At 57.4% G+C, this 198,678-nt stretch carries 125 protein-coding genes and 1 pseudogene; 60 read left to right on the forward strand and 66 right to left on the reverse strand.

Features of this window, described 5'->3' with window-relative positions; all coding sequences use genetic code 11:
* Positions 1–13,571 (reverse strand): GEVED domain-containing protein (locus tag NB063_RS13565; RefSeq protein WP_250929273.1); only part of this gene is annotated, 13,571 nt, incomplete at its 3' end.
* A gap of 570 nt (positions 13,572–14,141) precedes the next feature.
* Here NB063_RS13565 and NB063_RS13570 point away from each other — a divergent pair.
* From NB063_RS13570 to NB063_RS13595, 6 genes are all read left to right on the forward strand, one after another.
* Positions 14,142–14,609, forward strand: coding sequence for a type II secretion system protein GspG (locus tag NB063_RS13570; RefSeq protein WP_250929274.1), 468 nt, complete (start codon positions 14,142–14,144; stop codon positions 14,607–14,609).
* A gap of 24 nt (positions 14,610–14,633) precedes the next feature.
* Positions 14,634–15,332: a pilus assembly FimT family protein gene (locus NB063_RS13575; RefSeq protein WP_250929275.1), complete on the forward strand. Its 699-nt coding sequence runs from the start codon at positions 14,634–14,636 to the stop codon at positions 15,330–15,332.
* The gene (locus NB063_RS13580; protein ID WP_250929276.1) at positions 15,329–15,853 is read left to right on the forward strand and encodes a prepilin-type N-terminal cleavage/methylation domain-containing protein; all 525 of its coding nucleotides are present in this window, start codon (positions 15,329–15,331) and stop codon (positions 15,851–15,853) included. Before NB063_RS13575 ends, NB063_RS13580 begins: the two co-directional genes overlap by 4 nt.
* Before the next feature lie 135 nt (positions 15,854–15,988).
* A complete protein-coding gene (locus NB063_RS13585; RefSeq protein WP_250929277.1) occupies positions 15,989–17,005 on the forward strand; it encodes a type II secretion system protein GspJ in 1,017 nt (338 codons plus the stop codon).
* Positions 17,006–17,162: 157 nt separating this feature from the next.
* Complete coding sequence (ribA, locus tag NB063_RS13590; protein ID WP_250929278.1) at positions 17,163–18,380, forward strand: GTP cyclohydrolase II; 1,218 nt, start codon at positions 17,163–17,165, stop codon at positions 18,378–18,380.
* Positions 18,377–18,835: a hypothetical protein gene (locus NB063_RS13595; protein ID WP_250929279.1), complete on the forward strand. Its 459-nt coding sequence runs from the start codon at positions 18,377–18,379 to the stop codon at positions 18,833–18,835. The genes ribA and NB063_RS13595 overlap by 4 nt, the downstream gene beginning before the upstream one ends.
* 8 nt (positions 18,836–18,843) lie before the next feature.
* Here the strand turns inward: NB063_RS13595 and NB063_RS13600 are convergent, their stop codons facing one another.
* The 4 genes from NB063_RS13600 to guaB form a co-directional block, all read right to left on the reverse strand.
* Positions 18,844–21,276 (reverse strand): ATP-dependent helicase, encoded by a 2,433-nt coding sequence (locus tag NB063_RS13600; protein WP_250929280.1) that lies wholly within the window; start codon positions 21,274–21,276, stop codon positions 18,844–18,846.
* Between the two features lie 19 nt (positions 21,277–21,295).
* Positions 21,296–21,772, reverse strand: a complete 477-nt coding sequence (locus NB063_RS13605; protein ID WP_250929281.1) for a hypothetical protein — start codon at positions 21,770–21,772, stop codon at positions 21,296–21,298.
* Between the two features lie 96 nt (positions 21,773–21,868).
* Entirely contained in the window at positions 21,869–23,524 is a 1,656-nt protein-coding gene (locus tag NB063_RS13610) for a hypothetical protein (protein ID WP_250929282.1), read from the reverse strand.
* A gap of 94 nt (positions 23,525–23,618) precedes the next feature.
* Positions 23,619–25,103 carry an IMP dehydrogenase gene (guaB, locus tag NB063_RS13615; RefSeq protein WP_250929283.1) on the reverse strand — a complete coding sequence of 495 codons (1,485 nt, stop codon included), beginning with the start codon at positions 25,101–25,103 and terminating at the stop codon, positions 23,619–23,621.
* A gap of 267 nt (positions 25,104–25,370) precedes the next feature.
* Between guaB and NB063_RS13620 the strand changes: the two genes are divergently transcribed.
* Together NB063_RS13620 and NB063_RS13625 are read left to right on the forward strand one after the other, a co-directional pair.
* A complete protein-coding gene (locus tag NB063_RS13620) occupies positions 25,371–28,163 on the forward strand; it encodes an FtsK/SpoIIIE family DNA translocase (RefSeq protein WP_250929284.1) in 2,793 nt (930 codons plus the stop codon).
* Between the two features lie 119 nt (positions 28,164–28,282).
* The gene (locus tag NB063_RS13625) at positions 28,283–28,621 is read left to right on the forward strand and encodes a hypothetical protein (protein WP_250929285.1); all 339 of its coding nucleotides are present in this window, start codon (positions 28,283–28,285) and stop codon (positions 28,619–28,621) included.
* Positions 28,622–28,767: 146 nt separating this feature from the next.
* Here the strand turns inward: NB063_RS13625 and NB063_RS13630 are convergent, their stop codons facing one another.
* The 7 genes from NB063_RS13630 to NB063_RS13660 all read right to left on the reverse strand — a co-directional run bounded on the left by NB063_RS13630 (position 28,768) and on the right by NB063_RS13660 (position 32,848).
* Positions 28,768–29,136 (reverse strand): hypothetical protein, encoded by a 369-nt coding sequence (locus NB063_RS13630; RefSeq protein WP_250929286.1) that lies wholly within the window; start codon positions 29,134–29,136, stop codon positions 28,768–28,770.
* Complete coding sequence (locus NB063_RS13635; protein WP_250929392.1) at positions 29,133–30,593, reverse strand: sigma-54-dependent transcriptional regulator; 1,461 nt, start codon at positions 30,591–30,593, stop codon at positions 29,133–29,135. Before NB063_RS13635 ends, NB063_RS13630 begins: the two co-directional genes overlap by 4 nt.
* Before the next feature lie 428 nt (positions 30,594–31,021).
* Complete coding sequence (locus tag NB063_RS13640; RefSeq protein WP_250929287.1) at positions 31,022–31,264, reverse strand: hypothetical protein; 243 nt, start codon at positions 31,262–31,264, stop codon at positions 31,022–31,024.
* Positions 31,265–31,270: 6 nt separating this feature from the next.
* Positions 31,271–31,795, reverse strand: coding sequence for a phage holin family protein (locus tag NB063_RS13645; RefSeq protein WP_250929288.1), 525 nt, complete (start codon positions 31,793–31,795; stop codon positions 31,271–31,273).
* Between the two features lie 5 nt (positions 31,796–31,800).
* Positions 31,801–32,004, reverse strand: coding sequence for a hypothetical protein (locus NB063_RS13650; protein ID WP_250929289.1), 204 nt, complete (start codon positions 32,002–32,004; stop codon positions 31,801–31,803).
* The gene (locus tag NB063_RS13655) at positions 32,001–32,414 is read right to left on the reverse strand and encodes a hypothetical protein (protein WP_250929290.1); all 414 of its coding nucleotides are present in this window, start codon (positions 32,412–32,414) and stop codon (positions 32,001–32,003) included. Before NB063_RS13655 ends, NB063_RS13650 begins: the two co-directional genes overlap by 4 nt.
* Before the next feature lie 2 nt (positions 32,415–32,416).
* Positions 32,417–32,848, reverse strand: a complete 432-nt coding sequence (locus NB063_RS13660) for a CsbD family protein (protein WP_250929291.1) — start codon at positions 32,846–32,848, stop codon at positions 32,417–32,419.
* A 318-nt stretch (positions 32,849–33,166) separates the two neighbouring features.
* Here NB063_RS13660 and NB063_RS13665 point away from each other — a divergent pair, with 318 nt between their 5' ends.
* Entirely contained in the window at positions 33,167–34,549 is a 1,383-nt protein-coding gene (locus NB063_RS13665) for a beta-ketoacyl-[acyl-carrier-protein] synthase family protein (protein WP_250929292.1), read from the forward strand.
* 126 nt (positions 34,550–34,675) lie between these two features.
* Positions 34,676–36,142 (forward strand): sulfatase family protein, encoded by a 1,467-nt coding sequence (locus NB063_RS13670; protein WP_250929293.1) that lies wholly within the window; start codon positions 34,676–34,678, stop codon positions 36,140–36,142.
* 2 nt (positions 36,143–36,144) lie between these two features.
* Here NB063_RS13670 and NB063_RS13675 read toward each other — a convergent pair whose 3' ends face one another.
* Positions 36,145–37,815, reverse strand: a complete 1,671-nt coding sequence (locus NB063_RS13675) for a Na+/H+ antiporter NhaC family protein (RefSeq protein WP_250929294.1) — start codon at positions 37,813–37,815, stop codon at positions 36,145–36,147.
* A 119-nt stretch (positions 37,816–37,934) separates the two neighbouring features.
* Entirely contained in the window at positions 37,935–40,802 is a 2,868-nt protein-coding gene (leuS, locus tag NB063_RS13680; protein ID WP_250929295.1) for a leucine--tRNA ligase, read from the reverse strand.
* Positions 40,803–41,006: 204 nt separating this feature from the next.
* Between leuS and NB063_RS13685 the strand changes: the two genes are divergently transcribed.
* Complete coding sequence (locus tag NB063_RS13685) at positions 41,007–41,414, forward strand: hypothetical protein (protein ID WP_250929296.1); 408 nt, start codon at positions 41,007–41,009, stop codon at positions 41,412–41,414.
* A 226-nt stretch (positions 41,415–41,640) separates the two neighbouring features.
* On the opposite strand, the gene NB063_RS13690 is transcribed toward NB063_RS13685, so the two are convergent.
* Positions 41,641–42,636 (reverse strand): leucine-rich repeat domain-containing protein, encoded by a 996-nt coding sequence (locus NB063_RS13690; protein WP_250929297.1) that lies wholly within the window; start codon positions 42,634–42,636, stop codon positions 41,641–41,643.
* Positions 42,637–43,245: 609 nt separating this feature from the next.
* Positions 43,246–46,428 carry a tetratricopeptide repeat protein gene (locus NB063_RS13695; RefSeq protein WP_250929298.1) on the reverse strand — a complete coding sequence of 1,061 codons (3,183 nt, stop codon included), beginning with the start codon at positions 46,426–46,428 and terminating at the stop codon, positions 43,246–43,248.
* Positions 46,429–46,550: 122 nt separating this feature from the next.
* Here NB063_RS13695 and NB063_RS13700 point away from each other — a divergent pair, with 122 nt between their 5' ends.
* The gene (locus tag NB063_RS13700; RefSeq protein WP_250929299.1) at positions 46,551–48,131 is read left to right on the forward strand and encodes a sulfatase; all 1,581 of its coding nucleotides are present in this window, start codon (positions 46,551–46,553) and stop codon (positions 48,129–48,131) included.
* Positions 48,132–48,179: 48 nt separating this feature from the next.
* Here NB063_RS13700 and nagB read toward each other — a convergent pair whose 3' ends face one another.
* Positions 48,180–48,917 carry a glucosamine-6-phosphate deaminase gene (gene nagB / locus NB063_RS13705; protein ID WP_250929300.1) on the reverse strand — a complete coding sequence of 246 codons (738 nt, stop codon included), beginning with the start codon at positions 48,915–48,917 and terminating at the stop codon, positions 48,180–48,182.
* A 252-nt stretch (positions 48,918–49,169) separates the two neighbouring features.
* Here nagB and NB063_RS13710 point away from each other — a divergent pair, with 252 nt between their 5' ends.
* The 3 genes from NB063_RS13710 to NB063_RS13720 all read left to right on the forward strand — a co-directional run bounded on the left by NB063_RS13710 (position 49,170) and on the right by NB063_RS13720 (position 54,509).
* Positions 49,170–49,661 (forward strand): hypothetical protein, encoded by a 492-nt coding sequence (locus NB063_RS13710; RefSeq protein ID WP_250929301.1) that lies wholly within the window; start codon positions 49,170–49,172, stop codon positions 49,659–49,661.
* 11 nt (positions 49,662–49,672) lie between these two features.
* Entirely contained in the window at positions 49,673–51,274 is a 1,602-nt protein-coding gene (cimA, locus tag NB063_RS13715) for a citramalate synthase (RefSeq protein WP_456061994.1), read from the forward strand.
* A gap of 145 nt (positions 51,275–51,419) precedes the next feature.
* A complete protein-coding gene (locus NB063_RS13720) occupies positions 51,420–54,509 on the forward strand; it encodes a valine--tRNA ligase (RefSeq protein WP_250929303.1) in 3,090 nt (1,029 codons plus the stop codon).
* 105 nt (positions 54,510–54,614) lie between these two features.
* On the opposite strand, the gene NB063_RS13725 is transcribed toward NB063_RS13720, so the two are convergent.
* The 3 genes from NB063_RS13725 to NB063_RS13735 form a co-directional block, all read right to left on the reverse strand.
* The gene (locus NB063_RS13725; protein ID WP_250929304.1) at positions 54,615–55,412 is read right to left on the reverse strand and encodes a hypothetical protein; all 798 of its coding nucleotides are present in this window, start codon (positions 55,410–55,412) and stop codon (positions 54,615–54,617) included.
* Between the two features lie 451 nt (positions 55,413–55,863).
* Complete coding sequence (locus NB063_RS13730; protein ID WP_250929305.1) at positions 55,864–56,154, reverse strand: hypothetical protein; 291 nt, start codon at positions 56,152–56,154, stop codon at positions 55,864–55,866.
* Positions 56,155–56,213: 59 nt separating this feature from the next.
* Entirely contained in the window at positions 56,214–57,656 is a 1,443-nt protein-coding gene (locus tag NB063_RS13735) for a DUF1598 domain-containing protein (protein WP_250929306.1), read from the reverse strand.
* Positions 57,657–58,141: 485 nt separating this feature from the next.
* On the opposite strand from NB063_RS13735, the gene NB063_RS13740 reads away from it, so the two are divergent.
* Positions 58,142–59,341 carry a hypothetical protein gene (locus NB063_RS13740; protein ID WP_250929307.1) on the forward strand — a complete coding sequence of 400 codons (1,200 nt, stop codon included), beginning with the start codon at positions 58,142–58,144 and terminating at the stop codon, positions 59,339–59,341.
* A gap of 114 nt (positions 59,342–59,455) precedes the next feature.
* Here the strand turns inward: NB063_RS13740 and hisD are convergent, their stop codons facing one another.
* Positions 59,456–60,823 (reverse strand): histidinol dehydrogenase, encoded by a 1,368-nt coding sequence (hisD, locus tag NB063_RS13745; RefSeq protein WP_250929308.1) that lies wholly within the window; start codon positions 60,821–60,823, stop codon positions 59,456–59,458.
* Positions 60,824–61,028: 205 nt separating this feature from the next.
* Here hisD and NB063_RS13750 point away from each other — a divergent pair, with 205 nt between their 5' ends.
* On the forward strand, positions 61,029–62,072 hold the full coding sequence (locus NB063_RS13750; RefSeq protein WP_250929309.1) for a threonine aldolase family protein: 1,044 nt from the start codon (positions 61,029–61,031) through the stop codon (positions 62,070–62,072).
* An 87-nt stretch (positions 62,073–62,159) separates the two neighbouring features.
* Here NB063_RS13750 and NB063_RS13755 read toward each other — a convergent pair whose 3' ends face one another.
* Positions 62,160–63,572 (reverse strand): magnesium chelatase, encoded by a 1,413-nt coding sequence (locus NB063_RS13755; RefSeq protein ID WP_250929393.1) that lies wholly within the window; start codon positions 63,570–63,572, stop codon positions 62,160–62,162.
* Positions 63,573–63,846: 274 nt separating this feature from the next.
* On the opposite strand from NB063_RS13755, the gene NB063_RS13760 reads away from it, so the two are divergent.
* The 3 genes from NB063_RS13760 to NB063_RS13770 all read left to right on the forward strand — a co-directional run bounded on the left by NB063_RS13760 (position 63,847) and on the right by NB063_RS13770 (position 68,516).
* On the forward strand, positions 63,847–65,655 hold the full coding sequence (locus tag NB063_RS13760; RefSeq protein ID WP_407652626.1) for an ABC transporter permease: 1,809 nt from the start codon (positions 63,847–63,849) through the stop codon (positions 65,653–65,655).
* A gap of 107 nt (positions 65,656–65,762) precedes the next feature.
* Positions 65,763–67,646, forward strand: coding sequence for an ATP-binding cassette domain-containing protein (locus NB063_RS13765; RefSeq protein ID WP_250929311.1), 1,884 nt, complete (start codon positions 65,763–65,765; stop codon positions 67,644–67,646).
* Between the two features lie 63 nt (positions 67,647–67,709).
* The gene (locus NB063_RS13770) at positions 67,710–68,516 is read left to right on the forward strand and encodes a CPBP family intramembrane glutamic endopeptidase (protein ID WP_250929312.1); all 807 of its coding nucleotides are present in this window, start codon (positions 67,710–67,712) and stop codon (positions 68,514–68,516) included.
* Here NB063_RS13770 and NB063_RS13775 read toward each other — a convergent pair.
* The 3 genes from NB063_RS13775 to NB063_RS13785 form a co-directional block, all read right to left on the reverse strand.
* Positions 68,462–69,631, reverse strand: a complete 1,170-nt coding sequence (locus NB063_RS13775; protein WP_250929313.1) for an amidohydrolase family protein — start codon at positions 69,629–69,631, stop codon at positions 68,462–68,464. The two genes, NB063_RS13770 and NB063_RS13775, sit on opposite strands and share 55 nt — an antisense overlap.
* Positions 69,632–70,015: 384 nt before the next feature.
* Complete coding sequence (gene atpB, locus NB063_RS13780) at positions 70,016–71,062, reverse strand: F0F1 ATP synthase subunit A (RefSeq protein WP_250929314.1); 1,047 nt, start codon at positions 71,060–71,062, stop codon at positions 70,016–70,018.
* A gap of 213 nt (positions 71,063–71,275) precedes the next feature.
* Positions 71,276–71,911: a hypothetical protein gene (locus NB063_RS13785; protein ID WP_250929315.1), complete on the reverse strand. Its 636-nt coding sequence runs from the start codon at positions 71,909–71,911 to the stop codon at positions 71,276–71,278.
* A 171-nt stretch (positions 71,912–72,082) separates the two neighbouring features.
* Here NB063_RS13785 and NB063_RS13790 point away from each other — a divergent pair, with 171 nt between their 5' ends.
* On the forward strand, positions 72,083–74,731 hold the full coding sequence (locus tag NB063_RS13790; protein WP_250929316.1) for an FAD-dependent oxidoreductase: 2,649 nt from the start codon (positions 72,083–72,085) through the stop codon (positions 74,729–74,731).
* A gap of 10 nt (positions 74,732–74,741) precedes the next feature.
* On the opposite strand, the gene NB063_RS13795 is transcribed toward NB063_RS13790, so the two are convergent.
* The 10 genes from NB063_RS13795 to NB063_RS13840 all read right to left on the reverse strand — a co-directional run bounded on the left by NB063_RS13795 (position 74,742) and on the right by NB063_RS13840 (position 87,514).
* Complete coding sequence (locus NB063_RS13795; protein ID WP_250929317.1) at positions 74,742–76,013, reverse strand: hypothetical protein; 1,272 nt, start codon at positions 76,011–76,013, stop codon at positions 74,742–74,744.
* Positions 76,013–77,605 (reverse strand): type IV pilus biogenesis protein PilM, encoded by a 1,593-nt coding sequence (locus NB063_RS13800; RefSeq protein ID WP_250929318.1) that lies wholly within the window; start codon positions 77,603–77,605, stop codon positions 76,013–76,015. The genes NB063_RS13795 and NB063_RS13800 overlap by 1 nt, the downstream gene beginning before the upstream one ends.
* Before the next feature lie 177 nt (positions 77,606–77,782).
* Entirely contained in the window at positions 77,783–79,528 is a 1,746-nt protein-coding gene (locus NB063_RS13805; RefSeq protein ID WP_250929319.1) for a type II secretion system protein GspK, read from the reverse strand.
* 47 nt (positions 79,529–79,575) lie between these two features.
* Positions 79,576–81,030: a hypothetical protein gene (locus NB063_RS13810; RefSeq protein ID WP_250929320.1), complete on the reverse strand. Its 1,455-nt coding sequence runs from the start codon at positions 81,028–81,030 to the stop codon at positions 79,576–79,578.
* A gap of 21 nt (positions 81,031–81,051) precedes the next feature.
* Positions 81,052–81,318 carry a hypothetical protein gene (locus tag NB063_RS13815; protein WP_250929321.1) on the reverse strand — a complete coding sequence of 89 codons (267 nt, stop codon included), beginning with the start codon at positions 81,316–81,318 and terminating at the stop codon, positions 81,052–81,054.
* Positions 81,319–81,458: 140 nt separating this feature from the next.
* Positions 81,459–83,756 (reverse strand): bifunctional 23S rRNA (guanine(2069)-N(7))-methyltransferase RlmK/23S rRNA (guanine(2445)-N(2))-methyltransferase RlmL, encoded by a 2,298-nt coding sequence (gene rlmKL, locus NB063_RS13820; RefSeq protein WP_250929322.1) that lies wholly within the window; start codon positions 83,754–83,756, stop codon positions 81,459–81,461.
* Between the two features lie 186 nt (positions 83,757–83,942).
* Positions 83,943–84,920 carry a translation elongation factor Ts gene (tsf, locus tag NB063_RS13825; protein WP_250929323.1) on the reverse strand — a complete coding sequence of 326 codons (978 nt, stop codon included), beginning with the start codon at positions 84,918–84,920 and terminating at the stop codon, positions 83,943–83,945.
* 287 nt (positions 84,921–85,207) lie between these two features.
* Positions 85,208–86,008 carry a 30S ribosomal protein S2 gene (rpsB, locus tag NB063_RS13830; protein WP_250929324.1) on the reverse strand — a complete coding sequence of 267 codons (801 nt, stop codon included), beginning with the start codon at positions 86,006–86,008 and terminating at the stop codon, positions 85,208–85,210.
* A gap of 294 nt (positions 86,009–86,302) precedes the next feature.
* Positions 86,303–86,647 carry a rhodanese-like domain-containing protein gene (locus NB063_RS13835; RefSeq protein WP_250929325.1) on the reverse strand — a complete coding sequence of 115 codons (345 nt, stop codon included), beginning with the start codon at positions 86,645–86,647 and terminating at the stop codon, positions 86,303–86,305.
* A 12-nt stretch (positions 86,648–86,659) separates the two neighbouring features.
* Positions 86,660–87,514 carry a carbon-nitrogen hydrolase family protein gene (locus tag NB063_RS13840; RefSeq protein ID WP_250929326.1) on the reverse strand — a complete coding sequence of 285 codons (855 nt, stop codon included), beginning with the start codon at positions 87,512–87,514 and terminating at the stop codon, positions 86,660–86,662.
* 182 nt (positions 87,515–87,696) lie between these two features.
* Here NB063_RS13840 and sthA point away from each other — a divergent pair, with 182 nt between their 5' ends.
* Positions 87,697–89,097, forward strand: coding sequence for a Si-specific NAD(P)(+) transhydrogenase (gene sthA, locus NB063_RS13845; protein ID WP_250929327.1), 1,401 nt, complete (start codon positions 87,697–87,699; stop codon positions 89,095–89,097).
* Between the two features lie 5 nt (positions 89,098–89,102).
* Positions 89,103–89,399, forward strand: coding sequence for a DUF202 domain-containing protein (locus NB063_RS13850; protein WP_250929328.1), 297 nt, complete (start codon positions 89,103–89,105; stop codon positions 89,397–89,399).
* On the opposite strand, the gene NB063_RS13855 is transcribed toward NB063_RS13850, so the two are convergent.
* Both NB063_RS13855 and NB063_RS13860 read right to left on the reverse strand, forming a co-directional pair.
* The gene (locus tag NB063_RS13855) at positions 89,375–90,319 is read right to left on the reverse strand and encodes a triphosphoribosyl-dephospho-CoA synthase (protein ID WP_250929329.1); all 945 of its coding nucleotides are present in this window, start codon (positions 90,317–90,319) and stop codon (positions 89,375–89,377) included. The two genes, NB063_RS13850 and NB063_RS13855, sit on opposite strands and share 25 nt — an antisense overlap.
* A complete protein-coding gene (locus NB063_RS13860; protein WP_250929394.1) occupies positions 90,316–91,227 on the reverse strand; it encodes an alpha/beta fold hydrolase in 912 nt (303 codons plus the stop codon). Before NB063_RS13860 ends, NB063_RS13855 begins: the two co-directional genes overlap by 4 nt.
* A gap of 201 nt (positions 91,228–91,428) precedes the next feature.
* Here NB063_RS13860 and NB063_RS13865 point away from each other — a divergent pair, with 201 nt between their 5' ends.
* From NB063_RS13865 to NB063_RS13880, 4 genes are all read left to right on the forward strand, one after another.
* The gene (locus NB063_RS13865) at positions 91,429–91,986 is read left to right on the forward strand and encodes a hypothetical protein (RefSeq protein WP_250929330.1); all 558 of its coding nucleotides are present in this window, start codon (positions 91,429–91,431) and stop codon (positions 91,984–91,986) included.
* Positions 91,987–92,096: 110 nt separating this feature from the next.
* Positions 92,097–92,774, forward strand: coding sequence for a DUF3592 domain-containing protein (locus NB063_RS13870; RefSeq protein WP_250929331.1), 678 nt, complete (start codon positions 92,097–92,099; stop codon positions 92,772–92,774).
* 183 nt (positions 92,775–92,957) lie between these two features.
* On the forward strand, positions 92,958–93,773 hold the full coding sequence (locus NB063_RS13875; protein ID WP_407652628.1) for an OmpA/MotB family protein: 816 nt from the start codon (positions 92,958–92,960) through the stop codon (positions 93,771–93,773).
* 407 nt (positions 93,774–94,180) lie between these two features.
* The gene (locus tag NB063_RS13880; protein WP_250929332.1) at positions 94,181–95,143 is read left to right on the forward strand and encodes a DUF1571 domain-containing protein; all 963 of its coding nucleotides are present in this window, start codon (positions 94,181–94,183) and stop codon (positions 95,141–95,143) included.
* Positions 95,144–95,216: 73 nt separating this feature from the next.
* Here the strand turns inward: NB063_RS13880 and dnaE are convergent, their stop codons facing one another.
* Both dnaE and NB063_RS13890 read right to left on the reverse strand, forming a co-directional pair.
* Positions 95,217–98,813 carry a DNA polymerase III subunit alpha gene (gene dnaE, locus NB063_RS13885; protein ID WP_250929333.1) on the reverse strand — a complete coding sequence of 1,199 codons (3,597 nt, stop codon included), beginning with the start codon at positions 98,811–98,813 and terminating at the stop codon, positions 95,217–95,219.
* 188 nt (positions 98,814–99,001) lie between these two features.
* Positions 99,002–99,466, reverse strand: a complete 465-nt coding sequence (locus tag NB063_RS13890) for a hypothetical protein (protein ID WP_250929334.1) — start codon at positions 99,464–99,466, stop codon at positions 99,002–99,004.
* A 428-nt stretch (positions 99,467–99,894) separates the two neighbouring features.
* On the opposite strand from NB063_RS13890, the gene NB063_RS13895 reads away from it, so the two are divergent.
* Positions 99,895–102,792 (forward strand): ADP-ribosylation factor-directed GTPase activating protein isoform b, encoded by a 2,898-nt coding sequence (locus NB063_RS13895; protein ID WP_250929335.1) that lies wholly within the window; start codon positions 99,895–99,897, stop codon positions 102,790–102,792.
* 162 nt (positions 102,793–102,954) lie between these two features.
* Here NB063_RS13895 and NB063_RS13900 read toward each other — a convergent pair whose 3' ends face one another.
* Complete coding sequence (locus tag NB063_RS13900) at positions 102,955–105,072, reverse strand: vWA domain-containing protein (RefSeq protein ID WP_250929336.1); 2,118 nt, start codon at positions 105,070–105,072, stop codon at positions 102,955–102,957.
* A 220-nt stretch (positions 105,073–105,292) separates the two neighbouring features.
* Between NB063_RS13900 and NB063_RS13905 the strand changes: the two genes are divergently transcribed.
* The 5 genes from NB063_RS13905 to NB063_RS13925 all read left to right on the forward strand — a co-directional run bounded on the left by NB063_RS13905 (position 105,293) and on the right by NB063_RS13925 (position 126,122).
* A complete protein-coding gene (locus NB063_RS13905; RefSeq protein ID WP_250929337.1) occupies positions 105,293–105,952 on the forward strand; it encodes a metallophosphoesterase family protein in 660 nt (219 codons plus the stop codon).
* A gap of 93 nt (positions 105,953–106,045) precedes the next feature.
* Positions 106,046–107,278, forward strand: coding sequence for a DUF1573 domain-containing protein (locus NB063_RS13910; protein ID WP_250929338.1), 1,233 nt, complete (start codon positions 106,046–106,048; stop codon positions 107,276–107,278).
* Positions 107,279–107,315: 37 nt separating this feature from the next.
* Complete coding sequence (locus NB063_RS13915) at positions 107,316–109,727, forward strand: multiheme c-type cytochrome (RefSeq protein WP_250929339.1); 2,412 nt, start codon at positions 107,316–107,318, stop codon at positions 109,725–109,727.
* A gap of 987 nt (positions 109,728–110,714) precedes the next feature.
* Positions 110,715–124,688 (forward strand): dockerin type I domain-containing protein, encoded by a 13,974-nt coding sequence (locus NB063_RS13920; protein WP_250929340.1) that lies wholly within the window; start codon positions 110,715–110,717, stop codon positions 124,686–124,688.
* 162 nt (positions 124,689–124,850) lie between these two features.
* On the forward strand, positions 124,851–126,122 hold the full coding sequence (locus tag NB063_RS13925; RefSeq protein WP_250929341.1) for an outer membrane protein assembly factor BamB family protein: 1,272 nt from the start codon (positions 124,851–124,853) through the stop codon (positions 126,120–126,122).
* Positions 126,123–126,288: 166 nt separating this feature from the next.
* Here the strand turns inward: NB063_RS13925 and NB063_RS13930 are convergent, their stop codons facing one another.
* From NB063_RS13930 to dapB, 4 genes are all read right to left on the reverse strand, one after another.
* Positions 126,289–126,681, reverse strand: coding sequence for a hypothetical protein (locus tag NB063_RS13930; RefSeq protein ID WP_250929342.1), 393 nt, complete (start codon positions 126,679–126,681; stop codon positions 126,289–126,291).
* A gap of 164 nt (positions 126,682–126,845) precedes the next feature.
* A complete protein-coding gene (locus NB063_RS13935; protein WP_250929343.1) occupies positions 126,846–130,142 on the reverse strand; it encodes a serine/threonine-protein kinase in 3,297 nt (1,098 codons plus the stop codon).
* A gap of 101 nt (positions 130,143–130,243) precedes the next feature.
* Complete coding sequence (locus tag NB063_RS13940) at positions 130,244–131,119, reverse strand: 1,4-dihydroxy-6-naphthoate synthase (protein ID WP_250929344.1); 876 nt, start codon at positions 131,117–131,119, stop codon at positions 130,244–130,246.
* On the reverse strand, positions 131,116–131,976 hold the full coding sequence (gene dapB, locus NB063_RS13945) for a 4-hydroxy-tetrahydrodipicolinate reductase (RefSeq protein WP_250929345.1): 861 nt from the start codon (positions 131,974–131,976) through the stop codon (positions 131,116–131,118). Before dapB ends, NB063_RS13940 begins: the two co-directional genes overlap by 4 nt.
* A 389-nt stretch (positions 131,977–132,365) precedes the next feature.
* On the opposite strand from dapB, the gene NB063_RS13950 reads away from it, so the two are divergent.
* From NB063_RS13950 to NB063_RS13960, 3 genes are all read left to right on the forward strand, one after another.
* Positions 132,366–133,361 (forward strand): cytochrome C assembly protein, encoded by a 996-nt coding sequence (locus tag NB063_RS13950; RefSeq protein WP_250929346.1) that lies wholly within the window; start codon positions 132,366–132,368, stop codon positions 133,359–133,361.
* Entirely contained in the window at positions 133,358–134,683 is a 1,326-nt protein-coding gene (gene hemA / locus NB063_RS13955) for a glutamyl-tRNA reductase (protein WP_250929347.1), read from the forward strand. Before NB063_RS13950 ends, hemA begins: the two co-directional genes overlap by 4 nt.
* Positions 134,684–134,827: 144 nt before the next feature.
* Positions 134,828–135,562: a 3-keto-disaccharide hydrolase gene (locus tag NB063_RS13960; RefSeq protein ID WP_250929348.1), complete on the forward strand. Its 735-nt coding sequence runs from the start codon at positions 134,828–134,830 to the stop codon at positions 135,560–135,562.
* A gap of 1 nt (position 135,563) precedes the next feature.
* Here NB063_RS13960 and NB063_RS13965 read toward each other — a convergent pair whose 3' ends face one another.
* From NB063_RS13965 to NB063_RS14000, 8 genes are all read right to left on the reverse strand, one after another.
* Positions 135,564–136,238, reverse strand: coding sequence for an ATP-binding protein (locus NB063_RS13965; RefSeq protein ID WP_250929349.1), 675 nt, complete (start codon positions 136,236–136,238; stop codon positions 135,564–135,566).
* On the reverse strand, positions 136,189–138,609 hold the full coding sequence (locus tag NB063_RS13970; protein WP_250929350.1) for a hypothetical protein: 2,421 nt from the start codon (positions 138,607–138,609) through the stop codon (positions 136,189–136,191). The genes NB063_RS13965 and NB063_RS13970 overlap by 50 nt, the downstream gene beginning before the upstream one ends.
* On the reverse strand, positions 138,606–139,541 hold the full coding sequence (locus NB063_RS13975) for a hypothetical protein (RefSeq protein ID WP_250929351.1): 936 nt from the start codon (positions 139,539–139,541) through the stop codon (positions 138,606–138,608). Before NB063_RS13975 ends, NB063_RS13970 begins: the two co-directional genes overlap by 4 nt.
* Entirely contained in the window at positions 139,538–141,442 is a 1,905-nt protein-coding gene (locus NB063_RS13980) for a 4Fe-4S dicluster domain-containing protein (protein WP_322975197.1), read from the reverse strand. The genes NB063_RS13975 and NB063_RS13980 overlap by 4 nt, the downstream gene beginning before the upstream one ends.
* A 194-nt stretch (positions 141,443–141,636) precedes the next feature.
* Positions 141,637–142,095, reverse strand: coding sequence for a hypothetical protein (locus NB063_RS13985; protein ID WP_250929353.1), 459 nt, complete (start codon positions 142,093–142,095; stop codon positions 141,637–141,639).
* A gap of 14 nt (positions 142,096–142,109) precedes the next feature.
* Positions 142,110–144,305, reverse strand: a complete 2,196-nt coding sequence (locus NB063_RS13990; protein WP_250929354.1) for a type II secretion system protein GspD — start codon at positions 144,303–144,305, stop codon at positions 142,110–142,112.
* A gap of 67 nt (positions 144,306–144,372) precedes the next feature.
* On the reverse strand, positions 144,373–145,005 hold the full coding sequence (locus tag NB063_RS13995; RefSeq protein WP_250929355.1) for a hypothetical protein: 633 nt from the start codon (positions 145,003–145,005) through the stop codon (positions 144,373–144,375).
* Entirely contained in the window at positions 144,998–146,617 is a 1,620-nt protein-coding gene (locus NB063_RS14000) for a hypothetical protein (RefSeq protein WP_250929356.1), read from the reverse strand. The genes NB063_RS13995 and NB063_RS14000 overlap by 8 nt, the downstream gene beginning before the upstream one ends.
* 250 nt (positions 146,618–146,867) lie before the next feature.
* Between NB063_RS14000 and NB063_RS14005 the strand changes: the two genes are divergently transcribed.
* The 3 genes from NB063_RS14005 to NB063_RS14015 all read left to right on the forward strand — a co-directional run bounded on the left by NB063_RS14005 (position 146,868) and on the right by NB063_RS14015 (position 152,120).
* A complete protein-coding gene (locus NB063_RS14005; RefSeq protein WP_250929357.1) occupies positions 146,868–148,340 on the forward strand; it encodes a hypothetical protein in 1,473 nt (490 codons plus the stop codon).
* Positions 148,341–148,593: 253 nt separating this feature from the next.
* Positions 148,594–149,649 carry a 23S rRNA (adenine(2503)-C(2))-methyltransferase RlmN gene (gene rlmN, locus NB063_RS14010; protein WP_250929358.1) on the forward strand — a complete coding sequence of 352 codons (1,056 nt, stop codon included), beginning with the start codon at positions 148,594–148,596 and terminating at the stop codon, positions 149,647–149,649.
* Between the two features lie 1,082 nt (positions 149,650–150,731).
* Positions 150,732–152,120 (forward strand): trypsin-like peptidase domain-containing protein, encoded by a 1,389-nt coding sequence (locus tag NB063_RS14015; RefSeq protein WP_322975199.1) that lies wholly within the window; start codon positions 150,732–150,734, stop codon positions 152,118–152,120.
* Between the two features lie 507 nt (positions 152,121–152,627).
* On the opposite strand, the gene NB063_RS32265 is transcribed toward NB063_RS14015, so the two are convergent.
* Positions 152,628–153,026 (reverse strand): RNA recognition motif domain-containing protein, encoded by a 399-nt coding sequence (locus tag NB063_RS32265; RefSeq protein ID WP_322975187.1) that lies wholly within the window; start codon positions 153,024–153,026, stop codon positions 152,628–152,630.
* A 365-nt stretch (positions 153,027–153,391) separates the two neighbouring features.
* Between NB063_RS32265 and NB063_RS14025 the strand changes: the two genes are divergently transcribed.
* The gene (locus NB063_RS14025) at positions 153,392–153,811 is read left to right on the forward strand and encodes a DUF2780 domain-containing protein (RefSeq protein WP_250929360.1); all 420 of its coding nucleotides are present in this window, start codon (positions 153,392–153,394) and stop codon (positions 153,809–153,811) included.
* Positions 153,812–153,900: 89 nt separating this feature from the next.
* On the opposite strand, the gene NB063_RS14030 is transcribed toward NB063_RS14025, so the two are convergent.
* Complete coding sequence (locus NB063_RS14030) at positions 153,901–155,313, reverse strand: MFS transporter (RefSeq protein ID WP_250929361.1); 1,413 nt, start codon at positions 155,311–155,313, stop codon at positions 153,901–153,903.
* Between the two features lie 176 nt (positions 155,314–155,489).
* Here NB063_RS14030 and NB063_RS14035 point away from each other — a divergent pair, with 176 nt between their 5' ends.
* The 3 genes from NB063_RS14035 to NB063_RS14045 all read left to right on the forward strand — a co-directional run bounded on the left by NB063_RS14035 (position 155,490) and on the right by NB063_RS14045 (position 160,246).
* Positions 155,490–156,209 (forward strand): ABC transporter ATP-binding protein, encoded by a 720-nt coding sequence (locus tag NB063_RS14035; protein ID WP_250929362.1) that lies wholly within the window; start codon positions 155,490–155,492, stop codon positions 156,207–156,209.
* Positions 156,206–158,029 carry a hypothetical protein gene (locus NB063_RS14040; protein WP_250929363.1) on the forward strand — a complete coding sequence of 608 codons (1,824 nt, stop codon included), beginning with the start codon at positions 156,206–156,208 and terminating at the stop codon, positions 158,027–158,029. Before NB063_RS14035 ends, NB063_RS14040 begins: the two co-directional genes overlap by 4 nt.
* A gap of 120 nt (positions 158,030–158,149) precedes the next feature.
* Positions 158,150–160,246 (forward strand): hypothetical protein, encoded by a 2,097-nt coding sequence (locus NB063_RS14045; protein WP_250929364.1) that lies wholly within the window; start codon positions 158,150–158,152, stop codon positions 160,244–160,246.
* 32 nt (positions 160,247–160,278) lie between these two features.
* On the opposite strand, the gene NB063_RS14050 is transcribed toward NB063_RS14045, so the two are convergent.
* From NB063_RS14050 to NB063_RS14080, 7 genes are all read right to left on the reverse strand, one after another.
* Positions 160,279–161,409 carry a glycosyltransferase gene (locus NB063_RS14050; RefSeq protein ID WP_250929365.1) on the reverse strand — a complete coding sequence of 377 codons (1,131 nt, stop codon included), beginning with the start codon at positions 161,407–161,409 and terminating at the stop codon, positions 160,279–160,281.
* A complete protein-coding gene (locus NB063_RS14055) occupies positions 161,409–161,930 on the reverse strand; it encodes an NADPH-dependent FMN reductase (RefSeq protein WP_250929366.1) in 522 nt (173 codons plus the stop codon). Before NB063_RS14055 ends, NB063_RS14050 begins: the two co-directional genes overlap by 1 nt.
* A 37-nt stretch (positions 161,931–161,967) precedes the next feature.
* On the reverse strand, positions 161,968–162,930 hold the full coding sequence (locus NB063_RS14060) for a phosphatidate cytidylyltransferase (protein ID WP_250929367.1): 963 nt from the start codon (positions 162,928–162,930) through the stop codon (positions 161,968–161,970).
* Positions 162,931–162,997: 67 nt separating this feature from the next.
* Entirely contained in the window at positions 162,998–164,077 is a 1,080-nt protein-coding gene (leuB, locus tag NB063_RS14065) for a 3-isopropylmalate dehydrogenase (protein WP_250929368.1), read from the reverse strand.
* Between the two features lie 246 nt (positions 164,078–164,323).
* The gene (locus NB063_RS14070) at positions 164,324–164,836 is read right to left on the reverse strand and encodes a DUF3566 domain-containing protein (protein ID WP_250929369.1); all 513 of its coding nucleotides are present in this window, start codon (positions 164,834–164,836) and stop codon (positions 164,324–164,326) included.
* Between the two features lie 52 nt (positions 164,837–164,888).
* Positions 164,889–165,662, reverse strand: coding sequence for a class I SAM-dependent methyltransferase (locus NB063_RS14075; protein ID WP_250929370.1), 774 nt, complete (start codon positions 165,660–165,662; stop codon positions 164,889–164,891).
* Entirely contained in the window at positions 165,650–166,678 is a 1,029-nt protein-coding gene (locus NB063_RS14080) for a hypothetical protein (protein ID WP_250929371.1), read from the reverse strand. Before NB063_RS14080 ends, NB063_RS14075 begins: the two co-directional genes overlap by 13 nt.
* A 70-nt stretch (positions 166,679–166,748) precedes the next feature.
* On the opposite strand from NB063_RS14080, the gene NB063_RS14085 reads away from it, so the two are divergent.
* Positions 166,749–167,411 carry a thymidine kinase gene (locus NB063_RS14085; protein ID WP_250929372.1) on the forward strand — a complete coding sequence of 221 codons (663 nt, stop codon included), beginning with the start codon at positions 166,749–166,751 and terminating at the stop codon, positions 167,409–167,411.
* Between the two features lie 413 nt (positions 167,412–167,824).
* On the opposite strand, the gene NB063_RS14090 is transcribed toward NB063_RS14085, so the two are convergent.
* Positions 167,825–168,349: a DUF4430 domain-containing protein gene (locus NB063_RS14090; protein WP_250929373.1), complete on the reverse strand. Its 525-nt coding sequence runs from the start codon at positions 168,347–168,349 to the stop codon at positions 167,825–167,827.
* A 375-nt stretch (positions 168,350–168,724) separates the two neighbouring features.
* Here NB063_RS14090 and NB063_RS14095 point away from each other — a divergent pair, with 375 nt between their 5' ends.
* Both NB063_RS14095 and NB063_RS14100 read left to right on the forward strand, forming a co-directional pair.
* Positions 168,725–170,827, forward strand: a complete 2,103-nt coding sequence (locus NB063_RS14095; protein WP_250929396.1) for a prolyl oligopeptidase family serine peptidase — start codon at positions 168,725–168,727, stop codon at positions 170,825–170,827.
* A 78-nt stretch (positions 170,828–170,905) separates the two neighbouring features.
* Positions 170,906–171,715 carry a site-2 protease family protein gene (locus tag NB063_RS14100; protein ID WP_250929374.1) on the forward strand — a complete coding sequence of 270 codons (810 nt, stop codon included), beginning with the start codon at positions 170,906–170,908 and terminating at the stop codon, positions 171,713–171,715.
* A 436-nt stretch (positions 171,716–172,151) separates the two neighbouring features.
* Here the strand turns inward: NB063_RS14100 and NB063_RS14105 are convergent, their stop codons facing one another.
* Positions 172,152–172,448, reverse strand: a complete 297-nt coding sequence (locus tag NB063_RS14105; RefSeq protein WP_250929375.1) for a hypothetical protein — start codon at positions 172,446–172,448, stop codon at positions 172,152–172,154.
* Between the two features lie 221 nt (positions 172,449–172,669).
* Here NB063_RS14105 and NB063_RS14110 point away from each other — a divergent pair, with 221 nt between their 5' ends.
* Positions 172,670–174,970 (forward strand): serine/threonine-protein kinase, encoded by a 2,301-nt coding sequence (locus tag NB063_RS14110; RefSeq protein ID WP_250929376.1) that lies wholly within the window; start codon positions 172,670–172,672, stop codon positions 174,968–174,970.
* Between the two features lie 231 nt (positions 174,971–175,201).
* Here the strand turns inward: NB063_RS14110 and NB063_RS14115 are convergent, their stop codons facing one another.
* Complete coding sequence (locus tag NB063_RS14115) at positions 175,202–176,611, reverse strand: glycerate kinase type-2 family protein (RefSeq protein ID WP_250929377.1); 1,410 nt, start codon at positions 176,609–176,611, stop codon at positions 175,202–175,204.
* A 239-nt stretch (positions 176,612–176,850) separates the two neighbouring features.
* On the opposite strand from NB063_RS14115, the gene NB063_RS14120 reads away from it, so the two are divergent.
* The 13 genes and pseudogenes from NB063_RS14120 (at position 176,851) to NB063_RS14175 (ending at position 196,780) form a co-directional block, all read left to right on the forward strand.
* On the forward strand, positions 176,851–178,611 hold the full coding sequence (locus NB063_RS14120) for a GspE/PulE family protein (protein ID WP_250929378.1): 1,761 nt from the start codon (positions 176,851–176,853) through the stop codon (positions 178,609–178,611).
* A 572-nt stretch (positions 178,612–179,183) separates the two neighbouring features.
* Positions 179,184–180,284: a type IV pilus twitching motility protein PilT gene (locus NB063_RS14125; protein ID WP_250929379.1), complete on the forward strand. Its 1,101-nt coding sequence runs from the start codon at positions 179,184–179,186 to the stop codon at positions 180,282–180,284.
* Between the two features lie 377 nt (positions 180,285–180,661).
* Positions 180,662–182,383 (forward strand): GspE/PulE family protein, encoded by a 1,722-nt coding sequence (locus NB063_RS14130; protein WP_250929380.1) that lies wholly within the window; start codon positions 180,662–180,664, stop codon positions 182,381–182,383.
* A gap of 223 nt (positions 182,384–182,606) precedes the next feature.
* Positions 182,607–182,972, forward strand: coding sequence for a four helix bundle protein (locus NB063_RS14135; protein WP_250929381.1), 366 nt, complete (start codon positions 182,607–182,609; stop codon positions 182,970–182,972).
* A 157-nt stretch (positions 182,973–183,129) separates the two neighbouring features.
* Complete coding sequence (locus NB063_RS14140; protein WP_250929382.1) at positions 183,130–184,569, forward strand: type II secretion system F family protein; 1,440 nt, start codon at positions 183,130–183,132, stop codon at positions 184,567–184,569.
* 92 nt (positions 184,570–184,661) lie between these two features.
* Entirely contained in the window at positions 184,662–185,789 is a 1,128-nt protein-coding gene (locus NB063_RS14145) for a type II secretion system protein (protein WP_250929383.1), read from the forward strand.
* Entirely contained in the window at positions 185,786–186,982 is a 1,197-nt protein-coding gene (locus tag NB063_RS14150) for a type II secretion system protein (protein ID WP_250929384.1), read from the forward strand. The genes NB063_RS14145 and NB063_RS14150 overlap by 4 nt, the downstream gene beginning before the upstream one ends.
* Positions 186,982–187,077 (forward strand): annotated as a pseudogene (locus NB063_RS32615) (prepilin-type N-terminal cleavage/methylation domain-containing protein); the annotation flags it as partial. The gene NB063_RS14150 and the pseudogene NB063_RS32615, both read left to right, overlap by 1 nt.
* Before the next feature lie 291 nt (positions 187,078–187,368).
* Positions 187,369–188,139 carry a hypothetical protein gene (locus NB063_RS14155; protein ID WP_250929385.1) on the forward strand — a complete coding sequence of 257 codons (771 nt, stop codon included), beginning with the start codon at positions 187,369–187,371 and terminating at the stop codon, positions 188,137–188,139.
* Entirely contained in the window at positions 188,136–189,353 is a 1,218-nt protein-coding gene (locus tag NB063_RS14160) for a type IV pilus modification PilV family protein (RefSeq protein ID WP_250929386.1), read from the forward strand. The genes NB063_RS14155 and NB063_RS14160 overlap by 4 nt, the downstream gene beginning before the upstream one ends.
* A gap of 82 nt (positions 189,354–189,435) precedes the next feature.
* On the forward strand, positions 189,436–194,472 hold the full coding sequence (locus NB063_RS14165) for a hypothetical protein (RefSeq protein ID WP_250929387.1): 5,037 nt from the start codon (positions 189,436–189,438) through the stop codon (positions 194,470–194,472).
* A complete protein-coding gene (locus NB063_RS14170) occupies positions 194,469–196,352 on the forward strand; it encodes a prepilin-type N-terminal cleavage/methylation domain-containing protein (protein WP_250929388.1) in 1,884 nt (627 codons plus the stop codon). Before NB063_RS14165 ends, NB063_RS14170 begins: the two co-directional genes overlap by 4 nt.
* Before the next feature lie 11 nt (positions 196,353–196,363).
* Positions 196,364–196,780 carry a hypothetical protein gene (locus NB063_RS14175; protein WP_250929389.1) on the forward strand — a complete coding sequence of 139 codons (417 nt, stop codon included), beginning with the start codon at positions 196,364–196,366 and terminating at the stop codon, positions 196,778–196,780.
* Between the two features lie 15 nt (positions 196,781–196,795).
* Here NB063_RS14175 and NB063_RS14180 read toward each other — a convergent pair whose 3' ends face one another.
* A complete protein-coding gene (locus tag NB063_RS14180) occupies positions 196,796–196,999 on the reverse strand; it encodes a hypothetical protein (RefSeq protein ID WP_250929390.1) in 204 nt (67 codons plus the stop codon).
* Between the two features lie 798 nt (positions 197,000–197,797).
* Positions 197,798–198,478, reverse strand: coding sequence for a protocatechuate 3,4-dioxygenase (locus NB063_RS14185; RefSeq protein WP_250929391.1), 681 nt, complete (start codon positions 198,476–198,478; stop codon positions 197,798–197,800).
* Between the last annotated feature and the right edge of the window lie 200 nt (positions 198,479–198,678).

Raw genomic sequence — 198,678 nt, forward strand, 5'->3', positions numbered from 1 at the left:
ACGATGTAGCTGAACACTTCGGTCGGGTCGAATGGTGCTTGCTCGTTGTAGTCGACGCTCGGTCGGTATTCACCGCCGGTGAATGCACCCATGGCGTCAAAGCTGAACTTGATCACACCGGTCGCCAGCATGATCTCCACGTCGTTGTTGTTGTCTTTATCAACCGTAACCGAGGCACCCGAGGCGTCGACCACGGTGAACTCGACGACGCGAAGACTTTGCTCTTCTTCGTCGTACTCGACTCCACCGGTTGAGTTGTCGTAGTCGATGTCGTCGGTGAAATCGCTGGCTTCTGCAAGGTCCGTCGTTTTTGCAGGATCGCCTAAGAAATCGGCTGGGGTCAGAGGAAGCACCGCAACGTTTAGGGTCGGATCACCCGTTCCGGCGGCAAACTCTTCCACTTCGGTGACTTCGAGCGATCGGTCGAAGGTGACCGGTGCATCGTTGACCGGGGTGATGTTCACCGTCAAGGTTCGCGTCACGCTGCGGAAGTCGTCTTGCATCGCCCCCGCGATGTAGCTCTGGCCGTTGTCGGTGGCGGTGATTTCAAACACGGCCCACCCGAACACATCTGGATTCGGCATCAGGGTCAACACGCCGTACTCGTCCAGAACCGGATCGCTGGCGAACATTCCTGCCGGCGCCGAGGTAGCCAGAGCCGAGTAGGTGAACGTCAGGTTCTGGGTCGCCGCGTGACCGGCGCCGTCACCGCGTTCGTCCAGTGCCGTACTACGGCTAACGAAGATGGCTTCGGGCAACCCATGCACACCCGGGTCGTTGCTGGCGATGACGCCGCCACCGTAGATGTCATAGTAGACCGGAGCGTTGTCCGCGTTGACGTCTTCGGCGAACGTCACCGTGTGGAACTGGGGGAACTCGGGCGCGTCGTTGACCGCGCGGATCGTCAGAGAAACCGTTGCCGGTCCGCTTCTCTCGGTTCCGTGACCACTGGTTGTGCCTGGTTCACCTACGGATCCAGCCCCGTGGACGGTGACTTCACCGAAGTCTTCCACGAAGTAAGTGAACTCATCCTGCATATCGAACGGAGTTTGATCGTTGTAATCCTTATTCGGGACGTAAATGATTTCGGTGAATTCGCCCGTTCCCGACGCGTTGGAGAACCTCAGCCTCATCGTACCATTCGCCGTGGACAGTATTCGGAATACGTCGCCGCTGGAATAGTCCAACGTTGCGGCATCAAAGCTCGGAGTTGGGTTGCCGGGCAAACCGATTCCGAAGACTCGCACCGAAGTCTCGTGTTCATTGAACAAACCTTCGCCAGACAGTGTGTCGCCTCGCTGCGAGAAGGATGCTTCCAGGGCCGAGTCGCTTTGTCCATCACGAAGCAACATTGCGGACGTGATCGTAAGAACTCCCTTTCCATCATCAGTAGGGTCTGGGATTGCGTTAGCGGCACCGGTGCTATTAGCGAACTCTTCGTATTCATCCAGTTCAAAATCGCGGTCGATCGCCAGCGGAGCGTCGTTGACGGGTTTGAGCAACACGGTGACGGTTGCTTGATGCGTCAGTGGAGCAGCGGTCGGCGTACCGTCCAACGCTTGGTCGACACCTTGGTCCGTGATCGTATAGACGAACGTATCAATGCCATACTTATGCGGAGAGGTCGTCGGATCGTAAACCACGTTGCCGTCGCCGTTGATCGAAAGAGTCGCGCCTAACGCACTCGTGGCATCGACGGCCGTGACGCTCAGTCCGGCGTCGTTGGTGTTGTCTAACTCGTCATTGGCTCCTGCCCGCGATTCGACATCGTTGAGCAGCAGATAGTCCGATGGGATCGTCAATAACACATCTTCGGTCGGAACCGGAGCGGTTTGAGCAGGTGACAAACCAGCAAAGAAATCGTTCCAATCGGAATTGTTTTCACTAATCACGTCGTCTGCAGCAACAGGGGCATCGTTCGTCGGACGAACATTGATCAACGCCGTGACTTTGCGACTCAGTGGTGTGCCGCTCACTTCGACATCATCACTTCCGTCGGCAATATCCAGCGGATTGATGACCTTCCCGTTGTCTTGAATCGTGAACAGGAACGTGTCTTGGAACGGAGCGGTGCCGCCCAATACGTCGTTATCCACGTTTAGGTCTTGATTGCCCGTGTAGGTGAGGGACGTCAAAAATCCGGCGGTAAAGACAACACTGATTTCACCACGTGGAGTGGAATAGGTTCCCGATGTCGTGATCAGGGTTCCTGGGACGACTTCGATCGACGTGATCTCAATTTCGTCCACATCTTCTTGAGCGGACTCATCCCAAGGTGCCGATGCACCCGCGGCGGGATACATCGGATCGATGTCTCCCTTGACGTCCAAGATGCCATCTTCGCCAACGAGCAATTGATTCTTGGTGAACGTGCGAGAAACTTCTTCGATTGCATTGAGGACTTGTTGGTCGCCCTGGAGCACGGGCTCGTCATTGACTGGTGTCACGTTGATGGTGACGGTCGCAATCCCGGAGACTCCTGTCGGATACGCCGGTGCTGTATCGATCGCGGTCTGCTGAGACGCCAAGCGATAAGTGAACGTGTCGTAGCCGGCAAAGTCGGCCAGCGGGATGTAGATAAAGTGGCCCGTCGCCTGGTCAAACGTGAACGATGCTGCGTTACTAGGCATATCCACAACGAGCGCGGTGGTCGGTGTGAAGTTGTTCGGGTCGATCGTGTCGTTGTCTTTCACGCTGGGCAACGCGGCCACAGCGGTGTCCAAGTTTCCGTCCTCGGCAACCTCGTACAACGGAGTCGTGTCGTTGTCATCGTTAGGAATTGGAAGTGCGACAGGGAGAACGTCGATTTGATAATCCTCGACCTCGCCTCCAACGGCGAGCCCGGTGGGCGAGAGGTTGCCTTCGGGCGAGATGCGGAATCGTGCCCACGTCGTTCCCGCCACCGCGGTTGTGGGAGTGAACACGGTCAGCGTGTTAGGGCCAGCGACGACTGGCTGGTTCGTGAAAATCTGCTCGTTGGCGTCGAAGACTTTGTTGTTGTTGAAGTCGATCCAAGCATCCAGCAATCCATCGGCGCTGGCTGTGACAACGACTTGTGCTCCCGTTGGATCCAACGGATTGAGGAATCCGAGCACGTCCGAGTTGTCGGTTGTCGCCGCTTGACTTCCCGCTTGCATGAACACCTTGCGAGTGGTGCCATCATTGAAGTCGCCGATTCCAACGCCATCTTCGTCGGCAGAGTCGGTCGCCTCGTCGGTCACACCTGCTGCGGGGGCATCAGCTTCGCCATCAACGATCGTGCCCAAGTGGAGCGATCCATCGTTGATCATCGCGTGCCTGGCTCCGTCATTGATCAGCAGCGTGCCGTACGTATCGGCCAAACCGCTGTTAGACGCGTCGCCGAAATCGATTTCGATTTCAGGCAAAATGATCGTGAACATGGTGGTGCCATCGGTGCGGTTGGACCGCAGAGGGTTCCCTGCCAAGTCTTCAATTTGGCTGTTGTCGAGTGAGATTTCGTAAACACTGTTCAGCGTCCAGAGCGTCGACAGCGGCGTCAAACGCAGCTCGCCGGTGGACGGATTGAATGCCAGTAAAAAATCTTTCTCGGCCGTCAGCACACGATTGTTTTGGCGAATCGTCACGGTGTTTTCGTTGACCGTGGCCGGATTCACGCCGGTTCCTTCGAACGGCGAATCTGGGTTCTCCCCATCTGAAAGAAGAATGGAGAAGGCGCCCACAATCGTTTCATCGAGGTGAACGAAGGTCTCCGTGGGGTCTTTGTCTTCATTGTCGATATCGTTATCGACCGGATCCAGCAGCACCGCGTATGGCTGCGTCGAATCGGAGAAGTCGAGCGCACCGATGTCAATGTCGGTGTTCGGTCCGGCCCCGTCCCCACCGACACCGCCGCTGACTCGCAACTGTCCGAGGGCATCGAGAGTGGGGGCGAAGAACGGCGATTCGGGGATACCCAAAATGCTCTTGAAAGCCGCATAAGTACCGCGGTCGTTGAGTACGTTCTGGGAATTGTTGATTGTCCCGGCGCCGACGGCGGGATAGTAGTTTCCGTTGGCGGCATCCTCGAAGAGTGGATTGTTATCCGAACGCGGGTCGGTTCCCCGCGGTCCACCTGCATTTTGGAAGAAGTTGTTGTCGATGATCGTGCCGACACCGCCGTTGACGATCCCCGTCGTCAGATTCGCAAACACATTGTTGAGCAGCGTCGGGCTGGCGTTGTTGTTGATGTTGACGCCAATACCGCTGTTGTCTCCAACAAAGGTGTTGTTGATGATCCGTCCAATCGGCACGGGACGCTGCGGATTGGTGTTGCTTTCTCCGGAATAGTTAATCCCGCTGCTGCCCGCAATGATATTGTTTTGAATCACGATGCCAGGCACTAAACGTGAACTATCAATATCAGCAAAGTTCTGCGTCGGTCCAGGATAGGAAACCCCTTCACCGGCGTCAGCGGCGTCTGGGTTGTCTGTTGGATCCGCATCTCCCGCAACAGTGCCCGGTTGGACATTGATGCCGAGCACACGTGAATCCGAGAGGATGTTGCTTTCGAGAATTAAGATCCCTTGGGCACGATCGCGGTTACGGTCGGCGTCGAGCCCCGAAGCCTCGGCGGTCGACTCCAAAATGTGTCGCAGGTTGGTGTCGTAAACTTGACTGATTTCGATCGTCCCATCGGTGCCTGCTGCGAACTCACCAGTGCGTCGGATTTCGAGCTGGTACTTACCTGAGAGTTGATTGGTCAGCGAGGCGGAGTCACGGTTAACGTTGGCGCGGCCACCGACGATATTTTCCAGATTGACAAACGCATTGGTCGGCGTACCCGGCGCGTTGGTGACCATTTCGCCACGTTCGGCATAGCCGACAATAATATCGTCGATGAAGAGGCCGAGATGATTGTTGTCAAAGCCGCCGACAGAATCATCGACGTCACCGTTGTCACCGAATTCGTCGCCGGGCAAGCCGGTCTCAATCGACGTTCCGGATGTGCTGAATTCAAACCGCAGTTTGATATCCGCCGCGCCGGCGAACGGCGACAAATCGATGCGTGCTTGATGCCACTGGAGTTCAGCGGGATTTTCATCAAACAGTTCTTGCACGATCTGTTTGCTTTCGGGCTGTGGCGCGGTTGAATTTCGACCGGCATCGGCAACATGTGAAAGGAACGACGGCAACTCTGCCTGAGTAGTCGCCGCAGTGGAGTCTGGATCGCTCAGCGCCGAATTGTTGGTCGCGAGCAGTTGCCAGGTAACGCCCCCGTCCGCCGACGCATACACCCGAGCGCTATCGCGGAAATAGTTTTCGGCGGTGACCTGTGCGACGTTTCGACCATCGGCAGCTTCGGTTTCGAGCAGATAATTGAAATACAGTGTTGGCCGGTCGTAATACTGCGAACCGGTCAATGAGAACGAATTGGTGACCAGAGAACCTGCTGCACCTCCGGCAAGATCATAGGTGTTGCGGATCGCAGTGTTACTGCTGAGATCTTGATGCTGCAATCCGTTCAATCCGTACTGGGCGTTGTTGGTCACATCGGCAGGAGTGATGTAGCTACTCGACGTAGCATTCGGGTTTTGCACCCACTGCTCCAGACCGAAGTAAAAACTCGCACCCCCGACGCCCTCGCTGCTCGTTCGCCCGCCAGTGATTCCATCGGTAATGGTGACCGCTACCTGGGTCGGGTCGCGACTGCCGTCGGAGGTCGAATTAATCCCGTGTCCGGCGTTACCGGAACGCAAGGTTGTCGGGTGCCAAAGATTGAAGTCGAGTGGCGAAAACGCCAGTCCGACGGGAGACGAATCGGCTCCCTGCGATGACACGACATCCCCGGTGATTTGGACACTGGAGTCGTCGGCCAGGCCATCGTTCGCTGTCCCAACGCTTGCGGCACCCGCCATCGTGCCGTTGAGCATCAACGAGTTGTCAACTACCAGGTCGTCCGGGTCCGTTCCGGCATAAGCACCTGTGAAGTGGATCGTGACGCCGTTCGTATCGAGTCCACCACTCAGACGAACATCGCCCGTTCCAATACTCGGCAACGCGACCAACGCGTCACGTACACTCAGTACCCCATCGACATCTGTCGTGACCATCGCTGGTGCGTTAAGCGCGCTCGAGTCGACCGTGAGCTGCGCGATATCGAGGCTGCCGACTTCGTTCATGAACTCGACGGTCACCCCGGTATCCAAGCTTCCGTTTGCGGCGACGTTTGTTAAGCCACCGACATAGCTCAAATTTGCCAATTCCGTGCGAATCTGGTTGGCTGTGGCACCGGCCGGCAGTGGGTCGGTCGTTTGGATCACAACAACACTCGCTCCCACGCCTGCGGCGGCAATTGCGGTGCCATTGATCCCGCGATCCACCGTTAAAACGTTCGCCACGACATCGGTGACTCGCATGTCCTCGTCTCCGATGCGGATTTCGAACGGAGTGCCCGTCGGCAATGGCGTCACATCGTCAACATGGATGACGTTCGTTGTGGGGAGGTCATCAAATGGCAGCGCGACCGTGGTCGTGATCACCTCACTCACGGTTGCGGTGTCCGCATGCGCGTCCGCTGATGTGCCGTTGTGCCCGCGAGTCACTGAAAACGTGTTAACAGACCGTCCGGTGACCAGCATCTGTTCGTTGTCGACTTGGATCACAAATGGTGTTGCGGCAGGGAAATCGGAAATGCCATCGAGTGTCGGGACACCTTGAATTACAATGGTGTCGGCGTCTCCGGCAGTCGCCGCGGCGACGTCCGCTTGCAGGCTGCTGACCGCGTGGCGTGCCCTTTCAACGCTCAGGGTGAAAGTTCCTGTCGTTGCGTTGGTCTGGATTGTTTGCTGTTCGTTCAAACTGTCTTCGGTGGGCGCATCCGCCGCGATCGGAACGGTCGTTTGACGGCTATTGGAATTGAGGAGGCCATCGTCGAAAGTCAATGTAAATGCGCCGTCGGTCGGGGTACCCGGCGTGGTAATCGAAACCAACTGAGAAGCGTCCCCGGAGTCGAAGACGTTGACAAAGCTGCCTGTGTTATCGAACGCGTAGATCTGGCTGTCCGCTGTGCTCGCGTAGAGCGTGTTTTTGTATGCGCCACCGTCGACATTCTGGGGTCCCAGCGCGAGTCCGGTGAAACTGACACCCTCGACAACGCGGAGTACGGTCGCCTGTCCAGAAGTACGGCTGATGCTCAAAAACTCTCCGGCGGACGTCACCCCGTAAAGATTCCCCGAGCCATCAAAGTTGGACATCGATAGGCCGGTCACGTATCCCTGAAGCACTTCATCAGCGTCACCATTTCCGCCGGAGAGGGTAGTCGCGACTGGGTGATTGAGGGCCACGGTGTTGCCTGCACCATCGCCACCGCTGCCGTCGTCGTAGATCAACGCGATCATTCTGGGACTGACCGTTCCAGAATTATTGATCGCGTCAACGATGTCTTGTGCCGTCGCGGTAACCGCTAGTGGATTGCCGCCTCGCGCGAGTCGGACCGTTACCTCGCCGGTGCCATTGTTATAAGACGCGATGGTGTTTTGTCCGGCGCTACCTTCGGTGAAATTCACCGTGATGTTCCCAGCCTCACCCGGGATATTCGAACGCAGCAAGATGCGTGTTGTCACCCGTGGGTCGGCATTGTTGGACACGTTGAAAAAATCACTGGCAAACGTCACGCCTGAAGGTTGGAGATCACCGACGATCCCTGTCCTTCCAACGAGGCCTGCCGGCGCACCGGGGGCGGCATCACCGTTGGCATCACCTCGATAGAGACGCGAGGAGTTCGTTCCCTGACGCACCGCGTAGTAGGTCTCGTAGTTCGGAACGGGAGCGGCTCCGCCGGAGTCGCCTACACGTCGGAACGTCACCGCGTCGGGGTTATTGGAATTGACGACTTCATCAGCCCGTTCGGGGCGGTGATCCCCAGTTCCGGTGTGAGTATCAGGGACGTCCGAGATATTGCTGAAACCCTCGGTGCCTGGGATGTTGTCAAACTGAGTACTAATGATGCTCCCGTCGCTTGGGTCGAGTTCCACCAACGCACCGACTTTATCGTTCTCCTCAGGACTCGTTGTGAATCGACGATAGCCGTAGAAGACGCCGTCGCCGCGGATGACAATGTCTTGAATGTCATTACCGTCGCCAACGAGATTGGCGGCGTTGGGAGTAAGGTCTCGCACAACGGGACCTCCGGTCGCCGGATTGACGATGTACAGATTGTCGCCCGCTGCGGGAACGGCAATGTCCGTTGCCCAGAACAGTGCGACGTCTTCCAATTTGAAAGCGGTAACGTGCTCGTCCAAGGCTGCCGAAGTGCCGATGTCCAATAACGGTCCTGCCGTCGTCGGAACAATGGGTGTTGTACCGGAGGTGTAGCCGGTAAACCCGATGTGGTCCTCGACAACACGTTGCACCGAATTGATCGGTTCCAAACGGGTCAAGATGCCCGCGTTGCCGGTTCCATCGAGTCCATCCAACGCAAACTGTGAGGCGACCACGGTTGGCGTGATCTGATTGCTCATCACGGCGACGTAGTAGGATTTCCCCGCGGTCAAGTGAACGGGGCCGATTGACGGATCATCGGTGCCGAGCGAACCGCGATAGAGGTCGTCGAGGCTCTGACCATCTCCACCCACCTCAGGCTGATCGTCCTCGATGTTCGATTCCCGCCCGATGAAAATCAGTGTGTTGTTTTCGTCGAAAACAGCAATGGAGGTGTCGCCACGTTTCTTGTCGGCATAGTCGAGATCAAAGACAACCGCGATGGTCCCGACATCGGTCGTAACGCCAGGAATGACCTGTGTTCCGGGGTGCTTGACGTCAAATCGAAACACATCGACATCGGTGGCCGATGAGAGTGAGCCGGCGATTGACAAAGTGGCGGTATCGCTTTCCAGCAGATTGATGAGTTCCTGGGCGCTGGCCACGGTAACGCTGTTGCCAGCGTCGCCTACTTCGGCGGCGTCTCCGATCAGCGGGCTGTGTCTGGGCAAGCCTCGCACGTCAAACGCTGTCGATGCATAACGGATGTCGGCGTAACGAACCGTTGAACCGGGGAATTCGTCGACCTGCTGCAGTCGAATCTGCAGTTGGTATTCACCTTTAGTTACCTGCGCACCGGCCGACTTGACTCGGACGTAGTATTTCCCGGTCGACGGCAGTGTCCGTGACATGCCCGGGTCATTATTGCTGAGCGAATAAAAATCTCCGCCGAGCAATGGTTCTTGTGTCAGCGTGTGGGTCACTCCGGCAGGGATCGGGTCGTCCAACGTCTGGATGACTTGGCCTGCTGCGGTGCCGTCGTCGAGAACCAGTTCCATGACGAGATCGAGCGACGGATCGGTTCGATCGATATCGATCCAAACCTGAGTTCCTGCCGTCCCCAGGAAACTATACGCATCCACGTCTTTGGAATTGTTGGGGCTGATGTACCCGTGTACTTCAAAGCCGAGTCGGCGGTTCTCGTCACCGCTCTTCATGTCGGGAGCAAGCACCCCGAGTGGCTGAGCTTTGGTGATCGGGGTGGAGTTGGCTTCGACGCTACCGGACAGCGGCGATTCGGCTTCGCGGATGATCGCGACGTTGCGGTCATTGCTCCATTCATCAAACAGGAATCCACGCCACTGGTCGCCACCTTCGACCCCGTCGGGATCGTTGTCAGTGTCAAAGTTGACGCGGCCTTCGGGTGTGAAGCCGGCGCCGACGGTATCGTCAGCAAGGTGAGTGATCACGACCGGGTAACCGGGCAGACCGATCACTTGAACGGTGCCACCGATACGGTCGATGATGTCTAACGGGGTTCCCGTTGCGGTGAAGCCTGAGTTGTTTCCATCGACCTTGACGACAAGGCTTTCAGAAACGCTGCTTTGCAATCGCAAGCCGCTGTAAGTGTGGTGGTTACCGACGATGATTTCACCACTGAGCACGTGAACGATATCGGAATCATCCCAGATGCTTTCCGTCGTGAGTTCTTGTCCACGTACCTTCATTCCGTTGATGGTGTTATTGTCGGTTTCGTTGAGCCGCACCAAAGGCCCGCGGTTATCATCGAACTGCGAGTAACGGTCGGCTGCACCGATGCTACGGCCGGGGTCGACTTGTGATCCAAACTTGAGGGCGTTGGCATTGATGTTGATCGCCGGCCCCACATTGTTGACAATTTGGTTGCCGATCAAGATTGGCTGCGCACCGCGAACATAGATCGCGGCTTCTTCATTGAGACCACGGCCGAAACGGTTGGTCGATGCGTCACCGCTGGCGTTGTCGGTAATGAGGCTATTGGCAAGCCGCACATTGGCTTGATGGATTTCGATCGCGTTGAACGAGTCCGAGCCCCCCCCGGCGGACGCATCGGTCGGGACGACGCCACCGCCATATGCGATCACGGCATAATCAATGCTGCCCGTGGTTGCTTCACTAAAAAAGAGTCCACCCCAATCCCCGGGGGCTGCGGTTCCGACACCGCTGTTGGTGTCGAACACGCCACTGCCGCCATAGCGTGAATCATTCAGCGACGTGAAGATGATCGGGCTGTCTTGGGTTCCTTCAGCAATCAACGTTGCCGCGCCACGTTCGGCTTCAATGCGTGCTTCACTGAGCTTGATGACCGTGCCTGGGTCGATGATCAATCGCCCCGAGGCTCTGGCTTGCAGAATTCCGCCAGTAATGATCGGTCCGCCGGGGTTGCCCACGATGATCAGTGACTCGGTCAGGATGTGGGTGATATCCGTATCATCAAATCGACCCGATACGGTCATGCGTTGCACCGAACTACCTAATGCGGTAGGGATCCCGACAAACAGGCCGTTGTTGGTATTGCCGTCGAGATAGTTGCCAACGATATCGGGACCGATCCGACCGCCAGCGTCGTCGAAGCTATCGGGTGTTGCCGCGACGGCCGCTTTGGCTGCGTCGGTGATTGTGTTGAAACTGATCGTCGGACGCGCGTCAATGATGTCGATCGGCGAGAACACTTGAGTGTCGGTCGGGTTGCCTTTGCCGCCACCGTGGCGGATGTCGGCATGATTGATCGTATTGAGGAAGACTCCTATATCTTCCAAGTCAGAATCTTCTCGCATGACGATCCCACCGAAATCGCCACCCCTGGCTCCAGGACCGATGCCGTCGGAGTTCCCACCGACCGAGTCGTCATGATAGGAACGTAGATAGACCGGTAGCTCGGGTGTCCCCAATACCTGGATCGCTCCACCGCTACGGCCAATACCGATCGACGACGTCCCGACATCGATGTTGGCGGCGCGCATTTTGAGCAAAGCCCCCGCTTCGATTCGGACGGTTGTGTCAGCGGGGACATTCAATGTCGCTCCGTCTGCGAGCGGACTCCCGTTCGGTTTGTAACCGATCAGATACGGTGTGGTTGCCGCGAGTGCCGATGCCGAGTTCGTCTCGAGGCTACCGACAACCCGTACGACCGATCGACCGACCGCTGCCTGAGCGGCTAACAGCGCCGAAGCAATCGTCGTGTGGGAGGCAACGATGGTACCTCCGACGTCAACATTGGCTGCGAGCTTATCGACGTAGAACGTGTTGGCTGCATCCGCGGTATCGAACCAGAACGAGTGCACGCCTCCGGGGATGCCGTCTCCGTCGCCATCAATCGCGGTACCATCAGCGTCGGTGAGTTGCTCTCCGGCAGTCGGTGTGGCGTTGAACGATAGTTGAACCTCGTACTTTCCGTCTGTGGTTCCACCAAATCCCGAATCAGCGATGGCCGGATCGTAGTCTTCATTGCCAGCACTGCTGACGCCAAAGAAGTATTCACCTGCTTCGAGTTCCATCTCGATAAACGAATCACTGCCGTAGTATCGGTCATTCTGCGCGATGACTTGGGAGGTGCCGTCAGCGTTCTTTCGGAACAACCGCAGGACCGTATTGAGTAAACTCGGGTTCTCGCCATGTTCCGCCTGCGTCAGTCGCTCAGCAGTTGTTTCGATCTGCACCGTCCCAGCCGTGTTGAGTTGAAAACGATACAAATCGATATCGTTCGCATAGGCAGGGATCACCCGCTGAAAGTGAACGAGGTCACCGTCTCCAGGCTGAGTCGTCGAATTGCCGGGGTCGGACTGAACACCTTCCCCTTGAACCGTCGCTGTATCGTAAGAGTGAAAGACGTCTAACGCGTGCCCGATTTCATGAAACATGACGTCAGAGAAACCACCGCCGAAGATAGCGGGTGACGCGAACCCTTCGTCTTTGTCAAGAACGACGAGGTTACCACCGCCCAAACCAGCGATCCCGCCTGGCCCCGAGGTCGCACTTGAGGTCGAAGCCTGAAGGTCACCTTTGCCAATGACAAGTCCACCGGACTCCACCTCGATGAATTCGACACCGAGCTGCTGAGCATAAATCTCCAGAATGCCTCGGGTGATTTCCTTTTCCGAGGGGGTGATGAAGTTCGTGTAAACGATCCCCGCGTCATTGGCAGGGAAATTGGCTTGGAATGAGTAGGGTCTTACCGAGACGTTCCCTGGGGTAACGGGATCGACGCCCACGTTTTCGTCAAAGTAGTGACTCTCTAGTTGAATCTGACGGTGTCCCGGTTCGTCCAAACCACCCGGCTGGGCAGGCAAAGCCACGGCGCCGGTTGGGGAAATTTCCGAAGCATGAACGATCGCGGTGTCGGAGCCGATTAGGCCAAAATTGCCCGCCACGCCTCCGCCGGCGTAGTCACCAAACCATGTCCCGATCTCGGCGGCACCAAAACCGGAACCCGTCGCCGCCACAGCACCGGGCAGCGCCTGTGTCGAACCGACATCAAGCCGGTAGGTGGCAGTCGAGAAAGAGGTAGCGAAATTGAGTTGCACCCGGTTCTCGTCGGGGAAGTACTCAACCGTGTCAGGGTTCGTCGCTGCGGTCGGCGACCCCGCCGTGTCGACCAAGCGATAAAACTCTTTGGTCTCAGCGACCGACTCGAGGATCTCTTGATCGTCGAAGTACACATCGATTCGCTTATCCTGAACGACCAGATTCCCGCCGACACGCTCGATCGGTTGTGGGATGACCGCGATGACTTGCAAACCGCGGTCGAGGCGGAACGTGGTGATCGAATCCTGACCGCTGTTGAACGCATCGCCCGCAGTGTCTTGGAGAGGCGCGGCCCCGCTGCCGATGATTTCGATTCGGTAGAAGTCGTCGGGGAAAGCAACCGATGGATCCGTTGCGTTGTGGGCCGCCGTGCTGGCCGGACGCAGCATAATGCGATTGAGGTTCTCAGGATCGGTATCGTCGGGGTCGACAAACCCGACGTAGCCGACCGAGACCTGCACGTCATCGCCGTTGCCAAATACCCCGTCGCCACCGGAACGGACCAGCCGAATGGTATCGGTACTGATCGAATTCTCATCGATGCTCGCGTCGCCGTTAAACAGCAGGCTGAATTCCCGCGGCGGCGAATTCAGAACGGTGTTTTCGCTCAAGAGGGCCCCGGCGTCGGGACGAATGGCGAGCAGGTCGGCAGCGAGGAGTTCCCGCTTTTCTAAAGTTTCATGGTTGAGCCGACGTTTGAATCTGTTCTGGTTTGCAACCGATCGCTTGGTTTTAGAGGCGTCCGTGCGGGAAAAATCGGGGCGAAGAGTGCCTGAACGACGTGACATGATCAACTCAAAACGGGAGGATAAGTGAACGCAATATCACCGTCTTTTGGCTGTCATCGATGAAAAACTCTGCAAAAGACGACGCATTTGTATAGCGTTGGACGTTACTTTCGGGGGGGTGGGTGCCATAAGAAAGCTTATAGAGCGAATATTCCCTCCAAAGCGCATAAGGATAATTGGCGAAAAATCCCTTCGTGCCCGACATCTTGAGAAAATCCACTGAAAACTTTGTTGAGTTGCGTAATCTCCCACCCAAGCTTCACAATGGGGTAAATGCGAAGGAAAGGGGTTGTGCTTAGAGGAGGGGGCGGTTTTAACCCTCGGGAAGGCCTGGGGGACTCGATCGCAGTGGCAAACGAAATAGAATCTTGCCACCCCCGATCGACGGGCCTGTCTGATTTTGCCGCTGACTGTCATCTTGCTCGATGCGGTCGGAACTTACTTGCGATTCCGGTGTTCCATTGCACAATAGGGAGCGTGTTGCGAACGCCACCTTTTTCGTGTTTGCCGCCCCCCTCCGTTTGCTACCTTCCTCAAACTATTCCTCCCCACCCAACTCCTTCACGAACTATGTCTCGCCGCCAAACAATCAATCTTTCTGCTCGTCGTCGCTTGTCTGGTTCCCCCGGGGCCTCGCGGAGGTCGGTCCGTCGCAGTGGTTTTACCCTGCTCGAACTTTTGCTCGTGCTTGCGATTTTGGTCGTGATCGGCGGGATCGTCGGAACTAACATTCTCGGTGCGAAGTCGGATGCGGATATCAACGCGACCCAGGCACAGCTCAATTCGCTCAAGAGCAATGTCGTTTACTACAAATTGAAAACCAACTCGCTGCCTGAAGCCCTCGAGCAACTCCGCGACGGACCGAGCGACGCGGCCAAGAAGGCTCAGTGGGTCGACTCGATCATCGAAAGTGTGCCCGTCGACGCGTGGGGCAACGAATTCGATTTCAGCACGAAGGGCAACCAGTTTGAAATCCGCAGCGCCGGTCTCGACGGCCAGATGAATACCGAAGACGACATCGTCGTTGAAGGACGATAGGCGTCGCGTGACGGGTAAATCCAAATGACATCTGGACATTCGCGAGGTGGGCGGAGACCTGCACCCGGGTTCACTCTGCTCGAATTGCTCCTGGCGATGTCCATCTTTGCGGCGGCCGCGGCGTTGGTGATTCCGATCGCCGCGGGCCTTCTCGGCGATCGTGAGTTGGTGCGTGCGGGCGATCAACTCCGTGGTGAGCTGACCCGATTGCGGGTTCACGCGATACGCGAAGGGCGGGTGATGATGCTGCAATCCAATTCTGATTCGGGCGAGTTACACGTCGTGCCGATGTATTCGGCGGGCGACGCCAACATGAGTACCGACTCGACGGGCACGATGTCGTCTTTGTTGAGTGGTGCCGATCAAGTGATGGGTACGGTCGCGCCGACGGGTGACCTTACCGAAGAGGGCTGGACGATCGAATTACCCGAGGGCGTTGTCGTTCGCGGCGTGGTGACCTCGCCGGTTGGCGGGGCATCGGCGATCGAAGCTGCCGATCTGAATTCGACCGCCATGGCGTCCCCCAGTGCAACGGGTGGTAATACTGTGGGCGGGACAATGTCACCCGTCTATTTCTACCCGACCGGACAGACCAGTAACGCGATCATCACGTTGGGAAACCAGGACGATGGGATCGGTGACGACGCCGGATCGCTGGCCAACGCGGTCCGCGTGCAAATCCGTGGGCTGACCGGTGACGTGACGTTGAGGGCGAACCCATGAAGTGTCCGCTAGCTCCGCTCCGATCTCGCCGCCATGCCGATCGCCATCGTCTGCATTGCAATCCTCGTAGCCCGCGTCGCCGCGGTTTTTCGCTGTTGGAAATGCTCTTGGCCCTCGCTCTGCTCGGCGGTTCGCTCGGAATTTTGGCCCAAGTAGCGATGACCGGGACCGATGCGGCTCGCGAGGCGGAGCATTTGGCGCAGGCAAGATTGATCGCACAGAGTCGACTCGCGGAGTTGTTGGCGAGTAGCCAGACGCAGAGTCCGACAGCAGTCCCGCCGACACCTACCGAACCGATGGATTCGGCGTCGACCACGCCGTTTGAATACCAAGTTGACGTGGCCGCCGCGCCGATGGACGGAATGCTCGCACTGCGAATCACGGTCCGGGCGATAGACGAAAACGGGGGGCCGGCGTTGGCTACTTATTCGCTCACCCGATGGATGATTGACCCGATGCTCGGGCTTGCCGAGTTGGCGGCCGAGGAAGCCGCCGCGGCGGAAGAAGCTGCCGCCGAATAGCGTTTCGTTTGTCCCGCCACACGGCAACGAAACTCGGTCGCTCATGACACTCAGAACGAGACACTCGCACCCACATCAACGGCGAATTGATCTTCGCCAACCGCTAGTATTCCACTGCCGCTAGTATCCCAAACGATGCCACACAACCACTCACGCCCGCGTTCGTCTTTCGGCTTCACTCTTCTTGAGATGTTGTTGACGCTATCGCTGTGCGTGGTGTTGATGATCTTGGTCAGCGAAGCGATGACGTTTTATGTCCGCGAGATGGCGACTGCGGAAACCATGTTTCGGCAATCGCAAGTCGCTTCCGCGGTGTTACAGATGATCGAAGACGATCTCCGCATGACTTTGACGACCAAACCGGTCGACACGACGCCGTTGGCGGATGTGTTGGCCTCGGCCTCGGCGCCTCTGGCCGATTTGGGTCTCACCAGTAGCTTCGGGGGCGAGGAGTCCGGCGATGACGATTTACCGGAAGACCCCGAAGCGTCGGGTAGCACGGACCTCGCCAGCGATACTTCCGAAGAAGAAGCGGTGGGTACGGAGATGCTCGACGTCAGTCTTGGCGGCACGGTGTTGCAGTCGCCCGGGTTGATCGGCAATTCGTTGCAATTGCAAGTCGACGTCAGTCGGTTGCCTCGGTTGGAACAGTCGGTGATCGATCCCACGCTCGCGGTGTCGGGTGGGAATTTGTTGGACCGTCCCAGCGATATCAAGACGATCAGTTATTTCGTGCAGGCGGAGGGCTCGGGGACGAGCCTTGACGCGTTGGAAGAGTTGGCTGCGGCGAGTGGTATTCCGGCCAGTGGCGCGAGTGGCGGCGGCCTCGTTCGCCGGGAGCTCGATCGTGCGATCAACACGTACGCTTCCACGACCGGCGGCGTTTCTCGGTTGAACTCGGTCGGTGAATTGATCAGCCCCGAGGTCACGGCGATCGAGTTTGAGTATTACGACGGCATTAATTGGCTGACGTATTACAGCAGCGATGAGATGGGATACCTGCCCCTGGCGGTTCGCGTGACGTTGCAAATCGGCGGCGACGAGTTGGATCCTGAGGCGATGCGGACGTTCACCCACGTCATCTTTCTGCCGATGAGCCATCCCGAAGATGCGGACACTGAGGAAGACGAGCTGTCGGCGACGACTTTTTAATCGCGGGTGACCAGGGTGCTATGCTGAAAGCAAACGCTGGGACTTCTCATCTCGGCGGTATCAGTCCATCATAGGGAAGCATCCGCGGGAGACGTGTCGTTTTCGACTCTCCGGCGGCACTCCCCAAGCAATCCCCGTGTCACATCCCCATTTTGCCATGTCGTCCATCGAGTTGAACACCATTCCCGAAGCCGTTGAGGCAATCGCTCGTGGCGAGGTTATCATCGTCATTGACGCCGAAGACCGGGAGAACGAGGGCGACTTCATCTGTGCGGCCGAGAAAGCAACCGTCGAGACGATTAATTTCATTCTCGGCGGGCGGGGCCAATTGTGTGCCCCGATCCTGCCCGACTTATGCAAAAAGCTGGAACTCAGTCCGGTTGTGGCGACGAACAACGCACCCTTGCAGACCGCGTTCTTAACTCCGATCGATATCGCGACGGCGCGGACCGGAATCACCGCGGCTGAACGCAGCGAGACGATCCGCAGGTTAACGCACGACGATGTCAAGGTTGAGGATTTTGTCCGGCCGGGACACGTTTATCCATTGCTGGCGAAAGAGGGCGGCGTGCTGCGTCGGGCCGGACACACCGAGGCGGCAGTCGATTTGGCCCGCATGGCGGGACTCAAACCGGCCGGGGTTTTGTGTGAGATTCTGAACGAGTCGGGAGACCGCGCTTCGCGTGACGATTTGTCGCGTTTGGCGAAAGAACACGACCTTAAAATCATCAGCATTGAACACCTGATCGCTCACCGCCGCGTCAGTGAGAAGCTGATCAAGCGAGCGGCAACGTCCACACTGCCGACTCACTACGGCGACTTCGAAATCATCGTCTATTCGGTCGACTACGAAGAACAGGAACCGATCGCGTTGGTGTTTGGTGATTTGACGGCGCCCGGACCGGCGCCGTTGGTGCGGATGCACAGCAGTTGTTTTACCGGCGATCTCGTTGCCTCGCTGCGTTGCGATTGCGGCGATCAATTGCACATGGCCCTTGATATGATCAGTCACGAGGGACGGGGCGTGTTGGTGTATCTGCCTCAAGAAGGTCGGGGCATCGGGCTGGCACAAAAAATCCGAGCGTACGCGCTGCAGGACAACGGGCTCGATACCGTCGAGGCCAACCATGCACTTGGTTTCAAAGCCGATATGCGTGACTACGGTATCGGGCTTCAGATCCTCAAGGATTTGGGTTTGAATGAAGTCCGTTTGTTGACCAACAACCCCAAGAAGACCAAAGCGTTCAATCTGCGTGGGTTTGATTTGAAGGTTGTCGATCAAGTGCCGATCGTGCCGACGGTGAACAAACACAATCAGCGCTATCTCGAAACCAAACGCGAAAAGATGGGCCACCAATTGCCACCGCTTTCGTGAGCAGCAGGTTTACCATTTCGCTGCACCGTGTCGCGACCGTCGGCTATGTCAGGTCCGATGTCGATCGTGACGCAGCGGCGAACTCGCCGGTCGGCGACCATCTGGATTGGTTTTTCGAAGTCACGCCCCATCCAGGGTCGCTTTTGACGACGTTTGCGTCCCCGCCCGCGTGCGATGGTGCACCGGTCATCCACGCAGTGAGATTAGTGGATCACCGTGTCCGTTATCTCGACCATGACGGCGAACTTTCGGGGAATCGTGGCTGCGTGCAGCGGCTGGTTACTGGCCGGTGCCACTTGGTTTCCGACAATGAGTCGCGATTCGTCTTTCGTCCGGTCTCGTTTGAGTTCCTGCACGCAATGAGCGTGGAGTCAGCCGAGGACAATTTGGACCCGATACGAGAGCGGTTGCGGCGAGTCTTGGCGCCACTCGACGAGATCGAGATACGAACCTAAGCGTTCGTTTACGGATTCGACGCGTCGACCAGTTCGAGTTTGGCAAACGCGAGCCGAAAGGTCTGTTCGCTCTCGTTATCGGAGAAGCGGATTTTGGCGGTGCGTTTGGGACCGCGTCCGGTCAGTTCGGTAATCGTCCCTTCGCCGTACTCGGGATGACGCACCGTGCTGCCTTCGCGATACGCACCCAGCGGCACGCGGTCGGACGAGAGCATTTCGCTTGCGGTCGTTAACGCCGACGCCAGCGCGGCCGAGTTTCGCTTCGGCTTTGGCTTCGCTGCCGGTTCATCCAGGTAGACTTCCGGAATCACCGAGGCGGCGTCGGAGGTCGTTTTGGGGAGTCGGTCGACCGTGGACGGCGGTGTCTTTGGGCCGCCGATCGAGGACGTGTTCGTAACGGCGGTTTCGGACGAGTACTCCTGTTCAGCTTCCTCTTCGGGAGCGGGTTCCTGAACCAGATCCCACGATTCAGGGTAGTCGTCGTCAACGGATTCATCAAAGAAATCGCGATCCGCGTGCGACTCGATCACATTCATGTCCGCTCGCGGCAATTCGCTCAAAAACATGCTCGGGATGGCAACTCGAATGTCACCACGCATGCTGCGTCGTTTGGCGTAGCTCAATTGCAGCCACTGTTTTGCTCGCGTGATTCCGACGAACAATAACCGACGTTCTTCTTCGAGTTGTTGGTCGTCTTGCTTGCTGCGGTAATGTGGCAACAGGTCATCTTCGACCGCGATCAAGAACACGCGAGGAAACTCGAGTCCCTTGGCGGCGTGCAGCGTCATCAGTGTCACGCGGTTGTTGCTGTCCTCGAATTTATCGGTGTCGGAGACCAACGCGACCTGTTCCAAAAACGCCTCAAGTGAACCGTCTTCGGGATTCATGCGATCGAATTCGACCGCGGCGGAAAGAAACTCGTCGACGTTTTCGATCGGATTGGAGTCCTCTTTTTCGACCGTGGTGCGTTCGAGAAACGCAATGTATTTGGTTTCTTCGACAAGGTAGCGAACGAGTTCTTCAAGCGACGCGGTCGCTTTCTTTCGCAGTCGATCGTAGAGCGACACGAAACTGCGCACCATCGTTTTGGAACGTTTGGAAAGCGTGTCGATTTCGTCGGCCCGCCGGGCCGCTTCGAGCATCGGGATCCGCTCCGCGTCAGCGAACGATTGCAGTCGACCGAGGGTGGTCGCGCCGATGCTGCGGGTGGGCGTGTTGATGACCCGTTGTAACGCGACGTCGTGCGACGGGTTGTTGATCAGGTGCAGATACGCGAGCAGGTCTTTGACCTCTTTACGTTGATAGAACTCAACGCCGTTGACGATCTGGTAGGGCAATCCGCGATTGCGAAGTGCATGTTCGAGTGAGCGGGTTAACGCGTTCATGCGACAGAAGATCGCGAAGTCGCGAGGTTCGGCGTTGCCCGTGATCATCTGGGCGGCGATCTCGTCGGCGATCGCGTCGGCTTCTTCGTAACCGTCCTGATATTGCCGGAGGATCACGTTTTCGCCATCGGGGTTCTCGGTGTAGAGTTCCTTGGCTTTGCGACGACGGTTGTGCCGGATCAATTGGTCGGCGACAGCGAGGATGTTGGGCGTGCTGCGGTAGTTTTGCTCCAATCGGACCGTTTTGACGTTGGGATAGTCTTTCTCGAAATCAAGAATGTTGTTCAGGTCGGCGCCACGCCAACCGTAAATCGATTGGTCCGGGTCCCCTGTGACGGCGAGGTTGGGGTGATCGACGGACATCGCGCGGACGATCGCGTACTGCGCCAGGTTCGTGTCCTGGTATTCGTCGACCATGATGTATTTCAGCTTCGCATCGAGTTCCCCGCGGACCTCGGGGTTTTCACGTAGCAAACGTGCGAAGTGATACAACAGATCATCGAAATCCACCGCATTGGCGAGGAGCAGTTGTTCTTGATAGACCGGGTAAACGCGAGCGGCGACGGTGTCGCTGGCCCGACCGGACTGTTGTTGCATGCTCTCGGGAGTGATCAGGCGGTTTTTCGCCTTGGAAATCGCCGAGGCGATTTGTTCGGGGGTCGCGTGGCTAGTCGAGACCCCTGCGGCCTGGATCGCCCGCTTCATCGCCGAGCGCGAATCGGACATGTCGTAAATGGAGTAATTCTCGGCCAAGCCCACAAAGGATGCGTATCGGCGAAGCTGTTGGGCACAGAATCGGTGAAACGTGCCCATCCACACGGGCTGGTTGGGCGCGAGCAGGTTCACTCGCATCCGCATCTCATCGGCGGCTTTGTTGGTGAACGTCAAGGCCGCGATCTGCCAGGGACGCACCCCCTGGTTGAGCATGTAGGCGATCCGGTGGGTGACCACGCGGGTCTTACCACTACCTGGGCCGGCGATGATGAGCAGCGGTCCGTCGACGTGCGTGACCGCATCAGCCTGGGCCGGGGTCAGGTTTTGAGTGATTGCATCCATGCGGCCCAGGATACCCGACCTAGCCAGGAATGGGCAACTTGCAAAAACGGCGTGTTTTGATGCGGTTGCCCGGTGGCCGAATTCCAAATGCCTCACCCACAACCGGGGCGATGGCACATTGTTCGGGGCCCGGTTTCGATGCTGTCGGGGAGGGTTCGGAATGAGCGTCGAAGGCGGAGCGGTGGGGTGACACGGTTCGAGCTTCGGGAATGTGATGTTTGAGTGTTTTTGTCAGGTTCAGGCGGGTCCCTGTCAGGAATCCCAGCCCGCCTTGGAGAATTCTGAGCGTCTTTGTCGCACTTAGCCAAACTTCTGTGGCGATTCGCTTGCGTGGGATCGAATAGAACGTACGTTTTAACGTCGCCCCGAGTCGTACGTATCGCGACGCCTTGCGGTGATAAAGAAGGATGTCTGTCCCCTTGAAGGGCGGCGCGGTGTGTCGCGTCGGCCCGAGTTGCCGGCACCGTGGCAACCAACTGAGCGACGATCTGGTCACGTTCTGCGTTGCCCCAGCGGAATGACCAACAAAAACCCCGGTTCTTGAAACAAGAACCGGGGTTTTTTTAATTGATTCGCCAGTGCACCGCGGTGATTAAGGAACCAGCAGCGCCGTGCCAGTGACCGCGGCGGCTTGATACCAAGCACCCTTCACGCTGAGCGGTACCGGTGGGATGATCCACGGGGCACAGTTACCCGGTCGATAGTAACCCAATGCGTACTGGCATTCGTGTGGCGAGTGGACACCCATCTTGTATGGCAACACGGCGATGTTCAAGAAGAAGTGTGCCGAGGAGATGATCGGTTGGGCTAGCGGGCCGGCGGTGTGTCCGTATCGTTCCAAGTTGACTTCTTCGAAATACAGCGGTTTGTGACAGAGGTTTGATGCGGTGTAAGTCATCGTGGTCGGCGTCCACTGACGTGGCGTGTATGCGACCTGTTCGATCAAGCACTCGGTGGGCAATCCCCAGTTCTGCGAGATGTAGGCGAGGTCCGGTTCGCTGAGTCGGTTCAGTGGGATTTCCTCACGGGTGCCACGGTCGGTAACGATGACCGCTTTTTCGTAAGCGAGATCGTCGAGTCGTCCGGTGCCGAGCGAACGCCCTTCGATGCTTCTCCACGTCCGTGATTTTTGCTTGGTGTCAAATTTGCCTTTGAGTTTTTCAAACTCGTCGTAGTCGATCACGTCGGGACGAAACGGTGGGCTTGGGTCGAGCGAGACTTGATCGATCGTTGCCGCACGGATTCGTTTGCGAAAATCTTCGCACGACAGTCCCGTGCCGCTATTGGTCGGGCCATCCTGTTCGGGTGCGAATAATGGCGACGCGAAATCGCGATCGTCACGGCCTCCGTCGTCATAGCGATCCATTTCGCGTTCGTCGTTGCTGCGACCAAACGGGTTGGGCGCGAACGTGTCGCGATCCGATGGCGAGTCTTCGAATTCATCCTGCATGTCGCTCGGATCGATCGGTTGCAGAGATTTCGAAGGTGGTTCGGGGAGTTCTTCGGGTTCGTTTTGCAGCATGTCCCGAATGGAAGGATCGTTCGGCGAAGGTTGTTGCGACGGCGATGGGTCAGCCGATGGGCCGCCTTCAAATAAACGTTCGAGGTCGTTGGAAGGTCCTCCGAAGTTTGGCTCCGGTGTAGCCGGTGGTGCCATCTGTTGCGGCTGGCTCGGTGCCGGTAACTCTTGAAAGTTGTTCGGTTCAGGGACGCGGAACGACGGTCCGGGGTGGATCATTTCCGTGTCCGATGGTGGTGTCGCGGTGCTGTCTCGGAATGCATTACCAGGCAACGAAAATCCGCCGGAGGCTGATTCAGATTGTTGCATCCAAGCGACGCGTTGGAGGTCGGCGGATGGTTGTTGACGCAGCTGATTCGGTTGAACTTCGGCCATGGCCCCGCGAGATTCCACGCGGGCATGATCGGCGGCGGTCGCGACGATGCGAGCCGTGTGCGATTGCGTAGCGGGTTGTTCAAACGCGGCATCGCTGATTTCGCGGGCTTGTTCGGCGGCGATCTGAGGGCTGGTCCGCCACTGCAGGTTCCATCCAGGTCGCTGGGCCGGAGTGCTGGCGGAAGCCGCGTTGTTGATCGTGCTCGGATACATTGCCGAGGATCGCACTTTGGGCACCGGGCGGAGGCCGGGATTGCCGTTCCAGCCTGAGGTGCCGGAATGCGAATATTGAGAAGCCTGGTTTGTGGCGGCGAGATCTCGTTGCGAGTAGCTGCCGGGGTATTGTGCTGACACAGGCGAGAAGGCGCTGCCGCCGAGCCACAGTCCGCAAACGGCGATGGCGATCGCCGCGCGGGATGTTCGCGGGCGGTGCCGCGAAACGAGCGAGCTAGTTTGTGTCGCCCGAATGGACGTCCGGGCTGTAGTTGGGCGCTTCTTGGGTGATCGCAATGTCATGCGGGTGGTTCTCCCTCACCGTGGCTGCCGAAACGCGAATGAATTTCGCGTCGCGACGTAGTTCTTCGATCGTCCGTGTACCGATGTAACCCATGCCGGCCCGTAGTCCACCAACGAGTTGGTAGGCATAGTCCGACAGCGGTCCTTTGAACGGCACGCGCCCTTCGACGCCCTCGGGGACAAGTTTGCCCGCTTCGGTGTTTTTCTGGCGGTACCGGTCACTGCTTCCCTTCACCATCGCACCCATCGATCCCATCCCCCGGTACGCTTTGAACGTTCGACCTTGGTAGAGGATCATCTTGCCGGGGCTCTCGGCGAGACCGGCAAATAGGCTGCCAATCATGACCGTGCTCGCCCCGGCGGCGAGTGCTTTCGTGATGTCACCGCTGAAGCGAATGCCGCCGTCCGCGATGACAGGAATGTTTTGTTTATGAGCGACTTGCACGGCATTTAAAATCGCCGTCACCTGCGGCACTCCGATGCCACTGATCACGCGTGTCGTACAAATCGACCCGGGTCCGATGCCGACCTTCACCGCGTCAGCTCCCGCAGCGATTAAATCCGCTGCCCCCTGAGCCGTCGCGACGTTCCCCGCCACAACATCGATGTCCCATGCTTTGTTCGTTTTGATTTCTCTGACGGTGTCGATCACGTTTTTGCTGTGCCCGTGAGCGGAATCGACCACCAGTAGGTCGACGCCCTGAGCGATCAGTCGTTCGGCGCGTTCGAAATCTCCCACGCCGATCGCGGCTCCGACACGCAGTCGGCCCAGCGGATCTTTGCATGCCCGCGGGAACCGCTTCATCATGTCGATGTCGCGAATCGTGATTAACCCCGTCAGTTTTCTTTCTTCGTCAATCAGGAGAAGTTTCTCTACCCTTTTTTCCGTTAAAATCTTCTCAGCTTGCGCAAGACTCACATTTCCCACAGCCGTAACCAAATTATTTTTAGTCATGACTTCGGAAACGGGCAGGTTTGGGTCCTCGAGGAACCGCAAATCTCGCCGCGTGAGGATGCCGACGAGGGTGCGATCCGCCGTCACAATGGGGATACCGGAGACATTGGCCCGGTCCATCAGCTCGGCCGCTTTGCCGACCTGTTCCTCCGGCGAGAGGGTGACGGGGTCGACGATGATCCCGTTGGCGGACCGTTTGACCTTGAGAACTTCCTCGGTTTGCTGCCGCACCGAGAGGTTTTTGTGGACGATGCCCAAACCGCCTTCTTTGGCCAACGCGATCGCCATTTCCGCTTCGGTCACGGTGTCCATCGGCGAGGAAATCAGCGGGATTTGCAGCCGAATTCGTTGCGTCAGTTGGCTGCTGACATCGACTTCGCTGGGCACGACCTCACTGTAGGCGGGGAGCAGCAGGACGTCGTCAAAGGTGATGCCGAGGTCGCCGATTTTGTCGTGAAACATGGATGGGGTGCCGTTTCCGAGGGAGGGTGTGTCGGGAAGGCGAGAGATTATGACGCGAAATCGAAGTCTGTTGTAGGGCGGGATGCGAAGATGACGAAGAAAGGGGAAGAAGCGCTTGGAAGCGAGCAACTAGCGGTTCGCTACTAGCAATTAGCGGGGTGGAGAAGGCCGGCTTTTCCGCACCCGTTTCGTTTCCGAATTGTCTTCGAATCGAGAGCACGCGCGTCGTGCCACCTGTTTCTACGTACCTACAGCTCAGCCCTCGCCATGTCGACTGCCGCGAAAGCCGATGCGAAATCCAGTGCCGCGGAGCCTGTCCGCACCGTTTCGCTGCGCCGAGATATCCCGGCTCTGGTGATTGTGGCGATGACGTTGTTGACGTTTGTGGCGGTGCTCACCCACGACCCGGCCGACCCGGTGCCGACGTCGGTGTGGCCGGTCTCGCTGATCTATACACCTGACATGGCCGCCTACCCGGTCAATGAAAATGTCAACAACGCCTGCGGTTCGCTCGGGGCGTTGATTTCCGCGGTGGCGTTGGACGCGTTGGGTATCGGCGTGTCGCTGTTGATCGGTGCCGGCGGCGGGATCGCAACGGCATTGCTCGTGCGGGGGTACATGAACGCTCCGGTGCTGCGTTCGTTGGGCGGCTGCGTGATGTTAGTCGGGGCCTGCACGGCGGCGTCCATGACGACGATCGAGCTCGCCGGAATGCCCGTCGTGGGTAACGGTGGATATCTCGGTGCGATGGGATCGACCTTCCTGCTGCAGCATTTTCATCCCGTGGGTTCATGGATTCTGACGCTGACGACGCTCGCGGTGGGGCTGTTGTTGACGACGGACTACATGCTCGTTTACGCCGGTCGAAAAGTCGTCGTCGGTGGTGCGAAGGTGTCTCGTCGCGGGATCGCACGGGCCGCGGGAGCGATGCCGGTGACTCTGAAACGTCGACGGCAACCGTTTAGCGATGTCGGTTCGCCGATCTTGCTCGACGGAGAGACGCCCCCGGTTGCGGAGCAACGGGTTGATCCGCCGGAACCCAATATCCAGATCCGCGGGCCGTTGCGGCCGACCGAACCGGCCGTTGAAGAGGGCGAAGAAGAGGAAGCGACCGCTGCGGAACCCGCAACAACCAAGAAGGGGTTGGCGAAAGCCGCCGCGCTGACCGCTGGACTCGCTGCCGTGGCCGGACTCGGTGCGTCCAAGAACAACGCCGCCGAAGAAGAGGAAGAAGAATACGAAGAGGAAGAATATTACGAGGAAGAGGAAGAACCCGTTACGCGTGAACTCGAATATGAAGACGAGGTTCATGCACTTCGCAACGACGAAGCACACGAGGAGACTCCGCCGCCGAACATTCAAATCCCACGCAAGAAAGACATGCGTGCGCAGCTCGACGATGCCGTTCAAGATACCGGCGAAGACCACTCGGACTATCACCTGCCGAGTCTCGAGTTGCTCGAGAGCAGTGACGGGTTCGACTACGACGAGCAAGAAGCCGAGGCACGTCGCAAGGCGATCTTGCTGCAGGAGACGATTTGCAACTTTGGATGCAACGTTCGCGTGACCGACATCCAACTCGGTCCCGTGATCGCGCAGTACGAGATTGAGCTCGAAGCCGGATTGCGGCTCAACAAAATCAGCGCTCTCGCCGACGACCTCGCCATCGCGCTACGTGTTCCGAGCGTGCGGGTCGTCGCGCCGATTCCGGGCAAGAACACGGTGGGGATTGAAGTTCCCAATGAGATCCGCCAAGTCGTGCGTCTGCGCGACGTGATCGAGCAATCCGATTCACGCGTCCACAAGATGAACATCCCGGTATTCCTCGGCCAAGACGTTTCGGGGGCGCCGATGCCGGTCGATCTCGCCAAGATGCCTCACCTGTTGATCGCGGGACGGACGGGTACGGGTAAATCGGTTTGTCTCAACGCGATCATTGTTAGCATCCTGATGTGCTGCAAACCGGACGAAGTTCGCATGTTGATGATCGACCCGAAGATGGTCGAACTGAGTGGTTATGGTCGTTTGCCTCACCTGATGCACCCCGTGATCACGGACATGAAGAAGGCCGAAGCCATTCTCGGATGGGCGGTCGACAAGATGGAAGAACGCTATTCGTTGCTCGCCAAAGCGGGTGTTCGACACATCAACAGCTACAACGATCTCGGTCGCGAAGAAATCTATCGACGCCTCGAAGTCGACGAGACAGAAGGTGATAGTGACGTTCCCGATAAGCTCCCCTTTATCGTCATCATCGCCGACGAGATGGCTGACCTGATGATGACGGCGGGCAAGGATGTCGAGCAACACATCATTCGATTGGCCCAAAAAAGTCGTGCGGTCGGAATCCACTTGATCCTCGCGACGCAGAAACCGACCGTGGATGTCATCACGGGTCTGATCAAGAGTAACCTGCCTGCACGTTTGAGCTTCCAGGTGGCGAGTAAAACGGACAGCCGCGTCGTGCTCGATGAGAATGGTGCCGACAAATTGCTGGGCAATGGTGACATGTTGTTCCTGTGGCCGGGAACGAGCACGTTGATCCGTGGACAGGGGACATACCTCTCCGATGCGGAGATTGACCGCGTCTGCGACCACTGCAGCAGCGGTGGCGAGCAGCGTTTCATCGGCGAATTGATGAATCTCAAAGTCGACGCCGACGGCGAATCGTCGGGCGGTGATCTGAGCGTTGAAAATCTCCGCAAGAAAGACGAACTCTATGAAAGTGCGATTGAAGTTGTCGTTCGCGAAGGCCGTGGTTCGCTGTCGTTGATTCAACGTTGCCTGGGTATCGGGTACGGCCGGGCGGCGAGACTGGTCGACTACATGGCCGAAGACGGGATCGTCGGGCAATACAATGGGTCGAAGTCGCGCGAGGTGCTGCTGACGATGGCCCAGTGGCAACAAATGCAAGGATTGCCGGTAGAGGACGAAGAAGAGGAAACGCCTACCACCAAACCCGTTGCCGCAGTTAGTCAATCGTCAGTCAGCGTCGAGGAAGAGGACGAGTACGAAGAAGAATATGAAGACGACGAGGACTATGAAGACGTTGAGGAATAGGCGGCGTCTCCGCTGAATTGCCGGGAATCGGGCGGTGGTTGACCGCAAAATCCATTGGCCCACTGTTTGCAACATGATCTCTCTGAAGTAGTCCGTTTACCCTACGTCAGGAAATCATCATGTCGTCGAACCCCGAAATCGAAGCCACCCTGGAACAGCTGACCGAATTGTGCTGTGACGCCATCAAAGAAGGTGGTGAATTTCAGCACGAGCTCGCCGAACAACTTGTCACGAATCTCTCAACGAATGGATGGAAGCGTCATTCCAAAGACGGTCCGCCGCTTTCGAATGTTTTGAAGGATCGAATTCGGGAAGAGTGCCCCGAGCCGGCCATTCATCGTGGCGCGGCGATCGATGGCGTGGTCGGCGAAGTTCAATCACTTTATGACCGGGCATCACGCTATGAAGACAAGACTCCAGGTGAGTCAAACCAAGCGATGCCGCCACGCACGATGTAGACGACACGATGTAGTCGAGTCGAAACAATTCGTCGCCGGGAATATCCGGCGGTTGTCAGTCCGCATGCGAGCACGCGACCGCGAACGGACGCGAACGGGGATATAAGGCTCGCACAATCACGAGCACAATACTTGAGCCTCTCGAACTACGAGAGTTGAGCGACCTGTTCGACGAGGGTCAGCAGTTTTGGTTTCAGGCTCTCGAAAAGAAGAGTCGTCTCTTTCTCGTCTTCTTCGCGTGCTGAATCGATCAACGACTGCAGACCTTCGACCGGTTCGCCGGTTTCAAAGGTGCTCAAAAGTCCTTTCAACGCGTGCGCCGTTTGTGCGGCCGCGTCAAGGAACCCTTTCGAAATTTCACCTTCGAGTTTCGCCATCAACACGGGCGCATCCTCAGAGGCCATCTCGGCCAATACGATCAATATTTCTTCGTCGTCGCCGACTCGTTCGATCGCACCGGCAAACCGCTTACGTTGTTCGCTCGTCAGTTTGGACATGTCTTGTTTCGCTTTCATCCTGCTGCCGCTCCTACTTCAACATCGTTCTTCAAGATGATGTTGAACGCATTGATTCGATCGCGAAGTTTGCCGCGCGTGATCCCCAAGATTTCGGCTGCTTGGCTTTGGTTGCCGTTGGTTTCACGTAGGACTTCGGTGATCACATAGCGTTCCATGTACTGTGTCGCTTCGGCGTACACGTTGGTGGAACCGTTGGACAACAGTTCGCGAACGAGCTTAGGCAGACCTGCACCTGGCGTGGTCGTGTCCACTGATGCTCCTGGTGAACGACTTGCCGCGGAGTAACCGGTCACTTCGCGAGGCAATCCGTCAGGGGTGATCACGGGCATCACGGTGTCGAGAACGCAACGACGAATCACCGCTCTGAGCTGGCGGACGTTTCCGGGCCAGTCATAAGCGGACAATAACTCGACGGCCTCGGGGGAAAGACCTTCGAGGTCGGGTTTGTTGAATTCGCGTTTGGCGCCACTGAGGAAGAAACGGATCAACGCCGGCACATCGCTGAGGCGATCACGCAGCGGTGGCAGTTCGATCGTCACGCCATTGAGGCGGTAGAGTAGGTCTTCGCGATATTCACCATCATCCACCATCTGTTCGAGTGGACGGTTGGTGGCGGCGATGATGCGAACATCCGTCTTGAGTTCTTTGTTGCCGCCGACGCGTTCGAAGCGTTGATCCTGTAGAACGCGTAGCACTTTGGCCTGCACGCTCGATGCCATGTCCCCGATTTCGTCGAGGAACAACGTTCCACCGTTGCATTGTTCGAACTTACCGATGCGTCGTGATTCGGCGCCGGTGAAGGCACCCTTTTCGTGGCCGAACAATTCGCTTTCGAGCAAGTTGTCTGGCAACGCGGCGCAGTTCACGGCCAAGAACGTTTCCTCGCCCCGGCGACTGTACTGATACAGAGCGCGTGCGACGAGTTCTTTCCCGGTGCCGCTTTCACCGCGGATCAGGATCGGCACATCTTGTTTGGCAACTTTTCCGATCGCCTTAAAGACGTCGAGCATTGCCGGCGAACGGCCGATAAACAGTTCTCCACTCGCGTCCGCCGATTCGTCGTCGGCAGAGATGGCGACCGGGACGCTGCTGATTTGCCGCTGCTCGATCGCTTTCTCGACAAGGTCACGCAAGGGATCGACCGCGAGCGGTTTGGCGATGTAGTCAAACGCACCCAACTGCATCGCTTCAATCGCGGTGTTGCTGGCGGCTTCAATGGTCATGAAGATCACGGGAATCCGGCGATCGTGTTCGCGGATTTCGCAGAAGACGGCGAGACCGTTTTGGTCGGGGAGTTGAATGTCGAGCAACACGGCATCGAAGTCACCGTTCTTGAGCTTCTCGATCCCTTCCGCCGCGGATGAGGCGGTTTCCACATCGGCGATCGATGCGAGAGATTTCTGTGTGAGTGTTAGGATCAGTCGGTCATCGTCGATGACTAGCAAACTCGGCATTGTCTTGCACCAAGAGGATTGTGGCTGTGATTGTTCCGCCTTATCAGGCAGGGTTGGCGGTGAGGCAATTCCAGCGGACATGGGAGTAGTACCTGTTGAGTGTACGCGAAGAGTCAAATGAATGTCGATCGGCTCGGAAAGTTTGGTCGATTCGCGAAGAGGAAACGGCCGTACACGACGCCGAACTGCAAGCTTGGTGAGAACCCTCCGGGAGCGTGTTTTCGGCGAACACCGCTCGGTAGCCGCGGTCGGGACCGTGCCTACCGAGACCAACACCCTGTCGGGCAATGCACCCGGTCGAACTAGGGCTTTATCAGCCTTGAAAATGGGGGCGAGACCGCACGGCTTTCGCCGTTCCGCTACGTCTTTTCGCGGTAGGGCACCAACCCTCCGGTTCAGGCAACCTCAAGTTCAAGTGAGACGAAGCACTAGGGTTTCAGTTTCCAGCCGACGACAACGCCGAGGCCGAATGCCCAACAGGCGGCGACGTCGGGATTCTCGCGAGCGTATTGTTTGGCGAGGCTAAACAGGTCCTGCGCCGGTTCGCTGACGAAATGGCGGGCGGCATCTTGGGCGGCTTCGCTGGCGTTCACCGCGACGCGGTTAGCGGTATCGCGGGCTTGGTCCGAAACGTTTCGTTGTTGGGAAGCTGTTTGAGTGGGCTGCGACATGATTAATCACCTTGGGGAAAGGGTGCTGCGGTCAAGAAAATGGTCTGCGTAATGGGACTCCTCCGGCGACTTGCCGGCGGTCGCCGTGGGATCATTAAAGGAATCCCGGCGGAAGCGGTTTCGGGGAGAAGATTGAGGGGCGACGAGCGTGGCTTTGAGCCAACGCAGGTTTTCAGCAAATTCCGACTTGGTTTCGGCCATCGCGTTGGCGGCAGCGTTGATCGCTTTCAACGCAGTCCAGCCGAGGACTGCAACGACAAAGAACACGACAGCGCAGATGACAAGCATCGCTCCACCGGTCGATAAGGAAGTGAATTCACCGAGCACGAGCCCACACGCGATCATCAGCACCGTGAGTGCCGACCCGGCGAGCACGGCGGCGACACTACCGCAAATAATCGATCGGGTCAGCTTTCTTTTGGCCTCTTGCGAGTCGACTGAAATAAGCTGCATCTGCAGTTCGAAAAGGTCGAGGACGTCGCGAGCGACACGTTGAAAGCTCGATGTGGATTGCTTGGTCTGTTCGTGCATCGGATTTACCAGTTTTTGCGTTTAACGAGCCAACCGATCGTCATTCCTGCGGCGAGCGCGAACGTCAACGCTGCGGCCGGCTGTTTTTCGACCAACCGACCAATCTTGCGGACGATACGTTGCTCGTCGTCTTCAATCGCGACTGCGTGTTGTTGGGTTGCTTGTGAACGTTGGATTACATCTGGACGTTGAGTGATGGGCGCGATCATGAATAAAACTCGTTGCGAGAATGGGAAGCGTGAATACCGGGACCGGCCGAGAATTTGCTGCTGATCTGATTCGCCGCGATTGTGGTCGCTTGTTTCAACAGCATCGTCGCGACGGCTCCAGCGATCCCGCCCAGAATGCCTCGTTTCGCCGGTGCAGCGGGTGGTTCATAGCCTGCCTGATGGATCACCGTCGGTGTGGGTGATCGTTTGGCGGGAACGAGTAAGTAACCGATTACCGCCGCCGCACCCATCACCGCCAAAGGGCGGCGAGACATGTGGTATTTCCAATCCGACAACTGCTTCACACGTTCGCGAGCGTCATCAACGTCGTAGGGCAATTCGCTGCGAATTTCGCGCATGCTGGCGCGAATTGCTTCGGATTGCCGACGCGTAGCGGTCGTGACAGCCATGACTATTTTTTCCGGCCGAGGAAGAGGAACGCTCCCGCAGCGACGCCGATGCCGAAGACGATCGCCATCGACTCAATCGGGCGGCTGCGGACCGTTTGCGCGACACGTGCGGAGTAGTCGGACGAGCAGGCGGCCAGCCGATCGGCCTGAGCGCGGGCATACCGCGATGCGTCGTCGGCGAGGTTTTGGGCCGCTTCGGCATACTGCTGTACCGCTGCGGACGCCTGGTCGCCCATCGAACCGTTAAACAGTCCGTCGATAAAGTTCTCGACTTCGCGTCGGGTCGCACCCGTCTTCTCTTGGACCACTCCGACCAATTGCTCGGTGTTGCCCTCGGCTCGGCGGAGGTCGTCGTCGGTGAGTTGTCCCCAATGTTCTTTGAGGCGGCCTTTGACCTCATTCCAGTGGCCTTTGAGTTCTTCACGGTTTGGCATCGTGATCTCCATTTAAATGGTTGTGCGGTGATTGGTTTGTGCGGGGTGGATACCGCGTCGTGACCGTCGACAAAGGATGCATTCGGCGTGCCAAGAGCCAAAAGACGGTTCAGAATCCGTCGATACGCCGGGTGGTGGTCGGTAATCGGACAGGCTGACGGTTCGCCCGCCATTTTAGAGGCCAGATCTGGGCCTTTTTGGTGGCGAGTGTTTCAAAACCGGTGAGGATCAACTTCGGAGCGACGTTCCTTCCGTGGGCGGGATTTGCTATCTTCGCGTCGTTGTGAATTCCGCCTCCTTTGCCAGCGTCATTACTTCATGTCCGCATCCCCACCTGAAAACTCTTCCGCTGTCGACACTTCGGCTGTTTCGAGCGGATCTGCTCGCCGCCCTGTCTCGAGCGTCGTCATTACTGGCCTGGGGGTGATCAGTCCGCTGGGAAACACGCCGGACGAATTGCTCGAGGCTTTGCACGCTGGTCAATCAGGAATCGCCCCGTTCAAACAGGTTCCGACTGAGGCTTTTTCGACCAGCCATGGCGCCGAAGCGACCGCATTTACCGGGCATATCAACGATTACGGGCCGCTCGAAAAGGCTTTGCAGCGGACGATCCGCAAGGGCAGCAAAGTGATGTGCCGCGAAATCGAAATGGGCGTGGCATCGGCACAACTCGCACTCTACGACGCCGGTTTCAACAGCGAGGTTTTTGACCGTGATCGTATCGGCGTGCTGTTCGGGTCGGATTACATCATGTCGCTCCCGGAGGAATACACCGAGGGGATCGCCGCTTGCATCGAAGACGGGAAATTCAATTTCGCCAAATGGGGGCAGTCGGGGCTGCCCAAGGTTAATCCGCTGTGGTTGCTGAAATATCTGCCCAACATGCCCGCCTCCCACATCGCGATCTACAACGATTTGCGAGGCCCGAATAATTCGCTGACGCTCCGCGAAGCATCAAGCTGCGCGGCGATCGCCGAAGCCACTTCGACGATTTTACGGGGCCACGCGGATGCCCTCGTCGTGGGAGCGACGGGATCACGCATCCACCCGCTACGGACCTTGCACGCCTCGCTGCAGGAAACCCTCGCGGCCGATCGAGAACCCTGCAGCGAAATGTCACGGCCGTTCGACGCGACCCGCGACGGCAGCGTTCTCGGAGAAGGCGCGGCCTCGATGTTGTGCGAATCACGCGAACACGCACTCGCACGCGGGGCAACCATTTTGGGCGAAGTGCTCGGTTACGGGACCAGTGCCGTCGGTGAATCCGGTGGACCACGCCCGATCCAGATTGCCATCGCCAACGCGTTGCGAGCGACGTTGCGTTCGGCCCAGAACGCGGGGCTTGGCGATGTGCCGATCGGCCATATCCACGCCCACGGTTTGTCCGATGTCGATGTCGACCGTGACGAAGCGGCGGCGATTTGCGAAGTATTTGGTGACTCGTCGAGCCAGCCCCCCGTCACGACCGCCAAGGGGCATTTCGGTAACCTAGGTGCCGGTAGCGGTATGGTCGAAATCATCGCCAGCCTGAAGAGTCTCGGCGCCAACCTGTTTCCGATTCGAAACCTGCAATCGCTTGCCGACGACTGTCCGATCAACGCCGTTACCGAGTCGGGAGTTTCCGCTGGGGATAGTTTCATCAGCGTCAACGTGACGCCGCAGGGACAGGCGGCCGCTGTCTGGATTCGCCGCGAGGGCTGATCGGGGACGGGCGCAAAAGGCCCAACTGGGGAGCAGGTCGGGTACGGCGGGTGGGGAGCACAGGCTGGAATCTATCGACTATGCTGGGGATCGCTTCGTCCCGCCTCTCAAGCCCAGTTCACCAACATGCCCCACCCCACCCACGGCCGTCTGTTTTCGGTTTTTGGTTTCCTACTCGTTGCCGCGTGTTTGCTATCTCCAGCAGGCGATGGCTACTTTGCGTTTAGTTCTACCGCAAACGCGGACGACGCCCCCGCTGCTGATCCCGCTCGATCCGGTGTTGGGACTCAGTCCGATGAGCCGCTCAATGTGCTTGTGCTGTACGCGGACGATTGGCGGTTCGATACATTGGGCGTCGCCGGCAATCCGGTCGTCAAAACGCCTCATCTCGACGAATTGGCGACCCGGTCGATGCGGTTCACGCATAACTGCGTTACGACGGCGATCTGCGGCGTCAGTCGCGCGTGCCTGTTTACCGGCCAAATGATGTCGCGGCACGGGTGTTTCGGTTTTGCACCCTTTAAAACGCCGTGGTCGGAAACCTATCCCGGTTTGCTCCGTGAACACGGTTACTACGTCGGGCACGTTGGTAAATGGCACAACGGCAAGTTCCCCGCTGAACATTTTGATTTCGGCCGATCGTACTACGGCAGACACTGGCTCGAGCAGCCCGACGGCACAAAAATCCACGTCACCCAGAAGAACGAAAATGACGCTCTCGAGTTCCTCAAGACACGTCCCGAAGACAAGCCGTTTTGTTTGACTGTGGCGTTTTTTGCCACGCACGCTCAGGACGGTCACCCCGACCAGTTTCTGCCTCAACCGGAGAGCATGTCGCTGTATCAAGACGTTGAGATCCCGGTGCCGGTGAACGCCACTCAGGAATCATTTGAACGCTTGCCAGAGTTTGTCGGGAACGAGAAAAACGAGGGCCGCAATCGATGGCATTGGCGGTTTGATACTCCGGAAAAATATCAACGGATGATGAAAAACTACTACCGGCTCGCCAGTGAAGTGGACGCCACCTGTGGTCGTATTTTGAGTGAACTGAAGGCGCAGGGCACGCTCGATCAAACGCTCGTCATCTTTACCACCGACAACGGTTACTATCACGCCGAGCACGGTCTCGCGGACAAGTGGTACCCTCACCAAGAAAGCATTCGTGTCCCTCTGATGGTCAGTGACCCGCGGATGTCGGATGACAATCGAGGTCAAACCAACGACGAGTTTACGCTCAGCATCGATTTGGCTCCCACGATCCTTTCCGCCGTCGGCATCGAGGCTCCCGAGCGGATGCAAGGTCGCGACATGAGCCCGCTCTATCTGAGCGATTCCGGCGAGTCGGTCGATTGGCGAACCGAGTTCTTCTACGAGCACCCGACGATTCGTAGCAAGGACTTTATTCCATATTCAGAAGCGCTCGTACGCAAGGATTGGAAGTACTTCTATTGGCCCGAATTCGATCGCGAGCAGTTGTTCAACATCGTCAACGATCCACACGAAGAAAATGATCTCGCGGCGAATCCTGAATACCAGGAAAAACTATCCGAAATGCGGACGCGATTCGCCGAGTTAAAAGCTCAGGCGAAATGACCTCAGGTTGCCGGCTGTTGACCGAGCAAGCGGACGGTGACGACCAGGGCCAACGTCCCCACGGTCAGACACAGCCACACCGGTACGCCAAAAGCGACCGGGAGGGTGCCCGTGAGAATGCACACGCCGCCCGCTAAGAGTGCGTACGGCATTTGCGTGCGAACATGCAACACATGATCGCACCCGCACGCACGGCTCGAGAGAACGGTTGTGTCCGATATCGGCGAGCAGTGATCGCCAAAGATCGCGCCAGCCAGCACGCCGCTGAACGTCGCCAGTGCGATCGGTGAGTTGATCGCCGTCTCCGTGATTTGCGCCACCGTGTGGGCTTGCATGTCCAACACGAGACTGACGGCGATCGGAGTCACAATCGCCATCGTGCCCCAGCTCGTTCCCGTTGCGAATGCGATCGCGCCCGCAAGAATGAACACGCAGGTCGGCATCAGGCGAATATCGATCCGGTCACTGAGCACGCTCGAAAGATAGCCGCCCGTGTCGAGTGCCTCCTTCCCTGTCATCGCCGACAGCGACCATGCCAACCACAGCACCGCCATCGCGGGCATCATCTGCAACGCGCCATCGCGGACACCATCGAGGAGTTTGGGTGCAGTCAGCTTGGAGACGAAGAACGCGAGGACTACCGCAAACGCGAGACCGCATCCGCCGCCGTACATGAGTGCCGTGTAAGAGTCGCCGGAGCCGATCACGTCACCGGCAAAGCGGATCTTCGACATCACACCTGTGTCGATCGGAGCATCGGTGGGGCTTGCCAGCGGTGCGTCCGCCATCAAGGATTGCTTGCCGGACACCACCAGTACGACGAGTATCGCCACCAAACAGGCGGCGATCGGCAGCAGTGCGGTAAGGATGTCGGCGGCTGGTTTTTGAGTCGCCGGTTGTTCAGCGCTGGGAGTTTCGTCTCCTGTTTCGGATTCGGTCTTCAACGCGTCGAGGGATTGGTTTACAGCGTCATGCTCGGCCACTCGCATCGGTCCGAAGTCACGTCCGGTCCGCGCGATGATGAACACGAGAGCGAGCGCGAACCAGGGATAGAATCGATACGGAATACTCTGGATGAAGAAATCAAAGACTGGCACTGATGATCCGTCTCCGGCGTACGCCGAGGCATCCATGCCCGCTTGCAAGTAACTCAGTTCCGTCGCCACCCAAGTGCTCACCAGTGCCAATCCGGCAACCGGCGCCGCGGTGCTGTCGACGAGGTAGGCGAGCTTGGCTCGTGATATCCCAAACCGATCTGCGGTCGATCGCATTGTACCGCCGACGAGTAGGGTGTTTGCGTAATCGTCGAAGAAAACTGCGAGCCCGGTTGCTGCGATCATGCCTTGGGCTCCTCGACGGTCGCGAACGCGTCGTGCTAATCGCGCGATCGTGCGACGCATTGAACCGGCCGCTTCGATCACACCGACCATCATGCCGAGTACCAGCGTAAACGCGAGAACCCGGAGGTGATCGTAGTCAGTCACCGAATCGATGATACTGGTTGTGAAGATATCCCAGGTCGAGCGGACAAACCCGACATCGTTCTGGCCAAACGCCAGTAACCCCGCACCAATTAAAATCCCCGCGGCCAACGGCAGCAAGACGCGTTGGGTCAACAAAGCCAAAGCGATCGCGATCAGCGGTGGCAGCAGACTGGTGTATCCGTATTCCAACAGGAGTTCGCCGAAGGAGTTGCGGTGGAGTGAGGTGGCGAGTCGTGACCGGGTGATCCGAGCCGCCCTCCCCCGCGTTGTTTCATCGGGAGGGAGGGTGGATTGCGTGAAAGGGTGGTCTACTTAACAACCAAGTTGACCATCCGTCCGGGGACGGCGATTTTCTTGAAGACCTGTTTGTCACCGATCGCGTTTTGAACTTGCTCGTCGCCCATCGCCGCCTCAATCATTTGATCTTGGCTGGCGTCGGGCGCCACGTTGATCTTGGCTTTGAGTTTACCATTGATCTGCACCGGAATTTCGATGCTCGATTCAACCAGCGCGGCTTCGTCCCATTGGGGCCAAGCTTCTTTCGAGATGGATTCTTGATGCCCGAGCAGTCGCCACAATTCTTCGGCGATGTGCGGAGCATAGGGATGCAATAGCACCAGGAATTGTTCCATCGCCTCACGCGGACGCGTTTCGCAGCGGGTGAAGTGATTGGAAAACTCCATCATCTTTGCGATCGCGGTATTAAAACTCATGCCCTCGGTATCTTCGGTGACCTTGCGAATGGTTTGATGCAACACGCGGAGTTGTTCCTCGTCGCAGGGTTCGTCAACGACCGCGTCGGACAGTTGCAGTTCGTCGGCTTTGTCATCGACGATCAATCGCCACACGCGGTCGAGGAAACCACGGACGCCACCGACACCGGTCATTACCCATGGTTTGGTGGCTTCGAGTGGTCCCATGAACATCTCATACAGACGCAGAGAGTCGGCGCCGTAATCGCGGACGACTCCGTCCGGGTTGACGACATTGCCACGGGTCTTGCTCATCTTAAACGCGCGGCTGTCGATCTTGATCGAAGGATCGGATTTCAGAACAAACCCTTCGCCCTTCTTTTCAACATCGTCTTCGGAAATCTTGACCGTGGTGACCGGTTTTCCGTCTTTGGTGACGCGATTGCCATCAGCATCGCGACGCACATTTTTGGTTGAAACCGGTTTTCCCGCTTCGTCGGTGTAGCCGGTGAATTCGACTTCGCCAAGAATCATCCCTTGGTTGACGAGCTTACGAAACGGTTCCGGACAGGTAACGTATCCACGGTCGTAGAGCACTTTGTGCCAGAACCGCGAGTACAAAAGGTGCAACACCGCGTGTTCGGCGCCGCCGACGTATAGGTCAACGGGCATCCAGACTTTTTCGAGTTCGGGATCGATCAGTTGTTGGGCGTTTTTGGGATCGATGTAACGCAGGTAGTACCAGCACGATCCGGCCCATTGGGGCATCGTGTTGGTTTCGCGGCGATAGCGTTTGCCGTCGAGCTCCACGATCAACCAATCGTCATCGGCTTTCGCCAGTGGCGGTTCGGGACGTCCGTGTGGTTTGAAATCTTCGAGATCAGGTAGCGTCACCGGCAATTGGTCGTCTGGCACCGCTCGTTTGATTCCGGTCGGGTTTCCGTCCGCATCGATCTCATGCAGGATCGGGAACGGTTCGCCCCAGAATCGTTGGCGGCTGAACAACCAATCGCGGAGTTTGAAATTAACCGCTTCGCGGGCGAGTCCTTCTTCGGACAATCGGGCGGTCAACGCGGATTTCACTTCGGCGGTTGTTTGGCCGTTAAACTCGCCGCTGTTGATCGCTTCGCCCTCAGCGACGTAGCACGCCTTTCCGGCGAGAATGTCGTCGCGTTGTTCGTGATCGGCGGGCGGGTTCACGACGGGGATCACGGGCAAGTCGAATGCGACCGCGAATTCGAAGTCACGGATGTCATGGGCGGGGACAGCCATGATCGCTCCCGTTCCGTAGCCGGCAAGCACGTAGTCGGCCACCCAAATCGGAATCGAACGTCCGTCGGCAGGATTAATCGCGTGGGAACCGGTGAACACACCTGTCTTGGCCCGATCACCGTCGGTCCGTTCGCGGTCACTCTTGAAGGAGGCCTTTTCGCGATACGCGTTGACTTCGGCTTTCTGTTCGGGCGTGACGAGCCGATCGATCAGCGGGTGTTCAGGAGAAACGACCATGTAGGTCGCGCCAAACAGGGTGTCTGGGCGCGTCGTGTAAACTCGCAGGAAATCTTCCTGTGTTTCTCCGGGGAAACCGGTGGTGGCCCGGTCGCGTTTCCAGGCGACGAATGGACCGGTCGCGTCGTCACCGGCCCGGTTGCCTGATTGCAGATAGAAATCAACTTCTGCACCGGTGCTGCGTCCGATCCAGTCATACTGCAGTTTTTTGATGCCGGTAGGCCAATCGAGTTCCTCGAGCCCTTCGAGCAATCGCTCAGCGTAGTCGGTGATCCGCAACATCCATTGACGCAGCGGGATCCGCTTGACCGGATGCCCACCGACTTCGCTCTTGCCGTCAACGACTTCTTCGTTGGCCAGCACGGTGCCGAGTTTCGCACACCAGTTCACCAACGCGTCGTCCTGGTAGGCCAACCGACGTGAGTCGCGATAAAGCTCGACGGCTCGGTCCCCTTCGGCGGTGACTTCCGCGGGAATCGGTAACTCCGCGATCGGACGCCCCTTCTGCATCTCGGTGTCGAACCAAGTGTCATAGAGGACAAGGAAGATCCACTGGGTCCAGCGGAAGTAGTCTTCGTCAGTGGTCGCTAAAACGCGGTCCCAGTCATAACTGAAACCGAGCATCTTGAGTTGGCGGGTGAAGTTGTCGATGTTTCGTTGCGTTTGCACGCGGGGGTGTTCCCCGGTGCGAATCGCGTGCTCTTCGGCGGGCAGTCCGAATGCGTCAAACCCCATCGGGTGCAGTACGAGTTCGCCTCGGGCTCGCGCGAAACGAGACACGATATCGGTCGCTGTGTAACCTTCCGGGTGCCCAACGTGCAGTCCATCGCCACTGGGATAAGGGAACATGTCGAGCACGTATCGTTTCGCAACATCTTGGGCCGAGTCTGTGAGCGACGGGGTTGCGAAAGAATTGTGTTCGTCCCAATAGGATTGCCAGCGGGGTTCGATCTCGTTGGGGTTGTAGCGGACCATAGGTGGTTCAAAGGACAGTGTCGAGGAAATGGTTAGCGTCGCTCGGGATTAGAATCGTGATGCGTCTCGACGACAACGCCATGCCCTGCTGTCGACAACCTCGATTTTTCCTTCCGATCGTTAGCGGACGGTCCGGTGGAGCTTCGTTCGGCGCATAAAAAAAGCGGACGACATCATGGTGTCGCCCGCTCTTTGCGGTCTAGCATGTTTTCCATGCGTCTTAGTTGCAGCAAACTGGTTCGCAGCAAACTGGAACGCAGCACTTGGCAGCTTTGCGAGCGGCACAAGCTTCACGCAAACGAGCGAAGAGGCCCTTGCGTGGTGGTTTGCAGCAAGGATCGCAAGGATCGCAGCAAACTGGTTCTGGACAGCAAACAGGTGCTGGCGCTGGGCAGCAAACAGGAGCTGGTTCTGGGCAGCAAACTGGTGCTGGCTCTGGGCAGCAAACGGGTGCTGGTTCTGGGCAGCAAACAGGTGCTGGCTCTGGGCAGCAAACAGGAGCTGGTTCTGGGCAGCAAACTGGCTCTGGGCAGCATACTGGCTCGCAGCAGGTGGCTTTTTTCTTGCAACCGAACAAGCCGGCGTCGGCTTGAGGAGCAACAACGGTGCTGACAACAGCCAACAGGGCAACAGCCAAGGTCGTACGAATCATCTTAAGTCTCTCCAATTGGGGGTGTGTCTCTCGTCGGACGACGAGGCAATTTGGGGAGAGTTTACGGTCTGACGTCGTTGCGTCAACTAGGCAAATTGCCCTGACGGCTCAAATCGATCGTCTGACGGGAGCTATTCTTTCAAGTTCAAGCGAGATAAGCACTTACAGTGTGCCATTCAGAGCCAGTCAATGCACATGTGCATGCGGATCGCGATCGTGATGTTTTTGGTTCACGTGCACGTGAAGTTGCGGGTGGTTGCGGAACAACCAGGACCATCCTGACTCAGTAATGGCAGAATCATCGAGATACAGCGATTCGAGTCTCGGCAGAGTGGTCAGCACTTTGATCCCTTCGTCGGTGACCGGAACCCCGATTAGGTGCAAACCACGCAGCGTCGTGAGCTCGGCAATTGCCCGGCAGCATTCGTTATTGAGATTGGGAGAACCGAGTCGTAACTGCTTTAATTTAGGTAGTTTTTTTAGCGATCGGATGCCCGCTGACGAGACACGACAGTGGGGCAAATTGAGTAACCAGAGCTTGTCGCAACCCGCGAGGCTGCGGATTCCCTCGTCGGTAATGGGTGAAAGTCGCAGTCGCAGGTGTTCCAAATCAGGCAGTTGAGCGATAACGGCCAAGCCCTGGTCAGTGACAACGCCCTGGTCAATGAGGACTGTATCGAGCTTGGCGAAGGTTTTGGCCGGGGGCGGTGATGTGCCCTGGCGACCACCCCGTTGCGAGGAATTTGTGACAATTTCGCCCGGGTCGGAATCCGATGTTTGCGGAAGGTTTTCCGCGGTTTTCTGAGTTTGTTCAGCCGCCTCAATGGACTCTTGGATCAGGGTGTCCAGCGGCAATTCTTCGAGCAGTTCGTTGTTGATGGCGCTGTCGAAGAAATAGAGCCGCGTGGATTTGCCCGCGAGGACCCGTTCAACTTGCTCGGTGAACTGTTTTCGCTCAGAAATCTGGATTTCAGGTTCGGCTGTTTCCGCAACCGGGGCTTCCGGCCGAGTCGCATACCACACGAATACCGCGAGCAGGGCGATCGCCGCGATCAACGCCATCGCGATGAGTGGTTTCGAATATTGACGCAGCCTTGTTTTCCAGTCGAGGCTCGCTGCCTCGTCGGTTTCTGTTTCTGGCGAAGGCGGGAGAGTTTCGGAATCGTCAGGAGACGCGGTCATGGCAGCTAACGTGTTGCCGCTCGTCAGCGGACGTCAAACAGATGGAAAGCCTCCGGCGTGGAGGTGTTGCAGTCTTTAAACTGCGTAATCGTGGCGTTTTCCTTCACTCTCCCTCGTCGAGGGGCGAGTGGGGTCAGGCGCGGGCTGCTTTTCGATTCTGCACACTCCCTTCCCCGACCCAAAACGGGCCGACGCTCCCAGGGACGTCGATTGTATTACTGAAGGATTTCAAATATAGCGGAACGGCGCGAGCCGTCCGGTGACTCGGGACCGGACGGCTTGCGCCGTTCCGCTAAAAAAAGCACTCAAACGATCAACGTCCCAAGGAGCGTGATGTCATGCTGCACGACCAATCGTTGATGGAAGATCGTCGCAGTCGGTGATGTATGGTTGCATCGGGGCGTCGACGAATCGAACACCCCGATGCATCGCGGATTTCGTTGGGAAACTGAACTGCCGAGACGATTGACCCAGTAATCTTCGCGACAGGATAAATATTTCCGTCAGCAGAGCTGATTGAGAAGCAATTCCCGCAAATCATCGACTCAACAACGAAAACCTGTGTATTGGTTACTCAGGTTGGTGGGTATCAATTGGGGCGATCGGCTGTCAACGCTGTTTGGCGAATTTCTTCTCGAATCGTTCGATCTGTTCGTGCAGGTGCCACTGCCCGGGATCGTCGATGAGACACCCCTTCTCGATTTGCAGGGCTTCGGCGTGGTTCCCGGTGCGAGCCAGTATTTCCGCGAGCGTGTCTCGATAAATGGCACTTTCGGGTTCAAATCGGACTGCGTGGCGAGCCAATTCCAGGGCTTGCGGCAATTCGATGTCGTTCATCGCCGCTCCCCAAGCGACATTATTTGCAGTCACGGCATCGGCGGGGAAGGTTTTGAGGTGGTCATCGGCGACCCGCAACATCCTCCGGATCGACTCGGCGACCTGCTCCTGCATGCCAATTCGCTGCATTTTGGGCAAAATCGCTTCGGCGGTGGTGATGTCCATCCTGTCGAGTTGGTGCAACCGCTCGAGCAAATCATTGGCTCGTTGCCTCCCTTCGGCGGTTGGTGATTGTGACATGCTCACGATCGACAGTTCGAGCTGTTCCCGGGCGATCAGACGCGGATAAACGAGATAGAGTTGCGGTCGGAATTCGACTCCCGAGAGCGTTCCCGCAAAGGCGATATCGAACCAGGTAACGGCCCGCTGACGAAGTTCGAGGTCGGATGCGTTCAGACGCTCGATCGTGTTAGCGTTCATCGCGGATTCCGTCTGGCTGACCTCGCCAGCGGTCGCTTTGGTGGCAAATCGTTGGTAATTTCGCGCGATGTCGATCAGGGATTGAGTTTCGTCGGAGGTGATTGCGGTCATGACGAGCAGGGATTCGTACACCGAATTGGCGGTATCCCATTGGCCGCATTCAGCCAACACATCCGCAATCTGCTGCCGCATGTCCGTCGACGGCGTGCACGCCATGGCAACGATTTGTTCGAGGATCGAATCGGCCGACTTGGAATCACCGCGGTCGCGGGCGAGTCGGAATTGTTCCGCCACGGCACGCACGCCGGTCATCACGTCGTCTCGGAACCGGAAATTCCCGTCGGTGTGTGCCGACGCGACCGCCTCCCAGATTTCTTCATACGTTTCGACATCTGCGGAAATGGTCCCGCTGAGTCGGTATTCCTTGGCGAGCGTGAGGGTTGCCTCGAGATCGCCGGTGGCTGCCTGTTTTTGCAGGAAAGGTTCGGCTAAGTCAGGGCGTCCGTGTGCCAAGAACAAATCACTCCACACCTCCGGTGAACTTTCGAAGAATTCTTCCAAGTCGGGGTCGGTGTTGACTTTTTGCCGTAACGATCCGTCTCGCAACGTTTGCGCTAGTTCGGCGATCAGTTGCCTATGGTTGCGGCGGTCTTGTTCTTCGGCCCGCGCGATTTCGCAGGCGATCGTGAACGTCTCTTGGGGTGACGCCTGAGGGGTTTGCATCCGGACAAAGTGTGAGAGCAGCGAGAGGAGTTGAAATTCATCGCTGACCGCGATCCGGCCGATCAAACTTTGGCTGACAATCGACGGTTCGGTTTCCCAATCTCGCATCCCGAGTTTGATCATCCAATCCGAATGCGTGGTCCATAAAAGGGCCAACAACACATAGTCGCGAACGAGGTATTCGCTCGAGCGGTTGACGCGTTTCGCGTGTAGATCTTCGAGTGAGAGTCGATCGGCGATCCGCCAGGCCGCGTCGTCACGACTGACTTCGTCGAGCAACCGAATCAGGGTGAAGAGGGTCTCGATCTCCGGTGCCAATCCCGTGTCGCTCACCCGTGCGGCTTCGGCAAGTCGTATCGGATCGTCCGAGGTGGCCGCTTCGTAGAGTTCACGTTGGGCGTCGATCGCGGAGTCGATCCACGTTTCCAATTGCGTGTCGATTTGGTCGGCGGGAAACCCGAGTCGTTCGAGGGCTTCGGCACCCCGAGACGCATCGGCAGCGATCACCGAGGTGCTGGCCGGGTCGGAATCGCCGAGCACATCGAGCGCCGCGTCGACCTCGCCGTGGATCAGCAGTGTCCGCCAAATCAGGGCCCGGACGTCGGCGTCGATCGGTGGCGTCGTGGTCACTGCGTTTGCCAACAAACCCGCAATCGCCGCTTTGCGAACCTCTGCATTTTTACAGCGATCCGCGGCGATTAAGGCATCGGACCAATGCCGAATCGCTTCTTCGCGGTAACGGATAATTTGCAACTTGTTTGTCGATCGCTGCGTGCCCTCGGGGTTGGCATCGGCTGCCGCGAGCTGCTCAGCCGCCTGCTCAAAGGCGCGTGCCGATGACGAGGCGTCGGCTGCGATGTCAATCCACTGTGACGTCACCATCCGGACAACACGAACGAGTGGTTGCTGTTTCCGCGAGAGTAGACCGGCGGCGGGATCACGGCCGCGATTCTCGGACGCTAACTCACGTTGTTGGAGTTCGTGATCGGATCGTTTCGCGATCGTCATCGCCGCATCGATCTCGCCATCGAGAAGGTGCAATAGGCATTCAGTTTGGGACACCAATTCGGGGTCCCAGGCGTCGGCCGCGGGTGGCAATGCGGAGAACATGTCAGGTTTCTTCGCGTCGCGGTCGTGCAGCGTGGGGGGAAATCGTTTCGCCCAATCCCTCCGGCAAACGGCCATCTCTTTGGTACTGCAAGCGACGTCGAGGAAAGCGAGCAAGTGGGCCGTTTGGTCATTCACGACGGCAGCTCTCGCGTAGATCGGAAAACGCTGGTCGAGCGTCATCGAAACACGCGCGGCGACGGATGCAAAGTCGAGCGTCCCAGTGGCTTCTTCCATGGCGATGGTCGCCGCCGCGAAACGCCCTTCTTCGAGGAGCAATTCGATCGCTTCGACCGGTTGCAGCGTCCCAAGTTGTTTGGACAGGTCAGGTGGGGTATCCGCCAAAATGCCTCGTTGCCACCGCCCGAGAACCCAGCGAGCTCGCTCCGCGGTTTCCAATTCTTCGCTGCGGGCGGCCGCCAATACCGCGTCGCGATAGCGATCGCGGTCTCGCCAAAGATCGAGGGTTGAGCGGCGTCGTAGCGAAAAATCGCCACCCCCGAGTGGGACCGAAGCCCCGGCGACGTCGCTGGGCATGCTCGGCGGTGGGGTTGCCGTCGTTACCGGTTCGGTGCCGGTATCGTCGGAGGCTCCGACGGCAGAAGTGACCGAGGTGAGCAGGAGCACGCAGACAAGCCATTTCGCGGCCGAAGCGGCAATTTGGTGAATGCGTGTCAATCGACCTGAAAAAGCGGTGATGTTCATGCCCAAGATGATAATCGAGAATTCTGAGATCCGGTGAACGATCATCTCGAACCATCCGGTAACCTACTCTCTACGATAGCACGTTTGCAATTCTTTTTGACAGCTTCTGGATTGGACTAGCGATGAACCGATTGGGACCGATTTCGTTTCGCACCGCGATAGTATTCTGTTTGGCGTCCATTTTGCCGCCCGTTCTTAGTTCGGCCGATGATCGGCGCGTTGAAGAGGCTCTCCCGGCAGAGTCGAACGGGAATGTTGGTCGCCCGAATGTGTTGTTCTTGATCTCGGATGATTTGAATTGTCGTTTAGGCTGCTACGGCGACCCGCATGTTCAAACGCCGAACTTGGACCGTCTCGCGGCGCGCGGTGTCCGGTTTGAGAACGCGTACTGTCAGTTTCCGCTCTGTGGACCGTCACGTAATTCGATGTTGTGTGGTTTGTATCCCGATTCGACCGGGATCTTGGCCAACGCGCAGATCTTTCGTCAAACGATTCCGCATCACCAATCGTTGCCGCACGCGTTTCGCTTGAACGGTTATTTCGCCGCGCGGATCGGGAAGCTTTATCACTACAACGTGCCTCGCAGCGTCGGCACGAACGGGCACGACGATCCGGCTTCGTGGGAGATGGAGATCAATCCGATGGGATGTGACCGGTCAATTGAAGAACCCGACATTTTCTCGCTGCGAAAAGGCAGCTTCGGAGGAACGTTGTCATGGTATGCGTCACCGCGAAGTGACGAGTTGCACACCGATGCGATGTTGGCCGAGGAAGCCGATTGGGTGCTGGAACGATGTGCTCGACGAAACGATCGGCCGTTCTTCCTCGCGGTAGGGTTCTATCGACCTCACACGCCCTATGTTGCCCCGAAAAAGTATTTCGAATCGTATGACCTCGAAGACATGCCGATTGTCGACGATGTTGAAGAAGATCTCGCCGATGTGCCCGCGGCCGGGTTGCTGAGCCAGAAGGCCGAACAATCGTTGTTGACCGATCGACTCAGCCGGGAGGCGATCCAAGCCTACTACGCGAGTATCACGTTCATGGACGCGCAAGTCGGCAAGGTCCTCGATGCACTCGATCATCACGGCTTGGCCGACAACACGATCATCGTGTTTACCAGCGATCACGGATACCATCTCGGTGCCAAAGGGTTGTGGCAAAAGATGAGTTTGTTTGAAGAGTCCGCACGCGTGCCGTTGATCATTGCGGACCCCAAAACATCCAATGCGGGCGAAACCGCAATCACGCCGGTGGGGCTGATCGATTTGTATCCGACCCTCGCGGACTTGTGCGGCGTGAAGACGCCCGCGGGACTGCAAGGTCAATCACTGCGACCCATCTTGAGCGACGTCGACGAACCGGGGCGTGGGTTCACGATTTCTCAGGTGACTCGCAAAACCAAAGGTCAGAAGAGTCGATTCTTTGGCTATACGATTCGCACGCCGCGATATCGTTTAACGCTTTGGGACGAAGGTCAGGCGGGCGTCGAGTTGTATGACCACGAGGCCGACCCACTCGAAAAGCACAACCTAGCGTTCGATGGCGATCAAGCCGATTCGATGACGCGTGATCGCGAGGTACTGGACGTGATCGCGGAACTTTCCAAAACACTTCGCGACGAAATCTCACGAGGCATTCCCGAAACGGGACGACCCGAAGTGAGTGGCAAAGGTTGGGTAATTGATCTGACCAACCCGTGATCGATCCGGTAACCGGTGATCAGCCGGGTTGGTGCGAGGCGTCGCGGGTTACGCGGTCAGACGCGCCGCGGCGTCGGGATCAAGCAGGAATCGCACGTTCGCGTGGGTTTGTAGAAACGATGCGGGGTTGTCGCTGGTGACCGGACCCTTGATCGCTTCGGCGACCGCATCGGCTTTCGAGGAACCGGTTGCTAATAGCAAGATTTCCCGGGCACGCAGGATGGTCGCGATCCCCATCGTGATCGCTCGCCGGGGAACCTCGGCTTCGGATTCGAAGAAGCGAGAGTTGCTTTGGATCGTTTTGGGGGCCAAGTCGACGACGCGAGTGACCGATTCGGGGCCAGCGCCTGGCTCATTGAAACCGATATGCCCGTTCGCACCGATGCCGAGCAACTGCAAATCGACGCCACCGGCCGCTTTGAGGAGTCGCTCGTACTGTTTCGCAGACTCGTCGAGGTTGTCCGTTTGCACGTTCGGCAAGTGGGTTCGGTCGCGACTGATGTTCACTAGGCTGAACAGGTGTTTGTTCATGTAGTGAACGTAACTCTGCGGGTGGTCAGGTGTCAGACCGATGTACTCGTCCAAGTTGAACGTGGTGACGCGGCCGAAATCGAGGCCTTCTTCGCGGTGTTTCCGAGCGAGTTCTGTATAGACGTCCAGCGGCGTCGAGCCGGTGGCTAATCCGAGCACACAAGCGGGCGTTTCGCTGAGTGTTGCCGCAATGATTTCCGCGGCCACGTGAGAGGCCGCGCGGTGGTTCGGGTAGACGGTCCACTGAATACCCACGCATTTTTCCTAGCTTACGAGACTGACGGACGGCGGCGGGCGGATCGCCGGGTTCGGGCGAGAGTCTAGCATGGCCCTACAGGAAAACTACGCCGCAGGGTACAACAGTGAGTCCCACGCGGATGTTCCGCGGCCAGAATTTTTCGGTGTCACCCCCTCTGAAACCGGTCTAAGCAGCATTTCAACGTCATGGCGAGAATCGGAATCGTTTTCGGATTGCTGCTTTTCGGTCTGACCATCACTGGTCTGAGCATGACCACTCAGAAGAGCTACACCCAATTTATCCCGATGATGTTCGGTATCCCGATGCTGTTTCTAGGCGTCGTCGCGCTGAACCCTCACCGCCGTGGTGAGTCGGTATTTGTGGCACTGTTGCTTTCCGCGGCGGGCATGTTGCTCGGCTGTGGCCGGTTCGTTGTGTTGCTATTCGCTTGGTTTGCCGGCGAGCACGTCAATCTGCTGTCGGTGCAATTGGTTGCCGCGATGGCTCTGATTTGCGGTGTCTTTGTGATCGTGGCCGAGCGTTGGCGTCGGATCCGGCGGCGTAGCGAACTGGCCTGCAAATTGGCTTTGAAAAATTCATCATCGGTCGAATCGGCAACGGCGGCCGCCGCGAACGTGGATCTGTCGGAACCTGTCACGCGTGCACGTGCTGACAATGAGAACCCCTACCAGACGCCGGCGATTATCAGCGAGCCTGCTCCTGCCCCTTCCAGCAAATTGACCGATCACACCACGAAATGACAGCTTCCCCAGTGTCCCCCACATCTATCGCCATCTACGACACCACCTTGCGAGACGGATCGCAGGGAGAAGGTGTGAGCTTTTCGCTGCAAGACAAACTCAACATCGCCCAGCGGCTCGCCGAAATCGGTATCGAATTCATCGAAGGCGGATATCCGTTGTCCAACGAGAAGGACGTCGCGTTTTTTGAAAAGGTGCGCGGCCTGAACCTCGGCAACAGCAAAGTGTGTGCGTTCGGGATGACGCGGCGTCGGAGCATGAAAGCCAAGGACGATCCGGGCATGAAAGCCCTCGTCGCGGCCGGCACCCCGTGCTGCACGATGGTCGGCAAGACCTGGGATTATCACGCCACGGAAGTCCTGCGGGTGACGCTTGAGGAAAACCTCGCGATGATCGGCGAAAGTGCCGAGTTCCTCGCCCGGCACAGCGACGTCCTTTACGACGCCGAACATTTCTTTGACGGTTACAAGGCCAACCCGAAATACGCGATCGAAACGCTCCGTGCGGCCGCCTCCGCGGGGGCAAAATGGTTGGTCTTGTGTGACACCAACGGCGGTTCGTTGCCTGAAGATATTTCCGCAATCACCGCCGCGGCTCGTGAAGGGGTCGCCGATTACGACGTGCAGTTCGGCATCCATTGTCACAACGACAGTGAACTCGCCGTCGCGAACTCGCTCATCGCCCTCGACGCCGGTGCGACGCAGGTCCAAGGCACCATCAACGGGATCGGGGAGCGTTGCGGGAACGTCGACTTGATCGCCGTGATCGCGAACTTGGGACTGAAGAAACCGAACTACCAAGTGCTCGGCGGACGGCCGTTGACGCAGCTCACCGAATTGAGCCGGTTTGTTTACGAAACCGCAAACCTGCAGTGGCGTGGCAATCAACCGTTCGTCGGCCAAAGTGCGTTCGCGCACAAGGGCGGCATGCACGTTCACGCGATCAACAAGGCTGCCAAAACCTACGAACATATCGACCCCGAACTGGTCGGAAACGAACGCCGGATTTTGGTCAGCGAATTGTCCGGACGCAGTAACATTGAAGCCGTCGCGGGCAAACATGACCTGGGTGACGACAAAGAGTTGATGAACCGGATCCTCGCCGAAGTCGTGCGGTTGGAGAATCAGGGCTATCAATTCGAGTCCGCCACCGCGTCTTTTGACCTTTTGATTAAAAGGGTCAGTGGCAAGTTTCAACCGCATTTCGAAACCATCAAGTACCGCATCGTCGCGGGCGACCGAGACGTCGAAAACCATGTCGCGTTCGCCGAGGCGATCATCAAACTCAAAGTCGGAGATACGTTGTGGTTTGATGCTGCCGAAGGGCATGGTCCCGTCAACGCGCTCGACGCGGGGCTGCGAAAAGCACTCACCGGTGCGTACCCGCAACTGAGCGAAGTCAGCCTGATCGACTACAAGGTCCGCGTTGTGGATTCGTCGTCGGGGACGGCAGCCTCGATTCGTGTGAACATCGAGAGCACCGATGGTAAAGAGACCTGGGGGACGATCGGTGTCAGTGACAACATCATCGAAGCCAGTTGGAGGGCCCTCGTCGACAGCGTCGAATACAAGTTGCACAAGGAAGCGGCTGTCTCACCACCGGTGGGCAAGTAACGGGTCGCTTCGGATCGCGGTACCACGCCGCACAACCCTTTTGAAAGCGGATCGCTTTCCATTCACTCGCACATCAATAGCAGGACGCTCGTAGCTCGTAGCTCGTAGCTCAACGCTATTCTTCCTCTGCTACCTACTCCTTCCCATGATTCCGATTCGTTTTGAACACGCCGATGCCGCTGCTGGAATCCTTCAACAGTGGGAAGCGGCGAAGTGTTCGCACGCGGAAGCGTCCAGCGACAAACCGCCGTTTTCGATCGTCATCCCACCGCCAAACGTGACCGGTGCGTTGCACCTCGGCCACGGTCTCAATAACACCTTGCAGGACATCGTCGTTCGCCGCAAACGCATGCAGGGATTCGAAACCCTGTGGATGCCGGGTACCGACCACGCCGGGATCGCCACCCAAGCGGTCGTCGAACGACGCCTCAAAGAGAACGAGAATCAAACGCGACATGACCTCGGTCGCGAAGCACTCGTCGAACGAATTTGGCAGTGGAAAGATCAATACGAACAACGCATCCTTGGCCAGCTCAAACGAATGGGCTGCAGTTGCGATTGGTCACGCCTTCGTTTTACCCTTGACCCGATTTGTGCCGCCGCCGTCCGGGCCACGTTTTTTGATCTGTTCGGAAAACAGTTCATCTACCGAGGCAAACGACTCGTTAATTGGGACACGTTTTTGCAAACGGCCGTTTCTGACGATGAAGTGTTCAACGAAACAAAGAAAGGGCACTTCTATCATCTGAGTTACCCGGTCATCGATCCCAAAGCCGGTGAACCCAAAACCATCGAAATCGCGACCACCCGCCCCGAAACGATGCTGGGCGACACCGCCGTTGCCGTCCACCCTGATCCCGCATCAGCTTTCGATCGCGTTGCCGAAGGCTTGAAGGAAAAACTCGCTGAGGCGAGCGGCAAAGAGAAGCCATTGATCGAAAAACAAATCGCTGCACTGGAGAAACGGCGTGCGGCGATGCTGCCGTCGCTGATCCAACTGCGTGATATGGCTGCGGACGGTCGGCACATCCGTTTGCCGCTGCTCGATCGAGAGATTCCGATCGTCGCCGATGAATGGGCGAAACCGGAAATGGGAACTGGTTGCGTCAAGATCACGCCCGCGCACGATCCGAACGATTACGAAGTCGGTTTGCGATGTGAGTTGCCGATGATCAATGTGCTCAACCCCGATGGCACGATCAACGCCGACGGTGGCAAGTACGAAGGGCTTACGATTCCCGCGGCACGCAAAGCCGTCGTCGCAGACCTCGATGAACTGGGATTGCTCGGTGAAGTCGAGGATCGCGAGATCGAATTGCCGATTAGTGATCGCAGCAAAACGCCGATCGAGCCGTACCTCGCCGATCAGTGGTTCGTTGCGATGGACACGCTCGCCCAGTCCGCGATGGACGCGGTGACCGATGAACGTGTGCAGATCTATCCCGAACGCTATCGCAAAGGTTACCTCGACTGGCTGAGCGAGAAACGCGATTGGCCGGTCAGTCGACAGTTATGGTGGGGACACCGTATTCCGATCTGGTCAACGGGTGGGTTGTCGCAATCTGACGCTAACGAATTGTCGAGCAAGTTGGAAAAACTTGCCGAGCAGCATCCCGATCAAATCAGTCACCGTATCGATCCCGATGGCGAAGAAACCGTTGCGGTCTTTGTGTGTGTGCGTGACGAAGATGCGACGGTGGAAGCCGACGTGGAGGCCCTCGGTCTCGTCCAGGATCCTGATGTGCTCGACACGTGGTTCTCGTCCGCGTTGTGGCCCCACAGCACGCTGGGGTGGCCCGCCGAAACGGCTGAACTCGCCAAGTTCTACCCAACGTCAACGCTGATCACCTCGCGTGACATCATCACGTTGTGGGTGGCACGGATGGTGTTGATGGGACTCAACAATGTCGGCGAAGTGCCTTTCAACGAAGTCTTTATTCACCCGAAGATTCTCGACGGTCTCGGCGAAACCATGTCGAAATCAAAAGGCAACGGCGTCGACCCTAACGACGTGATCGACAAGTTCGGACCGGACGCGTTGCGTTTTGGTCTCGCACGTCTCGCCGGTGACACCCAAGACGTGCGGATGCCGGTGCAGTACGAATGCCCAGCTTGTGAAAAGCTGATCGACCAAACCAAAAAGAACCGATCGCTGCCCAAACTCGATTGCCCCGCCTGCGGTAAACCGTTTTCGACCCAGTGGGCCGAAACAGCCGAAGACCAGGCATTGCCGAAGGGAGCCGTCGTGAGTGAACGATTCGAGACGGCACGGAACTTCGTCAACAAGCTTTGGAACGCGTCGCGGTTCGTGTTGATGAACCTCGAAGGCTTCACGCCCCAACCGATCGATGTGGCGACCCTTCCGATCGAAGACAAATGGCTGCTCAGCCGATTGGCGAGTGTCACGCAGCAAGTCAGTGAGGGGATCGACCGTTATCAATACAGCGAAGTGGCACGGATTCTGTATGATTTCGCCTGGGACGAGTTCTGTAGCTTCTACGTCGAGATCGCCAAACCACGACTCAGCGATCCCGAACAAAAGCAAGTTACTCAAAACGTGATCGCACACGGTCTCGATCAACTGCTGCGTTTGCTGCATCCGATCATGCCGTTTGTTACCGAATCGGTATGGGGGTATCTCGGTGAACTCGCGCCGAGTCGCGGTGTCCCCGAACCCGTCGAGGTCGGTCGCTTTGTGATGACGAGTTCATGGCCGGTCGCGCAGACCGAGCACCACGATGTTCAGATCGAACGCCAGTTCAGCGAGTTTCAAAAGATCGTTGCCGCGATCCGTCAAATCCGCGCATCGCAAAACATCAAACCGAGTGACACCGTGCCGGTCGCAATCCGTTGCGATGAATCGTCACGCGAACTGCTCGAGCCGATGGCGGCTTATTTCAAAGGCCTTGCTTCCGCGGACATCGTGGCAATCGGATCAGACGTCAAGCCGTTTGAAACCGATGCTCACATCGGATTGGCCGATGTGAATGTGGATGTGCACGTCGACCTCGAGAAGTTCATCGACGTGGAAGCGGAACTGGCGAGATTGGAAAAATCGGTTGGACAAATTGCAGGTCAGATCACCGCAAAAGAAAACAAGCTCAATAACGAGAGCTTCGTCAGTCGCGCACCGAAAGAGATCGTCGATAAAGAACGCGAGTCGCTCGTCATGCTCCGCGAGCAGTACACGAGCGTCACCAACGACATCACCCGACTGCAAGCCAAGAAGGGATAGTTGGCGAAGAGGCTCGGACACCACGCTTCACCCTTCCGAGAGACGGTGAAGCGGGTTGGTTAACAGACCGTTTGCCAAGATGTCTTGCAAACCCGCTGCCGCGATTCACGTCGCGGCAGGTGGGGACGCAGCGGATCTCTTTCGGCTTCGCGACAGCTGGGCAAACACGACGATCGTTAAGACGATTGCCGCGATCGCACTCTGGGGCGTCCAGCATAGAAAGATGCCCATGAGCACTTTGTCGAAGTCGATGTTCAACGCTTGCCCGACCGCCATCGCGACCGCGATCAACGCGAACGCGCAGGGTGTGAGGATGGCAACGCGTTGTTGCCATGACAACCTTCGCGGCAACATCGCGATGAGCACGAGACTCAAAGGTCCGAGCGCGTAGATGAAGATCAGCGTTTCTTTGCGTGCGGCAAAACGGCTGGCGATCATCGCAAACACCGCCGCGACCGTGGTCGCGATCATCAGGCTTTGGATGCTAAATTGAATTGGCTGCGATTCTGAGTCGTCTGCGCCTTCACTCATTTCGCTTTGGAAACTGTCGAACATCAGCTTGTTGAGCCAATCGGACTTGATCGTCGTCAGGATTGCGATCGGCAGGCTGACCACGATGGCAACCAGAATGTTGAGCCCGATCATCGGATAGTCCGCGAACATTCCACCATACATGTTGCCGGATTCCCAAATCTCAAACGGAAACCCGATCGATTCACCATGCGGCCGAATCTTGCCCACGAGACTGCCCCAATGTTCCGAACGCACGAAGTACGACAGTGCGTTGAGGCTGGCCATGAACAACATTCCCACTGCCAACCCCCGCATGAACCAGCGAGGTTTGGAGCCGAATTCAGCGTTCAGCCGCTGACGTTCGTCGGAAGTCGCAAAGTCATTTGACATGGGGGCGGTGGTTCATGACCAACGATGCGACTGTTAACGCGATTGGCGAAGTCGAAATACGCAATCTCGGCAATGCGAGGGTGCCCCCAACGTTAAGCCGAATTTTTTGAGATGGACTTCAAAGTCGCGCGGGGATCGTGATGAAACGCGAGCAGCAATTTTGGGCATGCCAGCTTTGCGAGATCGCCTCTGCGTCTCATTGTCGTTTCAACAACGTTTTTCTTGCAAGGCAACGTTCGCACGATGCGAAGACTTCGATTCCATTCCCACCGAGTGTCGAACGACGGAGGGGCGAAGCCGGTGGAATGCCAGCCCCATTTGATAGATGGGGCAAAATAGAAGAAGAGGCGAGTTTCGCTAGGATCGAGTGAGCAACGAAACTGGGGTGGGAATGATTTGCCGACTCGGTGGCGACGTCAGCGAATTCACTCTCAAGCAGCAACCGTGTTGACTATTTAGCGGCAGCTAGCGAACGAAGTTCGTCGAGTTCGACGCTTAAACGGTGACGCAAAGGACTTTCGTCACGCAGTTCCGCTTCCAGAAGATCTTCCGCTTGATCGAATACTTCTTCGGTTGGGTTAGGAACTGAAACGATTTCGCGGAACATGCTTTCAATGGTGGATTCAGTTAACACAGGGCGGTCCTTGGCAAGAATGTAGGAGTGGGGGGGCGGCGAAATCGCGGATGAGTGGTCGCATTCGTTATCGAACGCGACCACCGCTCCATCATAGGGTGAGATCATCCGGCCACAAGTCCTTAACGTTAATGAATCACGCTGTTCTCAGCGGCATTCTCTAACGATCAATCCCACCACCATTGACCTGGCTCAAGGTCGCTAGGGCCAGCAGCGTTTTTGGTTTCAACGTTTTCGCCGCTGGCGTCGACCTTCATGCGATCGCTGTTGAAGGCGACTCGTGGTTGCATGTTGACTCCACCGCCAAGAGGCGTCATCAACGTATTGCCACGCCAAATCGCGTTAACGGCTGTCTCGACCTTTTCAGGCGCGGTGTAGGTTTCCACCCGCAGTTGGCTTTCATCGCCGAGGACGGGCATGTTCCAATCGGCCTGTGCGTAGAAATCTTGCTCTTGGATGTAGGCTGCCGCGATGGCGAGGTCGATCAGTTGTTGGAGTTCCGCGTAAACTCGCACTTTGCTGGCGATCAACGGATACTTGTCGGTGAACTCTTTAGTGAACGCTTGGCTAGCACGGTTGCCGCGGCCGGCCATCACACGTTTACCATCACCCATGACACGTTCGCCTTCGCCGACAAGTTGCACGCCACGTTCGTTGATACGCATGGCCATTCGGTCATCACTGACCGAGACACCGTCGTAGTTTGGTTGGAAATACCAACGTTCGAGGGCGTTTGCCGCAACGGTTTGCGGGTTGGTGCGGGAAACATAGCTGCGGACTGGGACGGGGAGTTGTTCCAGGCCGATGCCGATGAGTTTCATCCGGTAATCGGCTTCGACGAGGACGCGGGCGAAGTGTGTTGCCGCGGGAATCCCTTTGATCGTGACAGTTTGCAGCCCAAGGTTTTGCTTGAGGCCGTGAACAAGTCGCATTGTATCGCCGCGGTTCGCGTTCCCACCGACGGCGCGGAGGAATTGCTGCATCCGGGCCAAACCTTCGGGGGTCGGGTCGATTGAGACCGAGATGACACGGGTGGGTGGCGCCGATGGCGGGTATGCCCGCAATGCGGTCGCGAGGTCTTCGAGCAAGATCGTGGGCCGGCCGGTATTCATTCCGACGAAACGTTCGGTTGGATCAGCGACGAATCCCTCAGCGGGACCGGCGATCACGATGTCTTGCGTGTCGGGATAGAAAAAGACGTATTTGACGGTCGTCAAACCGGCGACGGCAAGGATGTCATCGGAGAGTGGACGGTCGGCAGCGAGGCGTTCGGCGACGACTTTCTCGAGTCGATTGAGCGAGACTTTCCGCAATTCGCTGCGCTGCATCACATCTTCGGTTTGGGCAGCTTGCCGGGCCTGCATCAGTCGCTGGCGGGCGAGCCGGGGGTCGACGGTTCGGACTTTCAATACACCGGTCGCATCCACATCGACCCCGGCGATCGGGTTACCGAAGACGATTGTGTCTCCACCGGTGTTCTGAGCCGTCGCAATCGAGCCGCTCAGGGACAGCGTGAGACCAACGAGTAGGCATCCGACCGTGCGGAACATCGAGTTCGGAAGACCGCAGGAAACCGGAGCGGGAAGGAAGCGGCGGAGGGTTGCGTTCATGAGAGAGCAGATTCGGCGTGGAAGAGACCATCGTCGCGGCGGACGATGGGGGCGGTCGGCGACAGCATGAGTGAATGAGACTCAGGATAGCTCGAAGGGTTGATATCGGCAACAAAAACGCATTCAAACCCGACGAAAACATGTTCCGGCCGCCGAGAACTCAGCCGCCGATCTGATTGCCGGGGCTCGATCGGATCGATCGGGTTCGTTCCCCGTCGTCTTGTCACGCCATGCGTGCCTGAGGTCTCCCTGCTGGTGGGTGGTATGTCGTGCCGGTTGGAGCGATTGTTCATGCTTGACGATCAATGCCGCGTACTCCGGACACTTTTCCCACACCTCAGGGCTTTCCTTGTCCATGCGATTGGATACCGATATGCCTGAGATTCATCGAAATCGGACATCGAATCTTCACGATCCGGGCAGTGGCAGGGTAGCGTATGCGGCTACCTGATGGAGCCCAATCTTTACCCCGTAAGCAGAAGCCGATGACCCAAGACGACTTTGACGCCTCCGCCCCTGATGACACAGCTGACCCTGCACCCGCCGATGCCACCGCGTCGTCGGAGGTTTCGGTCACGCCAGCGACCACGCACCCACGTTTTGATGCATCGGAGGTCTACGAAGACGTGCCTGACGATGACGACGCCGCAGTTGCGGTCGCCGAAGAGGGCAATTCTCTGGACGAACAACCCGCCACGATGGCGAATGATGGAAGTGATGAAGACGACGGCTACGAAGAGTACGTCGATGATGAGGCGGTCGCCGAACACGATGAGGTGTCCGTTGATGTGACCGAGCCCGCTGAGATGACCGACGTTGCTGAGGAGTCGGCCGACCCCTCTTCGGGATTCAAACCCGCCGGCAGCGATGAGGAACTCGTCGAGCTTCAGCAGCCATTCGTCGGACAATGGAACTCCTTGGTCAGCACGACTAACTGGGAGAAAGGTCGCATCATCAGCGAGTGGCGAGAAGCCTTGATTGAAGCCGGTGCCCCGGTTACCGACTATTCCGATGAGGCATGGGCCTCGCGGGTTGGTGGCGTCACGTCGCCCCATGTCGGTCGCCTTCGCCGGGTATACGATCGATTCGGTACGCAAGCAAAGACCTACCCCTCGCTGTATTGGAGTCACTTCCTCGCCGCATTGGATTGGGATGACGCGGCGTTGTGGTTGCAGGGGGCTGTTGAAGAGAAATGGTCGGTTTCGGTGATGCGAGAGCAGCGTTGGCGTGCCAACGGAGCCGTTGAATCGGATCGTCCCGGTGGTAGCCAAATCGTTGAAGTCGACCTCGACGAAGACACTCCTGACCTCGGTACCGCACCGGCTCAAGGTGGCAGTTCCACTCGCGATTACGACGGTGATACCGATGGTGTCGCCGCGGGCCCGGCTTATGAGCCACCCGATTTCGGCGAAGAAACCGAACTCGCCGCGTTGCCCGAAGGCAACAACATGAACGACGCCAACCAAGCCGATGGCGGTGGCGGCGTGGGCGTTGCTGACGGCGAGCAGGCACCTTCGCCGTCGCAACCGTTCGCGGGGCTGCCGGAGCTGCCGGATGATTTGGCCGACGTGATCGAGTCGCTCAAACTGTCGATCCTTCGCCACAAAACGGCCGGGTTCGAAGACGTCGATCCTGATGTGATCCGTCGTTATCTCGATGCCGTCAAGTTACTGATTGAATCGTAACAGTAACGTTTTTCTCGCTCGCAACATCATCGAATACTGCCGATCCGTCTCAGATGGATCGGCAGTTTGCGTTTAAGCATGATCCACTCGTCGGTGGTTTTGCGGACGGGGAGCTTATGGCTCCGTGCGAATCGAAACGCTTCGGGCGTGGGCGGTCAGGCCTTCTTTTTCGGCGATCCGGATCACATCTTCGGAGATCGCCTTCGTAGCGTCGGCGGTGAACATGGTCACGCTGCCCGATCGCAGGAAGCTGTTGACGGACAAGCCGGCTGCCCATTTGCAGGTTCCACCGGTGGGCAACACGTGGCTGGGCCCGGCCGCGTAATCGCCGAGTGCGACGGGCGTGTGGTGTCCGAGGAAAGCGGCGCCGCTGTTTCGAATCCGAGCGATCTGGTTATCGGGATCGGCGGTTTCGATGTGCAGGTGTTCCGGCGCAAACGAATCAGTCAGCTCGCACGCTTGCTCGGCGTCTCGCACCAAGATCAGGGCCCCGAAATCGGCGAGTGCGTCGCGCGTCAGATCGCTGCGATCCAGTTCGGCGAGTTGAGATTGCAATTCGCTGCGTACCGAATCGATGATTGATTCATCCCACGTGATCAGGATCGCGGATCCCGGGGAGTGTTCGGCTTGGGCGAGCAAGTCGGCGGCGATGAAGGCGGGCGACGCGGTGGAGTCAGCGATCACGATCACTTCGCTCGGTCCGGCGAATGAGTCGATGTCCACGGTGCCAAACACGTGTTTCTTGGCCAGGGCGACAAACAGGTTGCCGGGGCCGACGATCTTGTCGACGGCGGGTAACGCGTCGCAGCCATACGCCATCGCCGCGACCGCTTGAGCACCACCGCACCGATACACTTCTTTGATGCCGAGTTCGTGACAGGTGGCGAGCATGTCTTGGTTGTAGGCGCCGAACCGGGTCGGCGGCGCGACGACAACAATCTCATCGACGCCCGCGACTTGGGCGGGCACAGCCGTCATGAGGACCGTCGACGGGTAGGCGGCGGCGCCCCCGGGGACACAGATCCCGACCCGTCGCATCGGCGTGTACCGCTGGGTCAATCGGACCCCGGGGCGTGGCTCGATCGTCACGTCGTGATGCCGGATCGCGGATTGGAATTCGGCGATGTTGTCACGAATCTGGCGGATCGATTCGAGGAATTCCGGATCGGCCGCGGCGTGGGCTTCCCGCAGGTCCTCAGCCGGTACCCGTAACGTTTCGCCGGTCAACTGGGTGCGGTCGAGCGATTCGGTATAGCGAAGCAGTGCCGACGTGCCTTCGGTTTGCACGTCACGGCAAATCGTCTCGACCACTTCGATCGGGGTGAGTGGTTTTCCGAACACGGCCTGTGTTAATTCGCGACCACGGGGGCTAACCAAATCACCTCGTGGGCTGAGTTTTTCACGCAGCTCGGCGAGGATTTCGTCGCCGCCTTCTCGGGCGTCCACGTACCGGATCAATGAGTCGACTGTTTCGGAGGTCATGAAAATTCGTCGTCTGGTGTCGGAATTCGGTTGAGTTATGTGATAGTCTGGGGCGGTTGTGAGGCCGTCACAGCAGCGGGCGAATCGTTAAGCTAAACCCCGTGGCGTGCTTTCGCCAGAGTATGCTTATTAGGTCGCTGGCCTCATCACTCTCGCCAGACGGCAATCTATCCAACCCTCCCGGCATTTGTTCGAGAATCCTGTCATGATCGACTTGCGAAGTGACACTGTCACCCGACCCACCGCAGAGATGCGGCGAGCCATGGCCAACGCGATCGTTGGTGACGGCGTCATCGACATCGACCCCACGGTCGATCAACTCGAACGTGAGACGGCGGCGTTGCTCGGCAAGCCGGCGGCGTTGTTCATGCCCAGCGGCACGATGGCCAATCAGATCGGTGTGCGGGTGCATTGCGAACGTGGCAGTGAGTTTTTGTGTGAAGCGGATTGTCATATCTATCACTACGAACAAGGTGCCTTTGCGCAATTGTCGGGGCTCGTCGCCCATACCATTGCGGGCGATTGTGGCGTGCTCGGTGTGGAGCACTTGGTCGGTACGATCCGCCCCGAAAATGATCACATGGTCCGGACCCGGTTACTGTGTTTGGAGAACACCCACAACCGCTGGGGTGGCCGGGTGATCCCTCAAGAAGAGATCGACGCGGCTTGTTTGTGGGCTCACGAACATTCCTTGAAAACACACCTCGATGGTGCACGGATTTGGAACGCTTCCGCCGCAACGGGAATCGACGTCGCCCGCATGGTCGCGCCGTTTGATTCGGTCAGTGTGTGTTTTAGCAAAGGACTCGGGGCGCCGGTCGGTTCGGCTTTGGTCGGTTCGCAAGCGTTTATTGAGGAGGCGCGGCGGGCGCGTAAGTTATTTGGAGGTGCCATGCGCCAGGCGGGAATCATCGCAGCCGGTGCGTTGCACGCGATCCACAATCATCGTGCACGCTTGCACTTCGATCATGAAGCGGCCCAGCAACTCGCCTACACCGCCTCATTGTTGCCTGCCCTTTCGATCCGAGGCGGACGTGTCGACACGAACATCGTCGTCTTGGACATTGATCCGTTGTGGGGGACGGCTGCCGAGATGCAATCGCGTCTGTTTGCATCGGGAGTCGATTGTTTCGCGATTGGTGAACAGGCGATTCGATTCGTCACGCACTTGGACGTCACGCCGGAACAGGTGCAGCGTGCGTGTCGCATTCTGCATGAGGTGATGGCGATGGCGGGCAGCGTTCGGTAACGATCGGAAACGACCGATTGAATCGCCTGAGAGCGGGAACCTGCCCTGCCGACGTGTCGAGCCATGCCCGAGCAACGCCGCCGACCGTTAGGTTTCGTAATGAATTTTGCCGTGTTTTTGCGAGCGGCTGATTTTGTCGAGGCTGTACAGTCCCGCCAAAATAAATTCGACGCAGGAGGCACGCATCGCTTCGTTTTCGCTAGCGTTGACCTCAAATGCCCGGTCCCAAGCAGGCGGGACATGCTGCAATCGCTCAGCATACAGACGGCTGGGTAAGAGATCGCCAACTTCGACCCGCACGCCGCCGCGGAAAATCTCAGCGATTTCAGCCAGGCCGTGTTCTTCGATGTATTCGCTGAACACGATCTGGATTGCTTCGGCGATCACGTTGTCGAGGACCTGCCGCTCACTCATCTGGTGTGTCCCCATTAGGTCCAGTTCGAGTTTGCCGAGCGAGCTGGCGTAGAGGTGTCCCAGGTCGCTGATCCGCGGCACGGCAGGAGACTCGCCATGAACGATGCCACGCTGGCGGGCCGAGGCGACGATGGTTCGGAAGTTCGCCAACGAGAAGCGAGCCGAAACCCCGGAGGCTTGGTCGATGTATTTGCTGTGACGAGCCCGGTTCGTGATCTCTTCGATGATCTGATACATAAACAGCGGCACGTGGACCGGATAATCACCGCCGAGGTCGTTGCCGATTTCTTGTTGCAGAATCTCGATGCCCTGATGGCGTTCACGCGGGTAGTGCGTTTGTACGATCGTGCCGATGCGGTCCTTCAGCTGGGGAATGACCTTGCCGCTGCGGTTGTACGTGGCCGGGTTTGCCGAGAACAGGATCATCACGTCGACGTCAAAGCGGATCGGATAACCGCGGATCTGCACGTCTCGTTCTTCGAGAATGTTGAACAGGCCGACTTGGACGAGGTCGTCGAGTTCTGGCAATTCGTTCATCGCAAAAATGCCGCGATGCATCCGTGGGATCAATCCAAACGAGAGTGCTTCCTCGGCGCTCATGCTGACCCCTCCCGTCAGTTTGGCGGGATCGATCTCGCCGATGATGTCGGCGAATTTGGTGCCGGGGCTGAGTCGCTCGGCGTAGCGTTCGTGGCGGGGCCACCACGCGATCGCGATGTCTTCGGGGGCGTGTTGTTCGACGAGTCGCCGGCCGAGCGACGTGATCGGCGCGAGCGGATCTTCGTGGAGCGGCAGCTCAGGATGGTCGATGTAGGGGACAAACGGGTCGAGGAATTGAACGAGCTGTCGCATCAGCCGGCTCTTGGCTTGGCCTTTTTCCCCGAGGAACAGCATGTCGTGGCCGGCCAACAGCGCCAGGTTGATTTCGGGGATCACCGTGTCTTCGTAGCCGACGATTCCCGGATAGAGTTCCTCGCCGGCGGCTAGCATCCGAGAGAAATTATCACGGATTTCCTGTTTGACGGTTCTGGATTTCCAGCCTTGGCTGAGCAGATCGCGGAGATTGTTGGCAGCCGGGGGGGCCATGGTAGTGGTCACGGGGCGGTCTCGATGAAGATATGCGAACTGGATCGGATGAATGGTGGGCGGCCGGGAGGCTGCCAACGGCATCTTACCGGATCGCCTAGGTCGGACCTGACGGCTCAGGTCGTTTCCGCGAATGTCAGTTTTGCGTCTGGTCAAATTTAGGCAAACCAAAATGGGAGACGCTGCGTAGCTTCGAGACCTCCGGTTTCGCGAACATGAATCGCGAAGAGTACCTTATTTACTGCAATCTTCCCCTCGTTTTGAGTTGCCGAGCATGATCGCTGGCTTGACTGATGCCTTTTCGTCCGTGTCTCTGGGCCGGGGACAATCGATTTCACTAGTGGATTCGCTGTCGACCGGTTCGTTGGACTCGTTCTTGATCCTTGGCCAGATGGGCAAATGGATGCCCACGTTTGCGACGCCGATTTGGGTGTTGTCGGTCGGCCTGCTGCTCGGTGTGGTCGGAGTGGCCGTGATTTACGGCGTGTTATCGCTGCTGTCGCTGGTCCCAGCCCTGGGGACGATCGCGGATCGCCCGCGTCAGGGCGTGACGTTATCGTTGATCGCGGGAGCGATTTTCTCGGCGACCCTGTGCGTGATCTACCTGCCCCAAGGCGGTGACAACCGCCAATTGCTGTTATTGCCTCTGATCACGATCGGGATGGGGCTCGGATTCGGGCTGATCTACGGGATGTGGCACCGCACCCGCAACGAATGGTTTTCGATGTTGAGCGAAGGCGTGATGCCCTATCTGCTCGGCACCGCGGGCGTCTTCGTCTTGCTCGGCATGGCAATGACCCCATTCGTGGAAGACCCACGTGGGATTCTCGAAAGCATCCCATCGGTGAACGTCATGAGTGACGGCACGCAAGTGGAGGTCGCCACGATCCAACCGGCATCCTCGGACGAGCCGGAGTTTTTCCCTGCGGGCATCGACTACAACTTCCGCAACGTCGCCGAACTGACGATCCAAAGTGACAAGAAAGTGTTTTTGGCGGATTCGGCCGACCCGGCCGCATTCAGCCGTTCGCCGGTCGAGTTGAACCCAGGCAGCAGCGAGGCGATCAAGTATCGCTACCAAGACCGCGAACAGCCACCGATCCCCGGTGATCCGGGCAAATTGCACGTTTACAACCAAGAAATCGACCCTGCCCGTGTGGTGTTCACGTTCAAGAACCTGCCGCAAGTTCCGCAGGCGTCGTCGATCGTGTTTATCGCAATCATCTTCTTTTTGACGATGACGGCGTTGATGGCGACACGGCAAGCGGCCCCGCGGGTTTGGGCGCTGGCGCTGTCGACGGCGAAAAACGAAATGGCTCAGCCGCTGTATCTGCTGCTGTTGGCGATGGGCATCTTTGGCGTGTTGTTGTTCGGGATCTTCCCCTTCAACACGCTCGGTGACGACATCCGTTTGCTCAAAGACAGCGGCGTGACCTTGATCATGATCATGGGGATGTTGTTGGCGGTCTGGAGTGCGGGCACATCGGTCAGTGAAGAGATCGAAGGTCGGACCGCGTTGACGGTGTTGAGCAAACCGGTCAGTCGTCGTTCGTTCATCTTGGGCAAGTACGCAGGCATCATGCTGAGCGTGCTTGTGTTGTTCGTGATCCTATCGGCTGTGTTGTTGGTGGTGCTCAGTTACAAACCGATTTATGACGCCCGCGAGACGAGCGAGAAACTGCCCGTGTGGCAGGTCGGCCACGAGGAAATCATGACGACGTTGCCGGTTCTTGGCTTGTATTTCATGGAAACGATGGCGATCGGCGGAGTCGCGGTGGCGTTGGCGACTCGGTTGCCATTGTTGGCGAACTTCATCACCTGCTTCTCGATCTACGTGATCGGCAACCTCACGAGTCCGTTGGTGGCGTCTGCGAAGGAGAATACTGAGCTCGTCGGCTTTGTCGGGAAATTGATCGCGGTCGTGGTTCCGAACTTGAATTCGTTCAACGTGCAGGCCGCGATGGACTCGGGGAGTGCCGTGCCGTTGATCTATCTGGCGGGGGTCTTTAACTACTTAGTGGTGTTTGTGATCGCGGTTTGGATGTTGGCGATGTTGTTGTTTGAAGATCGCGATTTGGCTTAGCGATTGTGGGCTGTTGTGATTAGCCCAAAAATTTGGTGTAAACTCGGTTCACAGGCAGGTCCCCTGCGAGTGCCCATTCCACGATGAGGATCATGAGGCTGGTGAACGTGAATCGATTTGCAACTTTGGCTCAACCCCGCCGCGAAGTGACTTCCTCTGGATCAATGTTTCATTGGTTCTGGGCGATCATTGCTGGTTTTTCCGTGCCCGCATTGATCGTCATTTTTGGGATGGTCGCTGCGCTGATCGAGTATGGTGAATTGCCCCGACCGTACGCCAGTTTCGCCCGGGCAATGGGCGATCAATACGCAGTCGAGCTTGGCACGTATCTGAATATCCCGGTACCGAGCGTGTTTGCGTCGCAGGCGCCGTTTGCCCAGTTGTCGGAATTGGTGATCGTTGCGATTGCGATTTCTGCGATGTTCTGTTTCGCCGTTTGGATGAATCGCCGGTCTTCGGATCGCCGGACTCGTGAAGTGGTCAAAATGTTGCACCAGCGTCTGTTGCAGCAAAGTCTGCGACGAGCCGAAAGCGAAGGGGCTGCGGCCCAGCGGTCACGGGCGAGGCAACTGATCAGCACCGATCTGCCCGAACTCGGGAAGGGGCTTTCGTTGTGGTACCGCGTGATCCCGCGCAGCGTGTTGATGTTGCTCGGTTGTGTCGTGTTGGCATTGTTGGTGAACGTGTGGCTGGCGATTCTTGCGGTGATCAGCGGTGCGGGGTTGTGGCGATTGTATTCGTGGATGCGGAGCCCGGATTGGTTGCAGTTGTCACGATTTGAAATTCCAAAAATCCGCGAACGATTGGTGTCCCTAATCGGTGACGCGCCGATGATGGCGCGATTACAGGCCGGCGGATTGGCTGATCATGCTTTCCAGGCGGAACTTGATGCGTTGGATCGCTGGGTGGCCGGTGACGACTCGCGTCGCGGGCGTTTGTGGCCGGTGTTGATGTTTGCCGGCAGTATCGCGATCGCGTTGTTGGTGATGGGATTAGGGGCGAACATCCTGCACGGCGAACAAGGGCTGAGCCTGCCCGCGTCCTTGGTGCTCGGTTTGGCGCTCACGGCGTCGGCGTTTTCCGCGGCCCGACTGAGCGAATTGGCCCGACAGTTACGCCGCAGTTCCCGGGCCTGTGAGTCGGTCTATTTGTATCTGCAACGTGGCGATGACGTTGCCCCGAGCGAGCGGCTCGTGGGGTTGGCCGGTTTGCGAGAATCCGTTGACCTGCGGGACGTGTCCCTACACGATGCCGGTGGGAAACCGATCTTGCGAGATTTGAGTTTGTCACTGCGGCCGAAATCGCTTGTCGCGTTGTTGGGCACCGATGACGTTTCGACGTTGTCGCTGACGGAGCTTTTGATGGGCTTTGGTCGCCCACAACGCGGGATTGTTGAGATCGATGGGATTTCGCTACGAGACGTGCATCCCCAGGCGCTCGCAAAACAAGTGATGTGGATCGCTCCCGATGGACCGTTATGGGAAGGAACGATCACTGAGAATTTGATGGCCGGGCTGAGCAAATCGGTCGACAAACGGGACATGGTTAACGTACTCGAGGAGCTCGGTATCTACGAGCAGATCACGCGTCTGAGTGATGGGCTCGACACGATGGTTGGCCCCGTGACCGATTTGCGTGAAGGGCGTTCGAGCGACGGATTGTCGATGAATTCGCGATACATGCTCGGCCTCGCGCGGGCCCTGCTGCATCGTCCGCCGATCGTGTTGGCGAAAGAGCCGCCTGCCCCGACCGAGCAATTGTCGAACGATCCCTGTTTGAAAGCGTTAAAGACGCTGGCTTCCTCCGGGGCTCTGGTCTTGGTGCTGCCGCACCGGTTACAAACACTCCGCCAGTGTGATCGGGTGGTCTTGCTCAACGGTGCCAATCTGGTGGGTGAGGGTTGCCATGCCGAGTTGCTGAATTCCAGCGACCTCTACCGGCATTTGAATTATCTCTTGTTCAATCCCTACCGTCATCGTAGTGGCAGCTGACGCAGCTGTTCTTTTACCCGCCTCCTAACCTCATCGATTGAATACACTTTGACGGATTCGGACATGGACGACGAACCGCAGTCGCCTGATACGTTGTTTCACACTGCCGTCGGCGTGGAAGGTGGGTTAGGGGTGTTGGCCCTCGTGCTGGGGTACGTCTTGGGACCCGATGCGAGAGAACTCGTGCCTTCGCTGGAACAACTGCCAGCACTCCTTGGTGGTGTCGGGTTAGGGATTTTGGCGACGTTCCCGCTGTTGCTTTTGATGGCGGTGATTCGCCGGATCAAGCATCCGGCGGTCGAGCAGCTCGATCAGTTGAGTGAGCATCCGATGATCGAGATGATGCTGAAGCTCGGGCCGGTCGAACTGTTAGTGATCAGTCTCTGTGCCGGTGTCGGTGAGGAGCTGTTGTTCCGCGGTTGGTTGATGCCGGCTCTGGCAAATGTGTTCCATGGAGAAACCGTCAGCCTGCTGTCGGGAGATCCGTCAATCGTGCGTCCATGGTGGGCCTTTGGCGGCTGGACATCTGAGATCGCGAGCCAGGGGGGCAGTGGTTTGTTGGCTAGTAGCGGGCCGGCCGTGAGTGAGTCGGCGATGGTTTCCTGGTCGGGGTTGACCCAGTGGTGGTCGGAATCGGTCGGATGGGAAATGACCGTCGCCTGGATCCTCTCATCGATTTCGTTCGGGTTTGTTCATCCGATCAGCAAGCTGTACATCGCCGTGACGGGGCTAATGGGGCTGTATTTCGGAGTGCTTTTGATTCTGACTGGGAACCTGATGATTCCCATTATCGCTCACGCCCTGTACGACGCGATTCAGTTGTGGAGTGCGTCGGCGGAAGAGGCGTCGAAGTCGGCAAAGTCGACGTAGAGCGACTCAGCGGTTGGTGCCGTGGTCGGAACGATCGCAAACACCGATGCACGACCGGGAGCCAGAGTTCCGTAGCGGTCGTCTTGCCGTAACGCCCTGGCTCCGCCAAGTGTTGCCATTTTGAGCACGTCGGCTGGCGACAAGTCTTGCCGATGTTGCAGCAGCCAACGGACCTCACGCCAAAGTTGCAGGTCCGGATTGCTGGCTCTGGAATCGGTGCCTAGCGCCACGTTCACCCCCGCGGCCATCAGTTCGGCGACGGGGTGTCGGTCATGTGCAAAGAACGCGTGTGTTCGCGGGCAGTAAACAACGTTGAGTGTCGGATGTTCAGCGATGAGACCGATTTCAAGTGGACGCAAGTCGTTGCCGTGAACCAACAACGCCGACGGTGCTACGGCGAGTCGCTCGATTAAGTGTCGAATCGGTTCGGGGTGCCGCCATGGAAACAGGGCCGACAGATCAAATCCGAGGGACGCAAGGTTGTCTGCGAACGGGCCGCTGCCCTGTTGCAAGAGTTCTCGTTCGGCGGGAGATTCCGCGACGTGCATGGCAACCGGATGGTTGGTGCGGATCGCTAGATCAAGGCAACGGTCGATCAGGCTTAGCGGAGTCGAGTACGGAGCGTGGGGGCTGATGCCTGCGAGGGATCGATGCGACTCGAGATGGGAAACGCACGCGTGGAATTTTTCGTTCGCGCGTGTTTGCGTCAAACCGAGGACTTCGGCAAAGGAAATGATTTTCGTCGATGCAAGTTCGGCCGTGTGGGGATCGATACCGGGCCACGGCGTCGATGCGATTTCACCGATCAGGCCGGTGCCTCCCCGTTGAGCTTCCAGAGCACCTTGGGTGATGTTCGCACGGGGCGACGGGCGGTCGGTATCATCGTCGAGAGTCGCGTTCTGACGGGCGTGTACGACCTCGACGATCCATTCGGCGAGTTCCATCCCCGGGCGACCGATGGGGCCGGGGAGGTCGCTGAACTCAAGATGCGTGTGGGCGTTGACGAGGGCCGGTAGGATGGCGACGTCGCCTAGGTCTTTGACCGAGCCACCCGGCGCGGGATTGCTGGCCGTGATCTGACCGGTCTGAACAATCCGGCCGTCCGCGACGGACACAAAACCATTTTCGATCGGGGGTCCATCGATGGGGATGATCCACCGAGCACGCAGTGTGAAATCGCCGTGGATCAGAGGACGCTCCGTAGCCGGTTCTGCGGGGGTGCTTGATAGTGCGAGATGAGCCGGAACGGCAGTCCGGAGTCAGTGCTTGCTTCCCAGTACCGTCAATATGTCGTGCTAGGAAGCAAAGGGCCGAAGGTCTCAACAAACCTTCGGCCACGCAGACGTATTGAGTGAGATCCGTCGTGAGCAACCAGTGCTTCGTCTAGCCTGAACTTGGGAGTTGCCTGAACCGGAAGGCTCACGGCTTGCCGCTAAAAGACGCAGCGGAACGGCGCAAGCCGTTCGGTCTCACGCCCATATTCAATACTGATAACGCAATTAGCTCGTTGCCGGATGACTGGCACCAACCGAAGGGCTGATACGGCCTGGCTCGAAGACTTTGTCAGGATCCATTTGGTAGGCGTCTTCCATCGCGTGTGGGTCGTCGTCGAGGTGCTCTTCGTGCTCGTGGACAGCCATCGAGGAGATGAACAGCACGGTCAGGAACGTGAAGATAAACGCTTGCAGGCAGCAGACGAAAAGTTCGAGCAGCGTCAGGCCGGTGCCGACAAGCACAACCGGAAGGCTAACCGCGTAGGCGGTTCCATCACCAGCGGCACGAGCAGCGAAAATCAGGCCCACGAAAGCCGCGAGGACCAAGTGACCGGCCATCATCGTGCCGAAAAGTCGCATTGCCAACACAAAGCACTTGATCAACAAGCTGAGTACTTCGAGAACGTAGAGCAATAACGCAATCGGGAGCATGGCGATGCCGCCGTCCCAGCCGATCGGGTTGAAGTGATTGAGGAAGTCCTTGACGCTGGTTTCGCGGATGCCGATGTACACGATCGCGAACAGCGACGTGATCGCGAGGACGCCGGTCAGGGCCAAGTTGCCCGTGGCACTGCCGCCCCAGTGCGAATAGTGCGGGTCGCCTGTCAACATTTGCAACATATAACCGAACGGAATCACGCCCAGGATGTTGGCAAAGAGGATGAAGAAAAACACCGTCCAGATGTAGTAGATGTACTTGTCCGTCAGGCCACGCAGGTTGGGATAGGCGACCTCATCACGAATGAAGGCACAGATCGTTTCAAAGAGCTGCGAAATCCGTCCGCGGGTCTGGTAACGGCCGAGCCCCTCGCCGTGGTAGATGCTGATTTTCCGCGAGCAAAGCACACCCGCGATGATCAGGCACAGAGCGACGAACGCGGACATCATCAAGTGATTCGTGATGAAAAACTCGTAGTATCCGTCGCGGATTCCCAAAGCCGGGCTGTTCATTTCCGCACCTCCCACTGGAATTTTCAACAGCGGCGAATGGTGCAGTGCGTGTGGGATCGCGTGGTCGGTCGGGTCGTGTCCGGCGGCAAGAAAATAGAACATGGAATGTTGAAAAGGCGGAGGTGAACCGGAAATGCGGGAAAGAGGTTGCGACAGTCGGGTGGGCAACTTCGAAATCAGGATCGGGGTGAGTGCTTTGCCTAGCTTAAACTTGACGGTTGCTGGAATCGGAGGGATCGCGCCGTTCCGCTAAAAAGCATAGCGGAACGGCGCGAGCCGCCCGGTCCCACCCCAAGTTTTCATGCTGACAAAGTTCTAGCTCGGCGTCGGAATGCGGATCTCGCGAGATAGCGTAATCACTTCAGTCATCAGGAGAACCAAGTGCCATGCTAACACCCAAATACCGATCCTCGTTGGTGATGCGTCCATGTAATAACTGCTGGATAAAAACAAAGCAACGGTGCCAGCGATGCGAATCATCATTCCGATCAGAAAAGCGTGTCCGAGCCGCTCGATCGCGAGCGCCCGAGGAGACAACGGCTGCGGAGGAGCATCGTCGTCCTGAATTTCGTCGTTCTCGTTGGATTTTTCGTCCAGACGTTCCCGCTCCGGTCCTTTTTGGGGCTCTAGTGGCGTTCCGGTGTCCTTAACAGGTTGTTTAGTGGTTGCTAATGCGTTGGTGTTGGGTTCAGGTGCCTCCGGTTCCGGCTCAGAGGGCTCCGGTGGCGGGATGATGATCGACCACCCCGGCATGATCGATCCGAACGCGATCATACCGCTGAGCACGGCGATCATCACCATATCGGCCGTTGAGAGCACCTGCGGGGCCTCGTTGTCCGCGATCGGAACGACCGACCGCTCGTACAGAATTGATCCGCATGCGACAATCAGCCACACCCCCGCGACGACGTAGAGGACTCTTCGATACGGTCGATAGGGGTAGGTGTCCATAAGAGGTCAGTGTTCTGGGCAAAGGAGACGGCCCCGGCTTAGAAGTCCGGGGCGAGCTGGCGCGGGAGGTGCCCCCGGCGTTGCCAAAACCCTAACCTGCAAGTGTCGGAACGAAAACGCCGTTCAAAATTTCCAACTCAGTTCGGGACCCGTTCGAACAACGGAATTCGCTTGGATCAACAACTCCCCACATCGCTCTCGGAACGTTGCCAGTGGTGCCTCGCACCTGAACAAACAAATCACGCCCCCGGTGAGTTTGTTTTGTACTGGATGCACAACGCGTTGCGCGCTCACGAGAATCCCGCACTCGATGTCGCCGAGGCACTCGCTCGTCAAAACGGTTTGCCGCTGTTGATCTATCACGGGCTGTCCGAAAAATACCCGTATGCTTCGGATCGTCATCACGCATTCATTTTGCAGGGTGCCCGCGACGTCCAGCGGGAAATGGCTGCAGCCGGTTACGCGTATGTCTTTCATCTTGAGCGAGCGGGGCATCGCGGTGCCCACCTACGAGACCTCGCCCGCCTAGCCGCTGTGGTGGTGACCGAAGCGATGCCGGTTGCTCCATTGGTGCAGTGGACCGAGAGACTTCGATGCATCACGAAGACTCCAATCGTCAGTGTCGACACAACTTGCTTGGTTCCTCTTTCGGTCGTCGCCGATTTAGCGAAAAAACGCCACTCGAAAAAGAATGCAGCTGTCGATCTTGGCGACGACCTGTCTGAGTTCGATTTGGAACAAATCGAGCCCTGGGTCTGCAGGGCGTTTCGCTATCGAGATTTGACCGCGGCGAGTTACGACGAACGCGTCGCCCGTCCCTATGATCTGTCGCAGGCCATGCAGGACGATCATGTCGATGCGAGCGAATTGCCGGAGCCTTACGTGGGACCTTTGGGCTTTGAGCCATTGGATTTGCAAGACGCCTGTTTGGCGCGGTTGATCGGTCAGTGCAAGATCGACCACACGATCGCACCGGTACCAGATTCGCCGGGTGGTTCGCGAGCCGGGTATGCGCGTTGGGAGGCGTTTCAAGAAAACGGATTACACGCCTACGATCAACGTCGCAACGATTCCGCCGACCCACTCGGTGGCAGCCGTTTGAGTGCGTATCTTCACTACGGGATGATCAGCCCGTTTCGAATCGCTCGCGAAGCGTTCGCGGCGTCGGGGAATACCGAGGCTGACGGTGAGAATGAACCGGCGATCGAGGCGGCGATACAGCGGATCGAAAATCCAGCGGTCAAAAAATTCCTTGATGAGTTTTTGATCTGGCGTGAAATGTCGTTTCACTTTTGCGAGCTTCACACCGAAACCCTCGACACGCTCGATGCCTGTCCCGACTGGGCGAGTGAATCGCTTCGCAAGCACGCCGATGACGAACGCGAGCAAACGCACGACTGGGAAACCCTCGCGCGCGGCAAGACACAGCAGACGTTGTGGGATGCGGCGCAGCGGAGTTTGTTGCGGCATGGCGAACTGCATAACAATCTTCGCATGACTTGGGGCAAGGCATTCTTGCCGATGACGAAATGTCCGGAACAAGCGTTGTGCTCCGTAGTGGATCTGAACCATCGTTATGCACTCGATGGTCGCAGCCCCGCGAGCTATGGCGGCATCCTGTGGTGTTTTGGTCAGTTTGATCGTCCATTCGCCCCGGAGTCTCCGGTGTTCGGTGTGGTACGTACGCGTTCGGTGGCTGAACACGAAAATCGACTGGATGTGAAACGTTTTTCGGATCGCTGCGATCGGCCGATCGCAGCGACGTTGCCGCGCGTCGCAGTCATCGGGGCCGGCATCGGAGGCTTGATGGCCGCGAGAACATTGGCAGACCATGGCCTGGATGTCCGCGTCTTTGACAAATCGCGTGGCGTCGGTGGTCGGATGGCGACGCGTCGCGGTGACGGCATTCCCTCGTTCGATCATGGTGCGCAGTACTTCACGGTCCGCGATGATCGGTTCGCTCGCTACGTCAGGAGCTGGATCGCGAGCGGAAAGGCGGCGTCATGGATGGGACGGATCGTTGAGCTGCGTCCCGGTGGCGAGATCGTTGCTGAAAAACGGTCGCAGCCGCGATTCGTTGGTTTGCCCGCGATGAATTCGATCGCCAAGCATCTGGCCAGCGACCTCGATGTCACGCTCGGTTGCCGTGTTGCACAACTCGTTCGCGAGGCCGATGCGTGGGACATTCTCGACGAGAGCGGAGAATCACGTGGGCAATTCGATCTTGTTGTCACGAACTGTCCACCGCAGCAATCGGCGCCCCTGCTGCAAGGACACACAGAGCTTGCGGACGTGATCGCGGGGGTTGAGATGGTTCCTTGTTGGACCTTAATGATTCATTGTGACGGATTAGACGATTTGCCATTCGCCGGTGCATTCGTCAACGAGGGGCCGCTGCGTTGGATCGCCCGCAATGACGCCAAACCGGGACGGGCCAAGTCGACTCCCGGACATGCATCGAGCTGGGTCTTGCACGCGTCAGAGGTTTGGTCAGCGGAGAATCTCGAAGCCGATGCGGAATGGGTTCGCGATCAGATGATCCACGCGTTCGAGTTGATGCTCGGCCGCAAATTGGGGCAAGTTCATCACGCGGTCACCCATCGTTGGCGATATGCCAACACACGCGAAGCGTTACCCCAAAACTGTCTGTGGGATCCGTCGGCGATGCTCGGTGCGTGCGGCGATTGGTGCGGCGGGCCACGAGTCGAAGGGGCCTTTTTGAGTGGGGCGGCGATCGCCGGAGCGATTCTTCGTCGGTTTACCGTCGATCGTCCCGCAGCGGACAGCCATGGGACGATCGCACAGCAATGCATGCAGTGATGCGGCTGGCTTAGGTTTCGTCTTCAGCCAGCACGTCGCTGAGTTTTTCCGCTGGACGCAATTCGTACGTTTGGCCGTTGATCTCAAGCGACACCCGCCGAGAGGTGACGCCGGTGACCTTACCGCGGACCGATCCGATTTCGAATTCGTCGCCGATCTTGAGTTTCAACGTCTTGCCCCGCGTCCGCACGTTCATCCACGCGGTCCAATCGTCACGGCCTTGAACGAGCGCGGTCAGGAAGGTTTGCGTGGCGTCATCAAACCCAGGGGGTGGCGTTTGCGGTGCCGGGGGCGGTGGTGGCGACCGCATTTTGACGACCATCGTTTGGGTCGTCTGGCGACGTGGGTACCCGTTGTCGGTAGCAATCACTTGCAGTTCGAACTGGTCGATCATCGCTGTTTTGGTGTCACCATCGTCGTCGGATCCGTCTTCGGTGTTCTCCCGCGGAGGAGTGACGATCAGCCGTTCCGAATCGGTGTCCCATTCAACCCATTCCGGGAAATAGCCTTCGACGCGAACGCTGACGGAATCGTTCTCGGGGTCGACAAACGGAAACGTGACCGAGTTTTTCTCGCCCCGGAAGGCAACGATTTGTTCTTCGCCACGATACTGGGGCGGCTGGTTTGGCGGCTGGAACAGGTTGCGGTTCAAGATGACGTCACGTGAGTCGGCAAGCGAACGAGTGATTCGCCATGACGGAGTTTGCGATGGTGGCGGTGGCGACGCGTCTGCGATTGACATTGAGATGGCGTCTAGTGTGAGCAAGACGTTGAGTGTCTCGGCGTTCTCGTTCGTCTTGGCATCGGCGCGGCGGACTCCTTGGCGGACCGGTGCAAATTGCAGTTCGCGGATCCGATGCAGTTGGTCGCGAGATTGAATCGCATAAACCAAATCGACGAGCCCTTTCAGATTGGTCTTGCCTGAGACGCGAAAGCCAAACTTCGTGTAAAGATCGCCCACGGGAGAGTCCCCGACCGGATCGACGATGGCATCGGCGATGCCGAGCCGACCAACGGTTTCGAGCAACCAGGACTGGTAAGAACTCTTGGCGACTTCGGTGTCACTCGACAGCGATCGGATTTTGTACTCGCCGAGTTGCCGTTCGGCTTCGGCTCCCGCGAGCCATTGGGCTTGCAGGTTTTCGGTTTCGTTGGCCAACGAATTCAGGCGGTTTTGGCGGAATCGTATCGCGGAGCGGTATTGGTTAAACGCCCACTGGAATCCGATGACCACAAACAGACCGCCGATCGCGATCGACAAATAGCGTTCACGCTGAGTCATTAGGTGGCCTCCGATGCATTGGGAGTCGCCGTTTCGGAATCGGCTGCGGTTTCATCGGTGGTGTCGACGTTCTTTGCACCGGCGTTCTGTTGTTGCAAAGCTTGCATGCGTTCATATCGTTTTTGACGAACCGTCGCGGGCGCGACGGCAATGGTTTCGGTCATTTGCCAACGATAGGCATCGTCGGTTGCTAGTTGGGTGACTTTGTCACCGGTGACTTGGTGCGATTCGTCTCGCAGAGCGGTTTCGAACGCGTCGATCACTTCTGGCGATGTGACGAGGCCGGTAACGACAATACGCCCGCCGCCGCCACGTGAGTTGGAGATCGCAGAGACTTCTTTGACGATCAATTCATCAGCCGCTGGCATGGAGCCCGCCAAACGCTCGAATTCGTCGAGCCAGTTCACATCACCGTCGAGAAATTGGTCGATCAGTTCCGTCTTGTCGATCATCTTGTCTGAGGACTTCGTCTTTTGCTTCAGTTCGGCGTTGACGGCGGTTTGTTGTTCGATTTGTTCGTCGAGCCGTGCCAAGTTGCCCCACAACATCCACACGATCGTCATCGCGAGTGCGAGCGGGATGCCGACCATGGCGGCAACCTTCCGCTTGTCCGTTTTGACCTCGATCGTGCGGCGTGGGTTGAGAAAGTCGATCAGCTCATTGGCGTTGCCGGCGTCGGCTACGAGCAATCCGACGAGCGGTGCCAGTCGACCAACCATGGAACCGGTTGACGTGCGAATGCTGTCGTCGGCGCCGACCAGTTCGAGCGGGTCGATCAGGCGAGTTTCGCAGGGAGCGTCCTGTTGTTGGCTGATCCGTTCGGCCAACAGTTTGATCTCTTCGCCGTGTCGATCTTCGGTACCCCACATGACCACGTTGCAGGGCGAGCCGACGGCACCACAGGCGATCAAGCTGCGGCGAATTTCTCCGGCGAGCGAATTCGTTCGGGCATGTGAGACTGGGGCCGAGGAGGCGGGATGGGCGGGCAACCGAACGGATCGGACGAAGGCGATTTCGCCTCCGCGAAGCAAGACGATTTCTGCCTCATCGGCGACGAGGTCGATCAAGGCGATCGTCGGTTGCGATTCGATATCCGTCGCGGGAGCCGGTCGCGCAACTTTCATCCGGTACAACGCCGCGGCCGCGATCGGTCGCAAGGCCACGCGGTGGAGAGTCCAGCCGGCCGTTTCGATCGTTTTTTGGATTGGGGTTAGCTGAGTGGGTCCGGTCGCCGCTACGATTGCCTTGATGCCGTCGGTGTCGACGTGCGTGGTGATGTAATCGATCGCGGCGCTGTCACCTGCCGATGCGAATTGCCGGATCGCTTGGAATCGCACCATATCGGGCAATTCATCCAACGGCACCGGTGGGAATTCCATCTGGCGAAGTTCGGCGCGATCACGTCCGACGGCAACCAAGCATTCGCCTTTTTCGAGCGAGTGGTCTTTGATCAGATCTTGAAGTGCGGTGGTCAGATCCCGGTCGCCGATCGGCACGACCGCTGCGGCGCGCAATCGCACCTGGCGGCCGGACTGGTCGGCGGCCACCATTCGGATCTGTTCGTCATCCCAATCGAGAGCAATTCGAGGCATAAAGTTACGGCTGAGTGCTAAAAGTTCATCGGCGGGGCATTCGCCCCGTGAGTTCAATTACCGCCGTTTTCGGCGTTTTTTGCGTGAAAATGACGCGAGATACTGAGTTAACCCCAGTCTAATCCCACTGGTTCGGTTGATCTCCGAAATTTCGGGCGAGAAGCCAACATCGCGGGGCTAGTATCCCCGCAACACCGACAACTCGAAGCCCCGACCGAGGTGGGTGAGGTCGCGATAGGCGATCACGCGTGGGTTCAGCGTCGTCGCGTCAATGATCGCTTCGCCGCGGGCGGCTAAGCCGCTCGTTTCGTCGAACCCGATCACCTGCGCCCGAAAAACGTCCCCACCCGCGGTTACCAGCGGCAGCAACGCCCGCATTTGGTCGAGCGTCACGATGCCTTCGGTGAGCGGCCAGGTTTCGTGGGTGCGATCGGCGGAGGAGCCGCCACCGAGCATTCCGGTGCCCGCTCCGGTGGCGTTGCGGGCTTCGAGGATCGCCGCCATCGTGTCCGCGTCGACGAGCGAAATGCCTGCCAGGATTTCCGCCGGTGCCTCGTTCAAATTGATTCGTCCGGGTAGCACGTCGACGTCCTGGGTCGTCAGTTGATCCACCAGCAGCGGCAAATACTCGGCCATCAAGGTCGGGTCGCTGATGAATGGTGACATGTACACCACCGCGTTATCGCCTTCACCGATGGTGACTTCCGCGTCGATTAAATCCAGGACCTGGTTGATCTCGATGCCCGCGCCTGCGGTCAGGTCGAGGTCGGCCAACGCATCGACCGTCCAGAATTCTTTTTCGGAATCATCCTCTGAATTCGAGCCTGAAGGCGCAGTGACTTCGTCCCCTCCGCCGCCTCCCGCGACCGCCAAAATCGCCGCTGAGTTCTCGAGCGATGATTTGCCGGCCATCCGGTACGCGACGATGAACGACGCAAATCCTTCATCACCCAACGCCGTCAATAATTCGTCGTAGAGCACCTCCAGGTCTTCGCCGTTGATGTTGACACGGGGATCACCCGCCGCGGTCTTATTGTTCTCGCCGCCGTGAACGGTGAGATAAGAAGCCCAGCCGAGGACGCCCGCGGTGTCGATACTAGCGGCCGTTCGTTGTTGTTCGTCGAGGTCCAAGACCCCGTTGCGATTGGTGTCCGCGCCGAACAAGAGTTGCGGGGTGACGCCACGGACCAACAGTAATTCCTCGACACTCTGGAGCGGTTTGTTGGGGCACGCGTACGGTGTCGTCAGCGATGAGTAGTATTCGTCTTCACATCCTAGTGGACGCGGCTCGGTGTCGGTGTCGATCCAATCGAGGATCGCGTCGGCGATCGATTCGTCCATGCCGGGCAACGTCATCAATAGCTGCACCGCGATGTTCTCAGCGTCGAGTGTCTCGGAATCGCCGAGACTCGCACTTGAGCCGCCGCTGATCGCTTCGCCTAAGATTCCTCCCGCATCGATGCTGCCGCTTGAAAGCGTGGTCAGCATGGAGATCGCGTCGGAGTTTTCTTCGAGAACGAGCAACGCATTGACGTTGATCCGCGCCGATTCGTTTTGCAATCCGAATCGGATCCCGCCGAGCGATCCGGTGTCGCTGATCCCCGGTGCGAGTACCGTGAACCGCTGTACCGGTCCATCGACGATGTTGGTGATCGCGACGGCGCGAAACAGCGAGGAGTTTTCATACGTGCCGCCCATCATATCGCGGTCCGCCGGAGAGCTCGCCAGGATCAGCCGAACCGCTTCGACCCCGGTGTCCACGTTTAACCGAGCTTGCACGAGGTCGCCCTGCAAATAGGCGGTTTCGTCAGCGGCGAGCATCAATTCGGTGAACGAATACACTGCCATCGTCGCCACCGCGACGACGATCAGGACGAGTACAAGGAAGAAACCGTGGCGGCGATGGAAGCGGTTTTGGGTCATCAGGATGGTTGGGCATCTCGCCCGCACTTTGGAAGTTGGTGAACGCGTTATCGGGAGATCTGGATCTGGTATCCGCCCCGATTGTCCGCACGCTGAAATCGCCCGTCTTCGCCGGGAGCATCGTGAATACGAAACAAAAGCCAACTCGGTCGGTCGATTTGAACCGTTCGGACGACTTCGGTCGCCGATGAAACACCGCTGGCGGCCAGACGGACCGCGGCATCGGGAGGCGATGTCACCGGAAGAATCTCGAGAGGGCTCACTTTTTTAACGTCTGCCGAGGGGATCGGCAGCACGCATACCTGCAGTTGCCCGATCGGATACCCGCGGTGGTAATGAACGGTGATGCCCCCCGGGGTGCTGATCCAATCCCGCTGCTGAATGGGACCGGCCGCATCTTCCGTGTGATTGGCTTCCGCGGCGGCCTCGAGGTTTTCTTTGGCAACGATCGCACACTGCCCGCTCGCTCGAATCTGAATCGTCCCCCCGGGGAACCAGGCCCCGGCCGATTGCCAGCCAAGCCCCGAATTGATCGTGAAGGTTTTCGGTTGTTCATCGTAGCGGGGGTCGTCCGTGGAAAGGTCGACCTGATACCGCTGGCGGTCAAAACCGTATTCCAGGTCATGGAGCCACAATTGCCATCTCGCTCGGAGGGCCGGCCACTGGCCACCGATCTCACGAAAGAACCGAGTCGTGAACGCCGGGGATTGGTCGCGGCCCCGCTGTGCGGCGGAAATGTAAGCGTCGCGGGTGTCCCGGTACGAGGTAAACATCAGCGCCGCGGCCCAGCACCACGTGTACGATTCAACATTGCCTTCGAGATCGGTCGGCAACTTCATCACGCTGGCGAGAGTCGGAAAACTGCCGGTTTGCCGTTGTTCATCGATCACCCGATACCGGCCCCACATCGCGGATTCTTCGCGGCTTCGCGGCAATTCGTTGATGCGGAATTGTGAGCCGGCTTGGGCTAGTAAACCATCTGCTGCGCCAGAGGTGGGCGAGAACTGAGAGGCGGGCCGGTTGCGATGTGTGCCGAGCAGTTCGGCGGTGCCTTCCATGTACCAACTCGGTCCGCCACCACCAAAAAGTTCAAACGTGAGTGCGTGCACGCCTTCGTGCAGCATCAAGTGACGGTTGTAATAAGCACTCGATTGATAGTTCACCCACACCGCCTTGGGCGTGGCGAAGCCGTTCTTAAACCGTGGGATGTGGTTGGGAAGATCACCGCTGCGGCGGAACGCGTCAGCGTCACGCATCAGGAAACCGTCAATGCTCCAGTTCGCGGCCCGCTCGGCAGGCAATCCCCAGAACGCCAGCCACTGAGGGACGGCGGCGTCAAACGATGCGACTAGGTCTTCGAGTAACCGTTCGTCCGCTACGTCGCTGGTCAGTCGCAAATGGACGCCCTGTCGGGTCAGGGTTTCCGCCGAACCGATGTTTGCGATGCCGAAAACGAAGAGTGAGAGCCAGACGGCGAAGGCGAGTTTGGAATCCTGCGGCATTTCCGTTTTACGCTCCCCGATTCAAAAAACGCGGGCAGTTTCTAATCGGCCCATCGACTCGACGTTCCCAAGCGGACGTTTGGGAACGCAGCGGTTGGCGGTGGTGGCAGTTTCGATCGAAGGGATGCATCCGCCCAGAATACCCCGCGTGCCCCCGAAATGAAACGGTTTTGCAAGCAGTTCACCCCATTCCGGTGGCCGCCAGGTGTCATATCCGTCATGCCCGCCGCCCGGTTGTGGGCGGTATCCGAATGGGCCGCGTTCGCTTGCGGCGTTTGGATGGGGCATTTCCTTCTCTTGCCGCGGCTTTGCCTCTGATCAGATAACAAGGGCCTGTGGCCAAAATATTGTGGGCAATCCTGCGATTTCAAGCCGTGTCCGCGACGTATGACGCACCATCCCTCACCCGCATTTTCGTGTTCACGACCTCACTTCAGGATCTTCCAGCAGCGGTGGATGCGGCGGTTGCGATACTCATCGGGTACCGTTTGTTTGGATATCTCGTGGACTGCAGACGCTGCCAAAGCTGCTGAATCGAACTTGAAGCGGCGGAAGTTTGTCGAGAAGTAAATCACGCCACCGGGACGCACCAGTTTCAAGACGTTGTTGAGCAGCGGCACGGCGTCGGTTTGTACATTCCAATCCTCGTCGGTGCGTTTGCTGTTGGAAAACGTTGGCGGATCGCAAACGACGAGGTCATAGACTTCTCCCGGTTTGTGTCGACGGATGAATTCGCTGATGTCCATCGCGGCGAACTGATGTTGGGGGCCGTCGAGCCCGTTGGCTTGGAGGTTTTCTTGCGCCCAATCTAAGTAATTCTGCGACAAGTCCACGCTCGTTGTTGACGCGGCGCCGCCAGCGGCGGCATAGGTCGTGAATGAGCCGGTGTAGGCAAAAAGGTTCAGGAAGTGTTTTCCTGCCGCTTGGTCGCGAACCATTTGGCGGGTGACGCGGTGGTCGAGAAACAGTCCCGTGTCGATGTAGTCGGCGAGGTTGACGAGGAAGGTCAGCCCGCCTTCTTGGACGGGGAACTTACGATCCGTTGCCGCGACCTTCTCGTGCTGCGTCTTTCCGCGTTGACGAGAACGCCGTTTGAGAAACACGTTTTCCTTGGGGACATCGAGTGCTTCGCCTGCGGTGGCCGCCATCAGATCAAGCCAGCTCGCGTGGCTGGCGGCGTCGCGATCGTGGGGCCGCTCGAATTCGCTCAGGTGCAGGTGATTTTCGTATCGATCAACGACGAGAGGGATTTCGGGAATGTCACGTTCGTAAAGCCGGTAACACGTGATGTTCCGCCGCGTCATCATGCGGCGAAAGTGTTTCGCACGCTTCCGCAATCGCGTCGCGAACAAGTCAGCTTGATGTTGAGCGTTCTCGGGCAACGCACCAAACGCGGCGGTGCCGACCGCGTGGACATAGGGCTTGGCCGTTCGCGGCGGCTCCGGTTTGGACTCAACCTCTTGCGATGCGACCTTCCCCGCCCATGGGCTTTTTGCTGAAACCGGTTCGACGTCTGATGCGGGAGCATCAAGTTGCTCGGGCGGAGCCGTTTCCTCTGTCGGGGTGGCCGTTCGCCCCGATTCGCCGAGCACCGGTTTGGGGCCTTGGAATTGGTAGTAGGTGCACTCGATCCGTCCGTTATAGAGTTTACGGCGTCGGTCGGCTTGCCGCCCCAGCACCTTTTCAAACGCGCCGAAGGACGTCAGGAAATAGAACGACCAGGTCGGCAAGTGTCTGAGCACGTGAGGAATTGCGGCGTAGAGCTCTTCGATCTCCCAGTCGCGGCCCAGTCGCATTCCGTAAGGCGGGTTGGTGATCATGCAGCCAAAGCGACGGCTGCTTTTGAGATCGCGGACGTCGGCGGTTTCGAAGTGCACATCAGCGGTGACTCCGGCGGCCTCTGCGTTTTCGCGAGCAAAACGCAGCACGCGAAAATCGGTGTCGCTGCCGAGTAGTCGCTGCGGCAAGGGCTCGAGTACGTTCTGTAACGCTTCGGTGCGAAGTTGCAGCAGCGTCTCGCGTGGTGAATCGGGCCATTGTTCGAATGCAAAGTCGCGTGATTGTCCGGGCGCCATGTTGCGACCGATCATCGCCGCTTCGATCAAGATCGTTCCGCTGCCGCAGAAGGGATCAACGAGCGGGCGATCGCGTTTCCAATAACTCAACATCACCATCGCGGCAGCGAGCGTTTCTTTGAGCGGCGCGGCGGTGACGTTGGAGCGGTAACCTCTCCGGTGCAGTCCACGTCCTGTCGAGTCGATCGTGATCGTCGCGGTGTCTTTGAGTAGCGCGACGTCGATTTTGAATTGCGGCCCGGTCTCGGGCAGCGACTCGGTTTGATGGTCGCGCCGCATCGCATCCACGATCGCGCGTTTGATCGCGCGTTGGCACGCGGGCACGCTCGTGAGCGTGGATTTGACGCTGCGTCCGGTGACGGGGAACTCGGCATCGGCGGGCAGCCAGTCACCCCATGGGAGTGCTTTGGTCGTTTCAAACAATGCGTCAAAGTCTGCCGCGGGGAATTCGGCGACACGGATCGTCACGCGATCGGCGCAGCGCAGCCAAAGATTCGTTTTGGCGACGGTTTCCATGTCGCCTTGAAAGTGAACCCGTCCGGACTCACCGATCGTCGACTCGATACCGAGTGCCGTCAGTTCACGTCGAACGACAGCCTCGAGCCCAAAGGCACACACGGCGATGAGGTCGAATGTTTGCGAGGGGTTCATGAGTGGTGCGTGGTTGAAGATGTTCGTTCGTAGGGAATCGCATACGGATTCCGTCTCGACGTTGAGTGCGTTGGGGTGTTCGTCGTTGGGTGGAGCGGTTGACGTTGTGGCATAAAAAAACGGCTCCAGCGGACTGGAGCCGTTTCGTGTCTTTCATGTTAATACGAAAGTCAGCGTTTCGAGCGACTAGTTAACCGCAACGCGTTTGAATTCGATGATTTCAGCTTCCGGGCTGAAATCTTTGACGGCAGCTTCGACGGTCTTGGTGTCGTCGAGTGCGTAGAACTGGCTCAGCAGGCAACGTTCTTGGTCCAACGCGGTGTTGTCGGCGATGAAACGATCGAGTTTGCCCGGGATGATTTTGTCCCAGATCTTTTCTGGTTTGCCTTCGGCCTTGAGCTCGGCTTTGATCGCTTCTTCGGTCGCAGCCATGACTTCTGGCGTCAACTGACGACGGCTGGCGTACTGAGGAACGTTCTTGACCGGTTTGCCGAGGTTCTCTTTGGCGTTGAGTTCGTTTTCGGCGATGATCTGTGCCCGCAGAGCTTCGGTTTCCTTCTCGACGAATTCGGCGTCGAATTCATCGGGATGCAGGATCGATGGCTTCATCGCTGCGATGTGCATTGCCACGCCGCGGAAGAACTGAGGTGCGTCTTCTTTGCCGCCGTCTTTGTAGGAAACCAAGACGCCGATCTTGCTGCCCGCGTGGATGTACGAAGCGATGTTGTCGCCTTCGACGACTTGGACATCGCAGACTTCGATCTTTTCACCGGTGCGACCGGTTTCGGTAACGAGGTGCTCTTTGACGGTGGTGCCTTCGATGCTCAGGTCGTTCACTTCGTCCTTGGTGCTAACGCCATTTTCCATCGCGAGCTTGGCAACCCGCTCGGTCAAAGCGATGAAGTTTTCATTCTTGGCGACGAAGTCGGTTTCGCAGCTGAGGGCGAGCAGCATGCCTTTTTTGCCTTCGGTCAACGCCACGACGACACCTTCGTTGGCGTCACGATCGGCACGCTTTTCAGCGACTTTTTGGCCTTTTTTGCGAAGGTAATCGAGTGCACCTTCCATGTCGCCGCCGGATTCTTGCAACGCCTTCTTGCAATCCATCATGCCAGCGCCGGTTGATTTTCTCAACTCGCTAACGTCTTTTGCAGAAATGCTCATTCTTTCTTCCTAACTAATTTTCGAGAGTCAACTGTGTTGATTGAGTGGGGGGTGATGAGTGAGATCTGGTTTCCGCCTGCAAGGCGGGTATCCTGGCCGCCCGCATCGCTGCTAGCAAGATGAGGCTGTGGTATCACCCCAGCCACGAGAACGGCGCCATAGAAATACTCGACCGTCGATTCGAACAGCCCATTGAGAGCTGAATCAGAGCCGACGAATCGCGGAAGTCAGGCGACTTCCACGATTTCGAATCCGAAAGTTTCGGGAACTTTCGTTAGAGACAACAATTACTCGGCAGCAGGTTCGGCTGTAGCTGCTTCTTCAACGGCAGGCTCGGCTGCCGGTGCGGCGGCCTCTGGTGCTGCAGCGGCGGCAGGTGCGCCGGCGTCAGATGCTTGCGTTTGGACCTGGCTCTTGCCCGCGATAACCGCATCGGCGAGTTCACGCATGATCATTTCGACGCTGCGGATACCGTCGTCGTTACCGGGGATCGGCAAATCGATGAGGCTCGGGTCGCTGTCGGTATCGATCAGTGCCACGGTGGTGATGCCGAGACGTTTGGCTTCACGAACCGCGTTACGCTCTTTGCCTGGGTCGACGACGAACATCACTTCGGGCAAGCGGTTCATGGTCCGCAGACCGTTCAGGTTGCGGTACATCTTGCGATACTCGCGGTTGAGCGAGGATTGCATTTTCTTGCTGTATTCGTGGATGCGATCGCTGCTGCGAAGTGCTTCGAGTTCTTCCAATCGACCCAGTCGGCTGCGAATGGTGCGGAAGTTGGTCAACGTACCACCGAGCCAACGTTCGCTGGCGAACGGCATTCCGCAACGCAGTGACTGCTCTTCGACTGCTTCACCCGCTTGGCGTTTGGTGCCGACGAAAAGGATCAGGCTGCCGCCCGCTGCGACTTGCGAAAGATACTTCTTGGCTCGCAGGAGTCCGCGGAGAGTTTCGCGAATATCGAGGATGTGGATTTGGTTTTTCTTGCCGAAGATGTAGGGAGCCATCTTCGGGTTCCAGAGACTGGTGCGGTGTCCAAAGTGGACGCCCGATTCGATCATCTCTTTAACAATTTCGTTCGCCATCAGTTTTATGCCCGTCTCTTCGGGCAATCTCCAGGTTGGTTCTATTCACATCGGGTTCGAGAATACAGGCTCATCGTCAAGACGACGGCTGATTCCAGAGCATTTTGGCGGCACCCCCGGTTACACCGGTCAGAAGCCACATTAACGCCCTTCGCCCCACCAAGGACATGAAAGATAAAGGGGAATTGGGGCCGGGGCAGAAATTACCTCCGGCGTATCGGAACGCGAAATGCTAGAAAACGAAACGTTTTTCCACAACCCCAACGCGTTTCTCTCGGGCGATCTGAGCCGAAATTAATATCGCGGAATCGACGGATCGATTTTTTGCGACCACTGGTCGATCCCGCCGGCCATGTTCTGAACGCGTGTGAACCCGATACTCCGCAACGCCTGGGTTACCTGCATGCTGCGCCCGCCATGGTGGCACTGCACCACGATGTGGTCGTTTTTGTGGGGTTCCAGCTCATTGAGCCGGGTTCGCAGCTCGCTCATGGGCAGCAATCGCGAGCCTTCAATGCGGGCGGTTTCATATTCGTGAGGCTCACGAACGTCGAGCAAAATGAACTCATCCCCGGACTTTTGGAGGGCCTCCACGTCGGTGACAGAGACCTCGATGGGCAGTTCGTTGGAATGATTCATAGGTGATCGGGCTCAATCGTGGGGCAAATCGGGTTGGACGGGGTGAGTCAGCGTATCGTAAAACTCAGGACGCCTGTCGGCAAACCGGTCGATCACATGCTTGCCGGTCGTGCGTTCGATGCGTTTGTTGCGTGCCTTCGCCAACTCCACTTCCGCATACAGAATCGCGGGTTCGGCGCCGGGGGCTCGAGCGAGTTCGACCCCGTCGGGACCGCAGATGGAGCTCAGGCCGCAGAAATCGAAGCCTCTTTCGTGACCGATCCGGTTTGCGGCCACAAAAAACAAGTGATTCTCCATGCTGCGGGCGGGCGGCACGATTTCGGCGGTTCGAAATGCCCCGACCGGCCAATTCGTGCCCAATGCGATGATATCCGCCCCGGCCAAACCGAGGGCCCGCATCGGTTCGGGGAACGAGATGTCGTAACAAATCCCGAGCCCGACTCGGGCCCCGTCTTTGCCCGGTAGAGTCCAGGCCTGATAAGGGATCTCACCCCGGTCGACGAATCGGTCGACCCCCAAATGCGGCAGATGCACCTTGTGATACCGGCCGATGATGCTGCCGCCGGCGATAATGAGGGCGGCGTTATAAAGTTTTTCACCAACTCGAAGGAGGGTCCCGAGGGTGAGAGCGACACCCGTTCGTTGGGATGCCGCGATAATTTCGGCAATCTCCTCGGATTCTTCGCTGAGCGCAACGTCCCACGCCTCCTCGCGGCTGTCAAATGCGTAGCCGGTCAGCATGCATTCGGGAAAAACGGCGAGATCGACATGTTTGTCGCTGAGCTCATTGAGCGTGTTGAGAACGACCTTTTGATTCGCAGCAACGGCGGCAAATTGAATGTCGGTCTGGACGCAGGCTAACAACATCGTAAAACCAAGGGCTAGCGGAACAAGAATGACAATTTGTTTTACTCGATCCTGATTCGACCAAAATCGTTAGGCTCGCGACACGTCCCTTGCCAAAAACAGGAAGCTCGAAATTGAGTTCGATCATTACACAGACGGTCTCGGAAGAATCAACGTGCGAACATGAGGTGGAGCCGCAACCAATGAGCGAGGGCGAACGATCCAAGTTCGATTATGACCTGTTTGTGATCGGCACCGGTCCCGGCGGCGAGGGCGCAGCAATGCAGGCGGCCAAAGGCGGGTGGCGAGTTGGTGTCGCCGAACGCTATCGACAGATCGGTGGCGGCTGCACGCACTGGGGGACCATCCCCAGCAAAGCGCTTCGCTATGCGGTGACCAGCACGATGAGGTCGTTGAAAAATCCAGTCATGAGGGAACTCGGGTTTTCCGTTGCACCGACGATGGAGCAACTCGGACGCGGCACCCAAACGATCATCGGTCGTCAAGTCTCCATGCGGCAATCGTTCTACGACCGCAACAACGTGCCGATTCATCGCGGACAAGCCCGATTCGTCGATGAGCACACCGTCCGGATCGACAACGGTGAGCCGATCACGGCAGCGCACTTTGTTATCTCGACCGGTTCTCGACCGTATCGGCCGCCAGGTGTTGATTTTTCGCACCCGCGGATTTTTGACAGTGACACGATTCTCGACATGAAGGATCGGCCCAGCTCGATCACCGTTTACGGCGCCGGCGTGATCGGTACCGAGTACGCGTCGATGTTCCGCAACCTCGGGATCAAGGTCAACCTGATCAACACCCGTTCTCAACTGCTCGAATTCCTCGACGATGAAATCATCGATGCGTTGTCGTATCACCTTCGAGACCAAGGTGTCATCATTCGGCACAACGAGGAGATGGAAAAGATCGAAGGCCGGTCTGATGGTGTCGTCTTGTATCTCAAGAGTGGCAAGGTTGTCAAAACAGATATTTTGCTGTGGGCGAATGGCCGCCAAGGCAACACGGACGATCTCGGTTTGCAAAACTTGCCGATCGAAGCCAACACTCGTGGCCAAATCGATGTCGATGATCAATTTCAAACTTGCCTGCCGCACATTTATGCCGTCGGCGATGTCATCGGTATCCCGTCCCTTGCCAGTGCCGCGTACACCCAAGGTCGGTCCGCGGGAATGCACATGCTCGGGCATTGCAGCGGTAATCTGCGACTGAACGATATCCCAACCGGCATCTACACGAGCCCCGAAATCAGTTCAGTCGGTGCAACCGAAAAAGAATTGACGGCGCAGTGCGTCCCTTATGAGGTCGGCCAAGCACAGTTCCGTTCGCTCGCTCGTGCCCAGATCACCGGTGAAACCGTGGGGATGTTGAAATTGTTGTTTCACCGTGAATCCAAACGGGTCCTCGGTGTGCATTGCTTTGGCGCCAATGCATCTGAAATCATTCATATCGGCCAAGCGATCATGAATCAGCCGGACGAACATAACACGATCGAATACTTCATCGAGACGACGTTTAACTATCCCACGATGGCCGAGGCCTACCGGGTCGCGGCTCTTAACGGCATCAACCGGCTCTTTTAACGGCAATGTCAAACAACAATCAGAGCGACCAGGTGGAACCCGATCGACGCAACGAATTGGCGTTGTTTCGAACCGATCTTGCCAACGAAAGAACGCTGCTCGCCTATGGGCGGACGGCGTTGATGATGGCCGGAACGGGAGGGACGCTGATCAAGTTTTTTGGCGACTCACGAGATATGCTACTGCTCGGTTTCCTGCTGTTGGCGCTCGGTGCGGTGGTGTTCGTGATCGGCGCGATTCGATTTTTTCAGATGAAAAAGAAGATCAGCGGGCGAGGTCACATCGTCCGCAATATCACATAAATCGCGGCCGCAATCAGATCCGCCGAGGTGCCGGGGTTGAGCCGGTTGTCGTCTGTCCGCAGTTCGGCGTCCAAGGCTGCCACGCACGCGGCAAATCCGTGAACGCGGTTGTCGATCGCCGCGAGGCAGTCGCTGGCCAATCCGGCGACTCGCTTGGATTCCCCCAAGCCGCATTTCCTCGCGATCAAACTGTCGCCTTCCGCAGCGATCACCGTGATGTGGGCATGCACGATGCCTGACAACAGGTCGTGAGTCTTGGCCACCGAATCACGCAACGTTGGTACAACGATTTCGAGCAGATCGCGAAAGCCGTCTGCGTATTGTCGTGCGATCCGGTCTCGCGGCGCAGCCAACTCCATCGCGGCGATGATGTCGTAGGACGATGAAATGTCTCGCGTCACATCGAGCGGATGCGCTTCGCCGAGTGATTCCTCACGCATACCACCGGCACCCGCTCCTGCGATCGCACCGGCGATCAATCCACCCTGATGCGTGTCGAGTTCACCGAGCAGCGATTCGATTCTCGATTGCCACAACGACCACCGTTGTTCGATCGTTGATGGTTTTTCGTGTTCCCAACCCGGTTCGCTGGCTAGCAACGGCGCGAGCAAGAGGATAATGCCGAGGTTCACGTTGGTCCCGGTCGCGGCGACCGATGATTGGACAGCGGTTGCGATCGCAGATCCGATTGGATCGACGTGGTTGAGGTCGCCGAGTGTCTCGGCGACGACGTCGGCGGCGATCACGAAATCACGGTAAGCCAGGTCATGAAAGCGGGCTGCCGGATGCACATTGCCGACTTTCGGCGCCGTCGCTTCGAGGATGCAGGCGGTTCGTATGGCGTCGGCTCGGCGCCGGATCAACGACGCCATCAGGCTCCAGGACGCGTCACCATCTGACGTTGGGAGAGAGTCGTTCACGTCGCGTCGTAGGCGGGGATGCCAAATTGGGCCAGGAATGATTCCATGGTGGCGAGGGTTTCGTCGGGTGAATCTTCCAGAACGTAATGGCCCGTCGTCGGCAATTCCTTCACCGCGGCGTGAGGCCACACCTGTTGGAAGCGTCGCAAGCATTCCGGGCGAAAGCACCAATCTTTCATGCCCCAGATCAGTTGAATCGGGACGATTGAAAAGTCAGGCAGGCCGGCCTCGAGTTCCCGCAGCGTTGCCAGGGTCGGGTGGCTCGGTGAGAGCGGAATGTCATGGACGAAACGGTCGATCGCGACGCGGTTTTCCCAGCTGTTGTAGGGCTCCAGTAGCCCGCGTGCGGCATCACTTGAGAGCTTGGTTCGCGACATCGCCATCGTGATCGCGGCGCGTGCGAACAAGTTCAATCCACGCACTGCGGGCGTGCCCACGATCGGCCATCGACACGCGGCAATGCGGCGGGGCATGTACGGAGGTGGGAACGCGGCGGTGTTGAGCAGCGTGATTCCCCGCAGCCGTTCGCGACGTGCGTGAACAGCAGATAAACCGATCGCACCACCCCAATCATGCGCCAACAATACGATGTTCTGTAGGTTGAGTTCGTCGATCACCCGGACCAGATTGTCCCGGTGTGCGGCCATCGTGTAAGCGAATTCGTTGGCCGGCGGCTTGTCGCTGCGTCCGCACCCGATGTGATCGACGGCCACGACGCGGCAGCGAGGTGAGAAACGCTCAATCACGCGGCGGTAGTAAAAACTCCACGTCGGATTGCCGTGGACGCATAATATCGTCAGTCCGTCGCCGGACGCAGAGTCTCCCGTGTCGATGTACCGAAGCGAATGCCCGTCAATGCGGAGCGTTTGGGATGCGTACGGGAACAAATCCTTCGCAACGGAGAGCATTTCTTGGTCGTTCGTTTCCGTCGTCAAGGGATCGTCAGGGGTGGGGGGATTGAAGGTGATTGCGTGCGAACCGGCGACGCACCGCCTAGGTCGACCGTCAGCGAAGTTTGTCGGTTCGGCGGCGTACCTGCAAGGCGACGGGTCTGCAATAATGATGACGATTTCTCTGCTCCTCCCCACCCCACTCGATGAGGCGACGCGATGAAACTCCGATTTGCAAATACGATACTGACGACCACCATGAGTCTCGCGATCGTTGCCTTGGTCGCCACCACGGGTGTTGCCCAACCGCCCGCGGCGCCCCCTGGGTCGGCTCCGCCTGCGGCCGAATCGCAGCCCGAGATGAAAGCCGGGCAAACTTCGCCGACCGGTCGCGAAGCTCGATTGGCCGCCTACCTGTCTGGCTCGACCTTCACGGGCCAGTTCACCGTTGACGGGAAAAAGGATTCGGCTCCGAAGCCCGAGTCGTACACGATTACGTCGTGCGAACCGCTGGCCGAAGAAAACATGTATCGGCTCAAGGTCAAAATTCGCTACGGCGACGTGGACGGCGAGTTTCCGATGGACCTGAAAATTCTGTGGTCAGGTTCGACGCCGGTCATCACGCTCGATGGCGTCTGGATCCCGGGGCTCGGTACGTTTTCCTCGCGAGTGCTGATCCACGACGGACGCTACGCGGGAACGTGGCAGCACGATGCCAAAGGCGGACATCTCTTCGGCACGATCCAACCGGCGACACCGCCTGTTGGCGCGGAGTAACTTTTATCGAATTCGTTTCCACCGGGCTGTAACGGACTCATTGGATTCACGCTTGGTCTTTCGGTCTTTGTGATTGAACGTCAGGCTCTCCATTCGATTTCGGTACGATCATGCGCCGCCCGTATTACCCCACCGCCGCCGCGATTCCTTCGATCGCTCAGGTGTTCCATGCACACGGTAAAATCGAAGCGGTGAAGTATGTTCGTGAAACCTTTGGGCTCTCATTGATGGAGTCCAAAGAGTTTGTAGAAAAGAACGTCGACGGGGCGAGTCCTTGGACATCACGGCTGCCAGTACGCGGGACGGATCGGGATGTGCGTGCACCCCAATTTGCAGTGCCGCCTCATGAAACGTCGGAACCGGAGTCTGGCTCGTGGCAACCCTCGCGTTTTCTAGCCATCCAGACGCTTTTTTGGTGGGTTCTCGCGGCGGTCGCGTTTGGCGGCGCTTACTGGAATTGGTCGACGCAGGAGAATTTCATCGAGCGGGCGGAAACGGTGACGGCGGAAGTCGTTTCGATGCATTCGTCGCAGGGAAGAGGGCTATGCCCGGTGTTCGCGTACCGGTTCGGAGGCGAGAACCGTCAGTGGAATAGCCCGATTTCGGTGAATCCGCCGCTTTATGCGGTGGGAGACACCGTGGACGTTTTTGTTGATCCGGAGTCTCCCGGCTCGGTGCTGGTCAACGACATCACCCACCGATGGTTTTTGATCGCTGTTGCGATCTGTTTCGGGACCGCGTTTTCGTTCGCTGGCGGGGTTTGTCGATTCATGAGCAGCCGATTTTGATCGGCGGCGGTTTCTTTGCTCCGCACTGCTGAATCAATATTGTGACGAAATGAAAGTTTTGGCTAAAGTCCGGCCGTGTTCGAGTTTTTCCACCCTCGCCGGCTCGCAGTCATGCGTCAGAATCGTCCGCAAACGACGGCCGCTTCCTTCATCGAGCGATCACCTCATGTGAATCGTGCGATCATGATGTGCGCGGTGATGATTGCGGGATTGCACACCGGATGCAGCCAAAACCCTTATTTGGCGGGCGGTGGTACTTCGGTTTGGCAGCCGCCTCCGACTACCGGAGCCGGACTCAACGCGGTCCAGGCCCAAGTCGCGGAACTGAACCGGCGTGTTCAGCTGCTCGACGACAATAATCGACAACTCACCACTCAATTGGCCCAGAGCGAACAGCAAGCTCAGGTCTACCGCGACGAGCTCAACCTCGTTCGCAAACAGCTTGCCGATACCGCGCAGCAATACGATGCGGCTCGAATCGCGGCGACTGACGCCCAAAACTCAGCGAGAAGTTTTCAGGCATCGGCTCAATTACGTGGCGGGGCGACGATCCGCGCCAACACGAATCTGAACCAACTCGCCGGTCGGCTCAATCTGGGAAACTTGCAGGTCCAGCAGGACGGTGAAGTTCTTCGGATCGTTTTGCCGTCGGATCAGCTTTTCGCTCCGGGTACCGCCCAGCTGCAGCCGCAAGCCAGTGCGATGCTCGATCCGGTCGCCGCCCAGCTGCGATCGGTCTTTCCGCGTCAACGGATCGGTATCGAGGGGTACACCGACAACGCGCCGATGTACGGCGGTGCCGCCACGAGCGCACACCAGCTCACCTCGGCTCAAACGTCCGCGGTGCTCGACCTGCTGACTCGTCGCAGCGGCATGCCGGGCCAACAGTTGTTCATCGTTTCGCACGGTTCGAACAACCCACGTGGTGACAATTCCACGCCAGCGGGACGCGTCGCCAACCGACGCATCGAATTGGTAATCTACCCGGAAACGTTCTAACGTTTCTTCGGCCTCTCGCCATCAAGTCGCGGACGTCGTCAAGGACCGTCGATTTAATTAATGCGGGATTTCAGATGTAGCGGAAGGGTGCAAGCCGTCCGGTAAGAAGAGCACTCAATCGCTGAATGTCCCCAACGGATTGGGAACTCAATACACGTTGACGATTTCCAGCCGGCTGAACTTGCGCTCTCCTTCCACGGTACGTGATTATCCTGTACCTGTGTTATCTTCAGAGCGGCTCGGTCCTCGAACGCCGTACCCAGTCCTTTGTCTAACCGAAACGACCGGGGTGTTTGAACCGGTCGTTTCGCGTCCGGCTGCACCCCATGTTTGACTGCTGACAAAGCACTCGTGGGTGGGCAGTCGTCCTGCTCGTTTGCTCGTTTTTCCGCCCGAAGGTTTTTTGCATGATGTCTGACCCAACTGATTCTCCCGGCGTGCATAGCGTTTGGACTCGATTGATCGTTGCTCCGGCAATCGCGTCGATCCTGATCAGCGTTTTCGCGACCGGGAAATCAAACCGGACCCACGCCGTGGTACCTGTCGCGACGGCTCCGTCTCCGATTTCGCACGACCAAATCACCACCGGAACCGATGGAAACGATGTTGCTGATGGCGAGACGGTTGAGGTCACGATGGCCGAGATGTTGGAGCTTGCTGAATACGCATTGTCGCAAACGATCGCCAACGTCGACGATTACACCACGCGAATGATTAAGCAAGAACAGGATCGAACCGGCGTGCTGCAACCGGCTTCGGAGGCGTTCATGAAAGTCGTCACGCGTCACCCTGGCGGTCGTACCGGTGCGCCGCTGAAGGTTTACATGCGGTTCGACTCACCCGACGACGTCCGTGGCCGCGAAGTGATTTGGATCGAGGATCAGAACGACGGAAAACTGTTGGTGCGTGAGGCCGGAACGATCGGCTCGATGATGACGGTGCCATTGCCGCCAGAAGGTTTTTTGGCGATGCGAGGGCAACGATATCCGATCACCGAAATCGGGATCACGCGTTTGCTCGAAAAACTGATCGTACGGGGTGGAGCTGATCGCGATGATCCGAGCGTGAAGGTGTTTAAGACCGAAGGGCATCCGTTCGATGGCCGTTCGCTGACGCATCTGCGGATCGAGCGGAGTAAACCGAGTGGTCGCGAAGGAGACTTTTCACTCGCCGAGTTGGTCCTCGATCGCGAACGCAACGTCGTGGTCAGTTTCCGCAGTTTTGATTGGCCGAATCCAAAGACCGGTGAGCGAACGTTGATCGAGTCGTATGAATACCACGACCTCAAGTTGAACGTGGGTTTGACCGATCGCGATTTCGATCCGGCCAACCCGGAGTACACCTTTGCCGAGAGCGCGGCGTCCCGCTGAGATCCGAAACCAGCCGCATGGGTAATGAGACAATCGAGTGCATGCGGCTGTTTACGGAACCGGACGCGAAAGATTATCGCTGCGGTTTGCTCATCAGCAATTTGTAGTGGCCGTGGCCGAGCAGATCGTCGAGTCGTTCTCGCAGTTGCGGCGAAATGTCGACTTTGAATTTGTCGGCTTTGAAGTGAACCGTTTCGCCTTCTTGTAATGCCATCGACAGGTGGAGTTCTTTGGAACCCGGGTAGCCGCGTACGATTTCGCGGACCTTCGACACGGTTGTCTCATCATGGTCGGCTTCGTCGAGTCGGATCCGCATTCCGTGTGTGAACTTGTTATCGAGTTCATCGAGTGGTGTAATCTCGTCAACGATCAGGTTGACTTCATCACCGCCACCTCGCCGGTCGACTTTGCCTTTGAGCAACACCACCGCATCGGGCTGGACGCGTTCGCCGCAAACGGCAAACCCGCGTGGCCACAAGATACAGCGGACGTTGCCCTGCATGTCTTCGAGATCGAAGTTCGCGTACTTGCTCGGTTGACCGGGTTTCGGGTTTTTGGTGTGGGCGATCTTGATGGAACTGAGCATGCCGCCCAAGATCACTTCTTCACGATCGCTGCACTGGGGTAACGAATCGGTTTGATGCGTGCGGAAGGTCGCCAGCTTGGGTTCGAATTCGGCGAGCGGGTGACTGTCGAGATAAAACCCGAGGACTTCTTTTTCGGCCAGTAGTTTTTCGCGATCAGGCCATTCTTCGATATCGGGCAATGGGACGCCTGCTGATGCCGCGTCTTCGGTTTCCTCTTCCTCATCTTCGAACGCACCGAACAAGCTGGCTTGGCCGTGTTTCTTGTCCGCCTGGACCGCGGCTCCGGCTTGCATGGCTCGTTCGATCACGGCGACGAGTTGACTGCGTTTTGCACCGAAGCAGTCCATCGCGCCGGCTTTGATCAGCGTTTCGATGGCGCTGCGGTTACAGTCGTGCGGATCGACACGTTCACAGAAGTCGAAGATGTCTCGGAACGGCCCGTTCTTTGTGCGTTCGGCTTCGATCGAAACTGCAGTCGTACCGCCACATGCTTTGATCGCCGACAAGGCGAATGGGATCTTTCCGTCTAGCACGGTGAAGTCGGCGCCCGACGTGTTGACGCTCGGCGGGAGCACTTCGATCTCCATCCGGTCGCAATCCTCCATGTGCTCGACGAGTGCGTCTTTGCGTTTGAAGTTACGTCCCGAGATGTCGCTCGACAGCAACGCCGCCATGAACTCCACCGGGTAGTGTGCCTTCAAATAGGCGGTCTGGTAGGCGACGAGTGCGTACGCGGTACTGTGCGATTTGTTAAAGCCGTACCCGGCAAACTTAACGATCAGGTTCCAAATGTCTTCGGCGTCTTTTTCGGCCAGCCCGTTTTTGACCGAACCGGCGATGAAGACGTCGTGGTTGGCGTCGATCAACGCCTGCTTCTTTTTCGAAATCGCTTTAATGCACGTGTACGCTTTGGCCAGCGGCACGTCACCGAGGCGGTTGAGAATCCGCATCACCTGCTCTTGGTAGACCATGATCGAGTTGGTCTCTTCCAGGATCTCCTTGAGCACCGGGTGTTTGTATTCGGGCTGTTGGCGGCCGTGTTTGATGTTGACGTAATCATCGACCATCCCGCCCTCGAGCGGACCGGGGCGATAGAGTGCCGCGGTGGCGATGATGTCGTTAAACCGGTCGGGTTTCATCCGCTGTAACAGGTCGCGAATCCCGCCCGATTCGAGCTGGAACACGCCTTTGGTTTCGCCGCGTTGCAGAAGCGCGTAACTGGGCTTGTCGTCGAGCGGGAACTTGAGCGGGTCGATTTTTTTACCCGTTGTTTGTTCGACGAGCTTCACCGTGCGGCTGAGGATGGTCAGGTTCCGCAGCCCGAGGAAGTCCATCTTCAACAGACCCGACGCTTCCACGTCCGTCATCGCCCACTGGGTGATGACGTCCTGTTTACCCGGCACTCGGCCGAGCGGCACGTATTCGGTTAATGGCTTGTCCGCGATCACAACGGCCGCCGCGTGTGTGCCGACGTTCCGGGCGAGTCCCTCAATCTTCATGGCGAGATCGAGCAGTTCACGGATCTCGGGGTCGCCGTCGTAAGCCATTTTCAAGTCGGCGCTCTTGTCGAGTGCTTTCTTGATCGTGATCTTGAGCTCGTCCGGCACCATCTCGGTGATCTGGTTGACGCGCGAGAGCGGGATGCCGAGAGCACGACCGGTGTCTTTGATCGCCGCTTTCGCCGCGAGAGTTCCGAACGTTCCGATCTGGCACACCATCTCGTGGCCATAACGTTCTTTCACGTAGTCGATGACTTCGATGCGTCGTTCTTTTTCGAAGTCGATATCGATATCTGGCGGCTCGGTGCGGCTCTCGTCAAGAAATCGTTCGAACAGGAGGTCGTATCGCAGTGGACAGACGTGCGACATGTAGAGGGCATAACACACGATCGCGCCCACACCACTTCCCCGGGCCGTGGCCGAGATGCCGATGTCGCGAGCATGGTTAACGAAATCCCAAACGATCAAGAAATACGTCGGGTATCCGAGTTTCTCGATGACGTCGAGTTCGCGATCGAGTCGAGCTTTGACTTCGTCGGAGAGTTCGCCGTTGATGATCCGTTCGTCATCGCCCTCGTAACGCTCCATCAGCCCTTTCTCGCACAGTTCACGGAGATACTGCAGCGGCGTCTTCTCGTCTGGGCAGGGGAAACTCGGGAAGAAGTATTTGTTGAATTCGATTTGGATGTCGACCGTGTTCGCGATCTCTTGACTGCGCGCGACCGCGTCGTCGAGTCCCGGGAACTTCTCGTACATCTGTTCGGGGCTGCGCAAGAAGAACTGATCGTTCTCCATCTTCATTCGCGTCTGGTCGGTGCGGAACCTGCCCGTGTTGATGCACAACATGATGTCTTGGGCTTCGGCGTCTTCGGGGTCGACGTAGTGACAATCGCTCGTCGCGACCAGTGGCAAACCCATCTGGTTCGCGATCGTGACCGCACCTTCGAGTTGTTGACGTTGAATCTCAACGTCGTTGTTCATGATCTCAATGAAGTAACGGTCTTTGAAAACGTTATGGAACCAACCTGCGATCTTCTTGGCTTCGCGTTCGTGTTCTTCGGTGGCGATGCCTTTGAGGATCGCGCGGCTGAACTCGCTGCTGACGCATCCCGAAAGACAGATGATGCCTTCGCTGTACTTCTCCAAAAGCTCTTTGTCGATCCGCGGCTTGAAATAGAAGCCTTCTAGCGATGCCGCCGAGGCGAGTTTGATCAGGTTGCTGAAACCTTTTCGGTTTTGGGCGAGCAACGTGAGGTGATAGCTGGCCGCCTTGCTGCTCGACGCACCGCCTTTGTCGAATCGGCTACCCGGTGCGATGTAGGCCTCGTAACCGATGATCGGATTGATGCTCGCGTCTTTGGCCTTGCGATAAAACTCGAGCGCCCCGTGGAGGTTGCCGTGGTCGGTCAACGCCAACGCGTTCATTCCATGATCGGAGGCGCGTTTGACCAATTTGCCGATGTCGCCGGCTCCGTCGAGCAGGCTGTAGTGGCTGTGACAGTGCAGGTGAACGAACGGACGGGTCGGTTTCAACGTTCCGTCGGCGGCCAAATCGTTTGCTGCGGCGGGAATGATTTCGCTCATCGCAGAGGTCCTTTGCTGAGAGATTTTGTGTCGTGCGTCACCGAATCGCCCAGCCTAACGGGTCGGCCGGTCTCTGTTCAGAGGCGATCTCGACGATTTTCAGCGGCACCGCGTGAAACCCAATGATCTCGATGATTCGTCGCTCTGAGAACGTGAATTTTGCGGATCGGACGCCAATGCCGCGGGGCTTACTCGTCCGGGTCTTTCGGCGGCGAGAACCTCGCTTGCTCTTTGTATGACCGAAAAATGAGCGCACAACCGGCGGCAATTAAGACGAACATGCCGAGCAAGTGAGTGAGTTTGGTATCGACGATAAAACGAATCCGGCTGAGAATTTCCACCGCAAGAATCGCCAGCCCGAGGTACGTCAGACCCCACGCCCACTTACGTCTGGCGTCAACAAACAACGCGAAGATGCCGATAAAGAACGGCACGAACAGGATGCCCATCGACGTCGTCTCGATCAGCCTGCCGCGACCTCCGCCACCTCCGATCGCGCCACTGAGCATGCCCGCGTGTCCGGTCGCAACACGAACCGAGTCGAAGAAGAAATAAACGCCGCCGATCAACAACGCCAGTCCAAAGAAAAATTGACTGACGCCGCCGTCGGTACCACCTGACCCCTTCACACGCACTCGCCTCCAGAAAAACACGACATCGTTATTGAGTTGTCATCATAGCCGCTGTCGGTGAGCCGCGTATCGTTCGCCATCGGTAGGGGCTGTTCACACCACAGCGTTCGCGTCGACCTCAGCACTTCGACCTTGAGCCCGTCGTTCTTGAGCCAAAGTGGGGATGCTCGATCAAAATGATGACGCCGAACACCTTCTCGTGGACGGATGACGAGCGTTAATCGATGCGTGATTCTTAAGGGTCGCACCCTAGAGGGGGCTAGGCGGCACTCGCCCCACTCGCCGCTGAGTACTGTTTTTTCCTTCGATTTGCTCGGAAACAGGCTGCATGCGGGCACATCGGGCCGGTTGTGCAAAAGATGCATGCTCGCTGGCAACATTGGGGTGAATTTCAGAGGGTCGGATTTCCGATAGCTACGTTAGAACTCGTACTACCCGGAGATGTCGTCGTGCCCGTTAAGAATGTTCGTAACCTGACACCCGTCTCCAGCCCACGTCGTCGAAGATTGGCGATGTGGCTCATGCTCGGTTGTGTGTCCACGACTACGATCGTGTCAAACGGAGTGTGCCTGGCTGACGAACTCGATTGGGACGGTGGGATGTCGGTCTCGGCGCCGACGGCGCCAGACAAAACGGGTTCGCCTGCGTTTAGCAGCCCGATGACCGATGCGATGGTTCCGGGAGCGGACGATGCCAAGGTGCCGACGTTTCGGCCGACCCAATCGGTCAACTCTGTATTGGGGCTGCGGCCAGGCCACGCCGATTGGAACAACGTTGGAACAAGTCCTGTCGGGACTTCGATTCAATTGTTGCCGTCGACACCACCGCCGGCGCCACCCAAGCAGTCCGCCGGTTCCGCAACGGATTCGCTTTCGCTGAACCCGCCGCAAGCGGAGAAACCTGCACCGCCTCAGCGATTGGCACCGAGTTGGGTGACGCGAGACAACGCCGAGTTGCGTGGGCTCCCGCAATCGTGGCAGCCGGCAGTACCGACGTTCCAAACGCGCGGTCCCGAACTCGTGCTCCGTCCCGTCGCACCCGAAGTCGACGCCACGACGGCACCCCAGCGTTCACTTGCGACGCCTCAGGTGTTGCTCCAGCCGCCACAGCAGCTCGCCACACAGGCTCCTTCACCTTCACAAGCTGACGCTGACGGACTGCCAAGCGAAGTGCCGAATCTGAATTCGGGATTGCCAGCGAACACGGTTGCCGATCGCCGTCTATTCCCTTCGTGGATGAACCCTCGCAGCCTGATGCCGGGCAAGAGTTCGCCGGAGCCCGCGACCACTGGGAACCATGCCTATGAGCATACTCAGCCTCGCGCATCGGTGCCTGGCGAAGGTTGGCAACCACGTGGTCAATCGATCCCCCGCCAATCGACTTTGCGTCAACCGACTTCTAGTCAGCCGATCTCACGTCAACCGCTGCGAGATCCGGTTCCGGTAACGGTCGCACCACCGACACGAAGCGCACCGGCGATGGTCGCACCGTTGGAACCGTTGCCGATGGAACCGAATCGGCTTGAGGTTTCACCACGAAATAGCATGCCCGTCGGCAGCGGCATCTCACCGCTGACTGACGAGAACGATAAACCGATCACGCTCTCTCCGGTGCAACGCATGCCATCTTTGGACACGCTGCCCGCTCTCGAGGCGTTGCCCGATGGTCCCGGATCGCTGAGTCTCACGCCACCGGCTGAATTACCCGATGAACGTGTCGTCGAGGAAGAAAAATCGACGTACGAAGCGACGACGAAACACCAGGATGTTTCGGAAAAAGTTGTAGCGGAAACAGAGGACTCGGAAATGAGTTTGGGCGCGCCTGCCCGCATTTCCGAACCGACGGTTGCCTCAAAGATGAACCCAACTTCGCGTCGTTCCTCGTCGGACAAGCCCGTGCAATCAAGCTCCGTCAACGCAAATGACGGCAATAATGAGGGCGACGTTGCCGGGCCACTCGAGATCGACAAATGGTACGGCGACGAACCGGACGATTTGCAAGACGATATACCCATGATCGAACTGCTCAAAGATCCCGACAGCGTGGCACGCTCGGCACCGGCGGCGAAACCTCCGGGCGAGCCAATCAAATCGCGACCTGAGCTTTCCGCAACGCGGATCAAACCGCTCGTCATCGATCCCCTTGAGTCGCAGCAAAGTCTTGAACCGCTCAAACCGGTCGAAGAAAAGACCGTCTTGCGAGATGTTCGTGAACTATATGACTCATCGCGTCGTGGCGCCTCCGAGCCGGTCGAGCGTATCGCGGAATCGCCGATTGATCGGATCGTAAACGTGGATGCGACCGGCCGTGAGAAGTCTCATTCGGGCCCGGGGGCCGTCGCGAATCTCGATCCGTCAATCGCCCGCTTGAGAAGTCCGATTCTGCAGACACTGCGAAGCTTCCATGCTCGCACGGAGAACGCTGATTCACGTAGCAACTGGGGCATGATGCACGCGATCATGGTTTACGGTGCGGACACGCGAATCATTGCCCGGCGCGGCAACTACAGCGCAATCGCCTGGATCGCGGGGAACAACGTCTGCCGCGGTAACCGTTTGATGACAACCGAACATGGCAAACTCAAAATTCGCGAAGGCACCGGTTTGCAGGGACACCAAGCCCAGTTTTTGGCCGTGTTATCACTTGCCGGAGTGCCTTCGAACTATCCGCTCCACGCGGACGGTAAAAAGTTCTCGGTCGGTGAACTGGTGCAAGTCGAAGCGGCCGCCTGCGAAGAAGGAAAGGAGCTCACCTTCACGCTGATCGGTTTGGCGCATTACCTCGATACCGATGCGACTTGGACGGGAGTCGGTGGTGAGCGTTGGGATTTTGATCGCTTGATCGCAGCAGAACTTAACGAACCGATCGTGGGGGCCGCTTGTGGTGGTACTCACCGTCTGATGGGCTTTGCCCATGCGTTGCGAAAACGACGTCTTGAAGGCGAGCCGATCAATGGTCAGTGGAAACGCGCCGAAGACTTCCTTAACGATTTCACTAAGTACACCTATTCGATGCAAAATCGAGACGGTTCGTTCAGCACGGATTGGTTCGAATCACGCGAGGACAACGGCGATCTAACGCGTAAGGTGCAAACGACCGGCCACATGCTCGAGTTCTTGTTGACCCACCTGCCTGACGAAGATTTGGTCGACCCGCATGTCGTCAACGCGGTTCGTTTCATCGTCGGGGCCATGGGGCGGGTACCACTCGATGATGCCGGAGTCGGATATCGCGGACACGCATTGCGGTCCCTCGCGATGTACCACCGCCGCGTATTCGGGATTGCTCCTGACTACCCGCAAGGCAACGTCGCCAGTGGGCGTCACCAGCAGCAACGTCGACGCTAATCCGCCGCGGTTTCTGTGCGGCTGTGACGGGACAAACTCCGAAACGGCTACACGTTACGTGACGCCTCAGCGACGGATTGACCGTGTGCTCGTCGCTGACGCGTTGGTTGGGAGCGATTCGAGCTAGCCGGATTTAACCGATCGTTTTCCGTAATTCCCGGTTTAGAGTTTGGGGACCGGACGTTTGGGGGCTCGATTGAGCATCCGACGTTCATCGTCTTTGGGAACGTTGTTATTATTGTTTCCGCCGGCACGAGCCGATCGTGGGGTGACATCGGTGAAGGTTTCTTTCCACGTCCATCCGATCGGAACATCGAGTTCGCGTTGGGCTAATAGAGCCCATGGGGTTCCTGGGTGCTCTTCAACGACACGGCTCAGAAACTCGCGGGCGGTATCGGCTTCGCGTTGCCATTTGCTGCCGACGCTGATCTCGTCACTCGGTTCGAGGATCCAGGTGTTGTTCTTTTTCTCTTTGAACGGCATGCCCTGTTTTGCTTGGGCCAAGACAGCGTTGTAGGTTTCCGTTCGCACTTTCTGCGCCAACACGCGACCGTAGGCGAGATCGAATCCGGCGAGCCATCGCGGGCTCTTCTCTTCGTCACGCGACGACAAACCTTGTTCCAAGGTGGCAGCCATTTGGATCAACGCCGGTTCGAGCGGAGCGGCGTCCTGTTGAGCTTTGGTCAGATCGCCCGCGAGTTGGGCTTCGCTCGTTTTGACGAATCGTAATCGAGGTCGTTGGATGCCCTGGACGTTTTGGATCGTGGCGGCTTGCACCAGCGCCATTCGCAACGGACTCCGTTTGACCGAACCGACGTAGTCTTCTTGGGACAGGTAATCGGGCCGGTACCGCAGCATCGCGTTGGGGTCAAAGAAGAACCGCATGTCTGAAGTGAACGCTTCGATCTCGCCGCGTCGAACTTCGCGAGACGTGTTGCGACTCGGGTGAACGGTGAAATAGATGCCGCCGGTTTCGTAGCACAGTCGCGTCAGGCCGTAGGGACCAAATCCGCTGTCGATGACCGGTTCTTCTTCAAAATTACCGGTGAAACTCAATTGAATCCGTTCGGGCAAGAACGTTTCAGGGCCTTGGTCGACTTGTGCCCACTGCGGCGATTGGTCGTACTTCGGGTCCGGGTCGACATATTTGACGAGCGTGTGTTCGCGGCCAAATGGTGCGGGCACGCCGATGACGTACACCGGGATACCGAGTTTGCGACAGGAGGAAATCGAAGTTTCGAGTCGACCGTAGTCGTCACCTTTTTCGTCGGTCACCACGACGAACAAGACGTTCCGTTTAGGGCCTCGTGGGCCGACGTTTCGGCGCAGCGGTTTGTACTCATTTGCCGCCGATTCGATGGCGGTGAAGACACGTTCGATGCCCGAGTTGTCGACCGGGATGTTGTCGACGATCTTTTTGATCTCGGATAAATCGGCGGTCGGTTTTTCGGTGTAGAGTTCGACCCGCTCGCCGAATCCGATGATCGAGGTCAGGATGCGTTGGTCTTCCGCTTTGACTTTGCTTTGGTCCGGCTTGCCGTGCAGGATTCCCAGTTCGTCATAGATGCGATCAAAACGGTCTCGGATATCCGCGCGTTGCCGGGTGAGCGACCCGCTCTGATCGAACAACCAGACGACGAGGGTTGGACGTTCTTCGGCGGCGAGCGTGATCTCGGCGGTGATCTGGTCGACCGCACCCTGGGCTCCAGCGACACCGACGCCCGTGCTGCCTTTCTGCGTCACCAGCCGTTTCTGAGGGGCGACGGGTTGGTTGAAGATCTTGTTGACCATGATTTGGCCGAGATCGGTCGGTTGCAGATCCACCGGGTTCGGGATGTCCGCGACTTCGGCGTAGACTTCCGCTGAGGCTTCCGCCATGTCCAGTTCCGCCAACGCATCAGCTCCGACCTCGGTCTGAGGCGTTTCACTGACGACAAATTCGTCGATCGATTCGAGGGTTTCTTCGTATTCGGGGGGTGACGAGATCATCACCACCGCGTCCTCATCAAACGGCTTTTGCAGGTGGACGAGGGCCAACGACAGGAAAATGATGATGTGAACCTGCATGCTGCCGATCATCGCGATCGTTTCGTCAGAGTCCCAGAGGGATTCCGCGACCTCTTCGCCGTTGCCCTCGACAGCGGCCCCTGTTCGGCGTGCCCACCAAGCCAGCGGACTCATGAGCAACGATCGCCAGCGTGGCACGTTGCGATCACCCTCGGCCGGGTTACTACCGGGAACTTCGAGCATCTTCGGTTCGTCAGCGAGATTAGAAGTCATACTCAATGGCAGAGAAGTGGGGGCGGTGCGAAAGCGACGCGACGGCTAAGATTCGCGGGCTGGTAATCGTTTCAGGCCACCGGCAAGTGCGCAAGACGTTCTCAGACGCCTCAATCGGACTCTAGTGGGGTTAACATGGAAACGTTTTCTGCGACGATTTGTACTCCCTCGATTATAGCTGAATCGGCCGAGGATCTGGAAAAACACGGAGAAAAAAGACTTGAACGGACGACTCATCGCGATCGGAGACATCCACGGTTACAACAAATCGTTGCAAACCCTATTGGGGGCGATCGAGCCGACTCCTGACGATGTGATCGTCACCTTGGGTGATTACGTCGATCGAGGTCCCGACTCCAAGGGTGTGATCGACACATTGATCCGGTGGGGACGCAAAACGCAGCTCGTCCCTCTCCTGGGCAATCATGAGGAGATGATGCTCAACGTGGTTCGGGGCGATGAACCGCACCACGCCTGGCTCCGATATGGCGGTATCGACACCCTCGAAAGCTATAATTTCGATGGTGATTTGAACTTTTTGCCACCCGAACATCTGCAGTTTTTCGATTCGCTGGGCGACTATTTCGTACATGGCGAATTCTTCTTTACCCACGCCGCATACGATCCGGGCTTGGAAATGGATCAGCAGCCCGCCGAATTGCTGCGTTGGCACTCACTCCGCGCTGGCATTCCCGACCCTCATTTCAGCGGACGCACCGCGGTGGTCGGCCACACCGCCAACCACGAAGCCGAAATCCTGGATATCGGGCATCTGATCTGTCTGGATACCAATTGCTATGGCGGCGGGTTGCTGACGGCGATGGAGTTGCCCTCGAAACACGTTTGGCAATCCACGCCAGAAGGCGTTTTAGTCCGCTGAGCGAACCAATCTCGGACGGCCGCCGTAGCCCCGATGCATTCTTTTTAGCTGAATAAGTCAGTCCTCTCCGAAAATCGTTTGGGTCTCATCCGCATGAAGACATTGATCGCTTGTCTCGTGGTCGCCGCTTTCGGCGTCGGCATTGGTTGGAAGGTTAATTACGAACGTTACGGTCAATACGAACCCGCATTCGGCCCCATCAGCTATCGCGGTGAAATCGATGCTTCCAACGCGATGGCGTCGCTGCAAAAACAATGGTCGGACAAATTCCCCAAAGTCGAATTGCCTGATGGAAATGTCCACGATTTCGGCGTCATGGCCCCCGAGGAAACCGGCGAACACGTCTTCGTGGTCAAAAACGTCGGTGAGGAAACGCTGAAACTCAAAGTAGGTGCCTCCACCTGCAAGTGCACCGTCGGTGAACTCGGCTCTGAGAACTTGGAACCGGGCGAACAAACCGAGGTCAAGATGAGCTGGACGGTCAAGACGAACGAGAGCACGTTCGGTCAGTCGGCTGAGTTGAGGACCAATGACCCCAGCCAAGTGGCGATCCGTTTCGAAATCCGAGGCCAAGTCGTCCGTCAGATTCAACTCGTTCCCGAGCAAGTCACGTTTGGTGAGGTCGCGGCGGGCGAAGACGTCGAATTCTCGGTCAAGGTTTACAATTACCTCGGTCAACCGATGCGGCCCGGCGAAGTCAAATTTAGCGACGAATCTGTTAACGAGTTCGCCGAGTTCGAGGTCACACCGTTCGAGCCGAGCGAGGACGATGGTGTTAACGAAGCCGCTGAGCAAGGTTTCCAGGTCACCGCGAAAATCAAACCGGGGCTCAAGCAGGGACCCGTGAACCAAAACATCGTGCTGCCGTTGTTCCCCGAAGCCGACGAAACGGACGAGCCAGGGAAAGGACGCTATGTCTACATTCCCGTGACCGGTCGGATCGTTGGCGTGCTGAGTATGCTGCCCAATTCACGCCTCAAGGGGATCTCCGGTGGGGGGTACATGTATGATTTTGGCACCGTCGACGATGAAGAATCGATGACCGCGAAAGCCTTCGTGGTGCTCAAGGGAGCCGAGCAATCGTCGACCAAACTGAGTATCGGGGAGATCGAACCGGCGGAGTATGTCGAAGCCACCCTCAATAAACCGGTCGGACAGGGCAAAATGACGCTCTACACTCTGCAGTTGAAACTCAAGCCGGGAGCCGAAAACGTCGACCGACTAGGGATGGGGAAAGGTGATTTCGGATACGTGATGATCGAATCGGATAATCCGAAGGTTCCTGCCCTCAAATTGCTACTGAAATTTGCGCTCTCTGCGCGTTAGACTGATGCCCACCGCATCGTTCTGACCGAGGAAACTCATGCCCGTCTCTCAATCATCGTTCGCCCCCACCGCCGCCGAGTCTCTCGCAGCACGGGGGGGGAGTAGCCGTTTGACGGATGCGGGCGCGAGCAACGCCTCACGAAAGGCCGAAGTGTCGTTAAATCGGAACGTATGCGGCCTACTCGCTGGGCTGGCGCTGGTTGTTTCGTTGGCGGGTTGCGATGTCCGTAAACACGCTTCAGGCGAGACGCTCCCGTTTGAGTCGGTCTCACGGCCGGAGATTTCGATCGCGACGCCGGGTGATTCGACGGTCCAACCGGTTTACCGAGAAAAAATCGTCCTGAATGAGGTGAATCCTAAGTTCGCCGAGTCGACGATCCGGGATGCCTACCGAGTCCTGGGCTCCGGTCCGCAACCGCTCACCGGACCTCCTCCGGCAACGACCCTGGTCGTTTCCCTTGAAGGGGAGGATGAAGAGGTGAGTGAGGGTGGTGCAGAATCCGACGCTCCCAGCAAGGATTCCGGGGCGACCGAAGAAGACGCGGTTGCCAAAACCGAGCCAAGTTCCACTGGGTTATTTGACGGTGAGTTTGATCCCGCGGAAATCGATGTCAGTCAAGACGAGGTTGTTGAGCCTTCCGCATCGGATTGGCGAAACGCCGAACTCGTCCCCACACCCCTGCCACGGAAAGAGATCGTTGCCGAGGTCGTGCCCACACCTCACGGCATCCCAGAAGATTCGCGGTTGTCGCGTAAATCCCCACTGATTGCCCGCTCCCGCGCTGACGTGACTTCGGTCGCTCCCGGTAGAGCCGAACCGATCCTCGCGTCGCCGGTTGCCGCATCGCCGACCGATCTGGCTGCCGGGACGGACTCTTCTGATGTTCCCCGAATCGCGGCGTCTCCGAAGGAGTCGGTGCGTCCCGACTCGGACGCGTTCCTGACCGAGGGCACGAACGACGATGGTTCTTATAGTTCGCCGGCGAACATGGAAGGTGGCACGCGAATGCTCGACCAAGCCGTTGCCGCGGCGGAATCGGCGGCGCTTCCGGCGACGGGAATGGGCGGACCAGTGGACTACACAAAATGGCCGGCGCCTGAGCTCGCCCTCTTCGTGACCGGACAACAACATGGCTACATCGAGCCGTGTGGTTGCACGGGACTCGAAAACCAAAAGGGCGGCGTGGCGCGGCGGATGACGTTCGCGACGCAGCTGCGTGACCAAGGTTGGGAGTTGCTGCCGATTGATGCCGGTAACTTGATCCGCCGCTTTGGCCGCCAAGCCGAAATCAAATTCCACCGCTCGCTCGAAGCACTCCGCAAGATGGGATACGTCGCCGTCGGATTTGGCCCCGACGATGTGCGCATCGGCGTTGGCGATTTGATCCAGGAAGCCGCTGCCGAAAAACCCGAAGACGCGATCTACGCATCGGCAAACGTCGTCTTGCTCGATCCTTCGTTGATGCCCGCTTATCGAGTGATCGAGCGACAAGCGATGAAAGTCGCCGTGACCAGCATCCTCGATCCGGATGCACTCGAATCAACGCTTAATGAAGAAATCACGCTGGGCGACCCGGTTGAGTCGGCCAAGGACGTGATCAAGCAGATCAAAGCCGAGTCGCCAAACTACACCGTGCTGACGTTCTACGGCACCGAGGAAGCAGCACAGAAGCTTGTGCGTGAGGTTCCTGGTTTTGACATGGTTGTCGTCGCCGGTGGCTATGGTGAGCCGACGTATCAACCTGAATCGATCGAAGGCTCGCAAACCAAGATGATCTTGACCGGTAACAAAGCCATGTATGTGGGTTTGATCGGGCTCTACAAAGACGACGAGATGCGCTACGCCCGCGTGCCATTGGATGATTCGTTTGGCGACGCACCGCAGATGCGTCAGTTGATGTCCGAGTATCAATTCCAACTCCGCGACCTCGGTCTTGAAAACCTCGGCCTCAAACCGATCCCGCATCCCAGCGGTGAAAAATTTGTCGGTTCGAAAACGTGTGGTGACTGCCACACCACGGCGTTTGACATTTGGGAAAACTCACCTCACTTCGGTGCCACCGAGAGCCTTGTTCATCCAGGTGAACGTGGAGATGTGCCACGTCACTTTGACCCCGAGTGCATCTCCTGCCACGTGACTGGTTGGAACGCGCAGAACTACTACCCGTACGTTTCGGGGTACTTGGAACTCGAAGCAGACTCGCACCTGCATGGCAACGGTTGTGAAAACTGCCACGGTCCGGGTGAATCACACGCGGCGGCTGAAAACGGTGAGATCGAGGTTACCGACGAACAGCGAGAACAGCTCCGCGCCGCGATGCAGTTGCCGTTGGAAAAAGCTCGCGAGAAGTGCATGGAATGTCACGACCTCGACAACAGCCCCGACTTCCACGAAGAAGGCGCTTTCGACGAGTACTGGGCCGAAGTCGAACACTACGGTGTCGACTAACCCTAGCCCGGATATTGCACGCGATTCGTAGGCCGTATCGCATCAACCATTGCCAAGCCGGAACTTCGGTCGCAAATCGATTGATTTTGAAAATCACAGACTGTATTTCGAGCAAATCAGGTTGATGCGGATACGGCAGGGTTTTTCGCGACCTCGGTCCGGCCTACGTAATATCCGGCCCAGCGCATTTTGCTGGGGTCGGTATCAATAACACCGCAGTCCGGAATCACTCTTTGGATCCGTCGCAGCATCGTTCGATGGGTTCGCGGGCTCATCTCTGTGGAATCGGTCGATCGGGCAAAAAAATTGGCCGTTTTGACGCCCAATATTTGGGTCCATTTTGATCGCCTGCCGCTCGCCGGGCACACCCTGAAAATCCGGGGATTTCGAGTGCGTCGGCCGGCCTCTTTTTGCGTCTTCGTGCACCTCCCATTCGCGAGCATGCTGGCAGCGCACGTCTCGTAAAATAGGAGGTTTGAGTGGACTTTTCTGAGTGGCAGCCCGCGCGAATCGTGGAACTTGATCGGGCGGTTTTGCGGGTCCGTTCGAAGGCGGCGAACGGCGGGGGGGCGAGCCGCTTGGACGTCGTGGCGGAGGGTTTTGCCGACGCGCCAAGCTGAAATTTCGACATTTTGTCGATTTTGGAGTTGCAAATTTGATTGCTTTGCGCATGCGTCCTGACTCTACTGAGAAGACGATACAGGACCCCCATCCTGGAGAAAGGACGCAAGCGGTCGGGGGATCCCGTAACGTCGCCTCATCTCCGGTAGCGTTTCCTAGTCCACCCAAACCGCCAAGGTAGTGCTGGGGAACTCGCCGCTGATCCTCATCACCTTTGATCCGCAGCCAGGCAATCTAGGAGTTCTTTCAGTGGTCTTTTTCAATCAGCACGTAAACGACACGCAGACACGTTCGCAAAAGAAAAGAAGGAACCGGATCGCCAGTGGCCAAGATCGCGATTCGCGCCGCAGTCGACTGGCGCGATTAATGACGCGACGACCTCGGGTTGAGTCGTTGGAAGATCGGCGACTGCTGGCCGCGTACGTGGTCAACACCAATGCCGATACTGTTGCCGTCGATGGAATGATCAGTTTGCGGGAAGCGATTCAAGCGGCCAACATCAATGCGGCCTTTAACGAGGCGGTCGCCGGTGCTAGCGAAGGCGACTCGATTTCGTTCAACCTCCCCGCCGGTATGGAGACCATCACGCTGGGCAGCGCCTTACCCATGATCACCGATGACATTGTTATCAATGGCGACAACACTGCCGGCAGCGGCACGAATGTCACAATCGACGGCGCGCACAACAACCGTATTTTCTTAATCGCTATTGGCGCGGGGAGCATCGGCGCCGATGCAGTAGAGGATGTCACGCTTCAAAACCTGACGCTACAGAATGCCACAGCACCGTCAAATTTTCTTGGTGGTGCGATTGCAAACTCTACTGATGGGCAGGTGGGAGTCTTCGATCATACGCTAGTCATTCGCGATGTTTCATTTGATAACAATACCGCAATCTCTGGCGGAGCCATATCAACGGCCACCAGCAACTCGACCGCGTCGGTAGTGGGTCTGGATATTGATGGGGCAACGTTTACAAACAATTTGGCGGCTGGTTCCGGCGTCCCAATTCCCGAAGCTGGGTCTGGCGGCGCGATCAACGTGGGGCAAAACATCTTATCTGGCCGTGCTACTTCGGCACGGATCACCAACGCTACGTTCACTGGCAATGTCGCCGACGGAGTACTGAACGCTCAGGGTGGCGGTGCGATCAGAATTTCCGAGGGCAGCACGCTAACCATCGACGACTCGGGTGGCGACGTGATCATCGGCGGCGACACCGTCGGTGAAGCCAACACCGCGCAGAACGGCGGCGGGATCTTCAGCGCTGGTACGCTGATCATTGACGACTCGGGACCCAACAGCGTGATCATTGGCGGCAACAACGCCGCCCGCGCCGGTGGCGGCATTGAGATCTTCAGCGGCAGTGCTGACATCAGTGGTTCGTTCAATATCGGCAGCGTTGCGGGAACGACCAGCGGCAACACCGCCGACGTCAACGGTGGCGGCTTGCACGTCAGCGGCACCGGTACCACGAACATCACCGGCGGCACATTTCAAGGCAACACGGCCGCTGAAGAGGGCGGCGGACTGTGGAACTCCGGTGCTGGCGTGATGAACATCAACGTCGGGACGGTCGTTAGCGGGAACTCCGCCGGACTCAGCGGTGGAGGTATCTACAACGCCGGCGGTACGCTCGTTCTCACCGGTTCCACCATCGGCGGGGCCACGGCAGCCGACGGCAACACAGCCAGCGGCGATTCCGCCACGCAAGGGGGCGGCGGAATCTTTAGCGAGAACGGCGACGTCACCATCCAGAACGACGTCGGTGTCGAGACGGTCATCCAAAACAACGTCGCCGATGGCAACGCCGGCTCCGGCGGCGGGGTCTTCATCCTCGACGGTATGCTGACGATGAACGACTCCCGAATCGTTGGCAACACCGCCAACCGTGCTGGTGGCGGCGTAGAAATCGTCGATGGCGCCGCGAACTTCAACGGCAACTCGCGGTTGCTCAGTAACGACGTCCTCGGCATCGGCGGCGTCGCAGGCACCGCGGGCAACGGAGGCGGCCTGCACATCAGTGGAACCATTGGGACGATAGTCAGATTCGACAACGCCATCGTCGCCCACAATATGGCCGCCAACGAGGGTGGGGGGCTTTGGAACCAAGTCGGGTCCACGCTCGTCATCGACGCCACTCAGGTCGTCAACAACACGGCCAACGGCACCGGGGGAGGCGGCGTCTTCAACAACGGCGGTATCGTCAATTTTGACGCAGATCCCGGACCGGCCACCCTCGTCGACAACAAGGCCAACGGCAATAACGGCGACGGCGGCGGTCTCCTTTCCAATGGCGGCACGGTGAACGTCACGAGTATCCCCGGACAGGCGATCTCCGTCCGGACGAACACGGCCACCCGCAACGGCGGCGGCATCGCCGCGATCGGGGGCGCGACGCTGAACGTCGACGGCATCGACATCCTGAACAACACCGCGGGCGAGGAGGGGGGCGGACTCTGGATATCCGACGACAGCACGCTCACCTTTAATGACACGAACGTGGCCGTTGTCGTCGATGGCAACATTGCCAGCGGTGACAATGCGGACCAAGGGGGTGGTGGCATTTTCGTCGAGGCCAATGGCACGCTCGACATCATCTCCGCTGCGGCTGGGCAGGGGATCACGTTCTCGAACAACTTCGCCGACGGTAATGCTGGCAGCGGTGGCGGCATCCTCGTCGACTCGGGCGGGATGCTGACGATCGACGGCAGCGACGGCGGTGGCGTCACGATCAGCGGCAACACGGCCAACCGCGCCGGCGGCGGCATCGAGACTACAGGTGGGACGATCGTCACACTGACCAACGTCCTCCTCGGCGGGCCGACGGTAGTCGACGGCAACACGGCCCTCGGCATCGGCGGCGACGCAGCGACAAACGGCGGCGGTAACGGCGGCGGACTACATATCACCGGGGCCGCCGATGTCACGATTGACGGCGGCAACGTTTCCGGCAACATAGCTAAGGCCGAGGGTGGCGGTCTGTGGAATTCGGCGTCCGGAACGCTGAGAGTCACCAGCGCGTCCGGCTTTGTGGGTATTTCCAACAATGAGGCCCGCGGAAATGCGGGTGGCACGCCTGATGCTTTTCAGGGCGGGGGCGGCATCTTCAACGACGGTGGGACCCTCGACATCAATGGCTTCGATAATGGAGTATCCATTGACAACAACCTCGCCAGCGGTCCGTCCGCGGGCGCGGGGACGACGGCCGGCAGCGGCGGCGGCATCATGTCGATCGGCGGGGATGTCACGATCGATACGGTCGGCATCCAATTCAACGAGGCGGTCCGCGCCGGCGGCGGCATCGAAATCATCGACGGCACCGTTCAGATTTCCAACTCATTCATTTTTTTCAATGATGTCTCCGATGGCGGTTTGATCCCGGCCAGCAGCCCCGGTAACGGCGGCGGCTTGCACGTCACACGCAACGCGATCGTCGACCTCGAGGATTCATTCGTCGATTTCAACACCGCCCAGGCCGAAGGGGGCGGGCTTTGGAATTCCGCCGGCGGCACGATGACGATCGATGGTGGAACGGTTAATGGTAACACCGCTTTTGGGCCCGGCGCGGATCAGGCCGGCGGCGGCATCTTCAATGCCGGTGGCGAGGTCAACCTGATCAACATGTCGCTGACCTTCAACATCGCCAACACGCCCGACGGCAGTGGCGGAGGCGGGTTCAGCGACGGCGGGACGTTTAATGTCAGCGGTTCGACGGTCAGCGGGAACGACTTGTACGGCATCGTCTTTTTCAACGGAGCCACCGGCGATATCTCGACGGGCAATACGTTTAGCGGCAACGTTGGCGGCGCGATCGGTCCGATCGGAGGCACGGTTGGCGATGACACGATCGTGGTGACAGCGAACTCCATCACGATCAACGGCAACACTCTTACGCTGGATCCATCCCTTACCGATCCAATCGTGATCGACGGTGGGGACGGTGACGATATCTTCATCATCGATGTCTCCAGTGGGCCGATTCTAGTACCGATCACGTTCAATGGCGGCGCGAATGTTTCATCGATGCCCGGTGACGAGATCCAAGTCGTCGGCCCGGACGGCATCGATTTGACCTTCAATTACGACACCGCCGACTCCGGCAGCATCGAGGTCGGCATGAGTGCGCCGATCACCTATACCGGTTTGGAGCCGATCAGTTCGACGATCACGCCGGCCAACGTGACGCTGAATTACAGCGGCGCGTCGGAGACGATCACCGTCACCGAGGCGGCAGGTACGACGACGGTCAATTCGGACGTGGGCGAGATCACATCATTTGCCAATCCGACGGTTAACCTGACGATCAACAGCGGCGGAGGCACCGACACGATCAACGTGGACGGGCTGAATTTTGCCACCAGCGGTCTGACCATCACGGACCCGGATGTGGGGCCCGATGACACGGTTAATTTCAACACGGCGCCCACCACGGCTGGGGGACCGGTCGACATTGATGTTCAAAACACCAATATCAATCAGCCACTGAATCTTGGCTCGCTGGACATTGGTGTCTTTAATGTGCCGGTGCCAGGCGGCACGACCTTGCTGGGTGCCGACGTAACTACGTTAAATCAACAGATCTACAACGAAGTCAACACTTTGGGCACCGATGTGACGTTAACGGGCAACGTCATCATTTTCCGAAATACCCTCGATGGCGCGTTTAACCTTGTCTTAAACGATAGCGCTCCTGCAGCGAACAGTGGGGCGTCTGCTGACATTGGCGGAATCGACCCGCTCATGAGTATCACGACGGACGCAGTGGGAGGCACATTGTTTGCCGGGAACGTAACGACGACCGGCGACCAGACGTATGGTGGTGCCGAATTCTTGATCGGTAACAATGCGGCTCAAACCCTCAGTGCTGCGAACATCTCGTTTGCAGGAACATTGGATGAGTCGACATTTTCGACCAATACGTCGCTGACGACTATCACGACGGGAATGACGACATTTGGTGGCGACGTGGGCGGCATCAAGCCATTCCTCAGTCTTAATTCGACGATGGCAGGACCATTCACGGCTAGTGTTAACTTCACAACCAATGGGGATTTGACTTTCAATATCCCCGATACGTCCGCTGACACCGATGATCTGACGATCAATAATGCGGCCGTGTTGACGTCGACCGGCGGGAACATCTTGTTCAACGTCGGCGATGACGTGGACATTCAAGCGGGCACGGCAACCAACGCTCCGGGCGGCACGCTAACCGTCAATGTCGATCCAATCGCTGGCGACGCCGATGTCGGAACGGGTTCAACGGCGATCATTGCCGGCGCGATCACGACTCCCAATACGTTCGTCAATGGCGGCGACGATGAAGATGTCTTCACGCCGAAGCCTCAGGCGGGGACGATCTTCAACATCGACGGCAACCTGCCGGCATCGCCCGCGCTGCCCGGTGACGTGCTTAACTTGGATGCAATGGGCGGCGCGATCACGATCACTCCCGCAGGTGTGACGATCGGCGGTTCGACCGTCAATTTCCAAGAAATCGAATCGCTTAACCTGACCAATCCTGGCACTGTCACGGTCACGGGAGATGCCAATGACAATGTTTTGACGGTTTCAGGGATCGCCGGTGCGGCGGACTCAGCGACTCTCGTTTTGGATGCCGGTCCCATCGTCACACTGATGTCGCCCACACCGATCTCCTTGGATTTCGATGCTTTGGGCGGTGACGATGCTTTGGTGATCAATGAAACGGCGGGCGGTTTGCCGATATTCACGGGCGTCGCGGCGGGGGCTCACACGAATACGGCCTACACGACCAGCGGGTTGCTCAACCGCGCCGGAGATCAGAACGTGGGGATTCACTTTGCCGCCGGCGCCAGCGGTGCGGCAAATAATGATCGTTTGATCTTAAATTTTCTGACGGCTCAAAACCTGGCGACGTTTGATGACGACGTTGCCGCCGGCAACAGCGGTGTCGTCAACATCGAAGGTGCCCTGTCGATTTCCTACGATAGCTTGACGCCGATCATTGCGGTCGGTGCGGGCGGTACCTACACCGCCGACGCAAGTGCACTGCCGGCGGGGGCCAATCTGACGGTGGCCGATGATCTCGCGGACATCGCAGGCCCCGGTGGCAACATGATTTCGGGCACCGTTGGATTCGAAACCCGCTTTGTCAGTGGCTTTGACAATTTGGTCGTTCGCAGTGGTTTGGGTGCGAATACGATCACCCTGGCGGGACTCGATCCAGCGAGCACTGAAACGGCGATCACACTCGATGCCGACGATATCGGCAATGCCGACGCCAGTCCGGACGCAATTCAAGTGCAGTCGCTACCGGCCACCGTCGTCGCAACGCTGTTCGGAGGTGCGGGTGGGGATACGTTTACCATTGGCGATGGATTCATGGCCATCACGCCCGTGATGGGCCAAGTCGTCGTTTCACCAGTGGGTGACGAAGCAGGTGCGGGGGATACGCTTTCGATCATTAATTTCAACGAACCTGCTGGTACGACGGCAACGGTGAACGCTGGCACGCTCGAGGGTGTCACTGGTTTCGCGGGGGCGCCCGATGTGATTTACAATGGCGCCGGGGATTTGATTGAAACGGTCAACTTGACGATGAGCGACAACGCTGCGGACACGTTCAATGTCCAAAGCACGCAATTTGGCTCAACGTACTTCCTCGATGGTGGCTTCTTCGGTGCGTTCGACGATGTTGTGAACGTGGCTAGTGATGCTCCCGTCAACGCGGGCAACTTGAATGGCATCCAGGGCCAGTTAAACATTGGTCTTGGCTCTGGTGGCAACACAGCCATCAATGTTTCGGACGCCGGTGACGTGGCCGGCGATACTTACGACTTGATCTTCAATCCTGGTACGGGTGTCACTGAGCTTTACTTTAACGACGGTGGAGCGGCAGTCGGAACCGTTGGTGTGCTGGGGGGAGGAACAGCGTTCCCAGATATCATCTTCAACACGGTCGCCGGTAATCCGCTGGCCAACTTTAACCTGACCGGTGACACCGCCGCGAACACCTACAACGTGTTCAATACCACGGCTACGGTCAGCAACACCATCACGGACGGCGCTGGCAACAGCACATTCAATATCCAGGGCAACCAAATTGCCGCAGGTGCAGCCAACACGTTTGGTGGCGCAGCGGGCACCGACACGTTCAACGTCAACTTCGCAGCCGATACCGCCACCCCGAGTGCGGCCGGGACGACGTTCCAAATCGACGGCGGCGCGGCGGCGACTTCATCGGCTCGCGATGTCGTCTTTATCCAAGCTGCGGGAACATTCACGCCAGGTGCTCCGGGGGCCGTACCTCCGACTGTTTTTGCCGCTGACGCGGCTCCGCGAGACATCGGTTTGACTTATGCCGACGCGACCAAAGCCAGCGGTGACTTGAACGTCACGGACGCACTGTCTGCAACCACGGTTGCCTTGACCCAAGTCGAAACCGTGACCTATTTCGGTGACGCCAACAACAACGACATTGTCACCGTCACCGGCACGACCGTCGATGATGACCTGACGGTGGCCCCCTACAGCAACAACCAAGCGTTGGTGTTCTTGGACGGAGACGCCTGGGATGGTCCGAGCGAAGGTTCGCAGTTTGATCAGTTCCCCGGTGTGGCGGGTGGATCGGCCGGACCCGACATCGATATCTGGGGTGTTCGTCCAAGCGGTGTGAATGTGGCTGGCGGTGGCGCGGGTGCCGCAGGTGATCAACTGTACGTTTACGCTCCCAGTGAGGACGACTTGGTCGATCCCGCCACGACAACGGATCCGTTTGGATTCGGCGTCGGTGTGATCATGCCTGGTTCAACGAACAATCCTGGTTTGTTCCCCACAGCGTACGACTTAATCGAAGTCGCCAACAACACATCGATCGTCACGATCACCAACGACCGATTGGTCCCTGGTGCGGTGCCGCCGTCGACAATGAATACACTCTTGCCCGTCGTTCCCAACGTCGGCAGTTTTGCTCAAGCCAGTCCGTTGACGCCTGGATTGCTGGTCAATGCCGGATTCGAGACGAACCCGGCGTTTGACAACATCGGCGACGATATCCTGGCATTCTTGTCTTCGGCATTACCGATCCGCATCAATGGTGGTGATCCGGTGCCCGCCTTGGCTCCCAACGGTGACCGACTGCAAGTATTCACGTTCAATGAGATCAACGTTTACAGCGACAAGTCGACGCCTCCGATTGTCAGCGTGACATCGACGATCGGCGGCACCCCGACACAACCGTTGAGTTTCAGTTCCATCGAGAGCACGATTCTGACTGCCGGCCCCGGTAGCCAACAAGCCAACCTGATTGGTGACAATAACAATCCCGGTATCGATCAAAACGATCAGTTCATTGTCATTGGGGAAGACGTTGACTCCATGCTCGGTACACTTGCGGCGGCTTATCCCGGCAGCATCATTGACACGAGGTTTGAGCCCGATCCCGATGGCGACAACGAGTTCACGTTGCAAATCAACGGCAGTGCCAAAATCGGTTTCCGCAACATCACGGACCTGAACGTGCTTGGCGACGATGCGGCCAGGACACCTAGCAGCGGTGTCGCGCCAATCTCCGATACCGGCGACATCGACACGCTGAATATCACACCGTACGCCGATGACACTACACAAGGCTGGGCAATCGACGTGTCGTTTGATGAAGGGGATCCCGCTGGCGCCGATGGCGGCGCGGCTGATTTGCTGATCTACAACACGGCGGGCGGCGGTGGGATGGTCAGCGAAAATATCTCGGTTCGCCCCGCAGGGATGGACGCGGGTGAATTGGTTGTCACCAATCTCAGCGATGGCAGTTTGATCGTGGACATCGACTTCACCTTCAATACCGACATCATCATCAATGACAATGATGGCTTCCTCAACGATACCGATCGATTGACTTTGTTGGGTACCGATCCGTCCAATCCAGGAACCAGCGGCAATGAGACCGTGGTAGCCGATTTTACGATGGCCGGTGGCGTGGGCACGCCGCAGTTCAGTGTGCTCGATGGGGCAACCATTCTTTACAATATTCGTAATTTCACCGGATTCGACACGGTTGACGTGCAGACGCTCGGTGGAAACGACTCACTGGTCTTCACGCCCGATACCATCAACGCCAACGGCTTGCAGAACGTTGCACTGCGTTACGATGGTGGCGATTTGACCGGCGACTCGTTGACCGTCAAGGCACTCAACGGTTTGAGAGTGACTCCCGGAAGCGAGAACACTTCCGGCATCGTCGATCAATTGGGTGCGGGCGTCGGCAACGTCACCTACATCAATACGGGCCTGATCAACGCGACCTCGGCAACCGCCGCAAGCGCATTGACGGTCCGCGGCACTAATGGCGAAGATGCGATCGCGATCGCGCCGACGGCAACCGCCAATGAAGCCCGCGTGTGGGTCAATGATGGTACCGTCATCACCGGCAACGCTGGTGGTGCTAATAACAACCTCGGCACAGTGAACTTGCAAGGTCGTTTCGGCGATGATTCGTTCTCGGTCACCGCCATCAATGACGTTGCAATCAACGTGGCCGGTGGTGGTGCGACTGACGCTGACACCGTGATCATTCATGGAACGACTGGCGGAGAAACCTTCAATGTTTCACCGACTTCGGCGAGCGACGCGACCGTTCAAGTCAATGCCTTGGGATTGATCACGCTGTCGACCGTCGAGGCGCTGGATATCGATGGTGCATCGGGTGTGGATAACCTGATTTACACGTCGCCTGCTGGTCTCGACCTGCTGACGTTCACTCCTGCCGGAAACGGCTCGTCGGGCTTGGTGACCGGGGTCGATGGACTTGGAGCCGGTGTGTACATGCCGGTGTCATTTGACAATTTGTTCCACGGTGTCACGAATTTAGCATTCGCCGATGCGGGTGCGGCTCGCGCGGATATTTTGACCGTGCTCGGAACCGATGGGGTGGACAACTTTTCTGTTACGGCTGCGGGTGTCGTTAATGCGATCGATAATTCAGGCAGTCTTACGATCCCGACCATCGCAACAGCCGGTGTCACAGTTCTAATGTTGGACGGCCGTGACGGCGATGACAGTTTCACGGTCGCAGGCAATCATCCACTAGGAGGGATTGCGATCGAAGGCGGCAATCCCGACGACGGTAGCGACGTGTTGAACTTCACCGGAGCCGGTGCCACGATCACGAGTGATTTGGCAGGACGAACGGTCCAAGAAATGGGCTTTGCAGCCGTCGGTTTCACCGGCATCGAAACGGTCAATATCGCTGGTGGTGCTGCAGCGCTCAATGCCAACCTGACGGTCGCTGACGATGAGCTGACCTACCGACCAACCGGTGCAGCTTCTGGTACTTTCCAGAACGACAACGACAACACGACGTTTAACTTCACCAATGTCGCCGGAGCTTTCACGGTCAACGCACTGGCCAGTGTCGGTGATCATGTGATCGTCGAGGGTACCAATAGCCACGACAACATCGCGGTCAACTCGCCCAATCGCACCGCCACCGTGACGGATGCGGCGGCGACGGTGTTGAAAACCGTGGCCCTCGCCGGTGACGTCGAAATCCTCACCGCGATGGGGCGTGCCGGAAACGATACCTTCTTGGTCACTCCCGCACCGACAGTCGGCGGCGTGGTCAACGGTAACCTGATCGTCAACGTTGACGGGGGTGGACCGGGGGCCAGTGACGCACTCGTGATCGCCACCGCGGCAGGTGCGACTTTGCCGGCAACCGATTTCGCCGTCAACGCGGTGGGACTCAATCCCGGCGAGGGCCGGGTGCGAGTGTTCCGAAACGCGGTCGCCATGCCCGACATTTCTTACACCAACGTCGAGATCGTGTCGCCCAATGTGGTCGTCGCAGGCGGCGTGCCGCAGTTGTTAGTCATGGGGCCGGACGCCAGCGAACCGAATGAGTTCCGGACCAACGCGACTCACCTCGGTGCAGGCGATTCGATCAACGTCGACAATTTGGCGATCTTCCCGAACTTCGGTGAGCACCCCGGTGTCCCCGCCGACACGGACCTCTTCCAAATCGTTGCGGAATCCACCGGCACACTGGACGTTACCGCCCACTTCGAAATGTATGCGGTAGGCTTGCTACCTGGTGGCGGCGACCTGACGCTCAACGTGCTCGACACATTGGGCAACGTGATCGCGGGTGCGGGCACCTTCGGTAACGCCGACGGCACGCCCAACGCGCGAGTGCGGTTCCCTGCCGTGCAAGGACAAACCTACTTTGTTCGCGTCACCGGCACAGCAAATAATGTGGTCAACGCTTATGAATTGACGATCACGAATGAAGCCCCACCGATTCCATTTGATTTGGAAATCAACGACATCATCCAAGTCGGAACCGTCAACGCGGCTGTCGTGCCGACAACAACCGTGTTCCGAGCCAACATTGCACCGGCCAACGCCGTGCTGCCGCCGACCACGTTTGATTATGTCGGCAAAACGGTCGAGTTCACCAGCGGTGCGAACATTGGTCGCTCGGCCGTGGTCACGGCGTTCAACAGCGGTACCGGCCAGTTCACTGTCGGTACAGGATTGATCGCGGCACCAGCGGTCACGGACACGTTCGTCATCGAGTCGACCGATACCGGTCGCAGCCAGTTTGATAACGTCACCCGTGACACGACTCCGATCATCACGTTCCGTTTGGATGACGACATCCTGCGACGTGACGTTCCAGGAACACCGGGAGCGAGTGCTCCAACGGACGAGAACATTCCAATCCCGTTCAACACGACTCAGACGCTGGTACCCGGCGCGGTGGGTGGCGTCACAGCGGGCTATCGCGTGCCTGTCTTCTTGGAAGGTGCCCCTCAGCAACCCGGAACGGCTCCACAAACGCCAATCGGTTTCGCGCGGCGACTGACGGGAACGCCCGGCGTTTACATCTTCGATTTCGCAATCGACGGTGTGCAAGCCGTGGCGGGCACACCCGTAGCAGTACCGTTGACCAACGGTAGCCACTTCATCAGTGCGAAGGTCCAGATCATTGACCCTTCGATCGCCGCTGTCGCACCCGTGATTGCCAATGACATCGGATATGGTGATCGCAGCGTATCGATGGAATTGGTCGTCGATGCGATCGCACCAGCGGTGTTCTTCGGCGATCCAGCCTTGGCACTTGACGGTTTGATGCCAGACAGTGATTCAGGCGATCCGGCCTTGCCGGCCACGTTGTCCGATCGTGCAACCAACGACACGACGCCGACGTTCTTTGGTCAAGCCGAGGCCAACTCGATCATCCGGCTATTCGTTGACCGCACGAACGACGGTTTCACAGTCGACGATTTCCTGATTGGTCAAACCGTCGCGTCACCACTCGATGGAACCAACCAGCATCCATTTGAACAATGGGAACTGACGTCGACTTTGAACATGAACGACCCGACGCTGACGGCAACGTTAGGACTCGACGGCGTTCGGAACCTGTTCGTGACTGCGGAAGACCCTGCCGGCAACACCTCCGCGGCGGGTTTGGCGACGTTGCAAATCTTTATCGATACGCTCGGTCCGCAAGTCACCGATGTGTACCCGAATGCTGATCCAACGTTTGATTTATTCAACGTCAAACAAGAGACACCGGCACCGACGCCGCGTATCGATAGTTTGACGATTCGCGTGCAGGATCTGCCGCCGCGAGTGGCCGGGTTCCTTTATCCCGCGATCTCCAATCTACCGTTGGTACCCAACGGATTGCCGCAAGGTTTGATTACGCTCATCGGCGATCATTCCGGTGTGATTCCGTTTGCGAGCGTGGTGTTCACGCCCGACGCGTTCCCAGTGGTGATTCCCGCTGGTGGAACGACGGCCACCGGAACGATCACGTTGACGTTCAACGAGCCGCTGCCTGATGATCGTTTCACGTTGACGCTCAGCGATAGCATTATCGACCCGGTCGGCAATGCACTCGACGGCGAAAGCGACGGCAGCGAGCCGGGGACACCGGCCTTCCGCACCACAGGGGTATCCTCCGGTGACGGTATCTCCGGCGGTGATTTCGTCGCACGGTTCACCGTCGACAGTCGCCCCGAAGTCGGCACTTGGAGTCAGGGTCTGACCTACGTCGATATCAACGGCAATGGTGTCTGGGATCCTGAGGGTCAAGACAACGATGCCACCAATCGTGATTTCGTTTACCAGTTCGGTCGCATCAGTGACGGATTGTTCGCGGGCAACTTTGCTTCTCGCGGAAACAACGCATCGGGCTTTGACAAGATGGGTGCCTACGGTTTGTTCAACGGCAGTTACAGCTTCCTGCTCGATACTGACGATGACGGTGTTGGTGATGTCGCTCAAGCAGCCGGCGTGCCGCAAGTCAACGCGGCAGCGGTCGCGGGGAACTTCAATGGCAATGCACTCGATGGCGATGAAGTCGCCCTGTTTGATGGTGCCAATTGGTACGTGTTCGATATTGTTGGAACAGGCATGGTCCTGACCAACACGATCAATGCGACTTACAACGGCATTCCATTCGCCGGTGATTTCAACGGCGACGGCAACGATGACTTTGCCGTCTTTGTCAACGACACCAACACGGTGATTTTCGACACCAATCGTGACGGAACCTCGAATGGTCAACTTCATCTCGGCGACTCAACAGGTCGGTTCGCGGGCCTGAGCGGGTTCACAGATAAGCCCGTCGCTGGCGACCTCAACCTTGATGGTGTCGATGACATCGGCATCTGGGTCAAGGGACGCCAAGGAGTGTTACCGAAAGAGCAAGGTGAATTCTTCTTCTGGGTATCGGATGTTGCTCAGAATGCGGGAGGAGCCTTTGTGCCGGATGCAAACCCGATCAATAACTTTGCCGCTACCGTTAACTTCCCCGCCGGGGTCGTTGGTACGGGAACAGCGACATTCAGTCCCGCGCCACTGGGCAACGATCTGTTCACGCAGTGGGGCGATGAGTTTGCGTTGCCGATCTTCGGAAACTTTGACCCGCCATCGGGTGAAGACGTTGACGCGGATTCGGGCACGTTGACCAATACGGTCAATGCGTACGACGTTAATAACGACGGTAGCGTGACTTCACTCGATGCGTTGGTGATCATCAACCAACTCAACGCCGGGGTCACGGAGGCGGAAGCGGGATCGCGGGCTCGGCTCCGGGCGACCTTCGGAGATCTGTTTGTCGATGTCAATGGCGATACCAAGCTGACTGCGGTCGACGCATTACAGGTGATCAACGAACTGAATCGACTCGACAAGGTCGGGGCGAGCGGCGAAGCGACCGCCGCACCTGCGGCAGCCGAGAGTGGTGAAGTCAGTTGGCAGGCCGCCGTCGATTCGTTCTTTGAGAACGATGACGATGACGACGAAGTGGTTGACCCGGTTGACGATTTGCTCGGACTCACGTTCTGAGTTCCGTTCACCAACCCGAGATTGGTTTGTTCATTAATTGAGAATTCGGAAATCCGGTAGGATGGGTTTCCGAACGAGGATTTGCGGCTACTGCTCCGAATGGGGCAAGGGTTATACTGACGGCCACTTCTCCTTCTTGTCTCGATCGCAAGCAATCTTTCTATGACTACTTACTTCGCTCCATCTCTGTTCCGAGCCAGCATGCTGTTGTTGGTCGGAGGACTTGCCTTTCCGTGTCACGCTGAGAATTGGGGACACTGGCGGGGACCCGATGGGAACGCGGTCTCCGATTCCGCGAATCCACCGACGCAGTTCAATCATTCGGAAAATCTGCGTTGGAAGACACCCATTCCGGGACGTGGTTCGGGTTCGCCGATCGTGTGGGGCGACGACGTCTTTGTCGTTTCCGCGATCCCCGTATCCGGAGGTGAGATTCCCAAACACCAATTTGTGCTGTTCTGCTTCAATCGAAAAACGGGAGGGGAACGGTGGCGACGTGTTGCCGTCGAAGCAACACCTCACCAGGAGACTCACTCGACCAACGGATTCGCGTCTGCATCACCCGTCACGGACGGCAACTACGTTTATGCTTCGTTCGGTTCACGGGGTTTGTACTGCTACACGATGACGGGCGATCTCGTATGGAAACGCACCGACTTTCCACCGATGACAACTCGCAATGGATTTGGTGAAGGCAGTTCGCCAACGCTCGTCGGTAATCGTTTGATTATGCCGTGGGATCATGAAGGACAATCCAAGCTGTATTCGCTCGACAGTTCGACCGGGGCGACGATTTGGGAAATCAATCGTGATGAACCGACGAACTGGGCAACGCCCTTGGTGGTCGAACACCTTGGGCAGTTAGAGATCATCATGAACGGAGAGAATTTCGCCCGGGCGTATGACTTCGAGTCGGGGGCAGAATTATGGCGATGCGCCGGGCAAACCCAACGCCCGGCGGCTTCTCCGGTATACCGAAACGGCGTCGTCTACATCGCCAGCGGATTTCGTGGCTCGTATTTGGGGGCGTTCCGCGTCGCCGGGCGGGGCGATTTACAGGGCACCGCCAATGTTCTCTGGACGATCGAACGTGACACTCCTGATATCGCGTCGCCGTTGCTCTCCGAGGATCGGTTGTATTTTTACAAAGCGAGAGCTGGATTACTCACCTGTGTGGATGCGACCAGCGGAAAGCCGCACTACAACGCTCAGCGGATCCGGGGGCTCGACAATATCTACGCGTCACCGGTCGCCGCAGGTGGTCATGTCTACCTCTCCGATCGTGATGGCACGGTGGTTGTGATTAAGGATTCACCACGCCTCGAAATCGTTGCCACCAATGAATTGGGAGAAACGATCGACGCGACGCCCGCGCCCGTCGATGAAGAGCTTTTCATTCGGGGCGAGAAACACTTGTTTTGTTTTTCACGGTAACCGTCACGAGAGCCGACGCGAGGCGCATGTGACCGTCGCGGCGAGAGCGGAGACACACGCTGTCGCGGCATAAAAAATCCCGCGGGAACTTTGGTTCCAGCGGGATGAGTCGTTTGGCGATGAGGTTCGGCTTGGACCGCGAACCCCCGTTCAACAATTGTGAGGACTAGATGCCAGCGTCGGTTGCGGGCAACTTCTCTCCTTTGATCTTTTCAGCGAACGTGCTTCCATCGCTGCTCTTCTCTGCGCCCGCCTTCTTGAAGCCTTCGAGGATCTTCGCTTTGGCTTCCTCGGGATTGTCTTTGAGGTATTCCTTGGGGAAGTCTTCCGCGTCGAGGAATTTTCCAACCGCGATGCCGTACTCGTTGCGGACTTCGTCTTTATCTTTGCCCTTCACGTGGCAGATATAGCAATTCGCCTTTTTGACTTCTTTCTTGAAGTCATCCGAGGCGTCGGATTCCATTACTTCTGCTTTGAACTGTTTGCCGAATTCGCTGATCGCGAAGGATGGGGTCGTCAGGCAGACGAAGAGGCCGAACATGAGAGCCAAACGTTTCATCGAGTTTTTCCTGGGTTGAATCGGTGGGTAAAGAAGGTGGGAGCCACGATCAGGGTTACTTTTCGCTGCCCTATTAAAATCGCTGAGGGGGGCCAAAGTCAAATGATCACATATTTTATGATCAAAAAAATCCCGGCCCAGGTTCTCAAATCGGCGTTTGCCCTCTAGGGGGCCTCGTTGAACGAGAAATCCAATGTTCGCTGCATTGGGAGTTTAGGCAAGCTTTTTTCTTGGAATCCAGCGAACAAGGAGCCGTCCTGACGGAAATCGGCCGGTACCAAGCGGCTGACCGAAATCGAGTCCGGCAGCGGTTGCGACCAGCGGACCACCCACCGTGGAGTTCTTTCATCGGCCCAAACCGGCTGATTCACGATTAAATCATTCAACGTTGTTGTGGTTTTTTGGCCGGATTGGTCGCGAACGACGAACAATGGATCGCTCAGCGTGGTGTCGGCTTCATAGGCGTTGGAGGCGCCGCGGATTCGTAACCAGGACTGATCTTCGTCTTCGCGTGAAATTCCCGTGATTTCCACATGAGGAACTCCGCGGTCGACCACAAAAACGCTTTCTTCCGCCTGACGCTCGATTGCGACCGGATACGGCGAGCTCACCCCCAATCGCATCGCCAGTAGTCCCCGGGGGACATAGGCGGTGAGTCGCTGCAGCGATAAGCGTATCGAGCCGGATTTGGGTTGCGGGCGTTGAACCGATCCGCCCGTTTCGATCATCCGCCGCGACACCGCGAGCAATCCGTTCTCCCACAGCAGTTGCAGTTCCGCGGCGATATCCATCCTCAACATTGATATCTGTCCCCGAACGATCACGTTGTACAACTCGATAGAAATCAGCGGCAACGGATTCGCGGGGCTAGTGGACGTACGTGTCGGACGCGTGCCACGTACCTCCGATGAATCTGTGTCCGTCACGATATTGAAAGCATGAATTTCATCGCGACGTGACGGGTTGTCGATTGTGATCGAACAGTCCGTCAATCGGACTTGCCGGTTATCGTTCATGGCAAGCATCGAGCCACCATCGGTCTCGCTCGCCGGGACGGTCCAGTACAGGTGCACGTCGACGAGATCAATCCGATTGGACCCGATCGTCAACATGTCGCTGCGTTGCATGTCGACTTCGCGATTCGACGTAAACACGATCGCCGTTCCGCCTGGTACCGAAGATGCGATTACCAGGTCATCCTCATCGACCACGACCGGGCCACTGGCCAGCATCGGTGTGTCGATGTCGATTTGTTCGACTTGGTGGCGGCGGGCTAACTCCAACGCATCGGCAAGCGACGTCGTCAGCACCACGCCATCCATTTCCGCACTCTCGCGAATCGACATGCTCTGCATCGCTTCGGCGGTGACGATCCGGACCAGGTGTGGAGGATCTAAGATCGTGGTGCGCTCGGTTTGATCGACAGTCGTCGAGCGGTCGGTGTCATTACCGCTGAGTGCGACCGGCGAACTGTCGTTGTCGCGAACATCCATGCCGGAGAAGGATGGCACGCGGGGCGATAACGCGACGTCGCCTGTTTCATCCAGCTCGATATCGGAACCGACCGGTAACGGGAAATTCTGCAAGCTTGGTGGGTCGCCCGGCAATCGATTCATACCTGTTCGACGCGTGTCAGACGCGGTGATGGGATTAGTACTCGTTGCCACGCTCGTCGGGGGTGGAGTCAGCTCTGGGATGCCGCGGGAACCGTTGGGGTTAAACCCGGGTAAAACGTCAACGACGGAAGGGGAGTTTGGGCCGAGCGTGGGAGCGGTCAGTGGCGGTTGTGGTCCCATGATCGGGAGTCGTGGGCCGGCGCTGGGGTCGACGCTCTCTCGCGACCCCGGTAGTCCAGGTCCCGGCAAATTGGTTCCCGTATTTCCCGCGGAGGGGGATACTCCGATCGTCGCCCCGAATTCGGTCGTCGGGGCATTCAGACTGCCGCCGTCTGGGTTGCCAAGTGATGCGCCGGAGTTGATCGGTGACGGAAATCCGATGGCCTCGTCGTTGGTCGATGGGGTGAAGTCGGGATTGCGGTAGCCAGGTGTTTCCAGCGTGCCGAAAGCACCTCGAGGCAGTGCGTCGCGGGTGCGTTCGATGCTGCTCGCCGCATTGAGGACGGGAACCGATTCCAGTGCGTCGGGCGGAACCGTTGTTGCCAATTGTGAGTTGAATTCGCGGCGCTCCTGCCATGAGACCATTTCCAACGCGACCACGCTGATGAACAACACTGACGCGGCGACGACCCAAGGCAGGTGACGAAGGATCCGGCGCAGCATCGCGTTGTCGCCTTCCACCGTGACGACGTCCACACCGCGGCTGCGACGAAGGTTTTCACGCAGGGCCAACTCACGCAAGTCAGCGATCAAGCTCTGTGAGTCTTGATAACGTTGGTCCGGTTGCTTGGCCAGCATCTTCCGGATGATCGCGGCGAGATCGTCGCTGGCTTCGTCGCATTGTTCGCGGATGTCAGGGATTGCCGCGTTGCCGTGGTTGAGCAGTTTTTGCAGCATCGTGCCACCGGGATACGGCGGCGACCCGGTGAGCATGTAAAAGAACGTGCAGCCAAGCGAGTACAGGTCGCTGCGGATGTCGGCCAGCCGAGGATCGTGAGCTTGTTCGGGTGAAATGTAATCAAACGTGCCGAGGGTCACGCCGCTGGCGGTCATGTCCTCACTCGTGTCGAAGCTCTCCGATCGGGCCAAACCCATGTCGACGAGTTTGATCGAGCTTTCTTCCGTCACGACGACGTTGGATGGTTTGATATCGCGGTGCACGATTCCACGACGCGAGGCATGACCGATCGCCTCGGCGACCTGGCAGGTGTAATACACGGCATCGTCGAGCGACAGCGGCCCGTTATTGGAGACGATGTCACGAATATTGCGACCGTCGATGTATTCGAAAACGATGTAGTACCAAGGACCATCGTTACCGACTTCGAACACGCGAGCGATCAGCGGGTGATCCAGCTTCGCGGCACTTTGGGCTTCGTTGCGGAATCGCCGTTGCAGATCCGGGTCGCCGGCGGCAAAGGGGACCACCTTGACCGCCACGGTTCGACCGAGTCGTTCGTCCACCGCTCGGAAAACGGCACCCATGCCGCCCCCGCCGATCTGTTCGAGTAACTCGAAGTGGTTCAGCCGTTGACCTTGCAGGTCCCTGGTCAGCGATGCGGGGGTATGGTGCGAGGGGCCCCGTAGCGAGCCGCTTCCGGAACCCCGAGAAGGCGGTTCGCCGCCGGCGCTTCCACCAGTGCCCGAATCCCCTCGTCGGGCCGATCCCTCATCGGGGTAGGCTCCGCCAGGGAACGCCGCGAGCGGGTCTTGGCGAATCACGGTCTCCGCCGCTTCGAGCTCCTGTTCGTTGATCGCCGGTGGATCTGTGGACGCACCCTCTCCGGTCGACTCGGCGCGGTGCACCGTCGAAGCTTCTGGTCGGATTGCGGAAGAGGGGTCCATGCGGCCGTGCACGTGGAAGCGGGAGAAGAGAAGAAGCGTTCCGTCACCAATCGCAGACTAATCTCGTTGCCGTGTTCTGGCAAGAAATCAGGCCATGCTCATTATAGAACGCGTAAAGGCGGCGAACGTTCTTCCGAATTTCTTGTTTGAGCCGCTAACTCAGATAATTTTTGCAGCGCGTCACGCCCGACGGTACCGAGATCAACCGTCCATTCGTTCACGTATAAGTCCACATGTTGCATCAAAACGGCGTCCTCCATCGCCTGAGCGTACCTCCGCATCGCCGGCAGGGCGGAGTCAGGATTCTCCCGTGAGACCGCCAGGGACCGCGAGATCACGTCGCTGGCCCGCCGCATCACGTCCGAATCGTGTTCCACTCGCATGACCAGCCCCCCCAGTGGCAGAGGGCAATTGGTGGCGGATTCCCATAATTCCCCCAAATCGGCGACGCTGTGCAGTCCCGCCTGCATGAAAGTGAATCGCCCTTCGTGGATGCAAACGCCAAAATCCGCGGTTCCGGCGGAGAGCCGGGGCATGATTTCCGAAAACACCACGTGCTCGACGGCGGTGGTGTTGGGATAGAACAGGTCAAACAGCAATTTTGCGGTGGTGTGCTCGCCCGGGCAAAGCGTCAATTGCCCGGTTTTTCCGTCCGGTTTCGCTTGTGGCGTCGTTCCAGGCTGAGCTGCTAATAACAGCGGCCCGACACCAAACCCGAGTGCCGAACCCACCGGCAGCACCACGATTTCATCCGTCAGCGAAAGGGCCGCGTGAAAACTCGTTTTTGCGACGTCGAATTGCCCGCTCATCAATCCCTGATTGAGTTGATCGATGTCGAGCAAATCGATCTCGAATTCGAATCCGCCGGTGTCGACACGTCCTTCGAGCAACGCTGCAAACGCGAACGTGTCGTTAGGGCAAGTCGAAATGGCCAGGTGCAGTTTTTGCCCCGATCCGACGCGGATTCGATCGCTCATGCGTCGGCATCGGCCATGCCGAGCACGTCGAACATGTTGTAGAGACCTGCCGGCATGGGCCCGCCATCATTGCCCCGCATCAGCCATTTGGCGGCCGCGAGTGCCCCCGACGCGTAGCAGTCACGGTTGCTAGCAGCGACGTTGAGTTCGATCTTTTCTCCCAGCATCCCGAACACGATCGTGTGTTCACCGGGGTTATCGCCGACGCGAATCGCGTGGTAACCGATTTCGTTCCGGGAGCGTTGGCCGGTGTGCCCTTCTCGCCCGTGGACATGTTTGACGGGATCATCGGCATTCATGGCGTCAGCGATCAGTTCGCCAAACTTCAATGCCGTGCCGCTGGGCGCGTCCGCCTTGAAGCGGTGATGTCGCTCGAGAATCTCGATGTCCACGCCACCGGCGACGTCACGCAGTGCCTTGGTGATCTGCTGAGCCATCCGCATCGACAAATTCACGGCCAACGACATGCTCGGCGCCCACACGATCGGAATCGTCTGGGCCGCTTCGGCGAGCGATTCCTTTTGCTGATCGCTCAGCCCCGTGGTGGCGACGACGAGCGGGCAGGCGGCCGAGACGCACCGAGCCACGCAAGCGTCGAACGCCTCGGGTAGGGAGAAATCGATCACGACTTCGGCTTTTTCCGGCCAATCGGCGGAAACGGGCACGTCGAGCGACCTGACTCCGGCAACGACGCCAGCGTCTTGGCCGATTTTGGGGTGGCTGGAATGATCGATCGCCCCGACCACCGTGAATCCTGAGGTGTCGTCAACGGTGTCCGCGCCGCTCGCCAAAGCGACCACGCGTTGTCCCATTCGTCCGGCGGCCCCGTGGACCGCGAGTTTGATTGTGTTGTTCATGGCCGAAATTTACTCTTCGTTCGGCGTTTCGCCCAGCACCATGCTGGTACGGGTCGAGGCTCTGAGAACCAGGTCGTCCTGCATCACGGCTTTGAACGTTGTTTCCTCATGTGCTCACCACCCGTTTCCGATGTGGGGTGGCTGCTAGTGAGCTTGGTGAAAGAAACGCTAGTGAAAGAAACCCAGCTGAAAGAAACCCAGAGGACGTTGATTGCTTTAGTGCCTTTTTTAGCGGAACGGCGCAAACCGTCCGGTCCCGTGTCACCGGACCGGACGGCTTGCGCCGTTCCGCTACATTTGAAATCCTTCAGTAATACAATCGACGTCCCGAGGGTTTGCACCTCATTAGCCGAGTACGAAAAAATTCTTTCTCAGTGTAAGATACGTCGATGTTATCGATCCTCCAGCAAATATCCGTCACCTGCTTCACCGCCAGTTATCTCGTTGTCCTGGCCATCGAACTGCTCCGGCTGTTAGGTCGGCGGTTGCCGGGCCGTGGACTGGCGGGGGTGATCATGATGCTGGTCGGGATCTTTACCCACGTTGTTTATTTGTCGCTGCGAGCGACGATGGTCGACCCCGAGTCCCCCGCGGGTGCTGAAATCGGTCGATTGGCGACGTGGACGGATTGGTCGTTGATGGTCGCTCTCGGATTGGCGATCGCGTATCTGATCCTGTACTTGCGTCGACCTGATACCGTCGTCGGTTATTTCTTTTTGCCGGCGATACTTGCGATGATCGCATTGGCGATGTCGGTTCGCCACTTACCCGCTTTTGACCGCAGCGAAGCGACCGCGTTTTGGCGAAACGTCCATGCGATCTCGATGATGATCGGATCCGCTGCCGTGCTGTTCGGGTTTCTCGCCGGTGCGATGTACATGGTCCAGTCATGGCGGCTGAAACACAAACGGGCCGGATCGGCGCTTCGTTTGCCAACCCTTGAAACGTTGCAGAATCTAAATCGTCGCTGTCTCGTCGTCAGCACGGTCGCGGTTGGGGGCGGTCTGGTTTCCGGCGTCGTCATGAACCTCAACCGTTGGGGCGAGATTCCGTGGACGAACCGTGGCATCCTGCTTTCCGGGCTACTCTTTGTTTGGTTGGCGTCGGCGACCGCGGTCGAATATCTGTACGCACCGGCGAGCCGGGGACGCAAAGTCGCTTACTTAACGTTGGCGAGTTTCGGTTTCCTCGTGCTGGCGATGTCGGGCGTGTTAACGACGTCGCACGGTGGCGGGGCTACCGAGAGTGAGGTATCACCCGAGCCGAGTGCCTTGCCGCAGGCTTCCGAGATGATGGAAACCCCGGGGGTGAACTCAAAAGGGACACAGACATCTTTTGTGTTCCAGGCTGTGTCGGCGAGCCAGCCGCAGCGGGGTGTCGCATGACCCTGCAAATGATCGGATGTTCGCATCATGACGCCGCGGTGGAAATTCGCGAGCAATTGTCGTTTTCGGCCGAACAATCCGAGCTGGCGTTGTCGCAGTTCGGTGAACGGTTTGACGGTGCCGAATTGGTCGTCTTGTCGACTTGCAATCGTGTCGAACTCTACGCCGCGGGTGGACCGTTTGGGTCGGGGTTGGTGCCCAACGCGGGGGCATCGGGATCGCTCTCGATTTCTGAGGTGCGCAAGTCCCTGATCGATTTCGTAAGCGAATGCTTAGAGAAACCCGCCGATTTCGTCGCCGAGCACATGGCCGTCCGCCAAGGACGCGATGCGGTAGATCATCTGTTTCTCGTCGCGGCGAGTTTGGACAGCATGGTGGTGGGCGAAGCCCAGATTTTGTCGCAGGTCAAACAGGCTTACGATTTGTCGAACCTCGCCGGGGCGACCGGACCGGTCACGCATGCGGCATTCCAAGCCGCTAACCGCGCGGCCAAACGCGTGCAAACCGAAACGACGATTCATCGTCGCCGGCTGAGCGTTCCGAGCGTTGCCGTCGGTGAAGTCGTCCCGGAAGTGTTCGAGACGCTGCGAGGCAAACGCATTGTCGTGTGCGGCGCCGGTGAGATGGCCGAGGAGACGCTGCGTTATCTTAAGAACGGCGGCGGCGATAACATCTGCATCGTCAATCGTGGACAGGAGCGTGCTGCCGCTTTGGCGGGCTTGTTTGAGGCTGAAACCAAACCGCTCGAAGACTTGCCTCAAGAGGTCATTGCCGCCGACCTGCTCATCGGAACCACGTCCGCCGAAGAACCACTCGTCGACGCGACAACGTTTGCCCACCTGAACGCTCAGCGAGCGGGACGCGTCCTGTTGGTCCTCGACCTTGCCGTGCCACGCGATTTCGACCCTGTGATCGGTGACGAACCGGGCGTGTATCTGTATCAGATCGACGATCTTCAAGCGGCGTGCAATCGCAACCGCCGCGAGCGTGAAAAACAGTGGCCCAAGGCGAAGAAGATTCTCGATGAAGAAGTCGATCGCTTCTTTGAATCGTTGCAGCATCGTGCCACCGGTCCCGTCATCCGCCGTCTCCGTGAACGTGCCGATCAAGTCAAAACGGCCGAATTGCAGCGACTGCTCGACAAACTCAACGGTTCCACCGACGCGGCCATGACCAAAGAAATCGAAAAGTCGTTTGATCGGCTGACCAACAAATTACTCCATCCCCCCATGGCCTCGTTGCGAGATGACGCCGCCACCGGACACTCCCGTGGTCTGCTCGAAGCCTTGCGTCATTTGTTTAATCTCGGCGATGATCCTTGACGTCGTGACGCGTTTCCACTCGTTGATTGGATTCACTCATCGAGGTGCTCTTTCGCGAGCCCGTTTGCCGGTCCTGAATATTCCCACTTTGCCTGTTCCCCTTCCGGAGTCCGTCCCGTGTGCTGTATCCCTACCCGATTTCTCGTGATCACTGCTTTTGCATTTGTCTGCATGCTGTCCTGCGGTGTGGACGTTCACGCTCAAGAGTCCGCCGCACAGGGTGCGGAAACAACCGAAGCCCCGCGATCACTCCAGGGTGGTGAAGTTCGCACGCTGTTCGACGGAGAGACGCTCGATGGTTGGCGTGGACGTGATGATTTGTGGGCGGTGGAAGAGGGGATGATCGTCGGGCGAACGTCCGCAGATGACCCGATCCGCAAGAACACATTCTTGATTCTCAATGATGAGGTTTCAGGTGATTTCGAGTTGACGTTGCAGTACAAGATCGAGGGCGGTAACTCGGGTATTCAATATCACAGCGTCGTGCTCGACGAAGAGGCGTTTGTCGTCTCGGGGTACCAAGCTGATATCGATTTTGCGAATCGCTTTGCGGGAATCCTCTACGAGGAACGAGGACGCGGTATCCTCGCGCTGCGTGGGCAAAGCGTTGTCGTGACCGACGAAGGCAAGAAGGAAGTGGAAACGTTTGCTGATGCGGTCGAACTCGGCAACGGCATCCATCCGGGAGAATGGAACGACTACCGCGTCGTCGTCCGTGGTAACCAACGTGAACACTACATCAATGAAACCCTGACAATGAAGTTGATCGATCGTCAGAGTGAAAAGTCGCGTGACTCGGGCGTCATCGCATTGCAATTGCATCAAGGACCCGCGATGACCGTTCGATTCAAAAACATCACAATGCGGCAGTGGAAATAACTTAAGTTTGTGCAATCTCGTAGAGTTCGTCCCACAACTCACGTAGGTTGCTGACCTTCGCTAATTCAATCGAATCGAGATGCCGTTGTAGTTTCAATCGGGTTTCCGTTCCCGATGGAACTTTGTCGTCGCTCAATAGCTCTTCCACAAGGTCCTTGATGAGATCGGGAGACAAACCGGTTCGGTAGAGTGTGGTGAAACCGGCGACGTCGGCGTGGCTGGTTATCAGACAGAAATGGCCGTTTCGTCTTGCTCGCCACGCGAGCCACCATCGTGCGAAGGCGGGGATCTGCTCGCCACCGTCGATCACCAGCACGCCGCCCGGCGAGACGGATCGCTGTAGTTGCCGCACGCTACGCACGTTGGCGATCGTATCGCGAAACGGCATCTTCGATGTCGGTTCGGGGCCGGTGAGTTGTATCCATTGCCCGCCAGGCATCTCCTGTTCGAGCGTCGCGGCGAGTTCCCTCAGTAGCGTCGATTTGCCCGTGCCATGATCACCCACGATCGTGCCGCATCGGACTTCGCGAAGTCGATCGACTAGGTTTTTGATGGCGACTTCGGGCGGCTCGTTTTCACCCGAATTGTGGAATCGAAACGCGAGTGAACCCGGTCGCACGTAACGACTAGCGAACGGGTTGGATTGGGGCGACGGTGGTTGGATGGGAAGAGACATCACCCACATGATAGCGATGACAGGTCGTGCAGTGATCCCCGGCCGCGTTCGCGGTATGGCAGTGTGCACAGGCCGCTTTCTTGAGTGGTAGAAAGTCGGAATGTCCGTGCGGCGTTGAATCGCCTTGGGTTACCGAGTGATCGGCGGGGCTGGTGTCCGTCTCCGGTTTCGCCGAGACGTTGCTCACAACACCCATGGCGTGTTGTAGCGAGGTGACGTGGGAGTGCGAATTTGGACGCAGTAATGCGATCGAGGATTCGACCTCGGAGGGTGAATCTGCGGCGGGCATCGCGTGACAATGTTCGCAGTTTTGCAGTGCGACAATGTCGAGGTGAGGACGGTGTGAGAAACGCGTCAAACGATCGCGTAGCGTGTTCGAGGGTGCTGCCCGCCATGGCAACTGCGAGTGGCAGGAAACGCACGCGGCCACTGCGGGTTGGGCGCCGACCATCGATCGCAACTCACCATGAGATGTTGCCGCCATCTCGATCAGACTTCTCAGAACCGCGTCGGAGTGTCCCGACCCATGGTACCGGATCGATAAAGTCAGGTCATCGCGGTACCAACCACCGAGTGATTGCGAGCGGGCGGCATCGAACCGTTTGCTCAATTCGTTTTCCCAATTCACGGGCGGTTGCGTGATCGCATTGTCGCCCGGGTGACCACCTCGGTTTGGAGGTCCGATGTTGGATGGGGTGAAAGCGTCGGGTAACGCGGAATCGGAAAGCAACAGGTCCTCGTCTTGCGAAGCCGACCAATCGACGAGCACGTCTTCGTCTCTCGAACGCAGTACGCCGTCGATGGAAGCGGGCTCGTCAGCGGTGTTCCTCGCTGAGAACCGATCGTTAGATTTTGCGATAGGTTTTCCGAACCAGTCGGAGGCGGCGTCCCGCATGACTTGTGTTGGAAATGAAGCCGCGAACGCTTTGGCGACTGGCGTGTCGGCGCCCGCGCGTTCTGCGGCAGACAACAAAAACGATTGTCCATCGAGCGACAAGGCGATTGCGAACTGGCGGACCGCTCGACCCAAACGCACAGCGAGTTCGCGATTTTGAGGCGACTGCCAATCGACGCGGGACAGGTCGGCCAGCGGCGAGAAGTCCACGTTCGGATCTTGATCACGAAGCAGCAACAGCATCCACGCCGACAATTTGCCATCGGGTGAACCCGTCGCGTCGGCGGGCCATGACTCGATTTGCTGTGCGATTTCAGGCGGCAGGATCGGCAATTCGATCAATGCCGGCCCGTTTGCGATTTGCACGCCGAGCGTTTCGTCGTGGCATGACGCACAGGCGACTTCGAAAGGAAGCGTGCTCACGATTGAGTCTGCCAACGCCGTTTTTGAAGCCATGCCGGCACGTGGCCGGTCAACGATATGACAGGCTCGGCAATCAAATTGCGACGCCGCCGCGGAAGAGTCCGCCGTCGCCGATTCGGCTGTTTTGGGGTAGTGAATGTTGGCGTGGCGGGAATGGTCGAACGCGATCGCATGTTGCGACGTAGTCGGCCAATTGTTGAATTCGGGATGCGAGGTCGCGAATGAACCGAATCGCTGCGAGTGGCAGGATTGGCAGCGTGTGTCAGCGATGGCTTTGATATCTGCATCGGCGCCGTGATGTTCTTGGTGGCAGACGCTGCAGGCGACATTGTCTTGAGAGATCGCCGCGGGCGGTAGCCAGATCGATCCGCCGGAGTTTGAAGCCGGCCGCGACGCACCCACGTTATGAGACGAGGCAAGCAATATGTCTCGCCGCTGTTTGCCGATCGCAATTCGCGTCTCGCTCGCTAGGTTGTGAGCCGACGTGGCAAGTTCGGTGGGGATGCGATCGTGGTGACACGCGACGCATCGGTCCGACATCGTCAGCGTGGACTCGGTGCCGACGTGTCCCGATTCTCGCATCGCCATCCAAGCGTCCGCGGAAACGTTTCCATGACAAACGGTACACCCACCGGATGTTAGGTCGCCCTTAAGGATTTGTGCGTGTGAGGTTGAGAGGTTACCCGGGCGGACGAATTCGGGGGCCAGCGGCGTTCCAAAAATACCGATTAGGGCAAACGCAAACACCAGCAACGATCCGACTGTCCATCGTCTTCGACTGCCCGCCCAGGTAGGGATCGGACGGCAAGGCGTCAGGGATTCGGCGGAGCGTTGTCGATTTGGGGATGCAGAGGCGGAGCCGCTCTTTGCGCACACGCGGGTGAGCGGACACTCGCCAGATGCCGAAGGGCCCTGCTCGCACGGTGATGCCGCCGATGAACCGAATGCGGATTCATCGCCGTAACCGCGGCCACATTGGAACGGATGGCCGGGATGTTGCACGCGTGGTGCGGCGGGGAGTTCGACGTGATCACGTTGGGGAGATCGTTTCATGACTCGACAAACCGCATGGCGAGGACGCCGTGAATGATTGCCATGACGAGCAACACGATCGATGTGGTGCTGTGGAACATCACCCACACCCGCAGTCGTAATTGCAATGCGTATTGATAATCCAAGTCGTCACGTTTGCGCACGAGGGCGGCGAGGCGACCACACACGCGACAGCCTTCTTCTTCGAGATAACGATTCAATTCGACCAGACCGGCGAGGACGCGGCGGCGGCGAACCGAGGACGGCATGAGCAAATAGAACAGCGACGGTTTGCCGGTGATGTATTGGCTGAGATAGCGTCGATGAAATTCGCCGATAACCGCGATCGCGGCAGGGTTTTGAAGGTTGTGGATTTCTTCTGCGACGGCGTGGGCGATCTGTTGACGATACCAGGGAATTTGATCCATGCGGACTTGTTCGCCGACGTTGGTCAATCGCCACGGCAATCTGCGACTGGCGATCAAACCGTACACACCCGATCCGCTGACCAGCCAAAACAACGCACTCAAGCTGCCTTCGAGATAACCATTCGCGATCATACGTCCGTGAAGGATCGCAGGGACGTGCATGATGAAGACGCCAATCGCGAACACACCCGTGTAGATGTGGACTTGTGTCCAACTGCTCATCGTCCCGAGTGGCAGTACCGGGATGCGGCGACGGATGCCGATCATGATCAACATCACGAGACAGCTCATCAGCATCCAACCGGTCATGACGCCGGTGTGCAGCAGTGCCGAGTGCATGATCGACACGAGTCCCGCAACCGCGGCGAGCGCGACGGCGACAACGAGTGAGGCGACCACGCGGCGACGACGGAACGAGTAAGCTCGTCCGGCACCACTCAAACGATGGATGCTGGTTGCGACGAGTGCTTTGAGTTTCTGCGAGGTGGAAAGAACGCCAGTCTGCCTTCGTTCAACAAGACTCATGTGCGCCTCCGTAGCCAATCTTCCAATGGCGGTGATTCGCTCAAGTCGATCCGCACGAGTGCGTCGTGAGGACAGGCGGCGGCGCAAGCGGGACCGCTCGGCAGACCGCTGCACATGTCACATTTGGTCGCTTTGGTAATCGGTTGGTTGCTCTTTGAGTCAAGATAAGGTCTGCCCTTGGGGTCCGACACGGCGACCATTTCGATGTTGTCGTACGGGCACCCCTTGGCACACACGCCACAACCGATGCAAATGTTTTCCGAGATGCGGACGAGACCTGTGGCTTTGTCCCGGTGCAACGCCCCGGTGGGGCAACCGATCATGCATACCGGATCGGTGCAGTGCATGCAGGCTTCGACAAATTGCAGCCGTTCGTGGCGGTTTCCGACACGTGCGAAACGCGGGTTTCCGTCATGCACGTCGGCACACGCCTTCACGCAGTCATCGCAGCGGGTGCAACGGTGCAAGTCGATGATCATCGCTTGTCGGCCGTTGTTGTATCGGTTTTGGACGATGAATTCGAGTAACCCGGTCGGCTCGAACGAAGTCCCCGTCGGACTCGGCAAGTCATCCCATGCCTTCATCGACGATGTTCGATCCTCGGTATCGCTTTCACCGGTCATCGGCACGTCGTCGTCAACCTTCGCACGGTCGAGCGAGCGGCGTTCACGAGGGGTGGCGGAAGTCTTCGCTTTGGGCGGATGTAACATCGCCTCGGCGGCATTGGGCGGCAATTCTGATCGGCGGATGTGCGGCAGCACTTCGCGGGCAAAACACTCCACCGGAATATGCAACGTGTCGAGAAACCCCACCGCCCGTAGTGAATGTTGCAGCGGGAGCGGCGAGCCGTTGCCACCGGTAACACTGAGCGTGATCTCTTCGAGGCCAAAGACGTGGCCCTTGCCCAGGTACGCGGTCGTTCGCTGCGCCGAACCGTAGTTCTGGCAAACGCGACCAAAGCCGCTCCGCACGATAATCAAGTCCGTCACGTGATGCCCTTCACGGGCAACAATCGGCTCCGACTCGATTTGTTCGGCGGGTGAAAGTTTGCGAGTTTTGGAATAGTCGGCATTCCACTGCAAACGACCAAACGAACGCAACTGAGTGTGTTCGACGACGTTTCTTAAATTGGATTCTGGGACGAATCGCAACAGCGGGATTTCTTTGAGATGAATCGCGAGCCAATGTTCGCGGTAATGCTCTTCCATCCGTTCCGCGAACGCTGCATCCCGCTGCAGCATCTTCAGGCCTTGCAACCGGATCTCGAGCAGCGTTGCGTTTTCACCGGCGACAACCGTCGCACCGTGCGGCCCACGGAGCATCGTTGCGACTTCACCGAACAATTCGCCGGCGACCAATCGCACGGTTTGCCCGGCCCGTACCAGCCCCGCGAAGTCTTGCAGGAACAAAGTGGGTTGCGACGCGGCATCGCCGGTGAGTTCGTCTGTCGCGTCGGATTGCAGGTGTTCGGTACGGGGGCGGTCATGCAGTTCGACGTCAGGCGTGACGTCTTGTGGTTTCCGGGCTTCGCGCACTCCGCTCGGTCGCAGGTATTGCCAGAGGGCCTCGGGCCAACTTCGTTTTTCGACTTCGCGACGTCCGAGAACGTCGGGTGGCAGTGGGCGGGTGATCAGTTCCGCGTTGCCTTCGAGCACGAGAAACGCACTGTTGGCGTAGTCGCCCTCACGAACGATGACTTGTCCGGGAGAAAAACGATGCAGCCGGCAGTCGTTTTTGAGCACTCCGTCGAGCGGAATCGACTTCGGGAACTGGCTCGCGTCGAGTCCCGCGAAGGGCATTCTCGCGAGCAGCCAATCAACATCCGCGTCCGTCATGTGCGGATCCATCGGTTCGTCCCAACGTCGGGGACGATGCACGGTAACGCTGTCGACAGGCGGCATGAAGCGGGGAGGAACAGGCAGGATGGGCAGAGTGGCGGGCGGCCCGCGAGGGACATCCGTCATATTCATTCCGCTGAGTACCCCTTCGGACCTTGCCGCGTCAAGCCGATTCGGTCTGCGATGGAACCGCCCGGGCCTGAGATTGGCCGTCGAATCGGCTCAGGGGGCGTTCACACTGACTGGGGCGGCGTTTTTTAGTGGTTCTGGAACATGCTGGCGTCCCAGACCAAATTGCCATTTTTGAGGCGAACACGTGGCGGCGTGATCGAAACCACCTCGATTTCGCCGATTCGGTCACCCGCGACGACGAACCGGGTTTGATCGTCAATCCGCAGAATCGCTTGTTGCACGTCGAGTTTCGCAAACCCCATCACGCTGACATTGCTGGCGGTGATCTTTTTGTTTTGCGTGGGGGTGCTGTTATCGGTCGTATGAAACGGATCTCGCCGATCGGGAAACGGGGCCGAGAAGCCTTCGTTGGAAGTCTGCGTGACATTGAGGTCGGGTGAATCGTCCATCCCGGCAAACGTGCCGCCCTGTTGCCGCGTCATTTGTTCGATCCGTGAAATCGTTTCCGGTTCGATGCCGCAACCGATGACCGCCATCGCGATCATGCCGGTAACAAAACAGGTTGCTGGACGTGCGTGAAACATGATGGGGCGATGTCTCACTGTGCGAGGGGAGTGGGTGCGGGAATGAGATGGTAAGGTGCGACGTGCACCTCGGGATAACCGCCGGTCGCGTTGGAACGAATAACGCTATCCGGGGCGTTCACCTCGGCGTCGTTCACGAGATTCGGTGTCATCGCCGTGCCGGAAACGTAGGCGGACTGCGAGCCCGAAATGTAGGCGGACTGTTCGTCGGGATACGTCATCATAAACGGGGTGATCCCGAATCCACCGAGCATTTCGAGTTCATCACTGCCGCCATTGATGCGGACACGCGGGTGATGATTGGGGCAATTGAGATCGTTACAATACGGGGTCTGTGGGCAATGACTCGCGTAGGGGATTCGGTCGAGTTCATGCATCGCGATTCGCGCGGCTTGCCGTTCGCGTGCCAATCCGGTGTAACACGGGCTGACAATTTCTGGTTTTAGGAACACGATCAGTTCGCTCTCGACGACAGACGTGTTGTGGCTTTGGAAGAGTTTGCCGACGAATCGCATGTCTTTTAAATAGGGGATGCCGAACACGTTCTCGACGACTTTCTTTTGTCGTAGTCCACCCATCATGAACGTTTGACCGTTGGCGACGCGAACAGTCGTTTCGGCTTCACGCTCGTCGATAATCGGCAGAAAGTTCACCGTGCCGGTTTGAGTGCTGTGTCTCGGCTTGACGACCATTTCGATGACTCCATCGTTGCTGATCCGTGGACGCACAACGAGCGTGATGCCGGCCTCTTTAAATTCAACCGTTGGAATTTGTTGGGTGATCACCGAGGTGCCGTCATCGCTGCTGGACTGGTCGGGCGTTTCGGCAGTCCGGTACGGAATCTGCGTGACGATTTTGATGGTCGCGTCACGTCGATCTCCGACGGTGATCGACGGATTCGCGAGCAATTTTGCTTCGGCGCTGCTGTCGAGGGCTTCGACGATCAAGGATGCATTGAAGTCGTTGCTGATCGAACTCATGGTCAACGTGGACAGGCCGGTTTCGGCAATCGCTCCGGTCGGTACGAGACTGGCAAACTCGAGCGACTTGGCAACCGCTTGGCCACCGAGATTCCCACGTCCCCACTGCACGCCGAGGCTTTCAAGTTCCTCCAACGTGACGTCATAGATTAAGGCCGAAATGCGGACTTGGGCGCGTGGTACGTCGAGCTGCTGAAACGCTTCGGCGGCGAGGCTCAGTTGTTCCGCGGTGCCGCGGACCATGATGCGATTTTCTTCTTCATAGACTGCAACGATGGGTGGGTCGACCGCAGAGGTGCTCGCGTTTGTGCTCACCGCGTTGCCGTTGCCGAGGGCGGCGCTAAGCGAAACGCCCATCTCGGCTGCTTCGGTGTATTGCGGCGTGAAGTAAGCGATCCGAGTTTTGGACCATCCGACGTTGCCCAGCGGCGCGGGCGAGGCGAGCGACGCTGCGGCGCCGCCCGGGGCTGGTTCGCGAACTTGCAGATCCGCAAACATCTTTTCGACCTGAGCGATTCGGTCGGGGGTGTCGATGACGAGTACTTGTCCGTTGCCGAACGCTTGGATTTTGCCACGATCGCTGAGTAGCATCTTGGCGGCTTCGAGAGTGGATGTCCGCTGTTGATCGTTGGCGATCATCAGGGGCAGCGTTCGAGATCGGAACTCGGGGCTTGCCGTGCCGACTTCCTCGATCGGAAGAATGATCAGACTGTTTCCGGCGGCGGTGTATCCATAGCCCGATGACGTCAGAATCGCGGACAACACGTCTCGCAGCGGCGCATCGCTAAACACCCCTGAGACTTCGCCGGTAACCTTTTCACCGGCAACGATGCTGACCTGCCAGAGGTCTGACAAGAGAAAGACGACTTCTTGCAATGAAGTTTTGCGGAATGTGATGCTGGCCCGCCGCTGCAGTGCGTCTTCAATGGCTGACGACGGGCCGCCCGGTGAACCCGATCGGGTGTTGACGGACGCGTTGCCATGGGCGGATTGAGATTGGTTGAACGATGCGTCGAGCGAGGAAGAGGGTGCGACGTCAGCGACGCTGGTGGCGACGTTCTGGTTTCGGGGCGCCGGCAGTTCGGCGGAATGCGATGGCGAGTCAAGTCCTGACTCGGCGGCATCAAGGGACGGGACCCCGAGGCTGCACGCTGACGAAAGCATCAACAGACAGCAGAGGTGCTGCTTCCATCGTCGAAATAGTCGTGTCGCTATGCCTTCCGTGGCCATGCGCGTTCAGTTCATTTAAAGGGAAAAGGTATTCAAGGGATGACGAGGTCGTTCACCGGTATCCAATTCAGTTGATCATCGCAAACGCGTCATCCATGCTGACGGGTGCGTGCAGCAATCCGAATAAAGTCATGTTTAATTCCAAGCTGAGAACAGAATCGCCTCCGGGGATTGGTTCCAATGTCAATGAGTTGATGTTCAATAGCCAGTGATGGTCGTCGACGACCCGAATGATCTTTAACACCGAATCGAGCGGTCCGACGACCGACAGCGAAAGCTCGTGTGAATGAAGTTCAAATTCCGATTCGTTTCCAAAGTCTGGTGATCGACGACTACGAGGGTCGTCATTGTCGGCGCCCCATCGTCGTTTCTGTTCGTCTTCAATTTCCAACGCACGTAGACTGCCACCACATTCTCGGATCATTGTGATCAGCTCGTCTCGAACCGCGGGGATGCGATTTCGAGTCACGCATTGTTGGATGAGTTGTTGCTTTTGCTCGCGTAGTTTGGCTTCGATGCGTTGCAGCCGAGCGTCTCGCTCCTGCGACGATTCGAATTTTCTTTCAAGCTCAGCCAAGGCACGATGGTCGTCGCGGAGCCTGATACCTTCATCGACTAGTGGATACCCGAACACGATCAAGGCGAGAAAACTTCCACAGGCAACAATCGCTCGGATTAACCGATCGTTCTGTTTATTCATTTTGCGACTCCTGCGCGGCAGCGGACTCAGGGTCGGCAGGTGTCCACGACAACCTCATTTCGAATTGCGATTCATCCTGGATGAGCCCGCTCGACGTCGCCAACAACGCGACTTGGCTGATCCCATTCAATCGACGCAGGTAACCGACGATCTCGTAGATTTCTGATTCGTTGGAAGTCTTGCCCGCTAACATGATGTGGTGATCGCTATCGAATCGGATCGATGTCAGCACGGCTTGCGCGGGCAAGCACTGCGTGATTTGAGTGGTCAACTCGACGATCGGTGGTGAAACGGTCTTGTGTTCGATTTGACCGAGCTGTTGCACCCAACGGCGGTCCGATTGGAGCGACGCCATGCGTGTTTGTGTCGCCAGCATTTGGACTTCAACAAACTCACGCTGCTGCTGTTTCTGATCCGCTTCTTCACGCAGTGTTCCGACCCATAGCGAAGTCATAAACAGTACGACCGCCGCGACCGCGCAAGGCCATAGCGTCAGCACCGTACGAATGATCCGGGATTGAGCGCGATCGCGGCGAATCGTCTGCAACAGATCCGGAGGATGTTGGATAAACGTTGGTTGGATCCGTGGCAGGATCGCGGCAAACGCGGCGACTCCGTCGGATCCGATCTCACTGGGAACTCGAAGGTTCAAGCATGAGTCCGGGAGGACGAACGGAGTTGCGGTGAGATTGTCCGCGTTCGTGAAGTGCTCCAATACCATGTCGACTTTCTCGGGCGGACCTCCGACATAGAGATTGCTTAGTTCACTTTGCGGCATCCCCCGGTGACGTTGGCAAAAGCGGCGGAGGCGAGCAAGGTGTTGAGAGATTGCGGTCGCAAACGTTTCGGCGTCGTGTGCCGCTGCCGGACGATAGTCCAACAGCAGTCGGCCTTGGTGCGTGATCCCGACTTCCCAAGATTGGCCGAACGAGTCGGCGATCAAGATCGGTTTCTCCTGATCGATCCCCAGCATGCCAACCATTCTCGCCATGCTGACCAGCGATGGTTCGATCCACGCGACGTCAACATGGGCGCTCACGAACGCTTCATAAAGCGCGTTGAGACGCGTGAAGTTGCCGACCGCGGTGAGTGCGTGGTCAATCCCCGGGCTGAGCGTTTCTCGGACTTGCCCGATCAGTTTGCCGCCGGGGCCGAGTTGGAGGTAACGCGGGATGCGGCCTGACAACGCCCCGAGTTCGTGGTCGACGTCATCGACGGATCCCGTCGAGATCCGCGTCACGCAGAAGTCGCCGGTGAGCGACACGGCTACCTTTTCGCTACCGATCTTGTGACGGGTCGCGAGCGTTTCGATCGCGTCGCGTAGCCGTTTCCATCCGCTGCCGACCATCCAATCTTGACTCGTCTGGTCCTTTGCTGACCCAAGCCCAGAACGTCGAACGAATTCATCTTCGTCTTCGAATACGTCATCATTCCCCGCTGCGGTTTCGGTCAATCGAACGTAGTCGACCTCGACACTCACAGCCTCGTTCGGCCGGCATACCGCGACCGCCAGAATGACACGATCACTTTCAATCCGAAACGCAAACCGCGTGGGCTGGCGGTTGTCCGCCTCCGCGTCGTTACGTTGAAAAGAAAAGGGTGAAGAGGTCATCGGTGCGACGTGGGGAAGTTTGCTAGTTGGAAGTTCTCAGCCAAACTCAGGCGAGTTCGATGTGGAATCACCGTGGTATGAGATTCCCATGCGACGATTGATCGTGCCGTGAAACGAGATGAGGGAACGTGATACACTGACGTTAGGTTGATTCCTCCACTTGCCCGCGGGTTCCATGATTATGTTTCGACATCCTATGTGTCATTTGCGACTCCTCTCGCCAGACGCTCGGTTTTGCCGACGAGTCGGAATGATTGCTCTGTTCGGTTTGTCGAGCTTATGTGTGTCGACGGCGAAGGCACAAAACAGCTCGTTTCTAGAGAGTCTGTTCCGATCGATCGCGGAAAAGCAGTTGCAGGAGGCCCGTGAGCGTGCCGGACTGGCGAATCCACCCGCTACACCACCACCTCGCGAAAATCCGTCGAGCACTCCAGGTGGTTTCCCCGGCGGCCCATTCGGGCCCGCCACAGGCCAACCGCGGACGACGTCACCTCCGACACAGGTTGCCCCAACGCGCGAAGTCGTACCATCGCGTCAACCGGACGTGGGGCGAGATCGTTCAACGGACTCGGGGCGCGGGCAAGATACGCGGTTCGGTCGCAGACCTCCCGTCGTTGTGGATCCCCATCCACACGACGTTCACGAATTTGATGTCACGCTGACCCGGTTTCAAAACGAGCTCGGTGAGCTGATGCAAACCGTCCGATCGGCAGCACGCTCCAATCGAGTGTTTCGTTCTCAATTGCCGCAGCTCTATCAACTGCAAGCCGAAGTGGCCACGCTTGCCTCCCAAGCGAGAGCGTCTTCGTCGTTGCCACCTCTCGTGCCTGCTTATCAAGGCATCGATCAACGCTATCGCGAGTTGTCATTTCGACTCCGGTCCGTTCCCGATCGCGATCAAACCATGCGGGCACAGATCGCACGGTGTGACGCGACATGCCGAACGCTCGCCAAGATTTGTGAAATCTCGCCGCAATTCGATCGTCACGGTTTACATGACCAAATGGTGATCGCCGCGACTTACATTCAGACCCTCATCGATGACCTGCCCGACGCCAGGATGTCGAGCGACCGATCACGCCAATTGGTGCATGAAGCGAGGCTCTTGCGGCAGGTGATCTTGGAGGAGGCCGATCGATTGCCCTCGTTGTCGTACGATGAAATCGTCACCAATTTCACAAACTTTATCGCCCGTTGGCGGCCGTTTGCCGAATCGGTCGCGGAGGCGCGTGATCCGGTACTCGATCGACGTCTGGTCCGCGTGACCCAGTGCGGCGACGAAACCTACGCGTTGTTGTGGATGGCACCGCCACCCACGAGTGGTTTGCCTCCAGTCGGTATTCCCGAGATGGATCGCGAAAGGTGGATGTCCGATGCGGCCGCACTCGAGGGCATCGCTGAGTACTTTTATGCCGACCTGCAACGGCTGCGAGCCTACCTGCAGCCGGATGATTATGCCCGTGAGTTGATCGACCACTCTCATGACGTGTACGAAGCGGCCCGGTCGATCCACTCGCAACTCGAAGCGGGGCACTCGTTCGAACGGTTGCAACGACCGGCGTCGCAATTAGCGGTCGCTTGGAGAGCGTTGGCTTCGGACGTTGAGCACGTCGATCACCATGGTTTGACCGGACGGCGGGCGTACGCGGTGCAGCAGCAACTCCAGCAAATGCTGCCGCTCGTGGCGTCGTTGACTGCGGCGTTGCTGCAGGAAGCTCCGTGATCCTCCGCATCGCGGTTGCGTTCTCACGGTGTCGTCCAAGTTTGATCGCTGACCGACGGGGGACGAGTCCACTGGTGAGCGTACCGCGATAGGGCTAAAACCGATACAGCGTGACGCGGCCGCGGAAATCTGGCGGCGCCACGGGAACTCACCATCGATCAGGTGCGAGACATCGTAAGTTTGATGTGAAGAGCGTGTTTATTCGGATGAAGAAATCCAGCGATACCAAGATAGAGAATCCGCCGCATTGACCGTGACTGAACTGATTTCTCCTTTCGACGACGAAGCGATCGAACGACTCCGGCAACAACACCGGCTCGACCGACAGCACGTTCGCGTGCTCCGTAATCGGTTGTTCAAACACTTCCGACCCGATGCGGCGGCCGTTGCCGACTTTCCGCTTCGCGATTCACTGCGGTGCCACGCGTTGGAACTCTATCGACGTTTTGATTCCGAGGTCGATGGAGCGACCAAGCTGCTGTTTCGTACCGATACGGGGATGCTGATCGAATCCGTGATCCTACGGATCGCAACCGGTCGAACGACGTTGTGCGTCTCCAGCCAAGTCGGCTGCGCGGCGGCGTGTGATTTTTGTGCGACGGGCAAGATGGGGATCGCACGGAGTCTGCACTACACCGAAATCCTCGATCAGGTGCTGCAAGCGGGGCAATTGCTCGCAGCGGAGGGCGGCAGTCTCGACAACATCGTCTTCATGGGAATGGGTGAGCCGTTTCATAACGAAGCCAATCTGATCAAGACGATTCAGACATTGACGGCGCCGGACCATTTCAACCGATCGCCGTCGCGAATATTGGTTTCGACGGTGGGGGTTTCGGACGCGATGTTGCGAATGGCTCAGCGATTCCCGAAAGTGAATCTGGCGCTAAGTCTGCACAGTGCTGATCAGTCGACACGCGAGCAGATCATTCCGCTGGCTCGACGGTATCCACTCGAACAATTGCGAGACACGATCGCGAACTGCAATCGGATACAGGAGCGTGAAGTCATGATCGAATATTTGATGCTCAGCGGCGTCAATGATGCGGCGATCGACATCGAGCGGTTAACGCGGTGGCTCGATGGATTATGCGTGCACCTGAACCTGATCCCATACAATCCGATCGAGGATGCGCCTCATCTTCGCGGGACCGCCCCTGAACGAATTGTGAAGTTCGCCGACGCGATGAAATCGCACGGGGTAAAAACAACGGTTCGTTATTCGCTCGGTCGCGATATCGACGCGGCCTGCGGGCAGTTGGTCCGCAAGGAGAACCGGGCATACGCGATGAACATCACCGAAATGGCGTAGCGTCTCCACGTAGTTCGGTCTCTCAAGACGTCGATTCACTTACAGCGCGTTTTCAATCTTAGCGGAACGGCGCGAGCCGTCCGGTGACTCGGGACCGGACGGCTTGCGCCGTTCCGCTAGGAAGAGCACTAAATCCTCGATGTGGTCCGAGACCGAAGCCGGCAAACACCACGCACGTAGCTCGGTCTCTCAAGACGTCGATTCACTTACAGCGCGTTTTCAATCTTAGCGGAACGGCGCGAGCCGTCCGGTGACTCGGGACCGGACGGCTTGCGCCGTTCCGCTAGGAAGAGCACTAAATCCACGATGTCCTCCGAGACCGGAGCCAGCAAACATCACGCACGTAGTTCGGTCTCTCAAGACGTCGATTCACTTACTGCGCGTTTTCAATCTTAGCGGAACGGCGCGAGCCGTCCGGTGACTCGGGACCGGACGGCTCGCGCCGTTCCGCTAGGAAAGGCACTAAAACAATCAACGTCCCCCGAGACCGAGACCCCTAAACCTCATTCAAGTAGTTCACCTTTCCGATCCCCACAACACGACGCGTTACCCTCTCTACGAACTCGAGATCCGACACGTCGATGCAAAAGGCGAAACGCCAAAACGTCTGTCGCAAGGAGGCGATGTCTCGATCGTTTTCGTTCGCAATCATTGATGACGAATGACAAAACGCAAGGAATGTTCACAGGATGTCTCTGTACAGGCGTGTTGAGGTGTCGTGAGACCCACCATAGCCGATCAGAAATCAGGTAACCGGCACCCTTTTGCGGACTCTCCCATCTTGCCTAACCGGCTTCGAGTGGTCGGCGTGGTAAACCTTGCGGCGCCGGTTATGCGTGATCAAGCGATCGCTCGTAAATGTCCGATGCTACCCCTTGTGCCGGTCACTCCGGTTGGCACGCGGCTTCCGTTTTCTTCGGTCGGCTTGGTGGGTGCGGGGATTCATGCGTTTCAACTATCAGAATATCGATACCTGTCTCACCGCTTCGGCGACGAGCAACCCAGCGGCTTCTCAGCCCGCTGCCCTCACGGGGGTACGTGGTGCATGGGTCTGGGGGATCGCCTTGGCCGTGATCACAGCGATGGGTGCGTGGGATACCGCGTCCGCATCGGCTGAAGATCTGCACGCGGTGAGTGCGACCAGCTATCGCAATTCTGCCGCTGACGATGATACGCTCAGCATCAAGCGTCAATCACACCGTGAAACACCGACGGTCACGGCGATTCGTCGTGCGGCACCATCGGTTGTCAACTTGCACGGACAAAAGACGATCCGACAAACCGCGGCATCGCTCGCGGGGGCATCGTCCGATGTCGCCCGCCAAGTCAACGGGATGGGGACCGGAGTCGTCATCGACTCTCGCGGATACGTGGTGACGAATTATCACGTCGTCGAAGATGTGTACGAGATTAACGTCACATTGCACGATGGCTCGACCACGACGGCGGATCTGGTGGCGTCGGACCCCGCGAATGACCTGGCGCTCGTGAAACTCAGGGGAGCTGGCCCGTTTCAAACCATTCCCCGTGGTCACAGCAATGATCTGATGGTCGGCGAACCGGTGATCGCCATTGGGAACGCGTTCGGATACGTGCACACGAGTACTGTCGGGATTGTCAGTGCGTTGCATCGCGACATCCCGGTTAACGAAACACAGAGCTACCGTGATCTGATTCAGACCAGTGCCGGAATCAACCCCGGCAATTCGGGCGGTCCGCTATTGAATATTGATGGTGAAATCATCGGCGTGAACGTGGCGGTCCGCGTCGGTGCTCAACAGATTGCGTTTGCCATTCCGATCGATCAAGTGCTCGATACGGTGACTGATATGATCATCCGTCACAACGACCGACGATTCGTTATCGGATTGCAGGGCAAGCCGAGTCGTGAAGGCGGTTTCCAAGTGGTGGACCTGATCGATGGTGGCTCTGCTCAACGTGGCGGCCTCAAACCGGGCGACCGGATCGTCAAGGTGGACGAAGATTCCATTTCAACGCCGCTGCAGTACGCTTTGTCGGTGCTTGATGCGATGCCAGGCGAAAAACTCCGGGTGGAGTTTCAACGCGGCAGCGAAACCTATGAGACTTTTGTTTCGACCGTGCCGTCGGCTAGCGAAGCGAAGGATCCCGTTGCGGCCCTGGCATGGCAAGTGATCGGTGTCGCAGTTCGCCCCGCAGGTGACTCGTTTACTCGCCGGATGAACAGTCAAATGCAAACCAGCTATCGCGGTGGTCTCGTCATCACCGATGTCCGTCCCGGTTCGGCAGCGGATGAGCAGAGCATTCGGGTTGGCGACGTGCTGCTCGGGATTCACTCCTGGCAAACATCGAGCCTCGCTGACCTCGCGGAAATCTTGCAACATCCTGAAATTCGCCAGGGGCCGAACGCAAAGTTCTACATCGTTCGGCGTGATCAAACTCTCTATGGCCACATGAAACTCGCCGTCCAGCCCACGACGGGGCGACGTTAAGCAAGTTCTTCCGATCGGTCTGCCCGACCAGACTCATGAGCCATCGACGCCGTCGTGGTGCATGGAAAGACTCGGGCCGGTACCGATGCGAAAACTCCCACCGGCGGTGGACACGTCCTGGGACGAATGTTCTGACTCGATTGCACGCCCGCACGTGCAGACAGAGTCAGGGCATTCGTCGACCCAGCCAGGACTCGTCCATCGCCGGTGTTTCGCATTTATGCTGCGAGAGAGGTGGCAATCGGGCAGGGGTCTCGCTAGCCGGTGAGAATCGGCCAACGTGGCGATCGTTTGCCCCGCGTCGCACTATTATTTGGTCCGCGTCGCACGGTTTCCGAGTACCAACGAAAAACGGGACGAGTTTGGAAAACTCATCCCGTTGTCGCTTGAATGGAATTTGAACGCGTTAGGAAAGGTATCTCAGAGTGATCTGAACCGATCTGCGTTCTCGCGTGTGCGGTTTATCAACTCACGACGAATACGGGAGTCAAGAACCTGTCGCGTGACTTAGTAGCGGTCGCCTCCGCGACCACCTCCGCCACCACCGCCGTATCCACCACCGCCGCCGCCACCACCGTAGCCGCCGCGTCCACCGCCGCCGCCGCCACCGCCGTAGCCGCCGCGTCCACCACCGCCACCACCACCGCCGCCGGTGCGGGGGGCACGAGGGCGAGCTTCATTGACCGTTACGTTTCGACCGCTGATTGCTTGACCATCAAGGTTTTCAATCGCGTCTTTCGCACCGTCTCCATCGGCCATTTCGACAAACGCGAAACCCCGACTTCGACCTGTTTCCCGATCCATGATAATGTTGACAGTCGACACTTCGCCGTACTGCTCAAACGCTCCCCGAAGATCATCTTCGGTTGCCGAGAACGACAGGTTCCCTACATAAATATTCGTCACAAAACTAACCTTACGAACCGTCACCAACGAGACAAAATGCCTCTCGCATTCAAGGCGGAATTACTGGAAAACACTTCCAAAAGTAAACAGCCGCCAAGAGTGTGGTGCTCAACTAGTTCGAAGCGTGAACCAAACTGACACGCCAGTCAATGCCAGGATTGTTAAAAACACATGGTTTGGCGTGATTGACGGCTTGAATGTCCCTCTGCCACCGGCAACAATCGAAACTCCCTCACTAGACAGGTGTTCTTTTGTGCATTGCCGGCGTGATCGAGCGAATTTGACGCAAGACTCGGCTGCTTCCGCACACCCCTCCGACAACGTCTCTGTTCGTCGGTTTTTCTCGCATTTGTAAAGCAAATACCATGGACGAATTGGTGCAACTGATAACCGGACGCCTCGGCATTGACGCCTCCGTCGCCAACGACGGACTCGGCAAACTGATGGCACTGGTGAAAGAGCATGTCGGCAGCGACTTGTTCGACCAGATCGCCGGGGCGGTGCCGGGTGCCGACGACGCGGCCTCCCAAGCGGCAGATTCCGGAACACCGCCCGCCGGCGGCGGATTGTTAGGAAAGCTTTCAGGAATGGCTTCCGCGGCCCTCGGCGGCAGCGCGGGGGGAGGATTGGAGATCGCTTCGGCGTTGGCCAGCTGCGGAATCGACGCCGAGAAACTCGGCCCGTTCCTCTCCACCGTCATCGAGTTCCTCAAAGACAAACTCGGTGACGATGTCGTGGAACAACTCCTGAGCAAATTCCCGATGCTCAAAACGTTGTTGGGATAAACCAAGATCCAACTTCGAAACGAGCCGCTGATGCTTGACACGATTCAGCGGCGAACGAGGAAACGTATCACCGTTTTCGGGCAGTGAGCTTAATCGTCCAGTCGTGTGGCCAGCGGAAAGGTGAGTCCCGTCAGCGCGGTGCACAACATCAAACCCGCGGCCACCGACAGACAGTTCGATAAACCGATGCGTCCCGCGATCTGGCCCCAGATCAATGAGCCGATTGCCATCGAGCCTGCCATCATGGTCAAGTAACAGCCCATCCCACGGGCTCGCAGACGCGGCGGCAATGTGATCTGGGCGGTCGCGTTGAGCGTCGTGAGCGTCGACATCCAGCCCACGCCCATCAACAACACGGCGGGCAGCAGCACTTGCCAACGCGGTGAACTGCTCATCACCAACAGGCCGCCGGCGAAGGTCGCCATCGCGGCGGCGATCACACGGTCAGTTCCGAAGCGATGACGGAATCGATGCAGCACCGAAGCGCCCAACACCGCACCGGCACCCATGGTCGCCACGATGATTCCGAACCCGCGTGAGCCCCAGCCGAGTTCGGTTTTGGCAAACAGCGGCAGCAACGACCAGAACGCGCTGCCGGGTAAGACGAACAACGCGACGCCGATCATCACGTTGCGCATCACACCATGAAACGCCACGTAGCGAACGCCTTGACGCATCGAGGCAAAAAACGATCGCCCACGGCTGCTTTCGATGGTTTTACGTTTCCACACGAACAGCACGCCGATCACGGCCGCGAACGTGCACGCGTTGATCGCAAACGTGCTCCAAATGCCAACGACTGCGATCAACACGCCACCGATGGCCGGCCCGACCGTACGCGCCAAGTTAAAACTGATGCTGCCTAAACCGACCGCCCGCGAAATCTGACTGCGTGGCACTAACTCCGGAATCGCTGACTGCCACGTTGGTACATGCACGACCATCCCGAGCCCCATCACAAACGTCAGCCCCAACAGACCCCACGCGGTGATCCAACCGGTGTACGTCAAAAACGCCAGCATACCGGTGACAACGAACAGCAGCGTCTGCGTCATCATCAACAGGCGACGTTTGTCGATGCGATCGGCGAGCACCCCAGCCGGGATCGCCAACAGCACGATCGGTAGCGACATCGACGTGCGGACCGCCGCCACCATCTCGGGGCTGCCTTGCAGCGTCGTCATCAACCAACCGGCGCCGACTTCATGAATCCACGTACCTAGATTGGACGCCAGCGACGCGATCCAAAAGAATCGAAACAGTGGCAAACGCAGCGGTTCCCAAAAAACGCCTTTGCCGAGCGGTGCGATTGTCGCCGGAGAACCTGTTTGCGAATGAGAACGGGTGGGTTGCTCCGAGGCAGACTTCCGTGGTGATTCTCCCTCGACCCGCGTTTGCGTCGACGATCCACCGGCCTGCTTATCACGTGGCAACGGCGCAGGAGTTTCTGCTCCGGTGGCGTGCGATTGCGGATGAGAGCGGGAATCCAGGAAGAGTTTCATAACGAGGTGGGTAGTCGTAAAGTCCGATCAATCGTTTTTGTCGGCACAAGAGGAACTGTTGCAGCAACTATTCGGGCAGCACCGGTTGCCCGATTTGGGCGATTTTGGCCGTGGCGTGTTCCGGAGTGGTAGCGTTACAGGCAGACAACCCTCGCTCCATACATAGAAACCGCGTGATGATCGAAATCACTCACCTTCAAAAACTCTACGACGACACGCTTGCCGTCAAGGACATCAGCATCTCAATTCCTGCTGGGGTGGTTTGTGGGCTGGTCGGACCCAATGGCGCCGGAAAAACGACCACTTTAAGGTGTCTTGCGGGATTGATTCGCCCCACTGAGGGTGAGATACGGGTGCACGGTTTGTGTCCAATTCAAGACCAAGTCGAATTGAAACGAAACGTCGCGTACGTGCCTGATGATCCTCCGTTGTTCGATGATCTCTCCGTTGGTCAACACCTTGATTTCGTCGCACAGCTTTACCGTATCGCCGACCATCGACGACGCGCTTACGATCTGCTCGAACGTTTCGAGTTGTTGTCCAAATACGATTCTGGGGTCACGACGTTGTCCCGCGGGATGCGGCAAAAGCTCGCCATCGCCTGCGCCTATCTGATCTCGCCGCCTGTCTTGTTGCTCGACGAGCCGTTGACCGGACTCGACCCACCTGGCATTCGCACGCTGCTCGATTCCATTTCCGAATACGCTCGGGAAGGCAACACCGTCATCATCAGCAGCCATTTGCTCGCGATGATTGGTGACGTCTGTGATCAAGTTTGGATGATGCACCAAGGCAGTGTGCGTTATCACGGCGCGACCACTGAGTTGCGAGCGTCGTTCCCGCAAGCCGAATCGCTCGAACAAGCCTTCTTTGCCGCCATGACGGTCGTCGGATGAACGCGGTCACCCTTTCACCGAATCGTATTCCCCAAACGAAGCGGACGTCCTCACACCGATTCGCCGGGATCACTTCGTGGAAGCACCCGATCGAAACCATTTGGCATCTCGAATCCGTCCGCACCTCGCACCGCCTGCGTCGGTTCTGGGATCGGATCCGTTCGCCACGACATGCCGCCGCGTCCATTCTCGCGGTCAGTTTTGTGCTGTTGTACTTGCTCGCCGGACTGACCGTGTTGTCGCGACGCGATGTCGTTGACCCCGAGCGTTTGCAATTGTGGCTATCGGGCGGGATGGTGTTATACGCCCTCTATCACTGCATCAAATACTTATGGTCGTCTCGGCCCGCCGATGAACCCACCTGCGTCGTGACGACGCCCGCCGCCGCGTTGTGGATCGGCGGTGGTCCGCTGGCACGCACGTTCGTCGTCTTGCATGAAGTCGTGCGTGTCCTCCCCGCCACGGCCGTCAAATCGATGTTGCTTTGCGTGGTGTTGTGGCGTGACGTGCCCAATCTTTTTTCGCTCTGGTGCGGTGTCTTCCTCGCTCTCTTTGCCCTCGAGTGGATGCGTCGTATCGTCAGCCACGTCATCGATGCGACGACCGCGCGTGAGAAGAAAATTTTGAAACTCGCCAGCGTCATCGTTGTCGTCGCCCTTGTCGCGGCACTCGGGATGCAAACGATCAACGAAACACACGTTGATGGGGATCCGGCGATGTACATGTCGACCGCCATCGCCGAAGTGGCGTTATTCGCCGGCAGTGACACGGTGCAGTGGTTCGCCTTGCCGCTCCAGCCCGCTTCGCATCTCGCCGTCAGTCAGCCGATGTGGCCAATGACCATCCTCGTGCCTGTGACGTGGATGCCTGTGCATTGTCTGTTGTTGATCCTGATGTCCATCATCACGATCGCATTGATGGCAACGGCCCTGATCCATTTAGATCAATGGTCGATCAATCGTCGTCACGCGAACGAACAAGCTCAATTGCAAACATGGCAAACCCAAGCACTGGTCGCGGCCGACGGACGTTCGGTTTCGCGTCGGCTGGTATCAAGTGCGGGCGATAGGGAGTCCTACCGGCCGCTGTTTTCGTGGCCGGTCTGGGCGATCGTTTCACGGCAACTGTACTGCATTCGCCGGTATCGCATGAATGTTCTAATCAGCTTTGCGATCCCGATGGCGGTTTCGCTTTCGCCGCTCCTGACGCCTTCGGCAGGACTCGCCGGGCAGATTACCAAGCAGTGGATCTTTGTCATCGGTGGTATCGCGCTGAGTTCGCTGTTGTTGGCGCCGCCCGCTCTGCAAATCGATTTTCGTCGAGATCTCAAGCGGATGGGATTGCTGAGATCTTTCCCGCTCACCGCAACCGAAATGTGTGCCGGGATGTTATCCGTGCCCGTCGCCATCACGATTCTGTTTCAGTGGATCACCTTGGCGGTTGCCTCGGTCATCGCCGACGTGCCCATGATGCAGGTGATTTGGTTGGCGATCGCATTTCCGTCCCTGTCGCTGCTCACGTTTGCCGTTGAGAACGCATTGTTCCTGGCTTACCCGCACCAGATCCACGACCAAGGGATTTGGATGGTGATCCGCGCGAAGATCACGTTTTTGTGGAAGGGACTGGTGCTCTTAATCGTCCCCGTCGCGTTGTTTCTATGGGGAACGGTCTGTCACGCGGTTTTGCCCGCTGCCGTCGTGGTTCCCGTCGGGTTCTTGGGCAGCCTGTTCGGTTGTTGGATGGTCGCGTTTACCGCCTTCCTCGTCCTGGTGGGAAGTTGGAAACGCTTTGATCCCGCGATCGACATTCCGCCCGATTGACCCGATACAATCGTATGTCGATCGGTAGATCTTCTTGATACGAAAGCCAGGGATGCCGCCCTCTATGATCGAGTCGCCCGTCATGTTTGCGTTGGTTCAGCTTCGATTTGGAGTCACAGCATGAATCGGCTTCCATGCGTTATCGGATTGGTTTTCGTTTTCAGCGTGCTGTCATCGAGCCGCCCTGTGCAGGCGGGATTGACTGGCGAGAACGTTGCCGTGATCGTCAATGCATCCTCGGCCGACTCACTCTCGATCGCAAACCACTATGTTTCCCTTCGAAACATTCCGCCGGGTAATGTGATCTTTCTCGAGAACGTGCCCTCGGGGTCACTCAAAATCTCGCTCGATGATTTCCGTGACAAGATTCTTCGTCCGGTCCTGGAGGCGATCAATGCTCGGGGGCTTGCGGCGCAGATCGATGTGATTGCCTACTCAGCCGGGTTTCCGACTTCGGTCGATATTTCATCCCACACGCGTCAGCTGACCGATCCGGCGCAAAGGAAATATCAAACGCCAACAGCATCCATCAACTCGCTCACTTATTTCTATCGCTGGATACTCGCCGATTCACCCTTGTATCTCGGTTGGGGATCGAACTTCTATGCCCGCGGACCGTTCTCGCGTCACTTCCTCAATCCGTTCAGTGGCGAACCGGGCGAGCGATTCAAGTCCGCTCAGGACGCATCGGAAAAAAATGAGTTTGAGGCGGCTGCCGAGTCGTTCGAGTCGCTCGCAATCGAGTACCCGACGCTGCACCCGCTGCGCATTCTCGCCGCCGAAAATTGGCTGCGGGCGGAGAACGAAGGCAAGGCATTCGAGCAAGTCGCCATGGCGGTCCGGCACGGCTGGGTCAATCGAAGGCATCTCACCGATACCGAACCCTTGATGCAACTGTTCGACACAGATAACGCCGAGTTGTCTGCACCTCGCAAACAATTGCTGAATCGATTGCAGGATGTCCCTGTTGTGTCACAAGGGCCGGTTGCGTTCTCTTCATCAGTCGGATGGACCACCAGCGGTCACCCGATTTCTCTCAGCGAAGGTGCCATCCCATACATGCTTTCATGTGTGCTTGCCGTCGTCCACAAGAACGGCAGCACGGTCGAGCAAGCCGCACAAGTTCTGCAGCGGAGTGCAGGAGCGGATCGCTCTTATCCCGCAGCGACGTTCGGGTTTTCAAAAACGAACGATGTACGTTCGACGACCCGGTTCCCCGGCACACCAGACGCGCTCGCTTGGTTATTGTGCCGAAACCAGTCTGTCGAAATTTTTTCGTCGGTGTTGCCAACTGATCGACGCAGGTATGTGGGCATGATGTTGGGCGCCGCCAATCTCTCGATGCGAAATCGCGAGTGGTCGTTTGTCCCCGGCGCGATCGCTGAAAATTTGACCAGCCTCGGGGCCGTTTTCGACACAACGTCTCAAACCAAACTCACCGCGTTGCTGCATGCCGGTGCCGCGATCAGCAGCGGCGCGGTTGCGGAACCGTACTCGTTGCCTCCCAAATTTCCGACCGCGATGATGTATCCGTTTTACGCCGAAGGCGTGACCGCGATCGAAGCGTTCTACCTCACGTTGCAATCGCCTTACCAGATGCTCATTGTCGGCGATCCGTTATGCCAGCCGTTCTCACGTGCCCCGAATGATTTCGTCAATATCGAACTGTCCCGACCCGAGGCCGCACCCGACGAGACGACCGGTGACGCCAAACCCTCCTCGGATGCGGCCCCAACGATCTCGCTGCAATGGCAATCGATTCCCGATAGCGCGATGACAGTGCCGACGGGAGCGATGGATATTTTTCTCGAAGGAAAACTGGCGAATCGATCGCGACCTGCCACCAAGATCCAAGCGAATCTGCCTGCCGGTCTTGAGGGGGCGATCGACGTTCGGCTGGTACTCGTCGGCGAACATCCCACTCAACCACGCATCGCTTTTTCCGAAGAGATCGTGATCGGTGACGAATCTCAAATCCCGCGAATCGAAAGACTCCGCAAAGACAAAACGGACGAACTCACCGTGTTCGTCGAAGGTCGCGGTGCCGATCAAATCGAACTCGTTCATCTCGGCCGCGTCATCGAAACGATTGACGGGGCGGCGGGGCGAATCGCCCTTCCATCCGACCAGATTGGTCACGGGCCGGTACGTTTGCGAGCGATCGCACAGCACGGCGAACGACGCATCCCCGGTCGGACGTTCGAATTCGATTGGTAGCGGCCGTGAGTCGCGACGGGACGCCGGCGAACTCAGGAACGGTTTCGCAATCGTTCGTAGAGATCGCGATACGTGTCCACCATCTGCTGCACAGTGAATTGTTCGTGTACCCGTTTTTGGTTGGCTTGGCCGACGCTCGATGCAAACTCCGGATCGTCGAGGAAGCGATTGAGGCGTGAGACGAGTCCCTCGTCGCTGTCGGGTTCAAAGCCTTGGTCGGGATCATCCCCGATCAGTTCGAGACTGCCTTCGACGCGGCTGCAAACAACTGGTTTGCCGCCCGCCATCGCTTCGAGCACCACGTTGGGCATCCCCTCGTAGTGACTCGGCAAAACGAACACCCGACAAGCTGCGATCAAGGGTGCCACGTCGGATTGCCAAGGTAGGATTTGCACCCGGTCCCTGCCCACACGATCGGCCCATTGACTTAAGGACTCTCGCTGGGGGCCGCCGCCCGCGATCACGAGTTTGCGGTTCACGCCATCGGTGAATCGGTCGAGCGTGCGTTGCAGCAGCTCAAGGTTTTTCTGCTCATGCAAACGACCGATGAACAGCACGACGTCCGCGTCGGATGGCCATCCGAGAGTCTTCCAATCGAACGCAATCGCATTCGCAAATCGATCCGTTTCGACCGCGTTGACGATCACACTGACGCGGTTCTCCGGTAATCGATATCGCTCGCGTGAGAACGCTTCGACCGCTCTGCTGACGCACACGACGTGATCGGCGCGACGCAGCGCGTGACCTTCGATCGCGATGCGAATCCGATTTGGATCGGCAACCCGAACTCCCGCAATCCAAGGAGCTTTTCGATCACGTTGACTCGCGGAACCGACCGCGTGTGACGTCAAGACGTTGGCGTGGAAAAGAAAGCTTTGCCGCACGCTGTCGGGACGTCGGTTGAGCCAGCGACGCAATTTTCGGTAGACCGAAGGTAGCTGAGCGATGCCGGCACCGTCACCGCTAGAAACCTCGATATCGTGATCGCGGAGGGCGCGAACGAGTTGGTCTTTGCCGTCGTTCGGCGATTTTTCTTGAGGTAGCGAGCCCAGTGAAAAAACGCGAACGTCATCACCCCGTTTCTGAAGCCCGATCGCGAGTCGTGTTAAGGCACGCTCCGCCCCGCCGACGTCGAGTTCGGTGATGACCAGATCGACGTGCATCACATCGCCAACGCGTCTGCGATGCGCAGCGTCTCGTTAACCAATTGATCGACACGTTCGGCGATGTCCTCATCGGCCAACTGATCGCCTTCGAAATTTTCGCCCGTTGAATAAACAAAGCGTGGCACGATCAAACAACGGAAATCGAGCATCAGACTGTTCGCCAAACCCATCGCCGACATGTAGCTGCCTTGGCCTCCGGCGGCCAACATCAAGGCGACCACTTTGCCCGTCCAGGCTTTTCCCGTTAACTCAACGGCGTTTTTGATCGCTGCGTTGACGTCGTAGTTATAGACCGGCGAAGCGACGAAGATCGAATCCGCCTCCCGGATCAATCCGCTCAACGTCAACACCTCCGAATCCCCGTATGCCGTCGCGCCGTCACAGGGCGGCAGCACCCGCTCGGAGAGATCAAACACGGTGACTTCACGCCCTTGTGATTCTAACCGGGCGCAAACTTCTCTCGCCAAGATGCGGCTGCGGCTGGTGGGATGGAGCGACGAACTGATGATCAAATGCATGGCGAAAAAGCAGCGTGCGATATGGAGTTGTGTGAATTCAAGCCGTGAAAAAGAAGCGTGTCACATGATAAAAAATGGGTGCCGCGAAACAAATGTTGTCGATTTGGTCGAGTACCCCGGCGTGCCCTTGAACCAGCGTGCCCGTGTCCGTCACGCCTCGATCGCGTTTGATCGCGCTCATCGTCAACGTTCCCACGCTCGCCATAATCGTCACGACAACGCCCATCAGCAACGCTTCCCACCAAAAGAATGGCGTCGCCCAACGTAACAACGCGGCGATTAAACCCGTCGTCATGATCGATCCCAGCACACCTTCCCACGTTCGCGATCCGTTGATGTTCGGCGCGATCACGTGCGAACCGATCCAGCGACTCCAAACCCGTTCCAACGTCAACGACAACTGCGCGATCAAGACGAAGAACATCAACAGGTTGGTGGCACTCCCGTCCCACTTCTGACCATCGGTGCGGATCAGTTCGAGATACAACAGCGCCGGGGCGTGCGAAAGACAGTAAACGCAAATCAACAAACCGTATTGGATCTTTGCGCATCGTTCTAAAAACCGTTTCGCATCACCTGCGATTGCCGCCCGCGCTGGAATGAACAGGCTCGCGTACACCGGGATCACGATTGTGTAGAACTCGTAATTCTGGCTGCCCAATCCGATCAGGATGTACTGCATCGGCGTGAACACGAAGAAGATCCAGAACAGTGTCCGGTGGTCCCCCCGCCGCGTCGGCGTCATCGAGATGAACTCGCGCAGCGCCCAGAATGAAATGAAGGCGAACAACACCACCAATCCGATCCGTCCGGTCAATGATCCGATCACGAACACGGCCACCATCGTCCACCAAACACGTAGCTTGGATTGGAAACGTTTGATGAGTGCCGCGTCCGTTCCCGGTGTGTTGCTCCGGCCCATCATCACACCGACGATGGTCGAAATCGAAAGTGCCGCCAAGATGACGGCGATCAACAGATAGGTCGTTAAATCGGGCACGCTGGGTCAGGTACCTAAACGAGTGTGTGTAACAAAAACGGTATCCGAGTGAGTGGACCCACCCGGATCATTTAGCGATTTTAGCGACCACGGCGGCGCCCATCGCTGCGGTGCCGATTGCCGAATCGGAATCGCCACGGGCCAAGTCCGATGTACGCAATCCGTCGGCCAACACGCCCGCCACGGCGGCTTCGATCGCATCGGCTTCGTCGTTCAACGATAACGAGTGTCGCAGCATCATGGCGGCGGCAAGGATTGTCGCTAACGGGTTCGCGATCCCCTTGCCTGCGATGTCAGGAGCGCTTCCGTGGATGGGTTCGTAGAGTCCAGGGCCCGATTCACCCAGCGACGCACTCGGCAACATGCCGAGTGAGCCCGGCAACATCGAGGCTTCGTCGGTCAAAATGTCGCCAAACATATTGCCTGTCACGACGACGTCAAAGTCGGCAGGGCGGTTGATCAGATGCATCGCCATTGAATCGACCAGAACGACGTCGTAATTCACGTCGGGGAATTCTTCGGCCATGACTTCCGCTGCCACCCGGCGCCACAGACGGCTCGGTTCGAGCACGTTGGCCTTGTCGACGCTCGTCAGTCGATTTGAACGACCACGGGCGGCATTGGCGGCCATCCGAACGATCCGTTTGACTTCGCGACGCGAGTAAGTCATCGACTGGAATGCGGTTTCGTCTTCGCCTTCTCCCGAGCAACCCGATTCGCCGAAGTAAATCCCGCCGGTCAGTTCACGGAAAAACAGAATGTCTGTGCCACGCACGATGTCGGCCCGCAATGGCGACGCGTCGGCGAGTTCGTCGAACAATTTGATCGGACGCAAGTTCGCGAACAGACCGAGTTCTTTACGAATACGGAGCAGACCCGCCTCGGGACGCGTCTTGGCCGATGGGTCGTCCCATTTCGGGCCACCGACCGCGCCGAGCAGGATCGCCGAAGCCGAACGACACGCGTCAACGGTCGCTTGGGGCAGCGGATCGCCCGTTTCATCAATTGCGATACCGCCGATCTGATGCGAACTGAACGTGAATTCGTGACCGAAGCGATCCGCGATCGCAACCAAAACGAGGCGGGCTTGTTCGACGATCTCGGGGCCGATCCCGTCACCGGGAAGCAAGACGATGGAGTGTTTCATGGTCGGAGGACGTGAGGTTGAGAGTCATGCGGGGAATGAAAACGCCCCAGATTAGCCGAATCTCATCACTTCCCCCAGGGTGCACCGACGCAAGACGCCGGGCATCACCGCGGCGGCTCAGGTCGCGATCGAGATCGAGATCCCATCGCACGAGATTCTCGATCGCGATCATGCCCGGTCGCGGTGACGTGGGTAACGCGTGATTGTTACCGTCACACGCCGGATTTTTGTGTACGAGAGAGCCCTTTAGTCCTCGAACTGCATTTCGATCCCGCCGATCACCGATGCACACAAGTTGTAGAGCAGTGCCATGATCAAACCGCCGATGAAACCGAGGATCCCATAAAAAACGGGGACGAAGATCGCGCCGATCACACCGCCAGCCAATCCGGCCATCAAGTTGTTCCCGCCTCCGCCAGCGACTCCGATCATCGTAAAGACGATCATGAATACCGACATGATCAGACCAATGAACACGTACAAGGCCCCGAGCATCTTGCCGCACGACAAGGGGTCGACTCGTTTCAGTTTCATCGCCCGCGTCATGCCCTGCGAATAACCCTCCGCGGAGGACGCAGCGGTGGGGCTACCATAGGGATTGCTGGGAGGCACGCTCATGGGAATTTCCTTACAGAATTGGTCGTCGATCGCAGGATCAACGGCGAGGAAGTCTGGTGATTCGAAATACGGGGCCTCCCTACAACCGGGTGATTGCGAGGGGGCCTGTTCGTCAGCATACCAGCTTCTCGGTCGTGACATGGATTGTGACCGGGAAAAACAGAGGTCCCCATCATCCGCTGACGAAGTGTTCCTAGACCTCGATGGCCTCGGAGACTCGTTGCCAGATCTCGCTCGTGATCATGCCTCCGCCGCTCACTCGCGTCATCTTTCTTTGTAGCCCACAGCGTCGATAAAGATCTTCCACCTCAACGAGATGACGATTCAGCAGCCCGGTTTGCCAGCGAAAGAAAGTGTGCATCGCCCACAACAACACGTTCGCCCGCTGCCGTTGCCATCTCGATTGCGCCCGGTTGGGTTCAAGCCGGCGAGTTTCGGAAGTCGGATCTGATTCGGGAGAAACGAAATCGACGTGATACAGTGTCCCGCCGACACGCAGCGCCGAAAGCCAGCATGGCAAATTTTCGATTAACTCACCGCGACTAAAACAATCCACGAAGAACGGCATCACGACGATGTCATAAGCGGATGCTTCGGGGATGAAACCGAGTGCATTGCCGTGAACAAATTCTACCCGGTCGCTCGCGCCCGCCGCCGCGACCAGGCGCCGCTGTCGATCCAGCATCGCTCGACTGTGGTCCACACTTGTAATCCGGCCCCGTGGCTTGGTGTTGAGTTCGTGGTCACTCGTTGACGGATTGAGCCGGCACAATTGCTCGAGCAATCGACCATCCCCATCGCCGAACAGGAGTAGCCGATCCCAATCCGGTAACGCATCGAGCAGCGCCACCCTCGCCTGTTGCAATTGGTTTCCAAACGCGGCCCGTTCGATCATCCGGTACGCAGGTGCCAATCGGTCGTAACCGCGTTGCGAACGCGAGCGGGTGTCAGCATTTAGAGGCAACACAAGATCACCGCCGGTGGCGTCCACAGCACGGCATCCACCCAAACGCCCCGAATGTCGAACACCGTCAATGTTGCCCGATTATCTCGGTGTGGCATCGGGCGATCCCAAAACGCGACGATTGTTAGTAATCCCGCAGCGCAACCCCCGATCGCGATACCAACCGCCGTGGGCAATTGATACGTCAACGCGGCCAGCGGCATGGCGACCACGATTGCCAGAACACGCGGTGACCATCGCATCTCGCGGGCGTCAAACGATGTGTTTTGAGTCGCAATCGATGCGAACGATTGAGCTTGATCGAGATGCCGTTCAAATCGTGCCACCAAAACGCAATTGACGCAAAACAAAATCGCCATCGCAAACGTGGTCATCGCGAGCGGCCATAACGATACGGGACCACGCACCCCTTCGGTGTCCACAACCAAGTGTGTCCACGCCGTCAGGGACACGCCTAATGCGAATAAAGTTCCGACACGAAACTCCTTGGGCAGCGACGGCCACCGCGAACGTCGTCCCGAATCTCGGTGGCGGGGGTCGGAGGCCGGGCCCGGAAAGTGAACGCCCGCTCCATAGATCAACACGGCCGCGGCTAAGATCAAACCGCTCCGCAATAATTCGGGTGATAGATATCGCACGACGATGAAAGTGTCGAGCAGCAACACGGTCACCCAAGCGACAAAAAAAATACGGCCGTGTCGGTGATAGAACTGATGGCGAAGTGTGTGAGGCTGGGACAGATCGAGTCTCGCCGCATCGAGTAACCGATCGGCGACATACACGAGCCACACCGTCAAAACGAGCGATCCGGTTTCCGGTAGCGTGGACCAACGGTGGCAGAAGCTCTGCATCAACAATTGTTGCCAGGCGACCGCGACCAGCACCGCGTCGAGCGATAGCAGGCTCAACCAAGCGGCGAGGGGGATGCGTTGACGCGTCGTTTCGATAGCACGCGGTTGGTTCACCTGAGGCCCGTTCACTTCGATAGAGAAGTCGCATCGTCCGCCAGGGACGGTCATAGACGCGTTCCTTTGCGGACGCTTCGAGTTATGATTTGCCCGTCTCCCGTTCTCCGCTGATTTCGACGTCATGGCAAAACTCTACTTCTATTACTCCGCGATGAACGCGGGCAAGTCAACCATGCTGCTGCAATCCAGCTACAACTACCGCGAGCGGGGCATGCACACGTTAATCCTCTCGCCCGAGTTGGACACGCGGTTCGGTTCCGGCAAAGTCGCTTCACGAATCGGGATCGCCTCCGACTCGGTCACATTCACGCCCGCAGACAATCTTAAAATCGTCTTTCAATCATACCTCGACGGCGAGGCCGGGGCGCCGCCTGAATCTGCTGGCAAACCTGCGTCGATGCCCAACGCCTCGGCTCTGCACTGTGTGTTGGTGGACGAAGCCCAGTTCCTCACCCGTGCTCAAGTTCGCCAGCTCAGCGATATCTGTGACTGGTACGACACGCCCGTGCTCGCGTATGGACTTCGCACCGACTTTCAAGGCAACCTGTTCGAAGGCAGTGAAGCGTTGTTGGCGTGGTCGGACAGTCTCGTCGAGATCAAAACGATTTGTCACTGTGGTCGCAAAGCCACCATGGTGCTTCGTATTGATGCAGAAGGGAAAACGATCAAAGACGGTAGCCAAATTCAAATCGGTGGCAACGATCGTTACGTTTCAGTGTGTCGCCGTCATTTCAAAGAAGGAATGTCCGAGCGACGCGAAGACGAATTGCCATTGGTCGATTAGTGGGTTGTCCAATCAACGACTCACACGTTGCCGCGACAATTCTTAGCGGAACGGCGCGAGCCGTCCGGTTCCACTCCAAGGTTGAATGCGGAACACGCACCAGTGCTTTGTGCAATGTGCATTTGACGTTGCTCGCACCCCGCCGCTAACCGACGTGCGACTTTCTGAAGTTGCACTCACTTCGACAGTGATCTGGGGCCAAAGGCCTTCGTCATCGTCACTAGGTGCAACGCCCCGAAAGACATCAGTGTTGTGTCACCAAATGCCGAGGGACGCTGTTTTAATGACTACGGGATATCAAATGTAGCGGAATGGCGCGAGCCGTTGGGTGACTCGGGACCGGACGGCTTGCGCCGTTCCGCTATGAAATGCACTAGAACAACTAACGTCCGAAGGGATGACATCTGTCATCGCTACTCTTTCGACATCGCTTCTTCGAGCGTTGTGAATTGCCAGCGGATCGTTTGTCCTGGCGTGACTTCGGTTGAACCGATTCCCTCGGTCGCGAACTCTCCGTCGATTGTGTACGTCCAGCCACGCGATCCGTCAGTCTCCACACCGTCGATGCTCTGAATGAACGCGGTCAGACCCGAGCCGACGATCACGATTTCGGGTGATTGGATCTCTTTCATCACGTCCTCGACGGTCGCTCCCTCGGCGACATCGAAGTCATCGGCGAGCATCAATTCATCTTCGGTTTCATTTTCCGTTGCTTCGGTTTCTGGGCTCACGATCTCGATCGTGACCGAGCCGGTCGTCGATGCGTCAACATCAGATGCAGGTTGATCTGGTTCGGCCACGACCGCGGGAGCTTCCGATCGGCAACCGCTGATGCCTAACGCGGCAACGCAAACCATCATCGACAGCCACATTCCGGCCTTCGCGAATGCGGGGGAAGCTGTGTGGTCACCAGGGAGGGAGAATGAAGTCGTTTTCATCGGGGCAATCCGTAAGCGAGTGAGTGGGAAAGAGGTGGCGGAACCGTAGCGAAGCGGTTCATCTTGTTATCCATAGCCAAAGGCTTAGTATCTACTACCGTTACGTGGCGTCCTAGACGGCTGAAATGAAGCCGTCTCTGTTTCCTCTCCCCACCACCGCATATGTTTGCATCACTGCTTGATCGATTGCTCTCGGTACGAGATTCCTCCGCCAGGGCGTTCTGGCGTGCGTTGCACATTTCCTCCGAACTAACTTGGCCTTTCACGCGAACTCGGCCCTCCACGCTGGCCCGACCGTTTGCTTTTGCCGTCGTCGCGATCCACTTCACTCTTTGTCTCGACCACGTCGTCTCTGCTCAAACCGCACCAACCGCCATGCCCAATACCGAGTCGATTCAGTATCCCGTGACCGCGACCGTCGATGTGGTGGACGATTATCACGGACGCAAGGTCGCCGATCCCTATCGATGGCTCGAAGACGTCGAGAGCGAAGAAACCGCTGCTTGGGTGGCGGCGGAGAATGAGGTCACTCAGGCCTACTTGAATCAATTGTCTTCACGCACCGCGATGCGAGAGAAACTCGAGGCGTTGTGGAACTATTCACGCACGGGACTGCCCGTTCGTCGTGGCGACCGCTATTTCTTCACCCACAACGATGGCTTGCAAAACCAGGGTGTGCTGTACGTGGCGCCCGCGGACACACCCGCCGATCAACTCACCGAAAAGCGATCGGTGCTGATTGATCCCAATTCGCTCAGCGAAGACGGTACGGTGGCACTCGGCTCCTGGCACCCCAGTGACGATGGCAAGCTGCTTGCGTATTCGATCGCCGATGGTGGCAGTGATTGGCGAACATGGCGTGTTCGTGATGTGGAATCCGGCATCGACACCGATGACGTTGTGATGTGGTCTAAATTCAGTGGTGTTGCGTGGACCGCCGATGGTGACGGTTTCTATTACGCGCGTTATGCCGAACCCGTCGAAGGTCAAGAGCTCACCGGCACCAACGAAAACCAGATGCTGTATGTGCACCGATTGGGCACGCCGCAATCCGAAGACACGCTCGTCTATTCGCGTCCCGATGAACCACAGTGGGGGTTCTCACCGACGGTGACCGAAAATGAACGCTATCTGATCATCGAAAACTGGAAAGGCACCGAACCCAAGACGCAGGTCTTCTTGCGTGAGCTCGATCAACCGGATGCACCTGTGCGTCCGATCATTACCGGATTTGATGCGGACTATCGGTTCTTTGCCGCAGTTGATTCGGTATTGTACTTCTTGACCGATCTCGATGCACCGCGACGCCGCGTCATCGCAATCGATGTCGAAAAACATCTCGCTGATCCCGATGCGATGCACGAAGTGGACCGTTCGACGTGGAAATCCATCATCGACGAAACCGCTGACACGCTTGAAGACGTTTCGCTGCTCGGTGAAACGATTTACGCGAGTTACCTCAGCGACGCGTTGAGCAAAGTTGTGCGTTATTCGCGTGCTGGCGAACGGATCGGTGAATTTGTGTTGCCCGGCAAAGGCAGTGCGAGCGGTTTTGGTGGCCGGGCAGATGCCACGGAAACCTTTTTCTCATTCAGCAATTATGTCACGCCGCCGAGTCTGCATCGCGTCGACGTTGCGACCGGTGAGAGTGCGTTGTGGTTGCGACCCGAAGTTCCATTCGATGCCACGGACTACGTAACCGAGCAAGTTTTTTGTACGAGCAAAGACGGCACACGGGTGCCCATTTTGATCTCTCGCCATCGTGATCAGAAGAACGACGGCAGCAATCGCACGTTGTTATACGCGTACGGCGGGTTCAATATCTCGCTCACCCCCGAGTACTCACCCGCGATCGCCGCGTGGCTCGATAGTGGAGGCGTGTACGCGGTTGCGAATTTGCGTGGTGGCGGTGAATACGGCAGTGCCTGGCACGAAGACGGCATGCGACTGAAAAAACAGAACGTATTTGATGACTTCATCGCCTCAGCGGAGTACTTGATCGAGACCGGTATCACCCGATCCGATAAACTCGCGATTCGTGGTGGCAGCAACGGTGGGTTGCTCGTTGGTGCCGTCATGACGCAGCGGCCTGAGTTGTTCGGCGCGTGTTTGCCCGCTGTCGGCGTGATGGACATGCTGCGATATCACAAGTTCACGATCGGGTGGGCATGGGCGACCGAATTCGGAAGCAGTGATGAAGAGGACCAGATCGACAATCTGTTGTCGTACAGTCCGCTGCACAACATCAAACCGGGGACGTGCTATCCGGCAACGTTAGTCACAACGGCCGATCGAGACGATCGTGTGGTCCCCGGTCACAGTTTTAAGTTCGCCGCGGCGCTGCAGGCGGCTCAATCATGCGGCAATCCGGTACTCATCCGGATTGAATCACGAGCCGGACACGGCGCGGGCACGCCGACCAGCAAAAAGATCGAAGAGTACGCAGATTTGTGGGCCTTCCTGATCGAAAATTTGTAACGCAAGAAAAATTTTTTTACTTGCAATCGAGTTCTCCGACACCGTATCCATTCTTTCTCGCGACCGACCCCCACGACTATGTTCCTGCAAGCACCTGATGACTCACCCTACGATTTGCGATTCATGCTTTTCGGGTTTCCGATCCGCATCGCGTGGACGTTCTGGTTGGGGGCGGTTGTCATCGGACACAGCTTCGCAATGTGGTTCGATTTCGCCGCGGGAGAGATGAGTCCGGGGATCTTTCCGCTGTTATTCTTGTGGACGGGATGCCTGTTTCTGTCGATTTTAATTCACGAACTTGGGCATGCGTTTGCGTTCCGCTATTACGGCCAAGAGAGTTCGATCGTGCTGTATCACTTCGGCGGTTTAGCGATCCCATCGTCGGTGCGCAGCGATGGTCGCGGGTTCGTGGATACGTTATCACCGCGACGTAGCACCGAAACATCGGATCTGGTGATCGCATTGGCGGGCCCGATCGCCCAAATCGCTTCGGCGTTTCTATTGGCCGGGATTGTCACCGCACTGGGATACGAGGTTGTCGCATTCAGCGAAATGCCATGGCCACTCAGCGAAATGAGTCGATGGTTTACCGGCCAACCGGTGGCAAATGTCGGGTTGATGGCGACAATTTTTTTCTACGTGTTCCCAAGTGTCCTTTGGGCGCTGTTGAATTTGCTTCCCGTGTTTCCACTTGATGGCGGGCGCGTCATGCGTTCGCTCGTTTTGATGAGCGGTGATCGTGGTGACACGTGGTTGTGGATCAGCATGGTGAGTGCCGGCGCGGTCGCGTTCTATGCGTTAACGCGAACCCAACAACCGATCATGGGATTGTTGTTTTTGTCGCTAGGCTTCGGCAATTACCAGATGTTGCAGAGTCCATACCGTTAATCACGCGTGTTGCGCAGTTGCATCGCAGCATCACGCGTGATGCGATTACCACGCATGATTGACACGGACTCGCATCATGCGCGTGCACCTTCGGTCAACATGCACATCGAACGTGATGTGATCGCGAATTCATGTGTGAAGGCGATCAAATTTTGCACATGTGGTTGCAAAACGCTTTGCTCGTAGCAAAAATCTTTCTCAACGCAACCGCTTTTTTTAGAAAAAGATGTTGCGGAATTTGTGGAAGCGCGTACAGTTACGCGCTAGTGTGTTAACGGTTGCTTTTGCTTGCATGGTCGATGTGGAACATCGAAGCAAGTGGAAGTGACTACAAACTTGTGTTGATGGGCCGTGGCCGGTGGCTTCCAAAGCACTTCGCTGTGACGATCGTCTGACCTTTTTGGTCAACCGATGGAAACAACGAGACTTTGAAAAGTCACAATGACTCATCAACCATTTTCTTTCTCGCGGAGGAAGTTGTGGCCAAGAAAAAAGCGACCGGCGTCAAAAAGAGCGCCAAGAAAAGCGTTAAAAAACGCGCAGCCAAGAAGTCGGTGAAGAAACGCTCCACCAAGAAGGCTGCAAAGAAGAAGGCAACCAAGAAGAAGGCGACTAAGAAGCGGGCTTCTAAGAAAGCCGCTAAGAAATCGACCAAGAAGTCAGCCAAGCGCTCGGCTAAGAAGTCGGTTAAAAAGTCGACCAAGAAGAAAGCAACTAAGAAGAAAGCAGCCAAGAAACGGGCTACTAAACGAAAGGCTAGATAGTCCTTTTGTTCTTCGGTTGCCCTCGATTTCGAGGGGCTTAACCTTTCAAATGCGAAGCCACGCGAGCCCGGATTCGGTCAAACGTGGCTTTTTTTGTGCCCGCACCGAACGATCGGTACTGCTACGCTATTGGGTACTGCTTTTTAACTCTATCGCATCGAAACGATGCCTTTTTGGGGCATTGTGATCCATGAACGACCCTTGCGAGGATGACGAATCGTTGCCGACATCGGATCCCGAGCAAACGGACCTGGGTTCGGGGCGTGATTGTGGGGTCGGAGGCCCAGTTGAACGTCCACAGGTGGCGTCAGGCTCAGTGGCTGATGCAGGCCATCGTGATCGCGGCGATGACGGCGAGGATGATGCTGATTGCGATGAAACCGTTCTGACGCCCCGCTTCGACGCCGAGCAGTTGGCGGGGAATGATTCGGCCGGGGATGCGGGTCTGAAAGGACAGTTCGCGGTTGGGAACGCTTCGGCTAATATCACGTCGCAACAGATCCCCGCTGAGTTGTTTCCTGGGGCATTGCCGGCGGGCTGCCAAGTTGATGAATTTCGCATCATCTCGCCGCTCGGACAGGGGGCTTTTGCATGCGTTTACCTCGCGCAGCAAGTTTCGATGCGGCGGCTGGTCGCGTTGAAGATTTCAACCGGTTCGGATCGCGAGGGTGGCGATGCGGAAGAGTCACAAACGCTCGCGAGATTAGACCATCCAGGGATCGTGCGGGTCTTCGATCAGCGGTTCCTCGAAGGTCACGACGCGCACCTGTTGTATATGCAGTATCTGCCTGGCGGAACACTCGCCGGAGTGGTCGCTCGTGTACGCCAGTTCCGCCGCGCGGCGGTTGTTGCAGCGTCATCGGGTCAACCGGTTGCGGAACTCACCGGTCAAGTGCTCCTCGATAGTGTGGACGAACAGCTCCTGCGTGCGTCTCAGCAAGTCCCTGAGCACTCCCCGACGCGAGAATGGATCGCTTCAGCGTCGTGGCCGATGGTGGTCTCGTGGATCGGTGTGCAGCTCGGCCATGCGCTGCAGGCGGCGCATGATCAGGGAGTCTTTCACCGTGATGTGAAGCCGGCCAATGTGTTGTTGTCCGCCGAAGGATTGCCCCGACTCGCCGATTTCAATGTCAGTTTCAGTGTGCCGACCACATCCTCGGTTTGTACGGATGGCGAATCCAATCCCTCCGCTGACGTGAGTTCGGAGGTGTCGCGTTCGATCGGCGGTTCGCTCGCGTACATGGCACCGGAGCAGATTCGTGCGGTCTGTGAAGCTGTCTGCGCCCTATCGTCGCACTCGGCGTCGCAGCGTGATGTTGGCGAACTCGCGGATGTTTATTCAACAGGTGTGTTGTTGTGGGAACTCTGGCAAGGGCAACGGCCGTTCGAAGACGAGCCCGGGCCGATGCGGGGACGTGGTTGGTTTGAGCGGCATGCGGAGCGCCGTCGCGGTTCACCGATTCGTGCTGAAGTGCCGCCGTCGCAGCGGACGGGGCGAACATCATTGGCTCGGCGGTCTTTCGTCGAAGGAAGCACTGCGGGCTCGCAACGCGTGCTCGAACAGGTGCTTCGGCAAGCGATCGAATTTGAGCAGGACAAACGCCCGCAGAGCGCCGCGGAGTTAAGCGCGCGGCTGCGATTGGCTCTCTATCCCGATGCCGCTAGGTTGTTCGATCCTGCCGCGAATTCATGGGCGGGCAGATGCTGTCGCTTGTCCCCCTGGTTGATCGCCGCCGCGTTCATCTTGTTGCCGAATATCGCCGCGGGTTGTTTCAATTTTCTTTACAACTACGTCGAGATCATCGGGCGACATCCGGAGTTAAAGCCACGGTTCTTTGCGTTGGCCAACACCGTGAACTTGATCGCATTTCCGCTCGGCGGACTGCTGATGGTCACCTCTGCGAAGCCTGTTGCCACCGCCATCTTGCAGGCTCGCGCGGGTGGTTCGAGTGATCAAGATGCGATTTCAAAAACGGTGCATCTCGGTCGCCGCGCCGCTTGGATTGGTGGGCTGTTATGGCTGGTTGCCGCGTTCGTGTATCCGCTCGTGTTGGTAACCGGTTCGCCGAGTTTATCACCCGTCGAAGCCGTGCATTTTTTTGGTTCGCTCTTGATCTGCGGTGGTGTCGCGGCGGTGTATCCGTTCTTCGGACTCGTCGTCATGACGTCGACGGTTTACTACCCGTGTTTGGTCCGCAAGACGATGCAGGACCCCCGCTTCGATGACCGCTATGCGGACATCCGCAGGTGGTGTGGGCGATTCCTCTTGGCCGCTGCGGGGATCCCGTTATTGGGCCTTGCTCTGTTGCTTTCGCGAGACACGATGGCCAAGTATGTCGTGGCGTCTGCAGTCGCCGCAACGGCGATCGGATTGGTCGCGGCCTTCGCAGCCTATCAGTGTGTGCAAACGAACTGGGAGACGATGAGCGAAGTGTTGTCGAGTCGAAAACGATCGGTCGGTGCGGCCGGTTTCGATCGCCCATACAAGTGAGTCCAAGTTCATCAGGCGTGATGTTTCGCGCTTTCAAAGCATTTGTTTTATGTAGCCACCGTCGCCAGACGGTGGGCCGCATCCTGGCGAGCGTTGCGAGGCGTGCATTCCTGTTCCGAAATGCACTGCATCGACCTGCCCAAAACTCACCGCGCGGTGTTGTGTTTTCGTCAATCCGGAGAGCTCGCAAGCGACGTGCGAGCGAGACGCATCAACCGATTGGGCGTGTTGTCAGGCACTCGTCGGCGACGTGGATTCCACCAACGCCACGCGGATGTCGCAGACGTTCGTCCCGGTCGGCCCTGTGATCACGAGGCCGCCGGTTTGTTCGAAAAATCGGTAGGCGTCATTGCGGTCGAGGAACGGTTGCGGCGAGAGGCCTCGTTGCAGAGCCCGCATGTGCACTTCGCCGTCGATGTACGCTCCGGCGGCATCCGTGGGGCCGTCTTCTCCGTCGCTGCCGCCCGACAGGATCACGAGTCGCTGCCACTCCGCGTCGCTCAAGTTGCTTTCTAGCAAGCGTTGATAGGCTGCCAGAACCAGTTGTTGGTTCCGCCCGCCTTTGCCGCGGATCGACGCGTCGGCCAATTGCACGACTGGTTCGCCGCCGGTGATCAACGCGTCTTGTCGATGCTGTCGTTGATCGCGTCGGAGCATCTCGATGGTCATCTCAGCGAGATGCACGCCCACCTCTTCGGCGGGGCCTTCGCTCTCTCTCGCAGATTGCATGACGTGGTTGTAGCCGAGCGATTCGGCTTGGATCCCAGCTGCATCGACCGCGACCGCGTTGTTACCGACTACCGTGATCGGGTACTCGATTTCGTCATTTGGCGACGATGTGGGTGACTTGAGCGTCTTGTAGATCGACTCGGGCAAGCTGCGCTCCGGGTCAAACTTTGCGAGCACCTGCAATGCGTCTTCTCGGGTGGAGGTGTCTGTTACCGTCGGTCCCGAAGCGATCAGGTCGAGCGGATCACCGAGGACATCGGACAGCACCATCGTGACCATCTCGCCGCCGCGGCGGGCACGCGCGAGTCCGCCACCTTTGACTTCGCTGAGGTGTTTTCGCACCGTGTTCAGCTCCGTGATGTTCGCCCCGCCACCGCTCAGTCGCTGGATCACGGCGAGTTTTTCCGCCAGCGTAATGCCCGCGACCGGGCGGCACAGCAACGCACTGCCGCCGCCAGAGAGCAGCATCACGACGAGATCACGCGGCCCCGCCTCTCGGACCAACGCCAGGATCCGGTCTGTCCCCCGGATCGCTTCTTCCGTCGGCTCGTTGACGCCAGCGGGGCGGGCGGCGCAGAGTGTCAAGTTGTCCGGCCAATCGATGTCCTCGGGGATGCTCTCGCACCCCTGCGGGACGTTGACGTGACCCAGGATCTCGACCGGAGCGAGCTTTCTGCCCCATTGCCGCTCGCAGTCGCGAATCTGCTTCACAAAACCGACCGTCATCGCGCCCGAAGCCTTGCCGGCCCCGATCAAAATGATTCGGTCGAACGAGCCGCGATCCACACAGATCTCACCCAGTGTCAGATGCTGCGGGTCCACAGACACGCTATCCCGCATCAGCATCTCTCCGCGAACGGCATCCACCCCCGCCTGAAAGATCGCCTGGGAGTCGCGACAAAGATCACGCATCGTTTCAAATCCTCGAATCTGCTAAAAGCGGCCGGAAGTCCCAATCGCAAAACATCCCCGATCACCCGCCCAGGGTCGAGGAGGGGCGCAGCAGCCCAGCTCCCACCTTCTCCCAGCTCCCAGCTCCCAGCTCCCAGCTCCCCTCTTCCTAATCCCAATCAAATAGCTGTATTTCCTAGCCACCCGTGATATCCTAATGGGGCCGCACGAAAGCCTCTTTTCTGACGAAGGACCTCGCCATGAGCAAAACGATGCAAGATTTCACGGACCTCCTGCTCCAGCAAGGTGTGATCAGCCTGGACCAGCTTTCTGAGGCGGAGGAGATTTCTCGCAACACCAAAGCTGAAATCGGCGATGTGCTGGTCAAGCTCGAGTACGCGACGCCTGAAGAAGTCGCCCAGGCGATCGCCAAATTTCACAAGATCCCCTACGTCGACCTCCGCAGTATCCGGATCAACGAGTCGGTGATCGAGCTCGTTCCGGAATCCGTGGCGCGGGAAAACATGGTGCTGCCATTCAAGGAAGAAGACGGCGCCCTGACGATTCTCATTGCCAACCCGTTTGACCTCGAGACGATCGAAAAGCTGCGGTTCATCCTCAACCGGAAGATCGAAACGGCTTTGGCCCCCAAAGAGGCCATCAACGGGGCGATCAACCAGTACTACGGGCAGGTGGAAGGGGAGTCCGCTGACTCGATGCTCCAGGAATTCACCGATACGGCCATCGACTTCACCGAGACCGATGGCGGCGGTGATGGGATGGACGAGAGTGACATGGATGACGATTCCGCCCCCGTCATCCGGCTGGTCAACCTGATGATCGCCGAAGCCGTCCAGTTGCGGGCCAGTGACATCCATGTCGAGCCTTTTGAGGACCGCGTTCGGATCCGTTATCGAATTGACGGCGTTTGCGTGGAGCGGGAAGCGGCCCCCCGCCGGATGCTCTCTGCTATCATCGCCCGGATTAAAATCCTTTCGAAGATTGACATTTCCGAGAAGCGACGCCCCACTGACGGGCGGATCAAGATCACCGTGGGGGACAAACAGCTCGATCTGCGGGTCAGCATCATCCCCACCAACCACGGCCAGTCCTGTGTGATGCGTCTGCTCGACAAGGACAACATCAAGGTCGGTACTCGCCAGCTCGGTCTCTCCGAACGCGACTTCCGAAACTTCAACTCACTGATCAAACGTCCAAACGGCATTATCCTCGTCACCGGTCCCACGGGATCGGGCAAGACGACCACTCTGTACGCTTCGCTCAACGCCCTTAACCGGCCCGACCGAAAAATCATCACCGCGGAGGACCCGGTGGAGTACTACCTGCCGGGGATCAACCAGGTCGAAGTCCGCCACAACATCGGGCTCGACTTCGGGCGGATTATTCGGGCCATGCTCCGCCAGGCACCGAACATCATTCTCGTCGGTGAAATGCGGGATCATGAGACCGCATCGATGGGAATCCAGGCTTCTTTAACTGGACACCTGGTTTTCAGTACGCTACACACGAACGATGCGCCCAGTGCTATATCACGGATGGTGGACATCGGTGTCCCGTCCTATATGGTGGCAAGCTCCGTGATTGCGGTCCTCGCCCAGCGTCTGGTGCGGACGATCTGCCCCCGCTGTAAGGTGAGGTATCAGCCGCCAGAAAGCGTGATCAAAGACTCCCAGCTCCCGCCCGAAATGTTGGCCCAGGCCGAGTTCAGTAAAGGCCGGGGTTGTACCTACTGCGGACGGTCGGGATACCGGGGTCGGATCGGCATTTACGAACTGATGCTGATCAACGGAAAGTTGCGTGAACTGATGTTCAAGGGCACGACGACCAAGAGCGTCCGTGAGGAAGCGATTAAGAACGGAATGTCAACGCTTTACGCGGACGGAATGCTCAAGGTGATTCGCGGCGTGACCACATTTGAAGAGGTTTACCGGGTCGCCAAGCAGACCGAGCAAGAGGAACTCGCGCTGTCGCACATCGCGAAAGAGCTGTCGTCGCTCTAACCTTGTCGACCTGGGGTAGCGTCACTTCGAAAAGCCGCTCAGTCGGTATGGGATGGCCGCGTGTTTGGGCCGAGTCCGCTCGGCTTCGTCGCCCCCAAATCAGGGATTGCTGGCGAAGGCCTGTGAAACGAACCACTGCTATCCCCCATGTGGCTGTTTTGGCGGGGTGTCTTCGTTCCGGTTTTGCAGGCTCTGCGGGTCGATGTATCGGGCGATCGGAAACTAAGCCCGTCATTCGTTGCCTTTTGATACGTGTTTCACGATAATGGCCGCACTGGCACACCAGCCAGCATTATTTTTTCAGCGTTTGATCGACCCCATTATTCTTATCTCTCGATCGACCTGAATCCCGGCCATTGATGTCCATTGACTCGTTTCAGGGCACACCAGCGGTCAGGCATCGTTTATCCTTATCGTCGATTGCTAGCATTCCCGCTCGATTGGGCGGTCTCGCGACGCCCGGCGTTCATTCCAGAAGCTCCTCATTGGCACCTTTTCGTGAGGTTTTGTCGTGTTTCGTCTGCTCAGCACTTTTTCTCGCTCACCACAAACTCCTTAGAAATTAGCTCGCCATGGCTCAGGTTCTCATCGACAAACTGCTGCAAGCTGCTGTGAAGCAGGGGGTCAGCGATATTCACATTGTCGTGGGTCAACCACCGGTGTTCCGGTTGCACGGCCGGATGCGGAAGCTCGAGACCAAAACCCTCGAGGCGGATGACGCCGTGGGGTTGATGAAAAGTATTACTCCCGAGCGTTGCCAGCGGGAGCTCCAAGAGACAGGTTCAACCGACTTCGGGTTCGCGTTCGGCGATCTCGCCCGGTTCCGGGTGTCGGTGTTCAAACAACGCGGCTTCATTTCGATGGTGTTGCGGCAGATCCCCAACGACAAGCTCACCCCGGAACAGCTCGGTTTGCCCGAGTCCGTCGTCAAGATGGTTCACCGGCCGCGGGGGCTGTTCCTAGTCACCGGTCCGACGGGTTCGGGAAAATCGACGACGTTGGCGAGCTTGATCAACCTGCTCAACGAAACCATCGACCACCACATTATCACGATCGAAGACCCCATCGAGTTCTATCACGAGCACAAGGAGTCGACGATCAACCAGCGCGAAGTCGGCGTCGACGTGCCGAGTTTCTCCGAAGCGATTCGGCGGGCGTTGCGTCAGGACCCCGACGTGATCCTCGTCGGCGAGCTTCGTGACCTCGAAACGATCGAAGCGGCGATCAGTGCGGCCGAAACCGGCCACGTCGTGTTCGGCACGCTGCACACCAACAGTGCTCAAGGCACCGTTAACCGGATCATCGACGCGTTCCCGGGTAACCTTCAAGACCAGATCCGGACCCAGCTCGCGTCGACGTTGATCGGCGTCGTCGCCCAGTCGCTGTTGCCGAAGATCGGTGGCGGTCGGGTGGCCGCTTACGAAGTCCTCGTGGTCACCTCGGGGATCTCCAACCTGATCCGTGAAAACAAAACCTTCCGCATCAACTCGTCGATGCAAACCGGAGCCAAGTTCGGGATGCAGTTGATGGACGATGCCTTGTTCAGCCACTGGAAAGCCAACCGCGTGACCGTCGAAGACGTGCTCGCCAAATCACATAACCCTGACGATCTCGCCCGCCGGATCGTGCAGGCCCGTCAAGGAATCGAAACCTCAGGCGAAGGTGGGGAATAACCAAACGCAACCGGATCTAGCAGACAGGTCTTTCCCACCAAGCTTCACATTTCCTTGAGAGGCGGAAGCGAGCGAAGGGCTTCCCGCCAGATCCAACCGAACCCTCCCCGGCCGAAGGGATATCGATTGTTTTAGTGACGTTTTTAGCGGCACGGCGCGAGCCGTCCGGTAACGCGGCCTTCCGCGAAAACAATCGACGTCCCCTGACGGTGGGGAAGTAACGAAACAGAAGTGACGAAACACAGCCGGTTCCATCCAACACGCTGGGGCCGAACGAACAACAGGTATCACGGCGGTTCACCGCCATTTTCAATCACTAGATCGTTTGCCTCGGGCATGTCGCCTCGCGCTGACGATCGCTGCGAAACTTGCTTGCCATGTCCCAACGTCGTATCGGGCAGATCCTTGTCGACCTCGGTTTTCTAACTGATGATCAGTTGCAGATCGTGCTCGAAGAGCAGGAGCAGCAACCGGGCGCTCTGTTCGGCAAAGTCGCCGAGGACATGCAGCTCGTCACCGACGAGCAGCTGATCCAAGGGCTCGCCGAGCAGATGGGGATGCAGACCGTTTCGCTCGAAGAGGCGAAGCTCGACCCCGAAGTGCTCGCCCGAATCAGTGAAACGATGGCGCAGCTCTATCGCTGCGTTCCTGTGAAATACGACGAAGCGTCCAATCTGCTGACGATTGCCACCTGTGACCCGCAAAACCTGAACATCCAAGACGAACTGCGGACGTTCCTCGGTTATGACATCCGTGTCGTCGTCGCGACCGAACGCGACATCAGCACGACGATCACGAAGTACTATGACAGCGAAGCGGAGAGTGTTGAAAAGCTGGTCGCGGAACTCGCCGAAGACGAAGAGCTCAAGGCCGCCGTCAGTGTTCTCGATCAAGAGAAGTTCAGCATCACGGACGCGGCCGCGTTGGCGGATTCCGCGCCCGTTCGCAAGCTCCTCAACATGGTGCTGTTGCTCGCGATTAAAGACCACGCCAGCGACATTCACTTTGAGCCGTTTGAAGACGAGTTCCGGATCCGGATCAAATCCGAAGGCGTCTTGTACGAAATGGTTCCGCCCCCGCGTCACCTCGCGTTTGCGATCACCACGCGGATCAAAGTCATGGCGAACCTCGACATCGCCGAACGCCGGATGCCCCAAGACGGCCGGATCGAATTGATGGTCGGTGGTCACCCGGTCGACCTTCGAGTGAGTGTTCTGCCGACGATTTTTGGCGAATCAACCGTCATGCGGGTGCTCGACCGCAGCGTCGTGGATTTGTCGCTCGACAACGTCGGGATGGATGCCGTCACGATCGCTAACTTCCGCAAAGCGATCGATCGTCCCAACGGCATTGTTCTCGTGACCGGACCGACGGGTTCTGGCAAAACGACGACGCTGTACTCGTCCCTCAGCGAACTCAACGACCCCAAAGAAAAAATCATCACGACCGAGGATCCCGTTGAATATGACATCGACGGCATCATTCAGATCCCGATCGACTCCAACGCCGGCGTCACGTTCGCATCCTGCTTGCGTGCGATCCTGCGGCAAGACCCCGATATCATCCTGGTCGGTGAGATCCGCGACCTCGAGACCGCTGAAATCGCCATCCAAGCGGCACTGACGGGACACCTCGTGTTCAGCACGCTGCACACGAACGACTCGCCCAGTACGGTGACGCGATTGACCGACATGGGCATCCAGCCGTTCATGATTTGTGCGACCGTCGAAGCGATCTTGGCCCAGCGACTCGTTCGGCGGATCTGCACCAAGTGCCGCGAGAAAACCCGGGTCAGCACCGACCTGTTGATGGAACTCGGGCTGACGCGTGAAGAAGTCGAAGAGACCGATTACTTCAAAGGCACCGGCTGCGAGAACTGCAACAACACCGGATACAAAGGCCGCATCGCGTTGTTCGAGTTAATGGTCATGAACGACGCCATCCGCGAAATGATCATGTCCGGCGACAGCACCGATGATCTCCGAGACAAAGCCCAAGCGGACGGCATGATCACCCTCCGCGACTACGGAATGCAAGTCGCCCGAGAAGGAATCACAACCCTAGACGAAATCGTAAGAGAAACCGTAGTGGATAGTTGATGGCTAATAGCTGTTAGCTGTTAGCTGTTAGCTAATAGCCATTAGCTTTCAACCACAAACCACATCCCCCTCCTGATCTTAATCTTACTCATAATCTTAATCCCCACTCCCTAACAACCACCCCCTAACAACCCGTCCCTACCAAACCGTCCGCCAAACAAAACCACCCTCCATCATCACCTAATAACCAAGAGACGATCCAGAACCGTTCAGGAACCGAGTCATGCGACAGTTCGACCACGAAAAGCTCATCGTTTATCAACGGGCAATTGAATTTGTCGCGTGGGCTTCCGAGTTGCTCGACGGCGTTTCGCGTAAGTATGCGGCCAACGATCAACTCGATCGAGCGTCAACTTCGATTCCGCTCAACATTGCCGAAGGGAACGGCAAGTTTACTGCGAAAGATCGTTGTCGCTATTTCGACATCGCCAGAGGATCCACGCTGGAGTCGGCCGCTTGTTTGGACGTTCTCGTGGCGAAGAAAGTGATCAAACAGGAGGTTGCGTTGGAGGGCAAGCAAATGTTGCTTGATACCGTTTCGATGCTGGTAGGACTGATCAGAGCGAATGACAGTGAACGCGATATTTAGTCAACGACGCGACAAGCGTGATGAGACCGGTTGGGATACCGGTGAGAGATGAAGATTAGGATCAAGATTAAGATTAAGAGTTCGAACGATTGACGATGCCGGTCGAGCGATTTTGGAAACACCTGTAGTTATTAACCTTTTCACCTGAGCGTAGCTCATGCCAACTTATACCTTTGAAGCGATGGACGCGACCGGACAAGAGATCCGGGACGAAATCGAAGCGGCCAACGAGGACGAAGCGCAAACCACTATTCGGCAGATGGGGTACTTCGTCACGAAGATCGCCATCAAGAAGCAGGCCGCCGGTGCGGCCGACGCCAGTGGAAAGAAAAAACGCCCCTTCGCCCTCGGGGGTGCCAAGACCAAACATATCTGCGCGTTCACCCGACAGCTTTCGATTCTGCAGGACGCGGGTCTGCCGATCCTCCGCAGTTTGAAGATTCTCGAACAGAACCAGAAGCCGGGCAAACTCAAGAACGCCTTGATGGACGTTTGCGACGAGATCGAAGGCGGGTCGACGTTGTCCGAAGCGATGGCGAAATGTCCCAAAGTCTTCAACCGGCTGTACGTCAACATGATCAAAGCCGGTGAGGCCGGGGGTGCCCTCGAAACGATTCTCAATCGTCTCGCCGACTTCCTCGAAAGTGCCGAGTCGCTCAAGCGGAAAGTCAAAGGGGCGTTGATCTACCCGGTGATCGTCGTGACGGTCGCGATTTTGATTCTGACGTTCATCATGTTGTTCATCGTTCCGACGTTCGAAAAGATGTTCGACGAGTTCGGCTTGACCCTCCCCGCACCGACGCTGTTGCTGATCGCGATGAGTAACTACATCGCCGGTTACTGGTTCTTGCTGATCGCGATGCCGGTGTGTGCGTTGATCTTGGTCAAGTTGATGAGGAAGTTCAAACAGGGGCGGATCGGGTTCGACATGTTCGTTCTCCGAGTGCCGATTTTTGGCGGATTGATTGAAAAGAACATTCTCGCCCGGACGACGCGAACGCTCGGGACGTTGATCAGTTCCGGGGTGCCGATCATGGAAGGCCTCAACATCACCCGCGAGACCGCGGGCAACGCGATGTTTGAGAAACTGTACACCAAGGTTGCCGAGCAGATCCGCGAAGGGGAAGTGATCAGCAAGCCGTTGCGAGAGCACTCGATCCTCGGGTTCCACCCCATGGCCGCCGTGTTCTGGGCTTTGTTCGGTTCGTTCCCCGGCATCATGGTCATGAGCGTCGCGTTGACGAGTAAGGGCAGCAAGCTCGACAAAGACGGCATGGTTCAAACGCTCACCTTCCTCGCCTTGTACATGATCGTCGGCGGGATGGCACTGTGCGTGCTGTTCTACTTGACCAAGATCAAAGGGCGGGTCGTCGATGACCTCGTCGTCAACATGGTCGACGTCGGGGAAGAGACCGGCGAGCTCGACACGATGCTTTACAAAGTCGCCGATACGTACGACGAAGAAGTCCGGATCATGACCGACAGTCTGACGGCGTTGATGGAGCCACTGATGATCGTGTTCCTCGGGGTCGCGGTCGGTTTCATCGTGATCTCATTGTTCATGCCCCTCGTGGAACTCATCACCGGATTGACTTAAGCCGCCACTAGCCACTAGCCACTAGCCACTAACCACTAGCTAACAGCTAACAACTAACCACCAATCGCTTTTCCTCCCAAGGCTTGTAGCCCATGACCACCGCAGCCCACTCATCACCGACCTCGCCGAAGTCCGGCTTCACCCTCGTCGAAATTCTGGTGGTGATCGCGATCATCGGAATCCTCGCGGCAATCGCGATTCCGGCAATTACCGGGGGCGTCACTCGCGCCAAGGTTGCCGCAATCAAGTTGGAAGTTAACTCGATCGCATCAGCAGTTAATCAGTACCAGCTGGAGTACGGTGACTTCCCACCAGATTTCAGCGACAAGTCGGTAGTTGATCGGCACTATCGCAAGCTGTTTCCTAGGATGTCATCCGATGAAGCAGCATTGTTAGATGCGATGCTCGGTACTGGTACATCGTTTGATGCTTCCGCGATTGATCGAGCAGAAGCCTTGGTGTGGTGTTTGGGTGGATACAGCAAGGATATACAGCGGCCTTTCACAGGGCCTGGCGGGCCATTGGCGTGGGTAGGTTCTGGAACTTATGAGGCGGCGGCTAGTGCGGAGAAGCAAAAACCCACCAACTACCAGATTAACACCGATCGCATAAACAAGTTTTTCGACTTCGATGCCACGCGTCTGACGATTGGAGGTGTTAATGCGTCTGCTGCATTGAGCCCGACCAATCGGTATCTCTCATCGGAGGAATCTGGTGGGGGCGATTTGGCTCCTACGTATCTGTCGCGTGAGGACGGTGCTCCTTATGTGTACTTCGATTCCAGAACTTACGACAAAGAAGATGCGACGCTTGGTATGAATGGTTACGGCGATTCCGATTTTGGATTCGTACGTCCTTATGTTTCCGACACTGCGAAAAATGTTACCACGACCGCGAACTTTACTTCTTTGCCTGCCGCGTTGCAGTCTTGGGAATTTATGAACCCGGATTCTTTCCAGGTCATTTCTGCAGGTATGGATGATGATTTTGGTGAAGTCAATTTGGCTTCTGTTGGCGATAGCGCTGACCGTCCCGTGTATTTTCAGTATCCAAGTGGTGACGCGATTGCCCCACGCTTAGACAAAGCGACTCCAGGTGGCCTCAAAGTCAGCAGCGTTTCGAAGTACCAAGACGGTTCGCTCGCAGGCGGAACGGAACATTCTGTACCGGACAATATCACGAACTTCAGCAATGCTGCACTTGTGGATGACTTGCCATGATCTTGCAAAACTGGATGAAAATAAGTGAGCCGCACGATCGACCCAAGGCAATGCCAAATCCCGAGGGGTTTACACTCGTAGAGATACTAGTCGTGTTGGTGATTATTGGATTGATGGGCGGCATGGTGCTTGCTGCAGTCCAGGGTGTGACAACTACCGCGCGTGCGGCCAGAACACGGTCTATCATTGCTTCCTGTGATAGCGTGATCCAAGAGCAGTATGAGTCTTATAAGTATCGTGCCTTCCCGGTAGAGATACCCATCACGGCAACAACCAATTCGTCGGGAGTTACTGTCGCTTTGGAAGTACTGGCAACCGAGGCTGCCCGAGTCCGGTTAATCATGCTTCGTGATCTGCAACGTATGGAAATGCCAGACAAGGCTTTGGACGTTGCGGCCTTTACGCCTCCGTCAACCGAGGACACAGCGATTTCTACGTCCAGTACTGTGCAACCTGCAGTTATGATTACCGCAGTTGCGAACCAAGTTGCGTCGAGCGCCTCGGGGCGAGTTGCTCGAGATCACTCTGTACGTGTTCAGCGACCTATTGATTGGGAACGGTCTCGTAAAACGGATTCGTACTATTCCAGGTATGTCGCCAGTGGGAAAACGTGGACTCCGGAGCACGAGGGTGCCGAGTGCCTGTACATGATTATGGCGACGTCCTTTTCAAACGGAACGCCAGCGTTAGATGCGATTCCTAGTCCCAATATCGCTGATACGGACGGCGACGGTATGCCGGAAATACTCGATGGATGGGGGACGCCATTGGCCTTCATTCGTTGGCCAGCAGGGTTCGACGATGGTGATCAGATCAACAAAACGATTCCTGATGATTTCGATCCTTTTCAGGTCGATTTTGGCCAGATCATTCCCGCTATCGATCGTCCATGGTCGATGCGTCCCCTGATTGTTTCGGCTGGTGAAGACCAAGAGTTTGGGATGGTGTTAAGCGCTAGTCTTGATGACATTGAATACAACCTGCAAAAACTTCCAAAGTCTAGTATGAGTGGCGCCGAGGGGAAGGTATCTGATGAAGGTCTTGGGCGTTCTGATCCGTACTTTTTTCCTGATCCGTTCCTGCGACCAGAGATAAGCCCTACGCTTACTGCTGGCAATCGTCCCGGCGCGATAACCGACTCTGAAGTTAGCATTGACAATATCTCGAATTACTCGCTTCAGGATGCGGAATAATGCTTAATCAATTTCGATCACTGCGAGCGCATTCCCGAGCTGGATTTACGCTGGTTGAGCTCCTTGTCGTTCTGCTGATCTTTATGATTTTGGTTGCAGTTTCGCTGCCAATCGTGAAAGGACTTATTAGTGATCAGAAGGTTAGCCGCACCGCTCAAAGCATCGAAGCGTTTATCGATGCCGCTCGAAGCAGAGCAATTGGTGAGGGGCGGACCGTCGGTGTTCGCTTCGAGCGATTGGGTGATGCGAATTTTCGCCGGTCCACATGTGTGCGGCTGCGGCAGCTTGTTGGTGTGCCGCCCTATTCCGGAGACGCTGCGGACGCGACCGCTGTCCTATCCGGATCACCAGTTAACACCGCAGTTTTTGACACCGCCGACAGTCCATTGCTGTATCTGAGTTCTAAAATTCTTAACACGGCCCCCACGAGCGATGACTATCTGTCGCCAATCCAAAAAGGCGATTTGCTCGAGCTTCCGGGGGGACGTTCGGTTGCCATTAGTGGAATCGGTGCGGTTTCCGGTGCGTCTGTGTCAGTTTCGTTCGACCTCTTTGAAAACTTTAACGTGGCTTCCGGAGTCAACGTCAATCGTTTCCCTGCGGCTGGTGTTTCGCCTTCCGCTGGTAGCGAGGTGAAGTACAGTATCAAACGAAGTCCCGTTCCATCTACGAGTAAAATCCTTACGCTTCCTCGAGGGATGGCGATTGATTTTAACTATTCAGGAATCGGGTTGGGTGGAAGTCAGTTCGCACCCAGCACTAACTCTGCGATAACGCCACGTTCGGTTGATCTGATGTTCAATTCGGATGGCGCTGTTACGCAGGTCATTTACAACACGGCGAATGATCGTCTTTATCCGACAGGCATGATCTTCTTCTGTATTGGAGAGATCGATAGCATCGCTTCTGTCGAAGGGGCAACAGCTGCAGATCGGGAGAATCTGTTCTCGGCTGATAGCAAACTAACGACGAATGTGATGAGTTCAGATTCTCTCTGGTTGGTTGTGAATCCTGGGTCTGGCCAGGTGACAACGGTAGCCAATGCATCGGTCGGAACGATTCCTTCCGACCCCACTGATCCTACCGCAACCGGTTTTGGAGCGGCAATGCAGGACGCACGCCTCTTCACTACATACTCAGATACGGTAAGCCAATGAATATTCACGTACGTATTTCTTTTCCACAACGTAGTGGTGTTAGTCTAATCGAGGTGACGTTTGCAATCGGTGTCGTGCTGATCGGTCTAGTTGGTCTGACTTCAATCCTGCCACTTGCCGGACGTCGCGCGCAAGATTCATTGGATTTCGATACTGCTGCTGCAATTTCAGACGCAGTAGCGAATGAAGTGCTGGCACGAGATGTGATCAACGATGCCTCGCTGAGCGGAACTTCACTCCAGCTGGGAACCCCGTCGAATCCAGTTGTCCGGCCGTTCTGCTTGGACCCGTACCTCATCAATAATGCATCCGTTGCATCATCACTGCGTTATGACCTTTCTGTCTTCCCGTTCTACGATTCGGCGCATGATCCTTTGTTGGACCCATCTACAAGCTATACCAATACACCTGGCTTCGTAGGTCAGCCTCGGATGCAACGGGTAGGGTTAAGCGCATGGACAACCCTTACTGCCAATCAGCAATTTGAAGTCGCCCGGACATGGGTTGAAAGCTCAGATGATCTTTCTCAATTGCGACCGAAAGATCGCTCGTTCCCCGCGATATTAACGGGCTTAAAGGCAACGAGTTCCAGCACTTTCGTATCAGGTAAGAGGGTTCCGACGGGCGCATACAGTTGGATGGTGACAGTCGATCCGGATAGCCAATCTCGCCACGCAAGTATGGCTGTCGTCGTGTTCCAACGACGCGAACGCGTTTCGGAGTTCCCCACGACGGTGGCCGCAACTCCCGACGAGAACGAACTTGCCGAACGGATCGCTCTCGTTGAATCCCCTGTTGGATTTGCAGGCGGTGCTGGTGGTACGGTCCGACTTCTATCGTCTGGAAACACGTTGCCAAATTTGACTAGTGGTGACTGGTTGATGCTTTCTCGCACTATTTCACCCGACGCGGCTACAGCAAACGAGGTTATTGCATCTCAGGTGCATCGTTGGTATCGCGTCATTGGCACCGATAGGGAAGCTACCATTTACACCCCAACTGATAATTCCACGGTCGACGGGATCACCGTTCCGACCGCCGATAGTTCAGTAGATCGAGCGAGCGATACTACCGTTTGGTCACGAACCGTAATACTCGATGGGTCTGATTGGGACTTTACCCCCACCGCGACTGGCAACTGGCGGACCTACGCAACGCTCGTTGAAGACGTAGTGATGGTAAATGAAATGACGATTTCACTCGCTGGATTTTGATCTAGTTTTCTGACTCCTCAAACTCTCTTCTCCGCATTTTTGGGCGTGCTACGTCCAAGGCACTTTTCGAATGAGTATCCAGATGAACCGCAAGCAATCGCCAAGGGGCATCATCCTTCTAGTCGTCCTCAGTTCGCTAACCTTCTTTAGCGTCCTCATTGCCGCCTACTTGGTTTTCAGTAACCAATCCCGCGAGTCTTCGTTCGCAATTTCAGTGCGAAATGTTCATCAGCCTGATGTAAACGGAATTATAGATGAAGCGTTGATGAAGCTGATTCGTGGGACCAGCAACAGCGATGATCCATTCTTTGGTGAGGATTTGCTTAGCGATTTTTATGGTCGTCGTGACGCACGTGAATTGACGATGGCTCAAGCAGGCGTTGCGCTGGGCACAAGCGGTTTTGCGCGTTTTGACGTCACCGACACGCTAAGTGCCACGGTCGATGATTTGCTTTCTGGGCGTGTTGTTACCTTCCGAAGTGGTGCGTCTTCCAGTGGCGGTACCGCGCATCCATTGGTGCATCGAAGCTTTAGGGTGCTCCGATCGGTGTACGACACAGGTACGACGCAGCACAGAATAATTTTGGATGTGGGTGACGATGTGGACCCGACGGAAGTTCCTGCCGGAACGAAGATCTGGGTAAATGGTGTTCCTCGAAATGCGGCGGGTGTTGGGTATCAAGCCTCCACTAAAAAAATTGATCTCAACGCAACGCCGCAAACATCGTTGGGCGGTCTTACATTGCCCATTGCACTTCAGCCAAATCACCTCAAGCAAGAAATTTCAAAGCTACCCGGTTCGGACACGCAGAGCGACTTCGATGAGGGGTACGATGCGGCCGATTTCAATAACTGGTTCTTGGCGCATAACAGCACGATTTGGAATGACGCAAACAATGATGGCGTTCGTGATGCTTCCGAAGTCACAACACATGTCATCCCATCATTTCACCGACCTTCCGTTATCAATTACATATTGAACGATTCTGCGGCACTTTCCTCACCAAATGACCTCGCGATTTCGATTGCACGTGGCACGTTTCGGCCTGTCCCAATTCATGCCAATCATGCAGGCGGAACAGCAATCAACGAACAGTTTACAGGAGGGAACTCAAACTTTGCTTTACGCGTTCCTCTCGATTTGTCATCTCAAGCGAGGCTAGACCAGTTTGCGAAGTCGTTGATTTCTCCAGTTTCGGGCTGGGATGTCGACAATGATTCTGACGGATTCCCAGAGAGTGTTTGGGTAAACATCGGTCTCCCCTTAATTACCTCGCCTGATGGAAAGCTCTTGCAGCCTTTGGTTGCCCCTTTGATCGAAGACTTAAGTGCGCGTTTGAATGTCAACGCGCATGGCAATTCGCAAGTTGCCACGTATACCACCGCTGGTTTACTCAACTCCAGTGGTGCCGCCTGGGCTGGGACGAATGCTGCAACGCCGCGAAATGTATTTAGAGGACTTGGGTACGGTCCGGCGGAAATCGGACTGCCCTCGGCTGTAGCAGCAAGTTTGGTTTCCGGGCGTTTAGGCACCGATGCACTTCCCGGATACGCCGACGGTGATGGGTTAGACGTTTTGCGTTCGGCGTGGCGCCCAAGCACCCACACTTACAACGGAGCCTACGGATACTCACTCGATCCTTTCGGCAGAGGTGGAGTTGCAATTGGGCGGTCTGGATATCTCGTCGCAGCTAATTCTGGCACCACGATCTCCGCAACTCAAAATGAGAATCTTAACGACCCATACGAATCAGATCCGTCCGGGCGTTTGGCCGGGGACTCAATGCTGACGCACGATGAGTTAGAGGCAGTCCTTCGCAGTAACGATTTTGACATAGACCTGTTGCCTACTCGTCTGCGCTCGATCGTCGCTTCTGTCGCGAATGCTGATCGCATCTTTACGACTGTTAGCAAGTCAGACGAGACGCCGCCGCCAGTTAATTTTGCGACTGCAGCAGCTTCGGCATTCGAAACACTTCGGAGTAGCTTTTTTCCGACAATGACCGACGCGCAGCTAAAAGAGTTGATTGCTCCTGAGATTCGCCTGGGAAGAAAGCTGGATGTGAACCGGCGTTTTGGAAACGGAGTCGATGACGATGGAGACACTCTTATCGATGAACCTGGAGAGGTTCCCGCAACAGGTGTGGCGTCTACGACCAACAGAATCGATGATGATTTCGACGGAACCGTCGATGAGTCAGGAGAACTGGGCGAACCTGCGTTCGCTGTATCTACTACCTCAACATCAACGATTCCGAGTAACTTTACAGGTCAAGAAGCCTTCTACAATCGTGATTCACTCACTGCTGTGAATGGTAAAGAGCTTTTCGCTAGGTATCTTTACGTGTTGATGATGGCGCTCAGTCGGGACTATACGTTCCCTGTCGCTGGGACGTCTACGGATCCGGCAGACTACCATGCGCGTCGATTAGCGCAGTGGGCTGTTAATGTCGTCGACTATCGCGATCCGGATTCAATCATGACTAGGTTTGTCTATGACAAGAATCCGTTCGATGGATGGGACGTGCCTGCAACCGCTACGAATGAGAACACGGTATGGGGGGTGGAGGCGCCGGAACTTTTGCTTACCGAAACACTCGCTTTCCATGACGTGGCAGTGCAAGATACCTCGACAGGCGGTGATAAGGGACCTGACCCAACGGATGATCCAAACACGGATCAATTTGGCCTTCCAACTGGAAGTCTGTTCGTTGAATTATATTGTCCAGGTTCCGATGTCACTGACTCGTCAGTCCGCTCGTACCCACAAGAACTGTACAATAATCAGTATCTCGAGCTTGGTCAGGTGTCTGGTTCCTCTCCTGTGTGGCGTATCGCGATATCTGAGCCACACTATTTTAAGGACATTGCTGTCGAGGGAACGACGCCGCTCACAAATATTGATGCCTCCGCGTCGGCTTGGGACAAGAGGCCGAGTCTTCGCCGGAGAAATGCTGCATTAGGGGAAGCCTACTCTTATTCGCAAGAGGAAAATGAACTAGGGATCACTGCCAGTGCTAACCAATTGAAGTTCGAACGCTACGTGCTATTCACGGATTCCGAATACACATTGGCTGGAATGACAAGTGGTAATACTTTTTATCTCGGGACGGCAGACGCCAACAATGCCGCCGCTCAGTTAGCGCGAGGCCAGTACGCGTGTCTGCTTCCGCGGACGGCAACAACCTTCGGCTATGAGTCTGATAAGACGACACCTAGCAAGCAAGCAATAGCGTACAACGCTACAAATGGTGTCACGCATTTTTCCGCAGGTGCGTCATCAGCGCCGCTATTTGCCATCTCTAGTCAGTTCTCAGTTCCGAAGGCCTTTGTTGCGACCACAACGGCAGGTATTCCGCTTAATGTTTCTGCTCCTCTGACGGGATACGATACAACGGCGAATCCTCTGCCAGCGGATATTCCTTACGACGTTGCCAATGTAGCAATCCCGACCGTCACCACCGGGGCGGATAAAGAGCCCTTTATTGGTACTGTTCCGGAGCACTGCTCGGTCTTTTTGCAGCGTCTCGCCGATCCGACGAGGGCTTGGAATCCAGTCACAAATCCCTACCGGGTCGTTGACTATATGCCTGTCGATCTGAACGTGTTTAGTGGACAGGAACGCCCGAGCGTGTTGGCTCGTACGGATCCAGCAGATGCAGCCACTGAAATCTATGAACCGAAATATCGTCGAAGAAGTCGACAGAAGAACGGCGCGGTATTCGATGCATCTGGAAACCTGTTGCTTGGGCAGGATGTTCTATATTCGTACATTTCCGAATTCGCTAATACGGGTGATGATCAATTCGATAACTACGACACGGATATCGACACATCCGCGGACTTTTTCTCGTTTGCTGCGACGGACGGACACTTTTTCTCATCGCTAGGGTTTTTGAACACTACCCAAACTCCTGTCAATCCATTCTTTGACAATGGCTTTACAGATCCATTTAGGACTGATTTTGGACTTGCGAACCATGATCGTAATTTGCCGAGAACTGGCTTCGCGATTCATCCGTGGTTGAATCGCCCATTCACTTCCCATCATGAGCTAGTGTTGGTGCCAGCGTGCTCTCAAGGACGCTTGTTTGAGGAAATGTCAATTGTGGCAACTGGTGACCCGAGCATCTATCCTGTCGATCCCGTCGATCTTGCACAGTTTTCAGGCGCGTTTCGCCATCTTCTTAACTTCTTTCACAGTGACCGAGATCCAGCAGAAGCAGCAAATTTCGTCCAGCTATTTGATTTTGTGCAGACTACGCCGCCGTATCGAGGCGAAACTGAATATCTGGCTCCAAGTCGAGTTGCAGGAACAGACCTAGAACCATTGTTGAGTCCGCCGTTTAACGTCGTCTCGGAGCGTTCTCGCATCGGCACGTTGAACTTGAACACCATAGCTGATTTTGAAGTATGGAAAGGTTTGATGCAGGGGCATCTCAACACGAACGAGTTCACCTCTCCGTCGGGGGCTGGTACTTCGACTCAGTTGATCTTCGACAACTTATTAGCCAGTCGTAAAGGTTATGGCGTGGGGACTGGTGGGCCCGTAACGGGGACGGCTCCTTACAATTATGACACAGCAAAGTTGGATAGTACCCTTCCAACACAATTCGCTGGGGTTTTCCGCGGATCAAGCCACGCACCGCTCTTTCCGGATTTGCGTGATGCGACGGCATCAGATGATGCGAAGAGACGTCCTGTAAACGGGACGCTGCTTCGTGGGGAGGGAGACCTTAAAACTTCGGATCCGGATCGCGGTGGTACCGCTACGTTGTCTCCATTGTTTGTGCGAAAATCGACGGATCCGCCTCTTGTTGCATCAGGAGCACAGATGGATAGGCAACGGAACGCGTTTATGCGATATCAAACACTAATGCGTATGCCAAACTTGGTCGCTGATAACTCGCAAGTATTCTTAATTCGATTAACTCTCGGATTCTTCGAGGTAGACGCGAGCAATACAAATAATTTAGGGCGTGAGTATGGTGAGTCGACCGGAAAAGCGAGACGATATCAGGCGATGTTTATCGTCGATCGATCGATACCAGTCGGGTTTGTCCCGGGGCAAGACTTGAATGCCCGCGATACTGTTGTCTTCGAGAGGTACTTCCAATGATCGTTATTCCTCAACCGAAAAAGTCGTTCATCCGATACCGGCATGCGTTTACCCTGGTGGAAATGCTGATTGCGATGGCGATTACGCTATTGATGATGGCGGCGGTGGCACGCGCGTTTGCGTTTGTGGGCGAACGGGTGCGCGATAGTCGAGGTAGTTTGGCGTTGTCAAGTGATTTGCGTGACATTACGACACGTCTTAATGACGAACTCCGGCGTTGCACGGTTTCTTTGCGTCCAGTTGGAAACAATGAGCCAGACCCGAATGGGTATTTCCTTTATTCGGAAGGTCCGTGCACTGATGCGACATCGGCACTGTTTGGCCGATACAACTCCACGATCGTCGATGGCTCAACAGTCGCAGAAGACAGCCGATATGGTGATATCGATGATTATCTCGCTTTTACCGCCGTCGCACCGCCGGGCAGTTGGTTCACAGGCAAGGTTCCTGCGTACGTATTGGATTCATCTGTATCGGATTCTACGCCAGTGGTTATTCGTTCGAAGTATGCGGAAATCGTCTATTTCACGAACCCAGAGCGTGATGCAACAGGAAACGTTGTTGACACTGACGGCAACAACTTACCCGATCGGCTTTTGCTCTATCGACGCGTCCTCCTCGTTCGTCCTGATCTCAATTTGGGGACTGGCGGTACCGTTCTAGGTCTGTCGCCGGGTACGGACTGGCTGACTGGATTGGCAGACATTCATCAACTTTGCGACCTCTCGGTGCGCCGTAGCTTGAACGTGAACGGCACGCCAAATTTGAACACTTCTGCGACCGTAGTTGCGAATTCGTTGAGCGACCTTGCACAACCACACAATCGGTTCGGTCACGTGAGGATTCCGTGGGGCTCGGCGACGGTAACCCCCGGCGCCGTGGAAGCAGGAGATACATCGATGCCGATACTGGCGTTGGAAGACCCGATTAATCTGATCACGAGTGTCACCGATGGTACATCATCCACTCCTTCATACCGTCCGCCTGATAGTGATACGGTAACGGAACCGGTAGTGACGCCGATGAAATGGTCCGGCTATCTTCGTCGAGAATTCGTTCTGGCTGGAACCCGTAAAGGCGAAGACGTCATTGCGAATAACTGTCGGGCATTGGACGTACAGATTTTCGATCAAAACGCTGCGTTCTACCTTCCGACATCCAACTTGGTTGTTGGGCCAGGGGATGCGGGATACCGAGAGGTGCTGGACGGAAGTGGGGCATTGCCCCCACTGGTTCCCGGCGGCGGTTTTGTCGATTTGGCGTACCCCGTTCTTGCTGGTGGACCTACGCGAGGGTGGCAATCTCGGAGTATTGCAACAGGAGAGGCCACCTATGCCGCGTTAACTGGTGGCGCACGGGCCGCAAATCTCCAGTCCGACTTTTCGGGGCTCGAGTTTAAAGATGCAGCTGGTAATTCAACAGTTAATACGTTTCCACCATTTGCCCAACGTGCATACTCGAATTCGTTGCTAAAGTCGGGACGCTTGGTAATTAATACGGCAAATGAAATTGTTCTATTCCAGCCGGCTTTCGATACATACACATCGGCGTATGAACGTGATGGTTTTTATCAGGGACGAAGATTTCAATCGGCATTGTATCGTGGGACGGCTTGGTACGAGTTGCTCGCATCAGAGGCTTATATTACTGATTTGGCTGCAGACGGACTCGACTCGCCAGCCACCCCCAGTTCCGCTCCTCCGTCTCCTACAATTTTGCCGATGTTCCCGGATTCTCCTGGTACCGATGATATTGATGAAAGGGAAACGTCAGCTCCGTTCACAATGAAACCTGAAGCGGTACGAATAACAGTTCGTTTGGAGAATGTCGCTACACGGCAGTTGCGGCAGTTGTCTGTCGTTCATCGGGGCGATCGATAGTTTTTGGCTTGATGACGCTACCTCGATGTGCGTCGCAGTCTTACGCGAATTCGCTCTACCGATCTGGACGATTGGTCACGACGGGTGCCAATACGATCGCACTCTTCCAGCCGGCGTTTGATACCTTTACGTTGTGGTACGAACGCGACGGCGTCTTGCAGGGACGGGTGAGCAACTCGATGGAAGGCACGCGATGGTCGACCACCACTGGCGCTAGCGCTGATCTCGGTGCTGATGGGCTCGATGGGGATGGAATTTATGGTGGTGGAATTGCGTCGGTCGCGGGGCGGTATGGTGCCGATGACTTGGGCGAACGCGAGACGCTGCCGCCGTTTACGGACACGCCCGAAGCGATCAACGTCTCGGTCCGTCTCGAAAACCCGACCACTCGCCAGATCCGACAAGCGAGCGTCACTATCCGAGACTAAAGGGACAACGTCACGCTAACCCTGTTGGTTGTCCGCTGGTGTTTGGCCGAGGATGATGTCGAAGTTGCAGGACCACTCGCCGATCTTTGACTCGGCTAGTTTGTGGAAATCGCCCAGCAACAGATCGCGGTACTTCGTTTCACGGACTTGGCGAAAAACCCCGTCGCGTTCGTTGCCCGCATGGCCACGAATGAGAAGCTGTGTCGTGCAGCAATTCATGCCCGTTCTGATCGCCGCAAAAATAGGTGCGAATGCTGGCTTCAAAAGTTTTATTTAAATGAGACGATCGCTCAATTCTTACGCCATCAATTGCTATATTGATTCAATCGACCGATGTCTGCATGAGCATCGGCCGAGTGGTGCGGGCGAAAATCACCCAAACATAGTTTTTGAGAAAGCCTACGATGTCGATGGTTGAAACGGAGTATCAACGCAGAATTGCGGCGATGTCTCCCAAAGAAAAAATAGCCGCGTCAATGCGGATGCTTCAGTGGACACGGCAACGGCTGGCTCGAGAAATTACCGCTCAACATGGCGCAGTTTCGTCGGAAAGGCTCCGGTGGCTCGTGGCACTGCGAATGTACGGAGACGATCCGGTCATCCGAAAATTGATCGAGAAAAGGCTGCATCTTGTTCCCAATTGAAGATTTTCGCACGACGCTCGAAAAGATGGTGTCCGTTCTTCAGTTATTCTCAATCGACTTCCACCTAACCGGAGGAATCACTAGCATCACCTACGGAGAACCGAGGCTGACGCAAGACGTTGATATCGTGAAGGCTGGCATGTTCCCATTGTCTCACGAGTCGACGCGGCCGGCTCCAAGCTGATTTGGATCAGCAAGGGAAGCCACAAGAGCCGACGGGATTTGAGAAAGCTATTCGCTCAGTCGAGTGCTAATGATCAAGCGGCCATTCAAGCGACCGCTCACCAATTGGGGCTGGGGAGTCTGCTGACTGAAGTCTTGAGTGAATCAGACGAAATTGCTTGACGATAATCACAGAACGCCTACTCAGCCGCTAGCCTTCCTTTGTGTCCGCTGGTGTTTGGCCGAGGATGATGTCGAAGTTGCAGGACCACTCGCCGATCTTTGACTCGGCTAGTTTGTGGAAATCGCCCAGCAACAGATCGCGGTGCTTGGTGTCACGGACTTGGCGAAAAACCCCGTCGCGTTCGTTGCCCGCATGGCCACGAATGAGAAGCTGTGTCGTCAACAATTCATGCCCGTTCTGCATGACTTTGATGTGGATGTGGGGCGCCGGACGACCGGGGTATGGCACGGGCTTGATTGTCCGGAATCGATAACCGCCGTCGGACGCCGTTTCGAATTTACCATAGCCCTGGAAATTCTGATCCTGCTGCTCCTTCCTGCGGTCACTGTCGCGCGAGTGCAGGTACACCGCGTTGGCGTCACACTGCCAAATTTCAACCGATGCCCCGCGTACCGGCGTTCCAGCGACTGTGAGCACACGACCGGTCAAATGCGTGATCTCACCTACCGCCGGCGTGGTGCTGTCGCGGATCAAAATCAAATCGTTGTCTTGGTCGAGCGGCAATCGATCGGGATAAAACGGACCCTCGGTCAACCGAGGTGTCGGCTTGAGCAACTCGTCGGCAAATGCACCCGGTGTCGTAAAAAACACCGCACCGCCCGCGGCCATCACCGAGCGCCGCGAAACGTAACGTGAACGCAATGACATGATTTCTGTCCTTTTTAAAACAAGCAATAGCCCACTCATCACCCCGAACCGATCCTCTCATCATCCCAAATCCAGCCGAATCATTCCACAACAATCCGCCCAACTGCTGCGTTTCGACCACGAGGCAAGTGTGGGAGCTGGGAGCTGGGAGACGGGAGACGGGAGACGCGGAGACGCAGAGACGTAACCGTTCACCAGAA

Origin of the sequence: Aporhodopirellula aestuarii (genome assembly GCF_023701485.1) — a bacterium.
Classification (GTDB): Bacteria; Planctomycetota; Planctomycetia; order Pirellulales; family Pirellulaceae; genus Rhodopirellula; species Rhodopirellula aestuarii.

What these genes read in the sequence shown, in the direction of transcription:
- NB063_RS14085 (WP_250929372.1), top strand. Translation starts at nt 166,749, where the DNA reads ATGGCAAAACTCTACTTCTATTACTCCGCGATGAACGCGGGCAAGTCA.
- NB063_RS14070 (WP_250929369.1), bottom strand. Translation starts at nt 164,836, where the DNA reads ATGTCACGACCGAGAAGCTGGTATGCTGACGAACAGGCCCCCTCGCAA.
- NB063_RS14090 (WP_250929373.1), bottom strand. Translation starts at nt 168,349, where the DNA reads ATGAAAACGACTTCATTCTCCCTCCCTGGTGACCACACAGCTTCCCCC.
- NB063_RS14130 (WP_250929380.1), top strand. Translation starts at nt 180,662, where the DNA reads ATGTCCCAACGTCGTATCGGGCAGATCCTTGTCGACCTCGGTTTTCTA.
- NB063_RS13650 (WP_250929289.1), bottom strand. Translation starts at nt 32,004, where the DNA reads ATGATCGCGCCCATCACTCAACGTCCAGATGTAATCCAACGTTCACAA.
- NB063_RS14120 (WP_250929378.1), top strand. Translation starts at nt 176,851, where the DNA reads ATGAGCAAAACGATGCAAGATTTCACGGACCTCCTGCTCCAGCAAGGT.
- leuB (WP_250929368.1), bottom strand. Translation starts at nt 164,077, where the DNA reads ATGAAACACTCCATCGTCTTGCTTCCCGGTGACGGGATCGGCCCCGAG.
- guaB (WP_250929283.1), bottom strand. Translation starts at nt 25,103, where the DNA reads ATGTTTCACGACAAAATCGGCGACCTCGGCATCACCTTTGACGACGTC.
- NB063_RS13795 (WP_250929317.1), bottom strand. Translation starts at nt 76,013, where the DNA reads ATGACTCAGCGTGAACGCTATTTGTCGATCGCGATCGGCGGTCTGTTT.
- NB063_RS13710 (WP_250929301.1), top strand. Translation starts at nt 49,170, where the DNA reads ATGACCACTCAGAAGAGCTACACCCAATTTATCCCGATGATGTTCGGT.
- NB063_RS14150 (WP_250929384.1), top strand. Translation starts at nt 185,786, where the DNA reads ATGATCTTGCAAAACTGGATGAAAATAAGTGAGCCGCACGATCGACCC.
- atpB (WP_250929314.1), bottom strand. Translation starts at nt 71,062, where the DNA reads ATGTTCTATTTTCTTGCCGCCGGACACGACCCGACCGACCACGCGATC.
- NB063_RS13995 (WP_250929355.1), bottom strand. Translation starts at nt 145,005, where the DNA reads ATGAATAAACAGAACGATCGGTTAATCCGAGCGATTGTTGCCTGTGGA.
- NB063_RS14170 (WP_250929388.1), top strand. Translation starts at nt 194,469, where the DNA reads ATGATCGTTATTCCTCAACCGAAAAAGTCGTTCATCCGATACCGGCAT.
- NB063_RS14095 (WP_250929396.1), top strand. Translation starts at nt 168,725, where the DNA reads ATGCCCAATACCGAGTCGATTCAGTATCCCGTGACCGCGACCGTCGAT.
- NB063_RS13850 (WP_250929328.1), top strand. Translation starts at nt 89,103, where the DNA reads ATGTCAAACAACAATCAGAGCGACCAGGTGGAACCCGATCGACGCAAC.
- NB063_RS14045 (WP_250929364.1), top strand. Translation starts at nt 158,150, where the DNA reads ATGAATCGGCTTCCATGCGTTATCGGATTGGTTTTCGTTTTCAGCGTG.
- leuS (WP_250929295.1), bottom strand. Translation starts at nt 40,802, where the DNA reads ATGGTCCGCTACAACCCCAACGAGATCGAACCCCGCTGGCAATCCTAT.
- NB063_RS13940 (WP_250929344.1), bottom strand. Translation starts at nt 131,119, where the DNA reads ATGAGCGATCGAATCCGCGTCGGATCGGGGCAAAAACTGCACCTGGCC.
- NB063_RS13810 (WP_250929320.1), bottom strand. Translation starts at nt 81,030, where the DNA reads ATGCCGCAGGATTCCAAACTCGCCTTCGCCGTCTGGCTCTCACTCTTC.
- NB063_RS13880 (WP_250929332.1), top strand. Translation starts at nt 94,181, where the DNA reads ATGATGTCTGACCCAACTGATTCTCCCGGCGTGCATAGCGTTTGGACT.
- NB063_RS13925 (WP_250929341.1), top strand. Translation starts at nt 124,851, where the DNA reads ATGACTACTTACTTCGCTCCATCTCTGTTCCGAGCCAGCATGCTGTTG.
- NB063_RS13695 (WP_250929298.1), bottom strand. Translation starts at nt 46,428, where the DNA reads ATGAACATCACCGCTTTTTCAGGTCGATTGACACGCATTCACCAAATT.
- NB063_RS13760 (WP_407652626.1), top strand. Translation starts at nt 63,847, where the DNA reads ATGATCGCTGGCTTGACTGATGCCTTTTCGTCCGTGTCTCTGGGCCGG.
- NB063_RS14135 (WP_250929381.1), top strand. Translation starts at nt 182,607, where the DNA reads ATGCGACAGTTCGACCACGAAAAGCTCATCGTTTATCAACGGGCAATT.
- NB063_RS14185 (WP_250929391.1), bottom strand. Translation starts at nt 198,478, where the DNA reads ATGTCATTGCGTTCACGTTACGTTTCGCGGCGCTCGGTGATGGCCGCG.
- NB063_RS14125 (WP_250929379.1), top strand. Translation starts at nt 179,184, where the DNA reads ATGGCTCAGGTTCTCATCGACAAACTGCTGCAAGCTGCTGTGAAGCAG.
- NB063_RS13985 (WP_250929353.1), bottom strand. Translation starts at nt 142,095, where the DNA reads ATGTTTCACGCACGTCCAGCAACCTGTTTTGTTACCGGCATGATCGCG.
- NB063_RS13755 (WP_250929393.1), bottom strand. Translation starts at nt 63,572, where the DNA reads ATGGCCCCCCCGGCTGCCAACAATCTCCGCGATCTGCTCAGCCAAGGC.
- NB063_RS14030 (WP_250929361.1), bottom strand. Translation starts at nt 155,313, where the DNA reads ATGAAACTCTTCCTGGATTCCCGCTCTCATCCGCAATCGCACGCCACC.
- NB063_RS13970 (WP_250929350.1), bottom strand. Translation starts at nt 138,609, where the DNA reads ATGAAACGATCTCCCCAACGTGATCACGTCGAACTCCCCGCCGCACCA.
- NB063_RS13740 (WP_250929307.1), top strand. Translation starts at nt 58,142, where the DNA reads ATGACCCAAGACGACTTTGACGCCTCCGCCCCTGATGACACAGCTGAC.
- NB063_RS13875 (WP_407652628.1), top strand. Translation starts at nt 92,958, where the DNA reads ATGATGTGCGCGGTGATGATTGCGGGATTGCACACCGGATGCAGCCAA.
- NB063_RS13685 (WP_250929296.1), top strand. Translation starts at nt 41,007, where the DNA reads ATGTTTTCCATGCGTCTTAGTTGCAGCAAACTGGTTCGCAGCAAACTG.
- NB063_RS13965 (WP_250929349.1), bottom strand. Translation starts at nt 136,238, where the DNA reads ATGTCTCTTCCCATCCAACCACCGTCGCCCCAATCCAACCCGTTCGCT.
- NB063_RS13635 (WP_250929392.1), bottom strand. Translation starts at nt 30,593, where the DNA reads ATGCCGAGTTTGCTAGTCATCGACGATGACCGACTGATCCTAACACTC.
- hisD (WP_250929308.1), bottom strand. Translation starts at nt 60,823, where the DNA reads ATGACCTCCGAAACAGTCGACTCATTGATCCGGTACGTGGACGCCCGA.
- NB063_RS13870 (WP_250929331.1), top strand. Translation starts at nt 92,097, where the DNA reads ATGCGCCGCCCGTATTACCCCACCGCCGCCGCGATTCCTTCGATCGCT.
- NB063_RS14145 (WP_250929383.1), top strand. Translation starts at nt 184,662, where the DNA reads ATGACCACCGCAGCCCACTCATCACCGACCTCGCCGAAGTCCGGCTTC.
- NB063_RS14180 (WP_250929390.1), bottom strand. Translation starts at nt 196,999, where the DNA reads ATGAATTGCTGCACGACACAGCTTCTCATTCGTGGCCATGCGGGCAAC.
- NB063_RS13930 (WP_250929342.1), bottom strand. Translation starts at nt 126,681, where the DNA reads ATGAAACGTTTGGCTCTCATGTTCGGCCTCTTCGTCTGCCTGACGACC.
- NB063_RS13840 (WP_250929326.1), bottom strand. Translation starts at nt 87,514, where the DNA reads ATGTTGTTAGCCTGCGTCCAGACCGACATTCAATTTGCCGCCGTTGCT.
- NB063_RS13910 (WP_250929338.1), top strand. Translation starts at nt 106,046, where the DNA reads ATGAAGACATTGATCGCTTGTCTCGTGGTCGCCGCTTTCGGCGTCGGC.
- NB063_RS14140 (WP_250929382.1), top strand. Translation starts at nt 183,130, where the DNA reads ATGCCAACTTATACCTTTGAAGCGATGGACGCGACCGGACAAGAGATC.
- tsf (WP_250929323.1), bottom strand. Translation starts at nt 84,920, where the DNA reads ATGAGCATTTCTGCAAAAGACGTTAGCGAGTTGAGAAAATCAACCGGC.
- NB063_RS14035 (WP_250929362.1), top strand. Translation starts at nt 155,490, where the DNA reads ATGATCGAAATCACTCACCTTCAAAAACTCTACGACGACACGCTTGCC.
- NB063_RS13700 (WP_250929299.1), top strand. Translation starts at nt 46,551, where the DNA reads ATGAACCGATTGGGACCGATTTCGTTTCGCACCGCGATAGTATTCTGT.
- dnaE (WP_250929333.1), bottom strand. Translation starts at nt 98,813, where the DNA reads ATGAGCGAAATCATTCCCGCCGCAGCAAACGATTTGGCCGCCGACGGA.
- NB063_RS13915 (WP_250929339.1), top strand. Translation starts at nt 107,316, where the DNA reads ATGCCCGTCTCTCAATCATCGTTCGCCCCCACCGCCGCCGAGTCTCTC.
- NB063_RS14055 (WP_250929366.1), bottom strand. Translation starts at nt 161,930, where the DNA reads ATGCATTTGATCATCAGTTCGTCGCTCCATCCCACCAGCCGCAGCCGC.
- NB063_RS13800 (WP_250929318.1), bottom strand. Translation starts at nt 77,605, where the DNA reads ATGCCTCGAATTGCTCTCGATTGGGATGACGAACAGATCCGAATGGTG.
- NB063_RS13655 (WP_250929290.1), bottom strand. Translation starts at nt 32,414, where the DNA reads ATGGCTGTCACGACCGCTACGCGTCGGCAATCCGAAGCAATTCGCGCC.
- hemA (WP_250929347.1), top strand. Translation starts at nt 133,358, where the DNA reads ATGACCCTGCAAATGATCGGATGTTCGCATCATGACGCCGCGGTGGAA.
- NB063_RS13785 (WP_250929315.1), bottom strand. Translation starts at nt 71,911, where the DNA reads ATGGACACCTACCCCTATCGACCGTATCGAAGAGTCCTCTACGTCGTC.
- dapB (WP_250929345.1), bottom strand. Translation starts at nt 131,976, where the DNA reads ATGAACAACACAATCAAACTCGCGGTCCACGGGGCCGCCGGACGAATG.
- NB063_RS13990 (WP_250929354.1), bottom strand. Translation starts at nt 144,305, where the DNA reads ATGGCCACGGAAGGCATAGCGACACGACTATTTCGACGATGGAAGCAG.
- rpsB (WP_250929324.1), bottom strand. Translation starts at nt 86,008, where the DNA reads ATGGCGAACGAAATTGTTAAAGAGATGATCGAATCGGGCGTCCACTTT.
- NB063_RS14110 (WP_250929376.1), top strand. Translation starts at nt 172,670, where the DNA reads ATGAACGACCCTTGCGAGGATGACGAATCGTTGCCGACATCGGATCCC.
- NB063_RS13935 (WP_250929343.1), bottom strand. Translation starts at nt 130,142, where the DNA reads ATGGACCCCTCTTCCGCAATCCGACCAGAAGCTTCGACGGTGCACCGC.
- NB063_RS14160 (WP_250929386.1), top strand. Translation starts at nt 188,136, where the DNA reads ATGAATATTCACGTACGTATTTCTTTTCCACAACGTAGTGGTGTTAGT.
- NB063_RS13975 (WP_250929351.1), bottom strand. Translation starts at nt 139,541, where the DNA reads ATGAGTCTTGTTGAACGAAGGCAGACTGGCGTTCTTTCCACCTCGCAG.
- NB063_RS13640 (WP_250929287.1), bottom strand. Translation starts at nt 31,264, where the DNA reads ATGTCGCAGCCCACTCAAACAGCTTCCCAACAACGAAACGTTTCGGAC.
- NB063_RS14175 (WP_250929389.1), top strand. Translation starts at nt 196,364, where the DNA reads ATGACGCTACCTCGATGTGCGTCGCAGTCTTACGCGAATTCGCTCTAC.
- rlmKL (WP_250929322.1), bottom strand. Translation starts at nt 83,756, where the DNA reads ATGAACCCCTCGCAAACATTCGACCTCATCGCCGTGTGTGCCTTTGGG.
- NB063_RS13865 (WP_250929330.1), top strand. Translation starts at nt 91,429, where the DNA reads ATGAAACTCCGATTTGCAAATACGATACTGACGACCACCATGAGTCTC.
- NB063_RS14005 (WP_250929357.1), top strand. Translation starts at nt 146,868, where the DNA reads ATGATTGCTCTGTTCGGTTTGTCGAGCTTATGTGTGTCGACGGCGAAG.
- NB063_RS13980 (WP_322975197.1), bottom strand. Translation starts at nt 141,442, where the DNA reads ATGCCGCCTGTCGACAGCGTTACCGTGCATCGTCCCCGACGTTGGGAC.
- NB063_RS13720 (WP_250929303.1), top strand. Translation starts at nt 51,420, where the DNA reads ATGATTCCGATTCGTTTTGAACACGCCGATGCCGCTGCTGGAATCCTT.
- NB063_RS13645 (WP_250929288.1), bottom strand. Translation starts at nt 31,795, where the DNA reads ATGCACGAACAGACCAAGCAATCCACATCGAGCTTTCAACGTGTCGCT.
- sthA (WP_250929327.1), top strand. Translation starts at nt 87,697, where the DNA reads ATGAGCGAGGGCGAACGATCCAAGTTCGATTATGACCTGTTTGTGATC.
- NB063_RS13660 (WP_250929291.1), bottom strand. Translation starts at nt 32,848, where the DNA reads ATGCCAAACCGTGAAGAACTCAAAGGCCACTGGAATGAGGTCAAAGGC.
- NB063_RS13900 (WP_250929336.1), bottom strand. Translation starts at nt 105,072, where the DNA reads ATGACTTCTAATCTCGCTGACGAACCGAAGATGCTCGAAGTTCCCGGT.
- NB063_RS14025 (WP_250929360.1), top strand. Translation starts at nt 153,392, where the DNA reads ATGGACGAATTGGTGCAACTGATAACCGGACGCCTCGGCATTGACGCC.
- NB063_RS13920 (WP_250929340.1), top strand. Translation starts at nt 110,715, where the DNA reads ATGACGCGACGACCTCGGGTTGAGTCGTTGGAAGATCGGCGACTGCTG.
- NB063_RS13770 (WP_250929312.1), top strand. Translation starts at nt 67,710, where the DNA reads ATGGACGACGAACCGCAGTCGCCTGATACGTTGTTTCACACTGCCGTC.
- NB063_RS13570 (WP_250929274.1), top strand. Translation starts at nt 14,142, where the DNA reads ATGTCTCGCCGCCAAACAATCAATCTTTCTGCTCGTCGTCGCTTGTCT.
- NB063_RS13585 (WP_250929277.1), top strand. Translation starts at nt 15,989, where the DNA reads ATGCCACACAACCACTCACGCCCGCGTTCGTCTTTCGGCTTCACTCTT.
- NB063_RS13630 (WP_250929286.1), bottom strand. Translation starts at nt 29,136, where the DNA reads ATGAAAGCGAAACAAGACATGTCCAAACTGACGAGCGAACAACGTAAG.
- NB063_RS13860 (WP_250929394.1), bottom strand. Translation starts at nt 91,227, where the DNA reads ATGCTCTCCGTTGCGAAGGATTTGTTCCCGTACGCATCCCAAACGCTC.
- NB063_RS13620 (WP_250929284.1), top strand. Translation starts at nt 25,371, where the DNA reads ATGTCGACTGCCGCGAAAGCCGATGCGAAATCCAGTGCCGCGGAGCCT.
- NB063_RS14115 (WP_250929377.1), bottom strand. Translation starts at nt 176,611, where the DNA reads ATGCGTGATCTTTGTCGCGACTCCCAGGCGATCTTTCAGGCGGGGGTG.
- NB063_RS14050 (WP_250929365.1), bottom strand. Translation starts at nt 161,409, where the DNA reads ATGCACGTCGATCTGGTCATCACCGAACTCGACGTCGGCGGGGCGGAG.
- NB063_RS14100 (WP_250929374.1), top strand. Translation starts at nt 170,906, where the DNA reads ATGTTCCTGCAAGCACCTGATGACTCACCCTACGATTTGCGATTCATG.
- NB063_RS13835 (WP_250929325.1), bottom strand. Translation starts at nt 86,647, where the DNA reads ATGAATCATTCCAACGAACTGCCCATCGAGGTCTCTGTCACCGACGTG.
- NB063_RS13815 (WP_250929321.1), bottom strand. Translation starts at nt 81,318, where the DNA reads ATGCCCCATCCAAACGCCGCAAGCGAACGCGGCCCATTCGGATACCGC.
- NB063_RS13575 (WP_250929275.1), top strand. Translation starts at nt 14,634, where the DNA reads ATGACATCTGGACATTCGCGAGGTGGGCGGAGACCTGCACCCGGGTTC.
- NB063_RS13805 (WP_250929319.1), bottom strand. Translation starts at nt 79,528, where the DNA reads ATGACCCAAAACCGCTTCCATCGCCGCCACGGTTTCTTCCTTGTACTC.
- NB063_RS14015 (WP_322975199.1), top strand. Translation starts at nt 150,732, where the DNA reads ATGGGTGCGTGGGATACCGCGTCCGCATCGGCTGAAGATCTGCACGCG.
- NB063_RS14000 (WP_250929356.1), bottom strand. Translation starts at nt 146,617, where the DNA reads ATGACCTCTTCACCCTTTTCTTTTCAACGTAACGACGCGGAGGCGGAC.
- NB063_RS13750 (WP_250929309.1), top strand. Translation starts at nt 61,029, where the DNA reads ATGATCGACTTGCGAAGTGACACTGTCACCCGACCCACCGCAGAGATG.
- NB063_RS13665 (WP_250929292.1), top strand. Translation starts at nt 33,167, where the DNA reads ATGTCCGCATCCCCACCTGAAAACTCTTCCGCTGTCGACACTTCGGCT.
- NB063_RS13950 (WP_250929346.1), top strand. Translation starts at nt 132,366, where the DNA reads ATGTTATCGATCCTCCAGCAAATATCCGTCACCTGCTTCACCGCCAGT.
- NB063_RS14165 (WP_250929387.1), top strand. Translation starts at nt 189,436, where the DNA reads ATGAACCGCAAGCAATCGCCAAGGGGCATCATCCTTCTAGTCGTCCTC.
- NB063_RS14040 (WP_250929363.1), top strand. Translation starts at nt 156,206, where the DNA reads ATGAACGCGGTCACCCTTTCACCGAATCGTATTCCCCAAACGAAGCGG.
- NB063_RS13730 (WP_250929305.1), bottom strand. Translation starts at nt 56,154, where the DNA reads ATGATCTCACCCTATGATGGAGCGGTGGTCGCGTTCGATAACGAATGC.
- NB063_RS13670 (WP_250929293.1), top strand. Translation starts at nt 34,676, where the DNA reads ATGCCCCACCCCACCCACGGCCGTCTGTTTTCGGTTTTTGGTTTCCTA.
- NB063_RS13600 (WP_250929280.1), bottom strand. Translation starts at nt 21,276, where the DNA reads ATGGATGCAATCACTCAAAACCTGACCCCGGCCCAGGCTGATGCGGTC.
- NB063_RS13690 (WP_250929297.1), bottom strand. Translation starts at nt 42,636, where the DNA reads ATGACCGCGTCTCCTGACGATTCCGAAACTCTCCCGCCTTCGCCAGAA.
- NB063_RS14080 (WP_250929371.1), bottom strand. Translation starts at nt 166,678, where the DNA reads ATGACCGTCCCTGGCGGACGATGCGACTTCTCTATCGAAGTGAACGGG.
- NB063_RS13625 (WP_250929285.1), top strand. Translation starts at nt 28,283, where the DNA reads ATGTCGTCGAACCCCGAAATCGAAGCCACCCTGGAACAGCTGACCGAA.
- ribA (WP_250929278.1), top strand. Translation starts at nt 17,163, where the DNA reads ATGTCGTCCATCGAGTTGAACACCATTCCCGAAGCCGTTGAGGCAATC.
- NB063_RS13735 (WP_250929306.1), bottom strand. Translation starts at nt 57,656, where the DNA reads ATGAACGCAACCCTCCGCCGCTTCCTTCCCGCTCCGGTTTCCTGCGGT.
- NB063_RS13725 (WP_250929304.1), bottom strand. Translation starts at nt 55,412, where the DNA reads ATGTCAAATGACTTTGCGACTTCCGACGAACGTCAGCGGCTGAACGCT.
- NB063_RS13580 (WP_250929276.1), top strand. Translation starts at nt 15,329, where the DNA reads ATGAAGTGTCCGCTAGCTCCGCTCCGATCTCGCCGCCATGCCGATCGC.